The organism is Aquamicrobium sp., from assembly GCF_023954335.1.
In the GTDB taxonomy this organism is placed as follows: Bacteria; Pseudomonadota; Alphaproteobacteria; order Rhizobiales; family Rhizobiaceae; genus Aerobium.
In genome coordinates, this window is the sequence record NZ_JAMLIE010000001.1 from 666,890 (window position 1) to 892,806 (window position 225,917).

204 protein-coding genes, 1 tRNA gene, 1 other RNA gene and 7 pseudogenes (1 of these 213 cut by a window edge) are annotated in these 225,917 nt (G+C 66.4%); 129 read left to right on the plus strand and 84 right to left on the minus strand.

Annotated features, from left to right (window positions below; genetic code table 11):
* Positions 1–201 precede the first annotated feature (201 nt).
* From dnaA to M9945_RS03340, 8 genes are all read left to right on the plus strand, one after another.
* Complete coding sequence (gene dnaA, locus M9945_RS03305) at positions 202–1,746, plus strand: chromosomal replication initiator protein DnaA (protein ID WP_367929760.1); 1,545 nt, start codon at positions 202–204, stop codon at positions 1,744–1,746.
* 192 nt (positions 1,747–1,938) lie between these two features.
* Entirely contained in the window at positions 1,939–3,057 is a 1,119-nt protein-coding gene (gene dnaN / locus M9945_RS03310) for a DNA polymerase III subunit beta (RefSeq protein ID WP_367943392.1), read from the plus strand.
* A gap of 35 nt (positions 3,058–3,092) precedes the next feature.
* On the plus strand, positions 3,093–4,220 hold the full coding sequence (recF, locus tag M9945_RS03315) for a DNA replication/repair protein RecF (RefSeq protein ID WP_367943393.1): 1,128 nt from the start codon (positions 3,093–3,095) through the stop codon (positions 4,218–4,220).
* Positions 4,221–4,262: 42 nt separating this feature from the next.
* Complete coding sequence (gene moeB, locus M9945_RS03320) at positions 4,263–5,033, plus strand: molybdopterin-synthase adenylyltransferase MoeB (RefSeq protein ID WP_367943394.1); 771 nt, start codon at positions 4,263–4,265, stop codon at positions 5,031–5,033.
* Between the two features lie 51 nt (positions 5,034–5,084).
* Positions 5,085–6,407, plus strand: coding sequence for an ActS/PrrB/RegB family redox-sensitive histidine kinase (locus M9945_RS03325; RefSeq protein WP_367943395.1), 1,323 nt, complete (start codon positions 5,085–5,087; stop codon positions 6,405–6,407).
* A 70-nt stretch (positions 6,408–6,477) separates the two neighbouring features.
* Entirely contained in the window at positions 6,478–7,044 is a 567-nt protein-coding gene (locus M9945_RS03330; protein ID WP_367943396.1) for an ActR/PrrA/RegA family redox response regulator transcription factor, read from the plus strand.
* Positions 7,045–7,128: 84 nt separating this feature from the next.
* Complete coding sequence (locus M9945_RS03335) at positions 7,129–8,085, plus strand: IS481 family transposase (protein WP_367942948.1); 957 nt, start codon at positions 7,129–7,131, stop codon at positions 8,083–8,085.
* Between the two features lie 598 nt (positions 8,086–8,683).
* Positions 8,684–11,029 (plus strand): transglycosylase domain-containing protein, encoded by a 2,346-nt coding sequence (locus M9945_RS03340; RefSeq protein ID WP_367943397.1) that lies wholly within the window; start codon positions 8,684–8,686, stop codon positions 11,027–11,029.
* A 35-nt stretch (positions 11,030–11,064) separates the two neighbouring features.
* Here the strand turns inward: M9945_RS03340 and M9945_RS03345 are convergent, their stop codons facing one another.
* Positions 11,065–11,622, minus strand: a complete 558-nt coding sequence (locus M9945_RS03345) for a PAS domain S-box protein (protein ID WP_367930497.1) — start codon at positions 11,620–11,622, stop codon at positions 11,065–11,067.
* A 130-nt stretch (positions 11,623–11,752) separates the two neighbouring features.
* Between M9945_RS03345 and M9945_RS03350 the strand changes: the two genes are divergently transcribed.
* The 6 genes from M9945_RS03350 (at position 11,753) to M9945_RS03375 (ending at position 17,477) form a co-directional block, all read left to right on the plus strand.
* Positions 11,753–12,949, plus strand: a complete 1,197-nt coding sequence (locus tag M9945_RS03350) for a substrate-binding domain-containing protein (RefSeq protein ID WP_367930496.1) — start codon at positions 11,753–11,755, stop codon at positions 12,947–12,949.
* A 77-nt stretch (positions 12,950–13,026) separates the two neighbouring features.
* Positions 13,027–13,794: an ABC transporter ATP-binding protein gene (locus M9945_RS03355; protein ID WP_367943398.1), complete on the plus strand. Its 768-nt coding sequence runs from the start codon at positions 13,027–13,029 to the stop codon at positions 13,792–13,794.
* Complete coding sequence (locus tag M9945_RS03360) at positions 13,791–14,510, plus strand: ABC transporter ATP-binding protein (RefSeq protein WP_367930494.1); 720 nt, start codon at positions 13,791–13,793, stop codon at positions 14,508–14,510. Before M9945_RS03355 ends, M9945_RS03360 begins: the two co-directional genes overlap by 4 nt.
* A gap of 1 nt (position 14,511) precedes the next feature.
* The gene (locus M9945_RS03365) at positions 14,512–15,510 is read left to right on the plus strand and encodes a branched-chain amino acid ABC transporter permease (RefSeq protein WP_367943399.1); all 999 of its coding nucleotides are present in this window, start codon (positions 14,512–14,514) and stop codon (positions 15,508–15,510) included.
* 3 nt (positions 15,511–15,513) lie between these two features.
* On the plus strand, positions 15,514–16,641 hold the full coding sequence (locus tag M9945_RS03370; RefSeq protein ID WP_367943400.1) for a branched-chain amino acid ABC transporter permease: 1,128 nt from the start codon (positions 15,514–15,516) through the stop codon (positions 16,639–16,641).
* Positions 16,638–17,477, plus strand: coding sequence for an alpha/beta fold hydrolase (locus M9945_RS03375; RefSeq protein WP_367943401.1), 840 nt, complete (start codon positions 16,638–16,640; stop codon positions 17,475–17,477). Before M9945_RS03370 ends, M9945_RS03375 begins: the two co-directional genes overlap by 4 nt.
* Positions 17,478–17,867: 390 nt before the next feature.
* Here M9945_RS03375 and M9945_RS03380 read toward each other — a convergent pair whose 3' ends face one another.
* From M9945_RS03380 to ffs, 12 genes are all read right to left on the minus strand, one after another.
* On the minus strand, positions 17,868–18,659 hold the full coding sequence (locus tag M9945_RS03380; RefSeq protein WP_367943402.1) for an enoyl-CoA hydratase/isomerase family protein: 792 nt from the start codon (positions 18,657–18,659) through the stop codon (positions 17,868–17,870).
* Positions 18,660–18,674: 15 nt separating this feature from the next.
* Complete coding sequence (locus tag M9945_RS03385) at positions 18,675–20,486, minus strand: long-chain fatty acid--CoA ligase (RefSeq protein ID WP_367943403.1); 1,812 nt, start codon at positions 20,484–20,486, stop codon at positions 18,675–18,677.
* Positions 20,487–20,494: 8 nt separating this feature from the next.
* Positions 20,495–21,304, minus strand: coding sequence for an ABC transporter ATP-binding protein (locus M9945_RS03390; RefSeq protein ID WP_367930488.1), 810 nt, complete (start codon positions 21,302–21,304; stop codon positions 20,495–20,497).
* 5 nt (positions 21,305–21,309) lie between these two features.
* Positions 21,310–22,476, minus strand: coding sequence for an ABC transporter substrate-binding protein (locus M9945_RS03395; protein WP_367943404.1), 1,167 nt, complete (start codon positions 22,474–22,476; stop codon positions 21,310–21,312).
* A 31-nt stretch (positions 22,477–22,507) separates the two neighbouring features.
* Positions 22,508–23,551, minus strand: a complete 1,044-nt coding sequence (locus M9945_RS03400) for a branched-chain amino acid ABC transporter permease (RefSeq protein ID WP_367943405.1) — start codon at positions 23,549–23,551, stop codon at positions 22,508–22,510.
* A 1-nt stretch (position 23,552) separates the two neighbouring features.
* Positions 23,553–24,434, minus strand: coding sequence for a branched-chain amino acid ABC transporter permease (locus M9945_RS03405; RefSeq protein ID WP_367943406.1), 882 nt, complete (start codon positions 24,432–24,434; stop codon positions 23,553–23,555).
* Positions 24,431–25,285 (minus strand): ABC transporter ATP-binding protein, encoded by an 855-nt coding sequence (locus tag M9945_RS03410; RefSeq protein WP_367930484.1) that lies wholly within the window; start codon positions 25,283–25,285, stop codon positions 24,431–24,433. Before M9945_RS03410 ends, M9945_RS03405 begins: the two co-directional genes overlap by 4 nt.
* Before the next feature lie 93 nt (positions 25,286–25,378).
* The gene (locus M9945_RS03415; protein WP_367943407.1) at positions 25,379–26,155 is read right to left on the minus strand and encodes a FadR/GntR family transcriptional regulator; all 777 of its coding nucleotides are present in this window, start codon (positions 26,153–26,155) and stop codon (positions 25,379–25,381) included.
* A 216-nt stretch (positions 26,156–26,371) separates the two neighbouring features.
* Positions 26,372–26,818 (minus strand): type II 3-dehydroquinate dehydratase, encoded by a 447-nt coding sequence (aroQ, locus tag M9945_RS03420; protein ID WP_367943408.1) that lies wholly within the window; start codon positions 26,816–26,818, stop codon positions 26,372–26,374.
* Between the two features lie 36 nt (positions 26,819–26,854).
* Entirely contained in the window at positions 26,855–27,178 is a 324-nt protein-coding gene (locus M9945_RS03425; RefSeq protein ID WP_367943409.1) for a YbaB/EbfC family nucleoid-associated protein, read from the minus strand.
* 21 nt (positions 27,179–27,199) lie between these two features.
* Positions 27,200–29,053, minus strand: a complete 1,854-nt coding sequence (locus M9945_RS03430; protein ID WP_367943410.1) for a DNA polymerase III subunit gamma/tau — start codon at positions 29,051–29,053, stop codon at positions 27,200–27,202.
* A gap of 114 nt (positions 29,054–29,167) precedes the next feature.
* Positions 29,168–29,265, minus strand: an RNA gene (ffs, locus tag M9945_RS03435) — signal recognition particle sRNA small type.
* A 117-nt stretch (positions 29,266–29,382) separates the two neighbouring features.
* Between ffs and M9945_RS03440 the strand changes: the two genes are divergently transcribed.
* The 3 genes from M9945_RS03440 to M9945_RS03450 are packed head-to-tail and all read left to right on the plus strand — an operon-like array spanning position 29,383 to position 31,378.
* Positions 29,383–29,805: an HIT family protein gene (locus M9945_RS03440; RefSeq protein ID WP_367930479.1), complete on the plus strand. Its 423-nt coding sequence runs from the start codon at positions 29,383–29,385 to the stop codon at positions 29,803–29,805.
* A 16-nt stretch (positions 29,806–29,821) separates the two neighbouring features.
* Positions 29,822–30,763, plus strand: a complete 942-nt coding sequence (gene nudC / locus M9945_RS03445) for an NAD(+) diphosphatase (protein ID WP_367943411.1) — start codon at positions 29,822–29,824, stop codon at positions 30,761–30,763.
* A gap of 45 nt (positions 30,764–30,808) precedes the next feature.
* Entirely contained in the window at positions 30,809–31,378 is a 570-nt protein-coding gene (locus M9945_RS03450; protein ID WP_367943412.1) for a LysE family translocator, read from the plus strand.
* A 6-nt stretch (positions 31,379–31,384) separates the two neighbouring features.
* On the opposite strand, the gene M9945_RS03455 is transcribed toward M9945_RS03450, so the two are convergent.
* The 3 genes from M9945_RS03455 to M9945_RS03465 are packed head-to-tail and all read right to left on the minus strand — an operon-like array spanning position 31,385 to position 33,397.
* Positions 31,385–31,744 (minus strand): MmcQ/YjbR family DNA-binding protein, encoded by a 360-nt coding sequence (locus M9945_RS03455; protein ID WP_367943413.1) that lies wholly within the window; start codon positions 31,742–31,744, stop codon positions 31,385–31,387.
* A gap of 4 nt (positions 31,745–31,748) precedes the next feature.
* Positions 31,749–32,615 (minus strand): prephenate dehydratase, encoded by an 867-nt coding sequence (locus M9945_RS03460; protein WP_367930475.1) that lies wholly within the window; start codon positions 32,613–32,615, stop codon positions 31,749–31,751.
* Between the two features lie 35 nt (positions 32,616–32,650).
* Positions 32,651–33,397 (minus strand): 3-deoxy-manno-octulosonate cytidylyltransferase, encoded by a 747-nt coding sequence (locus M9945_RS03465; RefSeq protein WP_367943414.1) that lies wholly within the window; start codon positions 33,395–33,397, stop codon positions 32,651–32,653.
* Between the two features lie 218 nt (positions 33,398–33,615).
* Between M9945_RS03465 and M9945_RS03470 the strand changes: the two genes are divergently transcribed.
* The 11 genes from M9945_RS03470 to M9945_RS03520 all read left to right on the plus strand — a co-directional run bounded on the left by M9945_RS03470 (position 33,616) and on the right by M9945_RS03520 (position 45,884).
* Entirely contained in the window at positions 33,616–34,431 is an 816-nt protein-coding gene (locus M9945_RS03470; protein WP_367943415.1) for a cytochrome c family protein, read from the plus strand.
* Between the two features lie 140 nt (positions 34,432–34,571).
* On the plus strand, positions 34,572–36,446 hold the full coding sequence (locus M9945_RS03475) for an extracellular solute-binding protein (protein WP_367943416.1): 1,875 nt from the start codon (positions 34,572–34,574) through the stop codon (positions 36,444–36,446).
* Positions 36,443–38,335, plus strand: a complete 1,893-nt coding sequence (locus tag M9945_RS03480) for an extracellular solute-binding protein (RefSeq protein WP_367943417.1) — start codon at positions 36,443–36,445, stop codon at positions 38,333–38,335. Before M9945_RS03475 ends, M9945_RS03480 begins: the two co-directional genes overlap by 4 nt.
* A gap of 36 nt (positions 38,336–38,371) precedes the next feature.
* A complete protein-coding gene (locus tag M9945_RS03485; RefSeq protein WP_367930470.1) occupies positions 38,372–39,460 on the plus strand; it encodes a microcin C ABC transporter permease YejB in 1,089 nt (362 codons plus the stop codon).
* A complete protein-coding gene (locus M9945_RS03490) occupies positions 39,460–40,611 on the plus strand; it encodes an ABC transporter permease (RefSeq protein ID WP_367943418.1) in 1,152 nt (383 codons plus the stop codon). Before M9945_RS03485 ends, M9945_RS03490 begins: the two co-directional genes overlap by 1 nt.
* Positions 40,612–40,660: 49 nt before the next feature.
* Positions 40,661–40,909, plus strand: a complete 249-nt coding sequence (locus tag M9945_RS03495) for a type II toxin-antitoxin system VapB family antitoxin (RefSeq protein WP_367930468.1) — start codon at positions 40,661–40,663, stop codon at positions 40,907–40,909.
* Positions 40,906–41,301 carry a type II toxin-antitoxin system VapC family toxin gene (locus tag M9945_RS03500; RefSeq protein ID WP_367943419.1) on the plus strand — a complete coding sequence of 132 codons (396 nt, stop codon included), beginning with the start codon at positions 40,906–40,908 and terminating at the stop codon, positions 41,299–41,301. The genes M9945_RS03495 and M9945_RS03500 overlap by 4 nt, the downstream gene beginning before the upstream one ends.
* Positions 41,298–42,929, plus strand: coding sequence for an ABC transporter ATP-binding protein (locus tag M9945_RS03505; RefSeq protein WP_367943420.1), 1,632 nt, complete (start codon positions 41,298–41,300; stop codon positions 42,927–42,929). The genes M9945_RS03500 and M9945_RS03505 overlap by 4 nt, the downstream gene beginning before the upstream one ends.
* A 19-nt stretch (positions 42,930–42,948) precedes the next feature.
* Positions 42,949–43,899, plus strand: coding sequence for a 2-hydroxyacid dehydrogenase (locus M9945_RS03510; RefSeq protein ID WP_367943421.1), 951 nt, complete (start codon positions 42,949–42,951; stop codon positions 43,897–43,899).
* Positions 43,900–43,993: 94 nt separating this feature from the next.
* On the plus strand, positions 43,994–44,602 hold the full coding sequence (gene recR / locus M9945_RS03515; protein ID WP_367943422.1) for a recombination mediator RecR: 609 nt from the start codon (positions 43,994–43,996) through the stop codon (positions 44,600–44,602).
* Between the two features lie 55 nt (positions 44,603–44,657).
* The gene (locus tag M9945_RS03520) at positions 44,658–45,884 is read left to right on the plus strand and encodes a lytic murein transglycosylase (protein WP_367944755.1); all 1,227 of its coding nucleotides are present in this window, start codon (positions 44,658–44,660) and stop codon (positions 45,882–45,884) included.
* A gap of 4 nt (positions 45,885–45,888) precedes the next feature.
* On the opposite strand, the gene M9945_RS03525 is transcribed toward M9945_RS03520, so the two are convergent.
* Entirely contained in the window at positions 45,889–47,040 is a 1,152-nt protein-coding gene (locus M9945_RS03525) for an AI-2E family transporter (RefSeq protein ID WP_367943423.1), read from the minus strand.
* A gap of 165 nt (positions 47,041–47,205) precedes the next feature.
* Between M9945_RS03525 and M9945_RS03530 the strand changes: the two genes are divergently transcribed.
* Complete coding sequence (locus tag M9945_RS03530) at positions 47,206–47,616, plus strand: Kazal-type serine protease inhibitor domain-containing protein (RefSeq protein ID WP_367943424.1); 411 nt, start codon at positions 47,206–47,208, stop codon at positions 47,614–47,616.
* A 103-nt stretch (positions 47,617–47,719) separates the two neighbouring features.
* On the opposite strand, the gene M9945_RS03535 is transcribed toward M9945_RS03530, so the two are convergent.
* The gene (locus M9945_RS03535) at positions 47,720–48,463 is read right to left on the minus strand and encodes a Crp/Fnr family transcriptional regulator (RefSeq protein WP_367943425.1); all 744 of its coding nucleotides are present in this window, start codon (positions 48,461–48,463) and stop codon (positions 47,720–47,722) included.
* Positions 48,464–48,753: 290 nt separating this feature from the next.
* On the opposite strand from M9945_RS03535, the gene M9945_RS03540 reads away from it, so the two are divergent.
* The 10 genes from M9945_RS03540 (at position 48,754) to M9945_RS03585 (ending at position 57,148) form a co-directional block, all read left to right on the plus strand.
* Positions 48,754–48,918 carry a hypothetical protein gene (locus M9945_RS03540; RefSeq protein ID WP_367930460.1) on the plus strand — a complete coding sequence of 55 codons (165 nt, stop codon included), beginning with the start codon at positions 48,754–48,756 and terminating at the stop codon, positions 48,916–48,918.
* 20 nt (positions 48,919–48,938) lie between these two features.
* Positions 48,939–49,472 (plus strand): hypothetical protein, encoded by a 534-nt coding sequence (locus tag M9945_RS03545; RefSeq protein WP_367930459.1) that lies wholly within the window; start codon positions 48,939–48,941, stop codon positions 49,470–49,472.
* Positions 49,473–49,485: 13 nt separating this feature from the next.
* Positions 49,486–51,210, plus strand: a complete 1,725-nt coding sequence (locus M9945_RS03550) for a cbb3-type cytochrome c oxidase subunit I (protein ID WP_367943426.1) — start codon at positions 49,486–49,488, stop codon at positions 51,208–51,210.
* Between the two features lie 35 nt (positions 51,211–51,245).
* Positions 51,246–52,109, plus strand: a complete 864-nt coding sequence (gene cyoE, locus M9945_RS03555) for a heme o synthase (protein ID WP_367928424.1) — start codon at positions 51,246–51,248, stop codon at positions 52,107–52,109.
* Between the two features lie 9 nt (positions 52,110–52,118).
* Positions 52,119–52,958, plus strand: a complete 840-nt coding sequence (locus tag M9945_RS03560) for an SCO family protein (RefSeq protein WP_367943427.1) — start codon at positions 52,119–52,121, stop codon at positions 52,956–52,958.
* The gene (locus M9945_RS03565; RefSeq protein ID WP_367943428.1) at positions 52,955–54,568 is read left to right on the plus strand and encodes a cytochrome b N-terminal domain-containing protein; all 1,614 of its coding nucleotides are present in this window, start codon (positions 52,955–52,957) and stop codon (positions 54,566–54,568) included. The genes M9945_RS03560 and M9945_RS03565 overlap by 4 nt, the downstream gene beginning before the upstream one ends.
* On the plus strand, positions 54,565–55,065 hold the full coding sequence (locus tag M9945_RS03570) for a hypothetical protein (RefSeq protein WP_367943429.1): 501 nt from the start codon (positions 54,565–54,567) through the stop codon (positions 55,063–55,065). The genes M9945_RS03565 and M9945_RS03570 overlap by 4 nt, the downstream gene beginning before the upstream one ends.
* Before the next feature lie 29 nt (positions 55,066–55,094).
* Positions 55,095–55,499, plus strand: coding sequence for a bacteriohemerythrin (locus M9945_RS03575; protein WP_367928428.1), 405 nt, complete (start codon positions 55,095–55,097; stop codon positions 55,497–55,499).
* Between the two features lie 36 nt (positions 55,500–55,535).
* The gene (gene idi / locus M9945_RS03580; RefSeq protein ID WP_367943430.1) at positions 55,536–56,057 is read left to right on the plus strand and encodes an isopentenyl-diphosphate Delta-isomerase; all 522 of its coding nucleotides are present in this window, start codon (positions 55,536–55,538) and stop codon (positions 56,055–56,057) included.
* A 98-nt stretch (positions 56,058–56,155) separates the two neighbouring features.
* On the plus strand, positions 56,156–57,148 hold the full coding sequence (locus M9945_RS03585) for an adenosine kinase (RefSeq protein ID WP_367943431.1): 993 nt from the start codon (positions 56,156–56,158) through the stop codon (positions 57,146–57,148).
* Positions 57,149–57,151: 3 nt separating this feature from the next.
* Here the strand turns inward: M9945_RS03585 and M9945_RS03590 are convergent, their stop codons facing one another.
* The 3 genes from M9945_RS03590 to hrcA all read right to left on the minus strand — a co-directional run bounded on the left by M9945_RS03590 (position 57,152) and on the right by hrcA (position 59,807).
* Positions 57,152–57,784, minus strand: coding sequence for a trimeric intracellular cation channel family protein (locus M9945_RS03590; RefSeq protein WP_367928431.1), 633 nt, complete (start codon positions 57,782–57,784; stop codon positions 57,152–57,154).
* Between the two features lie 165 nt (positions 57,785–57,949).
* Complete coding sequence (grpE, locus tag M9945_RS03595) at positions 57,950–58,609, minus strand: nucleotide exchange factor GrpE (RefSeq protein ID WP_367943432.1); 660 nt, start codon at positions 58,607–58,609, stop codon at positions 57,950–57,952.
* Between the two features lie 124 nt (positions 58,610–58,733).
* Complete coding sequence (gene hrcA, locus M9945_RS03600) at positions 58,734–59,807, minus strand: heat-inducible transcriptional repressor HrcA (protein ID WP_367943433.1); 1,074 nt, start codon at positions 59,805–59,807, stop codon at positions 58,734–58,736.
* Positions 59,808–59,968: 161 nt separating this feature from the next.
* On the opposite strand from hrcA, the gene rph reads away from it, so the two are divergent.
* The 7 genes and pseudogenes from rph to M9945_RS03635 all read left to right on the plus strand — a co-directional run bounded on the left by rph (position 59,969) and on the right by M9945_RS03635 (position 65,172).
* A complete protein-coding gene (rph, locus tag M9945_RS03605; protein WP_367928434.1) occupies positions 59,969–60,685 on the plus strand; it encodes a ribonuclease PH in 717 nt (238 codons plus the stop codon).
* Position 60,686: 1 nt separating this feature from the next.
* The gene (locus M9945_RS03610) at positions 60,687–61,130 is read left to right on the plus strand and encodes a VOC family protein (RefSeq protein ID WP_367943434.1); all 444 of its coding nucleotides are present in this window, start codon (positions 60,687–60,689) and stop codon (positions 61,128–61,130) included.
* Positions 61,130–61,762, plus strand: a complete 633-nt coding sequence (rdgB, locus tag M9945_RS03615) for an RdgB/HAM1 family non-canonical purine NTP pyrophosphatase (protein WP_367928436.1) — start codon at positions 61,130–61,132, stop codon at positions 61,760–61,762. The genes M9945_RS03610 and rdgB overlap by 1 nt, the downstream gene beginning before the upstream one ends.
* On the plus strand, positions 61,759–62,919 hold the full coding sequence (gene hemW, locus M9945_RS03620) for a radical SAM family heme chaperone HemW (RefSeq protein ID WP_367943435.1): 1,161 nt from the start codon (positions 61,759–61,761) through the stop codon (positions 62,917–62,919). The genes rdgB and hemW overlap by 4 nt, the downstream gene beginning before the upstream one ends.
* Positions 62,920–62,981: 62 nt before the next feature.
* The gene (gene rsmI, locus M9945_RS03625) at positions 62,982–63,884 is read left to right on the plus strand and encodes a 16S rRNA (cytidine(1402)-2'-O)-methyltransferase (RefSeq protein WP_367943436.1); all 903 of its coding nucleotides are present in this window, start codon (positions 62,982–62,984) and stop codon (positions 63,882–63,884) included.
* Positions 63,874–64,248, plus strand: a complete 375-nt coding sequence (locus M9945_RS03630) for a YraN family protein (protein ID WP_367943437.1) — start codon at positions 63,874–63,876, stop codon at positions 64,246–64,248. Before rsmI ends, M9945_RS03630 begins: the two co-directional genes overlap by 11 nt.
* Before the next feature lie 84 nt (positions 64,249–64,332).
* Positions 64,333–65,172 (plus strand): annotated as a pseudogene (locus M9945_RS03635) (cyclase family protein).
* A gap of 188 nt (positions 65,173–65,360) precedes the next feature.
* Here M9945_RS03635 and M9945_RS03640 read toward each other — a convergent pair.
* The gene (locus M9945_RS03640; protein ID WP_367943438.1) at positions 65,361–66,731 is read right to left on the minus strand and encodes a cytochrome P450; all 1,371 of its coding nucleotides are present in this window, start codon (positions 66,729–66,731) and stop codon (positions 65,361–65,363) included.
* 202 nt (positions 66,732–66,933) lie between these two features.
* Here M9945_RS03640 and gyrB point away from each other — a divergent pair, with 202 nt between their 5' ends.
* From gyrB to chrA, 3 genes are all read left to right on the plus strand, one after another.
* Entirely contained in the window at positions 66,934–69,375 is a 2,442-nt protein-coding gene (gene gyrB / locus M9945_RS03645; RefSeq protein WP_367943439.1) for a DNA topoisomerase (ATP-hydrolyzing) subunit B, read from the plus strand.
* Between the two features lie 127 nt (positions 69,376–69,502).
* The gene (locus M9945_RS03650; protein ID WP_367943440.1) at positions 69,503–70,942 is read left to right on the plus strand and encodes a CHAD domain-containing protein; all 1,440 of its coding nucleotides are present in this window, start codon (positions 69,503–69,505) and stop codon (positions 70,940–70,942) included.
* Between the two features lie 41 nt (positions 70,943–70,983).
* The gene (chrA, locus tag M9945_RS03655) at positions 70,984–72,225 is read left to right on the plus strand and encodes a chromate efflux transporter (RefSeq protein WP_367943441.1); all 1,242 of its coding nucleotides are present in this window, start codon (positions 70,984–70,986) and stop codon (positions 72,223–72,225) included.
* 4 nt (positions 72,226–72,229) lie between these two features.
* On the opposite strand, the gene M9945_RS03660 is transcribed toward chrA, so the two are convergent.
* A complete protein-coding gene (locus tag M9945_RS03660) occupies positions 72,230–72,967 on the minus strand; it encodes an IclR family transcriptional regulator (protein ID WP_367943442.1) in 738 nt (245 codons plus the stop codon).
* Positions 72,968–73,187: 220 nt separating this feature from the next.
* Here M9945_RS03660 and M9945_RS03665 point away from each other — a divergent pair, with 220 nt between their 5' ends.
* From M9945_RS03665 to M9945_RS03680, 4 genes are read left to right on the plus strand one after another with little or no spacing between them, the layout of a single operon-like run.
* Complete coding sequence (locus M9945_RS03665; protein ID WP_367943443.1) at positions 73,188–74,414, plus strand: cytochrome P450; 1,227 nt, start codon at positions 73,188–73,190, stop codon at positions 74,412–74,414.
* Positions 74,414–75,655: an NAD(P)/FAD-dependent oxidoreductase gene (locus M9945_RS03670; protein WP_367943444.1), complete on the plus strand. Its 1,242-nt coding sequence runs from the start codon at positions 74,414–74,416 to the stop codon at positions 75,653–75,655. The genes M9945_RS03665 and M9945_RS03670 overlap by 1 nt, the downstream gene beginning before the upstream one ends.
* 6 nt (positions 75,656–75,661) lie before the next feature.
* Complete coding sequence (locus M9945_RS03675; protein WP_367943445.1) at positions 75,662–75,979, plus strand: 2Fe-2S iron-sulfur cluster-binding protein; 318 nt, start codon at positions 75,662–75,664, stop codon at positions 75,977–75,979.
* Positions 75,980–75,990: 11 nt separating this feature from the next.
* Positions 75,991–76,794: an alpha/beta fold hydrolase gene (locus M9945_RS03680; protein WP_367943446.1), complete on the plus strand. Its 804-nt coding sequence runs from the start codon at positions 75,991–75,993 to the stop codon at positions 76,792–76,794.
* Between the two features lie 33 nt (positions 76,795–76,827).
* Here the strand turns inward: M9945_RS03680 and M9945_RS03685 are convergent, their stop codons facing one another.
* Genes M9945_RS03685 through M9945_RS03700 form a run of 4 tightly spaced genes read right to left on the minus strand, consistent with a single transcriptional unit; the run spans position 76,828 to position 82,781 of the window.
* Positions 76,828–77,664, minus strand: coding sequence for an IclR family transcriptional regulator (locus M9945_RS03685; RefSeq protein WP_367943447.1), 837 nt, complete (start codon positions 77,662–77,664; stop codon positions 76,828–76,830).
* On the minus strand, positions 77,661–80,363 hold the full coding sequence (locus M9945_RS03690) for a 2-oxoglutarate dehydrogenase E1 component (RefSeq protein ID WP_367943448.1): 2,703 nt from the start codon (positions 80,361–80,363) through the stop codon (positions 77,661–77,663). The genes M9945_RS03685 and M9945_RS03690 overlap by 4 nt, the downstream gene beginning before the upstream one ends.
* A gap of 60 nt (positions 80,364–80,423) precedes the next feature.
* On the minus strand, positions 80,424–81,317 hold the full coding sequence (locus M9945_RS03695; RefSeq protein WP_367943449.1) for an NAD(P)-dependent oxidoreductase: 894 nt from the start codon (positions 81,315–81,317) through the stop codon (positions 80,424–80,426).
* Positions 81,318–81,344: 27 nt separating this feature from the next.
* Positions 81,345–82,781: an aldehyde dehydrogenase family protein gene (locus tag M9945_RS03700; RefSeq protein ID WP_367943450.1), complete on the minus strand. Its 1,437-nt coding sequence runs from the start codon at positions 82,779–82,781 to the stop codon at positions 81,345–81,347.
* Between the two features lie 340 nt (positions 82,782–83,121).
* Here M9945_RS03700 and M9945_RS03705 point away from each other — a divergent pair, with 340 nt between their 5' ends.
* From M9945_RS03705 to M9945_RS03735, 7 genes are all read left to right on the plus strand, one after another.
* Positions 83,122–83,700 (plus strand): TRAP transporter small permease subunit, encoded by a 579-nt coding sequence (locus tag M9945_RS03705; RefSeq protein WP_367928454.1) that lies wholly within the window; start codon positions 83,122–83,124, stop codon positions 83,698–83,700.
* On the plus strand, positions 83,697–85,349 hold the full coding sequence (locus M9945_RS03710; protein WP_367943451.1) for a TRAP transporter large permease subunit: 1,653 nt from the start codon (positions 83,697–83,699) through the stop codon (positions 85,347–85,349). The genes M9945_RS03705 and M9945_RS03710 overlap by 4 nt, the downstream gene beginning before the upstream one ends.
* A 2-nt stretch (positions 85,350–85,351) precedes the next feature.
* Positions 85,352–86,584 carry a CoA transferase gene (locus tag M9945_RS03715; RefSeq protein WP_367928456.1) on the plus strand — a complete coding sequence of 411 codons (1,233 nt, stop codon included), beginning with the start codon at positions 85,352–85,354 and terminating at the stop codon, positions 86,582–86,584.
* Entirely contained in the window at positions 86,581–87,426 is an 846-nt protein-coding gene (locus M9945_RS03720) for a MaoC family dehydratase N-terminal domain-containing protein (RefSeq protein WP_367943452.1), read from the plus strand. The genes M9945_RS03715 and M9945_RS03720 overlap by 4 nt, the downstream gene beginning before the upstream one ends.
* Before the next feature lie 26 nt (positions 87,427–87,452).
* Positions 87,453–89,132, plus strand: coding sequence for an acyl-CoA dehydrogenase family protein (locus tag M9945_RS03725; protein WP_367943453.1), 1,680 nt, complete (start codon positions 87,453–87,455; stop codon positions 89,130–89,132).
* A gap of 258 nt (positions 89,133–89,390) precedes the next feature.
* Positions 89,391–90,473 (plus strand): TRAP transporter substrate-binding protein, encoded by a 1,083-nt coding sequence (locus tag M9945_RS03730; protein WP_367943454.1) that lies wholly within the window; start codon positions 89,391–89,393, stop codon positions 90,471–90,473.
* Positions 90,474–90,514: 41 nt separating this feature from the next.
* Positions 90,515–91,312 (plus strand): SDR family NAD(P)-dependent oxidoreductase, encoded by a 798-nt coding sequence (locus tag M9945_RS03735; RefSeq protein WP_367943455.1) that lies wholly within the window; start codon positions 90,515–90,517, stop codon positions 91,310–91,312.
* Positions 91,313–91,326: 14 nt separating this feature from the next.
* On the opposite strand, the gene M9945_RS03740 is transcribed toward M9945_RS03735, so the two are convergent.
* The 4 genes from M9945_RS03740 to M9945_RS03755 form a co-directional block, all read right to left on the minus strand.
* Positions 91,327–92,760 carry a phosphomannomutase gene (locus M9945_RS03740; RefSeq protein ID WP_367943456.1) on the minus strand — a complete coding sequence of 478 codons (1,434 nt, stop codon included), beginning with the start codon at positions 92,758–92,760 and terminating at the stop codon, positions 91,327–91,329.
* A gap of 37 nt (positions 92,761–92,797) precedes the next feature.
* On the minus strand, positions 92,798–93,904 hold the full coding sequence (locus M9945_RS03745; protein WP_367943457.1) for a glycosyltransferase: 1,107 nt from the start codon (positions 93,902–93,904) through the stop codon (positions 92,798–92,800).
* A 70-nt stretch (positions 93,905–93,974) separates the two neighbouring features.
* Positions 93,975–95,390 carry a mannose-1-phosphate guanylyltransferase/mannose-6-phosphate isomerase gene (locus M9945_RS03750; RefSeq protein WP_367943458.1) on the minus strand — a complete coding sequence of 472 codons (1,416 nt, stop codon included), beginning with the start codon at positions 95,388–95,390 and terminating at the stop codon, positions 93,975–93,977.
* A gap of 437 nt (positions 95,391–95,827) precedes the next feature.
* Positions 95,828–97,021: a glycosyltransferase gene (locus M9945_RS03755; protein WP_367943459.1), complete on the minus strand. Its 1,194-nt coding sequence runs from the start codon at positions 97,019–97,021 to the stop codon at positions 95,828–95,830.
* A 212-nt stretch (positions 97,022–97,233) separates the two neighbouring features.
* Between M9945_RS03755 and M9945_RS03760 the strand changes: the two genes are divergently transcribed.
* The 11 genes from M9945_RS03760 (at position 97,234) to M9945_RS03810 (ending at position 113,045) form a co-directional block, all read left to right on the plus strand.
* Complete coding sequence (locus tag M9945_RS03760; protein ID WP_367943460.1) at positions 97,234–98,232, plus strand: DUF2793 domain-containing protein; 999 nt, start codon at positions 97,234–97,236, stop codon at positions 98,230–98,232.
* Between the two features lie 768 nt (positions 98,233–99,000).
* A complete protein-coding gene (gene gmd / locus M9945_RS03765) occupies positions 99,001–99,987 on the plus strand; it encodes a GDP-mannose 4,6-dehydratase (protein ID WP_367943461.1) in 987 nt (328 codons plus the stop codon).
* A 19-nt stretch (positions 99,988–100,006) separates the two neighbouring features.
* Positions 100,007–100,969, plus strand: coding sequence for a GDP-mannose 4,6-dehydratase (locus M9945_RS03770; protein ID WP_367943462.1), 963 nt, complete (start codon positions 100,007–100,009; stop codon positions 100,967–100,969).
* 24 nt (positions 100,970–100,993) lie between these two features.
* Positions 100,994–101,779, plus strand: a complete 786-nt coding sequence (locus M9945_RS03775; RefSeq protein ID WP_367943463.1) for an ABC transporter permease — start codon at positions 100,994–100,996, stop codon at positions 101,777–101,779.
* Positions 101,776–103,017: an ABC transporter ATP-binding protein gene (locus M9945_RS03780; protein ID WP_367928469.1), complete on the plus strand. Its 1,242-nt coding sequence runs from the start codon at positions 101,776–101,778 to the stop codon at positions 103,015–103,017. Before M9945_RS03775 ends, M9945_RS03780 begins: the two co-directional genes overlap by 4 nt.
* Positions 103,014–103,871 carry an FkbM family methyltransferase gene (locus M9945_RS03785; protein ID WP_367928470.1) on the plus strand — a complete coding sequence of 286 codons (858 nt, stop codon included), beginning with the start codon at positions 103,014–103,016 and terminating at the stop codon, positions 103,869–103,871. Before M9945_RS03780 ends, M9945_RS03785 begins: the two co-directional genes overlap by 4 nt.
* On the plus strand, positions 103,871–105,157 hold the full coding sequence (locus tag M9945_RS03790) for an FkbM family methyltransferase (RefSeq protein WP_367943464.1): 1,287 nt from the start codon (positions 103,871–103,873) through the stop codon (positions 105,155–105,157). The genes M9945_RS03785 and M9945_RS03790 overlap by 1 nt, the downstream gene beginning before the upstream one ends.
* On the plus strand, positions 105,157–108,960 hold the full coding sequence (locus M9945_RS03795) for a glycosyltransferase (protein WP_367928472.1): 3,804 nt from the start codon (positions 105,157–105,159) through the stop codon (positions 108,958–108,960). The genes M9945_RS03790 and M9945_RS03795 overlap by 1 nt, the downstream gene beginning before the upstream one ends.
* A gap of 269 nt (positions 108,961–109,229) precedes the next feature.
* Complete coding sequence (locus M9945_RS03800; RefSeq protein ID WP_367943465.1) at positions 109,230–111,383, plus strand: CoA transferase; 2,154 nt, start codon at positions 109,230–109,232, stop codon at positions 111,381–111,383.
* Positions 111,376–112,554, plus strand: coding sequence for a 2-methylaconitate cis-trans isomerase PrpF family protein (locus M9945_RS03805; RefSeq protein WP_367943466.1), 1,179 nt, complete (start codon positions 111,376–111,378; stop codon positions 112,552–112,554). Before M9945_RS03800 ends, M9945_RS03805 begins: the two co-directional genes overlap by 8 nt.
* 59 nt (positions 112,555–112,613) lie before the next feature.
* Positions 112,614–113,045 (plus strand): MaoC family dehydratase, encoded by a 432-nt coding sequence (locus M9945_RS03810; RefSeq protein WP_367943467.1) that lies wholly within the window; start codon positions 112,614–112,616, stop codon positions 113,043–113,045.
* A 34-nt stretch (positions 113,046–113,079) separates the two neighbouring features.
* On the opposite strand, the gene M9945_RS03815 is transcribed toward M9945_RS03810, so the two are convergent.
* The 10 genes from M9945_RS03815 to M9945_RS03860 form a co-directional block, all read right to left on the minus strand.
* A complete protein-coding gene (locus tag M9945_RS03815; RefSeq protein WP_367943468.1) occupies positions 113,080–113,478 on the minus strand; it encodes a Zn-ribbon domain-containing OB-fold protein in 399 nt (132 codons plus the stop codon).
* A gap of 45 nt (positions 113,479–113,523) precedes the next feature.
* Positions 113,524–114,678, minus strand: coding sequence for a thiolase family protein (locus tag M9945_RS03820; protein WP_367943469.1), 1,155 nt, complete (start codon positions 114,676–114,678; stop codon positions 113,524–113,526).
* Positions 114,675–115,448 (minus strand): enoyl-CoA hydratase/isomerase family protein, encoded by a 774-nt coding sequence (locus tag M9945_RS03825; RefSeq protein ID WP_367943470.1) that lies wholly within the window; start codon positions 115,446–115,448, stop codon positions 114,675–114,677. Before M9945_RS03825 ends, M9945_RS03820 begins: the two co-directional genes overlap by 4 nt.
* A gap of 1 nt (position 115,449) precedes the next feature.
* Positions 115,450–116,646: an acyl-CoA dehydrogenase family protein gene (locus M9945_RS03830; RefSeq protein WP_367943471.1), complete on the minus strand. Its 1,197-nt coding sequence runs from the start codon at positions 116,644–116,646 to the stop codon at positions 115,450–115,452.
* Positions 116,643–117,857 (minus strand): CaiB/BaiF CoA transferase family protein, encoded by a 1,215-nt coding sequence (locus M9945_RS03835; protein WP_367943472.1) that lies wholly within the window; start codon positions 117,855–117,857, stop codon positions 116,643–116,645. The genes M9945_RS03830 and M9945_RS03835 overlap by 4 nt, the downstream gene beginning before the upstream one ends.
* Entirely contained in the window at positions 117,854–119,005 is a 1,152-nt protein-coding gene (locus M9945_RS03840; protein WP_367943473.1) for a CaiB/BaiF CoA transferase family protein, read from the minus strand. The genes M9945_RS03835 and M9945_RS03840 overlap by 4 nt, the downstream gene beginning before the upstream one ends.
* Positions 119,002–119,754: an IclR family transcriptional regulator gene (locus M9945_RS03845; RefSeq protein ID WP_367943474.1), complete on the minus strand. Its 753-nt coding sequence runs from the start codon at positions 119,752–119,754 to the stop codon at positions 119,002–119,004. The genes M9945_RS03840 and M9945_RS03845 overlap by 4 nt, the downstream gene beginning before the upstream one ends.
* Before the next feature lie 145 nt (positions 119,755–119,899).
* Positions 119,900–121,054: an acyl-CoA dehydrogenase family protein gene (locus M9945_RS03850; protein WP_367943475.1), complete on the minus strand. Its 1,155-nt coding sequence runs from the start codon at positions 121,052–121,054 to the stop codon at positions 119,900–119,902.
* A 13-nt stretch (positions 121,055–121,067) separates the two neighbouring features.
* Entirely contained in the window at positions 121,068–121,850 is a 783-nt protein-coding gene (locus tag M9945_RS03855; RefSeq protein WP_367943476.1) for an SDR family NAD(P)-dependent oxidoreductase, read from the minus strand.
* Between the two features lie 21 nt (positions 121,851–121,871).
* On the minus strand, positions 121,872–122,660 hold the full coding sequence (locus M9945_RS03860) for an enoyl-CoA hydratase-related protein (protein ID WP_367943477.1): 789 nt from the start codon (positions 122,658–122,660) through the stop codon (positions 121,872–121,874).
* Between the two features lie 166 nt (positions 122,661–122,826).
* On the opposite strand from M9945_RS03860, the gene M9945_RS03865 reads away from it, so the two are divergent.
* From M9945_RS03865 to M9945_RS03935, 15 genes and pseudogenes are all read left to right on the plus strand, one after another.
* The gene (locus tag M9945_RS03865) at positions 122,827–124,122 is read left to right on the plus strand and encodes an ABC transporter substrate-binding protein (protein WP_367943478.1); all 1,296 of its coding nucleotides are present in this window, start codon (positions 122,827–122,829) and stop codon (positions 124,120–124,122) included.
* A 68-nt stretch (positions 124,123–124,190) separates the two neighbouring features.
* A complete protein-coding gene (locus M9945_RS03870) occupies positions 124,191–125,066 on the plus strand; it encodes a branched-chain amino acid ABC transporter permease (protein WP_367943479.1) in 876 nt (291 codons plus the stop codon).
* Between the two features lie 10 nt (positions 125,067–125,076).
* A complete protein-coding gene (locus tag M9945_RS03875) occupies positions 125,077–126,066 on the plus strand; it encodes a branched-chain amino acid ABC transporter permease (RefSeq protein ID WP_367943480.1) in 990 nt (329 codons plus the stop codon).
* The gene (locus tag M9945_RS03880; RefSeq protein ID WP_367928489.1) at positions 126,063–126,812 is read left to right on the plus strand and encodes an ABC transporter ATP-binding protein; all 750 of its coding nucleotides are present in this window, start codon (positions 126,063–126,065) and stop codon (positions 126,810–126,812) included. The genes M9945_RS03875 and M9945_RS03880 overlap by 4 nt, the downstream gene beginning before the upstream one ends.
* A complete protein-coding gene (locus tag M9945_RS03885) occupies positions 126,805–127,545 on the plus strand; it encodes an ABC transporter ATP-binding protein (protein WP_367928490.1) in 741 nt (246 codons plus the stop codon). Before M9945_RS03880 ends, M9945_RS03885 begins: the two co-directional genes overlap by 8 nt.
* Positions 127,535–128,335, plus strand: a complete 801-nt coding sequence (locus M9945_RS03890; protein WP_367943481.1) for an alpha/beta fold hydrolase — start codon at positions 127,535–127,537, stop codon at positions 128,333–128,335. The genes M9945_RS03885 and M9945_RS03890 overlap by 11 nt, the downstream gene beginning before the upstream one ends.
* Positions 128,332–129,114: an enoyl-CoA hydratase/isomerase family protein gene (locus M9945_RS03895; RefSeq protein WP_367943482.1), complete on the plus strand. Its 783-nt coding sequence runs from the start codon at positions 128,332–128,334 to the stop codon at positions 129,112–129,114. Before M9945_RS03890 ends, M9945_RS03895 begins: the two co-directional genes overlap by 4 nt.
* Positions 129,115–129,117: 3 nt before the next feature.
* Complete coding sequence (locus tag M9945_RS03900) at positions 129,118–130,329, plus strand: CaiB/BaiF CoA transferase family protein (protein ID WP_367943483.1); 1,212 nt, start codon at positions 129,118–129,120, stop codon at positions 130,327–130,329.
* Positions 130,329–131,498: an acyl-CoA dehydrogenase family protein gene (locus M9945_RS03905; RefSeq protein WP_367943484.1), complete on the plus strand. Its 1,170-nt coding sequence runs from the start codon at positions 130,329–130,331 to the stop codon at positions 131,496–131,498. Before M9945_RS03900 ends, M9945_RS03905 begins: the two co-directional genes overlap by 1 nt.
* Positions 131,495–133,603, plus strand: coding sequence for an acetate--CoA ligase family protein (locus M9945_RS03910; protein WP_367943485.1), 2,109 nt, complete (start codon positions 131,495–131,497; stop codon positions 133,601–133,603). The genes M9945_RS03905 and M9945_RS03910 overlap by 4 nt, the downstream gene beginning before the upstream one ends.
* Complete coding sequence (locus M9945_RS03915; protein ID WP_367943486.1) at positions 133,600–134,997, plus strand: MmgE/PrpD family protein; 1,398 nt, start codon at positions 133,600–133,602, stop codon at positions 134,995–134,997. Before M9945_RS03910 ends, M9945_RS03915 begins: the two co-directional genes overlap by 4 nt.
* A complete protein-coding gene (locus M9945_RS03920) occupies positions 134,994–136,223 on the plus strand; it encodes an MFS transporter (RefSeq protein WP_367943487.1) in 1,230 nt (409 codons plus the stop codon). Before M9945_RS03915 ends, M9945_RS03920 begins: the two co-directional genes overlap by 4 nt.
* Positions 136,220–137,611, plus strand: coding sequence for an MmgE/PrpD family protein (locus M9945_RS03925; protein ID WP_367943488.1), 1,392 nt, complete (start codon positions 136,220–136,222; stop codon positions 137,609–137,611). The genes M9945_RS03920 and M9945_RS03925 overlap by 4 nt, the downstream gene beginning before the upstream one ends.
* Before the next feature lie 2 nt (positions 137,612–137,613).
* Positions 137,614–138,750: an NADH:flavin oxidoreductase/NADH oxidase gene (locus tag M9945_RS03930; RefSeq protein ID WP_367928499.1), complete on the plus strand. Its 1,137-nt coding sequence runs from the start codon at positions 137,614–137,616 to the stop codon at positions 138,748–138,750.
* A 347-nt stretch (positions 138,751–139,097) separates the two neighbouring features.
* Positions 139,098–139,262 (plus strand): annotated as a pseudogene (locus tag M9945_RS03935) (Arm DNA-binding domain-containing protein); the annotation flags it as partial.
* Positions 139,263–139,289: 27 nt separating this feature from the next.
* Here the strand turns inward: M9945_RS03935 and hutC (M9945_RS03940) are convergent.
* A complete protein-coding gene (gene hutC / locus M9945_RS03940) occupies positions 139,290–140,012 on the minus strand; it encodes a histidine utilization repressor (RefSeq protein WP_367943489.1) in 723 nt (240 codons plus the stop codon).
* A gap of 74 nt (positions 140,013–140,086) precedes the next feature.
* Positions 140,087–141,430: a formimidoylglutamate deiminase gene (locus M9945_RS03945; protein ID WP_367943490.1), complete on the minus strand. Its 1,344-nt coding sequence runs from the start codon at positions 141,428–141,430 to the stop codon at positions 140,087–140,089.
* A 130-nt stretch (positions 141,431–141,560) separates the two neighbouring features.
* Between M9945_RS03945 and hutI the strand changes: the two genes are divergently transcribed.
* From hutI to M9945_RS03970, 5 genes are read left to right on the plus strand one after another with little or no spacing between them, the layout of a single operon-like run.
* The gene (gene hutI / locus M9945_RS03950; protein ID WP_367943491.1) at positions 141,561–142,814 is read left to right on the plus strand and encodes an imidazolonepropionase; all 1,254 of its coding nucleotides are present in this window, start codon (positions 141,561–141,563) and stop codon (positions 142,812–142,814) included.
* Positions 142,811–144,346, plus strand: coding sequence for a histidine ammonia-lyase (gene hutH / locus M9945_RS03955; RefSeq protein ID WP_367943492.1), 1,536 nt, complete (start codon positions 142,811–142,813; stop codon positions 144,344–144,346). The genes hutI and hutH overlap by 4 nt, the downstream gene beginning before the upstream one ends.
* Positions 144,347–144,348: 2 nt before the next feature.
* Positions 144,349–145,152 (plus strand): N-formylglutamate deformylase, encoded by an 804-nt coding sequence (gene hutG / locus M9945_RS03960; RefSeq protein WP_367943493.1) that lies wholly within the window; start codon positions 144,349–144,351, stop codon positions 145,150–145,152.
* A gap of 13 nt (positions 145,153–145,165) precedes the next feature.
* The gene (gene hutU / locus M9945_RS03965; RefSeq protein WP_367943494.1) at positions 145,166–146,839 is read left to right on the plus strand and encodes a urocanate hydratase; all 1,674 of its coding nucleotides are present in this window, start codon (positions 145,166–145,168) and stop codon (positions 146,837–146,839) included.
* A 10-nt stretch (positions 146,840–146,849) separates the two neighbouring features.
* Positions 146,850–147,422: a HutD family protein gene (locus M9945_RS03970; protein ID WP_367943495.1), complete on the plus strand. Its 573-nt coding sequence runs from the start codon at positions 146,850–146,852 to the stop codon at positions 147,420–147,422.
* A gap of 33 nt (positions 147,423–147,455) precedes the next feature.
* On the opposite strand, the gene hutC (M9945_RS03975) is transcribed toward M9945_RS03970, so the two are convergent.
* The 4 genes from hutC (M9945_RS03975) to M9945_RS03990 form a co-directional block, all read right to left on the minus strand.
* Complete coding sequence (gene hutC / locus M9945_RS03975; RefSeq protein ID WP_367928508.1) at positions 147,456–148,250, minus strand: histidine utilization repressor; 795 nt, start codon at positions 148,248–148,250, stop codon at positions 147,456–147,458.
* A gap of 84 nt (positions 148,251–148,334) precedes the next feature.
* Entirely contained in the window at positions 148,335–149,435 is a 1,101-nt protein-coding gene (locus tag M9945_RS03980) for a histidinol-phosphate transaminase (RefSeq protein ID WP_367943496.1), read from the minus strand.
* Between the two features lie 39 nt (positions 149,436–149,474).
* Positions 149,475–149,951 (minus strand): RidA family protein, encoded by a 477-nt coding sequence (locus tag M9945_RS03985; RefSeq protein ID WP_367943497.1) that lies wholly within the window; start codon positions 149,949–149,951, stop codon positions 149,475–149,477.
* A 23-nt stretch (positions 149,952–149,974) separates the two neighbouring features.
* Positions 149,975–150,910: a DUF6282 family protein gene (locus M9945_RS03990; protein ID WP_367943498.1), complete on the minus strand. Its 936-nt coding sequence runs from the start codon at positions 150,908–150,910 to the stop codon at positions 149,975–149,977.
* Positions 150,911–151,144: 234 nt separating this feature from the next.
* On the opposite strand from M9945_RS03990, the gene M9945_RS03995 reads away from it, so the two are divergent.
* From M9945_RS03995 to M9945_RS04025, 7 genes are read left to right on the plus strand one after another with little or no spacing between them, the layout of a single operon-like run.
* The gene (locus M9945_RS03995; RefSeq protein ID WP_367928512.1) at positions 151,145–152,362 is read left to right on the plus strand and encodes an ABC transporter substrate-binding protein; all 1,218 of its coding nucleotides are present in this window, start codon (positions 151,145–151,147) and stop codon (positions 152,360–152,362) included.
* Positions 152,359–153,183, plus strand: a complete 825-nt coding sequence (locus M9945_RS04000; protein ID WP_367943499.1) for an ABC transporter ATP-binding protein — start codon at positions 152,359–152,361, stop codon at positions 153,181–153,183. Before M9945_RS03995 ends, M9945_RS04000 begins: the two co-directional genes overlap by 4 nt.
* The gene (locus tag M9945_RS04005; protein ID WP_367943500.1) at positions 153,180–153,890 is read left to right on the plus strand and encodes an ABC transporter ATP-binding protein; all 711 of its coding nucleotides are present in this window, start codon (positions 153,180–153,182) and stop codon (positions 153,888–153,890) included. Before M9945_RS04000 ends, M9945_RS04005 begins: the two co-directional genes overlap by 4 nt.
* 18 nt (positions 153,891–153,908) lie before the next feature.
* Positions 153,909–154,790: a branched-chain amino acid ABC transporter permease gene (locus tag M9945_RS04010; protein WP_367928515.1), complete on the plus strand. Its 882-nt coding sequence runs from the start codon at positions 153,909–153,911 to the stop codon at positions 154,788–154,790.
* The gene (locus tag M9945_RS04015; RefSeq protein WP_367943501.1) at positions 154,783–155,793 is read left to right on the plus strand and encodes a branched-chain amino acid ABC transporter permease; all 1,011 of its coding nucleotides are present in this window, start codon (positions 154,783–154,785) and stop codon (positions 155,791–155,793) included. The genes M9945_RS04010 and M9945_RS04015 overlap by 8 nt, the downstream gene beginning before the upstream one ends.
* Before the next feature lie 27 nt (positions 155,794–155,820).
* The gene (locus tag M9945_RS04020; RefSeq protein WP_367928517.1) at positions 155,821–156,576 is read left to right on the plus strand and encodes a creatininase family protein; all 756 of its coding nucleotides are present in this window, start codon (positions 155,821–155,823) and stop codon (positions 156,574–156,576) included.
* A 1-nt stretch (position 156,577) separates the two neighbouring features.
* Positions 156,578–157,741, plus strand: coding sequence for a M24 family metallopeptidase (locus tag M9945_RS04025; RefSeq protein WP_367943502.1), 1,164 nt, complete (start codon positions 156,578–156,580; stop codon positions 157,739–157,741).
* On the opposite strand, the gene M9945_RS04030 is transcribed toward M9945_RS04025, so the two are convergent.
* The 14 genes from M9945_RS04030 to M9945_RS04095 all read right to left on the minus strand — a co-directional run bounded on the left by M9945_RS04030 (position 157,667) and on the right by M9945_RS04095 (position 172,290).
* Positions 157,667–158,098: a DUF6544 family protein gene (locus M9945_RS04030; RefSeq protein WP_367943503.1), complete on the minus strand. Its 432-nt coding sequence runs from the start codon at positions 158,096–158,098 to the stop codon at positions 157,667–157,669. The genes M9945_RS04025 and M9945_RS04030 overlap by 75 nt on opposite strands.
* Before the next feature lie 20 nt (positions 158,099–158,118).
* Positions 158,119–158,418, minus strand: coding sequence for a cupin domain-containing protein (locus tag M9945_RS04035; protein ID WP_367928519.1), 300 nt, complete (start codon positions 158,416–158,418; stop codon positions 158,119–158,121).
* A 58-nt stretch (positions 158,419–158,476) separates the two neighbouring features.
* Positions 158,477–159,571, minus strand: a complete 1,095-nt coding sequence (locus M9945_RS04040; protein ID WP_367943504.1) for an NADH:flavin oxidoreductase/NADH oxidase — start codon at positions 159,569–159,571, stop codon at positions 158,477–158,479.
* A gap of 23 nt (positions 159,572–159,594) precedes the next feature.
* On the minus strand, positions 159,595–160,776 hold the full coding sequence (locus M9945_RS04045; RefSeq protein ID WP_367943505.1) for a M20 family metallopeptidase: 1,182 nt from the start codon (positions 160,774–160,776) through the stop codon (positions 159,595–159,597).
* A 44-nt stretch (positions 160,777–160,820) separates the two neighbouring features.
* Positions 160,821–162,503, minus strand: a complete 1,683-nt coding sequence (locus M9945_RS04050) for a hydantoinase B/oxoprolinase family protein (RefSeq protein WP_367943506.1) — start codon at positions 162,501–162,503, stop codon at positions 160,821–160,823.
* Positions 162,500–164,521, minus strand: coding sequence for a hydantoinase/oxoprolinase family protein (locus M9945_RS04055; RefSeq protein ID WP_367943507.1), 2,022 nt, complete (start codon positions 164,519–164,521; stop codon positions 162,500–162,502). The genes M9945_RS04050 and M9945_RS04055 overlap by 4 nt, the downstream gene beginning before the upstream one ends.
* Before the next feature lie 48 nt (positions 164,522–164,569).
* On the minus strand, positions 164,570–165,307 hold the full coding sequence (locus M9945_RS04060) for an ABC transporter ATP-binding protein (protein WP_367943508.1): 738 nt from the start codon (positions 165,305–165,307) through the stop codon (positions 164,570–164,572).
* A 2-nt stretch (positions 165,308–165,309) separates the two neighbouring features.
* Positions 165,310–166,281, minus strand: a complete 972-nt coding sequence (locus tag M9945_RS04065; RefSeq protein WP_367943509.1) for a branched-chain amino acid ABC transporter permease — start codon at positions 166,279–166,281, stop codon at positions 165,310–165,312.
* Entirely contained in the window at positions 166,278–167,153 is an 876-nt protein-coding gene (locus M9945_RS04070) for a branched-chain amino acid ABC transporter permease (RefSeq protein WP_367943510.1), read from the minus strand. The genes M9945_RS04065 and M9945_RS04070 overlap by 4 nt, the downstream gene beginning before the upstream one ends.
* 13 nt (positions 167,154–167,166) lie before the next feature.
* Positions 167,167–168,012 carry a polysaccharide deacetylase gene (locus tag M9945_RS04075; RefSeq protein ID WP_367943511.1) on the minus strand — a complete coding sequence of 282 codons (846 nt, stop codon included), beginning with the start codon at positions 168,010–168,012 and terminating at the stop codon, positions 167,167–167,169.
* Between the two features lie 12 nt (positions 168,013–168,024).
* A complete protein-coding gene (locus tag M9945_RS04080) occupies positions 168,025–169,170 on the minus strand; it encodes a C45 family autoproteolytic acyltransferase/hydolase (protein WP_367943512.1) in 1,146 nt (381 codons plus the stop codon).
* Between the two features lie 91 nt (positions 169,171–169,261).
* Entirely contained in the window at positions 169,262–170,485 is a 1,224-nt protein-coding gene (locus tag M9945_RS04085; protein WP_367943513.1) for an ABC transporter substrate-binding protein, read from the minus strand.
* Positions 170,486–170,518: 33 nt separating this feature from the next.
* Positions 170,519–171,187, minus strand: a complete 669-nt coding sequence (locus M9945_RS04090) for an ABC transporter ATP-binding protein (protein WP_367928536.1) — start codon at positions 171,185–171,187, stop codon at positions 170,519–170,521.
* Positions 171,188–171,474: 287 nt separating this feature from the next.
* Complete coding sequence (locus tag M9945_RS04095; protein WP_367943514.1) at positions 171,475–172,290, minus strand: IclR family transcriptional regulator; 816 nt, start codon at positions 172,288–172,290, stop codon at positions 171,475–171,477.
* A gap of 105 nt (positions 172,291–172,395) precedes the next feature.
* Between M9945_RS04095 and M9945_RS04100 the strand changes: the two genes are divergently transcribed.
* The 4 genes from M9945_RS04100 to M9945_RS04115 all read left to right on the plus strand — a co-directional run bounded on the left by M9945_RS04100 (position 172,396) and on the right by M9945_RS04115 (position 176,701).
* The gene (locus tag M9945_RS04100) at positions 172,396–173,565 is read left to right on the plus strand and encodes a M20/M25/M40 family metallo-hydrolase (protein ID WP_367943515.1); all 1,170 of its coding nucleotides are present in this window, start codon (positions 172,396–172,398) and stop codon (positions 173,563–173,565) included.
* Between the two features lie 317 nt (positions 173,566–173,882).
* Positions 173,883–175,382 (plus strand): IS21 family transposase, encoded by a 1,500-nt coding sequence (gene istA / locus M9945_RS04105; protein WP_367943516.1) that lies wholly within the window; start codon positions 173,883–173,885, stop codon positions 175,380–175,382.
* Positions 175,379–176,212 carry an IS21-like element helper ATPase IstB gene (istB, locus tag M9945_RS04110; RefSeq protein ID WP_367943517.1) on the plus strand — a complete coding sequence of 278 codons (834 nt, stop codon included), beginning with the start codon at positions 175,379–175,381 and terminating at the stop codon, positions 176,210–176,212. The genes istA and istB overlap by 4 nt, the downstream gene beginning before the upstream one ends.
* Positions 176,213–176,299: 87 nt before the next feature.
* Positions 176,300–176,701 (plus strand): GNAT family N-acetyltransferase, encoded by a 402-nt coding sequence (locus M9945_RS04115; protein WP_367943518.1) that lies wholly within the window; start codon positions 176,300–176,302, stop codon positions 176,699–176,701.
* A 154-nt stretch (positions 176,702–176,855) separates the two neighbouring features.
* On the opposite strand, the pseudogene M9945_RS04120 reads toward M9945_RS04115, so the two are convergent.
* Positions 176,856–177,185: pseudogene (locus M9945_RS04120) on the minus strand (acetyl-coenzyme A synthetase); the annotation flags it as partial.
* Between the two features lie 273 nt (positions 177,186–177,458).
* On the minus strand, positions 177,459–178,013 hold the full coding sequence (locus tag M9945_RS04125; protein ID WP_367943519.1) for a hypothetical protein: 555 nt from the start codon (positions 178,011–178,013) through the stop codon (positions 177,459–177,461).
* A 187-nt stretch (positions 178,014–178,200) separates the two neighbouring features.
* Here M9945_RS04125 and M9945_RS04130 point away from each other — a divergent pair.
* A pseudogene (locus M9945_RS04130) lies at positions 178,201–178,311 on the plus strand (transposase); the annotation flags it as partial.
* A gap of 72 nt (positions 178,312–178,383) precedes the next feature.
* Here M9945_RS04130 and M9945_RS04135 read toward each other — a convergent pair.
* A pseudogene (locus M9945_RS04135) lies at positions 178,384–178,926 on the minus strand (IS3 family transposase); the annotation flags it as partial.
* 1 nt (position 178,927) lies between these two features.
* On the opposite strand from M9945_RS04135, the pseudogene M9945_RS04140 reads away from it, so the two are divergent.
* Positions 178,928–179,236: pseudogene (locus tag M9945_RS04140) on the plus strand (quinone oxidoreductase); the annotation flags it as partial.
* Positions 179,237–179,339: 103 nt separating this feature from the next.
* Here M9945_RS04140 and M9945_RS04145 read toward each other — a convergent pair.
* Genes M9945_RS04145 through M9945_RS04155 form a run of 3 tightly spaced genes read right to left on the minus strand, consistent with a single transcriptional unit; the run spans position 179,340 to position 180,154 of the window.
* Positions 179,340–179,528 (minus strand): DUF1778 domain-containing protein, encoded by a 189-nt coding sequence (locus M9945_RS04145; protein ID WP_367943520.1) that lies wholly within the window; start codon positions 179,526–179,528, stop codon positions 179,340–179,342.
* A gap of 9 nt (positions 179,529–179,537) precedes the next feature.
* A complete protein-coding gene (locus M9945_RS04150; protein WP_367943521.1) occupies positions 179,538–179,852 on the minus strand; it encodes a HigA family addiction module antitoxin in 315 nt (104 codons plus the stop codon).
* Between the two features lie 17 nt (positions 179,853–179,869).
* Positions 179,870–180,154 (minus strand): type II toxin-antitoxin system RelE/ParE family toxin, encoded by a 285-nt coding sequence (locus M9945_RS04155; protein WP_367944756.1) that lies wholly within the window; start codon positions 180,152–180,154, stop codon positions 179,870–179,872.
* A gap of 284 nt (positions 180,155–180,438) precedes the next feature.
* On the opposite strand from M9945_RS04155, the gene M9945_RS04160 reads away from it, so the two are divergent.
* Entirely contained in the window at positions 180,439–180,684 is a 246-nt protein-coding gene (locus M9945_RS04160) for a type II toxin-antitoxin system ParD family antitoxin (RefSeq protein WP_367943522.1), read from the plus strand.
* Positions 180,671–180,988, plus strand: a complete 318-nt coding sequence (locus tag M9945_RS04165; protein WP_367943523.1) for a type II toxin-antitoxin system RelE/ParE family toxin — start codon at positions 180,671–180,673, stop codon at positions 180,986–180,988. The genes M9945_RS04160 and M9945_RS04165 overlap by 14 nt, the downstream gene beginning before the upstream one ends.
* Positions 180,989–181,014: 26 nt before the next feature.
* Here the strand turns inward: M9945_RS04165 and M9945_RS04170 are convergent, their stop codons facing one another.
* The 3 genes from M9945_RS04170 to M9945_RS04180 all read right to left on the minus strand — a co-directional run bounded on the left by M9945_RS04170 (position 181,015) and on the right by M9945_RS04180 (position 182,248).
* The gene (locus M9945_RS04170; RefSeq protein WP_367943524.1) at positions 181,015–181,506 is read right to left on the minus strand and encodes a GNAT family N-acetyltransferase; all 492 of its coding nucleotides are present in this window, start codon (positions 181,504–181,506) and stop codon (positions 181,015–181,017) included.
* Positions 181,503–181,793 (minus strand): DUF1778 domain-containing protein, encoded by a 291-nt coding sequence (locus M9945_RS04175; protein WP_367943525.1) that lies wholly within the window; start codon positions 181,791–181,793, stop codon positions 181,503–181,505. Before M9945_RS04175 ends, M9945_RS04170 begins: the two co-directional genes overlap by 4 nt.
* Positions 181,794–182,038: 245 nt before the next feature.
* Positions 182,039–182,248, minus strand: coding sequence for a hypothetical protein (locus M9945_RS04180; protein WP_367943526.1), 210 nt, complete (start codon positions 182,246–182,248; stop codon positions 182,039–182,041).
* A gap of 15 nt (positions 182,249–182,263) precedes the next feature.
* Between M9945_RS04180 and M9945_RS04185 the strand changes: the two genes are divergently transcribed.
* From M9945_RS04185 to drt3b, 4 genes are all read left to right on the plus strand, one after another.
* On the plus strand, positions 182,264–182,701 hold the full coding sequence (locus M9945_RS04185; protein WP_367943527.1) for a hypothetical protein: 438 nt from the start codon (positions 182,264–182,266) through the stop codon (positions 182,699–182,701).
* A gap of 219 nt (positions 182,702–182,920) precedes the next feature.
* Positions 182,921–184,606, plus strand: coding sequence for an integrase arm-type DNA-binding domain-containing protein (locus tag M9945_RS04190; protein WP_367943528.1), 1,686 nt, complete (start codon positions 182,921–182,923; stop codon positions 184,604–184,606).
* 183 nt (positions 184,607–184,789) lie between these two features.
* On the plus strand, positions 184,790–186,031 hold the full coding sequence (drt3a, locus tag M9945_RS04195) for an antiviral reverse transcriptase Drt3a (protein WP_367943529.1): 1,242 nt from the start codon (positions 184,790–184,792) through the stop codon (positions 186,029–186,031).
* The gene (drt3b, locus tag M9945_RS04200; protein ID WP_367943530.1) at positions 186,024–187,997 is read left to right on the plus strand and encodes an antiviral reverse transcriptase Drt3b; all 1,974 of its coding nucleotides are present in this window, start codon (positions 186,024–186,026) and stop codon (positions 187,995–187,997) included. Before drt3a ends, drt3b begins: the two co-directional genes overlap by 8 nt.
* An 800-nt stretch (positions 187,998–188,797) precedes the next feature.
* On the opposite strand, the gene M9945_RS04205 is transcribed toward drt3b, so the two are convergent.
* From M9945_RS04205 to M9945_RS04220, 4 genes are all read right to left on the minus strand, one after another.
* On the minus strand, positions 188,798–190,066 hold the full coding sequence (locus M9945_RS04205) for a plasmid recombination protein (RefSeq protein ID WP_367943531.1): 1,269 nt from the start codon (positions 190,064–190,066) through the stop codon (positions 188,798–188,800).
* Positions 190,067–190,214: 148 nt separating this feature from the next.
* Positions 190,215–191,945 carry a hypothetical protein gene (locus M9945_RS04210; RefSeq protein WP_367943532.1) on the minus strand — a complete coding sequence of 577 codons (1,731 nt, stop codon included), beginning with the start codon at positions 191,943–191,945 and terminating at the stop codon, positions 190,215–190,217.
* A 134-nt stretch (positions 191,946–192,079) separates the two neighbouring features.
* Positions 192,080–193,033, minus strand: a complete 954-nt coding sequence (locus tag M9945_RS04215; RefSeq protein WP_367943533.1) for a hypothetical protein — start codon at positions 193,031–193,033, stop codon at positions 192,080–192,082.
* A 533-nt stretch (positions 193,034–193,566) separates the two neighbouring features.
* Positions 193,567–193,643: transfer RNA gene (locus tag M9945_RS04220), tRNA-Arg, on the minus strand.
* 240 nt (positions 193,644–193,883) lie between these two features.
* Between M9945_RS04220 and M9945_RS04225 the strand changes: the two genes are divergently transcribed.
* From M9945_RS04225 to M9945_RS04255, 7 genes are all read left to right on the plus strand, one after another.
* Positions 193,884–194,993, plus strand: a complete 1,110-nt coding sequence (locus M9945_RS04225) for a class I SAM-dependent methyltransferase (RefSeq protein WP_367943534.1) — start codon at positions 193,884–193,886, stop codon at positions 194,991–194,993.
* On the plus strand, positions 194,990–195,853 hold the full coding sequence (locus M9945_RS04230; protein WP_367943535.1) for a TrmH family RNA methyltransferase: 864 nt from the start codon (positions 194,990–194,992) through the stop codon (positions 195,851–195,853). Before M9945_RS04225 ends, M9945_RS04230 begins: the two co-directional genes overlap by 4 nt.
* Positions 195,850–196,332 carry a signal peptidase II gene (lspA, locus tag M9945_RS04235; RefSeq protein WP_367943536.1) on the plus strand — a complete coding sequence of 161 codons (483 nt, stop codon included), beginning with the start codon at positions 195,850–195,852 and terminating at the stop codon, positions 196,330–196,332. Before M9945_RS04230 ends, lspA begins: the two co-directional genes overlap by 4 nt.
* Before the next feature lie 59 nt (positions 196,333–196,391).
* Positions 196,392–197,387, plus strand: a complete 996-nt coding sequence (locus M9945_RS04240) for an MDR family oxidoreductase (RefSeq protein ID WP_367943537.1) — start codon at positions 196,392–196,394, stop codon at positions 197,385–197,387.
* Between the two features lie 59 nt (positions 197,388–197,446).
* Positions 197,447–199,774: an ATP-binding protein gene (locus M9945_RS04245; RefSeq protein ID WP_367943538.1), complete on the plus strand. Its 2,328-nt coding sequence runs from the start codon at positions 197,447–197,449 to the stop codon at positions 199,772–199,774.
* A gap of 216 nt (positions 199,775–199,990) precedes the next feature.
* Positions 199,991–200,815 carry a GNAT family N-acetyltransferase gene (locus tag M9945_RS04250; RefSeq protein ID WP_367944757.1) on the plus strand — a complete coding sequence of 275 codons (825 nt, stop codon included), beginning with the start codon at positions 199,991–199,993 and terminating at the stop codon, positions 200,813–200,815.
* Between the two features lie 3 nt (positions 200,816–200,818).
* A complete protein-coding gene (locus M9945_RS04255; RefSeq protein WP_367943539.1) occupies positions 200,819–201,166 on the plus strand; it encodes an MmcQ/YjbR family DNA-binding protein in 348 nt (115 codons plus the stop codon).
* A gap of 56 nt (positions 201,167–201,222) precedes the next feature.
* On the opposite strand, the gene M9945_RS04260 is transcribed toward M9945_RS04255, so the two are convergent.
* On the minus strand, positions 201,223–203,508 hold the full coding sequence (locus M9945_RS04260; protein ID WP_367943540.1) for an NADP-dependent malic enzyme: 2,286 nt from the start codon (positions 203,506–203,508) through the stop codon (positions 201,223–201,225).
* A gap of 131 nt (positions 203,509–203,639) precedes the next feature.
* Between M9945_RS04260 and mutS the strand changes: the two genes are divergently transcribed.
* The 4 genes from mutS (at position 203,640) to murJ (ending at position 212,584) form a co-directional block, all read left to right on the plus strand.
* Positions 203,640–206,414: a DNA mismatch repair protein MutS gene (gene mutS / locus M9945_RS04265; protein ID WP_367943541.1), complete on the plus strand. Its 2,775-nt coding sequence runs from the start codon at positions 203,640–203,642 to the stop codon at positions 206,412–206,414.
* A gap of 85 nt (positions 206,415–206,499) precedes the next feature.
* A complete protein-coding gene (locus M9945_RS04270; protein ID WP_367943542.1) occupies positions 206,500–208,155 on the plus strand; it encodes an EAL domain-containing protein in 1,656 nt (551 codons plus the stop codon).
* A 29-nt stretch (positions 208,156–208,184) separates the two neighbouring features.
* A complete protein-coding gene (locus M9945_RS04275; RefSeq protein WP_367943543.1) occupies positions 208,185–210,992 on the plus strand; it encodes a [protein-PII] uridylyltransferase in 2,808 nt (935 codons plus the stop codon).
* 26 nt (positions 210,993–211,018) lie between these two features.
* Complete coding sequence (gene murJ, locus M9945_RS04280; RefSeq protein WP_367943544.1) at positions 211,019–212,584, plus strand: murein biosynthesis integral membrane protein MurJ; 1,566 nt, start codon at positions 211,019–211,021, stop codon at positions 212,582–212,584.
* Positions 212,585–212,593: 9 nt separating this feature from the next.
* On the opposite strand, the gene M9945_RS04285 is transcribed toward murJ, so the two are convergent.
* Both M9945_RS04285 and M9945_RS04290 read right to left on the minus strand, forming a co-directional pair.
* Positions 212,594–212,917, minus strand: a complete 324-nt coding sequence (locus M9945_RS04285) for a HigA family addiction module antitoxin (RefSeq protein ID WP_367943545.1) — start codon at positions 212,915–212,917, stop codon at positions 212,594–212,596.
* A pseudogene (locus M9945_RS04290) lies at positions 212,892–213,171 on the minus strand (type II toxin-antitoxin system RelE/ParE family toxin). Before M9945_RS04290 ends, M9945_RS04285 begins: the two are co-directional and overlap by 26 nt.
* A gap of 134 nt (positions 213,172–213,305) precedes the next feature.
* Here M9945_RS04290 and trpS point away from each other — a divergent pair.
* The 3 genes from trpS to M9945_RS04305 all read left to right on the plus strand — a co-directional run bounded on the left by trpS (position 213,306) and on the right by M9945_RS04305 (position 215,777).
* Positions 213,306–214,373 (plus strand): tryptophan--tRNA ligase, encoded by a 1,068-nt coding sequence (gene trpS / locus M9945_RS04295; RefSeq protein ID WP_367943546.1) that lies wholly within the window; start codon positions 213,306–213,308, stop codon positions 214,371–214,373.
* Positions 214,374–214,541: 168 nt separating this feature from the next.
* Complete coding sequence (locus tag M9945_RS04300) at positions 214,542–215,036, plus strand: universal stress protein (RefSeq protein ID WP_367943547.1); 495 nt, start codon at positions 214,542–214,544, stop codon at positions 215,034–215,036.
* A 159-nt stretch (positions 215,037–215,195) separates the two neighbouring features.
* Positions 215,196–215,777, plus strand: a complete 582-nt coding sequence (locus tag M9945_RS04305; RefSeq protein WP_367943548.1) for a NifU family protein — start codon at positions 215,196–215,198, stop codon at positions 215,775–215,777.
* 115 nt (positions 215,778–215,892) lie between these two features.
* Here M9945_RS04305 and M9945_RS04310 read toward each other — a convergent pair whose 3' ends face one another.
* A complete protein-coding gene (locus M9945_RS04310) occupies positions 215,893–216,507 on the minus strand; it encodes a L,D-transpeptidase (RefSeq protein WP_367943549.1) in 615 nt (204 codons plus the stop codon).
* A 217-nt stretch (positions 216,508–216,724) separates the two neighbouring features.
* On the opposite strand from M9945_RS04310, the gene cueR reads away from it, so the two are divergent.
* Positions 216,725–217,159: a Cu(I)-responsive transcriptional regulator gene (gene cueR / locus M9945_RS04315; RefSeq protein ID WP_367943550.1), complete on the plus strand. Its 435-nt coding sequence runs from the start codon at positions 216,725–216,727 to the stop codon at positions 217,157–217,159.
* Positions 217,160–217,202: 43 nt separating this feature from the next.
* Entirely contained in the window at positions 217,203–217,703 is a 501-nt protein-coding gene (locus M9945_RS04320) for an MmcB family DNA repair protein (protein ID WP_367943551.1), read from the plus strand.
* A 187-nt stretch (positions 217,704–217,890) separates the two neighbouring features.
* On the opposite strand, the gene M9945_RS04325 is transcribed toward M9945_RS04320, so the two are convergent.
* The 6 genes from M9945_RS04325 to M9945_RS04350 form a co-directional block, all read right to left on the minus strand.
* Complete coding sequence (locus M9945_RS04325) at positions 217,891–218,613, minus strand: ABC transporter ATP-binding protein (protein WP_367943552.1); 723 nt, start codon at positions 218,611–218,613, stop codon at positions 217,891–217,893.
* Positions 218,606–219,358, minus strand: coding sequence for an ABC transporter ATP-binding protein (locus M9945_RS04330; RefSeq protein WP_367943553.1), 753 nt, complete (start codon positions 219,356–219,358; stop codon positions 218,606–218,608). Before M9945_RS04330 ends, M9945_RS04325 begins: the two co-directional genes overlap by 8 nt.
* The gene (locus tag M9945_RS04335; protein WP_367943554.1) at positions 219,346–220,308 is read right to left on the minus strand and encodes a branched-chain amino acid ABC transporter permease; all 963 of its coding nucleotides are present in this window, start codon (positions 220,306–220,308) and stop codon (positions 219,346–219,348) included. Before M9945_RS04335 ends, M9945_RS04330 begins: the two co-directional genes overlap by 13 nt.
* Positions 220,305–221,189 (minus strand): branched-chain amino acid ABC transporter permease, encoded by an 885-nt coding sequence (locus M9945_RS04340; RefSeq protein WP_367929889.1) that lies wholly within the window; start codon positions 221,187–221,189, stop codon positions 220,305–220,307. The genes M9945_RS04335 and M9945_RS04340 overlap by 4 nt, the downstream gene beginning before the upstream one ends.
* A gap of 186 nt (positions 221,190–221,375) precedes the next feature.
* Complete coding sequence (locus M9945_RS04345; RefSeq protein ID WP_367943555.1) at positions 221,376–222,680, minus strand: ABC transporter substrate-binding protein; 1,305 nt, start codon at positions 222,678–222,680, stop codon at positions 221,376–221,378.
* A gap of 145 nt (positions 222,681–222,825) precedes the next feature.
* Positions 222,826–223,686 (minus strand): urea carboxylase-associated family protein, encoded by an 861-nt coding sequence (locus tag M9945_RS04350; RefSeq protein ID WP_367943556.1) that lies wholly within the window; start codon positions 223,684–223,686, stop codon positions 222,826–222,828.
* Positions 223,687–223,997: 311 nt separating this feature from the next.
* Between M9945_RS04350 and cysP the strand changes: the two genes are divergently transcribed.
* From cysP to cysW, 3 genes are all read left to right on the plus strand, one after another.
* Positions 223,998–224,984, plus strand: coding sequence for a thiosulfate ABC transporter substrate-binding protein CysP (gene cysP, locus M9945_RS04355; protein WP_367943557.1), 987 nt, complete (start codon positions 223,998–224,000; stop codon positions 224,982–224,984).
* Between the two features lie 88 nt (positions 224,985–225,072).
* Positions 225,073–225,894, plus strand: a complete 822-nt coding sequence (gene cysT, locus M9945_RS04360) for a sulfate ABC transporter permease subunit CysT (protein ID WP_367943558.1) — start codon at positions 225,073–225,075, stop codon at positions 225,892–225,894.
* Positions 225,895–225,897: 3 nt separating this feature from the next.
* On the plus strand, positions 225,898–225,917 hold the beginning of the coding sequence (gene cysW, locus M9945_RS04365) for a sulfate ABC transporter permease subunit CysW (RefSeq protein WP_367943559.1). 880 nt of this gene lie beyond the right edge of the window; only the first 20 of its 900 coding nucleotides appear in the window; it begins with the start codon at positions 225,898–225,900; the stop codon falls past the right edge of the window.

The following is a 225,917-nucleotide window of genomic DNA, read 5'->3' on the forward strand; positions in this document are numbered from 1 at the left end:
GACTTCGGGCGACAGTCCGGAGCGAGGGCCTGCGCGCGTGTGTCGAAGGCATGCAGCCCGATGCGGAAGGGGCGGCGGGAAGCAAGGAGAAGACGGCAGGCCGGGCGGGCCGGTGCGAGGAACGGCAACGAGAAAACGGGCAGGCGCCGCAGGCATGATGCCGCGCGGCGCGAAAGACCCGGCAGCAGACAGGGAAGCATAATGCAGAGCGGCATTGCGGCGCAGGTCGGCAGCGATTTGCGGATTTCAGATTGTCAATTTAACGAGGGAACGGAAATGTTGGCATCGACCGGGTCCGGCGCGAATTTCGAACGCGTCAAGGCGCAGCTCAAGGCCCGGCTTGGAAACGATGTCTATTCGAGCTGGTTCGGCCGCATGAAGCTGGCCGAGGCCTCGCGCGGCCTCATCCGGCTTTCCGTGCCGACGGCGTTCCTGCGCCAGTGGATCAACAGCCACTATCTCGACCTCATCACTGAGCTGTGGAAGCAGGGCGACCCGTCCGTGCTGAAGGTGGAGATCGTCGTGCGCTCGGCCGTGCGCGCCGCGCCCGCCGCCACCGACGAGGAACAGCCGCAGCCGCGCAAGGCCCAGCCGCGCCTTGCCCCCTCTGCCGCCGCCGCCGGCCTCGCCCGCGGCGAGAAGCCCGCCGCGCAGCGCGCGCCGGCGCCGGAGCAGCAGTCGTCGCGCCAGTCCGTGCTCGGCTCGCCGCTCGATGCGCGCTACACCTTCGAATCCTTCGTCGACGGCGCGTCCAACCGCGTCGCCTTCGCCGCCGCGCGCTCGGTCGCCGAATCCTCGGCAGGGGCGCTGCGCTTCAACCCGCTCTTCATTCATGCCTCGGTGGGGCTCGGCAAGACGCACCTGTTGCAGGCCATCGCCGCCGAGACCATCCAGCGCCGCCCGCAGGCCCGCGTCGTCTATTTGACGGCCGAATATTTCATGTGGCGCTTCGCCACCGCCATCCGCGACAATTACGCCCTTCACCTGAAGGAGCAGTTCCGCGACATCGACCTGCTCATCATCGACGACATGCAGTTCCTGCAAGGCAAGTCGATCCAGCACGAGTTCTGCCACCTGATCAACATGCTGCTCGACAGCGCCCGGCAGGTGGTCGTGGCGGCGGACCGCCCGCCTGCGGAGCTGGAATCGCTCGAGCCGCGCGTGCGCTCGCGCCTGAACGGCGGCGTCGCGCTGGAGATGGGCGCGCCCGACTTCGCCATGCGCCTGTCGATCCTCAAGCAGCGGCAGGCCGCCGCCGCGACCGAGGACGCATCCGCCGTCAACATTCCCGAGGAAATCCTCGCCCACATCGCCCAGGCCGTGACCGGCAGCGGCCGCGAGCTCGAAGGCGCGTTCAACCAGGTGCTGTTCCGCCAGTCCTTCGAGCCGGAGATGTCCGTCGCCTGGGTCGACGAGCTTCTGGGCAGCATGTACCGCACCGGCGAGCCGAAGCGCGTGCGCATCGAGGATATCCAGCGCATCGTCGCGCGCCACTACAACGTGTCGAAGACGGAGCTCCTGTCCAACCGGCGCACCCGCACCATCGTCAAGCCGCGGCAGGTGGCGATGTATCTCGCCAAGGTGATGACGCCGCGCTCGCTGCCCGAGATCGGCCGCCGTTTCGGCGGGCGCGACCACACCACGGTCCTCCATGCCGTGCGCAAGATCGAGGGGTTGTCCGGTTCCGACACGACGATGGCGCAGGAACTGGAGCTGCTGAAGCGGCTGATCAGCGACCAAGCCTGAAGTCCCGCGCGCATGAGCTGGTGAAAAGCCGGGTCAAGCCCGCGCGCAAACGCCGCGCGGGCTTGCCTTTGGGGCTGTTTTCCTGTCAGGTTCGTTCTCCATTCGCGTGCTCGCCGGGTCCGCCCGGCCAGGTCCGCCGGGCTGCCCGGGAGCGCGCCTAGCCGAAAATCTGCCTGCGGGATCTAGCGTGCCATGCGTGTCATTCTCGAACGCTCCAATCTCCTGAAGTCGCTGAACCACGTCCACCGCGTGGTCGAACGGCGCAACACGATCCCGATCCTGTCGAACGTGCTGCTGGCCGCGTCCGGAGCGAGCCTCGAGATGAAGGCGACCGACCTCGACCTCGAGGTGACGGAGGCGACCGCCGCCACCGTCGAGCAGGCGGGCGCGACGACCGTGCCGGCGCATCTTCTCTACGACATCGTGCGCAAGCTGCCCGACGGCGCCGAGGTGATGCTGAAGCTCGACGAGAGCGGCAATTTCGTCTCGGTCATCTCCGGGCGCTCGTCCTTCCGCCTGCAATGCCTGCCGCAGGCCGACTTCCCCGAGCTGTCGGCCGGCTCGTTCAGCCACATCTTCCGCCTCGAATCCGAGGCGCTGAAGGGGCTGATCGAGAAGACCCAGTTCGCGATCTCGACCGAGGAGACGCGCTATTATCTCAACGGCATCTTCCTGCACGCGCATGAGGAGGGCGGCAAGCTGCGCCTGCGCTCGGTGGCGACCGACGGCCACAGGCTGGCGCGCGCCGAGGTCGACGCGCCGGCGGGCTCGGAAGGCATGCCCGGCATCATCATCCCGCGCAAGACGGTCTCTGAGCTCCAGAAGCTGGTCGACGATCCGGACGTCGCGGTGACGACGGAACTCTCCGAGACCAAGATCCGCTTCACCATCGGCTCCGTGGTGCTGACCTCGAAGCTGATAGACGGCACCTTCCCCGATTACCAGCGCGTCATCCCGACCGGCAACGACAAGAAGCTCACCCTCGACCGGCAGAGCTTCGCCCAGGCGGTGGACCGCGTCTCCACCATCTCGTCGGAGCGCGGCCGCGCCGTCAAGCTCGCCATCGCCTCCGGCAGCGTGACGCTGACCGTCAACAACCCCGATTCCGGCAGCGCCACGGAAGAGATCGCCGCCGACTACGACGCCGACCCGATCGAGATCGGCTTCAACGCCAGGTATCTGCTCGACGTGGCGGCCCAGCTTTCCGGCAGCGAGGCGCTCTTCCTTCTCGCCGATGCCGGCTCGCCGACGCTGATCCAGGACACCGCCGACGCCGACGCGCTCTACGTGCTGATGCCGATGCGGGTCTAGGCCCGGAGGCGGCCGCGGCGGGATCGGGCCCCGAGATGCAAACCCATGTCGCGCGCCTGTCGCTGGCCGATTTCCGCAACTATTCCAGCCTCGCGCTCGATTTCGCGCCCGGCGCGGTGGTGCTGACCGGCGACAACGGTGCCGGCAAGACCAACCTTCTCGAAGCCATCTCCTTCCTGTCGCCGGGACGCGGCCTGCGCCGCGCCGTGCTTGAGGATGTCGCCCGCGCCGGCGCCACCGGCGGCTTCGCCGTCCATGCCCGGCTCGAAGGCGCGTTCGGCGAGGTCGAGATCGGCACCGGCACGTTCGGCGAGCCGGGCGAGGCCGCCGGGCGCAAGGTGCGGATCAACGGCGTCGCCGTCCGCTCGGCCGACGAGATGCTCGACTTTGTGCGCGTGATGTGGCTGACGCCGTCGATGGACGCGCTGTTCACCGGCCCGGCCGCCGAGCGCCGCCGATTCATCGACCGGCTGGTGCTGGCCATCGACCCGGCCCACGGCCGCCGCGCGCTCGACTACGAGAAGGCGATGCGCGGCCGCAACCGGCTGCTCGCCGACAATGTCCGCGACGACGCCTGGTTCGAGGCGATCGAGACGCAGATGGCCGAGACCGGCGCGGCCATCGCCGCCGCCCGAGTCGAGATCGTGCGGCTGCTCGGCGTGATGATCGAGCGCCTGCCCGGCGACGGCCCGTTCCCGCAGGCCGATGTCGCGCTTTCCGGCACGCTGGAGGAGATGCTGCCGGGCATGGCGGCGGTCGACGCCGAGGAGGCGTTCCGCCGCGCCCTCGCCGACAATCGCGGCCGCGACCGCGCCGCCGGCCGCACCCTCGACGGCCCGCACCGCTCCGACCTTCTCGTGCGCCATCGGCCGAAGGACATGGCGGCGGAGCTATGCTCGACCGGCGAGCAGAAGGCGCTGCTGACAGGGCTCGTCCTGTCGCATGCCCGGCTGGTGGCGGAACTGTCGGGCGCGGCGCCGATCCTGCTCCTCGACGAGATCGCCGCCCATCTCGACGCGGGCCGCCGCGCGGCGCTGTTCTCCATCCTCGACGATCTCGGCTGCCAGGCCTTCATGACCGGCACGGACCCCGAGCTTTTCTCCAGCATCCGGGGAACGGCGCAGTTCCTGACCGTGTCCGGCGGGCAGGTCACGCCCGGCTGACGCGCGCTGACAATTCCGCCGCGCCGGCCTATGCTCTGCGCCATGACTGAAGCGCTCTCCGAACCCGAGCTCGAACGCTACGCCCGCCATGTCGTGCTGCCGGAGATCGGCGGCGCGGGCCAGCAGAGGCTGAAGCGCGCCCGCGTCCTCGTCGTCGGGGCGGGCGGGCTCGGCGCGCCGGCTCTCGCCTATCTCGCGGCGGCCGGCGTCGGCACGCTCGGCATCGTCGACGACGACACGGTCGCGCTGTCCAACCTGCAACGGCAGATCATCCATGACACGGGCCACATCGGCCGACCGAAGGTGGAGAGCGCGACCGCAGCGATTCTCCGTATCAACCCGCATGTGACGGTGGAGACCCATGCCCTGCGGCTCGACACGGACAATGCCGGGGCGCTGGTCGCCGCCTACGACATCGTCGTCGACGGCACCGACAATTTCGCCGCCCGCTATGCGATGGCCGATGCCTGCGCCGCCGCGCGCCGGCCGCTCGTCGCCGCCGCCATCGGCCGCTTCGACGGCTCGGTGACGGTACTGAAGCCCTATGAGCGCGACGCGCAAGGCCGCCCGAACCCGTCGTTCCGCGACCTCTTTCCCGAGGCGCCGCCGCCCGGCCTCGTCCCGTCCTGCGCCGAGGCCGGGGTGGTCGGGGCGCTGGTCGGCGTCGTCGGCTCGCTGCAGGCGATGGAGACGATCAAGCTGATCGCCGGCATCGGCGAGCCGCTGGTCGGCCGCCTCCTGATGTATGACGGCCTCGGTGCGCGCTTCGAGACCGTGCGCTACGCGGCGCGGTCCGCGCGCGAAGGGCGCTGAAACCGGAAAACGACTTCACACTTTTCGCCGAATTGCTCTATAGCGCATTCCATGGATGCTAAACTGGGCCGGCCCGATCCGACGCGAATCCACCATCTGCGGCTGAACACGCTGATCCGCCTGCGCTGGCTGGCGATCATCGGCCAGAGCGCGACCGTGCTCTTCGTCGCCTACTGGCTCGAATTCCCGCTGCCGGTCTCGATGTGCTTCGCGCTGATCGCGGCCTCCGGATGGCTCAACCTCTTCCTCGCCTTCCGCTATCCGCCGACCCACCGCCTGCCGCCGGGCTTCGCCTTCGCCATCCTGCTGTTCGACGCCATCCAGCTCGTCGGCCTGCTCTACATGACCGGCGGCCTGACCAATCCGTTCTCGGTGCTGATGATCGTGCCGGTCGTCGTCTCGGCGACGTCGCTGCCGGCGCGGCTGACGCTCCTGCTGTGGCTCGCGGTCGTCGGGCTGGCGACGCTGCTTGCCTTCTTCCATTTGCCGCTGCCGTGGTTCCCGGGCACGGCGCTCGTCGTCCCCTTCGTCTACATCGCCGGCATGTGGATGGCGGTGTTCTCGACCATGACCTTCACCGCCTTCTACGCCTATCGCGTCGCCGAGGAGGCGCGGCTTCTCGCCACCGCGCTGTCGGCGACCGAGCTGATCCTGCAACGCGAGCAGCACCTTTCGGCGCTGGACGGGCTGGCGGCGGCGGCCGCGCACGAGCTCGGCACGCCGCTCGCCACCATCACCCTCGTCGCCAAGGAGATGGAGCGCGAGCTGTCAGAGGATTCGCGCTTCGCCGAGGACGTCACCCTCCTGCGCTCGCAGGCCGAGCGCTGCCGCGAGATCCTCAAGCGGCTGACCAGCCTTTCGGGCGAGGGCGAGGCGCACATGGCGCGCCTGCCCTTCACTTCGCTGATCGAGGAGGTGATCGCGCCGCACCGCAATTTCGGCATCGACATCGTGCTGGAGCCGGGCGAGCGGCAGGGGTCGGAGCCGGTCGGCCGGCGCAATCCGGGCGTCATTTACGGGCTCGGCAACTTGGTCGAGAACGCGGTCGATTTCGCCCGCGAGCGCGTCACGCTCGCATGGCGCTGGAACGACGCCCGCGTCGAGCTGACGCTCAGCGACGACGGGCCGGGCTATCCGCCAGAGATCGTCGACCGGATCGGCGAGCCCTATATGTCGAAGCGCACCGCGCGCGATGGCGGTGGCGGCGGTGGGCTGGGGCTCGGCCTGTTCATCGCCAAGACGCTGCTCGAGCGCTCGGGCGCGCAGGTCGCCTTCGGCAATGCCGGCGAGCCGGGCAAGGGCGCCATCGTCACCGTTTCGTGGCCGCGGCAGGCGTTCCTCGCCTCGGCGGGAGGGGGCGAGATCGCCTATTGACGGCCGGGGCGCTGGAAATCGCGGCGAATTCGCCTAAAAAGAAGATATCAGCAGCAGGATGAATCCAGGCATGACCGATGAAAAAGCCTTCGACCCGTCCGACGTTCTGGGCGAGGACCGCTCGCTTCTGCTTGTCGAGGACGACAGGCCGTTCCTGACCCGGCTGGCCCGCGCCATGGAAAGCCGCGGCTTTCAGGTCGATACGGCCGACAGCGTCGAGGAGGCGCTGGCCAAGGTGAAGGCCGGCGCGCCGGCCTATGCCGTGGTCGACATGCGGCTCGGCGACGGCAACGGCCTCGACGTGGTCGCCGCCATCCGCGAGAAGCGCGAGGACGCCCGCACCGTCATCCTGACCGGCTACGGCAACATCGCCACCGCCGTGACGGCGGTGAAGCTCGGCGCGGTTGACTATCTGTCGAAGCCCGCCGACGCCGACGACGTGTTCGCCGCGCTGACGCGCACCACCAACGACAAGGTCGCTCCGCCGGAAAACCCGATGTCGGCCGACCGCGTGCGCTGGGAGCATATCCAGCGCGTCTACGAGATGTGCGACCGCAACGTGTCGGAAACCGCCCGCCGGCTCAACATGCACCGCCGGACCTTGCAGCGCATCCTCGCCAAGCGCGCGCCGCGCTAGATGTGAGCTTTCGGGAGGTTGTCCATTCGGACCGGACCGGGGAGACTGGAGTTACCAAGCTTCAGCATCCACCGGAGGGTCCGAATGAACATCCACAAGAATGCCCGCCTGACGCCGTTGCGTCGAGAGGAGATGGCGCTGTCGGTGATTGAGGGGCGTCTTTCCCAAGCCCATGCGGCACGGACCTATGGCGTGTCGGCGAAGATCGTGGCGCGCTGGGTGGAGCGCTACAAGGCGGAAGGGCGGTCCGGCATGGGCGACCGATCCTCGCGGCCCGCCCATATGCCGCAGGCCACCGCGGCGTCGATCGCCGAGCGTATTGTGGTGCTGCGTCGGCTGCGCTGGACCGGCAAGCACATTGCCCATGAGGTTGGCGTCTCGCCGGCCACCGTCAGCCGGGTGCTCAGGCGCGCCGAGCTGTCGCGGCTCAAGGACATCGAGCCGGCCGCGCCGGTCAGGCGCTACGAACGTGCCCATCCCGGCGAGATGATCCATATCGACATCAAGAAACTCGGCCGGTTCGACCGCGTCGGCCATCGCATCACCGGCGATCGGCGCGGCCAGTCCAACAGTCGCGGCATCGGCTGGGAGTTCGTCCATGTCGCCATCGACGATGCCTCGCGCATCGCCTTCAGCCAGATCCTGCCCGACGAGAAGAAGCAAAGCGCCGTCGCCTTCCTCACGGCGGCAGTCGCCTACTACGCCAGCCTCGGAATCACCGTCACTCGCGTCATGACCGACAACGGCTCGTGCTATCGCTCGAAGGCTTTCGCGCGCGCTTGCCGCGAATTCGGCCTCAAGCACATCCGAACCAGGCCCTACACGCCGCGCACAAACGGCAAGGCCGAGCGCTTCATCCAGACCGCCTTGCGCGAGTGGGCCTATGCCGTGGCCTATCCGACATCACGCCACCGTGCCGCTGAACTGCCGATCTGGCTCCACCGCTACAATTGGCATCGCCCGCATGGCAGCCTAAAGTCCAAACCACCAATCAGTCGCCTCCATCTAACCGGCGACAACCTCTTGAGGCTCCACAGCTAGAGCATGTCTCAATAGCCTGAAGCGCAAGGAGCGAATCTGAAAGATCGCGACGCGCTTCAGGCCGGTTCGCCGCCGCCGCTATCAGTCCTGCCACAAAAAGAAGACCCCGCCCTTCTTTGCGGAAGGAGCGGGGTTTGTTGCCTGAGTGATGCTTCATAGCATTGTTGCCCGGTTGGTCAACAGTCCGTCAATGTATGGTGAACGAAGGGTAAGCGCCGCCCGCCAGAGACCGGCTTTGGAGGCGAGACAGAAATAACCATTTGAAATCAAAGGGTATCTACGGCTCCATTCCTTAGGTGACCTTGTCGGATGGAAGGGAACATGCCGTCCGACCAGCGGGTCTGGCCCAATGGCTGGGGTCGGCATTGCCATACCCGGCAGTCGGCGGTCTCGTGTCCGGAGCGGCTGGCCGGCGGGCTTCGGCCGAATCGGCAAGCCTGTCGTGGCGGCCGGACCCCGCCTCTTGTGCGGTCTTGCCCCGCATCTCGTCTGCCGAAACCGTATTTGCCGACAATTCGAATTAACACCCCTTTAAAACGCCCGAATTAGCCTGCAACGCGATCCGCGACTCTCCTCGAACCCGGAAAACGCGCAACGCATGGCGAGCCGCAAACGCACAGGACGCATAGAGCCGAGCTTCGACGGCTTCTCCGGCCACGAGGCGCAGGACGGCTTTCGCCTCAGCGCCGACGACCGGGTGATGCCGCCGTCGCGCAAGGCGGCGAAGGGCCATGCCGGCAAGGCGCAAGGAGGCAGGGCGCGCCGCGCCGAGCCAGAACTGGGCCCGGCCAAACGCTCCGCCGCTCCGGCGCGTGCTGGCGGGCGCGGCAGACGAGGGCGCAAGCGGGCCCGTGGCGGCGGCGTCTTCGCCTTCATGCGCCGCTCGGTCTACTGGGCGATGGTGCTGGCGCTGTGGGCCGGCATCGCCGGCGCCGGGCTGGTGGCCTATTACGGGGCGCAGATGCCGGCGGCCACGACATGGGCCGTGCCCGACCGGCCGCCCAACGTGCGCATCGTCGACGTCAACAGCCAGCTCGTCGCCAATCGTGGCATGACCGGCGGCGAGGCGGTCGGCCTGCACGAGATGTCGCCCTTCATCCCGCAGGCGGTGATCGCCATCGAGGACCGGCGCTTCCATTCGCATTTCGGCGTCGACCCCATCGGCCTCACCCGCGCCATGGTCTCAAACGTCCTCGATCGCCGCGTCAGCCAGGGCGGCTCGACGCTGACCCAGCAGCTCGCCAAGAACCTGTTCCTCAAGCCCGAGCGCACCATCGAGCGCAAGGTGCAGGAGGTGCTGATGGCGCTGTGGCTGGAGCGCACCCACACCAAGGACCAGATCCTCGAGATGTATCTGAACCGGGTCTATTTCGGCTCGGGTTCCTACGGCGTCGAGGCCGCCTCGCGGCGCTATTTCGGAAAGTCCGCGCGCGACGTTTCGCTCTCCGAGGCCGCGCTGCTCGCCGGGTTGCTGAAAGCGCCGTCGCGGCTGTCGCCGGCGCGCGACCCCAAGGCGGCCGAGAACCGCGCCCAGATCGTCCTCGCCGCCATGCGCGACCAGGGCATGATCGGCGACAGCCAGCTCGCCGCCGCGATCTCGACCCCGGCCGTGCGCGCCGCCGCCTACTGGACCGGCTCCGAGCACTACCTCGCCGACCGGGTGATGGAGGAGCTGCCGCAGCTGATCGGCGAGGTGCGGTCCGACCTCGTGGTCGAGACCACGGTCGACCTCGTGCTCCAGACCTTCGCCGAGGCCTCGATCCGCCGGCTGATCGACGCCGAGGGCAAGAAGCACAATGTCAGCCAGGGCGCGCTCGTCTCCATCGACGCGTCTGGCGCGGTGCGCGCCATGGTCGGCGGCTACGACTACGCCACCAGCCAGTTCGACCGCGCCTCCGAGGCGCGCCGCCAGCCCGGCTCGGCCTTCAAGCCGTTCGTGTTCATGGCGGCGATGGAGAACGGCATGTCGCCCGACACGGTGCTGAACGACGCGCCGATCAAGATCGGCAAATGGGCGCCGAAGAACTACAACGACAAATATTACGGCCGCGTCTCGCTGACGACGGCGCTGGCGCGTTCGCTGAACTCGGTCGCGGTGCAGCTGGCGCAGGCGGTCGGGCCGGCGGCGATCGTCGAGACGGCGTGGCGCATGGGCATCGAATCGAACCTCGAGCCCAACCTTTCCATCGCCCTCGGCACGTCCGAGGTGACGCCGCTCGAGCTGACCGCCGCCTATGTGCCCTTCGCCAATGGCGGCTTCCGCCCCGACATCCATTTCGTCAAGCGCATCCGCAATGTGAAGGGCGAGGTGCTCTACGAGCATCGCGGCGCGTCCGGCCCGCGCATCGCGCGCCCCGAAGTGATCGGCGCCATGAACACGATGATGGCGCAGACGATCTCGGACGGCACCGCCCGGCGCGCCGCCTTCGGCTGGCCCGCCGCCGGCAAGACCGGCACCTCGCAGAACGCGCGCGACGCCTGGTTCGTCGGCTACACCGCGAATTTAACCACCGGCGTCTGGTTCGGCAACGACAACGGCGCGCCGACCAAGAACATCACCGGCGGCTCGCTGCCCGCCGCCGCCTGGAACGAGTTCATGGCCGCCGCCCATGAGGGCGTGCCGGTGGCGGCGCTGCCCGGCGGCTGGAGCAGCGGCGGGAACCAGGGCCTCATCGGCCGGATCGGCGACATCCTGCGCAACGAGCCGAACGAGACCGCGGCCGCCCCGCAGGCATCCGCCCCCCGGCCTGTGCCGCAGGCGGCAACCGCCCGCCCGTCCGCGCCGCAGGCAGCGCCCCAAGCCGCTCCGCCGGCCCCGCCCGCGCCTGTCGGGGATCGCACCGCTTCGATCCGGCGGCCCGTCCCGAAAGCCGACGTCGGACCCGCGACGCAACGGCCCGAACGGCAGCCCGGCTCGATCATGGACATCATTCTCGGCAACTGAACGGAAATGAGCCCGTCGCTCTTCCTGACCCGCGCTCAGCCCGGCATCGACGACAGGTGCGACAGGAGCTCGGCGACGTTCGATGCGCCGCATTTCTTGAGCAGCCGCGCCCGGTAGGCCTCGACGGTGCGCGGCGAGATCGACAGCATGCGGCCGATCTCCTTCGAGGTGCGGCCTTCGCCGAGATGCATGACGATCTGGCGCTCGCGGGTCGAGAGGTCGAGAATGGGGCGCGTCTGCGACAGGTCGGCGAAGCTCCACACCGCCCGGCGCAGCGGGTCGTCGTCGCGGGTCAGCGAGTGGCCGCGCACCCGGCACCAGAACAGCGACCCGTCCTTGCGCGCCATGATGCGCTCGTCGGAATAGCGGTTGTTCTTCCTGAGCGGTTCGACGCCGACGTCGCGGATGCGCACGAACTCCTCGAAGGACGGGTAGAGGATGGCGAAGGACCGGTCCTCCAGCTCCTTGACCTCGTAGCCGAACATCTCGGCGAAGCGCGGATTGCAGGCGCGGATGACCCGGCTTTCGGTCACGACGAGACCGACGGGCGCATGTTCGAAGGCGAGAAGGTGAAGATCGTCTTTGGTCGTCATGATCGGTATTTTTACGATGCCTGGACTGGTATTTATACGATATTGCGGGTGGGTGTCTTCCTCTTCGATAATGCTTTCAGGACAGGAGAGCGCCGGTCGGCGGCCATCCGTCTTTCGTGGAGGAGACATCATGAAAAAGCTGTTCGCCGCGCTCGCCGTGGCCACCGCGCTTATGGGCATGCCTGCGAAGGCTGAGGACGGCCCGGTGAAGATCGCCCTGCTGCACGGCCTTTCCGGCTCGCCGCTGGAGGCCTATTCCAAGCAGACCCATGCCGGCTTCGAGCTCGGCCTCGAATACGCCACCAATGGCACGCTCGAGGTCAAGGGCCGCAAGATCGAAGTCATCAAGAAGGACACGCAGTTCAAGCCCGACGTGGCGCGCGCCCTGCTCGCCGAGGCCTATGGCGACGACGACGCGCTGATCGCCGTCGGCGACACCTCGTCGGGCGTCGCGCTGGCGCTGCTGCCGGTCGCCGAGGAGTACGAGAAGATCCTGCTGGTCGAGCCGGCCGTCGCCGACAGCCTGACCGGGCCGGATTCCAACCGCTACGTCTTCAAGACCTCGCGCAACTCGTCGATGGACATGCAGGCGCAGGCCATCGCGCTGAAGCCCGACGCCAACCTCTATGTCGCGACGCTGGCGCAGGACTACGCCTTCGGCCGCGACGGCATCGCCGCCTTCAAGGCCGCGCTCGACGGCACCGGCGCCAATGTCGTGGCCGAGGAATACGTGCCGCAGCAGACCACCGACTTCACCGCCACCATCGAGCGGCTGTTCAACGCGCTGCGCGACAAGCCGGGCCGCAAGGTGATCTTCATGAATGTCGCCGGCATCGACGCCATGACGCCGCTCGCCGCCGCCGATCCCGGCCGCTACGACATCGAGCTGTCCTCCGGCGGCAACATCCTGCCCGCGCTCGTCGGCTACAAGCAGGTGCCGGGCATGGAAGGCGCGATGTACTACTATTACGAAGCGCCGAAGAACCCGGTCAACGACTGGCTGGTGGCCGAGCACACGAAGCGATTCAACGCCCCGCCCGACTTCTTCACCGCCGGCGGCATGGCCTCGGCCATGGCCATCGTCGCGGCGCTGGAAAAGGCGGAAGGCTGGGACACCGAAAGCCTGATCACGGCGATGGAGGGCATGACCTTCGACACGCCCAAGGGCCCGATGACCTTCCGGCCCGAGGACCATCAGGCGCTCCAGTCGATGTACCACTTCAAGATCAAGGTCGAGGACGGCGTCGACTGGGCCATCCCCGAGCTGGTGCGCGAGATCAAGCCGGAGGAGATGAACATCCCCGTCGGCAGGAACAACCAGGAATAATCGTCAAGGCTGCGCCGCCCCGCATTCGCCTGCCGGGGCGAGGGGCGGCGCAGCCATTTCCGAAAGAGTTGCTTTCCGTGTCCACCCCGTCCATCCGCACCGAGAACCTGACGATCCGCTTCGGCGGCCATGCCGCCGTCGACAACGTCACCTGCGCCTTCCGGCCGGGGGAGTTGACGGTTATCGTCGGGCCGAACGGGGCGGGCAAGACCACCTGGTTCAACCTCGTTTCCGGCCAGCTCAAGCCGACGGAAGGGCGCATCTTCAAGGGCGAGACCGAGATCACCGCGCTCTCGCCCTCCGCCCGCGCCCGGCTCGGTATCGGCCGCGCCTTCCAGCTGACCAACCTGTTCCCCAAGCTCTCCGTGCTGGAGAATGTGCGCCTTGCGGTGCAGGCGCGGGCAGGGCAGGGTGGACGCATCCTGACACGTGCCTCCGCCTTGACCGAAATCCGCGACAAGGCGCAAAGCTTCGTCGATGCGACCCGGCTTTCCGCCGTCGCGCGCTTTCCGGCCGCTGCGCTGCCGCATGGGGACCAGCGCAAGCTCGAGGTGGCGATGCTGGCGGCTATGGAGCCGGACGTGTTCATGTTCGACGAGCCGACCGCCGGCATGTCCGCCGACGAGGCCCCGGCGATCCTCGAGCTGATCGCCGAGATCAAGAAGGACACGGGCAAGACGATCCTGCTGGTCGAGCACAAGATGGACGTGGTGCGGGCGCTCGCCGACCGCATCGTGGTGCTGCACAACGGCGCGCTGATCGCCGACGGCAAGCCCGCCGAGGTGATGGCGCTGCCCATCGTGCGCGACATCTACCTCGGCATCGGCGCGGAGGAGGTTGCATGAGGGAAGCGATCCTGCGCCTCGACGATGTCTGCACCGACATCGCGCAGTACCACATCCTCCACGGCGTCTCGCTCGACGTGCCGGAGGGGGGCGTCCATGTGCTGCTTGGCCGCAACGGCGCCGGCAAGACCACGACCTTGCGCACCATCATGGGCCTGTGGCGGGCTAGGAAAGGCGCGATCGTCTTCCGCCACCACGACATCACCGCGCTGTCGACGCCTGACATCGCCCGGCTCGGCGTCGCCTTCGTGCCGGAGAACATGGGCATCTTCGGCGGGCTGACGGTCGAGGAGAACATGCGCCTCGCCGCCTCGGGCGGCCGCTTCGACGATCAGCGGCTCCAGCGCATCCTTTCCCTGTTCCCGGCGATGGAAAAATTCTGGCGCAACCAGGCGCACGCGCTGTCCGGCGGCCAGAAGCAGATGCTGGCCATCTCGCGCGCCATCATCGAGAAGCGCGACCTGATCCTGATCGACGAGCCGACCAAGGGGCTCGCTCCCGCGATCATCCGCGCCATGATCGACGCCTTCCGCGAGATATCGCGCGAGACGACCATCCTGCTGGTCGAGCAGAATTTCCACTTCGCCCGCGCGCTCGGCCAAACGGTCGCGGTGATCGACGACGGCCGCGTCGTCCATCGCGGCTCGATGGCCGATCTCGCCGCCGACGAGGCGTTGCAGAATGAGTTCCTCAGCCTGTCGATGGAGGCGCATTGAGATGATGAAGACGCTCTCCGCGACCTTCGAGCGCTTCGGCGGCGTCATGCTGCTGCCGGTCATCCTCGCGCTGATCGCCTTTCTGCTGATCGGCCGGCCCTCGACCTGGGTGACGCTGACGGTCGCCGGCCTCGCCATGGGCATGATGATCTTCCTGATGGCGTCGGGCCTGTCGCTGATCTTCGGGCTGATGGACGTCTTGAATTTCGGCCATTCGGCCTTCGTCTCCTTCGGCGCGTTCATTGCGGCCAGCGTGCTCGCCTCGCTGGGTGTCTGGGTCACGGGCGGCAGCGCCGCGCTCAACATCCTCGCCCTGATGGCGGCCATCGCCGCGGCCACCGCCTTCGGCGCGCTGGCCGGCTGGGCCTTCGAGCACGTCATCGTCAAGCCGGTCTACAAGGACCACCTGCGCCAGATCCTCATCACCATGGGCGCGCTGATCGTCGCCGACGAGATCATCCTGATGGTCTGGGGCGGCTCGCCCGTTCCCGTGCCGCGCCCGGCGGTGCTGACCGGCTCCATCGTCATCGGCGATGTCTCGATCGAGATCTATCGCATCTTCGCCTTCCTGCTCGGCCTTGCGGTCTATATCGCCATGCACTTCGCGCTGAACCGCACCCGCATCGGCCTCCTGATCCGCGCCGGGGTCGAGAATCGCGAGATGGTCGAGGCGCTCGGCTTCCGCATCGACCGCCTGTTCATCGCCGTGTTCATGGCCGGCTCGGCGCTCGCCGCCATGGGCGGGGCGATGTGGGCCGGCTACCAGAGCCTGATCACGCCGGCCATCGGCGCGGAGATGATGATCCTCGTCTTCATCGTCGTCATCATCGGCGGCCTCGGCTCTGTCGAGGGCTCGCTGCTCGGCGCGATCCTCGTCGGGCTGATGGCCAACTACGTCGCCTTCCTGTTCCCGAAGATGTCGCTTGCCTCGAACATGATCCTGATGATGGCGATCCTGCTCTGGCGGCCGTTCGGGCTGAAGCCGGCGGTGAAGGGGTAGGCCATGTCGAATCCCTCGATGTCGAACGCCGCGACCTTCCCCGGCACCGCCCCCGTCGCAGCGCGGCGCCATCTCGCCGGCCGCTTCCTCGTCTACGCCATCGTGCTCGCCATCGGCGCGGCGCTCGCCTTCGCGCCGTTCCTGTTCCCGGACGTGCGGGCGCAGGAGGTGGCGGCGCGCATCTGCGTCTTCGTCGTGCTCGTCGCCAGCTACGACCTCCTGATCGGCTATACCGGCATCGTCTCCTTCGCCCACACCATGTTCTTCGGCCTCGGCGCCTACGGCGCGGCCATCGCGCTGAAGACGATGGGTCCGGGCTTCGACGCCATCCTCTTCGGCGGCGCGCTCGGCGTCGTCGCCGCGGTCGTGCTCGCGGTGCTGATCGGCCTCCTGTCGCTCCGGGTGAAGGCGATCTTCTTCGCCATGGTCACGCTCGCCGCCGCCTCGGTGATGATGGTGCTGGCAAGCCAGCTCTCCGACTTCACCGGCGGCGAGGACGGCATGACCTTCACCGTGCCGCGCCTGTTCTCGCCGGCGCAGGCGCTGGTGGCGGGCGAGGACGGCAAGGCGCTGCGCCTGTTCGGCGTCGCGCTCAACGGCCGTATCGCGCACTACTACTTCGTGTTCCTGTCGTCCTTCGTGCTGTTCATGGTCATGCTGCGCATCGTCGCCTCTCCGCTCGGTACGGTGCTGGAGGCGATCCGCGAGAACGAGATGCGCGCTGAGGCCATCGGCTATCGGGTCGTCGCCTACCGCACCGCGATCTTCTGCATCGCGGCGGTGAACGCCGCGCTTGCCGGCGTCCTGCGCGCCGTGTGGCTGAAATATACCGGGCCGGACGTGGTGCTGTCCTTCGACATCATGCTCGACATCTTGCTGATGGTCGTCATCGGCGGCATGGGTACGCTCTACGGCGCGGTGATCGGCGTCGTCGTCATGACGCTGGCGCAGTATTACCTGAAGGACGTGATGGCCGCCGGCGCCTCGGCCGCCGCCGACCTCCCCTTCCTGCCGGAGCTGCTGAACCCCGACCGCTGGCTGCTGTGGCTCGGCGTGGTCTTCATCCTGCTTGTCTATTTCTTCCCGGCGGGCATCGCCGGTACGCTGATGGGAAAGGGCGGACATAAATGACCACCTCGCGTTCCACCTATATCGAGGTCGAGGGCTTCGAGGTTCATGTCACCGAATGGGGCGATCCGAGGAATCCGGCGCTCGTCATGTGGCACGGGCTCGCCCGAACGGGGCGCGACTTCGACGAGGCGGCCGAGGCGCTGTCCGACACCTATTTCGTCTTGTGCCCCGACACGCTGGGACGCGGGCTGTCGAGCTGGGCGCGCGACTTCCGTGCCGACTATTCCTACGCCACCTTCGGCCGCGTCGCCGAAGGTCTCCTCGCCCATCACGGCATCGACCGGCTGTGCTGGGTCGGCACCTCGATGGGCGGGCTGATCGGCGTGACGCTGGCGGCAGGCCGGCTCAAGGGCCGCATCACCCACCTCGTCATCAACGACATCGGCCCCGACATCCCGGCGGCCGGCGCCGAGCGCATCGCTTCCTATGTCGGCACGCCGCCGGTCTACGACACGGTGGCGGAGCTGGAAGCCTGGCTGCGTGCCAATTACGCGCCCTTCGGCGACAACACCGACGCCTTCTGGCGGCGCATGGCCGACACCTCGGCCCGGCGCACCGACGACGGCCGCGTCACGGTGCATTACGATCCCAACATCGTCTCGCAGTTCACCCACCACAAGGCCGACCTCGACGTCTGGGACGCCTACGACGCGGTCGAGGCGAAGACGCTGCTGATCCGGGGCGAAACCTCCGACGTGCTGGCGGCCCCGGTGGCCGCGGAGATGACGCGGCGCGGGCCGCGCCCGGCGCTCCACGTCATTCCCGGCTGCGGCCATGCGCCGACGCTGGCCAATGATGCCCAGATTGCGCTGGTTCGCGAATTTCTGGCCGGGTAGGTTCGCCTTCCGCGTGGTCCAGTTCGGCCAGAAGCCGGCCCAGCCTTTCCGGCGTGTCGCGCGGCAGCGAGAAAGCCGGGAGGCGGGCGAGGTGGCGGCGGTTGGATTCGCTGCCGAGCTGCCGCCGGATCAGGTCCGTCAGCTTCGCCTCTTCTCCATTCATTCTGCCTGTTCTGCTCATGGCTCCATTCCGGTTTTGCGGAGGAAAAACCATTGCCGGCCAAGAATGGTTCCCGGCCAAACGCAGCACGAGGCCGTGAATGGAAAACACGGTATAATTTGAGTTAAATTGGAACGATCCGCGCCGTGCGCGGCCGGCGGGCTTCAGGCCCGCTTTCTGGTCGCCCGGCCGTCCTGTTCTCTCCGGCCTTCTTACTCTCCCCGGCCTTCCTATTCTCCCCGGAATGACGCCTTGCGCTTGCCGAGAAACGCCGAGACGCCCTCGCGGAAGTCCGCGGTCCCGGTCGAGGCGATGAAGGAGGCGCGCTCGGCCTCGAGATGGTCGGCGAGCGGCGTCGAAAGCGCGGCGTCGGCAAGGCGGCGGAAATGGCCGAAGGCGCGGGTCGCGCCTCGCGCTACTCTGCCGGCCAGCTCGGCGGCGGCGGCGTCGAGCCCGTCCTGCGGCGCGACGACATTGACGATGCCGGCTTCCTTCGCCTCGGCAGCATCGAGCGTGCGGCCGAGCAGCATCATCTCGGCGGCGAGCGCCGCGCCGACCTTGCGCGGCAGGAACCAGGTGCCGCCGCAATCGGGCGACACGCCGAGCCGGTCGTAGGCGACGACGAATTTCGCCCCTTCCTCGGCGACCACCAGATCGGCCGCGAGCACCAGCGACAGGCCCGCCCCGGCCGCCGCGCCACGCACCGCGGCGATCACCGGCGCGTCCTGCGCCCTCAGGCCGAGGATCGCCGGGTGCATGGCGTCGAGGATGGCGTCGACCACCTCGGCCGAGCGCGAGGGGTCCGAGCCGAAGGCCGCGATGTCGCCGCCGGCGACGAAGGCGCGGCCCGCGGCGGCGATGACGATGGCGCGCACGCCCTTGCGGCCGGCGACGTCGTTGACCGCCGCGGCGATCGCCTGCGCCATGGCGACGTCGACCGCGTTCAGCACCTGCGGTTTGTTGAGGACGATGCGGGCGACGCCCGTTTCAGTGTCGTGCTCGACGATGACCACTTCGCTCACGCTATTTCTCCCTGGTCAGGCGGCCGAATAGAGGCCGGCGATCTCGTCCGCGTATTTCTTCTGGATGTTGGCGCGGCGCACCTTCATCGTCGCCGTCACCTCGTCGTCGTCATGGTCCAGCTCCTTGGTGAGCAGGTGGAAGCGGCGGATGTGCGACACCTGCGCGAGCTGCGAATTGGCCTCGGCGATCTCCGCGTCGATCAGGTCGCGCACGGCCGGGTTCTCGGCGAGGTTGCGGAAATTGGTGTAGGCGATGCGGTTCTCCTCGGCCCACTTGCCGACGGTCTCGTAGTCGATCTGGATCAGCGCCGAGACGTATTTCTTCGCCTCGCCGATGACGATGCACTCCTTGATATAGGGGCTGCCCTTGACCGTGTTCTCGATCTCGGAGGGGCTCAAGTTCTTGCCGCCGGCGGTGATCATGATGTCCTTCAGCCGGTCGACGATGCGGTATTGGCCGTCGGTCACCGTCACCACGTCGCCGGTGTGCAGCCAGCCGTCGCGGATCGTCGCCGCCGTTGCCTCGTCGTTCTTGTAGTAGCCCTTGAACACGGTCGGCCCGCGCAGGATCAGCTCGCCGTCGCCACCGACGCGCGCCTCGATATTGACGATCGGCTCACCCACGCTGCCGTGATCGAGCCGGTCGAGCTTCTGGCCGAGCGCGACGCCGCTCGTCTCGGTCGCGCCGTAGACCTCGACCAGCCTGACGCCGATGGTGCGGAAGAAGCGCACGATGCGCGGCGAGATCGGCGCCGCGCCGGTCATGGCGACATCGGCCCGGCGCAGGCCGACATAGTTCTGCAGCGCGCGGAAGACGAGGAGATAGGAGACGCCGTAGCGCAGCCTTTCGGCGAGGGTCCGTTCATGGCGCGGCGTCTCGGCGAACGGCTCGCAGGCCGCGTAGGCCCATTCGAACAGCCGCCGCCTCACGCCGCCCGTCTCCAGCATGCGGATGTGGATCGAGGAATGCAGCTTCTCCCAGATGCGCGGCACACCGAGGAACATCGACGGCGCGACCTCGCGCAAATCCTCCTGCACGGTGCGGATGGATTCGCCGAAATTGATCTGCGAGCCGAGATAGACCGGGGCCATCAGCGTCGTCATCTGCTCGGCGACGTGGCAGAGCGGCAGGTAGGAGAGGTGCGTGGTATTCGGGCCGAGGCCGAGCTTCTCGATCACGGCGACGGCCTGGGCGCGGATGTTGCCGTAGGTCAGCATCGCGCCCTTCGGCTTGCCGGTCGAGCCGGAGGTGTAGATCATCAGCGCGGTGTCGGCGAGGCTCTGGCCGGCCAGCGCCCCCTCGACGAGGCCGGGATTTTGCGCGCGATGCGCCGCGCCCGCCTTCTCCAGCGCCGCGAAGGAGACGACGAGGTCGGCAGGGTAGTTGCGCATGCCCTTCGTCTCGACCACGACGATGCGCTTGAGGAGCGGTAGCTGGCCGCGCACCTCCATCACCTTGTCGACCTGCTCCTGGTCCTCGCAGACGATCACCTCGGCGTCGGCATGTTCGAGGACATAGGCGACCTCGCTCGCCGGGCTGGTCGGGTAGACGCCGATGGTCACGGCCCCGACGAGGCCGGCGCCGAGCTGCGCCAGCACCCATTCGATGCGGTTCTCCGACAGCACCGCGACATGCCCGCCCGCCGCGAGCCCGAGGGTGCGGTAGCCGTGGCCGACATCGGCGGCGCGCTCGAAATAGTCCTTCCACGAGATCGGGTTCCAGATGCCGAAATCCTTCTGGCGCACGGCCGTGCGCCCGGGCGTGCGCAGGGCGTGCTCGCGCAGCATCTGCGGCAGCGTCAGCTCGGGAAAGGAAGTGACTGTCATGGGTGTCCTCACGAAAGCCAGCGCTTGCGGCGCTTGTAGTGCTTGACGTCGCGATAGCTGCGGGCACCTTCGCCGCCGCTCATGCCGAGATAGAACTCGCGCACGTCCTGGTCGTTGACGAGACGCTCGGTCGGCCCGTCGAGCACGATCTTGCCGGTCTCCATGATGTAGCCGTAATGGGCGACGGCGAAGGCGACGGCCGCGTTCTGCTCGACGAGCAGCATGGAGACGCCCGTCTCGCGGTTGATGCGGGCGATGATGCCGAAGATCTCCTCGACGAGGATCGGCGACAGGCCGAGCGAGGGCTCGTCGAGCAGGATGAGCTTGGGCTGGGCGATCAGCGCCCGGCCGATGGCGAGCATCTGCTGCTCGCCGCCGGAGAGATAGCCGGCCCGCGCGTTGCGGCGCTCGTGAAGGCGCGGGAAATAGCCGTAGACGAGGTCGAAGGAGGTCGGCTTCACCCCGCGCCCGGAGAGCGCGAAGGTCGCCGCCGTCAGGTTCTCCTCCACCGTCAGGTCCTCGAAGATGCGCCGTCCTTCCATGACGTGGAACAGGCCGCGCCGCACCAGCCCGTGCGGCGTGTCGGCGGCGACGGGCGTGCCGTCGAAGGTGATCGAGCCGGCCGTCACCGCCCCGTCCTCCAGCGACAGGAGGCTGGAGATCGCCTTCAGCGTGGTCGACTTGCCCGCGCCGTTCGAGCCGAGGAGCGTGACGACCTTGCCGCGCTCGACGGAAAGCGACAGGCCGCGGAGCACCTGGATCGTCTTGTTGTAGACGACCTCGATGTTCTCGACGGAAAGGATGGTGTCCGCGGCCACGTCGGTCACTCCTTGAGGCTGATCCAGTCGGAGACCGGCTGCATCTGCTTGGCCGATGCATCGTACTGGTAGATGCGGCCGACCGGCACGGTGTTGCCGGGGATCGAGATCGGCACGCCGATGATGCCGCCGGTGTCGAAGTCCTCGATCGTGTTCAGCGCAGCCTTCATGTTCTTGGCGGTCAGCTCCTGTCCGGCGTCGAGCGTGCGCTTGACCGCCTCGCCCATCAGCATCGCGGTCAAGAAGCCCTGCATGTAGCCGGTGGCCTGGTAGGTCGGGCGCATCTCGCGGATGCGCTTCAGCATCGGCGCCTCTTCCTCGTCATAGTAGTAGCGGTAGGGCATCACGCCCATGAAGCCGTCGGCCACCTCGCCGACGCTGTCCCAGATCGAGGAATCCATCGACCAGAACGTGCCCATGAACTTGGTCTCCAGCCCGAGCTGCTTGGCCTGGGTCATGAACTCAGGCAGCGGTGCGAGGATGTAGCCGTGGAAGATGGCGTAGTCCGGCCGCGAGCGGCGCAGCTTCAGGACCTCGGTCGAGACGTCGACCGCGCCGGGCGGGGTGATGATCTGCTCGACCACCTCGAGCCCGAGCTCCTTGGCCAGCGCTGTCGAGGATTCGATCGGGTCACGGCCGAACTCGCTGTCGGAATTGACGAAGACCAGCTTCGCGCCCGGCTTCTCCTTGGCGATGTATTCGAGCAGGATCGAGTACATCTCCGTATAGTCCGGCCCGGCGATGAACTGCGGCGCGAAGTTCTCCGGATCGTTGATCTCGGTGGCGAAGGACGCACCCGCCATCAGGATGTCGCCGCGGCGCTCCAGCTCGGGGTTGATCGTGCGCGAGAACGCGGTCGAGTCGCCGTAATAGAGGTGGAGGTTCTGGTTCTGGCTGGTCAGCTTGTTGAACACGGCGACCGACTGGTCGACCTGGTAGCCGGTGTCCTCATAGGCGAGGCGCACCTTGCGGCCGTTGATGCCGCCGTCCTCGTTGAGGATCTTGAGATAGTCCTGGATGCCGGCCTCGATGGCGACGCCGGCGAAGCCGAATACGCCGGTCAGCGGCAGCGAGCCGCCCAGCACGATCTCCTCGCCGTCCTGCGCGAAGGCGGGCGCAGCAGCGATCAGCGCCGTGGACGCGGCGAGCACCATGAAAGTTCTCTTCGTCATACCCAACATGTCAACTCCTCCATGAGCCGGGTTATCTCCTGAATGGCCAGAGATGAAAGAAGCGCCGGATCCTCTGGACGATCTCGGCAAGACCCTGGGGCTCGAACACCAGGAACAGGATGATGAGCGCGCCGAAGACGACGGTGCGCACCGGCGACAGAAGCGTGCCGGCATTGTTGACGTAAGGAGCGATGGCCTCGACGCCGAAGCGCAGGATCTCCGGCACCAGCGTCATGAACGCCGCGCCGATGATGCCGCCGAGGATCGAGCCCATGCCGCCGACGATGACGGCGGCGAGATAGAAGATCGATTCGACGAGGGTGAAGCTCTCCGGCCCCACAGAGCGGAAGAAATAGGCCCACAGGCCGCCGGCCACCCCCGCGTAGAAGGACGAGATGGCGAAGGAGAGCAGCTTGTAGCGCAGGAGCGGGATGCCCAGCACCTCGGCCGAGATATCGCGGTCGCGGATGGCGATGAAGGCGCGGCCGATGCGGGTGCGGAAAAGGTTCGCCGCGCCCAGCACCATCAGCGCCGCCACCGGCACCAGCACCCAGTAGAGCTGGAAATAGGTGGTCAGCGGCGTGCCGAGGAAGGTCGCCGGCGCGACGTTCATGCCGCGCGAGCCGCCCGTCACCGACGACCAGTTGAGAAACACGAAATGCAGGATCAGCGAGGCGCCGATGGTGGCGATGGCGAGGTAGAGCCCCTTGACGCGCAGGCTGGGCAGGCCGACGAACACGCCGACCGCCGCCGCCATCAGCCCGCCGGCGAACAGGTTGACGAGGAACGGGGCGCCGAGATTGCGGTCGAGCCAGGCGACGGTGTACGCGCCGACCGCCATGAACGCGCCTTGGCCGAGGCTGACGAGGCCGGTATAGCCGGTCAGGATGTTCAGCCCCGTCGCGCTGGCGACGTTGATGGCGACGAGGCAGGCGAGATAGAGCCAGTAGCTGTTGAGCACGAAGGGCGCGGCGACGAGCGCGACGGTGAGCACGCCCATCCACGCCCACTGCGTGCGCGTCTGGATGAGCGCGGCGTCGGCGAGATAGGTTTCGTTGGCGGTTGCGATGCGCATGTCAGAGCCGCTCGATTTCTTTGGTGCCGAACAGGCCGTAGGGCCGGATCATCAGCATGAGGATCAGGATGCCGAAGGTGGAGACGAGCTTGTACTCGCCGCCGAGATAGGTGCCGGCCCACGCCTCGACGAGGCCGATGGCGAGGCCGGCGACCAGCGCGCCGGCGACCGAATCGAGCCCGCCGACGATGACCACGACCAGCGCCGACAGGCCGAACGCCCCCATGGTCGGCGCGATGCCGCCGATGGAGCCGAGCAGCACGCCCGCGCCGGCGGCCGTGCCGCAGCCGATGGTCCAGGCGAGCGAGAACACACCCGGCACGTTGATGCCGCAGGAATAGGCCGCCGCCTGGTCGGTCGCGGTGGCGCGGAGCGCCACGCCGCCGCGCCAGAAGCGGAACAGCAGGAGGAACACGGCGATGACCAGCGCCGCGACGACGAAGCTGATGGCGATCTTGCGCGAGACATAGGCCTCGCCGATGAAGATCGGCGCGGTGCCCATGAAGTCAGGCAGGGTGCGCGGGTCCGTGCCCCAGACGAGCTCGACTATGCCGACGAGCACCGAGCCGAGGCCGACCGTGACCATGAACACCGAGATCGGGCTTTCGCCGAGCATGCGGCGGATGATGCCGCGCTCGACCAGCGCGCCGATGGCCGCGCCGCCGGCGATTGCCAGCGGGATGGCGATCCATGGCGAGAGGCTCATGCTGGCGGCGAAGGCGAAGAAGAAATAGCCGCCCATCATCAGGATCTCGCCGACGGCGAGGTTGATGACGCGCGTCGCCTTGTAGATCAGCACGAAGGCCAGCGCTGTCAGCGACAGGAGCGCGCCGGAGCCGAGCCCGGCGAGCGTCACCTCGATGAAGAAGAGAAGGTCGCTCATGCGCCCGCCCCTTCCATCCGGCCGGGCGCGTGCGCCTCGGCCGCCAGCCGCTTCATCAGCGCGGCCGGATCGCCGCTGCCGAGATAGGCGGCCACCACCTGCGGGTCGGCCTGCACCTCGCGCGGCAGGCCGCGCGCGATCACCTGGCCGAAATTCAGCACCACCACGTGGTCGGAAATGTCCATCACCATGCCCATGTCGTGCTCGACCATCAGGATCGTCGTGCCCCATTCCTCCTTCACGTCGAGGATGAAGCGGGCCATGTCCTCGGTCTCCTCGCGGTTCATGCCGGCGACCGGCTCGTCGAGGAGAAGGATGCGCGGGCGCATGGCGAGCGCGCGGGCGAGCTCGACCCGCTTCTGAAGGCCGTAGGACAGCGCGCTGACCGGCATGTGGCGGATGTGGTTGATCTCGAGGAAGTCGATGATGTCGCGCTCGACCTCGGCGCGCAGCTCGACCTCCTCGCGCGCGGCCGGCCCGAAAAAGGCGAGCGCCTGGAGCGGGTTGGTCTTCATGTGGGCGTGGCGGCCGAGCTTGATGTTGTCGAGCACGGTCATGCCGCGGAACAGGGCGATGTTCTGGAAGGTGCGGGCGAAGCCCATTTTCGCGCGCTCGGGCGGATGGACGCGGGTGACGTCCTCGCCGTCGAACAGGACGCGGCCCTCCTGCGGCTTGTAGAAGCCGGAGATGCAGTTGAACATCGAGGTCTTGCCGGCCCCGTTCGGCCCGATCAGCGCCGTGATCGAGCCCGGCTCGACCGAGAAGGTCACGCCGTTGATGGCCTTCAGGCCGCCGAAGGACAGCGACAGCCCCTCGACGTCGAGCCGCGCCGGCTTCATCGCGTCCGGCATGGCCGCGCCTCCGCGCTTGTGATCGTACCCGGCAAGTTCCTCATTCTCCTCCCCTCCGCCACGCCGGCCTTTCCTCCTTCGGCCGGCCGGCGTTCACCTGAACAGGCGCGCGATCATCTCCTGATCGAGGCTGCGCTCGACCGGCTCGTCGATGTGACGGCCGGTGCGCTCGAAACCCTTCTTCCAGTCGGTCACGTGCCGCGCCATCCACAGCTGCGCCCGTCCGAGGTCGCGCCGGTGGATGGAATCGATCAGCTCGCGATGGGCGTCGACCATGCGCCGCGCGCCCTGCGGCACCTTGCGGCAGATCATCTCCGAGGTCGGGAAGAACAGCAGCGCCGCCGGCTCGCGCGCCAGCTCCAGCACCCGGTTGTGCGAGGCGCGGGCGATCAGCGCGTGGAACCTCGTGTCGATTTCGGCCAGCCGCACCGGGTCGGCCACCGCCGCCTCGGCGAGGCTCTGGTTGTGCTCCAGCGCGTCGAGGTCGTCGTCGGTGGCGTTGGCGACGGCGCTCTCGATGGCGCCGAGCTCCAGCACCATCGCCGTCTCGAACAGCTCGCGGAAGGTGACCTCGCTGATGATCAGCGCCCGGCTCATCCGGCTCGACAGGTTGCGGTAGTGCGGGGTGCAGACGAACAGCTTGCGCGCGGCCTCGCGCCGCACCAGCCCGCTCTGCTCGAGGACGCGGATGCCCTCGCGCACGGTCGAGCGGTTGACGCCGAACTGGCGCACCAGCTCGGCCTCGGTGCCGATCTCGTCGCCGGGCTTCAGGCGGCCGGAGGTGATCTCGCGCTCGATGGCCTCGGCCACCATCTCGTAGGCCGACGGAGCCTTGATCGGCTCGAAACGGTTGAGCGCGTTGTCGGACATCCTCCTCCCCGATTCTGTCCACCGGGCTTTTGCCCGTTTGTCCGACAAACGTACCGGGATAAATCCCGAAATCAAGCGGTGATTTTTCGTGCGTCGTTTAGATGCAATCGTAAGGCCGCCCGCGACGGCGATCCGCCGCGGCGGGACGCTGCCGGGCCATGGATTTTCAGGAGTGCGTATTCCCGGAGGGAACCATGCGCCGGGAGGGGGCCGCGCTCAGCCCGCCGCGTTCAGATGGTTGGCGAGCGCCTCGATGCCGAGGACGTAGCCATGCGCGCCGAAGCCGGCGATCATGCCGACGGCGACCTTGGAGATGTAGGACAGGTGCCGGAATTCCTCGCGCCGGTGGATGTTCGACAGATGTACTTCCGCCACCGGCAACTCGACGCTGGCAATGGCGTCCATGAGCGCGATCGAGGTGTGGGTATAGGCCGCGGCGTTGAGCACGATGCCGGCATGCAGCCCCTTGGCCTCGTGGATCCAGTCGACCAGCACCCCTTCGTGGTTCGACTGGCGGAAGTCGATGCCGATGCCGAGGCGGTCCCCCGTCTCGCGGCACAGGGCCTCGACGTCGGCCAGCGTGGTCGAGCCGTAGACCTCGGGCTGGCGGGTGCCGAGGAGGTTGAGGTTCGGTCCGTTGAGGACCAGAAGCGAGATCGCCATCGGTGCTTTCCTTCGGGCCGGGATCGAGAACGGCGGTCAGAACGGCAGCTTGAAGCCGGAGGGGATCGGCAGGCCGGCGGTCAGCTCGTGCGTCTTCTCCTGCATCGCCGCCTCGACCTTGGTCTTGGCGTCGTTGTGGGCGGCGAGGATCAGGTCTTCCAGCACCTCGACGTCGTCCTCCTTGAACAGCGACGGGTCGATCTTCAGCGACCGCATCTCGAACTTGCCGGAAATGGTGACGCTGACGAGGCCGCCGCCGGACTGGCCGGACGCCTCCATGGCGGCGATCTCCTCCTGCAGCGCCTGGAACTTCGCCTGCATTTCCTTGGCCTTGCTCATCATGCCGAGAAGGTCTTTCATCGGGGTTCTCCCAGTGGGTGCCTAGAGTTCGTCGTCGTCGTCCTCGGCGGGGCCGGCGTCGGGCGCGGCTTCGTCGAGCACGGTATCGGCTTCTGCCTCATCGGGCGCGTCGGGGATGCGCACGTCGATGATCTTCGCGCCGGGAAAGCGCGACAGGATCGCGGCGACGGCCGGGTCGGCGCGGGCGTCGACCAGCGCGCTCTCGCGCCGCGCATCCTCCATCTCGCCGAGCGTCGCCCCGCCTTCCTCGCGCGACAGCGCCACGACCCAGCGCCGGCCGGTCCAGTTCTGGAGCCGGATCGAAAGGTCGTTGAGCAGCGTCTTCGGCGCGTCGGGGCCGAGGCTGACCTCGATACGGCCGTCCTCCAGCCGCACCGGGCGCACATGGCGCTTGAACAGCACCTTGAAGGCGATGTCGCGATGGGCATCGGCCAGCGCGGCGATGTCGGCGAGCGAGCGCAGCCTGACCCCGGCCCCGGCCTCCGGCTGGGCGGGCTCCGGCGCGGCGGGGGCCGGCTCGAGCGCCGGGCGGGCCTGCGCCCCCGGCTGCGAGGCGACGAGCCGCATCGTCTGGCCGCCGCCCGAAGGCTGTGCCGCCATGGTGTTCTGCGCCACGGCCTGCGTGCGCGCCCCGTCCGAAGGCCCGCCGCCACCATTGCCGCCATTTGGCCGCGGACCATCGGCGGGCCGGCTTGCCGAGCCGTTCTCCAACGCCTTCAGCGCCTCGTCGAGCGTCGGCAGGCTGGCGGCGTGGGCGATGCGGATCAGCACCATCTCGGCGGCGCTGACCGGCCGGCTGGCGTTCTGCACCTCGGAAATGCCCTTGAGAAGCATCTGCCATGTCCGCGACAGGACGCGCACGGACAGCGTTTTGGCGAACTCCGTGCCGCGCGCGCGCTCGTCCTGCGACAGCGCCGCGTCATCGGCCGCGGACGGCAGGAAGCGCAGCCGCGTGACGAGGTGGTTGAACTCGGCGAGCTCGGTCAGCACCGTCGCCGGGTCGGCTCCGGAATCGTACTGGGCCCGGAAATCGGTGAGCGCCGCGGCGACGTCGCCCTTCATCAGCGTCTCGAACAGGTCGACGGTGCGGGCGCGGTCGACGAGGCCGAGCATGTCGCGCACCGTGTCGGCTGTCACCTTCGCCGCCGAATGGGCGATGGCCTGGTCGAAGATCGACTGGGCGTCGCGCATCGAGCCCTCGGCCGCGCGCGCGATCATCGCCAGCGCCTCGTCCTCGGCCTCGACGCCCTCCATCTCGCCGATATGCGCCAGATGCGCCTTGATCAGCGCGGCGTCGATGCGGCGCAGGTCGAAGCGCTGGCAACGCGACAGGATGGTGATCGGCACCTTGCGGATTTCGGTGGTGGCGAAGATGAACTTCACATGCGGCGGCGGCTCCTCCAGCGTCTTCAGCAGGCCGTTGAAGGCCTGGTTGGACAGCATGTGGACCTCGTCGATGATGTAGACCTTGTAGCGGGCCGAGACCGGCGCGTAGCGCACCTGCTCGATGATGTCGCGGATGTCGTCGATGCCGGTATGCGAGGCGGCGTCCATCTCGACCACGTCGACATGGCGCCCTTCCATGATCGCCTCGCAATGCAGCCCCGGCGCGGCGAGGTCGACCGAGGGCGCGTCCACCGTGTCGGTCTTGTAGTTCAGGGCGCGGGCGAGGATGCGCGCGGTCGTCGTCTTGCCCACCCCGCGCACGCCGGTCAGCATCCAGGCCTGGGCGATGCGGCCCGTCGCGAAGGCGTTGGTGAGGGTGCGCACCATCGGCTCCTGGCCGATCAGCCCGGAAAAGTCGCGCGGACGGTATTTTCGGGCCAGCACGCGGTAGGCGCCGGCTTTCGTCGCGTCTTTCTGGTCGTCTGCCATGGGTGGGGACCCGAACTCCCTGCGGCGCCACGCCGATGAAACGAGTTTCGCCGCCCGGGGCCGGCCGCGTCAACCGCGCGGGCGCGGTTATCCGCGCTTGCGCGGAAGGAAAAGGTGGGAGGCTGGCACGATGACCCGTGCCGTGGCTCGTTAGGGCTGCTTCCTTCCGGACCTGACCCGGTTGGCGAGTGGCTCGTCCACCACCAACCTCCCGCGCTCCATATCGGCAATTCGGCGGCCGATTGCAAGAGCGCCGCGCTTCGCTGCACGATTCGCTTGCAGCCGGCCGCATGCGCATTTAGCTTTCCCTTGAGAGAGAGGGAGCGAGGATGCACGCTTCGACGGGAGGATTTGTGCTCGATCCGCGCCTCGAGCGCGACAGCGAGCCGTTGATGTGGCTCGGCCTGTGCGAGCTCAGGCTGATGAACGACAGCCGCTGGCCGTGGCTGATGCTCGTCCCGCAACGGCCCGGCGCGGTGGAGATCCACGACCTGACGCCGCTCGACCAGGCGATGCTGAGCTTCGAGACCTCGATGGTGGCGCAGGCGCTGAAGCGCGCGACCGATTGCGGCAAGATCAACATCGGCGCGCTCGGCAACATGGTGCCGCAGCTCCACGTCCATGTCGTCGCCCGCAGCGAGGGCGATCCCAACTGGCCCGGCCCGGTCTGGGGCGCCGGTCCGCGCGAGGCCTACCGCCGCGAGGATTTGCACAAGTTCGTCGCCACGATAAGATCGGCGCTCTCGCCATAAGCCCCGGCCAGGACCCATGACCTTTCCCTTTTTCGCTGCGCCCGAGCGCGAGGCGAGCAGCTTCGTCGGTTTCGCCGGCAACCGCATCGACCGCCAGGCCGAGAACCGCACCGACGACGCGCTGGAGGCGGCGCTGGCCGATCCGCGCGTCAGGATCATGCAGTCACGCGGCGGGCGGATCTATCTCAAGCTGAACGGCGGCGGGTTCGACGCCTATTTCGGCCTCGGGGAGGCGCGGGCGATGGGCGCGAAGCTCGCGGATGCCGTGCTCCTCGGCCTGTCGGCGGCCGGCCCGGTCGTGGTCGCGCCGGGCGCGCTGGAGCCGGAGGCGCTGCCCGACGGCATCAAGGCCATCGATCATCGCTCGGTCTACGTGCAGGGGCTGGTCGGCGAGGAGACGCTGGGCGAGCTCGCGCAGGGCGCCGCGCTGCTTTCATGGCACCGCAACCACCGCTTCTGCGGCCGCTGCGGCGGCGCCACACAAGCCCGCATCGGCGGCTACAAGCGCGTCTGCGCCGCCTGCGGCGCCGAGCATTTCCCGCGCTCGGACCCGGTGGCGATCATGCTTGCGCTGCGCGGCGAAAAGTGCCTGCTCGGGCGCGGCGCGCATTTCGCGCCCGGCGTCTTTTCCGCGCTCGCCGGCTTCATCGAGCCGGGCGAGACCATCGAGGCGGCGGTGCGGCGCGAAGTGCTGGAGGAATCCTCGATCCGCCTCGGCCGCGTCGTCTATCACGCCAGCCAGCCATGGCCGTTCCCCTATTCGCTGATGATCGGCTGCTTCGGCGAGGCGCTGAACGAGGACATCGCCTTCGACCGGAAGGAGCTGGAGGATTGCCGCTGGTTCCACCGCGACGAGGTGCGCGCGATGCTTGCCGGCACGCATGACGGCGGCCTGTCGATCCCAGCGAGCGGCGCGATCGCCAGCCACCTCATCCGCGCGTGGGTCGAGGCGGGATGATGCAGATCAAGGCCCGCGCCTCGTGCGCCGGGCATGAAGGCATCCATGCACGATCCGCTTGTCTTTTCCCTGACCGCCCTCGCCATTCTGGCGACGCCCGGTCCGACAAACACGCTCCTGGCGACATCGGCGGCGCTGGTCGGCGTGCGCCGGTCGCTGCCGCTGATCGTCGCCGAGCTCGCGGGTTATCTGGCGGCGATAACGGTCCTGCACCTGCTGCTCGCCGACGTCCTGGCGCATCATGGCTGGATCGCGACCGGCCTGCGTGTTCTGGTCGGGCTCTATCTCCTCTTCGCAGCCTGGGATCTGTGGACGCGGCGTGAGCCGTTCACTGCCGCCGCGCCGCGCGGCATCCGCTTCGAGCGCGTGTTCGTCACGACGCTGCTCAACCCCAAGGCCATCGTCTTCGCCTTCGGCGTCATTCCGCTGTCCGGCCCACATGCGCCGGCCTATCTCGCGGCCTTCGCGCTGTTCGTCGTCCTCGCCGCGTCGTCGTGGATCGTGGCCGGCAGCCTTGCCGGCGCCGCAGCCTCGCCTGCCGCCTCGCGCGCAATTCCGCGCGTCTCGGCGGTGGTGCTCGCCTGCTTCGCCGGGCTGATCGCCTTCGGCGGATAGAGAAGGCTAGTCGATGCCGAGTTCCTGCCGGACCTTCTTCGTAAGGCCCCGCGCGACGAGGCCGTGCGAGCGCGCGATGTAGGCCCGGAGCTCGTCGTCCGTGAGGTCTGCCGCCTCGGACACCGACACCCATTGCCGCTTGGCGAAGTAGGGCGCCTGGTCGACGCCGTCGATCGCGGTCAGGATCTCGAAGCTGTCCTCGCCGCATTTGAATACGATGCGGGCCTCGCCCTTTCCCAATGCGCCGAGCAGCGCGAAGACCTTGCCGCCGACCTTGGCCACGCGCGCGTCCCACTGGTCGGTGAGCGTGCCGCCGCGCAGGGAGGCGGCGACGGCGTCGAAGCCGGCAGGGTCGTAGAGGTTCATCGGCTCAGTCTTCCGGCTGCTGAGTCTTGCGGAAGGGATGGGCCGGATAGACGCCGAGGATGCGCACCTCGCGCGAGAAGAAGGCCAGCTCCTTCAGCGCCTGCGCCACGTTCTTGTCGTCCGGGTGGCCTTCGATGTCGGCGTAGAACTGGGTGGCGAAGAAGGTGCCGCCGAGCTGGTAGCTCTCCAGCTTCGTCATGTTGACGCCGTTGGTGGCGAAGCCGCCCATCGCCTTGTAGAGCGCCGCCGGGATGTTGTGGACCCGGAACACGAAGGTCGTCATCATCAGCTCGTCGGCGCTCTGGCGCGGCGCCCAGCTCTTGTCCTTGGACAGGACCACGAAGCGGGTGACGTTGTTCTCCGCGTCCTCGACGTCCTCGGCAAGGATGTCGAGGCCGTAGAGCGAGGAGGCGAGGCGCGGCGCGAGCGCCGCCTTGGAGCGGTCGCCCTCTTCCGCGACGATGCGGGCCGCGCCCGCCGTGTCGCCGGCCACCACCGGCTTCCAGCGATGGCGGCGGATCACCTTGCGGCACTGGCCCAGCGCGTGGATGTGGCTGTGGACCGACTTGATCTCCTCCAGCTTCACCCCCGGCAGCACCATGAGCTGGAAATGGATCGGCAGGAAATATTCGGCGACGACGTGCAGCTTCGATTCCGGCAGAAGATAGTGGATGTCGGCGACGCGGCCGGCGAGCGTGTTCTCGATCGGGATCATGGCGAGGTCCGCCTTGCCGCTCTCGACCGCGTTGAACGCGTCCTCGAAGGTCGGGCAGGGCATCGGCTCCATGCCGGGGAACATGTCGCGGCAGGCGGTGTCCGAATTCGCGCCCGGCTCGCCCTGGAAGGAAATCCTGTTGGTCTTCGCGCCCATCTGTCTTTTCGCCTATCCTTTTGTCTGCCCCGAAATCAGCGCGCGGGCGCGCTCAAGGTTGTAATCAGCGCGCGGGCGCGCTCCAGATCCTCCGGGGTGTCGACACCGAGCGGCACGGTGTCGACGATCGCCGCGTCGATGCGCATGCCCGCCTCCAGCGCGCGAAGCTGCTCCAGCTTCTCGCGCCTCTCCAGCGCTGATTGCGGCAGCGCCACGAATCGCTCCAGCGCCGCGCGCCGCCAGGCATAGATGCCGATATGGTGGTAGAGCGGGCCCTCGCCCCACGGCGCGGTGGCGCGGGTGAAATAGAGCGCGCGCAGCCGGTCCGGCCCGAGCGGCGAGCCGACGATCTTGACCACGTTCGGGTTGGTCTTCTCCTCGGCGCGGACGATTTTCGCCCCGAGCGTGCCGATGTCGACGCCCGGACCGTCGAGCAGCGCGGCGGTGCGACCGATCAGCGCTGGCTCGATGGTCGGCAGGTCGCCCTGGAGGTTGACGACGGCTCCGATCCTGCCGTCTGGGTCGAGCGTCTCCAGCGCCTCGAAGATCCGGTCCGAACCCGACTGGTGGTGCGCGCCCGTCATCACCGCCTCATGGCCGAAGGCGGCCGCCGCGTCGCATATTTCGGCCGAATCGGTGGCGATCACCACGCGCCCGACGCCGCTTGCGCGCGCGCGGTCGGCGACGTGGACGATCATCGGCCGGCCCTCGATGTCGGCCAGCGGCTTGCCCGGCAGGCGCGTCGCGGCCATGCGCGCGGGGATGAGAACGAGGACGGACATGAGGCTCTGCGGGGCGAAAGGCGGTTTGCGGGGTTGCGGAACGGGTCGAATTTCCCGGGCGGTGCAGTATGTGTCGAAACGGCTCTTATAGGTGTTGCAAGGATCGAGCAAAAGACCTAGTTTCCGCGCGTTTTTCACCGGCATCTACCGCCCGGGGGACGAACGGCCCGCACCCCCAGCGGGCCGCGCAGGGCGGATGGACAAGGGAGTAGTGGCAGATGATGGATTCGTTCGAGCTCAACAAGCTGATCGGCGCGTTTCTTGCCGTGGTATTCGTGGTCTTTTCGGTCAGCATCGTGTCCGACGCCATCTTCGCCACCCATGCGCCTGAAACCCCCGGCTACGCAATCGAGGTTGCCGAGGCCGAGACCGACGCCGGCGGCGGCGAGGAAGAGGCCGGTCCCTCGGTCCTCGACCTGATCGCGACCGCGGACGTCGCGGCCGGCCAGACCGCCTTCCGCAAGTGCGTCGCCTGCCACACCGCCGAGGAAGGCGGGGCGAACAAGGTCGGCCCGAACCTCTACGACGTCGTCAACCGTCCGATCGCCTCGCATGAGGGCTTCAACTACTCGGCCGCGATGCGCGAGTTCTCGCAGGGCGGCTCGGTCCATTGGGACTACGAGCATCTGAGCGGCTTCCTCCAGTCGCCGCGCTCCTACGTCTCGGGCACGGCGATGGCCTTCGCCGGCATCCGCAACATCCAGGAAGAAGCCAACCTGATCGCCTATCTGCGCTCGCTCTCGGGCAACCCCGCGCCGCTGCCGGAGGCCGCCGCCGAGGAAGCCCCGACCGACGCCGCCCCCGCCGAAGAAGCGCCCGCCGAGGCCGCTCCGGCTGAGGAAGCACCGGCCGATGCGGCGCCCGCCGAGGAAGCGCCCGCCGAAGCCGCGCCGGCCGAGGAGCCGGAAAGCCCGGCCGAGGGTACCGCGCCCCAGCCCACGCCCGAGGATGACGGCACCTCCGCCGGTCCCGAGCCCGACGCCGGTACCGAGAGCGGCGAGCGGCCGGCCGAGGAAGCGCCCGCTCAGGAATAATTGATCGGCGTGCGATCACGAAAAAGCCGGGTTTTGCCCGGCTTTTTTATTGCCGGCCGCCGGGACGGAAAACTATTGCGCCGCGGACGGTTTTCATTCGTGTTCCGCAGGCTAGTCTAGGCGATGAATCGGATGTGAGGATGACGATGACGGTTTTCGGTTTGCGCGGACTGGTCCTGGCGACGCTCGCCGCCTTCAGCGTCCCGGCGACGGCGGTGGCCGACGAATGGCGCACTGTCTCCTCGCTGATCCGCACCGAGCCGGCCGAGGACTTCGCCCGCTATCCTCACGTCAACCCCGTTGCGCCCAAGGGCGGCACGCTCAACTCCGCCAGCTTCGGCACCTTCGACAGCTTCAACCCGTTCATCATCCGCGGCACGCCCGCGGTCGGCCTGACCGAGTTCGGCGGCCTGCTGTGGGACACGCTGATGCAGCAGTCGATCGACGAGGCCGGCACCAGCCATGCCCTGATCGCCGAGGCGTTCAAGTACCCGGACGACTATTCCTCGGCCACCTATCGGATCGACCCCGACGCGCGCTGGCACGACGGCACGCCGATCACCGCCGAGGACGTGGTGTGGTCGTTCGAGAAGCTGACCGAGATCAGCCAGCTCTACAACCGCTACTACGCCAACGTCGTCGAGGTGAAGGCCCTGTCGGAGCGCGAGGTCGAGTTCCGCTTCGACCAGACCGGCAACCGCGAGCTGCCGCACATCATGGGCGACCTCGCCGTGCTGCCGAAGCACTGGTGGGAGGGTACGGACGCGCGCGGCCGGCAGCGCAACATCGAAAACCCGACGCTGGAGCCGCCGCTGGGCAGCGGCCCCTACAAGATCGCCTCCTTCCGGCCCGGCGAGAGCATCGTGTGGGAGCGGGTCGAGGACTATTGGGCGGCCGATCTTCCGGTCAATGTCGGGCGCAACAATTTCGACCGCCTCCGCTACACCTATTTCCAGGACGACAACGCCGAATGGCAGGCCTTCACCAAGGGCGGGGTCGAGGATGTGCGCCAGGAGCTGAGCACGCGGCGCTGGGCCAGCGAGTACAATTTCCCCGCCTTCGAGCGGGGCGATGTGGTGAGGCGCGAATTCGTCTCCACCGGCGTCCAGCACATGCAGGCCTTCGCCTTCAACATGCGCAAGGCGCGCTTCCAGGACCGCCGCGTCCGCCAGGCGCTGACGCTCGCCTACAATTTCGAGGAGCAGAACCGTCTCCAGTTCTTCAATCTCAACGAGCGGTTCTCGAGCTATTTCGAGCGTTCGGAGCTGGCGGCGAGCGGCGTTCCGCAGGGGCGGGAGCTGGAGATCCTCGAAGCGTATCGCGACAGCCTGCCGCCGGAGCTGTTTACCGACGAATTCAAGCTCCCCGTCTTCGACACGCCGCAGGCCTCGCGGACCCATCTGCGCGAGGCGGTGCGCCTGTTCGGCGAAGCCGGCTGGATCATCCGCGACGGCCGCATGGTCAACAAGGAGACGGGCGAGCAGTTCCGCATCGAGTTCCTCGGCGCCTCGCCGACCTCGGAGATCATCGTCGGCGGCTACGTCGCCAATCTGCGGCGGCTCGGCATCGACGCGACCTTGCGCATCATCGACACGACGCAATATATCCAGCGATATCAGTCGTTCGACTTCGACGCGGTCACGGCGCGCTTCCCGCAGACGGAATCGCCCGGCAACGAGCAGCGCGACTACTGGAGCGCGCAGGCCGCGGATACGCCCGGCTCGCGCAACATTCCCGGCATCAAGGACGAAACGGTCGACGCGCTGATCGACAAGATCATCTTCGCCAAGGACCGCGACGATCTCGTCGCCACCGTGCGCGCGCTCGACCGGGTGCTGTTGTGGAACTACTACACGGTGCCGCAATATTTCCAGCCGACGCTGCGCTATGCCTACTGGAACAAGTTCGGCATTCCCGAAAAGCAGCCGGGCTATGCCGGCGTCGACACCATGTCGTGGTGGATACAGCCCGAGCGCGAAACGGTGATCGAGCGCAGCATCGAGGAGGAGGAATGAGCGGGGGCATCGAGGGGCGGGGGCCGCGACTCTCGCGGCGCGGCTTCGTCGCGCTCGCCGGCGCGTCTTTCGCCGCGCAGCTCCTGCCGGAGCGCGCCATCGCGGCGCTTGCCACGGACACGCCGCTTCACGGCATCTCGCCGTTCGGCGAGCTGAAATACGGCCCCGGCTTCACCCATTTCGACTATGCCAGCGTCGACGCGCCGCAAGGCGGCACGTTCAACTTCTCGGTGCCGAACTGGCTGTTCAACCAGTCGGTGCTGACCTTCAACACGCTGAACACCTTCGTCGGCCGGGGCGACGCGCCGCCGCGCATGGAGATGTGCTTCGATTCGCTGTTTTCCGGCGCGCTCGACGAGCCGGGCTCGTCCTACGGGCTGGTGGCCGAGAGCGTCGCCATCTCGGCCGACCGCAACAGCTTCACCTTCCGCCTGCGGCCTGAGGCGCGGTTCCACGACGGCTCGGCGCTGACCGCGCACGACGCGGCCTTCACCTTCGCCCTGTTCAAGGAGGACGGCCACCCGTCGCTGATGCTGCCGCTGTCGGAGATGGTCGAGGCGGTGGCCGAGGACGACCATACGCTGCGGCTCTCCTTCTCCGGCAGGCAGTCGCCGCGCACCATCTTTTCCGTCGCCGGCTACCCGATCCTGTCCAAGGCTTATTTCGCCGAAAATTCCTTCGACGCCTCGCAGCTCAAGGCTCCGCTCGGTTCCGGCCCGTATCGCGTCGGCCGCGTCGTTGCCGGCCAGTCGATCGAATATGAGCGGGTGGACGACTACTGGGCGGCGGATTTGCCGGTCAATCGCGGGCTCAACCATTTCGCCAAGCTCAGGATCGAGTTCTTCCGCGACCGGCAGGCGGCATTCGAGGCGTTCAAAAAGGGCGACATCCACTTCCGGCAGGAGTTCACCTCGCGCGTCTGGGCCACCGAATACGACTTCCCCGCGTTGCGCGAGGGCAAGGTGGTCAAGCGGGAGTTTCCCGGCGAGAAGCGCCCGTCGATGCAGGCCTGGGCGGTGAACCTGCGCCGCCCGCGCTTCCAGGACGCGCGCGTGCGCCGCGCGATCGGTCTCGGCTTCGACTTCGAATGGACCAACCGCAACCTGTTCTACGCCGCCTATGACCGCTCGAACTCAGTGTTCGAGAAGTCGGCCTTCAAGGCGCAAGGCTTGCCCTCGCCGGAGGAGCTGGCGTTGCTGGAACCCTTCCGCGGGCGCGTGCCCGACGAGGTGTTCGGCGAGGTCTTCACCTTCCCGGTCAGCGACGGCGCCGGGCGCAACCGCGCCGCGCTTCAGGAGGCGCGCCGCCTGCTCGGCGAAGCCGGCTGGACGCCGCGCGGACGCCAGCTCGTCAACGAGAAGGGCGAGCGGCTCACCGTCGAGTTCCTGACGCAGGAGGAGGGGCTGGTGCGCGTCACCACGCCCTTCGTCGAGAATCTGCAGGCCATCGGCGTCGACGCCTCGATCCGCATGGTCGACGCCACGCAGTACCAGGCGCGCCAGCGCGATTTCGACTTCGACGTGGTGCTGATGGCGCTGTCCTTCGACGCACTGCCCGGCCGCGATTCGCTGACCAACCTGTTCCATTCGCGCGCGGCCGACCTGCCGTCCTCGCGTAACTATCCCGGCACGAAGGACGAGGCCGTCGACGCGCTGGTCGAGGCCGCCGGCCGCGCCGACAGCGTCGAGGAGCTGACCGTGGCGCTCAGGGCGCTCGACAGGGTCTTGCGCGCGCGCGGCGACTGGATTCCAAGTTATCATGCGGCGAATCACAAGGCCGCCTACTGGGACATGTTCGGCTTCAGGGAGCCGAAGCCGGACTACGGCTTCCCGGTCGAAGCCCTGTGGTGGTATGATGAGGACAGGGCAAGAGCGATTGGCCGGGGCTGACATCACCGTTTTCGCGACAGAGCGCGGGGCCGCCTGATGGGCGCCTATATCCTCCGCCGTCTCCTTCTGATGATCCCGACCCTGTTCGGCATCATGGCGATCTCCTTCACCGTCATCCAGTTCGCCCCCGGCGGCCCGGTCGAGCAGGTGCTGGCGCGCATGGCCGGCGAGGGCGGCTCCATGGACCGCATCTCCGGCGGCGGCGCCGACATGAGCGGCGGCTTCGACCAGGGCGGCGACTTCAAGTATCGCGGCGCACAGGGGCTGGACCCCGCCTTCATCGCCAAGCTGGAAGCGCAGTTCGGCTTCGACAAGCCGCCGCTCGAACGCTTCTTCACCATGGTCTGGGACTATATGCGCTTCGACTTCGGCGAAAGCTTCTTCCGCGACATCAAGGTGGTGGACCTGATCATCGAGAAGATGCCGGTGTCGATCTCGCTCGGCCTGTGGATCACGCTGATCTCCTACGCCATCTCGATCCCGCTCGGCATCCGCAAGGCGGTCAAGGACGGCTCGGCCTTCGACGTGTGGACGTCCGGCATCGTCATCGTCGGCTACGCCATCCCCGGCTTCCTGTTCGCCATCCTCCTGATGGTGCTGTTCGCCGGCGGCTCGTTCTTCGATTGGTTCCCGCTGCGCGGCCTCGTCTCGGAGAACTGGCACCAGCTGTCGTGGCCCGAGCGCATCCTCGACTATTTCTGGCACCTGACGCTGCCGCTGACGGCGATGGTGCTGTCGGCCTTCGCGACGACGACGCTGCTGACCAAGAACTCGTTCCTCGACGAGATCCGCAAGCAATATGTGGTCACGGCCCGCGCCAAGGGGCTGACCGAGCGGCAGGTGCTCTACGGCCACGTCTTCCGCAACGCGATGCTCATCATCATCGCCGGCTTTCCCGGCGCGTTCATCTCGGCCTTCTTCACCGGCTCGCTGCTGATCGAGAACATCTTCTCGCTCGACGGCCTCGGCCTGCTCGGCTTCCGCTCGGTGCTCGACCGCGACTATCCGGTCGTCTTCGCCAACCTGTTCATCTTCTCGCTGATCGGCCTCGTCGTCAGCCTGATCTCGGACCTGACCTACACGCTGATCGACCCGCGCATCGACTTCGAGCGGAGGGACGTCTGATGTCGGAGGTGGTGCTGAAGGGCGAGGTCGAGAAGGTGCGCCACCGCGCGCGGCGACCGTGGATGTCGCCGCTGAACCAGCGTCGCTGGCAGAACTTCAAGGCCAACCGCCGCGGCTACTGGTCGCTGTGGATCTTCCTTGTCCTGTTCGTGCTGTCGCTGTTCGCCGAGCTGATCGCCAACGACAAGCCACTGATCGCCTCCTACCATGGCGAGATCCTGTTCCCGGTCGTCGTCGATTATCCGGAGGAGAAGTTCGGCGGCTTCCTCGCCGTCACCGACTATCGCGACCCGGTGATCCAGGAGGAGATCGAGGCCAATGGCTGGATGATCTGGCCGCCGATCCGCTATTCCTACCGCACCGTCAACAACGACATCCCGGAAGCCGCGCCGGCCAAGCCGTCCTGGCTCTACGATGCGCAGACGCGCTGCTCGCGCTATGTCGAGGGCGTGAACGACCCTGACTGCACGCTCGGCAACTGGAACTGGCTCGGCACCGACGACCAGGCGCGCGACGTGCTGGCCCGCGTCATCTACGGCTTCCGCATCTCGGTCCTGTTCGGCGTCATCCTGACGCTGGCCTCGGCCGTCATCGGCGTGTCGGCCGGCGCGGCGCAGGGCTATTTCGGCGGCTGGACCGACCTGATCTTCCAGCGCTTCATCGAAATCTGGTCGTCGATCCCGGTCCTCTACCTGATCCTCATCATCGCCGCCGTGCTGCCGCCGGGCTTCTTCATCCTGCTCGGCATCATGCTGCTGTTCTCGTGGGTGGCGTTCGTCGGCGTGGTGCGGGCCGAGTTCCTGCGCGCCCGCAACTTCGAATATGTCAACGCCGCCCGCTCGCTCGGCGTCGGCAACGGCACCATCATGTTCCGCCACCTGTTGCCCAACGCCATGGTGGCGACGCTGACCTTCCTGCCCTTCATCCTCAACGGCTCCATCACGACGCTGACCTCGCTCGACTTCCTCGGCTTCGGCCTGCCGCCCGGCTCGGCCTCGCTCGGCGAGATGCTGCGGCAGGGCCAGCGCAACTTGAACGCCCCCTGGCTCGGCATCACCGGCTTCATGACGCTGTCGATCATGCTCTCGCTGCTGATCTTCATCGGCGAAGCCACCCGCGACGCCTTCGACCCGAGGAAGACGTTCCGGTGAGCAGCGGCATATGGTATAATATGGTGGATTTTCTACCATGGAGGCTGCAATGGGCATGAACATCAAGAATCCGAACGTCGAGCGGCTGGCGAAGCAACTGGCGGCCGAAACCGGGCAGAGCCTCACCGCGGCAATCGAGCAGGCACTTGAAGGCGAATTGCAAAGGTTGCGCCTCAACGACGACTATGAAACGCGCAAGGCGAGAATAAAGGAAATACTGCGGCGATCCGGCCCGACCCCGCCCGGCGCGACCAGCGATCATTCCGATCTCTACGACGAAATCGGACTTCCCAAATGATCGTGGATGCATCGGCCATACTCGCCATCATGCTTGAAGAGGAAGACGGCGACGCGTTCGAGGACGCGCTGCTGCTGGCGTCCGAACGCCACCATGTCATGTCGCCGGTCAACTATCTCGAAGCGGCGATTCGGCTCGACGGTCTGGAGAACACGAACAAGGGCGCCGAGCTGGACGCCATGCTGAATGATTTCGGCGTGGACCTGGTCGATGTGACTCCGAAACAGGCACGGTTGGCCCGCGAGGCCTATGCCCGTTACGGCAAGGGCAACCATAAGGCACGGCTCAATCTCGGCGACTGCTTCGCCTATGCGCTGGCCAGGGCCCGCGGCGAGAAGCTGCTGTTCAAGGGCGAGGATTTCCGCCTGACCGACGTCGAGGCCGCCCTTTGAGCGAAGCCCCCCTCCTTTCCGTGCAAGATCTGTCCGTCGCCTTCAGCCAGGGCGGGCGGGAGACGCTGGCCGTCGACCATGTCTCCTTCGACATTGCCCGGGGCGAAACCGTGGCGCTGGTCGGCGAGTCCGGCTCCGGCAAGTCGGTGACGGCGCTGTCTGTGCTGAAGCTCCTGCCCTATCCGCCGGCGAGCCACCCGTCGGGGCAGATCCTGTTCGACGGCACCGATCTCCTCGCCCAGGGCGAGAAGGGCCTCAGGCGGGTGCGCGGCAACAAGGTCACCATGATCTTCCAGGAGCCGATGACCTCGCTCAATCCGCTCCACACCATCGAGCAGCAGATCGGCGAGATCCTGAAGATCCATCGCGGCATGAACGACGGCGCCGCCCGCGCCCGCACGCTGGAACTGCTCAACGAGGTCGGCATCCGCGAGCCGGAAAAGCGGTTGTCGGCCTATCCGCACCAGCTGTCCGGCGGCCAGCGCCAGCGCGTGATGATCGCGATGGCGCTCGCCAACGAGCCGGAGCTCCTGATCGCCGACGAGCCGACGACCGCGCTCGACGTCACCGTGCAGGCGCAGATCCTCGAGCTTCTCGCGGAGCTGAAGAAGAACAACCGCATGTCGATGCTGTTCATCACCCACGATCTCGGCATCGTGCGGCGCATCGCCGACCGGGTCTGCGTGATGACCAAGGGCAGGATCGTCGAGAGCGGGCCGACGAGCGAGATCTTCGCCAACCCGCAGCACGACTACACCCGCCACCTTCTCGCCGCCGAGCCGAAGGGCCGCCCGCCCGCCGCGGACCCCAAGGCCGAGACCGTGCTCGAGGGCAAGGACATCCGCGTCTGGTTCCCGATCAAGCAGGGCTTCTTCCGCAAGACGGTCGATCACGTGAAGGCGGTGGACGGCGTCAGCGTCACGGTCAGGGCCGGACAGACGCTGGGCATCGTCGGCGAATCCGGCTCCGGCAAGACGACGCTCGGGCTGGCGCTGTCGCGCATGATCGCCTCGAAGGGCGAGATAACGCTGGGCGACACCCGCATCGACGGCCATTCCTTCAAGGAGATGCGGCCGCTGAGACGGCAGATGCAGATCGTGTTCCAGGACCCGTTCGGCTCGCTCTCGCCGCGCATGTCGGTCAGCGAGATCATCGAGGAAGGGCTGAAGATCCACGAGCCGAATCTCGACGTCGACGCACGCGACGACATGATCGTCGACGTGCTGCGCGAGGTCGGCCTCGATCCCGAAACCCGCTTCCGCTACCCGCACGAGTTTTCCGGCGGCCAGCGCCAGCGCATCGCCATCGCCCGCGCCATGGTGCTGAAGCCGCGCTTCGTCATGCTCGACGAGCCGACCTCGGCGCTCGACATGAGCGTGCAGGCGCAGGTCGTCGACCTGTTGCGCGAATTGCAGCGCAAGCACCGGCTCGCCTACCTGTTCATCAGCCACGATCTCAAGGTGGTGCGCGCGCTCTCCAACCATGTCGTCGTCATGCGTGGAGGCAAGGTGGTCGAGGAAGGCCCCTCGCAGCAGATATTCGAGAACCCGCAGACCGACTACACGAAGGCGCTGATCGCGGCGGCCTTCGACATGGCGACCGCGCCGGCCGGCGTCGTCAGCCAGTGATCCGACGAAAGGTGATCTGATGTCCCAGCCCGCGCGCGGCCGCATCCTGCTTGCCCTGACCCGACAGGACGTCGACTATTGGGGGCAGCTCCTCGGGAAGGACCGCGAGGTGACGACGGAGCGCGCCTGGCCCGCCGACCCGTCCATCGACTACGCGCTGGTGTGGAAGCACAAGCCGGGCGTGCTGGCCGGACTGCCCAACCTGAAGCTCGTGATCTCGATGGGGGCGGGCGTCGACCACGTCTTCGCAGACCCCGACCTGCCGGACGTGCCGATCCTGCGCGTGGTGGCGGAGAACCTCACCACGCACATGACCGAATATGTCGTGTGGCGCGTCATGGACCACCACCGGCAGGGCATGGCCTACCGCGCGCAGCAGGCGGGCAAGGTGTGGGAAGAGCATGGCCAGCAGACGGCAGCCTGTGTCCATGTCGGCATCATGGGCTTCGGCCATCTCGGCCGCGCGGCGGCGAAAGCGCTCGTCGCGCTCGGCTTCAGGGTCAATGGCTGGACCCGCACGCCCGCCGCCGCCGAGGGTGTCGCGACCTTCCACGGCGAGGCGGGGCTGAAGGATTTCCTCGCCGCGACCGACATTCTCGTCGTGCTGCTGCCGCACACGCCGGCCACCGAGGGCATCATCGACTACGACCTCCTCAGCGGCCTTCGCCGCGACAACGCACTCGGCGGCGCGGTGCTGATCAACGCCGGGCGCGGCATGTTGCAGAAGGAGGCGGGCATCCTGCGCGCGCTCGACGACGGCACGCTGAAGGAGGCGAGCCTCGACGTGTTCGAGGAGGAGCCGCTCCCTGCGCGCAGTCCGCTCTGGTCGCACCCTCGCGTCTTCGTCACGCCGCATGCGGCCGCGACCTCCGACCCCGAGCATCTGGTGCCGCTGATGCTGGAGCAGATCGCCCGCTTCGAACGCGGCGAGGCGCTCGACAATCTGGTGGACCGCAAGGCGGGCTACTAGAGCATTTTGCAGTCGGACGGATCGTCGACGTCGCATAAATGCGGCTGGGATCGAGGCGCTTCCGGCGCTGGCGGCTTCGCCCTATAAGGGCGGGATGTCGTCCAAGCGAATCGCCGGCCCCGAGATCGAGCGCCTGATCCAGCTTCTGGCCAAGGTGCCGGGGCTGGGGCCGCGCTCGGCCCGCCGCGCGGCACTGCATCTGATCAAGAAGAAGGAGCAGCTTCTCGCCCCGCTCGCCGCCGCCATGGGCGAGGCGGTGGACAAGGTGCGCGTCTGCTCGACCTGCGGCAATGTCGACACCTGCGACCCCTGCACGATCTGCACCGACCCGCGCCGCGACGGCGCCACCATCATCGTCGTCGAGGACGTGTCCGACCTGTGGGCGCTGGAGCGCGCCGCCGTCATCAACGCCCGCTACCACGTGCTCGGCGGCACGCTGTCGCCGCTCGACGGCGTCGGCCCGGACGATCTGAACATCGGCTCGCTCGTCTCGCGTGTCGCCGAGGGCGGGGTGAGCGAGGTCATCCTCGCCGTCAACGCCACGGTCGAGGGCCAGACCACGGCCCACTACATCACCGACCAGCTCGCCGGGCTCGCCGTCAGGGTGACGCGGCTCGCCCATGGCGTGCCGGTGGGCGGCGAGCTCGACTATCTCGACGAGGGGACGCTGGCGGCCGCACTTCGGTCGCGGACGGCTTTTTGACGCATTTCTCAAGCAGGAGAACGCCATGAGACGACCGACGAGGGCCCGACAGACGATGAAGCGCCTTGCCTGCGCCGCTCTGTTCTCACTCGCCGCCACCCTGCCGGCGGCCGCGCAGACCGTCGACGCCCAGTTCCGCCAGTGGCTGCAGAACGATCTGTGGCCCGAGGCGCGCGGCAAGGGCATTTCGGCCGAGACCTTCAACGCCGCCTTCGCCGGCGTTTCGGTCAACCTCAAGCTGCCCGACCTCGTCCTGCCGGGGCAGAAGCCGGAAACGCCGAAGACGCAGCACCAGGCCGAGTTCGGCGCGCCGGGCAACTATTTCGCCGAGAACACGGTGGCGGGCGTCGCCGGGGGCGGGCGCAACCGGGCCGGGCGGCTGAAGCCCGCGCTCGACGCGATCGAGCGCCGCACCGGCGTGCCGGCCGGCGTCGTCCTCGCCGTCTGGGGCCGCGAATCGGGCTTCGGCGCGGCGAAGATCCCGCACAATGCCTTCGAGGTGCTCGGCACCAAGGCCTTCCTCGCCACCCGCAAGGAGATGTTCCGCAAGGAGTTGCTGGCGGCGCTGGAGATGGTCGAGCGGGGCCACGTCTCCGTCGCGGCGATGAAATCGTCCTGGGCCGGCGCGCTCGGCCAGCCGCAGTTCCTGCCGACCTCCTACCTCGCCCACGCGGTCGACGGCGACGGCGACGGCCGCGCCGACATCTGGAACTCGCAGGCCGACACGCTCGCCTCGATCGCCAACTATCTCGCCCATTACGGCTGGGTGAAGGGCCGCGACTGGGGCTTCGAGGTGACGGTGCCGCAGAACGTCTCCTGCGCGCTGGAGGGACCGGACCGCGGCCGGAAGATCGCGGACTGGGCGGGCATGGGGATTTCCCGCGTCAACGGCCGGCCGTTTCCCGAGCATGAGGCGCGGCAGGAGGGCTATCTGCTGATGCCCGCGGGGCGCAACGGCCCGGCCTTCATCGTCACCCCCAATTTCTACGTGCTGAAGAAGTACAACGAGAGCGATCTCTATGCGCTGTTCGTCGGCCATGCCGGCGACCGCATCGCCTATGGCGACCGCCGCTTCGCCGGCAACTGGGGCAAGGTGGACAAGCTCTACCGCTCCGACATCGCCGCGATGCAGCGCGGACTCGAGAAGCTGGGCTACGACGTCGGCGGCGCCGACGGCCTGCCCGGCTTCCGCACCCGCCGCTCGATCGGCGAATGGCAGGCGAGGAAGGGCATGCAGCCGACTTGCTTTCCCGACGCCGCGCTGGTGCGGGCGCTGAAATAGCCGGTCACGGCGTAGTCGTCGTGCCCGACGGCCGCTCTTCTTCCTCCTCGTCGCCATTGTCGCTCTGCTGCGCGGCGAGGAAGTTGCCGAAGGATTGCAGCCCGTCGAAATGGTCGCAGAAAACCTTGATGACGACGAGCAGCGGCACGGCGATCAGCGCGCCGATGAAGCCCCACAGCCACGACCAGAAGGCGACGGCGATGAAGATCGCCACCGCGTTGAGCTCCAGCCGGCGGCCGACGATCAGCGGCGTGATGATCTGGCCTTCCAGCACGTTGCAGGCGATGACGAAGGCCGGCGCGACCATGGCGTAGCCCATGCTGTCGAACGAGACGATCGAGATCGCGGCGACGATGACGATGGTGGCCAGCGCGCCGATATAGGGCAGGAAGTTGAGCAGCGCCGCCATCACCCCCCACAGGAACGGCGTCGGCATGCCGATGGCCCACAGGCCGACGCCGATGACCGCGCCGAGCGCGGCGTTGATGACGGCGACGGTGAGCAGGTAGCGCGAGACCTCGCGCTCGACGTCGTAGACGATCCGCAGCGCGCGCTTCTTCTCGCTCATCGTCGTGAAGGACTGGACGATCTTCTCGTAGAACAGCGTGCCCGAGGCGAGCAGGAACAGCGACAGCACGAAGACGATGGCGGCGTTGGTGACGACCGAGAGCATGGTGCCGGCGGCCTGCGACAGGATGCCCGGCTGCTGCACCGCCACCTTCATCACCCCTGCCTCGTTGACCGTGTCGGTGACGTTGTCGATCTGGGCCGAGATCTGCATCAGCCGGTCGAACGGCCCGCGCAGCTCCTCGATGCGCTCGGTCAGCGTGCGGCCGATCTGCGGCGCGTCGTTGATGAGCTGCATCAGCGGCCCGGAAAGCAGGTAGCCGCCGAGGCCGACCGCTCCGGCCGAGAACAGGACGAGCAGCGTCGCCGAAAGCGCGGACGGGACCCCGCGCTTGCGCAGGAAGCGCACGATGGGGGTGAGCGTCAGCGCGAACAGGAAGGCGAGCACCACCGGCATGAAGAACTCCCGGCCGAAATAGAGCGCGTAGATCGACAGGATGATGAAGATGCCGGTGAGGACGAATCCGCCGCCGCCCGGCTCCTCTCCTTGTCGTTCCGTGCCGGTGGAGTCGTCATCTGTCGCGGCCATGGTGTCCCCCCTTGATGATCTTGCCGACGATAGCAGATAATGCGCCGGCGTGGCGGCAGTTCCGTCCGCCCGCGGCGGCCCGGTCGGGCAAATATCGCCGGTCGCGGATCGAATGCGGCGCGGCGACGTTGTCAGGCTGGACGGGACCCAAGGAGGAGCGCTTTCATGCCCATTTTTTCATTCGCGAGAATCGCAGGCAGCCTTGCCGTGACGGCCGTGGTGCTGGCCGGCTGCGTCGTGGTCGAGGAGGGGCCGGGCCATCGCCCGCCGCCGCCGCGCCCGGGCGGGCCGACCGCCTGCACCATGGAATACGTGCCGGTCTGCGGCGAGCGCCGCGGTGACCGCCAGACCTTCTCGAACGCCTGCATGGCGCGGGCCGACGGCTATCGGGTGGTTCATGGCGGCGAGTGCCGGCGCGGCGGCCGCCCCGGTCCCGGTCCCGATCGCCCGCCGCGCGCCTGCACGCGCGAATACGCGCCGGTCTGCGCCCGCCGCGGCCGCGACGTGCGCACCTTCGGCAATGCCTGCGAGGCGCGCGCCGCCGACTATCGCATCCTCGGCGCGGGCCGCTGCTAGAGCAAACGGATAGAGCGGCCGCCCGGATTCACCCGGGTGGCCGCCGCTTCAGGCGCTAGTCACTGCCACATGTTTTTGGACGCATCGGGCTGGCCCCTCGCGGTCAGCCCGGCGCGCAGCCGACGCGGAAGCCGGGGCAGCGGAATGCGAGCAGCCTCTCGCGTCCGGCGAATTCGGCGAGCCGGGCGACGTCGCCGACGGCGATGGTGCTCTGGTTGATGCGCACGCCGACGCTCTGCAGCCGCTGGAAGGCGCGCGACAGGCTTTCCGGCTTCATGCCGAGCCGGCCGGCGATCAGCAGCTTCTCGTAGGGCAGCGCGATGGTGCACGGCCCCTGCTTGACCGGGGCGAGCTCGACGAGGAAGTTCGCCAGCCGCTGCGGCCCGGTGCGCGCCTTCAGCTCCTCGATCTGGTCGACCAGCTTGCGCAGGTGCAGCGAGGTCGAGGCGAGCATGGCCAGCCCGATCTCCGGCGAGGCGCGGGTCAGTTCGACGATGCCGCGCGCGGGAACGGCGAGCAGGCGCGCATCCGCCACCACCTCGGCGCTGACCGGATAGTGGCCGCCGGTCAGGCAAGGCACCTCGGCGATGCAGTCGCCGCGCGCGAACACGCCGACGACCGCCTCGTCGCCGCTCACCGTCATGCGGAACAGCTTCACCCAGCCGTCGAGCACCAGATAGAAGGCGCTCGCCGGCTCGTCCTGCTCGAAAAGCGTCGTGCGCCGCTGGTGGAACTGAAGCTCCGACTGCGCGAGCAGGCTGTCGATGGCCTCCGGCGGCAGCGCCGAGAACATGGGCGCTCCGCGGACCACCTCGCGGTCGTACTGGTCGATGCGCAATTCGCCCATGGGTCCAACCTCCGGCGCATGTCGCGGAAAATCGCGCAACGGTCTTGCGGCAGCGACATGCGCATTATCAAAGACCTGCAGCGCGGGAAGCGAAATCGGATCGGCCGCCCCCTCGCGCCTCATCCGTATCGGACCATATCCGCCCCGCCCGGACTTTGCGCCTGCGCAACTAAATCGGCGGTCGGGGCGGGTGCGGCAGGCTGTCCATCCAATTCTTGACTTCAGTCAAGCGTTCGCGGCGCGCGCATCTGGTACGCCGGCTCCTGAGCAACTCCCTCAGGAGGAAGACAATGAATGACAAGGCGGACTCCACGGAACGGCCGGAAAAGGTGCCTGCGATGCAGCAGCTCCTCGACAATCCGTTCCTGCTTCTCTTCATCGGGATCACGGTCCCGACGGTTCTCTACATCGTATGGGGGGTGATGGAGATCGCGTCGATCCCCATCGCGCCCTGACCTGACCTGAGGGGGCAGACATGGCAATTACACCTCCCGAAAACCGGCTCTGGTGGAACGAACCGATCGAGCGCGTCGAAATCGGCTGGATCGTCGTCGCCTTCCTCTGGGGCCTGTTCATGTTCTTCTTCATGATCGCCTGGCACTTCATCGGCGGTCAGAACCTGTCCACCGAGACCTACCGCATCACGCCCGCCGCCTACGAGCAGAAGGTCGCGGACTTCGCGGAGAAGTACCAGGTCGGCGACGAGATGGGCGTTCCCATCGTGCGCCCGCCGGTGGGCGAGGATGTCTACCTTCTCGGCAGGCTTTGGGAGTGGTGGCCGATCCTCGAGCTGAAGAAGGACCAGAGCTACCGCTTCCATCTTTCCTCGGTCGACTGGCAGCACGGCTTCTCGCTCCAGCCCGTCAACATCAACATCTCGGTTCACCCGGGATACGAGCAGATCATCACCTTCACCCCCACAGAGGCGGGTGAATACGGCATTGCCTGCAACGAGTTCTGCGGCATCGGCCACCATCTGATGACCGGCCGCATCCGGGTCGTCGAATAGGCTGGAGGGGACAATGACAGCCATAGACGCTTCTTATGCCGGCGCTGCGGCGGCAGGCAATTTCCGCACCTGCCGCTACACCGGCCTCAAGGTGGAGGCCTCCGCGCAGTCGCTGATCAAGGCGAACGCGGTCGCCGCCGTCGTCTTCCTCGCCATCGGCGGCGTGATGGGCCTGCTCGTCGCGCTCACCCGCTGGCCGGCGGTGCACCTCCTGCCGTCCGACTGGTTCTATCTCGTGCTCACCGGGCACGGGGCGAACGTGCTTCTGTTCTGGATCATCTTTTTCGAGATCGCGGTCCTCTATTTCGCCTCCGCCATCCTGCTCGGATCTCGGCTGGCGACGCCCAGGATAGCCTGGGCGGGATTCTGGCTGATGATCGTCGGCGCGCTGATGACCAACGTCGCGGTGTTCCAGGGCGATTCGAGCGTGATGTTCACCTCCTACCCGCCGATGCAGGCCGCACCGCATTTCTATCTCGGCCTGATCATCTTCGCGGTGGGCGCGCTCGTCGGCGTCGGCGTGTTCTTCGGCACGCTGGTCATCGCCCATGGCGAGCGCACCTATGAGGGCTCGATCCCGCTCGTCACCTTCGGCGCGCTGACGGCCGCCATCATCGCCGTCTTCACGCTGGCCTCGGGCGCCATCATCCTCATCCCAACCTTCCTGTGGTCGGTGGGCCTCATCTCCGAGATGGACCCGCTGCTCTACAAGGTGATCTGGTGGGGCATGGGCCACTCCTCGCAGCAGATCAACGTCGCGGCCCACGTCTCGGTGTGGTACGCGATCGGCGCGCTGACCATCGGCGCGAAGCCGCTGTCGGAGAAGGTCTCCCGCTCGGCCTTCCTGCTCTACATCCTGTTCCTTCAGCTCGCCTCGGCGCACCACCTCCTTGCCGATCCCGGCATGAGCGCGTCGTGGAAGATCGTCAACACCAGCTACCTGATGTATCTCGCGGTGCTCGGCTCGATGATCCACGGCCTGACGGTTCCGGGTGCGCTGGAAGCCGCGCAGCGCCGCAACGGCTACACCAAGGGCGCGTTCGAGTGGCTGCGCAAGGCGCCGTGGGGCAACCCGGCCTTCGCCGGCATGTTCCTGTCGCTCGTCATGTTCGGCTTCATCGGCGGCATTTCGGGCGTGGTGCTGGGCACCGAGCAGCTCAACCTGCTCATGCACAACACCATCTACGTGCCGGGCCACTTCCACGGCACCGTGGTGACGGGCACGACGCTCGCCTTCATGGCCATGACCTACTACGTGCTGCCGCTGATCTTCCAGCGCGACATCATCTGGCCGAAGCTCGCCCGCATCCAGCCCTACCTGTTCGGGCTCGGCGCGGCCGGCATCTCGCTCTTCATGATGGGCGCCGGCACGCTCGGCGTTCCGCGCCGGCACTGGGACATGTCGTTCACCGACGCGATCCTCCAGTTCGAGCTGCCTTCCGGCGGCTTCCTGATGATGGGGCTCAACGGGTTGTCGGCGGTGATCGCCTCGGCGGGCGGCATCCTCTACATCCTGATCACGGTGGGCACGGTGCTGTGGGGCAAGCGCCTCGACAAGGGCGAAGCGCCGCTGACCTTCCCGCTGCACAAGCGGGCGGCCACGGTCGCTGAATACGGCAGCCACGCCACGGTCAAGCTGCCGGGGACGATCATCCTGGTCACGATCTTCTTCGTGTCCTTCGTCCTCTACTACTTCGTCAACTGGAAGTACCTGTCGGAACTCTGGCTGATGCGCTGAGTGCCAACCGACTGGAACCGAAAGGAAAAACCACGATGCTCGCTGCGACCAGGATCGTCATCACCCTGCTGAAACTCAGGATCGGCGTCGCCATCGCAGCGAGCGCCCTGGCCGGGCTCGCCGCCGCGAGTGGCGGCCCGGCGACGGCGGGACAAATCGCTGCCCTGACGCTTGCCGTCCTCGGCGCCTCCGGCGCCGCGGGCGCCTTCAACCACTATTACGAGCGCGACAGCGACAAGCTGATGGCGCGCACGGCCGGCCGCCCCTTCGCCAGCGGCCAGCTCAAGGCCGGCCCGATCTGGCCGGCGACCTTCGGCGCGCTCCTCTTCGCCTCCATCGTGCTCGCCTGGGCCGCCGGCGGCACGATGAGCGCGCTCTACGTCTTCCTCGGCGCCATCACCTACAGCCTCGTCTATACGGTGTGGCTGAAACGCCGGACCTCGTGGAACATCGTCGTCGGCGGGCTCGCCGGCTCGTTCGCCGTGCTCGCCGGCGCGGCGGCGATCGACCCCGAGCCGCAATGGGTGCCGTCGATCCTCGCCGCCGTCCTCTTCCTGTGGACGCCGCCGCATTTCTGGAGCCTCGCCGCCGCCAAGGCCGACGACTATGCGGCCGCCGGCGTGCCGATGCTGCCCGTCATCGCGCCCGAGCGTGAGTGGACCTTGGCGATCCTGTCCTACACCGCCACGCTCGCGGGCCTGTCGCTGGTGCCGTTGTTCTTCGGCATGGGCTGGATCTACGGCCTGTTCGCCGCGGCCGGCGGCGGCTGGTTCCTGTGGAAGAGCTGGCGGCTCTATCTGGAGCCCTCGCGCAAGGCGGCGATGCAGAACTTCCTCGCCTCGCTGGTGCAGCTCCTCGCCCTGGTCGCCGGCGTCTTCCTGTCGGCGCTCGCCGGCTAGGGGCGCGACATGGCCACGAAAGCCCCCTTTCTCGGCCTCGCCGGTCTCTTCCTCGCCGGTCTTCTGTCCCTTGGGCCGACGCCGGCTCCCACCCAGAGCGGGCCGAGGATCGACGCGACCCGGGCGCTGGCGGTCAGCGAGGCGGCGATCGGCCGCGAGATCGGCGACCACCGCCTCCTGCGTGCCGACGGCACGACGCTGATGCTGTCGGAGCTGAAGGGCCAGCCGTTCGTCGTCAGCCTGATCTATACGAGCTGCTCGACCGTCTGCCCGGTCAGCACCCAGACGCTGAAGAACGCGGTGGCGCAGGCGCGCAAGGCGCTGGGCGCGGACAGTTTCCGCATCTTGACCGTCGGCTTCGATGCCCGCAACGACACGCCGCGGCGCATGAGCGCCTTCGCGCGCGACAACGCCATCGACCGCGACCCGCTTTGGCAGGTCGTCTCCGGCTCTCCGGCCGCGCTCGAGGCGCTGATCGAGGATGTCGGCTTCTCCTATTCGGCGGCGGCCGGCGGCTTCGAGCACATCTCGCAGACCACCATCGTCGACGCGGACGGCCGCGTCTACCGACAGGTCTATGGCGACGAGTTCCCGCTCCAGGTGTTCATGGAACCGCTGAAGGAGCTCGTCTTCGGCATCTCGGTTTCCTCGTTCACGCCGGCGGCGCTGGCCGACCGCCTGCGCTTCATCTGCACCGTCTACGACCCGAAGACCGGCCGCTACCGCACCGAATACGCCATTTACATCGGCATAACCGCAGGCGCGGTCTCCCTCCTCCTCATGGCGTGGGTGATCGTGCGCATGTGGCGCGGCAACCGCCGCCATGCCCGCATCGAGGCCCGATCGTGACTGCTGAGAAGACCGTGGAACCCCGCCGCGACTGGCCGGTGTTGCGTCATGCGAAGAGGGGCCTGCGCCGCGCCTTCGACCTTCTGGAGCGCGGCGGCGAGCGCCTGTTCACGCCGGCGCTCAACCCGATGGCCCAGCTCGGCACCATCACCTTCTTCCTGTTCTGGGTGGTGGCGGTCAGCGGCGTCTACCTGTTCATCTTCTTCGACACCGGCGTCGTCAACGCCTATTCCTCGGTCGAGTGGATCAGCGGGCCGCACTGGTATCATGCCGGCGTGATGCGCTCGATCCACCGCTACGCCTCCGACCTGATGGTCGTGTCGATGGTGCTGCATTTCCTGCGCGAGTTCTCGCTCGACCGCTATCGCGGCACGCGCTGGTTCTCGTGGTTCACCGGCGTGCCGCTGATCTGGCTTCTCTACGTCTCCGGCATCACCGGCTACTGGCTGGTCTGGGACGAGCTGGCGCAATATGTCGCCGTCGTCTCGGCGAAGCTCCTCGACGTGTTCCCGATCTTCGGCGAGCCGCTGGCGCGCAACTTCCTGACGCCGGACCACCTTTCCGGCCGTTTCTTCTCGCTGCTCTCCTTCCTCCACCTCGCCGTGCCGCTGATCCTGCTGCTGGCGATGTGGATCCATATCCGGCGCATCTCGCGGCCGAAGACCAACCCGCCGCGCCTGCTTGCCGGGCTGATCCTCGCCGCGATCGTCGCCGTGTCGCTGTGGAAGCCGGCGCTGAGCCAGGGTCCGGCCGACCTGACCAGGGTGCCGGACGAGGTCGGCCTCGACTGGTTCTATCTCCTGCTTTATCCGCTGGCCGAGGACTGGGGCGCGTGGAGCCTGTGGGCCCTGCTGGTCGGCGTCTCGACCATGCTGGCGGCGATGCCGTGGCTGCCGCCGTTCCGCCGCGCGCCCGCCGCCGTGGTCGACCTGCCCAACTGCAACGGTTGCAACCGCTGTGTCGAGGATTGTCCCTACGAGGCGATCCGCCTGGTGCCGCGCACCGACGACGAGCCGTTCCCGCATCAGGCCGAGGTCGACGCCGACCTGTGCGTCTCCTGCGGCATCTGCATGGGCTCGTGCCCGTCCTCGACGCCGTTCCGCCGCCAGCAGGAGCTGAAGACCGGCATCGACCTGCCCGGCCAGCCCTTGAGCGAGGTGCGCGACAGCGTCGTCGCCGCCTCGGCCGAGCTTCACGGAACGCAGCGCGCGCTGGTGCTGGCCTGCGAGCATGGCGCGGGCGGCGGCGACATGGGCGGCGTCGTCACCTTCCCCTGCGTCGCCATGATCCCGCCGTCGCTGATCGACTTCATCATCAGCAAGAACCTCGCCGAGGGCGTCGTCGTCGCCGGATGCAGCGAAAGCACCTGCTACAACCGGCTCGGCGTCGAATGGACCAAGGAGCGTTTCGCCGGGACGCGCGATCCTTACCTGCGCAAGCGCGTGCCGCGCGAGCGCATCGCGACGATCTGGGCCTCGCCCTTCGAGGCCGGCCGCTACGAGGCGGAGAAGTCGGCCTTCGCCGCCGCCCTCCTGCCGCTGCCGGCGAAGGGCGCGGCGAGGGACGTCGCCGACCCCGAGACGACCGGCGAGATGGAGGCGCAGCCATGAGCGACATGGTGTGGATGCCCGTGCGTTTTGCCGTGCTGGCGCTGGTCGTCGCCGCCGTCGCCGGCCTGTCGAACTGGCCGCGCCATCGCAGCGTGGCGGAGGGCACGGGCGTCGTCACCCTGTCCTTCAGCCACGGCGCCGACCGCCGCGCCGCCTGCCGGCCGGCGACCGAGGAGGAGCTGGCGAAGATGCCGCCCAACATGCGCCGCACCGAGATCTGCCCGCGCGCCCGCCCGCCCATCGCCGTCGAGTTCGAGATCGACGGCCGGCAGGTGTTCGCCGCCGACATCCCGCCATCGGGCATCGCCAGCGACGGGCCGTCGCGCGTCCACCGCAACTTCGAATTGCCGGCGGGAACCTACGAGCTCGTCGTGCGCATGCGCGACCGGCCGGGCGACGCGTTCGACTGGCAGGGGCGGAAGACCGTCGAGCTGAAGCCGGCGGACCATCGCGTCATCGACTTCCGCGTCGACGGCGGCGGCTTCGTCTTCCACTGAGGCAAGAGGAAAACCGAAAGGAACGACCCATGGCCCTGATTGAATGGAAAGCCCACTACAGCGTCGGTGTCGAGGCCGTCGACCACGAGCATCGCGAGATGATCGACCTGATCAACGAGGTGCACGAGAAGCTGATCGCCGAGGGCGAGGCGCCGGACGTCACCGCCTTCCTCGGCGAGATATTCCGCGCCATCTCGGCGCATTTCGCGCTCGAGGAGCGGTTCATGCGCGAGCACCGCTACGACCAGCTCGGCGAGCACAAGGCGGCGCATGAGGAACTGCTCGACGACATCCGCGACATCATGGACGGCTACGAGGCCGACCCTGAAGGCGCGCGGGCGCAGCTTTCCAGCCGGCTCGATTCGTGGTTTACCGACCACTTCAAGACGCACGACGCGCGCCTGCACCATCGCCTCGGAACGCACGATCATTGACGGCGGGCGCGGGCCGCGACACGAGAGGACATTCGCGTGAGCGAGGAAGAAGTCATCCTGGTCGACGCCGATGACCGGCCGGTCGGCTCGGCCGGCAAGCTCGCCGCGCATCAGGAGAACCTGCGCCACCGCGCCATCTCGGTGCTGGTGTTCGACCGTGAAGGCCGCATGCTGCTCCAACGGCGGGCCGAGGCGAAGTATCATTCGCCCGGCCTGTGGAGCAATGCCTGCTGCACCCATCCGCGCCACGGCGAGGAGCCGGCCGAGGCCGCCGGCCGCCGGCTGCGCGAGGAGATGGGCATCGCCCTGCCGCTCGCCTTCGCCGGCCGCTTCGCCTACGAGGCGCCGGTCGGCGAGGAGCTGTGGGAGAACGAGGTCGTCCACGTCTTCACCGGCATCCACGAGGGCGCGATCCTGCCGGACCCGGACGAGGTCGGGGCGTTCGGCTGGCGCGAGGTCGAGGCCCTGCGCGCCGACATCGCCGCGCGCGGCGAGCTCTATACGCCGTGGTTCAGGCTCTACGCGGCCGCGCCGTGGTTCTCGCGACCTGCCTCCTGAGCGCGCCCGAACGCGCTTGCATTTGCGGGTCCGACGTTTAAATCCGGCGCATGTCCAATCGCCGGGATTCTCCGGCCGCCCGGTTTCCGGAGAAATTCATGCCCCAGTTCGACGTGCTGTGCATCGGCAACGCCATCGTGGACATCATCGCCCGGTGCGACGAGGCGTTCCTCGTCGACAATTCCATCGTCAAGGGCGCGATGAACCTGATCGACGCGGAGCGCGCGGAGCTGCTCTATGCGCGCATGGGGCCGGCGATCGAGGCCTCGGGCGGCAGCGCCGGCAACACGGCGGCCGGCATCGCCTCCTTCGGCGGCGCGGTCGCCTATATCGGCCGGGTGGCGGACGATCATCTCGGCCGCGTCTACGCCCACGACATCGGGGCGCAAGGGGTGGCCTTCGATTCGCGGCCGCTCGAAGGCGGCCCGCCCACCGCGCGCTCGATGATCTTCGTCACGCCCGACGGCGAGCGCTCGATGAACACCTATCTCGGCGCCTCGGTCGAGCTCGGGCCGGAGGATGTCGAGGAAGACAAGGTGCGCGCCTCGCGCATCACCTATTTCGAGGGCTATCTCTGGGACCCGCCGCGCGCCAAGGAGGCGATCCGGCTCGCGGCGGCGCAGGCCCACGCCGCCGGCCGCGAGGTGGCGATGACGCTCTCCGACCCGTTCTGCGTCGACCGCTATCGCGGCGAGTTCCTCGACCTCATGCGCTCGGGCACGGTCGACATCGTCTTCGCCAACGAGAGCGAGCTGAAGTCGCTCTACGAGACCGCTTCGTTCGAGGCCGGGCTGGAGGCGATCCGCGGCGACTGCAGGCTCGCCGCCGTCACCCGCTCGGAGAAGGGCTCGGTCGTGGTGCGGGGGGATGAGACGGTCGAGGTGATGGCGATCTCCGTCGACGCGGTCGTCGACACGACGGGGGCGGGCGATTTCTATGCCGCCGGCTTCCTCGCGGGCTACACCAAGGGGCGCGGCCTCGCCGAATGCGGCGCGCTCGGCTCGCTCGCCGCCGGGCTGGTCATCGCCCAGGTCGGCCCGCGCCCGCGCCAGAACCTGCGCGAGGAGGCGCAGCAGGCCGGCCTCATGTGACGCTTACGGGATGTCCTCCGGCCGCCGGCCGGGCCGGCTGCGATAGGTCGGGATCGACCAGCCGTAGCGGATCGCCCCGGCGCGGATGGCGAAGGCGACCGCGAAGGCGGCGAGCGCCGCCGCTATCGTCGGCAGGCCGGCGATGGTGAGGAGCGAGAACGACACCGCCCCGGCCATCGCCGCGGTGACATAGACCTCCTGCCGCATCAGCACCGACGGCTCGCCGGCGATCAGGTCGCGCAATATGCCGCCCAGCGTCGCGGTCATCAGCCCCATGACGATGGCCACCGGCGCCGAGCCGGTGACGAGAAGGCCCTTCCACGCGCCGTAGACGCAATAGGCGGCGAGGCCGACCGCGTCGAGCCACAAGAGCAGGCGATAGCGCGATTCGATCAGGTGGGCGGTGAAGTAGACGAGAAGCGCGACCGCGGCGCAGACGGTGAGATAGTCGTGGTTGACGACCCAGAACACCGGCGCGCCGAGCACGAGGTCGCGCACCGTGCCGCCGCCGATGCCGGTGACGCCGGCGAGGAACAGGAAGCCGATGATGTCGAGCTCCTTGCGCGAGGCGGCGAGCGCCCCGGTCGCGGCGAACACCGCGACGCCCGCATAGTCGAGAAAGACGATCTGGTCCATTCGCGGCCTCCCGGCGCCAGCACTGGAGCAGCGGGCGTTCTGACGAACGCCGCTTCCGCTGCTCCAGCTTCTTTCAGCCGCATTTATGCGACGTCAGACGATTCCGTCTGACTGCAAAATGCTCTATACGACGGGGGAGGCCGGCGGAAGAGTCCGGTAAGAGCCTCAGGCGTCCTTGCCGGCCTGCGTGTCGGCCGGAGCCTCGGTCGCGGCCTGCTTCGGCCCGCCCCTGGCGACGCCGACCATGGCCGGGCGCAGCACCCGCTCGCCGATGGAATAGCCGGTCTGCACCACCTGCACCACGGTTCCCGACGGCACCGACGGGTCCGGCACCTCGAACATCGCCTGATGGAAATTGGGGTCGAACCGCTCGCCCTTCGGGTCGAGCTTCTTTACCCCGTGGCGCTCCAGCGAGGCGATCATCGCCCGGCCGGTCAATTCGACGCCCTCGACCAGCGCCTTGAAGCCGGCGTCGCCGCTCTCCTTCGCCTCGGCGGGAACCGCCTCCAGCGCCCGATCGAGATTGTCGGCGACCTGCAGCATGTCGCGGGCGAAGTTGGCGATCGAATAGGCCTTGGCGTCCTGCACGTCGCGCGCGGCGCGGCGGCGCAGATTCTCCATCTCGGCCGCGAGCCTCAGCGCGCGGTCCTTCAGCTCCTCGTTCTCCTTGACGAGCCGCACCACGGCCTCGTAGTCGGCCGCCTGCTCGTCCTGCGCTTCCTGGCCGGTGGTCTGAAACGCCTCGCCCTCGGCCGCGGTCTGCGCGTATTCGCTCTGTGCTGCCGTCTCTTCGGGCGCGCGGGTGTCTTTCGGCTGTTCGCTCATCGCCTCGTCCGATCCCTTGCATGGATTCAAGAATTTGCGCCCGATATCGAGCTTCGGGTGGGGAAAATCAAGAGGCGGAGGGGAATCGGTTCCTATGCCGCACCTCCCGTGCCGCATCGGCCGTTCAGCGCAGGATGCGGCTGATCATCTGCGCCGTATAGTCGACCATCGGCACGATGCGGGCGTAATTCAGCCGCGTCGGGCCGATGACGCCGAGCGCGCCGATGACGCGCGCGTCCTTGTCGCGATAGGGCGCGACGACCAGCGACGAGCCGGAGAGCGAGAACAGCCGGTTCTCCGAGCCGATGAAGATGCGCACGCCCGAGCCGTCCTCGGCGAGGTCGAGAAGCTGCACCAGCCCCTCCTTGGTCTCGAGGTCCTCGAACAGGTGGCGCAGCAGGTCGAGGTCGGCCTGCGCGGTGACGTTTTCGAGAAGGTTGGCCCGGCCGCGCACGATGAGGCGCGCCGGCAGGCCGCTTTCCGCCCCGGCCCAGACGGCGAGCCCGCGCTCGACGAGGTCCTGCGACAGCGTGTCGAGCGCCGCGCGCGTCTCCTCGCGCAGCCGGGCGATCTCGGCTTTCGCCTCGGCCAGCGTGCGCCCGCGTATGTGGGCGTTGAGGAAGTTGGACGCCTCGTGAAGCTGCGAGGCCGTGGTGCCGGCCGGCAATTCGACGACGCGGTTCTCGACGTCGCCGTTCTGCGAGACCAGCACCGTCAGCGCCCGCGTCGGCTCGAGCTGGATGAACTCGATGTGCTTCAATGGCACCTCGGCCTTGGCGGCGAGCACCAGCCCGGCCCCGCGCGACATGCCCGACAGCATCTGGCTGGCCTCGGTCAGCACGTGCTCCAGCGTCGCGCCGCTGCCGGACGCCTTGACCTGCGTCTCGATCGAGCGCCGCTCCTCGTCGGAAAGGTCGCCGATCTCCATGAAGGCGTCGACGAAGAAGCGCAGGCCGGCCTGCGTCGGCAGCCGCCCGGCCGAGATGTGCGGGGCGTAGATCAGGCCGAGCTGCTCCAGGTCGCTCATCACGTTGCGCACCGTCGCCGGCGACAGCGAGTGCGGCAGCAGGCGCGACAGGTTGCGCGAGCCGACGGGCTCGCCCTCCTTGAGGTACGTCTCGACGATCGCGCGGAAGATGTCGCGCGTGCGGGCGTCGAGCGACTGGATATGCTGCTGGTCTGGCACGGGCCTCGTCATCGTCGGTTTCGTCTTCTGGCGCGCCAAGGATATAGTGGGGCGCGGGCGCGGCGCAACGCCTGTGAGAGGCGTGGGCCCGCGAGAGGCCTTGTGTGCGCCTTTTCCTTTGCCTCGCGCCAAGCCTGCGGCTACAAGCCGGCATCTTCAACCGGAAACGAACCATGCGTCCATCCAAGCGCCAGCCCGACGAGATGCGGGCGATCTCCTTTGAACGCGGCGTGTCCAAGCACGCCGAGGGCTCCTGCCTCGTACGCTTCGGCGACACCCATGTCCTGTGTACGGCGAGCCTCGAGGAGCGCGTCCCCGCCTGGCTGCGCAATTCCGGCAAGGGCTGGGTGACGGCCGAATACGGCATGCTGCCGCGCTCGACCGGCGACCGGATGCGCCGCGAGGCGTCGTCCGGCAAGCAGGGCGGGCGCACGCTCGAGATCCAGCGTCTGATCGGCCGCAGCCTGCGCGCCGTCATCGACCTCCAGGCGCTCGGCGAGGTGCAGATCACCGTCGATTGCGACGTCATCCAGGCAGACGGCGGCACCCGCACGGCGGCGATCACCGGCGGCTTCGTCGCGCTTCACGACTGCCTGAAATGGATGGAGGCGCGCCAGATGCTCTCCGTCCAGAAGGTGCTGAAGGACCATGTCGCGGCGATTTCCTGCGGCATCCATGGCGGCGTGCCGGTGATCGACCTCGACTATGCCGAGGATTCGTCGGCCGGCACCGACGCCAATTTCGTCATGACCGGCAAGGGCGGCATCGTCGAGGTACAGGGCACGGCCGAGGGCGAGCCGTTCACCGAAGCCGAGTTCGCCGCCCTGATGGCGCTGGCCAAGGCCGGCATCGCCCGGCTGGTCAACCTCCAGAAGATGGCGATCGGCTGAGATGACCTCCGCGCCCGTTCCCTCCGGCATCCTCGAATCCGCGCTCTATGTCGACGACCTCGACAAGGCGGAGGCGTTCTATGGCGAGGTGATGGGGCTGGAGCGGATCGCGAAGGTCGAGGGGCGCCACGTCTTCTTCCGCTGCGGCGACGGCGTGCTGCTGCTGTTCGATCCGGCCGAGACCGTCAAGCCGACGAAGCCGGACGCGAAGCTGCCCGTGCCGCCGCACGGGGCGGGCGGCGACGGGCATCTGTGCTTCCGCGCCACGGACGCCGAGATCGATCGCTGGAAGGCGCATCTGGAAGCACACGGGATCGGGATCGAGGCCGATTTCCACTGGCCGGCGCGCGGCGACGAGCCGAACGGCGGCCGCTCGATCTATTTCCGCGATCCCGCCGGCAACTCGCTGGAGATCGCCGAGCCGAGAATCTGGGGGCTGGTCTGATGCGCATGCTGGACGGCAGGAAGATCGTTGTGGCCAGCCACAACAAGGGCAAGCTGGCCGAGATCGCCGGCCTGATCGGGCCGTTCGGCTTCGAGGCGAAATCGGCGGCCGAATACGGCCTGCCCGAGCCGGAAGAGACAGGCACCACCTTCGAGGAGAACGCCTATATCAAGGCGTTCGCGGCCGCCTCCGCCACCGGGCTGCCGGCGCTGTCCGACGACAGCGGGCTGGTCGTCGACGCGCTCGGCGGCGCACCGGGCGTCTACACCGCCGACTGGGCCGAGACCGGCAACGGCCGCGACTTTGCCATGGCCATGCGCAAGGTCGAGCACCTGTTGCAGGAAGAACGCGCGACGACGCCCGACAGGCGCGCCGGGCGCTTCGTCTCCGTCATCTGCCTCGCCTGGCCGGACGGCCATGCCGAGTATTTTAGAGGGCAAGTCGAGGGCACGCTGGTGTGGCCGCCGCGCGGGGAGAAGGGCTTCGGCTTCGATCCCGTCTTCCTGCCGGACGGCTTCGAGCGGACGTTCGGCGAGATGAGCGTCGAGGAGAAGCAGGGGATCGATGCGCCGCTGTCGCACCGCGCCCGCGCCTTCGACTTGTTCCGGCGGGCGATGCTGGAAAAGGCATGAGCGCGGAGGAGCGGTCGCCCGGCTTCGGGGTCTATGTCCATTGGCCGTTCTGCGCGGCCAAATGCCCCTATTGCGACTTCAACTCCCATGTCCGCCACCAGCCGGTCGACCAGGCGCGGTTCGCCGCCGCCTTCGCCGCCGAGATGGCGACGATGCGCGCCCGCACCGGCGCGCGGACGGTGACGTCGATCTTCCTCGGCGGCGGCACGCCGTCGCTGATGGAGCCGGCAACCGTCGGTGCCGTGCTGGAGGCCGTCGCGAAGAACTGGACGGTGCCTTCGGGCATCGAGGTGACGCTGGAGGCCAACCCGTCGTCGGTCGAGGCAGGCCGCTTCCGCGGCTATCGCGACGCGGGGGTCAACCGCGTCTCGCTCGGCGTGCAGGCGCTGAACGACAGGGATTTGCGCTTCCTCGGCCGGCTGCACGATGTCGGGCAGGCGCTCCACGCCATCCGGCTGGCGCGCGAGACGTTCCCGCGCCTCTCCTTCGACCTGATCTATGCAAGGCCGGGCCAGACGCTCGAAGCATGGGAACGGGAGCTGGAGGAGGCGATCTCGCACGCGGCCGATCACCTCTCGCTCTACCAGCTCACCATCGAGGAAGGCACGCGCTTTCACCTCCTGCACGAGGCGGGCAAGTTCGTCATGCCCGACGCCGACCTCTCGGCCGACCTCTACCGGCTGACGCAGGAGGTGACGGCCGCGCGCGGCCTGCCGGCCTACGAGATCTCCAACCATGCGCGGCCGGGCGCGGAAAGCCGGCACAACCTCGTCTACTGGCGCTACGGCGAATATGTCGGCGTCGGGCCGGGCGCGCATGGCCGCTTCGTCGAGGACGGCCGGCGCATCGTCACTTTCACCGAGAAGGTGCCGGAGGCTTGGGCGTCGCTGGTCGAGAGACAAGGCCATGGCGTCGTCGGCGGCGAGGTGCTGACGCGCGAGGAGGAGGCCGACGAGTTCCTGCTGATGGGCCTGAGGCTCGCCGAGGGCATCGACCTTGCCCGCTACGAGGCGCTGTCCGGCCGCGCGCTTTCGGCGCGCCGCATCGCCGTGCTCCAGGACGAGGCGCTCGTCGCCCCGGTCGGCAATTCGCGCTTGAGGGTCACGCCCGCCGGCATGATCGTGCTCGACGCGGTGGTCGCCGATCTGGCACGATAGGGCATGATCCCGAAAAGTGGGAACCGGTTTTCGGACAAGATCATGCTCGAACGGACAGGCCGATGACGGAGAACCACGCGGGCAGGGAGCGCAGCTATGTCGTCGGGCAGGCGGTGTTCGCCGCCCGGCCGCTTCCCCCCGCGCTCTATCTCGTCGCGACGCCGATCGGCAATCTTTCCGACATCACCTTGCGCGCGCTGGAGACGCTGGCCGCGGCCGACATCCTCGCCTGCGAGGATACGCGGGTCACCCGCGTACTGCTTTCCCGCTACGGCATCTCGCGCCGCATGACCGCCTATCACGAGCACAACGCCGCGCAGGCCGGGCCTAAGCTCGTCGAGGCGGTGCTGGCCGGGAAAAGCGTGGCGCTGGTCTCCGACGCCGGCACGCCGCTCGTCTCCGACCCCGGCTACCGGCTGGTCGAGGAGGTCGTCGCGGCAGGCGGCGCGGTCGTGCCGATCCCAGGGCCCTCGGCGCTACTCGCGGCGCTGACGGCCTCCGGCCTGCCCTCCGACACCTTCCTGTTCGCCGGCTTCCTGCCGGTGAAGGCGGGACAGCGGAAGACGCGGCTCGAAGAATTGAAGGCTGTGCCGGCGACGCTCCTGTTCTACGAATCGCCGCGCCGGCTCGCCGAGGCGCTGGCGGCGATGGCCGGGGCGCTGGGCGACCGGCCTGCCGCCATCTGCCGCGAGCTGACCAAGACTTTCGAGGAGGTGCGGCGCGGCCCGCTCGCCGCGCTGGCCGGGGCTTACGCGCAGGAAGACGCGCCGCGCGGGGAAATCGTCGTCTGCGTCGGCCCGCCACTGGGGCGGCAGGAGACGGCGGAGGACGTCGACGCGCTGCTGCTGTCGTTGGGTGCCGAGCTCGGCGCCTCGAAGGCGGCGGCCGAAGCTGCGAGAATGACGGGGGGCCGGAAGGCCGACCTCTACCGCCGGCTGTTGGAACTGAAGGGCGATGGCGGATAGCGGCACAGGGCGGAAGCTGCGCCATTACCGGCGCGGCCATCGCGGCGAATGGCTCGCCGCGCTCGCCCTGATGCTGAAAGGCTACCGCATCCTCGCCCGCCGCTACCGCACGAAGCTCGGCGAGATCGACCTGATCGCCCGGCGCGGCGATCTCGTCCTGATCGTCGAGGTCAAGGTGCGGCCGACGCTCACCGAGGCGATGGAGGCGGTGCAGCGCCTCAACGAGCGCCGCATCGAGGCGGCCGCCGACCTGTGGCTGGCGCGCCAGCCCGACCATGCGCGGCTCGCGCTGCGCTTCGACATGGTGGCGGTCGTGCCGCGGCGCTGGCCTGTCCATGTCGAAAATATTTTCAACGGCCGCTGAGCGCCGGAAAATCATTCCCTTGCGGCGGATGGAGCGCGGAGTCATGCTGCCCCTTGCTTTGCTGCAAAAGAGGGGAATATCGCGATGTGTCACGCCTGCGTCATGGAAAACGTCAAGTCGAACATGCTGTCGCGCCGCAGCCTGTTCAGGGGCGGCATCGCCGCGGCCGCGGCGGCGACGACCATCGCGGTCACGCCGCAACCGCTGCGCGCCGATGCGGCGCCGCTGTTCGCCGAGGGCCTGCCGGGCACCGTCGCCGACCTGACGCACGAGCTGCATGAAGAGTTCCCGACCTTCTTCGGCGGGCAGCAGGTCTTCTACGACAAGAAGTTCAGCTACGAGAAGGACACGTTCAACCTCTACGAGCTGCGCATCAACGAGCACACCGGGACCCATATCGACGCGCCGCTGCATTTCTCGGCCGACGGCAAGTCGGTGGCGGAGCTGCCGGTGGAAGATCTCGTCGCGCCGCTGGTCGTCGTCGACATCCGGGCGAAGGCGGCCGGGAACGCCGACGCGCAGCTGACGCCGGACGACCTCAAGGCATGGATCGACGCCAATGGCGAGCTGCCCGAGGGCGCGGTGGTGGCGCTGAACTCCGGCTGGGACGCCCATCTCGGCACGGACAAGTTCCGCAACGCCGATGCCGAGGGCAAGATGCACTTCCCCGGCTTCCATGTCGACGCGATCCACCAGCTTCTAGAAGGCTCGGCCAAGGCGATCGCGGTCGACACGCTGTCGCTCAATTTCGGCTAGTCGCCCGACTTCGCCGTCCACAACACCTGGCTGCCGGCCGGCCGCTACGGCATCGAGGGCGTCGCCAATCTGGGCGCCCTGCCGGCGAAGGGCGCGACCATCGTCGTCGGCGCGCCCAAGGTGCGCGGCGGCACCGGCGGCCCGGCGCGGGTGTTCGCCTTCGTGTGATTTCATCGAAGCCGGGCGGCTCTGGTTGGGCATTGGCGCTGCCCCTCACCTGCCTGCCGGCATCCTCTCCCCGTGAACGGGGAGAGGAGGGATGACCGCAACGCCGCCGTATCCCCATCTCGCCGTTCACGGGGAGAAGGTGCCCGAAGGGCGGATAAGGGGTGGCGGCGTGCTCGCCAGAGAAGGCACTACCGCCGGCTGACTCGCATCGGCAGGCCGCCCTGCGGCTGGGTGGTCAGCTTCTGCACCGGCCACGGATCGGTTTCGGGCAATACGTCGAAGCGGAAGCGCGACATCAGCACGCCGAGCGCGATCGCCGCCTCCTGCATGGCGAAGGCGGCGCCGATGCATACGCGCGGGCCGGCGCCGAACGGCAGGTACTGGTAGCGGTCGATTTTTTCGCGGTTTTCCGGGTGGAAACGCTCGGGCAGGAAGGCGTCGGGGTCCTTCCACAGCTTGCGGTGGCGGTGGATGGTCCACGGCATGATCTGCACCTGCGTCCCGGCGGCGATGTCGAGGCCTTGCCAGCGCTCGGCCGCTATCGCCTCGCGGCTGATCGAGGCCGCGGGCGGGTAGAGCCGCATCGCCTCCTCGAAGGCGGCGCGCGCCAGCGGCATCTTCGCCAGCCATGCGTGCGGGTCCTGCGTCGTCGCCACCACCGCGTCGATCTCGGCCTCGATCCTGTCGCGCTCCCACGGCGCCCGCGACAGGCAGTAGAGCGTCCAGCCGAGCGCCCGCGCCGTCGTCTCGTGTCCGGCGCCGATGAAGGTGATGATGTTGTCCTCGATCTCATCGGCGGAAAGCCCGTCCGGCCCCTCGGCCTTCAGCAGAAGGGTCAGGAAGTCGCTCGGGCAGCCGTCGGGGTCGGCCGCGAGCCTTTCCTTGCGCATGCGCATCGTCTCGGCCACCAGCGTGCGGAAGAAGGCGAGCGTGCGGCGCCCGCGCAGGCGGGTGATGCGCGGCAGCCAGTCGGGCGCGCCGATCAGGTCGAGCGGGTCGACGCGGCCCATGGTTTCGAAAAGGTGATCGACCTGACGGGCAAAATCGGCCGGGTCGCCGGCGATCTCGCCGGAGAACAGCGTCTCGGCGAGGATGTCGTAGGTCAGCATCGTCATGTCGCGGGCGATGTCGCTCACCGCCCCGTCGGCGTAGCGGGCGGCGAACGCCTCGCTGCGCTCCAGCATCGGGCGGGCGAAGCCGGCGATGTGGCGCGGCGTGAACACCGGCGCCATCGCCTTGCGCGAGCGCTTCCAGGTCTCGCCTTCCGCCGTCAGCAGCCCGTCCTTCAGGATCGGCCGCAATATCTTCTGCCGCACCCGCGCCATGCGGTAGTTGGCGGCATTGTCGACGAGGATGTGGCGGATCAGCGCCGGGTCGTTGGCGATGAGCAGCGGCCCGCCGATCCCGGTGCCGATCGACACGAACGGCTCGTTGTAGGACGGCTCGCCCCATAGCTCGAGCGGGTTGCGGTAGACGATGCGCATCAGCTGCAGCGTCGACGGCGGCTTCGAGCGCGGCTTCGGCGCCGGCGGCACGAAGGGGGCGGGCGTGGCGTCCATCGCCGGGGCTCCGTTGCGGGTCCCTTCCATCTAGGGTGCGGGCGGCCCGCATTCAAACCGGCGGCCCAAACGCCGCGTCATCCCCATCCGAATCGGGCAAATGCCTTGGAAATCAACGCTTCAGGGCCTATATCTTCAGGGTCTTGCGGCGCGTGATTCGATCCCGCGCGTCCTTCCCCGGAAACGGCAGAAACGGACCTTCATGAGCGACGAAACCGAGAACGGCAGCGGCACCGATTATGGCGCGGATTCGATCAAGGTCCTGAAGGGCCTCGATGCGGTGCGCAAGCGGCCGGGCATGTATATCGGCGACACCGACGACGGCTCGGGCCTGCACCACATGGTCTACGAGGTGGTCGACAACGCCATCGACGAGGCGCTGGCCGGCCATGCGACGCGCGTCACCGTCACGCTCAACGCCGACGGCTCCTGCACCGTCACCGACAACGGCCGCGGCATCCCGACCGACATCCACTCGGGCGAGGGCGTCTCGGCGGCCGAGGTCATCATGACCCAGCTCCACGCCGGCGGGAAGTTCGACCAGAATTCCTACAAGGTGTCCGGCGGCCTGCACGGCGTCGGCGTCTCGGTGGTCAACGCGCTGTCGATCTATTTGAGGCTCAAGATCCGGCGCGCCGGCAAGATCCACGAGATGAGCTTCAGCCACGGCGTGCCCGACGCGCCGCTCGCCGTCACCGGCGACGCCGGCGGCGAGACCGGCACCGAGGTGACGTTCCTGCCCTCGCCGCAGACCTTCTCGAAGACCGAGTTCGACTACGCGACGCTGGAGCACCGGCTGCGCGAGCTCGCCTTCCTGAATTCAGGCGTGCGCATCGTGCTGACCGACGCGCGCCATGCCGACATCGTGAGCCAGGAGCTGGTCTACGAGGGCGGTCTGGAGGAGTTCGTCAAATATCTCGACCGGGCCAAGAAAGCGCTGATCGCCGCGCCCATCGCCATCCGCGCCGAGCGCGACGGCATCACGGTCGAGGTGGCGATGTGGTGGAACGACAGCTACCACGAAAACGTGCTCGCCTTCACCAACAACATCCCGCAGCGCGACGGCGGCACGCATCTGGCCGGCTTCCGCGGCGCGCTGACGCGCCAGGTCACCGGCTATGCCGAGACCTCCGGCATCTCCAAGAAGGAGAAGGTCTCGCTGACCGGCGACGACTGCCGCGAGGGGCTGACCGCCGTTCTCTCGGTCAAGGTGCCCGATCCGAAATTCTCGTCGCAGACCAAGGACAAGCTGGTCTCCTCCGAGGTGCGGCCGGTGGTCGAAAGCCTGGTCAACGAGGCGCTCGGCACCTGGCTCGAGGAGCATCCGGGCGAGGCGAAGGTGCTTGTCGGCAAGGTGGTCGAAGCGGCGGCGGCGCGCGAGGCCGCGCGCAAGGCGCGCGAACTGACCCGCCGCAAGGGCGCGCTCGACATCGCCTCGCTGCCCGGCAAGCTTGCCGACTGCCAGGAGCGCGACCCGGCCAAGTCCGAGATGTTCATCGTCGAGGGCGATTCGGCTGGCGGCTCGGCCAAGTCCGGCCGCTCGCGCCAGAACCAGGCGATCCTGCCGCTGCGCGGCAAGATCCTCAATGTCGAGCGCGCGCGCTTCGACCGCATGCTCTCCTCCGACATGATCGGCACGCTGATCACCGCGCTCGGCACCGGCATCGGCAAGGACGAGTTCAACGCCGACAAGCTGCGCTATCACAAGATCATCATCATGACCGACGCCGACGTCGACGGCGCCCATATCCGCACCCTTCTGCTCACCTTCTTCTTCCGGCAGATGCCGGAGCTGATCGAGCGCGGCCACCTCTACATAGCCCAGCCGCCGCTCTACAAGGTGTCGCGCGGCAAGAGCGCGCAATACATCAAGGACGAGCGCTCCTTCGAGGAATTCCTGATCGATTCCGGGCTCGACGACGCCTCGCTGGAGCTCGGCGACGGCGAGGTGCGGGCAGGGGCGGACCTGCGCGCCGTGGTCGACGACGCGCTCGCCCTGCGCACGCTGATGAACGGCCTCCATACGCGCTATTCGCGCACCGTCGTCGAGCAGGCGGCGATCGCCGGCGCGCTCAACGCCGAGGTGCTGGCCGATCCCGGCCGCGCCGCCGAGGCCGCCGCCTATGTCGCCCGGCGGCTCGACGCGATCTCCGAGGAGACGGAGCGCGGCTGGGAAGGCCGGGCCAATCCGTCCAACGAGGGCGTCGGCGGCCTCGTCTTCGAGCGCACGGTGCGCGGCGTCAGGGAAGTGGTGGTGCTGGACGCCGCGCTGATCGGCTCGGCCGACGCGCGCGCCATCGACCGCTACGCCCAGCGCATGCAGGAGATCTACGGCAAGCGGCCGGTGCTGCGCCGCCGCGAGGCGAGCGAGGCGATCTCCGGGCCGACGGCGCTGCTCGACGCCATCTTCGCCTCGGGGCGCAAGGGGCTGACCCTGCAGCGCTACAAGGGGCTGGGCGAGATGAACGCCGAGCAGCTCTGGGAAACGACGCTCGACCCGAATGTGCGCTCGCTGCTCCAGGTCAAGGTGACCGACGCGACGGACGCCGATTCGCTGTTCGCCCGCCTGATGGGCGACGAGGTCGAGCCGCGCCGCGACTTCATCCAGGAAAACGCGCTCTCGGTCGCCAATCTCGACATCTGATCCCGCGACCGGGGCGGTCGGGGAAACCGGCGGCGCATGTCGCCGGCTTGGCCGTGCGCAGGCTTTCGCGAATATGTGATATTCGCCGTGTAGACGGATGGCGGGCACGAAACCGGAGCCGGCGAACATGGCGCAGGAAATCGAACTCAAGCTCGAGCTGACCCCCGAGGCGGCCGAGACGCTTCTCGCCTCCGGCGCGCTGGCCGCCGGGCCGAAGCGGCTCGAGCTGCGCACGCCCTATTTCGACACGCCCGACGGGCATCTGGCGAAGGCCGGGTTCTCACTGCGGATCAGGGATGCGGGCGGCGTCCGCACCCAGACCGTGAAGGCGGCGGGCACCGCGACGGCGGGCCTGTTCGCCCGGCCGGAATGGGAGCGGACGGTCGAGGACGACCGGCCGGTTCTCGACGATGCGACGCCGCTTCCCGCCCTTCTCGGGGCGCGGCTGCACGACATTGTCCCGATCTTCGAGATCCGCGTCGAGCGGCTGGTCTGGGACGTGCCGTGGGAGGAGGCGCTGGTCGAGGTCGTGCTCGACCGCGGCCATGTCGTGGCCGGCGAGCGCAGCGCGCCGGTCTGCGAGATCGAGCTGGAGCTGAAGGAAGGCACGCCGGCGGCCCTGTTCTCGCTGGCGCGGCATCTCGACGGCATCGTCCCGCTCCATGTCGGCGTCGTCAACAAGGCCGAGCGCGGCCAGCGCCTGCTCGGCCCCGTCATCCGCTCGTTCAAGTCGGGCGAGGTCGCCCTGTCGCCGGAGATGAGCGCGGCGGACGCGTTCCGCGCGATCGCCGGCTCCTACCTGCGGCAATATCGCCTGAACGAGGCGGCCATCGACCGGGCGCACCCGGAGGCTGTGCATCAGGCGCGCGTCGCCCTGCGCCGGCTGCGCTCCGCCTTCTCGATCTTCGCGCCGATGCTGGAGGACGATTTTTTCGCCGGGCTGCGCGAGGAAACCAGATGGCTGGCGAACGCGCTCGGCGAGGCGCGCGACCTCGACGTGCTCCTGTCGGGCGGGACGGTCGAGCCGGAATTGCGCGGCCGCCTCGAACAGGCCTGCGACGAGGCCTATGGCCGGGCGCTGGCCGCGGTATCGTCGGCCCGGGCGCGGGCGCTGATGCTCGACCTGTCGCGCTGGCTGGCGCTGGGCGGCTGGCTCTCCCGCCCCGAGGGCGGCGTGCTGCGCGACGAGCCGGTGCGCGGCTTCGCGGGCGCGGCGCTCGACCGCTTCCGCCGCAGGGTCAAGAAGGGCGGGCGCGGCCTCGAAAACCTCACCGATGAGGCGCGTCACGTGCTGCGCAAGGACGCCAAGAAGCTGCGCTATGCGGCGGAGTTCTTCGCCTCCCTTTTCGCCGACAAACGGGGCAAGCGTCGGGGGCGGCGCTTCATCGAGGCGCTGTCGGCGTTGCAGGACAAGCTCGGCGCGCTCAACGACATCGCCATGTCGCAGCGCGTGCTGGGCGAGGGCGAGACCGCCGTGCCGGATTTCGACAGCGACAAGGCCGATTTGCTCGAGGAAGCTGCCGAGGCGCACGATGTGTTCCGCGATGCGAGGCCGTTCTGGCGCTAGGATTCTCGCGAGATGCGTGCCGGTCTAAGGAGAGGGCCGCGATGAATTCCGGTCCGGCTGAGCCTCCGGAGACGGTATCTGTGCAGCAGGGCACGGCCGGCGAGGTGCTGGCCGCCTTCCTGAAGCTCGGGCTCACCTCCTTCGGCGGGCCGATCGCGCATCTGGGCTATTTCCGCGAGGAGTTCGTCGCCCGCCGCCGCTGGATCGACGATCGCGCCTATGCCGATCTGGTCGCGCTCTGCCAGTTCCTGCCCGGCCCGGCATCGAGCCAGGTCGGCTTCGCGCTCGGCCTGCAACGCGCCGGCGCGAAGGGCGCGCTCGCGGCCTGGGCGGGCTTCACCCTGCCGTCCGCCATCCTTCTCGTGCTGTTCGCCTGGTCGGCGGGCGCGCTCGCCGGCCCGCTCGGCCTCGGCCTCCTGCACGGGCTCAAGGTGATGGCGGTCGCCATCGTCGCGCAGGCGGTTCTAGGCATGACCCGCACGCTCTGCCCGGATCGCCAGCGAGCCGGCATCGCCGTGGCGGCGGTGGTGATCGTGACGGTCCTCGGCGGAGTTTTCGGCCAGTTCGCGGCGATCCTCGCCGGCGCGCTGGCCGGTCTGTGGCTGTGCCACGGCGACGGTGCGGGGCAGAGGCTGGATGCCGGGCTTCATTTCCCGGTATCGAAGGCGGCCGGCGTCGCGGCGCTCGCGGTCTTCGCCCTCCTTCTCGTCGGCCTGCCGCTTCTGGCGGCTGCGGTTCCCGTGCAGGCGCTGGCGGTGGTCGACGCGTTCTACCGCGCCGGCGCGCTGGTGTTCGGCGGGGGCCATGTCGTGCTGCCGCTGCTCGAGGCGGAGATCGTCGCGCCCGGCTGGGTCTCCGCCGACGCCTTCCTTGCCGGCTATGGCGCGGCGCAGGCCGTGCCGGGGCCGCTGTTCACCTTCGCCGCTTTCCTCGGCACGCTGCTGGAGCCCGCTCCGAACGGCATCGCCGGGGCGGCGCTGGCGCTTGTCGCGATCTTCCTGCCCGGCCTTTTGCTGCTGACCGGGGCGCTGCCGTTCTGGAGCGCGCTCAGGGCGCGGCCGCGGGTCCGCGCGCCGATGGCCGGGGTCAACGCGGCGGTGGTCGGGATTCTCGGCGTGGCGCTCTACGACCCGGTCTGGACGGGCGCGATCCGGCGGCCGGAGGATTTCGCGCTGGCGCTCGTCTGCTTTTCGGCGCTGACCGTGTGGAAGAGCCCGCCCTGGATCGTGGTGCTCATCGCGGCGGCGGGCGGAGCCGGCCTCGCCCTGCTGCGATCGTCGTGAAGGGTCATATCCGCTCGCCGATGCGTGCGGCCTTTTCCTTGGCCAGCAGGATCAGCTCGGGAATCGCGGTCGCGTAGTCGCGGTCCTTGTAGCGGGCGAAGGTCAGGCTGCCGTAGATCTTGCCGTTCTGCATCTTGATCGGCACGGAGATGCCGACGAGATGGGCGTCGAGCTCGCTGGAGACGATGTAACCATCCGTCCGCAGCTTCTTGAGTTTTTTGCGAAAGCCGGCCCAGTCCTCGGCGATCTTCTTCTGCCTGATCTCGTTCTCGAACAGGAGATAGACGTTCTTCAACTCGGCCGAGGGCAGGTGGGACAGGACGATGCGGGACGGGCCGCCCTGAAGCAGGTTCATCGATTTCCCGCGGTCCATCTCGAGGCGGATCGTCTCGTCCGTCTTGTCCTCGTAGACCGACAGGATCTTGTCGCCGTAGAAGCGCGAGATCATGATCGTGCCGCTGACCGCGTCGCGGGCGTCCCGCAGGATCTCGTCGGCGGCCTTGAGGACGGGGTCCGACAGGCGCACCGTCCTGTCGATCTCGATGAAGCGCGGGCCGAGGATGTAGGAGCCCGAGATGTTGGTCAGGATGCCGTAGGACTGCATGCTCCTGAGATAGCGGTAGACGGTCGATTTCTTCAGGTCGAGCGTTTCCGAAAGCTCGTTCGCCGTCCAGCGCGGGTGGGTCTCGGTGAAGCAGCCGATGATCGCGAAGAACCGGTTGATGCTCTCTGACTCGTTCATCGTCGCGCCTTCATGAAACCCGCCTGATTCTTTCCAGTCCCTTGTTACCGCAGCCCCGCCCGTTCGTCTTCCGTGCGGCCGGCCGGGCCGGCGCCGCGCCCGCCGTCCCTCGCAGGAGCGTTGTGCGATGCACATAATATCCTATTTTCTCATATATTGCAAAAATCCAGATTTCTTGTTATTTGACATTTATCAAGGTCGTGCCTTTCCGGAGCCCCAGATGTCCTCTTCCCACCCCTATTCCCATGAGCTCGACTGGCCGGAGGATATCGGCCCGTTCGATGCGGTCAGCTTCTCCATCCAGGCCGATCCGTTTCCTTATTATGCATGGATGCGCGACAATGCCCCGGCCCTGCGCACCTCGACGCCCTCCGGCGACGTCTGGTTCCTCTCGCGCTACGAGGACATCCGTCAGGCGTTCCGCTCGCCCAAGGTGTTCGGCTCGCAGGTCATGGATCCTTACCTGCTGCGCTTCCTGACCATCCTCGATTCGCCCGACCATCCGCGCCTGCGCCGCGCCGTGGCGCCGCATTTCATTCCGAAATCGCTGGAGGCGCTGCGGCCGGGCGTCGCCGCGCAGGCCCGCCAACTCCTCGGCGATCTGGCGGCGGCCGGCGGTGGCGACATCGTCAACGGCTTCGCCTTGCCGCTGACCATGAAGACCATCGCCTCCGTCCTCGGCCTGCGCTTTTCCGAGATCGACCAGCTGAAGGAATGGTCGGACGCCATGTCGAGCTATTTCGGCCGGGTGGGGCGCAACGCCCCCGGCGCCGCCGGCGACAAGGAGACGACGGCCGAGTTCTTCCAGTTCCTCGAAGGCGAGATGAAGGAGGCGCACGCCAGGGGCGAGGAATCGCTCATCGCCAAGCTCTACGGCCAGTATCTCAGCGGCGACCTCACCCATGACGAGGCCGTTCACATGGTCGGCTTCATGTTCGTCGCCGGCCACGAGACGACGACGATCATCATCGCCAACCTGATGACGACGCTGTCCGAGCATCCCGACCTCATCGTCCGGCTGCGCGGCGACGACACCCTGCTCGCCCCTTGCGTCGAGGAGCAGGTCCGCTACCGCGGGACGCTGCAGCGCGTCAGCCGCATGACCTACGAGGACGCCGAGGTCGCCGGCGTCACCATTCCCAAGGGCTCCTTCGTCAAGCTGCTGCCGGGCTCGGCAAACCGCGACCGGACCGTCTTCGACAATGCCGACATGTTCGACATCGGCCGCGACAACGCTGCCCATATCGGCTTCGGCCACGGCATTCACATGTGCCTCGGCGCGCCGCTGGCGCGGCTGGAGGCGACCGCCGCGCTCAAGGAGTTCAGCGCGGTGATGGACGGCATCGCCATCGATCGCTCCAAGCCGATCATCTATGTCGAGGGCGGCAACATGGCCAATTCCGGCCCCTCCTCGATGCATGTGAAGCTCGAGCCGCGGGCGGCCTGATGGCGCATTTCGACACGGTGATCGTCGGCGCCGGCCATGGCGGCACCGCCGTGGCCGACCAGCTCCGGCGCCACAAATACGAAGGCACGATCGGCATCGTCGAGGCGCAGCCCGGCCTGCCCTACGAGCGGCCGCATCTGTCGAAGGGCGCGCTCTATGCCGAGGGCGCGCGGCCGAAGGTGCCGCTGCGCGGCGACAAATGGCTGCGCACCCGGCGCGTCACGCTGCTCGGCGGGGCCGGGGTCGCGACCGTCGACATGGACGAGCGCAGGCTGACGCTCTCCTGCGGCATGGAAATCGGCTACGGCAAGCTGGTTCTGGCGACCGGGGTGCAGCCGCGCCAGCCGTCCTATTCGGCGCGGGTCCCGATGGCGCTCGGCACGCCGGCGGATGCGTGCCGCGTTCTCGACGCGCTCCGCGCGATACGCTCGCTGGCGGTGGTCGGCGGCGGCTTCGTCGGGCTGGAGGTCGCCTCGGCGGCGGCCGCGCGCGGCATCGGGGTTTTCATCTTCGAACGCGAGGATCGCCTTCTCAAGCGCGCGCTGGGCGCGGACGTGTCGGAAACCATTCGCCGCGCCCATGAAGGCGCGGGCGCGACGGTGCTGCTCGGCTCGGCCGTCGACGACATCGTCCGCCTCGACGACGGCGGCTACAGGATCGTCTGCGGCGACAGGAACGTCGTCGTCGACGAGGTGCTTGCCGGCGTCGGCTCGGTCCCGCTCCTGCCTGCCTTCAAGGGCCGTACTCCGCGCCTCGACAACGGCTTCGTCGTCACCGGCCGGCATGGCACGACCGATGTCGAGGGCGTCTATGCCGTCGGCGACGTCGCGCGCATCGTCGCCGACGACGGCGCGCCGCTGCCCTACTCGCCCTGCATCGAGAACGCGCTCCACTCGGCCGAGATGGCCGCGCGCCACATCGCCGGCGGCCCCGCCGGGGGCAGGGCCTACGTCCAGATCCTGTGGACCGACCAGATGGGGCTGAAGGTCCGCTCCGCCGGCAGCATGGCGGGCGCGGAGGCAGCCGCCGAGCGGATCGATCTCGACGGCGCCGGCAACGCCTACGTCGTCATCTGCCGCGATGCCCGCAACGTCGTGACCGGCATGGAATCGGTGAATTTTCCCAAGGTGCAGACCGTGGGGAAGCGGGCCGTGAGCGAAGAATGGACCGTCGATCGATTCATCGATCAGGTCGTCAACCCCGACAGAGATGTCGCTAATCATCCAGACAAGGTGAGCTGACCGAGCATGGCAACGAAAACGATTACCGTCACCGATATCGACAGCAAGGAATACGACGTCGAGCTGATCGACGGCCAGAGCCTGATGGAGGTGATGCGCGATTCCGGCCTTTCCGTCCTCGCGACATGCGGCGGCACCTGCTCGTGCGCGACCTGCCACGTCTATCTCGACGGCGAGTGGCCCGAGCACCTGACCGTTCCCGGCGGCGAGGAGCTCGACATCCTCGAAGGCACCGGCCAGTACGAGCCGGGCCGCTCGCGGCTGTCGTGCCAGATCCCGTGCGCCGAGGTCGAGGGCGGGCGGCTGACCGTCGCGCCGGACTGATCGGAGCCGAGATGACCACGCTGATCCCCGCAAGCACCGGGCTGCATCACGTTCTCGACGGCGGCCGCCGCGGCGAGCCCGCCCTCGTGTTCGTCAATTCCCTCGGCACCGACCATCGCATGTGGTCCGACCTGTGCGACAGGCTGCCCGCCGGCCTGCGCGCCATCCGCTACGACAAGATCGGCCATGGCCTGTCGGCCGCCGGCCCGCGTCGGCGCATCGGCATGGGCGAGCTTGTCGACGATCTCGAACGGGTGCTCGAAGCCCACGAATGCCCGGCCGCGTGCCTGGTCGGCGCCTCGATCGGCGGGCATATCGCCGCCCTCCTTGCCGCTCGGCGTCCCGACCTCGTCAAGGGCCTCGTCATCGTCGGCTCGACGCCGACCATGGGCACGCCGCAGATGTGGATGCGCCGGTTCTTCGACGTCGCGACGTCCGGGATGGACACGCTGGCGCGGCAGATGGTGCAGCGCTGGTTCCCGGCCGGGTTCCTCGCCGCCAATCCGCCGGTCGCGGCGCTCTACGAGACGATGGTCGCCCGCTGCGATGTCGCTACCTATTGCGAGATATGCCAGGCGCTGATCGAGTCCGATGTCTCGCAGGCTCTGCGCGACCTGGAGATCGCGCCGCTGCTCGTCTGCGGCGAGGAGGATGTCAGCGCATCGCCCGCCGCCATGCTGGCCATGGCGCAGGTGATGGGCGGCGCGCGGCTCGAAATCCTCGAAGGCTGCGGCCACATGCCGGCCGCGCAGCAGCCGGAGGCGATGGCCGCGCTGATCGGCGAATACGCTGCTGCCGTGGGGATTGGAAGATAGACAGCCGGCGCAGTATCGCCGGCTTTGGTGGGGTCAATCCCGTTCCGCGCCGGCTGCTGCTACGCCTGCATCGGGCGCCATGCCGGCGCTCGCATCCTTCTCCAGCAGCTTGCCGATACGGTCTGCGGTGGCCTCGAGCGCGGGCAGGACGAGCGACAATTGCTGGTCGCGGCTTCCCGCCGTGTTGAGGACGAGGCTGCTGATCGCGGCGACCGGCTCGCCGAACGCCTTGATCGGCACGCCGACGGCCCAGATCAGCGACTGGTAAAGCTCGTTCAGGTAGATTTCCTGCGCGAAGGCGTGGCCGGTGCGCCGCGCCGCCTCGATCCGCTCGTTGAGCGTCTCCCACAGCGAGGGCTCGGCGTCCCACCGGTCCTGGCTCTTGCGCAGCAGGTCGAGGATGCGCTCGCGCTCGGGCCGGTCGAGCGCGGCGAGATAGGCGGTGCCGACGCCGGTCGCCAGCAGCGGGATCTGCGCGCCGAGGCGGCCGGGGATCGACATGCCGTTGGCGCTGCGGTTGGAGTAGACGATGATCATCGAGCGGCCTTCGAGGACCGCGAGGTTCGACGGCCAGCCGATGCGGCTGCGCAGGTCCTCGATCAGGGGCTCGGCGAGCTGCACGAGGCGCGAGCGCGCGTCGTAGCCGCGGCTCAGCGATTTCGTCCGCGCGGTCACGCCGAAGACCTGCTGGCCGGGATAGCGGTAGACATAGCCGGCTTCGATGAGCGTTTCGATGATGCGCACGGCGGTGGGCTGGGGCAGGCGGCAGGCCTTGCTGACTTCCGAGGCGGTCAGGGGACCGTTCTCGCTGACGACCCGCAACACTTCGAGCCCGCGCAGAATGGCCCTGACGGGCTCGAATGACGTCATGTCGCCAACTCCTCCATGGCCAGCGCCAGCGCGCGCCGGACCAGCTCGTTCTGCTCCGCCGTATGGCGGTCGATGGAGCCGCCGGCGGGAACGGGCGTGGCCGGCCGTCCTACCGCCTCGATCCGGGCCGGCACCCCGGCCGCGCCGAGCGCGTCGCGCACGAACGCCCAGGCGCCCTGGTTCAGCGGCTCTTCCTGGCACCACACGACGGGGCCGTTGCCTTGCAGGGTCGAGATTTCGCGCGAGATGGCGGCAATGTCCAGAGGATAGAGCTGCTCGACCCGGTGAATCGCGACGTCCTCGGCCAGCCCTTCCTCGTTCCGCGCCTGCACGAGATCATAATAGATCTTGCCCGAGCAGAGAATAACGCCGCGGCTCTTCCCCGATCTTGCCGCCGGATCGGCGATGAACGGCAGGAAATGCGTGTCCCCGGCGAAGTCGGCGAGGGCGGAGATGCCGGCCCTCGCGCGCAGCAGCGACTTCGGCGCGATGACGAAGAGCGGCTTGCGCCACGGCGCGTGCAGCTGGCGGCGCAGGAGATGGAAATAGTTAGCCGGCGTCGAAGGGTTGGCGACGACGATGTTGCCGTTGGCGCACAGCTGCAGCAGGCGCTCGATGCGCGCCGAGGAATGGTCCGGCCCCTGTCCCTCGAGCCCGTGCGGCAGGAGCGCGACGAGGCCGGACATGATCTGCCATTTCGCCTCGGCCGAGACGATGAACTGGTCGACCGCGATCTGCGCCCCGTTGAGGAAGTCGCCGAACTGCGCCTCCCAGATCACCAGATCGTCGGGATTGTCGAGGCTGTGGCCGTATTCGAAGGCGAGCACGCCGTATTCGGACAGCGGGCTGTTGATCGCCTCGATCCGCGCGCCCGCGCTCACCGCTTCCGCGAGCGGCATCGCCGAGCGCTCGCTGGCGAGGTCGTGGACCCGCAGATGGCGCTGGGTGAACGTGCCGCGCACGCAATCCTGCCCCGACAGGCGGACGCTGCGCCCCTCGGCGAGCAGCGTGGCGAAGGCGAGGGCCTCGGCGGTCGCGAAGTTGATTGCCTCGCCCTTGTCGATCGCCTCGGCGCGGGTCTCGTAGAACTGGCGGATCTTGGGGTGGGGGGCGATGTCGGCGGGAATCGCCGTGGTCGCCCGCGCCAGCGCCCGCAGCCTGTCGGCCGGCATGCCGGTGCGCACGGGATTGAGAAGCCCCGCCTCGCCGGTGCAGACCCGCTCCTCCCAGCCCTGCTGGAAGCGGTTGACCATGTTGGGCCGCGCATTGCCGATGCCGGAGAAGGCATCGGCCAGCGCGTGGCGGAACGATGCCGCCGTCTCGCCGACGCGCTGCGCCGCCGCCTCGTCCTGCGCGGCGAGGCTTTCGGCCAACGCCGCGCCGAGCGGGCGGTGAATGTCGATGCGCTGCCACATGGCCGGCTGGGTGAAGCGCGGCTCGTCGAGCTCGTTGTGGCCGTTGCGGCGATAGCAGACGAGGTCGATGATGACGTCGCGGCCGAAGGCGCGGCGCCACGCGAAGGCGACGGCCGCGGCTCTGACCAGCGCGGCGGGGTCGTCGCCGTTGACGTGCAGCACCGGCGCCCCGACCATCTTGCCGATGTCGGTGCAGTAGGTCGCCGTCCTGCCCTCGGACGGCATGGTGGTGAAGCCGATCTGGTTGTTGACGACGATGTGGATCGAGCCGCCGACGCCGTAGCCGTCGAGGCCCGAGAGCTGCATCAGCTCGGCGATCAGCCCCTGGCCGGAAAAGGCCGCGTCGGTGTGGAGGAGGATGCAGACGGCGTCCGCCGCCGCCCGGTCCCTGCGGCGCGCGCGCGTCAGGCCGGCGGCCACCGGCGCGACGACGCCGAGATGCGACGGATGCGGCGCCAGCGCGACCTTGAGCGCGGCGCCGTCGAAGGACAGTTCCGCCGCGTGGCCGAGATGGTAGGGCACGTCGCCGGTATAGTCGGGCCGGCCGTCGGTCAGGTCGTGGCCGGCGATCTCGGCCAGCAGCATCGCCGGCGGCTTGCCCAGCACCGTCGCCAGCGTCGCCAGCCGGCCGCGATGCATGCCGCCCATCACCGCTTCCGCGCAGCCCGCGCCGGCGGCGTGGCGCAGGAGCTCGCGCAGCAGGACGACGCTTCCCTCCGAGCCTTCGGCGCCGAACCGCTTCTTGGTCGGGTGCTTGGTCATGACGAATTTCTCGAACTCGTCGACCAGCGCCACGGCCTCGCAGGCGCGCTCCAGCGCCGCCGCATCGAGCGGCGCGGCCATCGTCCGCTCATATTCGGCGAAGAGCCAGTCGCGGGCGTCCTCGTCGTCGATATGCGTGGCCTGCAGCGTGCAGGGGCCGGTATAGGCCGCCTCCAGCGATTGCAGCAGCGCGTCGAGCCCGCCCGTCAGGCGTTGCCCGGCATAGTCGTAGCGCGCTTCCGCCGCGCCCTGTTCGCGCGCGCTTTCGCGCAGCCGCGCCAGCGAGGCGAGCCTGCGCCGCGGGAAGAAGCCGAGCGGGTCGAGGTCGGCCTCGAGATGGCCCGAGCGGCGGAAGGCGTCGACGAGCATTCCGGCGAGGGCGTCCGGCCGGCCGGTCGGGGCCTCGCCGCCGTCCAGCGTCTCGAAATAGACGCACCAGTCGGCCGGGACGGAGTTCCGGTCGCGTCGGTAACGGCTGTAGAGCTCGAGATAATAGGAGTTGTCACCCACCAACGGCACCATGCGAAGAGATCCTGGGCACGAACGGACACGACCGCAGCGGAGGCTGTCGGGAGACGGCTGCTATTTCCCGGGCAGGCGGGGCGGCTCGACCCCGGCAAGCCGGCACCACGCGTCGAGCAGGCCGGAAAAATCCTTGCCGCCGAAGCCGCCCGCGCGGGCGAGCTGCAGGCACTCGCGCGCCGCCGAGCCCATCGACAGCGGCACCTTCATCGCCGAGGCCGCCGTCAGGGCGAGCCCGAGATCCTTGTGCGCGAGGTCGATCTGGAACCCCGGCTCGATGTCGCCCGCCAGCACCTTGACCGGGAAGTTGGTCTTCAGGTGGCCGTTGGTCGCGGTGGTGCCGTTGAGCACCTCGATCGTCTTTTCGAGATCGAGCCCGAAGCGCGCCATCAGCGTCAGCGTCTCGGCGTTGAGCTGAGCGGCGGCGATGGCGAGGTAGTTGTTGACCACCTTCATCCGCATGCCGGCCCCGACCGGGCCGCAATGGTGGATGGTCGTGCCCATGGCTTCCAGAAGCGGGCGGATGGCGGCGAAATCCGCCTCCGCCGCCCCGACCATGAACAGGCACTCGCCCCTGTCGGCGTGGATGGCGAGCCGGCCGACCGGCGAATCGGCGAAGCGCAGCCCCTTCGCCGCGACGAGCGCGGCGATCTCGTCGGTGACGAGCGGGTCGATGGTGCTCATGTCGACGATGATCGCGCCGGGCCGCGCCACCGGCAGGATCTCGCCCTCGACGACGGTGCGCACGTCGTTCGAGTTCGGCAGCATGGTGAAAACCACGTCGGCGTCGCGCGCGGCGTCGGCCGCGCTGGCCACGCCCGTTCCGCCGATGGCGGCAAGCGCCTCGCGCGCCTCCCGCTTCAGGTCGAAGCCGGTGACGGAGAAGCCCTTGCGCTGCAGGTTCGAAGCCATGGGCAGGCCCATGCGGCCCAGCCCGACAAAGCCAATCTTCATGACGATCTCACTTTCCGGATGTTCGCGTCAGACCGAGAGGTAGCTCGTCTTGACCATCGTATAGAATTCGACCGCGTAGCGACCCTGCTCGCGCGGGCCGTAGCTGGAGTTCTTCCGGCCGCCGAACGGCACATGGTAGTCGACGCCGGCGGTCGGCAGGTTCAGCATGGTCATGCCGGCCTCGACATTGGCGCGGAAATGGCGCGCATGCTTCATCGAGGTGGTGACGATGCCGGCGGAAAGGCCGTAGTCGGTGTCGTTCGCCACCGCCAGCGCCTCGTCATAGTCGCGCACGCGGATGACGCTGGCGAACGGGCCGAACACCTCCTCGCGGTTGATGCGCTGGACGTTCGTGGAGTCGGCGAACAGCACCGGGGCGACGTACCAGCCGCGCTCGGCGAGCTTCAGCTTCTCGCCGCCGGCGAGCAGGTTGGCCTTCTCGCCGCGCCCGACCTCGACATAGGACATGACCTTGTCGAACTGGCTTTCGTCGATCACCGGGCCGATCTGGGTCGAAGGATCGGCGGCGTTGCCGACCTTGATCTGCCGCAGCCGCTCGACCATGCCGGCGACGAGGCGGTCGTGGATGCCGTCGGTGACGATCAGCCGGCTGGACGCCGTGCAGCGCTGGCCTGCCTGGAAATAGGCGCCGTTGACCGCGAGCTCGACGGCGAGGTTGAGGTCGGCGTCGTCGAGGACGACGAGCGGGTTCTTGCCGCCCATCTCGAGCTGGACGCGGATCAGCCGCTCGGCGCAGCGCACGGCGATGCGACGGCCGGTCGCGGACGAGCCGGTGAACGAGATGGCGTCGGCGTTCTCGACCACGGCCGCGCCGATGTCCGGCCCGTTGCCGATCACCATGTTGAAGACACCGGCCGGCACCCCGGCCGTGGCGGCGATCTCGGCGATGGCGGCGGAAATGCCCGGCGTCTTCTCCGACGGTTTCCAGACGACGGCGTTGCCGAAGGCCAGCGCCGGCGCGAGCTTCCACAGCGACACCGCGATCGGGAAGTTCCACGGCGTGATCAGCCCGACGACGCCGACCGGCTCGCGGGTGATCTCGACGTCGACGTCCGGCCGCACCGAGCCGAGCTTCTCGCCCGGCAGGCGCAGCGCCTCGCCGGCGAAGAAGCGGGCGATGTTGCCGGCGCGGACGATCTCGCCGAGCGCGTCGGGAATGGTCTTGCCGCCTTCCAGCGACATGATCTTCGCCAGCTCGTCCTTGCGCTCGAAGATCGCCTGCGCGATCTTTTCCAGCACGACCGAGCGCTGCTCCAGCGTCGCGTTGCGCCAGGCCGGCTGCGCCTTGCGCGCGGCGGCGAAGGCTTCCTCGACATCAGCCACGCTGGCCATGCCGTAGCTGCCGGCCGATTCGTCGAGGTTCGAGGGGTTGCGGATTTCCAGGATATCGGCCCCGCCCCGCCAGTTGCCCGCGATGTAGTTCCTTGCAAGCGCCGTCGCCACTTCACTCTCCTTCGTATCGTTCGAACCGCGCGGCCCGTCGCCGGCCCGCCATGGTTCCTGCTGAGAAAGCCTCTAGCACTTTTCAAAACCCTATGCTAGTTTTGAATTACGTATTCATTCTATGAAAGATCGATATGTGGACAGGCGCCGCATGCCATGTCCGGATCTCCTGCCGCAAGAAGCCGGCTTTCGCCGGCGCGGCTCCGTGACGACCGGAAGCGGCGCTTGCCATCTTCAGTGAAAATGCCTTTGGCCGGCGCGTCCGGCAAGTGCGGGCTGACAGCGGAGGACGGCCGTTCGGCCAGGCCGGCGGTCCGGTAGACGGGAGGGAACGAACAGGATGTCTGCGTTGCTGGCGGTCGCCCGCCTGATAGATCGCTTGAACACGACGATAGGCCGGGCCGCCGGCTGGCTGATCCTGGGGGCCGTCGTCGTCAGCGCGGGGAACGCCCTGTCGCGGAAGTTCCTGTCCATCGGCTCCAACGCCTGGCTGGAGCTGCAATGGTATCTCTATGCCGGCGTCTTCATGCTGGGGGCGGGCTACACGCTCCTCAAGGACGCGCATGTGCGGATCGACATCGTCTCGGCGCAGCTGCGGAAGCGCAGCCGCGACTGGATCGACGTCTTCGGCCACATATTCTTCCTCATGCCGCTCTGCCTCATCCTCCTTTACGACGGCATTCCCTTCTTCCTCAGGTCCTTCAGCTCCGGCGAGCATTCCTCGAATGCCGGCGGCCTGCTGTTGTGGCCGGTCAAGCTGCTGGTGCCGCTCGGCTTCGGGCTGCTGCTGCTCCAGGCCGTCTCCGAGCTGATCAAGCGCATCGCCATCCTGCGCGGGCAGCTCGACGACAAGGTGGACGTCGACCCCGACGAGACGGGACCGGACGAGGCGAACGCCGGGGGCGGAGCCGCGTCATGACCGCCTTCATCATCGAGAACATGGCTCCGATCATGTTCGTGAGCCTGATCCTCTTCCTCATCCTCGGCTATCCGGTCGCCTTCGCGCTGTCCGCGGTCGGCCTCGGCTTCGCCTTCCTCAGCATCGAGCTCGGCCTGTTCGGCGAGAACTTCCTGCGCGCCCTGCCCGACAGGGTGTACGGCACGATGTCGAACGAGACGCTGCTGGCCATTCCCTTCTTCACCTTCATGGGGCTCGTCCTGCAACGATCCGGGATGGCAGAGGACCTCATCGACACGGTCGGCCAGCTTTTCGGCCCGGTGCGCGGCGGCCTCGCCTATGCGGTGATCTTCGTCGGCGCGCTGCTGGCCGCAACGACCGGCGTCGTCGCCGCCTCGGTCATCTCGATGAGCCTGATCGCGCTGCCGATCATGCTGCGCTACGGATACGACCGCTACCTCGCCACCGGCGTCATCATGGCCTCGGGCACGCTGGCACAGACGATTCCTCCCTCGATCATCCTGATCGTGCTGGCCGACCAGTTCGGCCAGTCGGTCGGCGACGTCTACAAGGGCGCGCTGGTGCCGGCCCTGCTGCTGGTCGTCCTCTACGCCGCCTACGTCTTCGGCCTGACCATGCTCAAGCCCGACGCGGCCCCGCCGATCCCGAAGGAGGCGCGCCGGCTCAACGAGGCGGACGGCACGGTCGGGCTGAAGTCGCTGGCCGCGATCCTGATCTTCATCGCGCTCGCCATCTTCGGCTTCATCCGCCTGCTTCAGGCGTTGTTTCCGGGCCTGCCCGAGATGGACACCGTCATATACGGCGCGGCGCTGGGCACCATCGCCGGCTATGCCGTCGCGCTGGCGAACCGCAACCTGAAGCTCGGCCTGCTGTCCCGTATGGCCGAGGCGGTGGTGATCGTGCTCGTGCCGCCGCTGGCGCTGATCTTCCTCGTGCTCGGCACGATCTTCCTCGGCGTCGCGACGCCGACCGAGGGCGGGGCCATGGGCGCGGCCGGCGCGCTGATCATGGCGATCGGCCGGCGCAGGCTCAGCTTCGGCATGCTGTCGGAGGCGATCGACGCGACCGCGCGCCTGTCCACCTTCGTCATGTTCATCCTGATCGGCTCGCGCGTCTTCGCCCTGACCTTCTACGGCGTCAACGGCCACGAATGGGTCGAGCATCTGCTGCTGTCGCTGCCCGGCGGCGCGATCGGCTTCCTCATCATCGTCAACCTGATCGTCTTCCTGCTCGGCTTCTTCCTCGACTTCTTCGAGATCGCCTTCATCCTGGTGCCGCTGCTGGCGCCGGCGGCGCAGGCGCTGGGGATCGATCTCGTCTGGTTCGCGGTGATGCTCGCCGTCAATCTCCAGACCAGCTACCTGACCCCTCCCTTCGGGTTCGCCCTGTTCTTCATGCGCTCGGCGACGCCGGCAAAGGCCTATACCGACACCGTGACCCGCCGGCGCATCGAGGGGATAAGGACCATAGACCTCTATCGCGCCACGCTCGCCTTCATCATCCTGCAGCTGGTCATGATCGGTTTTCTGGTCGCCTTCCCCCAGCTGGTCACGCATTACAAGGGGCCCGAAGTGCAGTATGAGGACAGCGAGATCGAGATTCCGGGTCTCGGGGACGATCTCGACCTTCCCGAACTGGATTTCAACTGACCATGTACGGCCATCTCAGGAACCTTACCGTCGTCGAGGGCGCGTCCTTCATCGCCGCGCCCTCCTGCGGGCTCTACCTCGCCCAGCTCGGCGCCCGCGTCATCCGTTTCGACCAGATCGGCGGCGGCCCGGATTTCGGCCGCTGGCCGAAGGACGCCGGCGGCGGCAGCCTCTACTGGGAGGGGCTGAACAAGGGCAAGCAGTCGGTGGCCATCGACCTGCGCAAGCCCGAGGGCAGGGAGCTGGCCGTGCGCCTCGCCACCGCGCCCGGCGACGGCGCGGGCATCTTCCTCACCAACTATCCGCCCGAGGGGTTCCTGTCGCATGCGAGCCTCGCCGCCCGCCGCCCGGACCAGATCACCGTGCGCGTCATGGGCTGGGCCGATGGCAGCTCGGCGCTCGACTACACCATCAACGCGGCGGTCGGCCTGCCCGACATGACCGGTCACCCCGACGATCCGCGGCCCGTCAACCACGTCCTTCCGGCCTGGGACCTGCTGACCGGCTCGATGGCGGCGCTTTCCCTCTTGGCGTCCGAGCGCCGCCGGCGCGAGACGGGCGCGGGCGAGGAGGTGCGCGTGCCGTTGAGCGACGTGGCCATCTCGACGCTCGGCAATCTCGGCCAGATCGCCGAGGTCACGCTGTCCGGGCAGGACCGGCCGCGCGTCGGCAACGACCTGTTCGGTGCCTTCGGGCGCGATTTCATCACCGCCGACGGCAGCCGCATCATGATCGTCGCCATCACCGCGCGCCAGTGGAGCGGGCTGGTCTCGTGCCTTTCGCTCGGCGCGGAGGTCGCGGCGCTGGAGGCGCAAGCCGGCGTCTCCTTCGCCCATGACGAGGGGCTGCGCTTCGAGCATCGCGAGGCGCTGAACGGGCTCGTCGGCGCGGCGGTCGGCGCGCGGACGCTGGCCGATCTCGCGCCGGCGTTCGAGAAAGATGGCGTGTGCTGGGCGCCCTACCGGACGCTGCGGCAGGCCGTCGCCGAGGACCGCCGCCTCGTCTCCGGCAACCCGCTGTTCTCGTCGCTCGACCATCCGAGCGGCCGGCGCTATCCCGCGCCGGGCTTCGCGGCGACGATGTCAGGCGAGGCGCGCGCGCCGGCCGCGCCGGCCCCCGCGCTCGGCGCCGACACCGAGGAAGTGCTCGCCGACCTGCTCGGCTGCGACGGCGCGGAGATCGCGGCGCTGCACGACCGCGGCGTGGTCGCCTCGGCCGGGAAGGGCCGGGCATGAGCGCGCTGCCGCCCGGCGCGATCGATCTCTACCGGTCCTTCATCGGCCGGACCGAGGCGGCGAGGCAGTATCTCGACCCGGTGAGCCTGAAGCGGTTCCTCACCGTCCTCGGCGAGAACGGCGAAGCCCCTGCGGCGTTGCCGGCGATGACGCACTGGGCCTATTTCCTGCCGTTGCCGTCGAACGACGAGATCGGCGAGGACGGCCACCCGAGGCGCGGCGGCTTCCTGCCGCCGGTCGCCCTGCCGCGCCGGATGTTCGCCAGCGGATCGAGCGAATTCCACGCGCCGCTGCGCGCCGGCGCGGAGGCCGAGTGCGTAACGCGGATCGTCGACGTCGTCCACAAGGACGGCCGCAGCGGCGAGCTGGTGTTCCTCGAGCTGGATAAGACGATCTCGCAGGACGGCGAGACCTGCGTGGTCGAGCGCCAGACGATCGTCTATCGCGGCGACGGCGCAAAGGTGCCGCCGGTGGAGCCGGCGCCGGAAGCCGGGGCGGGCGGCGACGCCGTATGGCGGCCGGGTCCGGTCGATCTCTTCCGCTTCTCCGCCGTCACCTTCAACGGCCATCGCATCCACTACGACGCGCCCTACGCCGCCGATGTCGAGGGCTATCCCGGCCTCGTCGTCCACGGGCCGTTCACGGCCTCGAAGCTGTGCCGCCTCGCCGCGGGCATGCGCCCCGGCCGGGCGATGGCCAGCTTCGCCTTCCGCGCGGCCGCGCCGCTGTTCTGCGGCCAGCCCGTCCGGATGCGGGCCGAGGCAGGCGAGGACGGCCTTGCCCTGAGCGCGATCCGGCAGGACGGCAAGGTCGCGGTGGCGGCGCAGGCTTCCTTCCATTGATCCCGACAACGAAAGACGAGCGCGACATGTCCGATATGCAGGAGGAGCTTTCCCCTGAGACCCTGATCTCGAAGGCGGAGGATGCCGTCGCCGCGGCCCGCCGCTTCGCCGACGAGGCGCGAGGCGCCGTCCGGCGCGCGGTCTGCGGCCCCGACGGCAAGCTCGACCCCGCGCGGGCGGACGCGGCGCAGCGCCGGCTGCACGGCCTCGCCTGGATCGCCACCTATGTCGAGACGCTCGCCCAGACGCTGCAATGGGCGGGCGCGCTTCACCGCGCCGGCCGGTTCGGCGAGAACGAGCGCGACGTGCTGCTCATCGGCTTCGGCGAATATCTCGCCGCGCTGGCCGACGGCATCGCCATGAGCCAGAACGAATATGCGCGGCCGCGCGAGCTCGGCGTCGAGGCGGCCGCTTCCGTGCTCGTCGCCGACGAGGCGGTGGATTTCTTCCTGCGCGACGGCAACACCGCCGCCCGCCGCCACGCCCTCGTCGAGCGGCTTTATGCCGGCGGCGGCGTCGCCGAGACGCTGGGCGACGACGACCTGGACCTGGTGCGCGAGCAGTTCCGCCGCTTCGCGCAGGACAGGATCGCCCCCTTCGCCCAGCAATGGCACCACGACAACGCGCTGATCCCGACCGAGGTGATCGACGAGATGGCGGCGCTGGGCGTGTTCGGCGTCTGCGTCGACCCGCGCTATGGCGGGCTCGGCATGGGCAAGCTCGCCATGTGCGTGGTGACGGAGGAGCTGAGCCGCGCCTGGATCGCGGCCGGCTCCCTCGGCACGCGCTCCGAGATCGCCTGCGAGCTGATCTCCGACGCCGGCACGCCGGAGCAGAAGGAGCGCTGGCTGCCGCGCATCGCGTCTGGCGAGGTCCTGCCCACGGCGGTCTTCACCGAGCCGGACACCGGCTCCGACCTCGCCAGCCTGCGCACCCGCGCGACGCGGCAGGCCGACGGCAGCTGGCGTATCGACGGCAACAAGACATGGATCACCCACGCCGCGCGCAGCGACGTGATGACGCTGCTGGCCCGCACCGACCCGGCCAAGCCCGGCCATGACGGGCTGTCGATGTTCATCGCGCCGAAGCCGCGCGGCACCGAGGAGGACCCGTTCCCGGCCGAGGGCATGACGGGCAGCGAGATCGAGGTGCTCGGCTATCGCGGCATGCGCGAATACGAGCTCGGCTTCGCCGGCTTCCGCGTCGAGGCCGACGGCCTGCTCGGCGGCGTCGAGGGGCAGGGATTCAGGCAGCTGATGCGCACCTTCGAGAGCGCCCGGGTCCAGACCGCGGCGCGCGCCATCGGCGTGGCGTGGAAGGCGTTCGACCTCGGCTTCCGCTACGGCGGCGAGCGCCGGCAGTTCGGCAAGCCGCTGTGGCGGTTCCCGCGCGTCGGCGACAAGCTGGCGCTGATGGCCGTCGAGACGGTGATGGCGCGCGAGCTGACCTATTTCGCCGCCCGCGAGAAGGACCAGGCCCGCCGCTGCGACGTCGAGGCCGGCATGGCCAAGCTGCTGGCAGCGCGCATTGCCTGGAGCAATGCCGACACCGCGCTCCAGGTCCATGGCGGCAACGGCTACGCGCTGGAATACGAGATCAGCCGCGTCCTGTGCGACGCGCGCATCCTCAGCATCTTCGAGGGCGCGGCCGAGATTCAGGCCCATGTCATCGCGCGCGGCCTGCTGGCAGCCGGGCGCAACACCTGACGCGGCGGACGAGGGCGGGCGGCTTATCGCGCCGGCTCCGCGACGGCCGGCCCCGACGGGCCGCCGCACGACGGCCGCCTGAAAGCATCGCCCCAACGCCGCTCCTCCCGCCGCGCGCGGCCCGTCTCGTCTCGGACGCCGGCGCAGCCGCCGGCCGTTCCGAGCCGCAATGCGCAAGCCACTTGCATTCCGCAAGGATAAGCTTTATTATGAATACTATATTCATAGAATGAATATTTTACCCAAAGGGAGGATGCAATGAAGAGACGTGAAATGCTTGGAATGGTGGCCGGGGGCATGGCGGGCGCGCTGGCCGCGCCGCACGTGGCCTCCGCGCAGGACAAGGCGACCGTGACCTGGCGTTGCGCGTCGAGCTTCCCCAAGAGCGTCGAGATCCTGTACGGCAACGCGCCGGTGATGAGCGAGATCCTGTCGCGCCTGACCGATGGCGCCTTCAAGCTGCAGGTCTTCGCCGCCGGCGAGCTGGTGCCGCCGCTTGCGGTGCTCGATTCCGTGTCCACGAACGCGGTCGAGGTCGGCCACACCGCGCTCTACTACTTCTTCGGCAAGGACCCCGCGCTCGCCTTCGGCACGCACATCCCCTTCGGCCTCAACTCGCGCCAGCAGAACGCTTGGCTGTCGCGCGAGGGCACGGCCAAGGAGATCGACCGGATTCTCGCCAAGTACAATCTGGTCGGCTTCGTCGGCGGCAACACCGGCGCGCAGATGGGCGGCTTCTATCGCAAGGAGATCAACTCGGTCGAAGACCTGCAGGGCCTGAAAATCCGCATCTCCGGCCTCGGCGGCCGCATTCTCTCCAACATGGGGGCGATCGTCCAGCAGGTCGCGGCGGCCGACATCTATCCCTCGCTCGAGAAGGGCACGCTCGACGCGGCCGAGTTCAACGCCCCGCACGACGACCAGAAGATGGGCCTTCACAAGGTTGCGCCTCACTACTACTTCCCCGGCTTCTGGGACGGCTCCAACGTGCAGCACTTCATCGTCAACGCCGACGAATGGGCCAAGCTGCCGCCGCATTTCCAGGAGGCGTTCCGCGTCGCCGCCTTCGTCGCCAACTACGACAGCCTGCAGAAATACGACATCGCCAACGCGGCCGCGCTCGGCAGGATCGTCGCCGAGGGCGCGATCATCAAGCAGTTCCCGCAGGACGTGCTCGCCGCCGCCTTCAAGGTGGCGCACGAGATCTACGAGGAGATCTCGGCCGAGAACGAGGACTTCGCCATCCTCTACAAGGACATGCAGGAGTTCCAGCAGCAGGTGGCGCGCTGGCATCGCATCTCCGAGCTGGCCTACGACTCGACCGTCGCGCGCCTGCTCTAGGGCTTTTCGCCGCCACGGCAACCGCATGAGACATCGGCCCCATGACACAGAATGACGGACGTTCCGGCTCCGCTCCGGCGCGGCGGGTTTTCATCACCGGCGGCACTTCCGGGCTCGGGCAGGCGATCGCCCGTCATTTCCATCGTCTCGGGGCCGATGTCGGCATCTTCGATCTTGCGATTCCCGACGGCGCGGCCGAGGCCATCGCCGCGGGCGTCGTCTCGTCCGGGCGCATCCTCCCCTTCCGGGGCGACGTGCGCGAGGAGGCCGACCTCGTCCGCGCGGTCGAGGGGTTCACCGCCGCCTGCGGCCACATCGACGTCGTCGTCTGCGCGGCGGGGATCGTCCGGCCCGGCCGGCTGGAGGAGATGCCGCTCGGCGAGTTCCGCGCGGTGATGGACACCAACCTCGTCGGCTCGCTGCTGACGTTCCGGGCCGCGCTTCCGGCCCTGCGCCGGCGGCCCTCGGGGCCATGCGGGGCCAAGGTGGTGTTCATCTCGTCGATCAACGCCACCCACCCCAAGCAGGGCATGGGCGCCTATTCCCTGTCCAAGGTGGCGATCAACAACATGACGCGCGTGCTGGCGCGCGAGCATGCCGCCGAAGGCATCCAGATCAACGCGATCGCCCCCGGCACCATCGACACGCCGATGGTCAGCAACCTGATGAGCAGCCTTGCCGGCGGGGGAGAGGTCAAACTTTACGGCGAGGCGCCGATCGGCCGCGTCGGCGCGCCGACCGACATCCTGAAGCCGCTCGAGCTGCTTTGCGCCGAGGACGAGACCTTCATGACCGGTGCGGTCATCACCCTCGACGGCGGGCGCTCGGCCGCGGACTGAGCGGCCTTCGGCGTCTACGCCCCTGCCTTGTCGATCTCCGCCCTGGCGACGGCGAGGCCCCAGCCGAGCAGCGCCTCGGCCTGCGCCGCGTCGGCGGCCTCCACATAGCACCTGACCTCCGGCGCGTTGCCGGACACGCGGAAATGGACGGTCAGCCCGCCGGCCGAGCGGATGCGCACGCCGTCGCGCGCGTCGACGGCGGCGATGGGTCCGAGCGCGCCGAGAAGGTCGCGCCGGTAGGCCTCGTCATGCTCCAGCCGGTCGAGGAACGGCCCGCTCGCCCGGGCAGGCACCTCGCGCAGGCGGTCGCTGGCCGTGGCGCGGAAGCCGAAGCCGGCGGCGAGCCGCGACAGGGGTTGGCCGCTGCGGGCGATCTCGCTGAGGACGCAGGCGATGGGCAGCATCGCGTCGCGCGTCGGCAGCGCCGCGAGCCGCCGGCCCTCCTCCTCCACCGGCGAGGCGAGCAGCACGCCGCCATTCGCCTCGAAGCCGGCGACGCGCCCCGCGCCCGACGCGACGGCGGCGGCCATGCCCTCGATGACATAGGGCGAGCCGACGCGGGTGCGCACGACCGCGCCGAACCGGCCGCACGTCTCCAGCGCCGAATTGGAGGTGACGGGCGTGACCACCGTATCCGCCCCGAGCCGCGCCGCCGTCATCGCCCCGACGAGGTCGCCGCGCACGAAGCGCCCCGCCTCGTCGGCGATCAACGGCCGGTCGGCGTCGCCATCGGTGGAGACGATGGCGTCGAGAGGCTGCTCGCCGGCGAAGCGGCGAAGGAGATCGACGTCCTCCGGCCGCAGCGCCTCGGTGTCGACGGGAACGAAGGATTGCGCCCGGCCGAGCGCGACCGCCTCGGCCCCGAGCGCGCCGAGCAGGTCGACGATCAGGTCGCGGGCGACGGAGGAATGCTGGTAGACGCCGACGCGCAGGCCCTTCAGCGCCTCGCCGCCGAAGAAGTCGAGCGTGCGGGCCGAATAGCGGGCGAGGATGTCGGGCAGGGCGCGCAGCGCGCCGGGCTGTGCCGCGTCGGGCGGCGGCGGGCCGGCATGGATCGCGACGATCCCTTCCTCGTCCCGTTTGTCGATCTCGCCGTCGGCCCGGTAGAATTTCAGCCCGTTGCGGTCCTCCGGTATGTGGCTGCCGGTGACCATGATCGCCGGCAGGCCGCGCTCCATCGCGCCGAGCGCCAGCGCCGGCGTCGGAACCGCGCCGCAATCGAGCGCGTCGAAGCCCGCCGCCCGGATCGCCCCGTGGACGCGGGCGGCGATGGTCGGGCTCGACGCGCGCAGGTCCTGGCCGACCAGCACGCCGTCGCCGGGCCGGATGTCGCCCCGCTTCTCCAGCAGCGCGAGGAAGGCGCGCGTCCAGCTTTCCGCCGGCGGCCCGTCGAGCTCGCTGACCAGGCCGCGCAGGCCGCTCGTGCCGAATTTCAGATCAGTTGCCATGGTTTTCCCGTGCCTTCCTGATTTCCCTTTGCCGGCTTCAGATACCGTCGCGCCGGTGCAGCACCTCGCGATAGAGGTCGAGATAGGCGGCGCACATGGTTTCCTCGCGAAACAGCGCCATGAAGCGGGCGCGGGCGTTCGCGCCCATCCGGGCCGCCAGCGCCTCGTCGCGCGCCAGCGCCAGCATCGCCTCGCCGAGGCGCGCCGGATCGGCCGGCGGCACGGCAAGCCCGGTCTCGCCGTCGAGATTGGCATAGGTCGTCCCGGTGCCGATCTCGCAGGTGACCATCGGCCGGCCCGCCCTTGCCGCCTCGAGCAGCACCACCCCGAACGCTTCCGAGCGCAGGTGGGACGGCAGGACGACGGCGCGGCAAAGCTCGATCAGGCATTCCTTGTCCTCGTCCGACACCGCGCCGACGAGGCGCACATGCGCCGGTACCGCTGCGCCCTCGAACGCCGAAGGGGCCGACGCGCCGGCGACGACCACCGGAAGGCCGGTCCGCGCCGCCGCCTCGATGAGGAACGGCAGCCCCTTGTAGTAGCGCGCCGAGCCGACGAACAGGAAGAAGCCGGAGCCGACCCGCCGCCGCCACGCCTCGATGCGCGCCGGCGAGGGCGGCACGCGCTCGCCAAGGGCGAGCGGGATGACGCGCACCTTGTCCCGGTAGCGAAGCAGCGCCTCGCTGGTCCGCGCATAGTTGGGCGAGGTGGCGACGATGGCGTCGGCGCGCTTGAGGAACGCGTTCATCAGCGGCTTGTAGGCATGGAGCAGGCGGCGCTGCCGGACGATATCGGAATGGTAGACGACCACCGAGGGCTTTCGCCGGCCATGCAGGAAATAGAGCAGGTCGCCGAACGGCCACGGGAAATGGTAGGTGACGAGGTCGAACGGCGCGACCAGCCGGCCGAATTCGCGCGCCGCCTGAAGCGAAAAGCTGCTCGACGCCAGGTGAAGGCTCGACCGCATCGGGTGGAGATAATGGCGGCCGAGATGCGCCGGGACGGCCCGCGCATCGTCGTAGACCGCCATCACATGGCTTTCGACGCCGTCGTCGGCGAGCCCCTCGGCGAGGGTGTGGATGACGGTCGGCACGCCCGTATTGTCCTCGGGCAGGTAGGTCTTGTAGACGTGCAGCACTTTCATCGGGAGCCTGCCTGTCGCCGGGGCATCGGCCCGTCACCGCCCCGGCGCGCGCCGCGCGGGCATGTTCCCGTCACGACCTGCCGTAGACGTCGTCGAAGCGGATGATGTCGTCCTCGCCGAGATAGTCGCCGCTCTGCACCTCGATCAGGATCAGCGGCAGCACGCCGGGATTCTCGAGCCGGTGCCGGTGGCCGCTCGGGATGTAGGTCGACTGGTTGGTCGACAGCAGCGTCACCTTGTCCTCGTTGGTGACCTTGGCGGTCCCGTACACCACCACCCAGTGCTCCGACCGGTGATGATGCGCCTGGAGGCTGAGGCAGCCGCCGGGCTTGACCTCGATGCGCTTGATCTTGAAGCGGTCGCCTTCCTCCAGCACCGTATAGGTGCCCCACGGGCGATGCACCGTGCGGTGGAAGCGGGCGGCCTCGTGCTTCGCCGCCTTCAGGCGGTTGTAGACCTGCTTGACGTTCTGCGCCTTGTCCTTGTGGGCGATCAGCAGCGCGTCGGGCGTGTCGACGACGAGAAGGTCGGAGACGCCGACGAGGCCGACGAGCCGGCTGTCGGCGCGCACGAAGCTGTTCTTCGTCTCCTCGAGGATGACGTCGCCCATCGTGCGGTTGCCGGTTTCGTCGGGCGCGACGAGATCGACGACCGCCGACCACGAGCCGATGTCCGACCAGCCGCAATCGACGCTGACGCAGGCGATGTTGTCGGCCTTCTCCATCACCGCGTAGTCGATGGAGATCGCGGGCGTCTGCTGCATCGGCTCCAGCGCGACCTCGACGGTCTCATGCTGGCGGAACGTGCCCGCCTCGGCCGCGTCGAGCGCCTGCCGGGCGCCGGCGAGCACCTCGGGGCAATGGATCTCCATGGCGCGCAGCATCGCGTCGGCGCGGAAGCAGAACATGCCCGAGTTCCAGCGGTGGCGGCCGCCCGCGAGATAGGCGGCGGCGGTCTCGGCGTCGGGCTTCTCGACGAAGCGCAGCGCCTTCTCGCCCTCGACCTCGATATAGCCGAACCCGGTTTCCGGCCGGTCGGGCTCGATGCCGAAGGTGACGATGCGCCCCTGCTGCGCGAGCTCGACGGCGCGGCGCACGGCCCCGGCGAAGGCGGCCTCGTCGCGGATCAGGTGATCGGCGGGCGAGACGAGCAGCACCGTCTCGCCGCCATGGGCCCCGGCCACATGCAGCGCCGCCAGCGCCACGGCCGCCGCCGTGTCGCGCCCGACGGGCTCCAGAAGGAACGTGTTGCCGACGGCCGGCGCGGCCGCGGCCTGATAGGCGTCGGCCGTCAGGAACAGGAAGTCGCGGTTGGTCACGGTGACGATGCGCTCGACGCCTTCCAGCCGCGCCGCGCGGGAATAGGCCTGCCCGATCAGGGTGCCGCCTTCCGGCATCTCGACGAAAGGCTTGGGGCAGGTGTCGCGGGACAGCGGCCAAAGCCGCGATCCGGCGCCGCCGCTGATGATGACAGGCATGAAGGCCATGGCCGCACTCCTCGATTCGCTTACGCGTCTCTTACCGCATTCAACCGGAACGGACAGTTCCACGCTTCGACGCAGCAAATGCGCCCACCGCCATCGGCGTGGAGTAGTACACCTCGAACCCGGAATACAGAAGAATTTTCATCTTTTCCGATTTCGGATTCCCGGCGCCTGATCTGTCGAATGTCTACTCTTCCGATGACGTTGTTGTAATACGTGTCACAAAAAAGATGATTCGCGCCGAGCCGGCGCGTGGAGGGCGGGATGCTTCGCTCCTGAGGGTCGAATCCCGCCGGCCATTCTCCATTCTGCCTGAGGGGACTCGAGGAACGCCCGGACCGTTCCTGCGCACCTGCTCTGTATGGCGGCGCGCGCGAGGGCGTGGCGTTTGCCCTATGCGGCCTATGCGTCATTTTTCGGGCCGCGCCGCGCTGGCGCCGCTATCGCGCCCGGTCCGCCAGGGCCGCCCTCGCCGCCTCGACATGCCGCTTCATGCTGTCGATGAAGCGTTCTTCGGTGAACAGGGCGGCGCGCGCCTCGCAGGCGGCGCGCATCGCCGCGGCGCGGCCCGGCGTCAGGGCGCGCACGGCCTCGGCCAGGTCGCCCGCGCCGAAGGTCCTGTCGAGCAGGATGCCGGTCTCGCCGTCGATGATCGTCTCCGTCAGCCCGCCCTCGGCGACGCCGATGACCGGCTTGCCCGCCGCCATCGATTCCACCGGCGACATGCCGAAATCCTCCTCGCGCGGCACGTAGATGGTGGCGACCGCGCGGCCGATCAGCTCCCGCAGCCGCACCTCGTCGCTCCAGCCGAGGAATTCGATGTTGGGCGCGCCGGCCGCCATCCGCTCCAGCCTTTCCCGCTCCTCGCCGCCCGACGCGACCAGCAGGCGCTTGTCGGGAAGACGCAGGAACGCCTCGACGATGACGTCGACCCGCTTCAGCCCCGAAAGCCGGGCGCTGGAGAGGTAGTAGTCGTCCTGGCCCTTCCAGGCGAAGCTTGCCGTTGGGCAGGGCGGATAGACCACCTCGCTGTCGCGCCCGAGATAGTCCCTGATGCGCCGGCGCGTGTTCTGCGAGTTGGTGAGGATCACGTCCATGCGCCCGACGGCGGCGAGATAGGCGCGCTCGAACCGGGCGAGGACCGGGCCGGCGGCCAGCCGCGCCGCGCCGCCGAGCTGCCCGAGGAAATGCTCGCGCTGATCGAAGAGGAAGCGCGGCGGCGTGTGGCAGTAGAAGATGTTGCGGCCCGCGCGCGAGCGCTCCGGCGCGGCGAGCGGCGCAGCGACGCCGCTGAAGATGCGCGTTGAATAGGCGCCGGCGCGCCTGCGCTGGCGGGCGAACAGGACGCCGAGCGCGACGGCGCGCACGCCGCCGCGGCGCAGGGCGCTGGGCAGGCCGAGATCGACCGTTCCCTCGGGAAACATCGCCGGCTCGTAGGTGGCGGGCGTGGCGTAGCCGTGGATGAGATCGGCGCCCAGCGCCTGCGCCATCGTCAGCACGAGGCGCTCCCCGCCGCCGCGGATGGAGAAGTGATCGTGGAACACCGCGATCCCCGCGCCATGGGGGCCGGAGCCGGAGGCCGGTTGCTTCGCCTTGGCCGCAGCGTGGGGATATCCGGCAGCGCCGTCGCTCATCCTCGAAGCTCCATCTGCATGGTTTCCTGCGCGATCGACGACCCCGGGTCTCACCCGAAAGTCGATGGGAGTCAATATGTTCGCCCGCGGCATCCGCCGCCGGCCGGTGGCCCGCGCCTGGAGCGAAGCGGCATTTCCGGCCTCCGCTTTATCCACGCGCCGGAGCGGGCGGCTAGACTTGGCCGTCGATGTCACCCTCCACGGAAGTAGCCATGAACGAGACACCCAGGCTGGCCCTTGCCGACATCATGCCGCAGCAGGCGCAAAAGCACGTCACCCATAACGAAGCGCTCGACCGGCTCGACATGCTGGTCCAGGCCTCGGTGAAGAGCCATCTCTTGGCGCTGCCCCCGGCCGGGCCGGACGAGGGTGACTGCCACATCGTCGCCGAAGGCGCGGGCGGGGCGTGGGCCGGCCATGACCGCGCCATCGCCCGCTTCGCCGGCGGCGGCTGGACCTTCGCCGCGCCGGACGACGGCTGGATCGCCTATTCGCAAGCAGCGGGCGTGCCGCTCGTCTTCGCCGGCGGCGCTTGGGAGCCGCTGGCGGCGGGCCTGCCCGGAAGCGTCGCCACGCTCGGCGTCAACGCCTCCGCCGACGCCGTAAACCGGCTGGCGGTCGCCTCGGACGCGGTGCTGTTCACGCATGAGGGCACCGACCAGCGGCTGAAGCTCAACAAGGCCGCGCCCGCGCACACCGCCTCGCTGGTCTTCCAGACCGGGTTTTCCGGCCGGGCCGAGTTCGGGCTCGCCGGCGATGACGACTGGCACCTGAAGGTCAGCCCCGACGGCGCGGCCTGGCACGAGGCGCTGGTGGCCTCCCGCGCCACCGGCGCCCTGACCGCGCCGAGGACCTTCACCGCCGCGAGCTTCGCCGCCGCCGGCGCGCCCTCGGCCGCGTGGACGCTCGACGCCGTGCCGGGTCGGGTGACGCTCGCCTCCGGCGCGACCCTCGCCTTCCCGATCGGCTCGGGCCTGATCGTCGTCAACGACCACAACGCCTCCGGCGCGACCGCCCTGTTCCTCGCCGGCGGCAACAGCGTCGTCCTTGTGGCGCAGAGCACAGGCTCCACCTTCGTGGCCGGCACCCCCGGCGCCGGACAAGTCGGCGTCTTCCACAACCCGCCGACGACAAGCTACGCGATGAAGAACAATCTGCCGGGAGCGGGGGTATTTGGGATCGTGCTGTTCAAGACGCGCAATTTTACATAAAGGGAAGGCTAGGCGGGATGGATGACGACTTCTCCAACTGCAACCACAGTGTCGCGCTCGTGTCTGTAGCTAAGACAACGTTGCTACGCGTACGCGTCCGAGGCAAGATGTTGCATCTCTCCCTTGTGCGGGAATAATACGCCGTCAAAGCCGCATCCAAAGATTTCTCCGAGCAGCCGAAAGCTGTCGAGATGCTCAACGGCACCGAGGGATAGCTGCCATAACCCGCTTATGGCATGGGTCTTACGCTTGAGTCCGGAAAGATTGTCCACTATCGTCCTTAGGAATTGCGCCGGAACGCGAAATGAAGTTGATACCGACAGCCATCAGTGGAGGCTCGGATTCGAGGGTCCGGCAGCTTGCATTCGGATCCGATTCCGAACCATCCGTAGAGCTTCCCGGCGGCGGGATTCTGGTTGGAAAGCCCAGCGTTCGTGCGACAGGATTGTCGCAGATCGGTATGTCCTGTAATCGACATGCCTAGTTCCCTGCCCGATATGAGGTCACAGAGTTCTATTGGGCTGCCGTCATCCTTGGAGAACGTGTATGGTTATCGAGGAGAGCAGAGGAGAGCGACCTCCTCACTATCCTGCTTTCGATCAATCAGTCGGCTATATCCGCGAACACAGGTCGCCTAGAAAACCTGCATCCTCAAGCTTGTCCCTATCGAGGTTCAGAACGGCGAGTATGTCGACGAAAACGGCATAGTACGTTTTCAGGACATTTACGGTCGGGCCTGACGAGCGCCCGCCAAACAAAGGCACTCGAATGAAGAAGATCGCACTGATAACGGGCGTTACGGGTCAGGATGGCGCGTATCTATCACAGTTTCTGCTCGGCAAGGGCTATGAAGTCCATGGTTTGCTCCGGCGTAGCGCATCGGCCGACGTTATTGATGCGAGGCTCAAATGGCTCGGCATCCAGGACAAGATTCATCTGCACGACGGCAATCTGACCGATCTCTCGGGCCTCATCCGGGTGATCAAGGAAGTCCAGCCCGCCGAAATCTATAATCTTGCTGCCCAGTCCTTCGTTAAATCGTCATGGCAGCAGCCTCTGCTCACCGGTCAGGTCACGGGCATCGGCGCGGCCAACATGCTGGAGGCGACCCGCATCGTGGCGCCCGAGGCCCGTTTCTATCAGGCCTCGTCTTCGGAGATGTACGGCCTGATCCAAGAGCCGGTGCAGTCGGAGACAACTCCCTTTTATCCGCGTTCGCCATACGCTGCTGCCAAACTCTACGCCCATTGGATGACGGTGAACTATCGCGAGAGCTTTGGTCTGCACGCCTCCAGCGGAATCCTGTTCAATCACGAGTCTCCGTTGCGGGGCATCGAGTTCGTCACACGCAAGATTACCGACGGCGTGGCACGCATTAAGCTCGGTCTTGCCGAGACGCTCTCGCTCGGCAATCTCGATGCGCAGCGCGATTGGGGACATGCGCGCGACTACGTCCAGGCTATGTGGCTGATGCTCCAGCAAGACGAGGCCGATGACTATGTGATCGCCACCGGCAGAACCACCCCGGTGCGCGACTTTTGCAGGATGGCGTTCGAGCATGTAGGCCTGAATCTCGAAGACCATGTCAGAGTGGACGAACGGTTCTTGCGGCCCGCAGAAGTCGATATCCTCCTGGGTAATCCCGGAAAGGCCAAGGACAAGCTGGGCTGGTCACCGGAAACTTCTCTCGAATCGCTGGTCTCCGAGATGGTAGAGGCCGATCTGCGGCGCCTTTCCCACCACGAGCATCTCTGATGGGCGGCAGGTAGCTCGCATGCGTATCCTGCTCACCGGCGGAACCGGCTTCGTGGGCTCGCACGTTGTGCGAGCCCTGCACAGGCAATTCGGTGCCGGTCTCGATCTGATCATCACGACCAAAAATGTCACCGATCATGGAGAGGCAGGAGCGACAGATATTCTGGCGCTCGATGTCACTGACAGGGAGGCCATTTTCAACGCTATCGCACGCTGGCAACCCACCCATGTACTCCATCTTGCCGGGATCGCCGCACCCGGCCTCGCAAGCGCCGATCCCGAGCTGACTTGGCGGGTGCACGTGGGTGGGGCGCTCAATGTTGCCGAGGCCATTCTGGCCAAGGCGACCGGGTGCTTTCTGGTGCATGTGGGTTCAGGGCTGATTTATGGTGAGAGTGCGCGGAACGGGACGCTGTTAAACGAAAACGCGCTACTCGCTCCGCTCGACGATTACGGCGTGACGAAAGCTGCAGCAGATCTTGCGATCGGCGCGTTGACGCGCAAGGGCCTGAGGTCGGTCCGGCTGCGGCCTTTCAACCATACCGGGCCGGGACAGACCGAGGATTTCGTTGTGCCGGCCTTCGCGATGCAGATCGCGGGGATTGAGAAGGGGCTCGTTGAACCTGTCCTCCGTGTTGGCAATCTGGATGCAGAGCGCGATTTTCTCGACGTGCGGGATGTAGCGGAGGCCTATGTATTGGCGATCTCCCGGGCCGACAGGATCGAACCAGGCACAATCTTCAATATTGCGTCGGGTACGCCATATCGCATAGGGTATATTCTCGACGCGTTGCTGGCGTTGAGCGTAGTCGACATACGTGTGGAACAGGATCCGGCCCGTATGCGTCCGAGCGATATCCCCAAAATCGTCGGCGATGCCAGCAAGGCACGGGAATGTCTCGGATGGACGCCCCGCCATAACTTCGACCAAACCTTGCGCGATGTTCTCGACGACGCCCGTCTGCGCGTGGCCCGGCGGTGATCCAGATAAACGAGTAACATAGACATGCTGGCTGCGCTCTGGCGATATCGATATTTCGTTATGGCTTCCGTTTATGGAGAGATGAAGGGGCGCTTCGCGCGCTCGCGTCTCGGCCTATTGTGGTCCATCCTTCATCCCCTTGCTCAAGCCGCCATCTTCGCGATTATCCTGGCCGAAGTTCTCGGAACGCGCTTGGCTGGCGTTGAAGACAGAGCCGCATATCCCATCTACCTGCTGTCAGGCATGGCTGCCTGGACCCTTTTTAATGAGATACTGAGCCGTTGCCTTACAGTATTCATCGAATACGCCCCAACACTCAAAAAGATTGCCTTTCCGAGGATATGCCTGCCGGTGATCGTCTGGGGTGGCGCATTGCTCAATCACGTCCTGCTGCTGCTGGCCATCGCAGTTGTGTTCCTCTTTTTCGGGCATTTTCCTGGGACCGCATGGCTGTCGCTGCTGATTGGTATTGTCCTGATTTCACTTTTTGCTTTTGGCCTGGGCTTGACGCTTGGCATATTCAACGTGTTCGTACGGGACATCGGGCAGGTAATGGCCGTGGTTCTCCAGCTCTGGTTCTGGCTGACACCTATCGTCTATCCCATCGAGATCGTTCCCGATCATCTGCGCTGGATAATCAATCTGAATCCCATGGTCGCTCTGGTGGGCATTTATCAGGACGCTATGCTGCTTAACCGCTGGCCGGACTTTATGCCGCTTCTCATACCTGCGGCGCTGTCGATTGGATTTGCGGCCGCAGCGTTCGCGGTGTTCAGACGCGCAAGTCCGGAACTCGTGGATGCGCTATGAATAGTCCTGTTCTTGATGTGCGTGGAGTTGGGAAACGCTACGCCACCTATGCGTCCAATTTTGCCCGGTTTGCGTCGTGGTTTGGTGCGCCAATACGCCCGATCAGCGAAACCTGGGTCTTGCGCGATGTCGGCTTCGTGCTGGGATCGGGCGAAGCGCTAGCGCTCATCGGCCAGAATGGCGCAGGCAAGAGCACACTCCTCAAGCTTATAACCGGGACAATCAGGCCATCGGCGGGCAGCATCGGGATTTGTGGCCGCATCAACGCGATTCTGGAATTGGGGCTGGGCTTTAATCCGGAAATGAGCGGCCGCCAGAATATCTATCAGGCAGGAGGGTTGATGGGCCTCTCCCAAGACGAACTTTCGCGCCTGATGCCTGCGATTGAGGAATTTGCCGAACTCAGCCACTATTTCGATGAGCCTTTGCGTGTTTATTCGTCGGGCATGCAGGCGCGACTCGCCTTCGCGCTGGCAACGGCCAAACGGCCGGAGTTGCTGATCGTAGACGAGGTGCTTTCGGTTGGTGACAGCTATTTCCAGCACAAGAGCTTCGACCGTATTCGGCAGTTCAAGCAGGAAGGGACTTCGATCCTTTTCGTAACCCACACCATGGGTGATGTCCGCGCCTTGTGTGATAGAGTCATTCTCTTGGACCAGGGAAAGGTACTCAAGGACGGCGCGCCGGACGAAGTGGTCGATTTTTACAACGCGCTGATCGCCCAGAAGGAGAACTCCAAACTGACGGTCGAGCAGCGCCGGAACAAGGATGGTTGGAATTATACCCGCTCGGGCAGTTTCTCGGTATCAGCGGTAAAACTGGACCTTCTCGACGCGAAGAGCGGCCAGCCTGTCACCGCTGCTCGAATCGGACAGAAACTGTTGCTGCACCTCATCGCAAAGGCTGACGAGGACATTCCCCGTCTGGTCCTCGGCTATATGCTGCGTGACCGAACCGGACATGTCGTCTGGGGTACCAATACGTGGCACACAAAGCAGATCGTGGAAGACGTCAAGGCTGGCGAGACCGTCAGCTATCAGTTGTTCTTCACTTGTGCTCTGGGGGAGGGTTCCTATGCCGTTACCCCGGCGCTGACCGGTTCTGATAACCATGCTGACAGCAATTACGAGTGGCAGGACAACGCCCTTGTATTCGACGTCGTGAATGTGGATCGCCCGTACTCTGCCGGAACGACGGCGCTCGATTTCCGGTTCTCTGTGGAAAGAATCGGCGCATGAACGCACTGGAGCGGTCCATCATGACCATTGGGTGCCAAGATTGCGCTGGCATCACAAAGGTTGCCGAAGCCGGGCGGACAATCGAAACGCCCGCCGGTGCTGTGCAGATCATGCACAACGGAATCAAGGTAAGAGCAGGCGGCTATCACGGCGATTGGATGGCGCAGGTCATCCGTGCCCTGCAGGGGCATCACGAACCGCAGGAAGAACTCGTCTTCCATCATATGCTCAAATATGTCCGGCACAATTCTCTTATCGTCGAGCTTGGTGCCTTCTGGGCCTACTATACACTATGGTATCTGCATGAAATTCCGGGTGCGTCGGCGATATGTGTGGAGCCCGATCCGGCGAATCTCTCGGTAGGGCGTCAAAACGCCGCCCTGAACGAACTTGAAAGCCGGATCGAATTTCATCAGGCTTGGGTGGGCGGCCAGTATCTGGACCATCTTGAAATGCCGTGCGAATCGACCGGGGCAGTCCAAGGACTGCCCTGCCTGGACTTCGAAGCGATACTGCGGCTTGCCGGTGATCGCGTCATAGAAGTTTTGCATATGGACGTGCAGGGTCAGGAATTGCCGTTCGCCAAGACCATGCAGGCAGCTGCTGACGGCACTGTCCGGTTCGTCGTCATGTCGACCCATCACAGCAGTATTTCCGGCTCCACGACAACTCACACCGATTGTCTCGCGATATTGAACCAGGTGGGAGCGACCATACTGGCGCAGCACGATGTTCAGCAGTCTTACAGCGGGGACGGCCTGATCGTTGCAAGCTTCTTCCGCGAGGATGCGGGGATCAGGCTTCCCCATATGTCGTTGAATGACGCCCGCTCCTCTCTTTTCCCTACGCGATGATGTTTGTTTCCTACGCCCAGAATTTTGAGGACGTCATCTTGTGGCGTGCGCTGAGGCACGTTGAAGGCGGATTTTATATCGACGTCGGCGCCCAGGACCCGCTCACGGATTCGGTCAGCCGCGGGCTTTACGAGCAGGGCTGGCGTGGCGTGCATGTCGAGGCGAACGCCCATTACGCGGAGAAACTGCGTCAGGATCGGCCAGACGAAGAGGTCATAGAGGTCGCTGTCGATCGCGAGCCGGGCGAGATCGTGTTCTTCGAATTCGCCGACATGGGCTTGAGCACCGGGGATCCCGAGATCGCCCGCAGGCATGAGGGCGAAGGGCGTGAATGCAGGGAAGTGAAGGTCAAGAGCACATCCCTTGCCGCCATTCTCGACCGATACGCGGATCGCACTATCCACTGGCTCAAGATCGACGTTGAAGGCATGGAAGAAGCTGTCCTCGATGGCTGGCCTCCCTCCGGTGTGAGGCCTTGGATCGTGGTCATTGAAAGCACTCTACCCCTTACGCAGGAACCCTCCCACGATGAATGGGAGCCAAAGTTGCTCGCGCTCGGTTACGAGTTCGTCTATTTCGACGGATTGAACAGGTTTTATGTCAGCGAAGACCATCCCGATCTCAAGGATGCGTTCGGTGTCGGGCCCAACATTTTCGATGGGTTCAAGCTGGCAGGTTCGTCTGATTTCGTCCTTCAGGATACCGAGGCAGCAGTCGAACGCGATGTCCGTATTGCCCTCGAAGAACAATTCGCCGAGGTGCAGACGGCCCGGACAGATCTCGAGAACGACCTGGCCAGTGAACGGGAAAGGAGTGCCGCGCTCGAGCAGCAGGTGGTCGCGCAAGAGGAAATGGCTCTCGAACGGGAACAGCGCATCGCATTGGAGCAGCGGATTAACGCTCTCATGGTATCGCGTTCCTGGCGGATCACCGCCCCGGCACGAAAAGCAGTGGAAACTGCGCGCTGGTTCAAGGGGGGCGTCCATGCCTGGCTAACGCTCAAGCCGGGCTCGCGTCCTCGCCGCACGGCGCGGCGGCTGGCGACCGGGCTTGCCCGTCGTATTCTCGCGCGCCCCCGACTTTCGCGTCAGGCCAGGCGAATCATTGGCGTCCTTCCGCTTTCAGTCGAAGCAAGATTGCGATCGCTGGTCATGGGGGGTGGAGCGACGACCTCGGCGCGGTCGAAGGTGGTCTTTTCTGGAACAGAGGCGTCGGAGCTTTCGTCGCGCGCCCGGGAGATACATGCGCTGATCCTTACGGGGCAAAACAATCGGAAGCCAAATTAATGCGGATCGTGATCGATCTTCTGGGCGCGCAGTCCACAGGCAGTCGTAATCGGGGTATAGGTCGCTATTCAATGGCCCTTGCCAAAGCGATCTTGCGAAACCGGAATGCGCACGAGGTAATCATTGCCTTGAGCGATCTTTTTCCGGACACCATCGATCCAATCATATCGGATCTTGAGGGCCTCCTACCGCGAAACAACATCCGCGTATGGGACGCATGTGGGCCGGTTACTCATATGGATTCAGAAAATAACTGGCGTCGCAGCGCCGCCGAGCTGACACGCGAGGCGTTTCTGGCCAGCCTTGATCCCGATATCGTTCTCGTCAGCAGTCTGTTCGAAGGGTTCGGTGACGACGCCGTCACCAGCATAGGCAAGGTAGAAAACGGGCCTTTGACAGCGACAGTCCTCTTCGATCTCATCCCATTTATCCACCGCCAGCCTTATCTGGAGAATCCAGCGACCAAAGCATGGTACCTCGAAAAGATCGAGCATCTGCGCAGGGCTGATCTCTGGCTCGCCATTTCAGAATCGTCGGCGCGAGAAGGAATTGAGCATCTCCAGTTGCCCGAAAGCCGCTGCAAGGCGATCTCTACGGATGCAGATGCGCAATTCAGGCCGATCGAGATTTCGAAGTCACATGAGGATGAGTTGCGGGCACGGTACGGACTCGACCGCGCTTTCGTCATGTATACGGGCGGCATCGATCACAGAAAGAATATCGATGGGCTGATTGCGGCCTTTGCGAGCTTGCCCGCCGATGTGCGTGACAAGCACAGACTGGCGATCGTGTGCTCCGTGCCTCCGATCGAAAAGGAGCGGCTGGAAAATCTCGGCAGACAGGCCGGGCTGACGCATGGGGATTTGGTGATGACCGGCTTCGTTCCAGAAGACGATCTGATCGCCCTCTACAACCTTTGTACGCTCTTTGTGTTTCCGTCGTGGCACGAAGGGTTCGGCCTGCCGGCGCTCGAAGCAATGCGCTGTGGCGCACCGGTCATCGGCGCCAACACGTCCAGCATTCCCGAGGTTATCGGGCTCGACGAGGCACTGTTCGATCCTCGCTCCAAAGAGGCGATGACAGAGGCGCTGCACCGGGGATTGACCGATGCGGAGTACCGGCGAAAGCTGGTGGAACACGGCAAGATGCAGGCGAAACGGTTTTCATGGGACCGCAGCGCGCAAAAGGCGATCGCTGCAATGGAGGGCTTGGCCCGGAACGGGGTGGGACGGCAGCTGAAAGCCGCGCCCTCTACACGTAGACGTCCGCGGCTGGCTTACGTATCACCCCTGCCGCCGGAGCGCAGCGGCATAGCCGACTATAGCGCCGAGCTTTTGCGCGCGCTCTCGAAACACTACCAGATCGACGTAGTCGTGAGTCAAAAAGAGGTTTCCGATCCCTGGATCCGGAAGAATTGTCCGATCCGCACTTCTGAATGGCTTGCTGCAAATGCAGCATTGTATGATCGGATCCTCTATCATTTCGGAAATTCCGGCTTTCATGAGCATATGTTTGATCTGCTCAGGCAGGTGCCGGGAGTCGTGGTTCTGCATGATTTCTTTCTTTCGGGCATTGCTGCGCATATGGAGGCCCTCCAGCTAGCGCCGGGTTTCTGGACACGAGAATTGTACGATGCGCATGGGTATGTGGCCCTTAAGGAGCGCTTTACTGCATCGGATACCGCCGACGTCGTCTGGGCTTATCCTTGCAGTCTCAACGTAATCCGCGGCAGTCTTGGGATGATCGCCCATTCTCCCAATACGCTACGTCTGGCGCGGCGCTGGTATGGAGACGATACGAATTGGGCAGTCATACCGCTTCTGCGCAATCCGGCAGCCGAGACGAATAAAAGCGCCGCACGCAAGGCACTAGGATTCGGGCCATCGGACTTTTTGGTCTGCACCTTCGGAATAATCGCTCCAACCAAGCAGAGTCTGCGCCTGCTCGAAGCCTGGCAGCGCTCATCTCTTGCGAGCGATCCAGGCTGTCACTTGATATTTGTCGGCGAGAACCACCCCGGCGCTTATGGAAAGGAGTTGAACACTGCGATCCGGAAGGCCGAAGGAGGTGAGAGAATCCATATCAGCGGCTGGGTCGATACCGAAGTCTTCAGGCGCTATCTTTCCGCTGCCGATATGGCGGTGCAATTGCGAACCCTCTCCCGTGGCGAAACCTCAGCTGCGGTCCTCGATTGCATGAACTATGCCTTGCCGACAATCGTCAACGCCAATGGCAGCATGGCGGATTTGGCCGATGAAGCTGTTTGGAAGCTCCCTGATGACTTTACCGATGCGGAGTTGGTCTCGGCATTGGAGGCGCTGTGGCAGGATCGGGAAAGAAGGGATCAGTTGGGCGGTGCAGCCCGGAAGATTATTCTGGATGAGCATGGTCCGAAAAGGTGCGCCGCGCAATATTACGAGGCCATTGAGCGCTTTTACGATCGCAAGGCTGGAAGTTGGCGGGCTCTTTCCTCCGCAATAGGCACCTTGCCTACCCCCGGCAATCAGGGGGACGTGATGGGTTTGGCCGACGCCCTCGCGCGCTCGTTTCCTGCATGTCCCCGGCAAAAGCAAATATTGGTGGACATTTCTTCGCTTGTAGAATGCGACGTGGGCACAAGGATCCAGCGTGTCGTTCGTAATATATTGAGGCAATGGCTGCATACGCCGCCCGAGGGCTACAGAATTGAACCCGTATACGCCACTCATACAACGAAATACCGTTATGCCCGGCGCTTTACACTCGGTTTTCTAGGTTGTGAAAATGACATACTGATTGACGAACCCATAGAATTTGGACCGGGTGATATTTTCCTGGGGCTTGATCTTCAGCCGCATGTTGTTCCGGCCCAAAGAAATTTCTATCAGGAGCTTCGGCGGTATGGCGTTCGGGTCGTCTTCGCGGTTTACGACCTCCTTTGCATTCACATGCCTCATCACTTTCTTCCCGGAGCGCATAGCAGTTTTTCTAGGTGGCTTGCAGTTGTTGCGGAGAATGACGGTGCCGTTTGTATCTCGCGGGCAGTGGCCGACGATCTGTTCGAATGGATGGACGAAAACGCGCCCCACAGGCAAGGACGGGTTTCCATAGACGCATTCCACCTTGGTGCAGATCTCGACGATTCGGCGGGGTCGACGGGCTTGCCGGAAGATGCTGGACAGGTTCTTGACCGTTTGGCGGCCGTGCCCAGCTTTCTCATGGTTGGAACGGTTGAGCCAAGGAAGGGGCATGCCCAGACGCTGGCTGCTTTTGAGACGTTATGGGAGAAGGGGTTTGAAGCAAATCTCGTTATTTTGGGCAAAGCGGGATGGAGCACGGAAGCGCTCGCGGGGAAATTGCGTGGCCATCCGCTTCTCGGCAAACGTCTATTCTGGCTTGAGGGCGTATCTGACGAATTTCTCGAGCGCATCTACACCGCGTCCGATTGCCTGATCATGGCCTCCGAAGGCGAGGGCTTTGGCCTGCCGCTTATCGAAGCAGCCCGGCACCGGCTGCCTATCCTGGCCCGTGATCTCGCGGTTTTCCGGGAGATCGCAGGCGATCATGCCACCTATTTCGAGGGGCTTGGGCCGGAGGACTTGGCCGAAGCCGTCAGAAACTGGCTCAATCTCTATCACGAGGATCGTCATCCGAGGTCCGAGGATATGCCTTGGATAGGCTGGAAGGAAAGTGCGGCACAACTTATGGCTGCGATCGTGCGCGGGTCGATCAAGGAGCGACGCACGTTGGTGTTTCCAACCCGAACAAGACGGCGCCGCGCTGTTCGAGACGAGGGGTGCGGAGTGGCTGTTGTTGAGAAATGACGCCCGTATCCCGAAGCAGACATAATGTGTGTGCCTGTCGTTCGCGCGACCTTGGCCGCCTTTATGTCCGGTGATGGCGAAAAACAACGGCCGGCTGGTTCCATCCCGCTTGGTCGATGAAAGCGTGGTGAGCCAGCCATGACTTCGGCATCCATCAATCACGCCTGTAAACATCGACGAACGCTGGACAAAGGCACTCTCGCATTGTAGCGTATAAAAAAACGAACCTGGTTTCGTTAGATGAAACTGAGGTTGTGGGAGGAGAGCTCATGGGCCATTCCGCGCTTGACGGAATGATTGTCGTGGAGATCGGTGAACGCAGGGCGGTGGCGGCGTGCGGGCTTCTACTGGCGCAGGCCGGGGCTACGGTGATCGTGGTCGAGCCGGAAGATGCGGGAGATCGCAACAAATGGAAGAGCCGGCCGACCCTTTTGGCCGGCAAGCACAGTCTGTCGCTTTCCGCCGATGCCGTCGAGATCGATCGCGTCCTTCAGGCGGCGGATGTGCTCCTGTTTTCCTCCGATCTGGACCGTCCGGCACTCGCAGAACTGGCGGCAAGGTCGGGCGCCGATCAGATCGTCTGCGACATCACGAGCTTCGGCCCGGATGCGCCGGCGCAGAAGCGGGGGTGGCCGGAAAAGATCCTCCAGGCCTATAGCGGCGTTGCCGACATCACGGGACCGTCGGATGCCCCGCCTACGCCGAGCGATGTCCCGGTGCTGGAATTCCACGCCGGCATTTACGCTGCGGCGGGCGTGCTGGCGGCGTTGCGCGTCCGTGATCGCGACGGCGTCGTCCAGCGGCTCGACGTGTCGATCCATGAATGCGGCATCAACTCGCTGGCGACCTTCCTTCCACTTCACTACGGCGGCAAGAAGACCCAACGCGCCGGAAACCGGCATCCCATGGCTGCGCCCTGGAATGCCTATCACGCCCGGGACGGCTGGCTCCTGCTCTGCTCGGCCAAGGACGAGCACTGGATGAAGCTGTGCGATCTCATGGGCCGCCCCGAGCTTGCACGAGAGGGACCCTTGGTCAAGCTGGTCGACCGCGTCGACCAGGTGGATGAAGTCGATGCCGTGGTCAACCAATGGACCGGCAGCCACTCGGTGGATGAGTGTATCAGCGCCTTTTCGGCGGGGGACATTGCATCGGGCCCGATCATCCCTGTCTCGCAGTTCGAAACCGATGCGAACATCGTCCATCGCCGGATGGCGCGCCGGGTTCAGGACCCTGCAACCGGACGCAGCGTACTGGTGGCGGGAACGCCGCTGAAGACCTCGCGCACGCCGGGCATCGAACCGGAAGCCGCCCCGCCGCGCGGCAACGCCGATTCCGGGCACGCCGAAGCACGCCGCAAGATACCGTCGCCCGGGTCAGCGACACCGCGCCCTCCCTGCGAAGGCCTGCTGGTCCTTGAGATCGGCCAGTACACGACCGCGCCGCTCGCGGCGCGCCAGTTGTCATCGCTCGGTGCCGAAGTGCTCAAGATCGAGCCGCTGGCCGGGGAGGCGTCCCGCGCCTGGCCGCCGCATCAGGCGGGAACCGGCTACTTCTTCGCCATGAGCAACAGCGGCAAGCGCAGCGTCAGCCTCGATCTGCGCGACCCGGCCGACAGGGAGCTGTTCACCGCGCTTGTCCGCAAGGCGGACGTCCTCGTGGAGAATATGAAGCCGGGTTCCCTGACGAGGCTCGGCTTTTCGCCTTCCCGCCTCGAGGAATTGAACCCGCGGCTTGTCTATTGCGGCATATCCGGCTTTGGCGCGGATTCACGCCATCCGGGGCGCCCGGCCTTCGACACCGTCGTCCAGGCTATGTCCGGTTTGATGGATCTGACGCGGGTGGAAGACATCCCGGTAAAGCTCGGCATCTCGGCCGGCGACATCACCGGCGGCATTCTCGCGCTCTATGCCATCCTCGCGATGATCGCCGAACGGGAACGTTCCGGCCTCGGCCAGAGCATCGACCTCGCCATGCAGGATGCGGCCGTCTGGCTGACGCAAACTGCCTGGAACGGAGAGGGCCGCGATACCTGCGCGATCTTTCCCGTTTCCGATGGCTACATCGCTGCGGAGGCCGGGCGGGACGATGTAGAGGCGGCGCTTTCCGGCCTCGGCGATCTCGACCGCGCTGATGCGAGCATGCGCCTGCGTGCGGCCGGAATTCTCGCCGTTCCGGTGAGGTCCGTCGCCGAGGTGGCCGAGGACCCCGAAACCGGCAGCTCCGGCACGGTGGTGCGCCGAATGCGCGACGGGCTGGAATGGCCCCTGCTCGGCAGCCCGATAAGGCTCTCCGCAACGGCCCCGACGGCCGCGCAGCCGATCGGCGCGCTTGGCGAGGGCCGCGCGAGAGCAGAGGAAATCGCCGTAGGAGGTCGCGAGCCCGAGCACGGCATAACCGGGAGGAGACAATCCGTTGGCTAGCTACCTCGAACCTGAACAGATCGCCATCCGATGCACCCTGATGCGCGGCGGAACCAGCAAGGGCGTCTATCTGCACGAGCACGATCTGCCTCCCCCCGGACCCGCCCGCGACAGCCTGCTCAAGCGGATCATGGGCACTCCCGACGTCATGCAGATCGACGGGCTTGGCGGAACGCATCTCGTCACCTCGAAAATCGCGATCGTCGGTCCGTCCAGCGTGCCGGGTGCCGATATCAACTACACATTCGCCCAGGCCGAGCTGGACAAGGACGTCATCGACTACACGGGCAACTGCGGCAACATCTCCGCCGGTGTCGGCCCGTTCGCCCTCGATGCCGGTCTCGTAAGGCCCGGCGAAACCGAAACCGAGATCCGCATTCACAACACCAACACGAGCAAGATCATCGTCGCCCGGGTTCCCACCCGTAATGGACGGGCGCGTGTCCAGGGCGACTTTGCCATCGCCGGCGTGCCGGGCACGGGCGCCGAGATATTCCTCGACTATCGTATGACCGCCGGGGCCAAGACGGGAAAGATCCTGCCTACCGGCAATCGTACCGATGTGCTGAAGCTGGAGAACGGCAGCGAGCTTGAAGTGACGATATGCGACGTCGCCAACACGATCGTCTTCTGTCGTGCCGCGGACATCGGGCTCAAAGGCGACGAATTGCCCGAGACCATCAATCCGGACGAGGAACTCGTCCAGCGGTTTCGCGAGATACGAGGCAAGGCAGCGGAACGCATCGGGTATTGCTCGGACTGGAGGCGGGTCGACGAAGAGTCGCCGTTTCTACCCTTTGTGGTATTCGTCTCGAAGCCTGCCGACTACGTGACGATGGCCGGCACGAAAGCATCCGCGAACGGCATGGATCTGCGCGCACGGCTGATCTTCATGAACCGCTGCCACGAGAGCATGGCCGGGACGGGCTCGATGTGCATCGCGAGCGCGTCGCGAATACCGGACTCCATCGTGAACCAGGCGCTCGCCGTCGGCGCGGCGGAAAAGAAGACGCTCTCCATCGGCCATCCGCTGGGCATCATGCATGTGCGTGTACAGACGCGGCCGTCCAACAACGAGGAAGGCATGGAGATCGAGGCTCTGGGCTTCGGCCGGACTGCACGCCGCATCATGGACGGATATGTGTATGTACCCGCCTCCGACGCCTATTGAGCGGATGGAAGAACCTGCTGCCGGATTGCCGGCGGCGGGATTTTTCTGGAGATGATCCGATGACTGACGACTGGACGGGAACTTACGAATCCCTCACCGTCGGCGACACGGAATCGAGCAGCCAACTCATCGACGGGGCATCGATCGATGCCTTTGCCCATGCGATCCAGAGTTTCAATCCGCTTCACATGGACGGAGACTGGGCGCGGGCCAACACGCCCTATCCGGATCGTGTGGCGCACGGTGTCATGACGTCGGCGCTGATGTCCAGGCCCATCGTGCAGTTCTGCGAGCGGTTCCGGGTGCGCACCGCCTTGTTGTCGACATCGGCGAAATATCTGAAGGCCGTCGTCGTCGGGGATACGGTGACGACGGTGGTGCGTCTCGCCGCAAAGGACGACGAGAAGCGACGGATACGCTTCGAGGTGGAAGCCAGGAACCAGCACGGCGAACTCGTGCTGGTTGGAGAAGCGATCGAAAAGGCGCTGTGACCGACAGGGCAGGGGCGGGAGGTTCCTCCCCGCCTCAGTCGACGACTCTGAAACGATGCAGGCCTATGCCGTCGGCGACGGTCTCAAAGACCGCCTCGACGCGCCTGCCGACAAGATCCGTCCCGATGTCTGCATGGGTGGGATCGTCGACATTCGAGAACAGCCGCGGTCCTTCATCGAGCTGGATCTGGATCACGCTGTAGGGCGCATCGGCTCGCCACGCGGGATGATAGACTTGGTGGAAAACGAGATGGCACAGCACCCGTCCGCGTCCCGACATCTCGGCCCATTCCGCCCGCTCCGACAGGCATTCCGTGCAGACCGGCCCGAGCGGGAACCGGACATGCCCGCAATCGAGGCACCGTTGCAGGCATAGCATGCCATCCGCCGCTCCGCGCCAGAACGGCTCGTTGAGCGGCGTGATCGCTGGCACGGGTTTTGCCGGAACAGCAGACTGACCATCCATCCTCGATCTCCCTCAAACCGTCCGCAGGACCATGGCATTGGCACAGTTGAGCGCCATGCCCCGGCCCGTGACGAGGCAGGTTTTGGCATCCTTGACCTGACGGCCCCCGCATTCGCCGCGCATCTGACGGACACCCTCCACGACATGGAGCCATCCCTCCATATAGCTTTCGGAAAGATTCCCGCCGGCTGTGTTGACTGGCAGCTCCCCGCCGAGCCTGATCCTTCCGCCCTCCACGAACGCACCGCTTTCGCCCTCCGCGCAAAAGCCGGCATGTTCCAGCCAGAGCAGGACGGAGATGGTGAAGTTGTCGTAGAGTTGCGCGACGTCGATGTCCTGCGGCCCGCACCCGGCCATGCGGAATGCATCCGCCAGCGCCTGTTTCTGATGCGGGACGTACCACCACTTCTCTGCTTCGAGCGTCTGGGCCGTATAAGCCTGTCCCATGCCGGCGATGGCGACAGGCTTCTTCGCCATGTCGCGGGCGCGTTCGATGGACGTGACGATGACGCATACGCCGCCGTCCGATATCAGACAGCAATCGAGCAGCCGGAGCGGCCGCACTATCCAGCGCGACTCCTGATGCTGCTCCACGGTTATCGGCTCGCGCATGACCGCGTTCGGATTGAGCGAGGCATGGTAGCGGCAGGCGACCGCGACCTCGGCGAGCTGGAGGCTCGTCGTGCCGTAGGCATGCATGTGCCGGTCGGCCGCGACTGCGCTGTTGGCCGTCGCGCCCATCATGCCCCAATGGGACCAGGGCACTTCGCCGCCGCTCGCCCTGTCGAAGCGGACGCCGCCGGTCTTCGCAGTATCGCCGAAGACGCAGGCGACGACGCTCGCCATTCCGGACGCCACCGCCAGGGCGGCCATCTGCACCAGCGCGCCTGCCGTCCCGCCTCCCATCGTCAGGCTGGCGGTGAAGCGTGGGTTGATGCCGACCGCTTCCCCGAAGCGCAGATAGTGGAGGCTCCCCTCGGGAGACGTGGTTCCGGGCATCGTCAGCAGCCCGTCGACATCCTCCTTGCGAAGTCCCGCATCGTCCAGGGCATGCCGGAAGGCCTCGATGCCGAGGTCGAGTGCCGTCCTGCCCGGAAGCTTGCCCTGCGCTGTCGCTCCGACGCCTGCAATCGCGGCGCGGCCGCTCATGGACATCCCGGATGTCATAGTCCCCTCCATGCCGGCTTGCGCTTTTCCCGGAACGCCAGACGTCCCTCCTGCCGGTCCTCGCTGTCGCGAAGGATATTGAAGAGCGCGCGCTCGAAGGCGAGCCCCTCTGCCAAGGTCATGTCGAGGCCGGACCTGATCGCCTTCTTGACAGCACGCACGGAAAGGGGGGCGTTGGCGTCGATGCGAAGGGCGATGGCCATCGCTTCCTCCATGAGGCTTGCCGGTTCGCAAAGCCGCGTCACGAGGCCGATCCGCAGCGCTTCCGCCGCGTCGATCCGCTCACCCGTCAGCGCCAGATGCATCGCAACCCCGGGGCCGACGAGGCGCGGCAGGCGTTGCGTGCCGCCGCTGCCCGGCATCGAGCCGACCGCGACCTCCGTAAGACCGAACTGCGCGGACGAGCTGGCGACGCGAATATCGCACAGAAGCGCCAGTTCCAGCCCGCCGCCCAGAGCAAAGCCGTTGACGGCGGCGATGATCGGCTTGGTCACGCCAGGATCGACCACCAGGCTTCGGTCCGTGCCGGCAAACACGGCTCGCGCGGGTGCGTCCTCGACCATTGCGCCGCCCCGGAGATCCGCGCCCGCGCAGAACGCCCTCTCGCCGGCTCCGGTTACGATGGCCACTGTGCTGGCGTCGTCGGCTTCGAAGGTGGCGAAAGCCTCGTCGAGAGCCCGAACCGATGGTACGTCGAGCGCGTTGCGGGCTTCCGGCCGGTCTATCGTGATCACGGTGACCGGTCCGTGGCGTTCGCAGCGAATCGTCATCTCAAGACCTGACGCCGTTGCGCAGAAGGTCGCGCGCTATGATCCATCGATGCACCTCGCTCGGTCCCTCCACGATGCGATAGACTCTGGTCGCCCGGTAGATGTACTCGAGCGGCAGTTCCTTCGAGACGCCCATGCCGCCGTGGAGCTGGATCGCCCTGTCGACCACGCGCGCGATCATCTCGGTTCCCTGGACCTTGACCATCGAGGCCTCGGAGCGGAGGTCCGCCTCGCCGCGATCGACCCGGCTCGCGAGCCGCCAAGTGATGAGCCGCACCATCTCCATTTCCTGGAAGCTGTCGGCGATCCACCACTGCGCCGTTTGCCGGTCCGCAAGCGGGCGGCCGAAGGTGGAGCGGTTCTGGGCCTGCTCTATCATCATCTCGATGCATCGCCGCGCCAGCCCGAGGCAGCGCGCCGATATCTCCATGCGGCGGACCGCAAGGCGCTGCTGAAGGGGGGCGAAAGCCTGACCCACTTCGCCGAGCACCTGACCGTCGTCGAGCTCGACCTTGTCGAACACCACCTCATAGGGGCAATATTCCCCGATCATGGCGTAGTTCGTCGGCACCGACAGGCCGGATGTTCCCTTGTCGACCAAAAACGCCGTCATGCCTCCATGCGCGCCCTTGGCGGGATCGGTGACGGCAATCACGATGATGAAATCGGCCGAACGGGCGTTGGAGATGAATATCTTCGAACCGGACAGAACCCATTTCCCGTTGCGGCGTCGCGCCGGCATCCTGATGGCGCCTGCGTCCGATCCCGCACCCGCTTCGGTGAGCGCCAGGCAGGCCTTCTTCTCCCCGCGCGCATAGGGAAGGAGATATCGCTCGATCTGATCGCCGCGGCAGAGCGCCTTCAGCAGATGAAGATTGGGACTGTCCGGCGGCGCGACATAGGGCGTTATGCTCTGCTTCAGCTCTTCAATGACGATGCATTTGGCGAGAGCGCCGAGATCCTGACCGCCATATTCCTCGGGTACGTCGACCCCATAGAGACCGATCTCCCGTGCGTGCGCGTTAAGCTGCAACTCGACGTCGCGAGGGACCAGCGGCTCGTCGCCGAAACCGCGCGCGGCTTCCCGTTCAAGCACCATCCGCTCCAGCGGTCGCAGATGCTCGATCGCAAACCTGCGCACGCTGTCCCGCACCATGGCAAGATCTTCCGGCAGCTCGAAAGTCGCGATCGCCGTCAACGAAGGACCCCCTCGTTTTTCAGTTCCGCGATCCGTTCCCGCGTAAGTCCGGACAGGCGGGGCAACTCGTCATTGTGTTGACCGAGCAGCGGAGCGGACGAACGGTAGCAACTGTCTATGCCTTCGATGCGGGCAGGCACGCCGTGATAGAGGGTCTTGCCCATCACCGGATGATCAAGTCGTTGCCAGAAGCCTCGCGCGGCGAGATGTGGGTCATGGTCCACCAGGTCGGCGGCGTTCTGCACCACGCCTGCGGCAATGCCCGCCGCCTGCAGCAGCTCGACCGCCGCGCGCGGATCGTGCCTTCGCGACCATTGCGAGATGATCGCGTCGAGCTCGGCCGCCTGTGCCCGACGGGCCGGATGATCCGCAAAACGCGGATCTGTCGCGAGAGCCGGGCGCTCGATCACCCGGCAGAAGCGCTCGAAAGCTGCATTGCCCGTTACGCTGAGCGCTATCCAACGATCCTCGCCCCGGCAGGGAAACAAGCCGTGCGGCGCGGCCTGCGGGTCATCATGGGCACCTGAGGAGACGTTTCCGTTCGCACCCCACTCCAGAATGTCGTCGGCGAACGGTGCAAGAGTGCTCTCGATCTGGGATAGAATGATCTCCTGGCCGAGGCCGGTACGCCGCCGGTAGGCCAGGGCGGCAAGAATTGCGAAGGCCGCATGGAGCGGATTGGGCAAATGATCGGGAAAATTTGTCCCCGTCCCGACAGGCCATCGCGCGGGAAGAGCGCCCATCGCCATCAACCCTACGAGAGCGGCGATGTTCATGCCGTACCCTACGAAGTCGCGATATGGCCCGTCCCTCCCTGCCAGAGGCATCGACAGGCAGATGATGTCCGACCTGGCGGATTTCATATCCTCGTATTCGAGGCCGAGGCGCTCCATCACTCCGAACGAGAAGGAGTTGATGACAACGTCGCTGCGAGCGGCCATCGCCAGCACGACGCCACGTGCCTGAGGATGCTTGAGGTCCACGGAAACGCTCAGCTTTCCGGCATTGCGGTTGGCAAAGTAGCCGCTTTCCTCGATGCCACGCGAACCGACCAGCGGTTCCGCCTTGCGCAACTGGTCGGGACGCCGAGCCGACTCCACCTTCACCACCTCGGCACCGAAATCTGCAAGCACCTTTGTGCAGAACGGGCCGGCGCCGACCCAGGTAAGATCGAGGATACTTACTCCCGCGAGCGGCCGATCGTCACTCATTGGCCGGTTCCGTTCAGGACTGGGGCACTTCGTCCTGCCTGCGCTGGTGTCCGCGACATCCGGAAGGCCGCGCCCGGCACGCGAATGTGCCTGCCATCCGGAAGGTCGATCTTACGGAAGAAGTCGGTTTCCTGCAGATGAGGGTCGTTAAGCACTTCTTCCGGTCCATTGACGGGCGCGATGGCAATTCGTCGGCGCTGTCCCTCGACAAACATTTCCTGCTTGGGTCGGCGTGCTGCGAAACGGGCAAAGGCTTCTGCGAACTGCTTTCGCGCGGCAGGGGATTGCTTGTGCTCGTTCGTCGCCCATTCCTCCGAAAGCATTGAGCGGGCTTCATCGATTCCTTCCGATACCATCCATTCGATCAGGCGCGTCCAGCCTGTTCCTACGCCGGCTTCGGCGGCATACACCATCACCCAGCCGTCGAGGCACGGATAGACCCCAATACCGGCCTGCTTCTGGAAATCCGGATTGCGCCGGCGCAGGATTCCCTGCAGATCGTGGAACTGGGGGCCGGTCTCTGTGCCGAGCGCGATGACTTCCTGCACGGAGACGTCGATGTACCGCCCACGTGCGCAGTCCGGACCAAGGGCGACGGCCAGCGAGGCCACCGCGGCATAGAGCGCTGCGCTGCGCTCCGCAATTCCGCCCCTGCAAGTGACGGGCGTGTCTGCATAGCCGGTCAGCCAGGTCATCCCCCCGGTTGCCATGGCGACGAGTTCGCAACTCGCCCGGTCAGCATAAGGACCTGTTTGTCCGAAGGGGGTTACGGAGCACCAAACCAGCCGGCTGTTGAGCGCTCTGAGGCTTTCATATCCGAGGTCCCTCTCGTCCCACCAGTTCCGCAGCCGGTCGTCCAGCACGATGTCGGCGTTCGCGATGAGCTCGCGGAAACGGTTGCGTTCGGCAGCGTCTTCGAGATCGATCACGATGCTCTTCTTGCCGGCCGCGAGATACATGAAGGAAAGGCTGCGCTCGGGTACGTTCGCATTCTCGATGAAGGGCGGGCGGAAGCGCAGGTCGGACCCCTCGGGAGGCTCGATAAGGAAGACGTCCGCACCATGATCCCGGAAAAGCTTGCCGGCATAGGCGGCTGCGGAGCCGACCTCGAGTACCCTCAGTCCCGCAAGCGCGCCGCCGCCCGTCATAGTGCAAGCACCCTCGATGCCTCGATGCTGCCGAGGCGGCTCGATATCTCGGCGCCGGCGTTCAGCATGATTTGTGCGAAGCGCTCCCGGTTCTCGTCCATGCGGACGCTGGGGCCGGTGAGCGCCAACGAGTAGATAACTTCCTCGCGCATATCGCGAAGCGGAACCGCGATCGCGGTGATGCCGGGAACGCGCTGGCCGCTCGTAAGCGCGTATCCCAGGCTGCGGACCTGCTCCAGCTCGGCGTCGAGCTCGGCCCTGTCCACGTGGTCTCCGCCCGGTGTCGCCGCGATGATCTTCGTGATCTCGTCGGCGGCCCGATAGGCGAGAAGCGCCTTGCCCGTCGCGCCATGAAGCAGCGGAAGCTGCTCTCCCGCCCGCACGATGGTCATGAGCGGCGAGGGCGTATCGATCACGTCGATGCAAAGACGCTGATGGCCGGTGAGTGCATTGATTGTCACGGTTTCCCCGGTTTCCCGAGCCACCTCGATCATGGCCGGACGCGCGACCTCGCGGATGCCGATCGTTCCCTTGACCAGGCCGGCGAGCCGGACCACCTTCAGCGAAAGGCAGTATTGCTGGTTGTCGAGCCTCACCAGGAACCCCGCCCGTTCGAGCGTGTGAACCAGACGGAAGGTGGTCGCCTTAGGCATGTTGATGCGAGCGCCGATCTCCTGCAAGGAGAGGCTCAGATGTGCCTCGTCAAATGCATCGAAGATTGCCAGCGCGCGCCCGACGGCTCTGATCATGAACTATCTCCCAAAGTCTTCTATGACGGCAGAACTCCGGCAACGTACGCGACGGGGCGATGCCCCGTGCGCGAGGAACGCGGCCATTTCCGCATCGCCATAGTAGGTTGGGTGCAACAATGCCAGTATCCTCCCTTGCGCCCGCCTAGTTCCGGATCGCGTCGAGGCCGGTAAGCTCGCGCCCCGCAATCAGCGTCAGGATTTCGTTGGTGCCGTCGGGGATCGGCAGCATCCTGACGTCGCGATAAAGCTGCTCGAGGCCCGCTTCGCAGCTGATGCCCATCGCGCCGTGGACGTGTATGGCGAGAGACACGGCGCGCTCGCACGCGTTGGTCGCATACCGCTTGGCCATTGCTGACGAGCCGTTCGCCCGTCCGCCCCGGTCGATGATGTCGAGCGCCTGATAGCAAAGTAGCCGGCTGGCCATCACGTCAGCGGCGATGTCGACCAACCGCTCCTGGATAAGCTGATGCTGGCCGATCGCTCGGCCAAATTGCCGGCGCACGCCTGCATATTCTATCGCGGCATCGAGCGCCTTCTGAGCGAGGTGAACGGCAGCCAACCCCACGAGCGGCCGGTTGCCATTCCATGTGAGCGTCAGGATGCGCGCCGCATCACCTCCTTCGCCAAGGGCATTTTCCCGGGGCACCCGGCAATTTTCAAACAGGATCTCGGAAAGGTGTCCTTGCCGCAGGCCGAGGCTGCGGATCTCGATGGCCTCGTAAGGCGATGCCGCGCGGTCCACGACCACCCGCCGCATGACGGCGCCACGTTTTTCCTCGCCGGCGGAACAGGTCGCGACCATCATATCGCTGGCCGTGCCGTTGGTTATCCACATCTTGCGGCCGTTGATGACGAGCGCGCCGTCTTCTTCGACGACGCGGGTGCGGACGCCGCGGGGATCCGAGCCGGTGTCGGGCTCCGTCGTCCCCGTGCAGCAGATTTTGCGCCCCGCCAGAAGATCCGGGAGGAAGCGCTCCCGCTGCGTCGGATCGCTGTCGGCATGGATGCGGGCGACGGTGCACTCATGCGACAGGAGCGATATGGCCAGAGGCGGAGGCAGCTGCTCGAACACGAGGCCGTAGTCGAGCATCTTCATGCCGCTGCCGCCATCCTCCATCGGAAGGCGCGGCGCGGTCAGCCCCTCGCGGGCGAAGATGGCATAGACCGCAAGCATTTCCTTCTTGGGAAGCGGGCGGTCTGGATCGTTGCGGGCGAGGATCGGCTGCAGTTCCTTCGCAACCATGCTTCGGGCGGAGTCCTGGAGGATGCGCTGCTCTTCGGACAGGGTGAAATCCATCGTCGTCGACTCCTCAGGGCATCGCAAAGCCGCCGTTGACGCTCAGAACCTGGCCGGTAATCCAGGATGCGCGGTCGCTGGCGAGGAAAAGGATGGCCGCCCCGATGTCGTCGGGTTCACCGATGCGGCCGGTCGGATACATCTTGAGAACCGACTTCTGGCGTCGGGCGTATTTCTCCTCCCCCATCTGGGCAAGGAGGCTGTTCTCTCGCGCGATCCTCAGCGGCGTGTTGGTTGCCCCGGGCGAGACCACATTGAGCGTCACGCCCGAGGTGCCTACTTCCTGCGCGACCGATTTGACCAAGGCGATCACGCCCGCTTTGGCGGCCGCGTAATAGGAGAGCCGCGCCTGCCCGATGCGGGCTGAATCCGATGCAAGGCATACGACCCGGCCGTAACCCCGCTCGACCATGCCGGGCAGGATGGCCTTCAGGCATGTCATCGGTCCGTAGAGGCAGACATTGAGCATTCTCTGCCAGTCCTCGACGTCGGAATCCAGGAACAGCTTGTCGTCGAGAACGGCCGCGCTGTTGACGAAAATGTCGATGCCGCCGAATTGCGCGACCGCGGATTCCACCATCCGCTTCACGTCGTCCCGGTTCGATATATCGGCGGCGACGCCCAGTGCGGCGGTCGTTGCCGACAGGTCCTCCGCGGCCTTGCGGGCGGCATCGCCATTGATGTCGACAAGAACCAGTTTCGCTCCTTCCGCAGCCATCATCCTTGCGGCGGCGAAGCCAATACCGCGGGCGCCGCCGGTGACCAGCGCGACCTTCCCCTCCAGTCCCATCTGCATGTCAGCACTCCTTCCCGATTCTCAACGCCGAAACTTGCGGAAGTCGGTCGGACGCTTGCCGAGGAAGGCGCTGATGCCTTCCATGTTCTCTTCATTGCCGTAGATCGAGGCGAGAAGCTCGGATGTCGGGAAGTACGAGCCGTAGAATTCCTGGTCGGAGCCGGTGTTGAGTGCGATCTTGGCGATGCGGATGCTCTGCGGGCTCTTGTCCAGTATGGTCTGGCAGAGCTCGTTCACCTTTGAGTCGAGATCGTCGGCAGAGCAGACGTCGTTTATCAGGCCCATCTCCAGCGCTTCGCGCGCCGTATAGAGACGACATGTGTAGAGCATCTCCCGCGCCTTGCGCTCTCCGACATAACGGGCGAGGAGCTGACAGGCGCCCCAGATCGGGATGCTGCCAACCCGGGGACCAACCTGGCCGAACTTGGCGTCTTCGCTGGCTACCGTCAAATCGCAGAAAAGATTGATCTCGTTGCCGCCACCGACGCAGAAGCCGCGGACCTTGGCGATGATCGGCTTGTCCATCATGCGCATGATGGAGGACAGATTGTAGAGCCGGCGCATATGAGCGCGGCCGACATGCGGGGTCCGTTTCGACTGGTCGCTGACGTCTCCACCGGAGCAGAATGCCTTGTCGCCCGCGCCAGTCAGCACGACGACGCCGATCGTCGCGTCCTCGGCGGCTTTGCGCATGGCATCCGTAAGCTCTTCGTACGTCTTTGGCCGGACGGCGTTTCGAACCTCGGGGCGATTGATCGTGATAGTCGCGATACCCTCGGCCGCTTCATACAGAATGTCATCATACGCCATCCGGTCGATCCTCCCTGCCGTCTGTCAACTTCTTGCAAAGGCTAGGACTGGGGTCGTCATCTTGTCAAACGAAAATTTCACTAGACGGATCCAGTTTCATTTTATATTCTCTCTAAACGCGGACCTGTTCTGCGTTCGTCGCAGCGATGGCGCCCGGCGACCAACAGTGCATTCGAAGATGACGGGAGGAGCCGCCAATGGTGGTCCGTCGACTCAGGATGAAAAAAACCGGGAGGGAATGATGAGTGCAGGACGCAACAAGATCGCAGCTCGGCTGGCAGCACTGGCGGCAACGGTTGCGATATTCGCGGGAGTCGCGCCGGCTGGCGCGGAAACAATCAAGATTGGTGTCCCGATGGAACTCAGCGGGCGCTTTGTCGCCTATGGGGCATCCGGTCGTCGCGGCGTCGAGATGGCGTTGGAAAAGTTCGGCACTAAAGCCGGCGACAATGATATCCAGCTTCTCTTCCGCGACGTGCAATCGGAAGCCCAGGCCACTGTTTCGGCGATCAACGAACTGGTTTCGGTCGAGAAGGTTGATTTCATGATCGGGCCGGTAGCCAGCCCGATCGTGGCGGCCTCGGTCCCGCCGTGGCAGCAGGGCAAGCCCATCTGGATCGTCAACGGCTCATCGAGCACCCAGCTCGAAGAGATCGCGGGTGGGGAAGACACGTTCTTCCACACCTATCCCTACGCTTATCACTATCACACGTCTGAAGCCGAGGCGTTGCAGCACTATCTCGGCGAGGGCAAGAAGATTGCGGTCATCTATTCCGACGACAATTACGGCCGCACCCATCTCCCCTACGTCCAGCAATTCTACAAGGAGGCCGGTTTCGAGATCGTCGCGGAAGAGCTCATTCGGACCAATACGCCCGACATGAATCCGGTTCTGACCAAGATTGCGCGCGTCAAGCCCGACATTTTGATCGGCCTCGTCCAGACAACGGACGCCATCACGCTCGCCAAGCAGATCCACACCCGCAAGCTGGATGTTCCGTACCTGGTCGGCACGGCCTACACCCAGCTCGACGAATGGCAGGAAGCCGTTGGTGAGGCCCAGGAAGGATGGATGGGCGTAACGACCTATCTGCCCGGCGTGAATCATCCGGCCAACCCCGACTACCCGGAGCTTTTCCCTGAAACGGAGGCCTGGGCCGAGGCGTTCAGGGCCAAATACAACATGGAGCCCGATTTCCTCGACATCGGCCATTACGCGGCCATGGGAATGCTGCTCGTCGCTCTCGACAAGGCCGGCGGCGACAAGGCGAAGGCGGCCGAGGAACTACGATCGCTCGACATCCCCACCGTGAACGGAAGGGGCAAGTTCGAGCCGACCGGGTTCGGCACCAAGCAGCAGGCCTTCGTCGACATGGTGGTCTTCCAGCGACAAGGCGGCAAGAACGTCGTCCTCTGGCCGCTCGAGGCAGCCTCGGGAGACATCACGGCCGTTACTCGCTGACGCGGTCAGACGACTGATGCGCGCGGCCTTCGCGCGCATCCCTCGCCCTCCAACTCGCGGAGCGAACAATGGATTTTCTTGGGCAGTTTCTCGTCGACGCGATGCTGCTCGGTGGCCTCTATACCCTTATGGTGATAGGGCTGTCGCTGAGCTTCGGCATCATTCGTGTCATCAATTTCGCGCATGGTGAAGCCATCATGCTCGGCGCCTACGCCTCTTTCTGGGCGCTTCATGTTTCAGGAATGGACCCGCTGCTTGCCCTGCCGCTGGTCATGGCCGCCGGCCTCGTCGTCGGGCTTCTGATCTTTCGTGTCGCCATTCGGCGGGTGCTCGACGCGCCGCACATCAACCAGATTCTCCTGACCTTCGGTATTGGCCTGGTTCTTCAGAATGTGGCGCTTATCGCATGGACGGGCGATGAGCGATCGGCCAATCCGCCATATGCCTTCTCGTCGATCATGTTCGGCGACATCGTCATCTCGGTATCGCGCGCGATCGCGTTTGCCGTGGCAGTGATCCTCGTCGGCGGGCTCTTCTTCTGGCTCAAGCGCACCGAGCTCGGCCGCGCCAGCCGGGCCCTGGCGGAGAATGGCGACGCGGCCAGGCTTATGGGCATCAACGTCAACGCCATCTATGGCCTGACGTTCGGTATCAGTGCCGCCTTGGGCGCCGCGACCGGGGTCCTGATGAGCTTCATCGGCGCCATCTCTCCTTTCATGGGCTTCCACATGCTGGTGAAGGGATTCGCGATCATCATTCTGGGAGGGCTCGGCTCGATCATGGGATCGGTGATCGGCGCCTTCGTGCTCGCATTTGCCGAAACCTGGGTCGCCTACTACGTGCCGGGCGGCATCGGCTGGGCCGAAGGCGTCGCCTTCGCGGTGCTGTTCGTCATCCTGATCGTGCGGCCGCGGGGAATCCTCGGCCAGGCGGTCGAAGAGTGAGGTGGCGACGATGACCGCAATCAACCAGACCTCACTCGTCGTCATTTCCGCAATTGTCTTCCTCGGCGTGACGCTCCTCAGCGGACCTCAGGTCGGCGACTGGATGTTCCGTATCTCGACGCTGATGATGCTCGCGATCAGCTGGAACCTGATGGCGAATGCCGGCCTGATTTCTCTCGGCCATTCCGCCTTCTGGGGCGTTGGAAGCTATGCTGCGATACTCAGCGCCAACGCCTGGGGCCTGCCCATCTATCTCAGCCTGATCGTCTCCATGGTGTTCGGCAGCCTGCTCGGCCTCTTTCTCGCGGTTGCTACCGGTCGGCTGCGCGGAATCTTCTTCGCGATCTCGACGTTGGCGCTGTCTGAAGGCCTGCGGATATCGGCCTTCATGATGCCGGAGATTACCAACGGTGCCGTTGGTCTCTTCCTTAACCAGGCGCTGCGGCCCTCGACAACCTTGCTCTATGTGGTCGGGTGCGTCGGCGCCGTGATCGCGGTCGTCGTCTCCGTCGTTCTGTCGCGCTCGCGTTTTCACTTCGCATGCCGAGCGATGCGCAACAATGAGCCAGCCGCCCAGATGCTAGGTATCCGACCATATACCTATCGGATAGTACTTCTGGCCATCTCGGGGGCCATGGCCTCCTGCGCTGGCGGCATAAATGCATGGTATGGCGGCTATCTTGATCCCGAGGTCGCGTTCACGCTGCATTTCACCATCCTGTCGCAGATCGCTCCCATCCTCGGTGGCGTGCATACGCTGGTCGGGCCGATTATCGGCTCCTTCGCGATCGTCGGTCTCGCCGAAGCATCCCGCATCTTCTTCGGCCAGCAGGAAGGCTTCAGCCAGCTGATCTATGGCTTGGTCCTGATCGTCGGCATCCTGTTCATGCCGGCGGGAATCTGGGGCACTGTGCGCAGCTTCCTCAATCGTTCGGCGACGCGCAAGCGCCGGGAGGCCGCAGTGGCATCCGCCGCCGGGCGGGCGGAGGTGAAAGGATGAGCGCGCTGCTATCCATCCGCAATCTGAAAGCCGGGTATAGCGGTGCGATCGCTCTCTCGGACATCAGTATCGATGTGGCGGAAGGCGAGGTCGTCTGTCTGCTCGGCTCGAATGGCGCGGGAAAGACGACGACCATGTCCGTGCTCACTGGCCTCATCCCGGCCATGGCCGGCACGGCCGTATTCGCCGGCAAGGACCTGCTGGCGATGTCCACCCATGAGAGGGTCGAGGCCGGCCTCGCCCTTTCCCCGGAGGGCCGCAAGGTGTTTCCGAACCTGACAGTCGAGGAGAATCTCGTCCTCGGTTCTTACAACACCCGCGCCCGCGAAAGGCGGGCGTCCAGGCTGGAGGAGGTCTACTCCCTCTTCCCGCGCCTCGTCGAGCGCCGTTCCCAGAAGGCGGGGCTGATGTCGGGCGGCGAACAGCAGATGCTTGCCATCGGCCGCGCGCTGATGGCGGGCCCGAAGTTGCTGCTGCTGGACGAGCCGTCGCTGGGTCTCGCGCCCAAGATCGTGCAGCTTGTCTTCGCGGCGATCAGGGAGGTCGCGAAGTCCAAGACCACGATTCTGCTTGTCGAGCAGAACACGCGAGCAGCGCTCAGCGTGGCGGACCGGGGCTATGTCATCTCGCACGGAACGATCGTCTACGCGGCGCCGACCCCCGAATTGCGTGAATCGCAACTTGTTCGCGAGGCCTTCATCGGAAGCGATACAAAGACCCGTCAAGGGGAGCGTGGCGATGCTTGAGATCAAGGGATTGACGAAGCGTTTTGGCGGTCTGTTCGCTGTCAATAATCTCAATCAATTCGTCGAGGAAAAGGAGTTCCTGGGGATCATCGGCCCCAATGGAGCCGGCAAGACAACGCTGCTCAATCTCATTACGGGCTATCTCACGCCTACGGAGGGAACGATTTCCTTCAAGGGGCGGGAGATCAGCGGCACGCCGCCTTATCGGATGTGTCGCATGGGTATCGGCCGCACCTTTCAGGTGGTGCGGCCATTCGCCGAGATGACCGTGCTGGACAATGTGGCCACCGGGGCTCTGTTTGCGCGGCCGGAACGGCACAGCGTCGCGGAAGGTCGGCGTCTTGCCCAGCGTCCGCTCGAGCTTACCGGTCTGTGGGAGCTGCGCGATCTACCTGCATCGGCGCTTACGATCGGCAACAAGAAGAAGCTCGAGCTCGCGCGCGCACTTGCGACCGGACCGCAACTCCTGCTGCTCGACGAGGTGATGGCGGGACTTACGCGCGGCGAGATCGACGAACTGATCGTCGTGCTGAAACATATCCATGCCGACGGTGTGACCATCTGCATGATCGAGCATCTCGTGCATGTCATCATGCAGCTCTCGCAACGGGTGATGGTGTTGAACTTCGGCGAGAAAATCGTCGACGGATCGCCTCAAGAGGTCATCTCGAATCCGCTTGTCATCGAATCGTACCTCGGCAAGGAGATCGAGGAGGGTTCCGATGCCGCTTGAGGCCGTCGCTTCGACGCTGATGGACCTGTTTCGCGAAACGCGCGGCGATGGCCCGCCGATGCTGCTTTTCCATGGCGGCACCGGATCGCACCGGCATTTTGCGCGCAACGTGCCGGCTCTTGCAGAGCATTTCCGGGTGCTGGCCTTCGATCTCCCCGGCTATGGATTGTCACCGGATGTGCCGGAAGGCATGTCGCCGGACGACTATCTCGACTGGATCGCCTCCCAAGCGGCCGCAGTCCCCGGAGAACTTCATCTCGTGGGATTCAGCTTCGGCGGAGCCGTTGCCTCGGCAACGGCCCGCCGGCTGGGCGATAGGGTAAAGCGCGTCACGCTCATCGGACCCGGCGGCTTCGGAGAGCCGGTCGGACGGTCCATCCAGCTGGAACCCATGCCGCGCGGCGCGGCGACCGAGGACGAAATCCGGAAGGTGGTCGCCCACAATCTCGGCGTCTGGATGATGGCAAAAACCCCTGACCCGTCTGATGACGCAGTGGACATACAGCTTGCCAACATCCGCGGTTCACGGTTCGACAGCCGCTGCGTGAGTTTCCGTTTCTCAACGCCGCCCGACCTCGCGCAGACGACGGCTCCTGTCCAGATCATCTGGGGCAAGAACGACCGGATCGCTTATCCATCCGTGGCCGCTCGCGCGGAGCAGTGTCGCTCGGCACGGCCCGATATTCGCATCGATATCGTGCCCGGCGCGGGGCACTGGACACAGTTCGAAGCTGCCGAGGCGGTAAACGCGCTGATTTCAGACTTTCATACCAGGGAGCTTCGTCAATGAGCTATCAGACCATACGTGTCGAACGGGATGCGGCTGCTGCGATCATAACGTTCAATCGCCCGGAACGCCGCAACGCGGTCAGCACGCAGGCAATGTCGGAAATCATCGCGGCTTGCCGTGAGGCCGAGGCCGACGAAAATGTTCGCGCCGTCATTCTGACTGGTGGTGACGCCTATTTTTCCGCAGGCGCCGATCTCAACGAGGCCCGCGCGATCAAGGGCGCGGCTGAGGGCGTTGCCTACTTCAACAAATGGCACGCGCTCAATGAGGCGCTCGAGACGTTGCGCAAGCCGGTCATTGCAGCCATCGAGGGGTTCTGCATGACGGGTGGCCTCGAACTCGCGCTGGCCTGTGATCTGAGGGTCGCCGCGGAAGGCTCCAGCTTCGCGATCACATCGTCCAAGATCGGCACGGTCGCAGGTGCAGGCGGCACACAACGGCTGCCCCGCATCGTGGGACCGGCCCGCGCGCTTGAGATTATGTTCGCAGCCGAACCCATCGACGCCGCGGAGGCCTATCGGATCGGGCTGATCAATCGTCTGACGCCGAAGGGCGGGGCCCTGGCCGAGGCCAAGGCAATGGTGAAGGTCTATGAGCAGCGCGCGCCTCTTTCCCTCGCCTTCGTCAAGCGGGCGGTTCACCGCGGCATGCAGATGGACCTCGCCTCGTCCATCGAGTTCGAGACCTTCCTCGTCACAACGATTTACGGCACGGAGGACCGGCTCGAGGGGATCGGGGCCTTCCTGGAAAAGCGGCCGGCCAGCTTCCGGGGACGCTAGGTTATGACCGGTCGGGTTTCGGATGCGGGTCTGCCGCTCGACGGCGTGCGGGTGCTGGATTTCAGCCGGCTTCTCCCCGGTCCTTGGGCGACACAGATGCTTGCGGACATGGGCGCGGACGTCATCAAGATCGAGCATGTGGAAGGCGGCGATCCCAGCCGCCACAATCCGCCCATGGCCGGCGACACCAGCGTCTATTTCCGTTCGGTGAATGGCGGCAAACGCTCTCTGGCCCTCGACCTTCGCGCTGAGCCGTCCAAGGCGGTCATCCGCCGGCTGTTCGGGCTCAGCGACATCGTCTTCGAATCGTTCAGCGTTGGCACCGCTGATCGGCTCGGAGTGGGTTATCGGGATGCCCGCGCCTTGCGACCGGACGTCATCTACTGCTCCATCTCCGGCTATGGCCAGGACGGGCCCCGTTCCAGCGTGCCAGGGCATGATCTCATCATTCAGGCAACCAGCGGCATCCTCTCGCCGCAACCGGGCTCGCTGCCGCATTTCCAGGCGGGCGACTATTCTGCCGCGTCCATGGCAACGATTGCCGTTCTGGCGGCGCTGCGCCAACGAGACGCAAGCGGGGAGGGTCGCCATCTCGACATCTCCATGGCTGACAGCCTGGTTGCGATGGGCGCGATCGCGCTCGGGCCGGGTCTTGCTCGGGCGGCGGGCTTTCCGGGGGAACCGAGGATCGAGGTATGGGGCGTCAATCCCCGCTATGCCATCTATCCGACCGTCGACGGCCGCACCGCGGCGGTGTGCCTTCTCGAGGCGCGCCTGTGGCGGGCATTCTGCGGGGCGATCGGCCGGCCGGATCTGGCTTCCGAAGACGAACGTCCCGAACAGCGCCATTCGAGCCATGGCGCGCGCGGCGAGGAATTCCGTTCGGCGATAGCATCATGGTGCGCCGCCAAAACCGCCGCCGAAATCGACGCCGTCATGGGGTCGCTCGGCCTGCCTGTCGCGGCGGTCGCCACCGCCGACGAGGCGGTCTCCGACCCGCACAACAGGCAGCGCGGCATCATCGCGCAGGACGATGCCGGGAGCACGCCGGTCCTTGCTAACCCGCTTGCACGGGCGGGGCTGGCCCGCCCGGAGCGCAGCGCGGCCCCCGCGCTGGGCGAGCACAACGACGCAATTCTGGCCGAGCTCGGCCTCAACAACGAACGCGGACAGATCGCCCCGTCGCGGGGCGAGGACGCGAGAACGGGATCGTGATGGATTTCAATCTCTCCGAGGAACAGAACATCCTCAGGGATCAGGTTCGGTCCCTGGCGGAAAGGGAGCTCGCGGCCGGGGCGCTGGAACGGGCCCACAGCGACGACTATCCATGGGATGTCGCCCGGCTCATGGCCCGGAACGGCCTGCTCGGGATAACCATCGATCCGGCCGACGGCGGCCAGGGCGGGTCGCTGACCGATGCCGTCATCGCGATCGAACAGATAGCCTCGATCTGCCCCCGCAGTGCGGATGTGATCCAGGCCGGAAACTTCGGCGCGATCCGCGTCCTTTCACAATTCGGCAGCCCTTCCCAGAAGGAGCGCTTTCTCAGACCGCTGCTGACCGGAGAGGAAGTCATTTCGGTCGCGATGACCGAGGGCGACGCGGGTTCGGCGGTGACCGAACTCACCACTACGGCCACGCCGGACGGCGACGGCTATCTCGTCAACGGCTCGAAGGTCTTCACCACGCACGGCGTTCACGCCACGATGTTTCTCGTCTATGTGCGTTTCGGTCCCGGCATCGACGGCATAGGATCGGTGATCGTCAGGCGGGGCGCCGAAGGTTTCAGCTTCGGCAAGCGCTCGCGCTTCCTGTCGGGGGAAGACTGGAACAGCCTCTATTTCGAGAACGTCTGGGTTCCGAGGGAAGACGTCGTGCTCGGTCCGGGAGGATTCAAGAAGCAGATCTCGGCGTTCAACGTCGAGCGCCTGGGCAACAGCTCGCGCGCGCTGGCGCTGGGCCGGCACGCATACGAAATCGCGCGCGGGCATGCGCTGGTGCGCAAGCAGTTCGGCCGCCAGCTCGCGGAATTCCAGGGCCTGCAATGGAAATTCGCCAACATGAAGATCCAGCTCGATTCGGCGCAGCTGCTGCTCTATCGCGCGGCCGCGAACGCCGACCGCGGCTTGCCTTCCCCCGAAGAGACGGCCATCGCCAAGGTTGCGTGCAACCGAGCAGGCTTCGAGGCGGCCAATGAGGCGATGCAAATTCTCGGTGGCCTGGGCTACAGCGAGGAAACGCTTGTCGAATACTGCTTCCGACGCACCCGCGGTTGGATGATCGCGGGTGGAACGGTCGAGATACTCCTCAACCGCATCGCCGAACACGTCTTCGAAAGGAGCTTCCCGCAGCGCCTGCCGCGGGTGGAGGAAAACAGGGCATGAAAATGGACGGCGGCGTGGCGGGCGCCCTCTTTTCCCCCCGCAGCATAGCCCTCGTGGGAGCGTCTTCGGACCCTTCCAAGCATACATCGCTGCCGCTGCAGTACTTGGCGCAGCACGGCTATACGGGTCGTATCTTTCCGATCAATCCGAACAGGAAAACGATCGGCGATCTTCTCTGTCACCCCAGCGTGGCGGCTGTCGGCGAAACGATCGATCAGGCCTTCATCATGCTGCCTGCGCCCATGGTTCCCGCAGCCATTCGCGATTGCGCGTCCGCGGGCGTCCGCGTCGCCGTCATTCTCAGCGCCGGCTTCAGCGAAGTGGGAGAGCAAGGTCAGCGACTGCAGGAAGAAATGCTGGCCGAGGCGCGTCGAGGCGGCGTCCGCCTTGTCGGACCGAACAGCCTAGGGATGGTCAATTTCGTAGACGGCGTCGCGGTCACCGCCAACGAGGTCTTTTCGATACCCACGCTGCCGAAGGGCCGCCTGGCTCTGGTAACACAAAGCGGAAGCCTGCTTGGAGCGCTGGTTTCCCGGGCGGCCGGCCGCTCGATCGGCTTCTCCAAGATGGTGTCGGTCGGCAACGAGGCCGATCTGGGCGTCGGCGAGATCGGTGCCATGCTCGTGGAGGATGATGACACCGACGCGATCCTCCTTTTTCTGGAGACGGTGCGCGATGCCGATTGCATGCGTGCGATGGCGATACGCGCCCACGAGAAGGGCAAGCCGATCATCGCATTCAGGTTGGGGCGCAGCGCGGTTGGAGAAAAACTCGCGATGTCACACACGGGAGCGCTGTCCTCCGACGGCGCGGCCATCGACGCCTTCCTGGCCGATATTGGCATCATGCGGGTTGATCAGATCGAAACGCTGTTGGAAGCGCCGGCGCTCGTCACCGGATGCAAGCCGGCGCGCGGTGGCCGCGTCGCCGTGATGAGTACGACGGGCGGCGGCGGCGGCCTCGTGGTGGATGCGCTCGCGGAGCGCAACGTCGATGTGGTTGCTCCGGACCGGGCCTTCATCGACCTTGTCGCCGGGCGGGGCATCACGATTTCGGATTCGCCCCTGATCGATCTCACGCTCGCCGGCGCCCGGGCCGATCGCTATGGCGCGGTCCTGGAAGCCCTTCGCGATTCGCCCCATTGCGATGCAGTGGTGGCCGTGGTGGGTTCTTCGGCGGAGTTTCGCCCCGATCGGGCCGTGCAGCCGATCATCGACCTCTCGCACCGCATCGGCAAGCCGCTTGCCGTGTTCATCACGCCTCAGGCCGAAGAGTCGCATCGCAGGCTCAGGGCTGCCGGCGTAGCGACGTTCCGGTCTCCGGAGACCTGTGCGGACGCGTTGTCGGCCGCCTTGCGGCGGCGTCCGCCGGTGATACGGGCCAGGAAGGGCGATGCGATCCCGATGCCAGACCTTTCCGGGTTCGGCGCGGGGCAGCTCCCCTTAGAGGCATCGCTGAAAGTGGCCGCCGCCTTTGGCGCGCCGTCGCCCGCAGGCGTCACGATCCCCGCAATGGACGCCTATATGGCAGAGGACATGCCGATCCGTCTCTCATACCCCGCGGTTGCGAAGATCGTTTCATCCGACATACCCCACAAGACGGAAGCCGGCGGGGTGATCATCGGCGCGCGAAGCGCGGTCGAGCTCGCGGAAGCCTGCGGCGCCATGGTGCGGCGTGTGAGGCAGCGACGGCCCGACGCGGTTCTGGAAGCGGTAAGGATCGAGGCGCAGGAAACCGGTCTGGCGGAAGCTATCGTGGGCTTCAGGATCGATCCCGCCGTCGGGCCGATCATCACGGTCGGCGCCGGCGGCGTGCTTGCCGAGATCTACCGCGACATCGTGCTGAGGCCGGCCCCGGTCGACCGGCAGGAAGCGATGGAGATGATCGGCGAGGTGCGCGCATTCGCGGCGATACGAGGCTACCGTTCGTTGCCGCTTGGCGATGTCGAGGCGCTTGCTGCGGTGGTGGTGTCGATGTCGCGTCTGGCATGCGTCGAGAATGCTCGCGTGATCGAGGCCGAAATCAATCCCGTTCTGGTCAAGCCGGAAGGCGAGGGAGTCGTCGCTCTCGATGCGCTCTTCGTGATCGGAGATCCTGCGTCATGAGCGCCGCTTCCGGCAGCCCGACACAGCAATTGGCCGCGTTCAGCGCTGGCGTGCGATATGAACATCTGTCGCAGATCGAGAGGTGCAGTTGCGCACGACACCTCCTTGATACGGTCGGCGCCTGTGTGGCCGGCGCCTCCAGCGATGTTTCGCGGATCGCCGCCGGCTTCGCCCGCGACATTGTCGGTTCCGGCCGCGTTGCGGTTCCAGGACAGCGGGAGCGCTATGACAGCCTGACGGCGGCGTGGCTCGGCGGTGCTGCCGCGCATGGTCTCGAGGTGGACGACGGCTATCGCGCCGGCTCGGTGCATCCCGGCTGCGTCGTCGTTCCTGCGCTTCTCGCCGCTGCCGCCGGCAGCGATGTCGACGGGCGCAGGCTCATGACGGCGCTGGCCGTCGGCTATGAGGTTTCGACCCGGCTCGCCGAAGCCATTCACCCCGCATCTCGAGAACGAGGTTTCCACAACACCCCGATCGTGGGCGTTTTCGCGGCAGCATGTGCCGTCGGCTCGCTTCGCGGACAGGACGCGTCGACGATAGAGCAGGCGATGGGCATTGCCGCGAGTTCGGCTGCGGGACTTTTCGCCTTTCTTGAAGGCGGCGGCGAGATTAAACGGCTCCACGCAGGATTGGCAGCGCGCGAAGGGCTGATGGCTGCGTTGCTGGCCGAGCGCGGCATGACAGGCCCGCGCCACGTGATCGAGGGACAGGACGGTTTTTTTCAGGCTTATTCGGGACAGCCTGTTGCGGCGTCCTTCGCCGACGAGATATGGCCCCGTATGGGTGAGACGCCTCTGAACGTCACACGCTGCTACATGAAGCCGTATGCCTGCTGCCGTCACATCCATCCCGCAATCGATGCCGTTCTGGATGTGACTATATCGGAATCCGTCGAGGCTGAAGCGATTGCGGAAGTCCGCTCCGCCACCTACGAGATTGCCGCCAAGCATGCCAGGGGCGGCTGGAACGACATGGCCTCGGCTCAACTCAGCTATCAGTTCTGTGTCGCCGCCGCGATGAGGCACGGTAAGGTGACGGTGGAGGCGTTCGGCGCCGCGGCGCGCGCCGATCCGAAGACCAACGCCTTCGCCCGGCTGGTAAGCGTATCGGTCGATGTCGAGTGCCAGGCGACCTATCCGTCGCTAAGGTCTGCGCGCGTCACCGTCATCCTCAAGGATGGGCGTGCGTTCGAACGCTTCGTCGACGAGCCCAGCGGTTCCGCGCGGCATCCTCTTTCCGACGAGGCGGTCGCGGCCAAGTTTATGGATCTCGCCTCGCCGGTGCTGGGCGAGACGCGAAGCCACGCCGCCGCCGAAGCGCTGCTGAACATCCACCTTACGCCACGCATCGACGAACTTCTTCCGCTCCTCGAACCTGCCGCGGAGGGAGCATGAAGACCCGGCCCGTCTATCTGATGCTGGTCGTGCTCGCCGCGACCACCGGCATGCAGACCTTGGCGGCCAACAGCCTGTTCATAATGCCTGCGATAGCGCCGGAGATCGCAGCTTCCATCTCCGTGCCGGCTGCTTTGATCGGTTATCAGGTCAGCATCGTCTATCTCGGTGCCATGGCCATGTCGGTGATCGCGGGATCGTTGTCGACCATGTGGGGTCCGGTGCGCACGGCCCAGTCAGGGCTTCTTCTCGGTATCGTCGGACTCGTGCTGGCCACCACGCCTCATCTGATGGCGCTCGTGGTGGCGTCGCTGCTCATCGGCATGGGCTACGGTCTCATCAACCCGCCGTCCGTCAACATGCTCGATATCGTAGCGACGCCGCGCAACAGGGGCACGTTGTTCTCGATCAAGCAGACCGCCGTGCCGCTCGGCGGGATCGTCGCGGGGCTGGTGGGCCCGCCCGTGACGCTCGAATATGGCTGGCGCGCTGCGCTCGTCGTTTGCGCCTGCCTGTCTCTTCTCATGATGTTTCTCGTTCAGCCGCTCGCCCCCCGCTTCGACGCAAGGCGCGACCGCACGGTTCAACTGACAAAGAACCCTTTTCGCGATCTCTCCCTCGTATGGAACCACCCCATCCTGCGCTGGATAACCCTGTCGGCCTTCTTTTTCGCCGCGGTGCAGTTCACGCTGACGACCTATCTCGTCACGCTTCTGGTCGAGGACGTGCAACTCGGCCTTGTGGCCGCAGGCATAGCTCTTTCGGTGTTTCAACTCGCAGCGGTATTCGGTCGATTGGCATGGGGAGCGCTTGCAGATCTTACCGGAACGGGCTTGCGCGTGCTCTTTACGGCCTACTGCCTGGCGCTCGCGAGTATCCTGCCGCTAATCTTCATGACCCGTGCATGGGCGATCGCCTTCATCTATCTCGTGCTGAGTCTGCTCGGTGTTGCCGGAGCAGGCTGGAACGGCGTGTTCGTTGGCGAGACCGTGCATCTGGCACCTCCGGAATCGGCCGGCCGTGCGATCGGCGGAGCGTTTGCCTTTACCTTCGCCGGCGCGTTGCTCGGGCCCAGCGCCTTCGCGATCGCTCACAGCCGGATCGGCCTCTACACCCATACTGCAGTGCTCATCGCCGCCTTCGCTGCGGCGGGGTGCCTGTGTTGCGCGCTTGCGCTGCACAGGGTCGCGGCGCGCAATCGAACCTGTGGAGGAGAAAGCCGATGACTAGCCCAAAAGACCGATCGAGAAGCCTGGCCGAGGAGCTGACCGCGCTGCGATACGCCGATCTGTCGGAGCAGGATGTCGCGCAGACGCAGAAGTTGATCCTCGATTACATGGGCGTCGCCTTCGGCGGCTGCGACCTGCCTTGGGCGAGGGCACTGCGCGAATGGGCCGGACGTTTTGAGGCCACGGGAAGAGCGGGTGTCCTCGGCTCGCGCATGCGTGTGAGCGCCCATATCGCGGCCCTCGTCAACGGGGCGACCGCTCACGGTTACGAACTCGATGACACCCACGATGCCTCGACCAGCCATCCAGGCGGCGTGGTGATCAGCGCGGCGTTCGCCGCCGCTGCCCAGTCGGGCGCCGGCGGCGAGGATCTGCTGGCCGCCATCGTCGCCGGCTACGAGGCGATGGCGCGGATCGGAATGGCTGCAAACGCGCCTGAGGGAATGGAAGCGGGTTTCCACCCAACGGCCGTCCTTGGCGGCTTCGGCGCTGCTGCCGCGGCGGCGCGGCTCTACGGGCTTGGAACCGAGGGCATGCTTACAGCATGGGGGCATACGCTTTCCCTGACCGGTGGCTCGATGCAGTTTTCCGACGAGCCCGCCGGCACGATGGTGAAGCGGTGTCATGCGGGTTATGCGGCGATGAACGGCGTGCTTGCCGCCGAGTTGGCAGCGGCGGGCCTCAGCGCGCCGCAGCGCGCGCTCGACGGCAAATACGGCTATATCCGTCTCTACGGACGACATCCCGCCCCCGAGAAGCTCGAAAAGGCCGCGGGCGCTCCGCTCGAGATCAACCGGATCAGCCTCAAACCCTATTCGTGCTGCCGCCTGTTCCACTCGCTGATCGACGGACTGGGCGAGGTCACCGACGGCTATGCTGCCGATGTCGACAGCATCCGCGGCATTCACGTGCGGGGACCCCAGGCTATTCCGGACCAGCACATGCTTCGCCGGCCAAGCTCCGTGATGGCGGCGCAGTACAGCCTGCCTTTCGTGGTTGGCGCCACCCTTGTCTTCGGTCCGAGGCGCTATGATGCCTACCGTGAGGACCGCCTCGATCATCCCGGCATCCTTGCCGTGGCCGACAGGGTCGAAGCCAGCGCCGACGCGGAGATAGAGCGTCATTTCCCCGAGCATTTCGGCACGGCTGTCGATATGACTTTCGCCGACGGGACGACGCGCTCGGCCACGGTGCTGGACAGCATCGGAACGCCGGCACGGCCGATGTCAATCGAAGACGTCAAGGCCAAGGCGAGCGGTCTCATTGCTGCGGTAGATCGGGAGTTCGACGTCGATCGGCTCCATGACGCGGTTGTCAGGCTCGGGCGTGACGGCCGCGGCCCTGTGGAAGCCCTCGTCATGACCGACAAGCGAAATCCCGACTGATCATGGCCGCGCTCCTGTTTACGCCTGCCAGGCTCCGGGACCTCGATCTCGCCAACCGGATCGTCGTGTCACCGATGTGTCAGTATAGTGCCGTGGACGGAACCGCCACCGACTGGCATCTGGTGCATTATGGAAGCCTCGCCCTGTCCGGGGCTGGGCTCGTCATACTTGAGGCGACGCATGTGGAACCGCGCGGACGCATCACTCAGGGGTGTCTGGGCCTGTATGCCGATGCCCACGAGGAAGCTCTGACGCGGATCATTACGTTCGTCCGGGAACGAACCGACGCCAAGGTCGGTATTCAGCTTTCGCATTCCGGAAGAAAGGGCTCCGCGCGCCTTCCCTGGATCGATCGCGGTCGCCCACTGACCGTCGAGGAGAACGCCTGGACTACTGTGGCTCCGAGCGCGCTTCCCTTCGCCGATGGCTGGCCTCCGCCCCGAGCAATGGACGGGGAAGACCTTCAGACCACGTTGGAGGCGCATGTGGAGGCCGTCCGGCGCGCCCAACGCGTGGGGTTCGACCTCATAGAGGTCCATATCGCGCATGGCTATCTCCTGCACAGCTTCCTCTCTCCGCTGTCCAATCGTCGCGACGATGGTTATGGCGGGAGCATGGAAGGGCGCATGCGCTATCCGCTGGAGACGTTCGAGGCCATGCGCGCCGCCTGGCCGGCAGCCAGACCAATGGGCGTCAGGGTGACGGCGTGCGACTGGGTCGAAGGCGGTTGGCAGGCCGGCGATGCGGCCGTCTTCGCCAGCGAACTGGCCAAGCGCGGTTGCGACTATATCGCGGCATCTTCGGGCGGAACTTCGCCGAAACAATCCATTCCGCTTTCCGAAGGCTACCAGACTGCTTTCGCATCGCAGCTGCGGCAGGCGTCCGGGTTGCCCACCATGGCGATGGGCATGATCTTCAACCCGAATACGGCCGAGGCGATCTTGGCGCGCGAGGATGCCGATTTCATCGCGCTCGCCCGCGCCATGCTGCACGATCCCCATTGGCCATGGCTTGCTGCTGCAACCCTCGGCGAGAACGTCGCCTATCCTCCCCAATATGTCCGCGGCTATCTTTCACCGTTTCTGCGCGAACAACGGCGACTGGCCACTGGAGCCGAAAGGACTGGCAGCCCCATATGAGGCTGCGATGATCATCAGGGGAGCGCTACCCGACGCCGTGCATATCCCGAAGAAATGCAAGGCCATTTGAAAACATTGGCGAAGGAAGTGAGGAATAGCGCGCCTGAAATCCGCTAAGCGAAACTCCAGCGAGCGTCAGGAATGTCCATAGCGTATTGAAAAATATGATGATTCCCCACTCTCTTCGCCTGTCATGTTTGCTGTTGCTCATAGCGATCCCAGCCCTATTGGGGAAGAATGGGGGGAAGAGTTTCGATGGCGAACCTCAACCGCAGACCCGAAAAACTCTTACTGCGCGGTTCGTCCGTACGATCCAGACACCAGGAAAATAATTCGACGGGCACGGGTTGTTTCTGCGCGTCGAACCGAATGGTTCTCGTTTCCGGGTACAGAGGCTACGGGTGCGCGGCAAGCGCCGGGAGCTTGGTCTTGGGTCGCCGGCGCTAGTGGCATTGGCGGAGGCACGGGAGAAGCCTCTCGAGAACCGCAGGATCGCAACTATAGGGGACCCCATCGAGGAAAAGCTCAAATTGTCGCGTTCATCTTTGCTCTGGCGTGAAGCGCGCGACGAGCGTGTGCCTCCCGCCCGGGTAGTTCAGGCGCACGAAAGTGACGGGGCCGGCATGGTTCCAGGTCCGCCGCTCGACTACGAGACAGGCCGTTCCTTTCGGTTGCTCGAGCAGGCGCGCGATCTCCGTGGAGGCCGCAACCGCTTGAATGCGGTTCTCCGCCGCGCTCCATGGCACCTGCGCAATCAGCCAGCTGCTCGGTGGGTTGGTGCTGAAATCGGCCTGGGCCGCCTCCGGCACGACGCCGGCATTGATGCGCCGCTCCTCTACGCAGAACGGCCTGCCGCCGGCCTGGTGGACGGCCAGCAACTCCACCATGGGGGTCGTCTCCGCCAGTTCCATCAGGCGTCGATCCTCGGCGTTGGACGGCCGCTCCTTGCGGGCGATCAGGGTATAGGCATAGGGCAGGCCGAGCGATTTCACCTCGGCCGCGATGTCGTGAAGCTCGAGTATGGCCGATTGCGCGCGCGGTTTCGTCACGAAGCTGCCGGCCTTGCGGTGGCGCTCGATCAGTCCTGCCTTGGAAAGCTGGGTCATGACCTTGTTGACGGTCATGCGCGAGCAGCCGTAGTGCTCCGCCAGATCGACCTCGAACGGCAGGCGGAAGCCGGGTGGCCATTCGCCGGATACGATACGGCCCTCGATCTCGCTCAGGATCATCTGATGGAGGGTCGTGTCCCGGTCGTTCGCCACATCGGTTTCCTTCCGTGTCTTTTCGCCTTTGCCCTAGCCCATCGATGCCGCAACCGGAACCGGATTCGTGCCGCCTATCCGGCAAGTTCCGCCATCGTCCTCGCGAAGCGTGCGGCGATTTCGTCATGCCTGCGGTGGCGGCCGCCCTCGACTTGCCTGCTGCCGCCCACCCACACGCTGTCCACGCGGATCCCCCGCGCGAAGACGAAATGATCGAGGACCTTGTCTGCCGGCAGATAGGCCGCGGCCGTCAGGTCGAGCGCCAGGAGATCGGCCGGGCGACCTGCCTCGATGCCGCTCGCCGTGCCCAGCGCCAGAGCGCCGCCCGTCAACGCCTGTTCGTAGAGGTTGAGGCCGGTCGACTGGCCCGGCGCGGCGACGACATTGCGTGAGCGTCGCAGCAGGCGCTGCGAATATTCCAGCGTGCGCAATTCCTCCGCCAGCGAAATCAGGATGTTGCTGTCCGAACCGACGCCAAAGCGGCCGCCGGCCGCGAGGAAGGCAGGGGCTTCGAAGACGCCGTCGCCGAGATTGGCCTCGGTGATCGGACACAACCCGGCCACCGCGCCGATTTCCGCCATCCGCACAGTCTCGTCCGGCGTCATCTGGGTGGCGTGGATGAGGCACCAGCGGTCGTCGAGCGGCATGGTGTCGAGCAGCCATTCCACCGGGCGGCGGCCGGACCATGCGATGCAGTCCTCGACCTCCTTCACCTGCTCGGCGACATGGATGTGCACCGGTCCGCCGCCGACGAGGGGGACGACCGCCTTCAGCTCTTCCGGCGTCGCCGCCCGCAGACTGTGCGGGGCAATGCCGAGCACAGCGCCGGGCAGGCCGGCCACGATGTGCCGCGCGCGCTCCATCAGCCGGGCAAATGCGTCGACATCGTGGATGAAGCGGCGCTGTCCCTCCATAGGCGCCGTCCCGCCGAAGCCGGCATGGGCATAGAACACCGGCAGCAGCGTGAGCGCGATGCCGGTCCCGGCGCTTGCGGCGGCGATGCGCGCAGCCATCTCGGCCGGGTCCGCATAGGGGGATCCGTCCTTGTCGTGATGCAGGTAGTGGAACTCGCCGACGCGGCAGAAGCCCGCCTCGAGCATCTCCATATAGAGCTGCGCGGCGACCGCCTCGACTTGATCCGGCGTCATCGAAAGGGCGACGCGGTACATCTCGGCGCGCCAGCTCCAGAAGCTGTCCTCGCCCGGTCCGCGTGTTTCCGCCAGCCCCGCCATCGCCCGCTGGAAGGCATGGCTGTGCAGGTTGGGCATCGCCGGCGCCACGAAGCGGTGACGCTCGTCGCCGGCCTCCGGTGGCACGCCCTGTTCGACGCGTTCGATGCCCGCGGCCGAGAACGTGATGCGCACGTCGCGCGACAATCCGCGCGGCAACAGGGCGTGTTCGGCGTGGATGGCTGTCATGATGAAAGACCCTCCCGGTCGGTTCGGCTGGCGCCCGGACTTCACTTTTCGGCTTGCACCTGCCTTGATTAAGTATATACATAATAATAAGACAAGGCCAACGCAACGCGTTTGTCGGGGGAGATTATCGATGGCGAAGGGCGATCGCATCTGGTCCAATGCGCGGCTGGCGACGCTCGATCCGGCGCTGCCGGGGCTGGGCATCGTGGACGATGCCGCCATTGCCGTACGCGGCGGCCGCATCCTCTTTGCCGGTCCCGCCGCCGACCTGCCCGCCGCTGCGCTTTCCGGCGCCGAGGCCATCGATTGCGGCGGTCGCTGGATCACGCCCGGCCTGATCGACTGCCACACCCATCTCGTCCATGCCGGCAACCGGGCGCGGGAATTCGAGATGCGGCTGGCCGGCGCTTCCTACGAGGAGGTCGCGCGCGCAGGCGGCGGCATCGTATCCTCGGTCGCCAAGGTGCGGGCCGCCGACGAGGCGGGCCTCGTCGGCGAGAGCCTGCCGCGCCTCGACGCGCTGCTGGCCGAGGGCGTCACCACGGTCGAGATCAAGTCGGGTTACGGGCTGACCGTTTCCGACGAGCTGAAGATTCTGCGCGCCGCCCGCAGGCTGGGCGATATGCGCGACATCGCCATTGCCGCGACCTATCTCGGCGCCCATGCGACGCCCGCCGAATACAAGGACCGCAACGGCGATTTCCTGCGCGAGGTGGTTCTGCCGGGGCTTGAAGCCGCGCATGCGCAAGGGCTGGTCGATGCCGTCGATGGCTTCTGCGAAGGCATCGCCTTCTCGCCGGATGACATGCGGCTGGTGTTCGACGCGGCGAAGAAGCACGCCCTGCCGGTCAAGCTCCACGCCGACCAGCTCTCCAACCTGCACGGCGCGGCGCTTGCCGCGTCCTACGGCGCGCTGTCGGCTGACCATCTCGAATATACCGACGATGAAGGGGCCGCCGCGATGGCGAAGGCCGGCACGGTCGCGGTGCTCCTGCCCGGCGCGTTCTATTTCATCCGCGAAACGCGCAAGCCGCCGGTCGAGCTTTTCCGCAAGCACGGCACGCCTGTCGCGCTCGCCACCGACTGCAATCCCGGCACCTCGCCGCTGACCTCGCTGCTCCTCACCATGAACATGGGCGCGACGCTGTTTGCGCTGACGGTGGAGGAATGCATCGCCGGCGTGACCCGCGAGGCGGCCCGCGCGCTCGGCCGGATGGACGAGATCGGTACGCTCGAAGCGGGCAAGCAGGCGGATTTCGCCGTGTGGGACATCGCCGAGCCGGCCGAGCTCGTCTACCGCATCGGCTTCAACCCGCTGCATGCCCGTATCCGGGCCGGCCGCGATGCCACGATCCGGCCTTCCATCGGAGGAAACCACGCATGACCGTCACGCTCCATCCCGGCTCGGTGCCGCTGGCCGATCTGGCCGCGATCTACTGGGACGGCGAGAATGCCGTGCTCGACCGCGGCTTCGATGCCCGGATCCAGAAGACGGCGGCACGCATCGCCGCCATCGCGGCCGGCAACGAGCCTGTCTATGGCGTCAACACCGGCTTCGGCAAGCTCGCCTCGATCAAGATCGACGCCGCCGACACCGCCACTCTGCAGCGCAACCTCATCCTGTCGCATTGCTGCGGCGTCGGTGCGCCCCTGCCGGAGAACGTCGTGCGCCTGATCATGGCGCTGAAGCTCGTCTCGCTGGGGCGCGGCGCTTCGGGCGTGCGGCTGGAGCTGGTGCGGCTGATCGAGGGCATGCTGGAAAAGGGCGTCGTTCCGCTCATCCCGGAAAAGGGCTCGGTCGGCGCGTCCGGCGACCTTGCGCCGCTCGCCCATTTCGCCGCCGTGATGATGGGCGAAGGCGAGGCCTTCCATCGTGGCGAGCGCCTTTCGGGCCGGGAGGCACTGGAACGCGCGGGCCTTGCCCCGGTCGTGCTTGCCGCCAAGGAGGGGCTGGCGCTGATCAACGGCACGCAGGTTTCGACCGCGCTGGCGCTTGCCGGGCTGTTCCGCGCCCATCGCGCCGCGCAGGCGGCGTTGATCACCGGCGCGCTTTCCACCGACGCGGCCATGGGCTCGTCCGCGCCCTTCGCCGCCGATATCCACACGCTGCGCGGCCATAGGGGCCAGATCGACACGGCCGCTGCCTTGCGCGCCCTGCTCGCCGGCTCGGCCATCCGCGAGAGCCACATCGACGGCGACGAGCGCGTGCAGGACCCCTACTGCATCCGCTGCCAGCCGCAGGTCGACGGCGCCTGCCTCGACCTTCTGCGCCATGTCGGCCGCACGCTCGAGATCGAGGCCAATGCCGTCACCGACAATCCGCTGGTGCTGTCCGACGACAGCGTCGTCTCCGGCGGCAATTTCCACGCCGAGCCGGTGGCCTTCGCCGCCGACCAGATCGCCCTTGCCGTCTGCGAGATCGGCGCGATCGCCCAGCGCCGCATCGCCCTTCTGGTCGACCCCGCGCTCTCCTACGGCCTGCCGCCGTTCCTCGCCCGCAATCCGGGGCTGAACTCCGGCCTGATGATCGCCGAGGTCACCTCGGCGGCGCTGATGAGCGAGAACAAGCAGATGGCGCATCCGGCCTCGGTCGACTCCACGCCGACCTCGGCCAATCAGGAAGACCATGTCTCCATGGCCTGCCACGGCGCGCGCCGGCTTCTCCAGATGACGGACAACCTCTTCGCCATCATCGGCATCGAGGCGCTCGCCGGCGCGCAGGGCGTCGAGCTGCGTGCGCCCCTGACCACCGGCCCTGAACTGCGCAAGGCCATCGCCGCGATCCGTGCCGTCGTGCCGGCGCTAGCGGACGACCGCTACATGGCCCCCGACCTTGCCGCCGCGACCGTGCTCGTCGCCGACGGGACGCTGGCAGGCAGCGTGTCGGACGGCCTGCTTCCTGATCTGGAGGGATGACGATGTCCGATCTGTTCGAGGTTTCGCGCGGTTCATCGCCGGTCATCCTGGGCTTCCCCCATACGGGAACCGGGGCGCCGGCCGACATAGAGGCGCGGCTCAACGCCAACGGCCGCCTGCTCGCCGATACCGACTGGCACATCCACGAGCTCTATGCCGGGCTGCTGCCAGAGGCGACCACCGTGCGCGCGACCTTCCATCGCTACGTGATCGATGCCAATCGCGACCCCGAGGGCGTCACTCTCTATCCGGGGCAGAACACCACCGGCCTGGTGCCGACGACCGATTTCGACGGCAAGCGGATCTGGAACGCGGGCGAGGAGCCTTCGCCGGCCGACATCGCGGCCCGCCTCGAAGCGTTTCACCGTCCCTATCATGCCGCCCTAGCGGCGGAGGTCGCGCGCGTGAGGCAGGAGCACGGCGTCGCCGTGCTCTACGATTGTCACTCGATCCGCTCGGTGGTCCCTTTCCTGTTCGAGGGCAGGCTGCCGGATTTCAACATCGGCACGGATATGGGCAGGACGTGCGACCCCAAGATCGAAGCCGCCGCCGTCGAGGTCACCGCGAACGCCGAAGGCTTCACGTCGATCCTCAACGGCCGCTTCACGGGCGGCTGGACGACCCGCCACTATGGCAGGCCGGAAAGCGGCGTCCACGCCATCCAGATGGAGCTCGCCCAGTCCAGCCATCTCGCCGCCGAGGCGCCGCCCTTCGCCTATGACGGGGCCAGGGCCGACAGGCTGCGACCCCACCTGAAGACACTTCTCGAACGCATCGAGCAGATCGCCTTCGGGCTGAAACGCTGAGAGGAGCAGAACCATGACCAATCCCCGCCACAACGAACGGGAAGTCCGCGCGCCGCATGGCGAGAAGCTCAATGCCAGGAGCTGGATGACCGAAGCGCCGCTGCGCATGCTGATGAACAATCTCGACCCGGACGTCGCCGAGCGCCCGCACGAGCTGGTCGTCTATGGCGGCATCGGCCGCGCCGCCCGCACCTGGAACGATTTCGACCGCATCGTCGCCACCCTGAAGGACCTGAACGAGGACGAGACGCTGCTCGTCCAGTCGGGCAAGCCGGTCGGCGTGTTCCGCACCCACAAGGACGCGCCGCGCGTGCTGATCGCAAATTCCAACCTCGTGCCGCACTGGGCGACATGGGAGCATTTCAACGAGCTGGATAGGAAGGGCCTGGCCATGTACGGCCAGATGACCGCCGGCTCGTGGATCTATATCGGCTCGCAGGGCATCGTGCAGGGCACCTACGAAACCTTCGTCGAGGCCGGCCGCCAGCACTATGGCGGCGACCTGAAAGGTAAGTGGATTCTTACCGGAGGCCTCGGCGGCATGGGCGGCGCGCAGCCGCTGGCGGCCGTCATGGCCGGTGCCTGCTGCCTCGCCGTCGAATGCGACGAGACCCGCGTCGATTTTCGCCTGCGCACCCGCTATGTCGACGCCAAGGCGCAGACGCTCGACGAGGCGCTGGCGCTGATCGACCGATGGACGAAGGCCGGCGAGGCAAAGTCGGTCGGCCTGATCGGCAATGCGGCGGACGTGTTCCCCGAGCTGGTGCGCCGCGGCGTCCGGCCCGACATGGTGACCGACCAGACCTCGGCCCACGATCCGGTCAACGGCTATCTGCCGCTCGGCTGGACCGTCGCCGAATGGCGCGAGAAGCAGGAGAGCGACCCAAAGACGGTCGAGAAGGCCGCGCGCGCCTCGATGAAGGTGCATGTCGCGGCCATGGTCGATTTCTGGAACCGGGGCGTGCCGACCTTCGACTACGGCAACAACATCCGCCAGATGGCCAAGGAGGAAGGGCTGGACAACGCCTTCGCCTTCCCCGGCTTCGTGCCGGCCTATATCCGCCCGCTGTTCTGCCGCGGCATAGGACCGTTCCGCTGGGCCGCCCTTTCCGGCGACCCGGAGGACATCCGAAAGACCGACGCCAAGGTCAAGGAGCTGATCCCCGACAACGCCCACCTGCACAACTGGCTCGACATGGCGGCCGAGCGCATCGCCTTCCAGGGCCTGCCGGCGCGCATCTGCTGGGTCGGCCTCGGCGAGCGCCATCGCCTCGGCCTCGCCTTCAACGAGATGGTCAGGAACGGCGAGTTGAAGGCCCCGGTCGTCATCGGCCGCGACCATCTCGATTCCGGCTCGGTCGCCTCGCCCAACCGCGAGACGGAATCCATGAAGGACGGCTCCGACGCCGTCTCCGACTGGCCGCTGCTCAACGCGCTGCTGAACACCGCTTCCGGCGCGACCTGGGTGTCGCTGCACCATGGCGGCGGCGTCGGCATGGGCTTTTCGCAGCATTCGGGCGTCGTCATCTGCTGCGACGGCTCGGAAGACGCCGCCCGGCGCATCGAGCGCGTGCTGTGGAACGACCCGGCGACCGGCGTCATGCGCCATGCCGATGCCGGCTACGACATCGCGCTCGACTGCGCGCGCGAGAAGGGCCTGCGCCTGCCGGGCATCCTCGGCAACTGAGAACGGCACGATGAGGATCGCGCGCCGCGCCGACTACAGGCGCATGGCATGGAAGAACGGGCAGGGCCTTAGCGAGGAGATCGCGGCCTTCCCCGCCGGCAGCGATGTCGACAGCTTCGACTGGCGGCTTTCCATCGCCCATGTCGGGGCGAGCGGCCCGTTCTCGGTGTTCGCCGGCGTCGATCGCACCATTGCCGTGCTCGATGGGGCGGGCATGACGCTCGACCTGCCGGGAGGAGAAAGGGCCGAGCTGGTCGCCGGCGGCGCGCCCTTTTCCTTCTCCGGCGACTGGGAAATATCCAGCAGCAATCTCGGCGGGCCCACGGTCGATCTGAACATCATGACGCGGCGCGGGCGCTGCACGCATGAGATGCGGCGCCTGACGCTGGCCCCCGACGAAAGCGTCCTCGCGTCGCATTTCGCCTGGGTGGTCTTCAACGCGCCGGCGACGATCGAGGCGGATGGGCGAGAGCTGTCGATCGATCGCTTCGACGCATTGTCGCTCGACGCCGGCAAAAGCTTTGTCAACCGTGCCGAAACGCCGGCGGAGATCCTGCTTGTGACGGTCGTCCCGGCAGCGTGAGTCCGCCGGAAATGACCGGCCTGCCCCGAATCGTCAGCCTGTGAAGGTGAAAGTGCCCTTGAGTTCGTAGGCGCTGCCGTCGACCGTTTGCTCGACATGCGTTACGATCTCTCCGCTGCGTTTCGTGCGGCGCTCCACGACCAGGCATGCAGCCCCGGTCCGGAGTTGAAGAGTAGCAGCCAGCTTCTCGTCGGCATTCAGACACCGGATACGATGCTCGGACTCCGTCCAGGGGATGTGCGTCAGCAGCCAGGTGCTGGGAGGCGTGACGGTAAAGTCGATTATGCTGGCCTGGGGAACGGCCGAGACATTGATCAGACGGTCCTCCAGGGCCAACGGCACGTTGTTGGCGAAGTGGCGGCAGACCAGGGCGATGATCGAGACTTTCCGGTTCACCCCCAGGCGCGCCATATCTTCAGGGGTAGAAGATCTTCGGCTGAGCGACAGGAGCTCGTAGCGATAGGCCTGTCCGCGCGAATTGATCTCGCCCTGAATGTCGGGAAGCTTCAGCAGGGTCGAATGCGTCCCGGGAAAGGCGACGAAGGAGCCCAGCCTTCGGCGGCGTTCGATCAAGCCGCTTTCGGCGAGACGCGCGAGCGCGTTGTTCACGGTCATTCGCGAACATGCATAGGTATTCATCAACTCGTGCTCGGATGGCACTTTGTAGCCCGGCGGCCACGCTCCAGACATGATGTTGGTTTCGAATTCGGCCTTGATGCGCTGGGCGAGCGTGTCGCGGACTTCCTTTGCTGCTCTGTTCAAAGCACTGTCTTTCAGGTGATGCGGCGCCGTGATCTTACACAATCGGACCGGGTAGGAAATACGCACCGTCCGGCCAATGTCCCGGACGGGAAGGGCGGTTCGATCGCGCCGGAAAATGCAAGCTGGCGGCGAGCAGGGATAAGGCGCCGATCAGGCTTGCGAAAGCACATGGAGAAATCGGTCATTGTCCGCCGGAGTGCCGACACTGACCCGCACGAATGACTCATATCCCGGCTGCTTCCAGGGCTTCACGATCAAACCCTGCCGCAGCAAGCGGTCGCAAAAGGCGACCGCGTTCTCCCGACAGTCGAAGAACAGGAAATTCCCCTTCGAGGGCGCGACGCGCAAACCTTTCGAGCGCAGGCATGCAGCCACGCGCTCGCGCTCCCCGACCGCAAGTTCCACCACCTTCTCGACATGGGCGGTGTCCTCCAGCGCCGCGCGCGCGGCGACCTGCGCCAACAGGTTTGCGTTGAACGGCGTGCGCACCCGGTCGAGAAAGCCGCCGAGCGACGCGTTGCCCAAAACCCCGTAGCCGAGCCGCAAGCCGGCCAGTCCCCACGCCTTGGAAAAGGTGCGCAACACGATCCAGGGACGGTCCACATCCTTCAGCAGTTCGGCCGCATCCGCGTAGTCCTCCCCGCGGGCGTATTCGACATAGGCTTCATCGACGACCAGCAGGGTGCCCGGCCGGAGGGCGTCCACCACCCGTCGCAGCTCGCCGCCGGTCAGCCATGCCCCGACCGGGTTCATCGGATTGGCGAACATGACCATGCGCGGCACGCGGGCGACGGCGTCGATCAGGCCCTGCACGTCGATCGACAGATCGTCCTTCAGGTCGATTCGTTCTACCGACGCGCCCATCAACGCCGCATAATCCTCGTGCAGCGGGAACGACGGATAAAGCGTCACCATCGTGTCGCCGGGCCGCAGCACGGTGCGGCAGATGACGCTGAGAAGGTCCTCGGAACCATTGCCGAGCACGATGCGGTCCGCCGCGACGCCAAGCCGTCCGGCCAACGCACCTCTCAACTCGTGTCCGGCCGGGTCCGGATAGAGGTGCACCCCCGCCAGCGCATCCACGATCGCCGCCTGAACCGTCGGGCTCGGGCCGAGCGGGTTTTCGTTCGAGCCGAGCTTCGAGATCGTCTCAGCGCCGTATCGCGACCGCACCTCCTCGATTGTCAGGCCGGCATTGTAAGGCGAGATCGACTTGACCTCCTCGCGAACCAGGTCGTCAGCACTGCTCATGGTCGTTCCCACACTGTCGTATCCTGCCAGGCTGCCCGTCTAGACGAGTTGCGCCTCGGCCTCGATTTCGACCGGGATGCCGAACGGCAGTTCGGCCACCCCGATCGCCGACCGCGCATGACGGCCGCGTTCCGGCCCGAATGCCTCGAGGATGACGCTGGTGAAGCCGTTGATGACCTCCGGGATGCGGTCGAAGCCCTCGACGCAATTCACCATCCCGAAGACGCGAACCCAGCCGGCGATGCGGTCGAGATCGCCCAGCTCCCTCTGCAAATTGGCGAGCATCGTATATGCGGTGGCGCGGGCGGCTTCATGGGCCTGCTCGGCGCTTACCTCCGCGCCGACGCGGCCCCTGGCCGAATAGACGCCGCTGGAATTGCCGGGTCCGTGCCCGGAGATCAGCACCCGCTTCCCGACCACGTGAACCCACGGAATAGGCAAGGGACCATTCGGCAACTGGATCGGCGGCGGCAGCACGATCCCCTGGTCGTGCAGCCTTTGCGAAATGATTCCCATCGTCCCGTATCCCGTTCGCCCGCTCAAGCCATGTCCTCGTAAACAAGCCGGTTTGTGTTGATGACCGACATCTCGACGATGTCGTCCTCCCTGATCCCGCGCTTCCGGAACTCAGAGAAATACTCCCGCATCGCGTCCGCGACCGTGGGCGAGAAGATCTGGCCAACGTCGGAGGAGAGGATCACGCCCTGGGGGCCTACTGCCTCGATGACCTCGATATACTGCTCGTAGGTCAGGTCATCCATCGCCAGATTGACGAAGGCCAACTCGCTGTAGGCACCGTAGTCCTTCCAAAGACGCGCCATCGTCTCCGGCTCCAGCTCCGTCGACTGGAACAGCGGATGGGTCAGTATGATGCGTTTCACGCCCATTTCGTGCGCGGTCTTCACCACCGTCAGCGTCTCGTCTTGATCGAGATGACCGGTGGCCAGGATGAGGTCGTTGTCGGCGATCACCTGAAGGGCGCGCTTCATTGCCGCCATCTTGGAATCGTCCTGCGGATCCAGCGCGTAGCCCGTTCCTTCCGCGTAGAAACGGGTGTGGCTGCCTTTGATTCCCCATGCCTGGGACAGGTCGTAGCGGTTGTAGCAACGCAGATGCGCCTCACAGCAGACCGTCGGCATCCACACCACGAAACGGTCGGAATCCGGATCGGCGGCGGTGACATCCCGCTTCCAGCCCGAAAGGGCCGAGCGCACGCCGTGGTCGTCGACACCGCCGCATCCGAAATTCAGCGCCACCGAGCCGACCAGCGCGACCTTGTCGTCGTCCCGGCGGATCTGGCTCACCTGCCCGGTGGTCGGCTGGAAATGGTTCTTCATGACGACGCCGAAGCCTTCGCGACGCGCTTCCTCTGCCAGGGATTCGGCGCTGTAGCGACGGCGCAGGAACTCGGGCCCGATATGGACATGCATATCGATCACGCGTTTGTCGCCGACGTGGGGGAGTGCCTTCATCATGATGTTTCCCTCGCAGAGCAATCTTTTCTTTCATTTTGTATAGACAAGAGATCACGGCTGTCAACGTGTCTCTCTGCCCATGATGCGAGCACATTGCGTGGCCTGGATGCATATACAGTGCTGAAATCATGGGCATCGTTGCGCTCGTGAATCCACTTGACGGGCATCTGCAAATATCTTTGTATAGACAAAAGAAGCGGATTACCGCGCACTGAAGCGAAAAGGGGAACAATCATGACCATATTCACAAGGCGCGCCTTTGCGGCGCTCATGGCATCCTCCGCGTTCTGGGCGATGGGACCCGCCCATGCACAGCAGCCGGCGACCGGCGAGCCAATCCTCATCGGCTCCAGCATGCCGCTCTCCGGCCCGTCGGCCGTGTTCGGCCTCTATTCCCAGGGCGTCGACGCCTACTTCAAATACGTCAACGCGAATGGCGGCATCGATGGCCGCCCGCTCGTGCTGAAGGTCTATGACGATGCCTACGAGCCCGGCCGCACGCTGCAAAACGTCAAGCGCCTGGTCGAATCCGACAAGGTGTTCGCCGTGGCGTTCGTCGTCGGCACCGCGCACAACCTGGCGATCCGCGACTACATGAACGAGCACAAGGTGCCGCAGGTGCTGGCCAACACCGGTCAGGCCGAGTTCGGCGATCCCGAGAAGGTCGCGCAATACCCCTGGACCACGGCCTGGCTGCCGCCCTACGAGTACGAGGCCAAGACGATCGCCGACTACCTCAAGGCGAACGCTCCGGAAGCCAAGGTCGCCATCCTGCGACTCAACGACGACCTCGGCAAAAGCCTGCTCACCGGCTTCGAGAAGGCGATCGAGGGCACCGGCATCACCATCGTCGAGCGGCAGGTGTTCAACCAGAGCGACGCCAGCGTTGCCAGCCCCACCCAGGTTCTCGCCTATTCGGGCGCCGACACGTTCCTCAACTGGTCTTCCGGCACGTTCACGCCCCAGTCCGTGACCACGATGATGGAGAACGGCTGGAAGCCGATGACGTTCGTCATCTCCTGGAACACGTCGCTGCGCACCTACGAGCCCGCGGGCCTGGAGAACATCGTGGGCTTCTTGGCCCCGGCCTACCTCAAGACCCCGACGGACCCCTCATGGGCCGATGACGCGGGGGTCAAGGAGTACAAGGAGGCCGTCCGGACCCATGCGCCGGGCGTCGATCCGGACCAGTACAACGTCGCCTATGGCTACACGGAGGCGGAGATCTTCGTGAAGGCGCTGAAGGCGGCGCCGGAGCTTACGCGCGAAGCGCTCATGAAGTCCCTGCGCAACATGACGATCACCGACATGACGATGACGCTTCCGGGCGTGGTGGTCGAAACCAGCGAGGAGAAGGGCGACTTCTGGCCGATCAACGATCTGGGCATGCGCCAGTTCGATGGGCAATCGTGGGTCGATACGGGTTTCGTCCCGGTCGCGACCGGGGAATGATTCAGGTCGCCACCCGGCGGCAGGAGAGCGTCGCCGTCAAGGCGGCGACGCTTGACGTTGCTGCCGTCAGCCTCAGCTTCGGCGGCGTGCAGGCGCTGGAGGATGTCTCGTTCACCGTGGCGCCTCGCTCGAAATGCGCGTTGATCGGACCGAACGGGGCGGGCAAGACCACGTTGTTCAATTGCATCAACGGCCTGGTGCAGCCGCAGTCCGGCAGCATCCGGCTGAACAGCGAGGAGTTGACCCGGGTCCGGCCGCACGAGGTGTTCTCCAAGGGCATCTCCCGTACGTTCCAGGGCATTGCCCTTGTCCGCGACATGAGCGTGCTGGAGAACGTCATGACCGGCGCGGCCATGTCGCAGCGCCGAGGCATCGTCGCGTCCGGCCTTGCGATCCCGTCCTGTTCCGCGTCCGAGCGCGCGATCCGCTCCCGTGCGCTCGATATCCTGGACGAGCTCGGCCTGGGACACACCGCCCGGCTCATGCCGGGCGATCTGCCTTTCGGCACGCAAAAGCGGGTCGAACTCGCCCGCGCCCTGATGGCCGACCCGACCTTCCTGATGCTCGATGAGCCGGCTAACGGGCTGACCTCCGAAGAAGTCGAGGAACTTGGCCGGGTGCTTGAGCGGATATGGGAGCAACATGACCTCACGCTACTGCTCGTCGAGCATCACATGGGGCTTGTCATGAGCGTCAGCGACGACATTGTCGTGCTCGATGCCGGCAAGGTCATCGCCCACGCCGATCCGGCCTCCGTTCGCAACGATCCGGACGTCATTGCCGCCTATCTCGGCCGCCGGCGATCGGGTACGCCGGAATGAGCGGCCTCGTCATCTCCAATCTCAGCGCGGGATACGGCGAAGCCGCCGTGCTGCGCGACGTCTCGCTCGACCTCGCCGCAAGGGACGTGACGGTCGTTCTGGGCGCCAACGGCGCCGGCAAGACGACGCTTCTGCGGGCCATTTCCGGCCTGCTGAAACAGGTAAGCGGGACCATCGAGTTCGAAGGGCGACAGATGCTCGGCGCCAAGCCCGGGACTATCCTGCGCGCCGGCATCGCGCATGTGCCTCAGGGCCGCGGCACGTTCTTCGACCTCACCGTCGAGGAGAATCTCAGGGTCGGCGGCTTGAGCCGTCCCGCCCGCGACATCGATGGCGACATGGACATCTGGTACGAGCGCCTGCCGAAGCTCGGAACGCGCCGCAATCAGCTCGCGGGGAGCCTGTCCGGCGGCGAGCAGCAGATGCTGGCGATCGCGCGCGCCTTCATGGCGCGCCCGCGATACGTCCTTTTCGACGAGCCGAGCCTCGGGCTTGCGCCGCTTGTGGTCGAGCAGCTCTTCGACCTGCTCGGCACGCTTTCGCGGGAATCGGGGATCGGCATGCTCGTCGTCGAGCAGAATGCCGACCTCGCACTCGAGATCGCGACGAAGGCCTATGTCATCGAGGCGGGCCGCATCGTCGCGTCCGGGACGTCGGCCGAGATGGCCAACAACGATGCCATCCGTCGCGCCTATATCGGCGCCTGAACTCCCGGAGGACGCACGATGACCTATTTCCTGCAACTCGTGATCAGTGGCCTCGCGATGGGCTCGATCTATGCCTTCCTGGCACTTGCGCTGGTGCTCATCTATCGCTCGACGGGGATCGTGAATTTCTCCCAGGGCGAGATCGCGATGTTCTCGACCTTCGTGACCTGGACCTTCGTGCAGGCGGGCTTCCCGATCCTCGCCGCGCTGGGCATGTCGATCGCGCTATCCTTCGTGGCCGGCGGCCTCCTGGAGTTTTTGCTTATCCGGCGGGTGATCTCGCGCTCCGATCATCACGGGCCGGTTATCATCACCGTAGGCCTGTTCATGATCTTCAATAACCTGGCCGGCGCGATATGGCTCTACGATCCGCAGGTGCTGAGGCTTGCGCCGATCGGCGTCGTCAATCTCGGGATCGTGCGCATCACCTATCAGACCCTCCTGACCTTTGCCGTCCTGATGGCGGTGCTCGTCGCGCTCTATTTCCTGTTCAAGCACACACGCCTCGGCCTGGCGGTGCGCGCGACGGTCTCCAACCGGATGTCGGCGGATCTTTCGGGTGTCGATACGAGCCTGATGCTGATGCTGGGCTGGTGTCTTGCCGCCACGCTCGGCGCACTGGCGGGGGCTCTGGTCGCGCCATCGCTCTTCCTGTCGCCCAACATGATGGCGCCGGTTCTGGCCTATGCGCTCGCAAGTGCGGCTCTGGGCGGTTTCGACAGCCTGCCGGGCGCCGTGCTGGGAGCCATGATCATAGGCGTCTCCGAGGCGCTCGCCGGCGCCTATATCGGCTTCATCGGCAGCGACCTGAAGATTCTGGTTCCGGTCGGCGTGCTGCTCGTCGTGCTCCTCGTCCGTCCGCAGGGAATTCTCGGAAAGAAGGCGGTGCAACGTGTCTGACAGTCTCTCGCAGCCCGCAGCCGGGCGCACCGCCAGGGCCTCCGGCGGATCCTTCCTGCCGTCGGGGGCGGCCGGCTGGCTCGTCCTGCTCGCCGCCGGCATCGCCTTCCCGCTCACCCAGGCCCCGTACATGGTGGAGCTTGGCGCCGTGGCGCTCGCCTATACCGTTGCGATCTGCGGTCTCAACCTTGTCACCGGCCTCGCCGGCCAGGTCAGCCTCGCGCACTCCTTCTTCGTCGCGCTCGGCGCGTATGTAAGCGCGATCCTCGTCCAGACCTTCGGCTGGCCGTTCTTCGCGACGCTGCCCGTCTCGGCCGGCGCGGCGTTCATCGCTGGAATTCTCGTCGGCGCGCCCGCGATCCGGCTGAGCGGCCTCTATCTCGCCGTCGTCACGTTCGCCGTCGCGCTGATCGTGCCGCCGATCATCCTCAGGCTGGAGGCTATAACGGGCGGCGCCAACGGCCTTTCCATTGCGCGGCGCATGGTGCCGGACGTCCTCATGCGCGCGGACCAGTGGATCTTCCTGATCGCCTTCGTCTTTGCCGCCGCCGCGATATATCTGCTCGCCAACCTGCGTGGCAGCGCCTTCGGCCGCGGTCTTCAGGTCCTGCAAGCCAACGAGCTGGCGGCCCAGACGCTTGGCCTCAACCCGTCGCGGCTGAAGGTGCTGGCCTTTGCCGTCAGCGGTGTCTTCGGCGGCATCGCCGGATCGCTGCTGGCGCTGATCGACAGTTTCGTCGCTCCGCAGAGCTTCACCTTCATGTTGTCGATCCTGCTGCTGGTCGGCGCTGTGATCGGCGGAATCCAGAGCGCCGGCGGTGCGTTGGCTGGCGCCATCGTGCTGGTGGCGCTGCCGCAACTCACCGACGGCGTCGGCCTCGGCTGGGTTGGCGTCACCTATGGGCTGGCGATCGTGGTCATCATCCTGCTGGTGCCGAAGGGCGCCGCCGGACTGGGCCAGGCCGTACTTCGCCGTATCAGGAACTACACGGGCAGCCGCTAGCTCGTGCGAGCAACAAGAGGGAGTGTCATGCGGGATATCATCGAACTCGGCCGGCTGACGCGCAAGGACGTGCGCGAGCTGGCCCCCAACGCCATCCTCGTCCTGCCGATCGGGTCGACCGAGCAGCACGGCGAGCACCTGCCCCTGCTGACGGACGCGCTGATCGCCGATCAGATAAGCCGGCGGGCGCTGGCGGTCGTGGACACGCCGAGCCCGGTCGTCCTGGCGCCGCTGATGCCGTTCGGCAATTCGCACCACCACCTCTTCGCGTGCGCCATCTCTCTCAGCGCCGAGACCTATGTGAGCGTGCTGCGCGACATCTGCTCGACGCTCAGCCGCTCCGGCTTTCGGCGCATCATCTTCGTGAACGGCCATGGCGGCAACGACCAGGCCATGAGGCTCGTCTCCAACGACGTGATCCTCGACCTGCCGCTGACTGTCGCCGCCTGCTCCTACTGGACGCTGACATCCGTCAGGGACGGCGCTCCGCAGGTCCAGGGCGGACATGCCGGCGTCTACGAGACGGCGGTGATGAAGCACCTCGCGCCCGACCTGGTCGGGACGCCCGGCGCCGACATCGGGGACACGCCGGCATTCTTCGACCAGGTTCTGAGCAACGGCCTTCTGGTGAACCGACATGGCGAGTGGGCCCGCATCGGCGGCGTCACCGAGCGCCCGGACGGCGCGACCGAAGAAATGGGCAGGCTGATCATCGAAGACCGTGCGCTGGCACTCGCCGCGGCGATCGCCGCATTCGACAAGGCATCTTCAGGGGAGGCATGACATGACCACCGAACAGAACTATCCGAAGCCGTTCGCCAAGGTGGAATACGAGCGCCGCGCGGCCGAGGTGAGGGCCGAGATGCGAAAGGCCGGCGTCGACGTCATGGTCGTCTCCGACTTCGCCAACATGTACTACCTGTCCGGTCAGGAAAGCTCCGCGCAATACGACTATCAGTGCCTGGTCTTCCCGCTCGACGGCGATCCGATCCTGGTCATCAACGAATTCTACCAGGTGCTCTACCGGCATCAGGCAGGGATCTACGCGGTGCAGCCCTACAACGAGTTCGAAGACCCGATCAGCGTCACCAGGAAGGCGCTGGCCGCATCCGGCAGCCGCGCCAAGGTCGTCGGGATCGACCATACCTGGCCCCTGATGATCGGCAAGCTGTCGGCCGCAATCGGCGAGGTCCATCCGGGGGCCGAGATTCGCCAGAGCTACGGCATCGTCGAGAACGTCCGCATCGTGAAGACCCGGGAAGAGATCGAGCTGATGCGCCGCGCCGCCGCGATCACCGAGATCGGCGTGGCCGCGGCGGCGCGTGCGATACGGGCCGGCGTGAGCGACGGCTCCATCGCAGGTGCGGCAGCCAATGCGATGTTCAGCGCCGGCGGCGAGAGCGCGCCGGTCGGGCCGATCGTCTGCGGCGGCTATATGGGCGGCGTGCCCTACAGCAACTTCAACGGATACGTGCTGAAGGACGGCGACAACATTTTTGTCGAGCAGACCGGAAGCCTGTTCCGGTACGTCGCCCCGCTCATGCGCAGCTTCTCGCTCGGCGAGCCGGACGCGGAGCGCGCCCAGGCCGCGCGTGCCACCAGCAACGCCGTCGACGCGATCCTCAGCACCGCCAAGCCCGGCGTACACGCCCAGACCGTCGCCCAGGCGGCGCTCAAGGCCCTCGACGAGGCAATGGCCGGCAAGCTCTTCCACCACATCATCGGCTACCCGGTCGGGTTTGCCTTTCCGCCGACCTGGGTCGAGAAGCTGATGCACAAAATAACGTCGCATTCGGAGCTCGTTCTGCGGGAAGGCATGACCTTCCATCTGCCCATGTCGCTGCGGAAGGAAGGCAAATGGGCGATGGGCCTGTCACAAACCATTGTGATCGAGGCAGACGGAGCGCGCGCCCTGACCACAAGCGACGCCAAGCTGACGGTGCTGTAAGAGCGGGCTCTCGAGGAGCCATCGGCGCAGCGAGATGCGGTCCAGCGCGTCTGTAGCACTCTCGTCGACGACGGTCAGTGTCGAGACGATCTTGGCTCGCATCTCCATCTCGCCTTCGGCGAAGAAGTCGGAGGCATGTGCCCATATGCCCGGAGCGATCGGCGTCGGATGGCGAAAGCGAGATAGCGTTGCACAAAGGCAGGCGGGGCCTTCATTGCGCCGGGATCTGCTGGCGGCGGCTGATAGGCTCGGTCTATCTGGCTGACGGTCCTGCCACGTCCTGTGATCTCGCGCTCGGTCGCCAGTGACCGGCGGCCGATCGTGGCGGTCGCGCGCCTTGGCCTGACCGCCGTCCATCAAGTCGGGCGCGCCGGAGTCTATCGCGCAGCGGATGCCTTCAGCTCGATCTCGACGAAGGCGATCTCGGCATCGGTGTCGTTGATGATGTTGTGCTCGGTGCCTTTCGGCCGGGCGTAGCTGACGGCCGTCCTGATCGGATAGGCGGCACGGCCGCCGGCATGGCTTTCAACCGTCAGCGTGCCGCCCTGCACCGGCACCACCACGTAGTCGTATTCGTGGACGTGCCAGCCGGTTTCCGTGGACGGGGCGAACCGCCACAGCGTGACGCGCACGGCCTCGTCCTCGTGCTGGAGTTCGGCGACAGCCGGCTTTGCCATGGTGGTTCTCCCTTGCTCGCTTGCCGCCGTCTCATGGAAGGACGGGCGGCGGCCTCCGTCAACGATAGCCGATGCCCGGCCAGGCGGCCGGAGCGGCGCGTTGGTACTGCGGCGGGCGCCGCACCTCCGCCCCGAGCGCCTGCGCAGCCTGCCAGCCCCAATGCGGGTTGTCGAGGAACGCCCGGCCGAGCGCGACGAAATCGGCCTTGCCCTCCGCGACCACCGCCTGCGCCTGTTCCGGGGTGGCGATCAGGCCGACGGCGCGCGTCAGGATGCCGGCGCCACGGCGGACCGTCTCGGCGAAGCCGGCCTGATAGGCCGGCCCCAGGCGGGGCGCGACGTTCGGCGCGATGCCGCCGCCGGTGACGCAGACGAAATCGACGCCGAGCTTGCGCAGCCCGAGCGCGAAGGCCACCGCGTCGTCGGGCGTCAGCCCGCCCTCGATCCAGTCGGCGCCGGTGATGCGCACGCCGAGCGGAAAGCCGTTCGGCAAGGCATCGCGAACCGCGGCGATCACCCTGAGCGGATAGCGCATCCGCGCCTCGGGCGAGCCGCCATAGTCGTCCTCGCGCCGGTTGGAGAGCGGCGACAGGAACTGGTGCAGCAGATAGCCGTGGGCTGCATGAACCTCGAGGAGATCAAAGCCCAGCGCCACCGCGCGGCGGGCGGTCGAGACATGCGCCTCGAGCACTCTTTCGAGGTCGGCAGCCTGCATCTCGGACGGGATATGCCAGCCGTCGGCGAAGGCCAGAGCCGAGGGCCCGCAGGTCGGCCACGCCCCTTCGCCGGCCGGCAGCGGACCCCCGCCCTCCCACGGGCGCTGCGACGACGCCTTGCGGCCGGCATGGGCGATCTGGAGGCCCATTCGTGCATTGCCGTTCCGCTTGCAGAAGGAAACGACGCGGGCCAGCGCCTGCTGGGTGGCGTCGTCGTAGAGGCCGAGGTCGCCGGCGCTGATGCGGCCTTCCGGCTCGACCGCCGTCGCCTCGACCACCACCAGCCCCGCACCGGAATTGGCGAGCGTCCCGAGATGGGCGAGGTGCCAGTCGCCGGCGACGCCGTCCACGGCGCTGTACTGGCACATGGGCGAGACGACGACGCGGTTCTCCAGCGTCAGGTCGCCGATGGTCAGCGGTGAGAACAGGGCCGTCATCTCGAAACCTCCTGCGGAACGGTTCAGCCCAGCGCGCGCTCTTGGAACGCGGCCGAGGTCAGCATTGCATGGAAGAGGGCCGCGCGCGGCGCGATGGTGGAGAAAAGGATGTGCTCGTGCAGCGCGTGCGCGCCGGCGCCGTTGCAGCCCAGCCCGTCGAGGGTCGGCTTGCCGAGCGCGGCGGCGAAGTTGCCGTCAGAGACGCCGCCGCGCGAGGTCTCGCCCAGTTCCAGCCCGAGCTCACGCCCCAGCGCGCGCGTCGCCTCGTAGAGCTTCACCACCGCCGCCGAGCGCTGGAACGGCGGGCGATTGAGCCCGCCCTCGACCTCGAGCGTGATATCCCTGCCCTTGGGCGTGCGCGCCAGCATGGCCGCGATGTGGCGCTCGGCCGTCGCCAAGTCGTCGGCGCGCATGTCGACCTCGATGGCGGCGAAGTCGGGGACCACGTTCGCCCGCGTGCCGCCGTTGACCGTGCCGACATTGAAGGTCGCCGCCGCCTCCGTCCCGTTCAGGCCCTCGATCTCGACGATGTGGCGGGCGATCTCGAGGATGGCGCTGCGGCCGTCGGAGAGGTTGCCGCCGGCATGGGCCGACACGCCCCGCGCCGCGAGGCGGAAGCGCGCCCAGCCCTTGCGGGCGGTGATCAGCGTTCCGGGCGCCTCGAACGAGGGCTCCGGCACGAGGACGAAGGCCGCTTCCGCCGCCAGCGCCTCGATCGTGGCGCGCGAGGTGATGCTGCCGGTTTCCTCGTCGCCGTTGAGATAGACCGTGATCGGCCGCGGCGGCACGATGCCGGCGGCGGCGATGCGGCGCAGCGCCTCGGTGGCGAGGAACGAGCCCGCCTTCATGTCGAAGATGCCCGGCCCGTAGATGCGGTCGCCCTCGCGGCGCACGGGACGCTTCTCCAGCGTACCGGCATCCCACACCGTGTCGATGTGGCCCATCAGCAGCGCCGGCGCGCCCGTGGCACCAGCCGGCGCATAGCGCAGCACGAGCTGTCCGCCGCAACCGTCCCGGCCGGCGATGCGCTCGATGGAGACCGGAAGGCCGGCGAAGGTCTCGACGACATGGTCGAGCAGCAGGTCGATCAGGTCCGGCCGGTCGGACGGCGTCTCGAACTCGACCCAGCGGACGATGCCGGCGGCAAGCGCCTCGGCATCGAAGGCGTCGGGCTTCGGCAGGGTGGTCTCGAAGGGTGCTGGCATGGCGGTCTGGGTCCTGGGGATGGAAAGGGGCTGGCGGCGCCTCGTCAGGCGCCGGCCTCCGGGTCGAAGGCGTAGATTTCGCGCGCGGCGCGGGCGGAGATCATGCCGTCCGCGAGATCGCGTGCGACGGCGGCGCGGTCGCGCGTCTGCGGCAGGCCCCAGCCGCCGCCGCCCGGCAGCCTGATCTCGACGATGTCGTCCTTGCGCAGGGCGAAGGTGCTGGTGGCGCCGAGCTCGATGGCCTCGCCGTCGCGCACGACCTCGAGATGTGCCGGCATCCCGTCGCGCGCGCCCTCGCGTCCCTGCGGGCGCAGCCTGAAACGGTCGGAGTAAAGGCTGAGCGTGACGTCGTCGGTGAGGATGCGGTAGCGCCGGAAGATGCCCATGCCGCCGTTGAACGCGCCCGCGCCCCACGAATCCTGGATCAGCCCGAACGCCTCGATGCGGACATGCGGATTGAGCTGCTCGACGGATTCGGTCGGCGTCAGCCGGCAGGAGGACAAGACATGGTCGGTGGCGTGGATGGCGTCGTAATCCTTGGCGCCGCCCCAGCCGCCGCCGAGCACGTCGAGATGGATCGCCATCTTCCCCTGCGGCGGCGCATAGGCGAGGAAGAAGCCGGTGGTCGAATTCGCGCCCTGCCCCGGCACCCGCTCGGGGATGACCTTGCCCAGCGCGTCGTGCACGGCGTCGAGCGCACGGCAGGAGGCGGTGGCGCGGGCGCGCACCGGCGCGCCCTTGCGCGGGTTGAGCACCGTCCCCTCGGGGATGACGATCCTGAGCGGCCGGTTGCAGCCGTCGTTGGCGGGCATGCCGGTATCGTTGAGGATGCTGCGCAGCGCCGTCACCGCGCCGGCGACGGAGCTGGCCACCGGCGAGTTGAACATCGAGCGCACCTGCGGGTCCGTGCCGGTGAAATCCATCTCGGCCTCGTCGCCGCGAATGGTGACGGTGACGAAGATGCGGATCGGCCTCGCCTCGTCCGAAAGACCGTCGCCGTCGAGGAACGCCTCGCCCGTCCAGGTGCCGTCGGGGATGTCGGCGATGGCCGCGCGCATGCGCCGCTCGGAATAGTCGAGCGCTCCGGCCATGGCCGCGCGAACGGTCGGCGCGCCGTAGCGCCGGGCAAGCTCGACGACGCGGGTCGCCCCGGTCTGGTTGGCGGCGAACTGAGCATCGACGTCGCCCATGCCGATGACGGGCGTGCGGATATTGGCGAAAATCAGCCGTTCGGCCATGCCGCCGTTCCAGTCGCGGCCGCGCTCCAAAAGCAGCGGCGGGATGACCAGCCCTTCCTGGATCAGCTCGGTCGCGCCGGTGTTGACGCCGGCCGCCCCGCCGCCGATGTCGAGGTGATGCGCGGTGCTGCCGCTCCAGCCGAGAAGCTCGCCCTCGTGGAAGATCGGCGTGAACAGGATGATGTCGTTCAGGTGCTGGCCGCCGCTGTAGGGATCGTTCATGATGATGAAGTGATCCGGGCCGACCTTCGACAGATCGAGCTGTTGCGCGGCCGCAGCGAAGGAGGCGCTCAGCGCCGCCGTCTGCATCGGGATCATCTCGGCCTGGGCGACGACGTTGCCCTCAGCGTCGAGCAGCGCGGTCGAGCAGTCGCGCGCCTCGCGCACCACCGCCGAGAAGGCCGAGCGGATCAGGTTGGCGGCCATCTCGTCGGAAGCGGACTGCAAGGCCCGCGCCATGATGTTCAGAAGCGTCGGGTCGTGGCTCATTCTGCATCCACCATCATCAGGTCGCCGCTCGGCAGGCACTCGACCTCCCAGCCCGGGGGAACGAAGGTGGTCGATGTCGGCTCGCCGAGGACGGCCGGGCCGGCCAGCCTTGTGCCGGGAGCGAGCGTGTCGCGGGCCAGCGAGACGCCGGAGACGCGCCGGCCGTCGATGGCGATCTCGATCGGATGCGCAGCCTTGCCGGTTCCGGCGGGAAGCGGCGTCTCGACCTCGATGCCCGAGCGGGCGACGATGCGGATGCGGTAGGAAACGACCTCGACGCCGAGCGCGGCGCGCGCATAGCCGTAGCGGCTGCGATGCTCGATCTCGAACAGTTCGCGCAGCGCGGCCGGATCGCGCGGCGACGCATCGTTCCAGACCGTCAGCTCGAACGCCTGGCCGGCGTAGCGCATGTCGATGCCGACCGACAGCGCATAGGCATCATCCGCAAGACCGTTTTCCCGCGCCACGGAAGCCGCGCGCGCGGCCAGCGCCTCGATGCGGGCGGCATCGAGCGAGCCCTCGTCGAGCGCGTGCAGGTCGCTGATCGCCGCGTCGATCATCGTGTCGGCGATCAGCAGGCCGAAGGCGCTGGCGATGCCGGGCGACCACGGCACCAGCACGCGACGGATGCCGAGCTCGCGCGCGACCATCGCGGCGTGCAGCGGCCCGCCGCCGCCGAAGGCGACGATGGTGAAGTCGCGCGGGTCAATACCGCGGCTGGTCGAGATCAGCCGCACCGCGCTCGCCATGTTGCTGTTGACGATGCGCAGGATGGAAGCGGCCGCCGCTTCCGGCCCGCCCTCCAGGCCCAGCCCCGCGAGGGCGTCACGCGCGGCGTCGACGGCAAGGGTCATGCGGCCGCCGAAGAAATTGTCCGGCTGCAACAGGCCGGCCACGACCTGCGCGTCGGTGACGGTCGGGCGCTCGCCGCCGCGGCCGTAGCAGACGGGGCCGGGCAGCGCGCCGGCGCTCTCGGGACCGACGGAAAGAAAGCCGCCGCGGTCGATGGCCGCGATCGAGCCGCCACCCGCGCCGATGGTGCCCATGTCGATGACGGCGGTACGGATCGGCAGGCCGTCGATCTTGAGCTCGGTCACGGTGCTGGCGACGAGGCCGGGCGCGATGGCGACATCGGTCGAGGTGCCGCCCATGTCGAGGGTGATGATGTTCCTGAGCCCGTTGCGGGCCGCGAACCAGATCGCCGCGCGCACGCCGGCTGCAGGTCCCGAAAGCAGCATGCGCACCGCGTTGTCGCCGGCGGCCCGGGCCGGCATCACGCCGCCGTTCGACTGCATGATGCGCAGCACGCCGTCATAACCCCGCTCGCGCAGGCCCGCGTCGAGCTGCTCGACATAGGCCTTGACCGCGGGGCCGACGAAGGCGTTGACGACCGTGGTGACGCTGCGCTCGTACTCACGGAACTCGGGCGAGACCTCATGGCTGGCGAAGACCGCGACCTGCGGCGCGCGCTCCCGGATCATCGTGGCCAGCGCCTGCTCGTGCGCCGGGTTGGCGTAGGCGTGAAGCAGGCTGATGGCGATGCCATCGACGCCCTGCCGCAGGAAGGCTTCGACTTCCCGCCAGGCCTGGTCGAGGTCGAGCGCCTCGATCACGGAACCGTCGGCCCCCATGCGCTCGCGCACCTCGCGGATCATGCCGCGCCGGATCGGCGGCTCGGGGTGCACGTAGCGCATGTTGTAGATGTCGTGGTCGCGGTCGGCGCGGCCGAGGATGACGACGTCGCGGAAGCCGGCCGTCGTCAGCAGGCCTGTGGCGCTGCCCTTGCGCATGATGAGCGCGTTGGTGGCGATGGTGGAGCCGTGCGTGACCTGCTCGATGCCGGCGAGATCGATCCCGGCCTCGCCGACCACGTTGAGCACGGCTTCATGGATCGCCTTCGGCGTCGAGGGCGTCTTGCCGGTGTGCAGCACCCCTTCGGCGTCGGCCCATACCATATCGGTGAAGGTGCCGCCGATCTCGACGCCGATGCGGTTGCCGGCGGATTCTCGTCCTGCCATCGGTCGGATTTCCTCAGTAACGGATGACGACGAAAGCAAGCATGACCGTCAGGCAGCCGGCTCCTCGACGGGCGCGCCGAGATAGGCCGAGATCACCTTGGGGTCGGACACCACTTCGGCCGGCGTTCCCTCGGCGATCTTGCGGCCGGCATCGATGACGATGATGCGGTCGCAGATGCTGGTCACGGCCTTCATGTCGTGCTCGACCAGCCAGACGGTGATGCCCTTGTTGCGGACATTGCGCAGGCAGTTGACCATTTCCTGCGTCTCGGTCGGGTTGAGGCCGGCGCAGGGCTCGTCGGCGAGCAGCAGGCTCGGCCGCGTGGCGATGGCGCGGGCGATCTCCAGCTTGCGCAGCGTGCCGACGGTCAGCCCCTCGGCGGTCCGGTCGGCGATGTCGGTGATGCCGGTGATGGCGAGCGCCTCGTCGACGACCTTTTCATGATCGACCTTTTCCGGCCGGCCGAACATCGCGCCGACACGTATGTTCTCGCGCACCGTGAGCGCCGGGAACGGCTTGGAGATCTGGAAAGCGCGGGCGATGCCCATCTGGTTGCGGCGATAGGTCGGGATGCCGGCGAGCGACTGGCCCTTGAAGCGGATCTCCCCCTCGCTCAGCGCGTAATAGCCGGTGATCAGGTTGAACAGTGTCGACTTGCCGGCGCCGTTGGGGCCGATCAGGCCGTAGATCGCACCGGCGGGGATGTCGAAATCGACATTCTCGGTCGCCGTCAGGCCGGCGAACCGCTTGACCACGCCGCGGCCGGAAAGGATGATCTCGCTCATCGTCATGCCTCCACGCTCTTTGCGGCCGGCGCGCGGCGGGCGAATTTCTGCTTCACCGCGCCCAGTATGCCGCCCGGCACGAGCAGGATGATGGCGACGACGAGCGCGCCGGTGATCAAGAGGTGGATGTCGAGGAAGCGCGACAGGAGTACCTGCGTCAGGAACAGCATGATGGCAGTGCCGATGATCGGCCCGAACAGGGTGCCGATGCCGCCGATCAGGCAGAAAACGATCATGTTGAGGCTGAAATCGAGGCGGAAGACGGTGTAGGTCGTGAAATAGCCGACGCTGTAGCCGTAGACCGCGCCGAGGGTTCCGACCAGCGTCGCCGACAGGACGAACGCCAGTATCTTGTAGCGCTCCGTGGCGACGCCGAGCATCATGGCGGTGTCCTCGTCCTCGCGCACGGCCAGCAGCGCATAGCCGAAGCGCGAGTTGCGCACCAGCACCGAGACGACGAAACAGACGATCAGCAGGGCGGCGAAGACGTAGTAGAAGAAGTCCTCCGGCGGCATGCCGGCGGGCACGGGCGCGGCGAGGAACACGCCGACGCCACCCTGGAACCAGCGGATGTTGTTGACCAGCTCGCCGACGACCTGGCCGACGCCGAGCATGGCGATGGCGAAGTAGATGCCGCGCAGGCGCAGGATCGGATAGGCGATGACCAGCGCGAACAGCCCGCACAGCAGCCCCGCGAACACCACCGGCACGATCATCGACCACGGGCCGGAGCCCACCGGCCCGATCTGGCCGACGAGATGGGCGGCGGCGAAGGCGCCCATGCCGATGAAGGCCGTGTGGCCGAAGCTCCAATAACCGGAGAAGCCGCCGAGGATGTTCCAAGCGATGGCGAGCCCGGCCGAGAAGAAGAAGAGCTGGGCGACGCGGGTATAGAATGGCCCCATCCAGATCGGCAGGACGGCGATGACGACCACTGCGGCAAGGCCGAGAAGCAAAGCGAGGGAGCGGTTCATCGGCTTTCTCCGAAGGCGTTGCCGAGCAGGCCGTTGGGACGCACCATCAGCATGATCACCAGAACCAGGAACATCGCCGCCTGGGTGAGCGAGGGTCCGATATACTGGGCGGTGTAGGCGTTGATCAGGCCGAGAAGCAGGCCGCCGACCAGCGCGCCGGCCGGGCTGCCGATGCCGCCGAGCACCACGACGATGAAGGCGTTGAGCGTCCAGGCGACCTCGCTCGCCGAGCTGAACGGTTGGATGATGCCGATGATGGCGCCCGATGCGCCGGCGAGCGCGGCACCGAGGCCGAACGTCAGGCCGTGCAGGTTGCGGACATTGAGCCCCGAGAGCTGCGCCGCCAGCGGCTGCTGCGCGGTGGCGCGGATGGCGCGGCCGAAATGCGTCCGCGACAGGACCAGCGCGAGCGCGATCAGGAGGACGAGGCTCGCCCCCAGCGCGACGAGGCGCACGACGTCGATCTGCAACGGACCGAAGGTCACGCTGGAGAAGCTGTAGGACGGCGTGATCGTATGCGTGTCCGGCCCGAAGACGAGTTGCAGCAGGTTGCGGCCGATCATGGCGACGCCGAAGGTGACGACCAGCGACGCCACCAGCGAGGCGCGCGAGATGGCCCACTGGATGACGGTGCGCTGATAGGCGTAGCCGACTGCGAACAGCACCGCCCCGATCGGCAGCATGGCGAGCAGCGGGTCCAGCCCCAGCCTGGCATAGAGGACCATCGCCGCGTAGGCGCCCGCGATGACGAAGATACCGTGGGTCAGGTTGACGATGCCGAGCACGCCGAACACCAGCGAGAACCCCACCGCGGCGAGCGAGTAGATGCCGCCCAGAACCAGACCGTTCAGTGTCGTTTGCAGGAACAGCATGGCCTTCGATCCCCTACGGCGTCTTGGCTTTGGTTGGGGCCTTGGCCGCCCATGCATTCGCCACGTCCTGCCCGGTGGCGAACCAGACGTTCGGATAGCGGCGCACGAAGGCGATGAACTCCCGCAGCATCGCCAGGCGCGACGGCCGGCCGATGACCTGGGGATGGGTGACGATGTTGACGAGGCCGCCCCAGCGGTAGATCTCCTTGAACTCCTCTTTCCAGATGCTCAGGATGTGCTCGTTGGTGAAGATCGGGCGCGGTGACTTGATCGCGAACAGCGCGTAGGGCGCATCGTCCAGGCTCCAGTGCCACGGAAGCTCGACCGGACCCTCGGAGCCGTCCGGCAGCACGTGCCGGTAGGGACTGACCTGATCCATCAGCGAGCTGTCGTAGAGGAAGCCGTATTCCTTCAGCAGGCCGATCATGTTCTGCGACGTCTCGCCGGCGGGCGAGCGATAGCCGGCCGGCCTGACGCCGACGGTCTTGCGCAGCGACTCCAGCCCCTTCTCCAGCGCCTCCTTCTCCTTCTCGGGGAAGTCGGGATCGATCCATTCGTGCAGGTAGCCGTGGTGGCCGATCTCGTGGCCGCCGGCCGCGATCGCCTCGACGCGGTCTACATACTTCTCCGCGGTCCAGCCGGGAATGAAGAACGTCGCCTTCAGTTCCTCCTCGCGCAGGAGCTCGAGGATCTTCGGCACGCCGGTCTTGCCGCCATAGACGCCCTGCGACAGCACGCCCGGCCGGCGCGCATTGTCGGGGTCGCGCGAGAGCCACAGCGTCTCGGCGTCGAAGTCGAAGGTCAGCATCACGGCACAGCGCGCGCCGTTCGGCCACTCGATCGGTGTCATGTCGTCCATGGACAGTTCCTCCTATACGGCACCGGAGCCCGGCCGTTCGGGATAGAGTGGATATGCGACGAAGGGGGCTTCGCTGGGCGGGCCGTCGCTGACGTGCAGGACGCGGTCGTTGAGGTCGACGATGACGCCGGCAACCGTGATCACCCGCTTCTCCGGCGGCAGCGAAAGGTCGGCAAGGCGGCAGATGGCAGCCGGCGTCGAGAAGTCGTCCTGCAGCGCGGCGACGATCTTCGCCTTGTCGAGCCTGCCCAGGTCCTTGCGCAGGATGCGGTCGAGCCGCGGCCCGCGATAGAGCGTGTTGGCCGAGAGGCGCTCCATTTGCGAGGTGGTGCGGGCCTCCTTCACCAGATGGTTGGCATGAACGACGAGGCCGTCGACCGGATAGATGTAGGAGCAGAATTCCGGCGTCGCCTCGATGTCGATGATCTCGCCGTCGGCGTGGCCGATCAGGAAATTGCTCGAGGCGGTGCGGTCGGTCTGCACCACCGGCGTCAGCGCCTGGTCGTAGCGCCAGGCGTCGAGTATCTCGCGGCAGCGGACATGGAACGGCTTGCGCAGGCCGGTCGTGCCGTCCATCGGCGTCACCAGCCCGTTGACGCACAGGCCGATGCCGGCGGCGTTGACGCCCATCTTGGAACCGACGATGCCGGCTTCGCTGAAGCCGACCATGTCCGGTTTGCCCTCGCCGGGCGTCGAGGAGCGGCGGATACGCTGGACATAGGTGCGGCCGCGGACCTTCTCCAGCCAGTCCCAGTTCTGGCACAGCAGGGTCTTGCCCGAGGCGGTCGCCTCCGGCATCAGCCCGAAGGAGGTGCAGCCTTCCTGCTCCAGCTTGCGGTTGGCGCTGCGCGCCTCGGAGCCGAAGGCGAGATAGGTGATCTCGAAACGCGCGTTGAGCATGGCGATCTCGGTTTCCGAGACCCCGGCCGAGGCGGCGATCGCCGCCATCTCCTCGGCATATTCGGCGTTGTCGCCGCGCATGAAGGCGAGCCATTCCTCGCTCTGCTTCAGGACCGAGCTGCGCGATGCGCCGGCGACCTCGAAACGGGCGAGATAGGTCTCGATATTGTCACGGACGGCCACGCCCAACGTTTCGCCGTGAATGCGGCCGCGCTCCCGCGGATCGGGACCGAGTTCCAGTACGGGGAGCGATGGCATCGAATGTCTCTCTGCTGCTGGTCATCAAGGGTATGGGAAGTCCCCGCCCCGGCCGCACCGTCGCGGCGGCCGGGGCGGGCGGTTTGCGCGGTCAGGCGCGGTCCTGCCAGGAGGGCGCAGGATAGATCACCGGGGCGGAGGCGACATCTGCCGGCGCGATGACCTCGATCTCGCCGGCCTGGCGCTGGACGAGAAGCGGGCCGAGCAGCGCCGGATCGCCGTCGCCTTCGGGCGTGAAGCGCAGATGGCCGTAGAAGCAGTTGTAGTCGAGCCCCGAGAGCGCGTCGCGAACCGCATCGACGTCGAGCGAGCCGGCGATCTTCGCCGCCTGGACATAGGCCAGGATGCAGACCGCGCCGCTCGCCATGTGATAGGTCAGGGTGCGGTCGAAATTGGCGGCGTAGTACTCGGCGAACTTGGCCGCCGAGCCGAAATACTCGCACTCGAACGTGGCGCGCTCCGACCAGTAGGCCTGGGTGACGACGCCGTTGGCGTAGTTGCCGAGCGCGTCGCGGTAGCCGGCCGTCTGCGGCCCGAGCGTCTGGTAGAGCATCGGTACGTTGGTGTTGGTCGCCACCATCTGCCGGGTGATGAGGGTCGAGGTCTCGTCATGCGTGGTGCAGACGAGAATGTCGGGCGTGTTCTGGCGGATGGTGGTCAGGACGTTCGACACGTCGGAGACCTGCGCCGGCAGGGCGATGTAGTCGATGACCTCGATGCCGGCTTCCTCGATGGTCTTGCGCGCGCCGGCCGCCTGGAACTCGGAGAAGGCGTCGTTGGTGTACATGATCGAGATCTTGCCGACCTTCGGCTCGAGCGCCTTGAACATGTTGACCGACGAGACGAATTGCAGCGAGGCGCGCGGGAAGATGCCGAACACGCGCTTGCGGCCCTGCGTGAAGATCAGGTCGGAGCCGCCGCCGGCCTGGACCATGATGCGGCCCGCGCCTTCCGTGATGGCGCAGGTCGGCAGCACGATGTTGGAGCCGAACGAGCCGAGGAAGAAGCCGATGCCCTCGTCGACCTGGCGCTGGATCAGCGTGGTCGCCCGCGCCGGGTCGGAGGCGTCGTCGAACAGGCTCAGGTCGAGCTTGTACTTCTGCCCGCCGATCTCGACGCCGCCCATCTCCTCGTTGATATACTTCACGGCGCAGCGATAGCCGTAGAGAACGTTGAGACCGGTTTCGGCGGCGGAGCCGGTCATCGGAACCGAGCCGCCGAACGTGATGGTGCCTTCCTGCGCCCGCGCCACCGAAGGCATTGCGCCGGCAACGGCAAGCGCCGCGCCCGTCTTCAAGAAACTGCGTCTGTCCATGATCCGTCTCCCATTGTCTTACCCGGCTCGCACCTATGCGAAACCGAGATATGCTTCCTTCACCTTCGGATCGACGAGGAGGCTTCTCCCCTCGCCGTGCTGAACCACTCCGCCCTTTTCGAGGACATAGCCGTAGTCGGCGATCGCCAGCGTCTGGTGCACGTTCTGCTCGACCAGAAGCACGCTGATGCTTTCCTCGTTCAGCTTGCGCACGAGCGAGAAGATCGACGAAACGAGAATGGGGCTGAGGCCGAGCGACGGCTCGTCGAGGATCAGCAGGCGCGGATTGGTCATCAGTCCGCGGCCGATCGCCAGCATCTGCTGCTCGCCGCCGGAAAGAGAGCCGGCATTCTGGGAACGCCGTTCGCCGAGGCGAGGGAAAAGATCGAACACCCGCTCGAGGTTGGCCTGAAGGCGCGCGTGCGCCCGGCGGACATGACCGCTGACCAGAAGGTTCTCGAGAACGGTCAGGTGCTGAAAGACGAGCCGTCCTTCCGGCACCAGCGCCAGTCCCAGCTCCACCGTCTCGTGGGCGGGGCTCGCGGTAATGTCGACGCCATCGAAGATGATCGAGCCGGATCGCGGCCGCAACGCACCGGCGATCATCTTGACGCTCGTGGTCTTGCCCGCGCCATTGCCGCCGATCAGCGCGGTGATCCCTCCGGCGGCGATGCTCAGGGAGCAGTCGGTAACGGCATTCATGCCGGAATAGTCGTACGAGATACCGGAAACGCTCAGCAACGTCGGTGCTTCACTCCCCTTGGCGACCTGTTTTGACAGCTCTTCCACGGTGGTTCCCTTTGTCATATCGCAGAGCGATATACTTGAAGTGCATATTTCAAACTATGCAGCGCAAACCTCCCTTGTCAAGCAAAACGCCGGCGACCGGAGGCCGCGGGCGGACAAATCGGGACAAGCGCGAACGGATTCGGGAAAAGATCTGCCGGCAACGGGCGCAGCAGCAGCGGCGGCCTGCTGCCAGGTTGGCGCTAGAACTGGCGCAGGCCCGCGGCGGCGGCGGTGACGAGCGGGCCGGCGCGCGCCACGAAGTCGTCCGGTTCCCACTCCGCCAGCGAGCCGGCGACGTGGATGGCGCCGATCGGCATGCCGGCGCGGTCGAGCACGGCGGCGGCGACGGCGACCTCGCCGACGAGAACCTCCTCAATGGCGAGCGAATAGCCGGACGTGCGCACCTGCTCGATCTTGGCCAGTATGTCGTCGATCTCCACGGTGGTGCGCGGTGTCAGCTTGCGCCGGTCCGAGCGCAGAAGGATGTCCATCACCTGGTCGGCGGGCAGGTGGCTGAGCACCGAGCGGCCGCCTGAAGAACAGAAGGTGGGGACGCGCCGGCCGACCAGATGCGCATAGAACGTGTCGCGCTTGCTCTGCATTCGCACGACGTAATGCATTGTAAGATCATCGAAAAGGCTGAGATCGACCCGTTCCTGGATCGTGCGGCGCAGGTCGGCCAGCACCGGAACCGCGAGCTGGACGATCGGATTCGAGCGCAGATAGTCGAACGAACGGTCGAGCAGCTTGCGGCCGAGCGCGACGCCGTCCTGCTGCCTGTCGAGATAGCCGAGCTGAATGAGCGTATGCACGATGCGCTGGACGCCGCTCTTGTCGATGCCGGAGACGGCGGCGATCTCGGCGAGCGACATCGGACGGGGCGCTTGCGAGAATGCTTCCAGCACCCTGAAGCCGCGGGACAGCGCCTCCACGAACAGCCGGTCTTCGCCTGCCGCTCCAGTGTCCTTTGCTGGAGCTGCGGTCCGCTTGCGCCGCGCCCTGGCCCGTTCCTGCATGCCTGTCTCCGCACCATGTCCGGTCCTCGCCGAACAAATTGACCGCCCTCACTAAGTGACATATTGTGTGCGAAATGCAACCAAATTGCACAGCAATACGGCAACATGAAAAATTCCACGCCAGCCGACTTCGACGCATCCGCACTGCCTTTCGACATCAATGACATGACCCGGGGCATCCGGCGATGGGTCGAGCAGGAAAGCCCCTCCTACGACCAGGCCGCGGTGGAGAGGATGCTCGCCCTCGCGGCGCGGGACCTGGCCGTACTCGGCGCCGACATCCAGCACGTCGCCGGCAGCGGCGGCTTTGCCGGCTGCGTCAAGGCAACCTTCCCCCACCCGCGCAAGGGGGAACCCGGCATCCTGATCGCCGGTCACATGGATACGGTCCATCCCGTCGGCACGCTCGCCCATTTCGGATGGCGCGAGGAAGGCGAATTCTGCTTCGGACCCGGCGTCCTCGACATGAAGGCCGGCAACTACCTGTCGGTGGAGGCGATCCGCCAGTTGCAGAAGATCGGCCGGACGACGCCGCTGCCCGTCACCGTGCTGTTCACCGGCGACGAGGAGGTCGGCACGCCCGCCAACAGGGCCATCATCGAGGCCGAGGCGAGGCGCAGCCGCTACGTGCTCGTGCCCGAGCCGGCACGCCGCAATGGCGGCGTGGTCACCGGCCGCTACGCCATCGCCCGCTTCAACCTGACGACACGGGGTTCGCCGAGCCATGCCGGCCTCAGGCTCGACGAAGGCCGATCCGCCGTGCGTGAAATGGCGCACCAGATTCTGGCCATCGAGGCCCTGACGGACGACGAGGCCGGCTTCAATGTCGGCGTGGTCCATGGCGGGCAGTGGGCCAACTGCGTCCCCACGCATTGCGAGGCGAAGGTGCTGGTCTCGGCCACCACCGACGAGGTTCTCGCCCGGGCCATCGAAAGGATGATGGCGCTGAAGCCGGTGAATCCGGCTGTCGAGGTCCATGTCGGGCAGGACGTCGTCCGCCCCGTCTGGACGACCGACGGCGAGACATGGGGGCTCTACAACCACGCCAGCGCGCTTGCCCGGGACCTCGGTTTCGAGATCCCGCACCAGAACTCCGGCGGCGGCTCGGACGGGAACTTCACCGGCGCGCTCGGTGTGCCCACCCTCGACGGGCTGGGACCGCGCGGGGATGGCCCGCATACGCTGACTGAGCACATCGTCACGGAAAGCCTCGCCGAGCGGGGCCGCCTGATGGCCGCGCTGCTCGCCACCCTCACGCCTGAAATGAAGGCCTGAGGCGCGTCGCCTGGGCAGGCTTCGCCGTGGCCTGCTCCGAAAGAAGAAGCCCTGCGGGCCGTCACGACAGGGCCGGAGACGGATCGCAACACGTCAAACGGGAGCGCGAAAGATGAACATCCGGATGCTGGAAGCTGGGGACCGGGCGGCCTGGGAGCCGTTGTGGCAGGGTTATCTCGACTTCTACAAGACCTCGCTTCCGGCGGAGGTGTGTAGGGCGGTGACAAATTAGGCCATGGAGCGCCGGCGTGCTGCTGGTGCGGGCGGAGTAAAAACCGTCCATTGGCTAGGCTGATCCCTTTGAGGATCGGCCGGGAATGTTTGCCGTGGAAGTCTATGCCGCTGTCCGGCACTTCGTGTTTGTCGAGGGCAACAGTCGTCGTGAGGCAGCTCGCGTTTTCGGGTTGAGCCGGGAGACGGTTCTGAAGATGTGCCGGTTCTCGCTTCCGCCGGGCTACACGCGCACGAAGCCTGTCGTGAAGCCGAAGCTTGGTCCGCTGCTGCCGGTGATCGATGCGATCCTGGAAACCGATCGCGCCGGGCCTGTAAAGCAGCGGCATACGGCGAAGCGGATCTTCGAGCGGCTTCGTGACGAGCACGGCTATGGCGGCGGCTACACGGTGGTGAAGGACTATGTCCGGGTTGCCCGAGCCAGGGGCCGCGAGACGTTCGTGCCCTTGTCGCATCCGCCGGGTCATGCGCAGGTGGACTTTGGCGAGGCGATTGGTGTGATCGGCGGGGTCCGGCAGAAGATTCACTTCTTCTGCATGGACCTGCCGCAGTCGGACGCACCCTTCGTGAAGGCCTATCCGGCGGAGACGACGGAGGCGTTCCTGGACGGGCACGTCTCGGCCTTCGCCTTCTTCGGCGGCGTGCCGCTGTCGATCCTCTACGACAACACCCGGATCGCGGTGGCGAAGATCTGCGGCGACGGCAAGCGGGAGCGAACGCGTGCGTTCACCGAGCTGGTGAGCCACTATCTGTTCCGCGACCGGTTCGGCCGACCGGGCAAGGGGAACGACAAGGGCAAGGTCGAAGGGCTGGTGAAGTATGCCCGCTCGAACTTCATGACGCCGATCCCGATGGCCGCCAGCTTCGACGATCTCAACGCCATACTGGCCGAGCGATGCCGGTCGCGACAGGCAGAACGAGCCGGCCGCCATGCCACGACCATCGGCGAGCGCCTTGCCGCCGATCTTGCCGCGTTCCGGGAGTTGCCTGCCGTGCCGCTGGAGCCTTGCGAGAAGCGCTCGGCCCGCGTCTCCTCGACGGGCCTGGTGCGATACCGCGGCAACGACTACTCGGTTCCGACCGCCTATGGCTTCCAGGATGTGATGGTGAAGGGCTTTGTCGACGAGATTGTCATCCTGTTCGGCGGCGAGGAGATCGCCCGGCATCAGCGCTGCTATGGCTCGGGCACCTTCGTCTTCGATCCTCTGCATTATCTGGCGCTGCTCGAGACCAAGCCGAATGCGCTCGACCAGGCGGCACCCCTGCAGGACTGGAATCTGCCCGAAGCCTTCCAGCATCTGCGTCACCTCATGGAAGCCCGCATGGGCAATCGCGGCAAGCGCGAGTTCATCCAGGTGCTGCGGTTGATGGAGGCGATCCCGAAAGAGGTGGTGACCCATGCCGTCACCGAGGCGATCAGGCTGGGCGCGATCGGCTTCGATGCGGTCAAGCAGATCGCACTGGCTCGCGTCGAGCGCCGCCCGCCCCGTCTCGATCTCGCTGCCTATCCGCACCTGCCAAAGACCACAGTGAAGACGACCTCGGCGGCCGATTACACCATCCTCATCCCGGGAAGAGCCGCATGAGCGGGAAGCCGATGGACACGATGCCGGCGGGAACGACGAGCGGCACGCCGCAGGTGCTGTTGGCCCATCATCTCAAGCAGCTGAAGTTGCCGACGGTCCTGCGTGAGTACGACAAGGTCGCCCGCGAGTGCGCCCGCGACGGTGTCGATCATCCCCGCTACCTGCTGCGTCTCGTCGAACTCGAACTGATCGACCGGGAACGGCGTGTCGTGGAGCGCAGGATCAAGCAGGCCAGGTTCCCGGCTGTGAAGAGCCTCGACACCTTCGACTTCACCGCCATCCCTTCGCTCAACAAGATGCTGGTGCTGGAGCTTGCCCGCTGCGAGTTCATCCTGCGCCGCGAGAACATCATCGCGCTCGGCAATAGCGGAACCGGCAAGACCCATATCGCGCTCGCCCTTGGCCTTGCCGCCTGCCAGAAGGGCTTCGCCGTCGCCTTCACCACCGCGGCAGCCCTCGTGCATCAGCTCATGGAAGCGCGCGACGAGAGACGACTGCTGAAGCTGCAGCGCGAACTCCAGGCCGTGAAGCTGCTCATCGTCGATGAACTCGGATACGTGCCGCTGTCACCCACCGGTGCGGAACTCCTGTTCGAGGTCTTCTCCCAACGCTATGAACGTGGCTCCACCATCGTCACCTCGAACCTGCCCTTCGAGGACTGGACATCCATCTTGGGCTCCGAGCGGCTCACCGGCGCGCTGCTCGACCGCCTGACCCACCACGTTCATATCCTGACCATGAACGGCGACAGCTATCGCCTCAAGCAATCCGCAGGTCGCAGGGCCGCCGCCGCGTCAAACGGGGCGGAGCAAAACCAGGCCACCGCCTGAGCTTCGTTCTTCCAGATTCAAAGGGCCGCTCGCTCGCTACGGCGCAATGTGGAAGCGCGCTCGCGAGCGGCCAGCGCCAAGACCTCAATGGCCTGCTTTTACTCCGCCACGCTGGTCCGGATTCCGACCGCCGTTGACACGGAGGTTACGGAGACGGCCTGGCGACGGCTCCTCGATACCGCCGAACCCGTGCACGGACTTGGTGCTTTTAGCGAGGACGGCCGATTGATGGGCATCGCCCATTACATCTTCCACCGCTCGACATGGAGCCCGACGAGCTATTGCTATCTCAACGACCTGTTCACCGTGCCCGCCGCACGCGGCAAGGGCGTCGGCCGTGCCCTGATCGAGCGGCTTTACGCGGAGGCGGCCGCGGCAGGCGCCACCCGGGTCTACTGGCTCACCCACGAGACCAACGAGACCGCGCAAGCGCTCTACGACAGGATCGCCGACAAGCCGGGCTTCATCCAGTACCGGAAGACGGTCTAGCTTCTGTACTCGTATGGGATTTCGTTTGAGATTGGTTTGTGATTCATGCTCCTTGAGGAGGAGCTTGAGCCGCGTGGTGCTCGTGCCGACGCCATCAATTCGGACGAAGCCATGGCAGGGCCGGCGATTTCGACCTTAGGGCAGGGTTTGCGTGTTACCTCGTTTTATTTTGCCTGTTCTCAATCAGGTCATCCGCCACGGCTGGATCAGCCAGCGTCGAGGTGTCGCCCAGCGCATCGAAATCGTCCTCGGCGATCTTGCATAGGATGCGGCGCATGATCTTGCCGAAGCGGGTCTTGGGCAGCCCTGGCGCGAACTGGATCTTGTCGGGTGAGGCGATCGGGCCGATCTCTTGGCGCACATGTGCGACCAACTTCTTGCGCAACTTATCGCTTGGCTCGACTCCGGACATTAGCGTGACGTAGCAATAGATGCCTTGGCCCTTGAGATCGTGCGGATAGCCGACCACTGCGGCTTCCGACACGGTGTCGTCGTATGTTCGCCCGACAATTTGCAGGCCGGTCGGCACACCCGAACTCGCGAAACCGCTGGCGCAACGCGTTGAGGTTGCCGACGACGAGGTTCGCGTCATGGGATCGAAGTCGGAATTGCTGCGAACACTGGTCGCCGCTTCAAGCGTAGAAACGGCGGCGTTCGGCGTTCAGAGTTCTGTACTGAAATGGCGCGCCCGTGAGGACGAAACTGGGAACTCATATGTCATTGTTTCGTTTATATAATTCCTTCATCCAAAACCGCGTTAGATGCGTCCCGTAGCGGTCCAGCCAAGTGCGTTTTCAATGGCCTTTCGATAAGGGGTCGTGATTTGGCGAGGCGTGAGCCGGATGTATTCTTCGGCGACATCCCGTTCTGTTCCTTGAAGTCGCGCAAGATGTTTAATCACTTCATCCTGCGTGGGCACGCGATAGTCTGATCCCAACTTCGGCTTAAGGGCGGTCCACACTACGCCCTGGAGATGGCGTCCCGCAGCCCATTCAGCGATCGCCTCAGCGCCAGGGTGTTGAGAGACCCCTGTCGGACTCCACCACCCGACGCTGTATCGAATATTAGCTGGCTTCACACCTTCACGGACCGCCAGCGCCTCCTTCGCCGCGTCAAGTGTCTGAACGGCCAGAGCACCCCAAAGAGTCTTGACGACAGGAGCGCCGTCACAGACCACCAGTGTTATGCGCTTGTCACCGGATTCACGCGCGAACTCGATCGGCAGATCGGGACCGTCCGACTGCCACGCGCCCGCAATGGGAAGTGTCTTCTGACACCAGATTAGTGAACCCCAACCAAGACATACAAACATATACCCTCCCTGTACGGACGCGGCCGTTGCTGATTGCCCGCCAACCGGAGCGGTGCGCGGACTCAGGAGTCGATAGCGGTCGTCCTCCAGACATCTTGCGCCAGCGTAATGAGCATCTCATAGAGGTGGTGCCGGTTTCTGAGACAGGGGCATAAGGTGGATCGCCCGATGGAAAGGACGATCCAGCATGAAGACACGCAGACGGTTTACGGCCGAGTTCAAGGCCAAGGTTGCGCTTGAGGCGATCCGCGGCGAGCGGACGATTTCGGAACTGGCGACGAAGCACCAGCTTCATCCGAACCAGATCACTGAGGTGGACCCGCTTGGTGAGACAGTTTGGCGGCTTGGCTAAGGTGGATCGGGTTGGTTTTTACGCCGCCAATTTCTCCATCATTTCTGCCGTAGCATAGACCTCGTCGGGTGTCCTGCCGTCGAAGGTCGAGTGGGGGCGTCGCCGGTTGTAATAGTCGATCCATGAACCGATGCCAGCCCGGGCCTCACCGCCTGTCTCGAAGGCGTTGAGGAAGACGCACTCGTATTTGAGGCTGCGCCACAGCCGCTCGATGAAGACGTTGTCCATCCACCGGCCGCGCCCGTCCATGGAGATGCGGATGCCGGCATCCTTCAACGTCGTGGTGAAGGCGAAGCTGGTGAACTGGCTCCCCTGATCGGTGTTGAAGATGTCGGGCCTGCCATGGCGGGCGATCGCCTCTTCCAGAGCGGCGACGCAGAAGTCGGTATCCATCGTGTTCGACAGCCGCCAGGCCAGCACCTTGCGGCTGAACCAGTCCATGATGGCGACGAGGTAGAGGAAGCCGCGCCGCATGGGGATGTAGGTCACGTCGGCGCACCAGACCTGATCGGGGCGCTCAATGTTGAGATGCCGCAGCAGGTAGGGATAGATGCGGTGCTGCGTCGTGTCGGTCGGGGATGGTGTTGAGCACATTAAACTCGGCGACCGCGTGGCTTGGGTTTATGCACCGGGGAGCTACGCCGAGCGCGTTATGGTTCCAGCCTACGCACTCGTTCCGGTGCCGGACGCCATTGATGATCGCACTGCGGCGGCGGTCATGATGCAGGGGTTAACCGCCAACCATTTCGCGTCGGCCTTTTACGAGGTTCGCGAGGGAGACATAGCGCTGGTCCATGCAGCGGCGGGCGGGGTCGGATTGCTGCTGACCCAACTTATCAAATTGAAGGGCGGCACGGTCATCGGCCGCGTATTCGGATTGCTTGAAATCACCGCGCAGGATTTCCGCGATTGACCATACGAAGCCGCCAAGGCCCTGAATTCTGCTGCTTGCCCCCTTCACGTCCATCGCTCCTTCAATCCTTAGTCGAACCGGATTCCGGTCCTTCGGTTTTCCGTTGTCCCCGTTTCACCAGCGTCGCATGGCTATGCGCGGCCCGCACCAACGCCGCCGATGGCTCAGGTGGCGAGCGCAACGCCTCGACAAGACGGCGCTGGTCGTCAGAAGACAAGACAATGACATGCTCGGCAGATGGCAGATTCATCCTGTGTCCCTATCGTGGCTGGTGTTCAGCCATCGCAGGCACACCGGCACGAACCGGCAGCCGCGCGATCGCCTGTCCCGCCTTTTCCTCCGCAACGCGGATTTCGTAGGCGCTTTGCAGGTTGAGCCAGAACTGTGGTTCAGTGCCGAACCAGTGCCCGAAGCGCAGGGCGGTATCGCCGGTCACCGCGCGCTTGCCGGCGATGATCTGGCTGACCCGGTTCGGAGGCACGTCGATTTGCCGTGCAAACTCGGTTGGCGAAACACCCAACCCGTCCAGCTCATCCTTGAGGATTTCGCCGGGATGAACAGCTCTCATAAACATGGCGTGATCTCCTTTCCTCAGTGATAGTCCACGATTTCAACATTACCCGGCCCGGTTTGGCCGGGGGGCCACTCGAAACAGATGCGCCATTGCTGGTTTATGCGAATGGAGTACTGTCCGGCACGATCCCCTTTGAGCGCTTCAAGCCGGTTGCCCGGTAGGGCGCGGAGCGTATCGAGCGACAGCGCCGCGTTCAGGATCGACAGCCGCCGAGCGGCCTGTTCGTCAAACCCTTGAAAGGCTTTGACGAACTCCCCCTTTGCAAAACGGTCTGTGTTTTTATCCCGATAGCTCAAAATCATGATCTTCCAATTGTTCCATAATTGACGATGTACGTCAATCGTCAATTATGGATTATGCCTGCACTGCAAGTGAGGGGCGTCTGCAAGAAAGCGCCGTCCGGCAAAACCGCGTCGATGACGAAGGGATGGCAACCGGAAAGGAAAGTATTGGGGCTCGTCTGTTCCTGCCCCTACGCTAACCGGCGGTGCCGGGTAAGGGCTGACATCTCTTTATGGCAAAGTTTGCCATTAATTTTGACGAAGATCGCCATGGCATGATATGATGCGAGAAAAGGAGAATGCAGATGGCGACGATGAATGTGTCCCTGCCGGAAGCGATGAAGGCATGGGTCGAAAGCCAGTCCCGCGACGGGCAGTATGGTAATGCAAGCGATTATATCCGGGACCTCATTCGCAAGGACCGGGAGCGCAAGGAGGCTGTAGCTGCCTTGCAGGCGGCGATCACCGAAGGCATTGAAAGCGGCGAGGCTGAACCGTTCGACGCAGCCGCGTTCAAGCTGCGTATGCGCGAGCGTCATGTCGTCCGGTAAGTCCGAGCGATACAGGCTCACGCCGCGCGCCATCGCCGACCTTGATGATATCTGGCGGTTCACGGCTGAAACGTGGTCCATCGAGCAAGCGGATCGCTATGTGGATGATCTTGTCAGGGTTTTCGAGACGATCACCGTGATGCCGTCATTGGCTCGGGAGCGCACCGAGTTCAACCCGCCCGTGAGAATCCACGCCCATGAGAAGCATCTGGTCGTCTATACGGCGCAGGACGATCATGTTGCCATCCTGCGCCTGCTCGGCGGGCGGCAGGACTGGGTCGCGATCTTGAACGCTACAGAATGATGATTCTGGCTGCTGAAGCGGCACCGCTACAGGTGCTTGAGGTCCTTTATCAGCGCGAACAGGTGCAATGGATCGGTCGGGGATTCCACGAAATCAAAACGCCGGTAAAAATTCCGTGCCGCGTCATCTTTTGCATGAACGGCGAGCGCCCGGATGCCGGCGATGTCAGCAGCCTGCAAGGTTCGCAGGACGGCGTCGCGCAACAGCCCCGCTCCTACGCCCTTGCCTTGCCACTCCACGCTGACGCCGAGACGGGCGAGCAGCATGATCGGTACTGGATTGCGGGCCAGGCCTTTGATCAGTCGCTCCGGTGCATCGTCATGGCGGGCTTCGCCGACAACCAGCGTGTAGAAGCCGATGACTGCATCATCGGCCAATCCGATGTAGGTCTGTGAGGCATTGGCGTGCTGGTTGGGAAGTGCAAACCGAATCAGGAAGCGGTTCAGGGCGTCTTCGCCGCAATCGAAGACTTCGACTGCATGACGGCGATGGAGCTTTTCAATGCGGAACGCGGTCACGCCGGACCGTTGCCTGAAAAGATACCGGGTTTGTTGAGCAGCCTCCGCAGGTGCGGCATGTCGCGCGGCGGCGCTTCAAGGGCGGTAATGAAAGCTTCCCACTTCTCGGGATCGAGCTGGAAAACGCGGCGATCTGCCAGTGCTTCTTCGGCGCGGCCGAGCGCGCTTTCCAGCACGAAGTCACTGAGCGAACGCCTTTCGGCGTGGGCGGCGGCGGCAAGCGTGCGCTTTGCCTCCGGCGTTAACCTGAGATCGAGCTTTTCGGTTCGGGTTGCGCGTGTGGCCATGATGATACCTCTTGATTCCATCATAACACGAATTGCCAGACAATGTCATGACAATATTGCCCTGTTGGGAGCGTGTTGCCAATTTTGACGGGGACGCATGAAATTCTGTAAACTTGAGGGGTGTGGAATTGTCACGGGGGTGTTCTTGGAGGGGAAAGCGTTCAACGAGTTCAATATGGTGGCCGTGCCCTCGCAGGCGCTTGCGCGCCATCTGCTGAATCTTTCCATGTCCGACGACAGCATGGTCAATACGGCTGCGCGACGGCAACCAGATCGTTGAACAGCATGTTCAACCTGTCGCGGGTTCCCCTCAAGACGGGCTGAATATTCTTGATTGCGGTGTACCGGCGCGTCCCCCACCAGCCGGGATCGGCCTCAAGGGCTTCCGCGCTCATTCCGAGATCGACGCCTGCCGTTTCCAGGTCGGCGCGAAACTGCCGAAGGTCGGTCAGCAAACGCTGCGCGCTGGCATGCGGGCGCTCAAGGACAAGTTTAACGATGCCAGCGAACGGTTGAAGCGCCTCTATCAGGCGATCGAGAACGGTATTGCCGATCCAAGCGATCCGACGCTGAAAGACCGGATCGCGGCGGTGAAGACCGAGCGCGACATTGCGCAGGTCGCCCATGACCGCGCTCTCGCGGAGCTGCGACCCGACGCGCGGATCACGGAAGACAAGATCGCCGCCGCCGTCGAGGTCATGCGCGCCAATGTGCTGGAGGGGGCTATTCCGTTCCGCCGCGCCTATCTGCGCGCCATGATCGACAATGTCGAAGTGGACGACACGGAAATCCGTATTCACGGAAGGCGGTCGGTTCTTGAACGGCTTGTTATGGGAGAAGGGATAGCTCCGGCAGGAGTGCCCAGTTTTGTTCGTAAATGGCGCGCCCGAAAGGATTCGAACCTCTGACCCCCAGATTCGTAGTCTTTGTCCGATAAAATGACATCTGTTCCAACTTGACCCGAGAATGCCGGAAACGGCCGGAATGGGGCGTTCCGCGGCCTCAGCGGCAAGGCGGAGGCGTCGCGGCAGCAAGGATTCAACGGATGTACAGTGGTATGAAAGTGGTATCGATCTCTTAACGTAGATGGCTTATGACCAGGCGACGGTGAAGTCGAGGAGCCTGGCATGCCATCCAAAAGAGCGGACATAGGTCCTAGCGAGGTGCAGGAAGCGCGCGCAGCAGCCGCCGCCCGAAGCCACAGCAGTCGCGATCCGCTCATCATAGCCGACGACATATGCAGAGGACTTTCCCTCCGGGTACAGGGCGGCTCAGCCTCGTGGGTCTTGAAGTTCTCGGGACACACGAGGTCCTTGGGTAGTGTCGCCGAGATCCGCACGGCGAAAGCCGCGAGAGAATTGGCGGCACATACAAGGGCGCTCATGAGGAGCGGCGAGGAGGTGAAGTCCTACGTCCGCTCTCGTCAAGCCGGGAGGAGCCACCAGGATGCTGCCGCCAAGGTTTCGACAGAGCAGGCGCGCGCAGCTGGCCGTTGGACTTGGGAGGACCTAGCGACCCAATATGCGGACGTCTACTTGTCGAGTCCGCGCATCACCACGCGCGGCGTCCTCAAGCAACCATCGTTAGCTACGGCGGCAGAGGCACGTCGCTACCTCATGATGGAGGAAGCCAGCGGTCTCTTCGGTCGCCTGCTTTCTGAACTCAGGCCCGGTGACCTAGAGGAGGTGCGCGATGCCTGTGCCCGCGCCGGACGGAAAACGGGTTCCCGGCAATTCGTAGCCTACGCCAAGGGCGCCCTCTCGTTCGCACGTAAGAAGCATTCGCGCAGCGCGGGGTTGGAGGGGGCACCGAAGTGGTGGCTCGAGGTCGAGAAGCTGGACTCCACGATTCCGTCGCCGAGGTCACGCCTCCCGTCGCTTAAGGAGCTTGCAACAGTCCTCTACAGGGCGGAGCGCTATCGCGTGATGCCTGGGAGAGACAGCGGAAGGAAGACCTCTGAGACGGTAATATGCGCTCTGTGGTGGCTCGCCCTGACCGCTCAGCGCGCCAGTGCCGGACTGTCCATCCGGCGCGCGCACGTGTTGCCTTGGCCGAACGGTCCAGAGGGTTGGAAAGTCGCCTACTTCCCGTCTGTGGTCATGAAGGGGAAGCGGCCCCACTCGGTTCCTATCCCGCCCCGAGTGTCCCTGCTTTTTGATCGCGCCCTATGGGGCGCAGACGAGGAATCCCAGTATGTCTTCCCGGCCCTTCGGTTGATGGGCGAGAAGGTGGACGCGCCGCTTTCGCGATCAGCTCCGAAACTGCTCCTTGATAGGCTGCGAGGCCGTCCGGCAAATCTGGAGGCAGCCCGGGCACCTCAGGAGGCAGCGGCAGCATCCGGTGAGGTGGGCCAGGCATCAGACCTTCTTGAAGGCATCACCTACTTCACGCCCCACGATATCCGAAGGACCTTCGCCACCGTCTGCGCCGACTTGGCCGTTCGTGGGGATGCGATTTCCGCCGTCCTCGACCACGCAGATGTTTCCACGGGGCAGGCACCGATGGTCTCGGCCGACATCACTCGCATTGCGTATGACTACTCGCAGCGGCTCGAATTGAAGCGACTTGCGATCGAGGCATGGACGGATGCTCTCTTTGCCGCCTGTGATGCTGAATGGGCGTCGCACCAACCCCGTCGGTCGGCCTTCCAGAAGGTTCCGCCTCCCCGCCCAACGACTTCCGGGAAAGTCGCCGAGATACGGTTCACTGCAGCAGAGCCATGGTATCGGACGATTGAGCGGGCGAAAGCACAAAGGGTACCGTCACTCAGGCTCTCTTCGATAGCTCTCTCACGCGACGACGCCGATTTTTGACTCCCGTTGAACTTAGACCTAATCGAGATGCTAAAGGTGCTCGCCAACCTTGATTAATCGCCCACTCATTGTGAATGTACCGCAGCTGAGAACAGCCTTCCGCTGCGGTTGTTGGCAATTCGTTTGACAATCGAACCGTCGTAATATCCGCTGCGTCGGAGCTATGGGGGTAGCCAAGTCTGCATGCATGATCCCACATTCCACTACGCGACAATGGCGAGGAATTTCCAGAAGGCGGACTTTCGTCGTGACCCGAATCTGATCCAGGAGCCTGTTCGTGCGGCGGTGATCGTTGCGGCGGTCCAGAAAGCTCAGGTCGGTTTTCAACAAGTCGATATAGCCTCGTCGAAGTTGCGTAACAGCGATGTCTATCGACTAAACGACATCAGTGAGCAGCTTATTCTTCGGCACATAAATAGGACGATCCGCCGAATAACAAGAATAAAGCAGTCAAACAGAACATCAATAGTTAACAGTATTATACGCCTTTCTGAAGAAGGGCTACCATTCCGTATATACAAACTAGATATTGCAAGTTTCTATGAGAGCATCGATCCAGCCGCTGTAATTGAACAAATACGACGAGATGGCGCCTATTCGTCGCACTTCTCGTCTCTGCTGCGGACCTTTTTTGCCTGTTTGACGAATGTCAATATTCTTGGCCTGCCCCGAGGCCTTGCGATCAGCGCTACCCTCAGCGAGATACTCATGCGCGATTTTGATCGGGAAGCGATGCTAGATCCACGCGTTCACTACTATGCCCGATTTGTTGATGATATTATCATCATCACCTCTGGAAAAGAAAACGCGCGTGAATTCCTACGGACCGTTCGACGACGTCTGCTTCCTGGAATATCGTTCAATTCCAAAAAGACACGGATTTACACTCTTTCTCAATTTAGTAACACGCATAACGCAAGCCCACCCATTGATGCAGAACTTGATTATCTTGGGTACAAAATCTCGATACATCATACACAGCGCACGGATCGCCGATACCATCGCAAAGTTCGGCTAGACCTGTCGGAGAAAAAGGAAAAGCGTATCAAGTCTCGCTTATATTTGTCATTTGCGGAGTTTCGCATAAACAATGATTTTACCGCACTGCTGAACCGTGTTCGCATGCTATGCAATAACTTCCATTTCATCGATGTCGATAGGTCTATCAAGCGCAAGTCAGGCATATTCTTCAACTACCCACTCATCAACCTAGACGCCTCGGAGGCGCTTCCACGGCTGGATCGGTACCTACACCACCTTATCGTCTCTCATTATGCGGCAGCCCCCGGGCCTGGACTGTTTGGCCGCGCCCAGCGCGAGGCATTGTTCAGGAACTCGTTTGTAAAGGGCTACCGGGAAAAGCGGTTCTTTCACTTCCCTCCGTCCCAACTGGCGGCCTTAACGCGATGCTGGCGATATGCGTAGACGCCGCTACATCAGAGCCAACTTTCTACCCGACGATGTCGACCGCGTAGTGACTACGGACACTGCGCCTTACGAAGTACCTATCGTGTTCTCGAATGATGGCTTCTACAAAAACCTCCGAACAAGAAACCTTGGCTCCACTGAAAAGAGGGAGACGATAGCGGCGATCATAAATTTGAGTGAAAACAAATATACGATACCATTTCGTTATAGTATCGTAAAAACGTCAACTTCATTTCGCCAGTTGAGTCTGCCGCACCCGGCAAGTCAGTACAGGGTCTCAGAGTTTTACGGACGTTATCAGGATCTAATTTGTTTCTACGCCTCTCGCTCACCTTACTCCATAAGGCATCCGAAGTCGCGAGGGAAAAGGTACTTCTTCCGTGTAAGCATATCTGATGAGCATAAGTACAAGTCGAATCATATAACGACGGATGATATCGACGCGCTTGTGAGAAATCCTGCATCGTTTTTCTCATATAGCGGATACGATCGCCTTTATCGCTTCTTCAAGTCCCCCGATCATGTGCGGCTGGAGAAGAAATACCGAATAATGCACTCCGTGGATGTCAGCAAGTGCTTTTCGAGTATTTACACCCATTCTATTGCGTGGGCCCTAAAGGACATACGCACTGCAAAGGATAGTACGTCGGCAATAACGTTCGGCAATCAGTTCGATATATTGATGCAGAAGATGAACTTTAACGAAACGAATGGAATTTGTATCGGACCGGAAGTAAGTCGTATATTTGCAGAGATAATATTATCTCGTGTAGATCAGGATATCGAGGCCTCGTTAGCGCAAAAGCAAATCTTCAATAAGAAGGAATATGAGATCAGGCGATATGTCGATGACTTTTTTATTTTCACAAACGATTATAAGCATGTAGAGGCAATCGGAAAGCAGATTTCTTTGTGTCTAAGTCGGTTTAATTTGCATGTAAATGAGGGGAAGATTGAGACTATAGAAAGACCATTCTATACGACAAAGTCAAAGATTGTCGACGATGCGTCTAGGGACATAAATTCATTTTTCGAGAGTATGTTGGAGAAGAAGTCCGTTTCGGGGAGAGAGCTGCTAGAGCCTAAGAATATATGGAAGCCGAGTGCGGTTGTTCGTCATTTTCTGAATGAAATAAAGTCTAGCTGCTTCGATAGCAACGTGGGATATGACATGGTGTCTAGCTACGTGATATCGGCGATTGAGAAGAGACTCGATCGAATAATAAGTGACTACGATGCGCTCGGCGATGATAAACCCGACGTGGAGAGGTACTTATCAATCTTCACGGTACTTTTGGAGATCATGTTCTTTTTCTACACGGTCCACGCGACGGTTGCGGCATCTTTCACGCTTTCGAAGGCAATCATTAAATCATCTGATTTTCTCCGCAGGGTCGCCCCTGAGCGGCTTCCTTACCTTGGAGAGAAGGCTGCGGCTTGGACTGCGCGGTTGCTGCAGGATCCCCAGATTGCTCGCATATATGAGCATCATGACGCGGTACCTATTGAGATACTTAATATACTGATTGCGCTCAGGGAAGTAGATCAGACTGGAGCTTTGGAAACCGAAGCGATTGAGAGGATAATGCCGAACATTCAGTCGGCAGACTATTTTTCCATCATATCGGTCCTGTATTACATGGGCGGCCATGCAAAATATGACCGTATTCGGCGGAGAATTGTAAAGGGGGCACTTAGAAGGCTCGAGACTGAAGACGGATGTATGAAATCCTCGGAGATGGTTCATCTAGCACTGGACATAGCTTCATGCCCCCACATCCCGTTAATTGAACGGGCGAAATTCTTGGGAGTAGTACGAAGCCAGTTCCAGCTTCCTGCACTGAGTGCGGCAGCCCTTCAGTCACTGTCGACAGAGTTTGAAAACGAACCTTGGTTCGTCCGGTGGACGGGAGTTGATCTTCTTGCACTGATCGTTAAGAAGGAATTGAGTGCCGTCTATTAGCGTGCTAGCTGTGGATGGAGGGTTGCCCAATAATCGCTTCAGGCTTTTCGCAAGAAGAGTCTGCCGCCTGCCATCTCGACCGGGGCGATATCTGATATCCGATCTCGGAAGCTGGTTGGAGCATTCGTGCACACACATCATGCGTGAGGGCAACTCTCACCTGCTGATTCAGCGATCCATATGCCGGGTACGAGTGCCAACGGCCTCCAGAGACCGCACCATCCCAGCCAACTTCAGAAGGACGTCTTGGTCTGGTGGCTGCGTGTGATCGTTTAGCTGAGCACGATGATCGGATTCTGCTTCCGAACGCCAGGCCTTAAAGACTTCATGATCATTGGTACTTGGTCGGACCCAGACGGCCAAGCGATTGACTTCGCAGGCTAGAATCTTCTCTCTGACCCACTGTCTCGTCATAGGGTCGGGGATGCGACTGAGAAGAATTTCGGTCGCATCCTCACAAGCTGCTCTGCGGCGCAGATCGCGTATCAAGCGGGCAATGGAGGGCGCCCTTCGATAGCGGCCAGGCCTTTTGCTGCGTCGGTGGGATACGTACAATTCCCCACCCAGTCCGCGTTCATAATTGTTCACTCGCCACGTTTCCCCCATAGGCCCGGCTGATGCCGGGAGCACCGAGCGCGTCCCGGAGACTGCCGTCGTTCCGAACGGTCCCGTCAGGAATGCCCAGAGGAACACGAGTAGCGCGACCGTCCGGCCACGTCCGGCCCGGCGCGACAGCCGGGCCCTGTGTCGTGCAGCGCGGAGGCAGCCCTTCGGGCGGGTCTTTGAGCTGCTCGTGTCGATCATGGTCGTGCTCCTAGCTGGTGTTGATACGTATGGGCGTTTCGTATGGCAGCAACCTCGTTCCGCGCCGCATCCCGTTCCCTCCCAAGTGCCTGGGCGGCAGCCATGGCGGCATCTCGCGAGCGCTCTGCAGCCTGCCGTTTCCGGACTTCAGCGGCGGCCCGTTCCTTCGCGTCCTCTGCCTGCTTCTTCGCAGCGGCAGCCTCTGTCTCGAAAATCTGGCGCAATCGGGCCTCCAGCCGTGACCGCAGCAGACCGTCCCAGAGCGACCGGATTCTTGATCCGAGGGTAGCCAGCCGCGTGGCTTCCGCGCGAGCAGCTTCCAGGACTCTCGCACCGTCCCTGCGCGCGCGGGAAAGGATACGTCCCGCCATCCGGACACGAGCGTCCGCTTCGTCGTGAAGGCGAAGGGCTGCCCGTTGACGTGCGATTGCCTCGTCGCGAATCCTTGAAGCAGCCTGGGTGGCCTCTGCGAGGGCAGCGGCTGCCTCCGCGCGCGTCCGATCCATGAAGGCAGTTCCGGCACGCTGGAGATGGTCGGCACGCTCCCGTGCGATCCGGACGGCTTGAGCTTGGACCCGCTCGGCGCGCCATTCCTCCCGCGTCAAGCGACGGCGGCCTGGACCGAGCCGGGTAAGTCCTGACGGCAGCCCAACCGCCTGCCAATAGGAATCCTGCCAGTCACGCAATGCTTGGCGATAGGCGACATCTGCCCGCCTGTTGAGTGCCTTGCCATCCTCCCCATCGGCAGCGCCTCCCGTAACGATCCGGTGCTTGGCTTCCTGCCCCGGATGAAGAGAGCCTGCACGGAGGTCGGGAGTCTCGGGAAGGATGAATGCATGCAGATGCGGGTGACTTTCATCGACGTGCCGGATGACCGACACCAGCGCGGAACCGTACTGGTCGCGCAGCCATGCCACCGTCTGGACTTCCCACGCCCTCACCTCGTCGGCGAGCGAGGGGTTCTTCGCCACCAAATCCATCGCGGCGGGGTGTGACGCCACAATCGTGACGAGCGTGTTCTGGTCCTGTCGGATTGCTCGCTGCTTTCCATTCGCCAGCGTGGCTTTCGCGGAGGCCGCGCGTTCCTCATGCAGGCGGCGGACTTCATCGACATCAACGCCGAACACGACTTCCGGGGAGGCGGGATTCTCGACGTGCAGACAGGCGTCAGGACGGCGCGCCGCTTCCGCTAAGACGAAGTCCACGTTTCGCCCATCCCGGCCCTTCCGGCTGTAAACCTCCATATGCACGAACTGGTAGGACATGCCTCACGATCCCCGGCGCATGGTGCGCCCTCGTGACTATGTTTTGTTTCGGCGGAGCCGGATGCAAGGATTAGTGACCGACTACCGCTATTGCGCGCGGTCCTGCGGCCCGTGCTCATAGCGTCGGCTCTCCGAGGGCCCCGCGGGACTATGCGGCCATAGCGGGACTGGCACAGCCATGCTCGGCGCGCATCGCCAGCACGAAGGCCGAAAGAGGCGGATCGAACGGGATCTGATCGTCCTCCAGGTCAGGAGGCGGGAGTTTCGATGTCCACCCGGGTCTAGGGTGAAGCAGATCGTCTTCCCATGACACTGCCACTCCCGACCATGCTCCTGCTTGCGCAGGTGCGGCTGGGACAGTTGGCCCACATGTGTGAACCCTATAGCTGTCGGCTGCGCCTCCCGCGATAGGGGGGGCCTCGTCTTCGGCTTCGATCATGGCGACATCGATCGCGCTCAGAGTTCCGGCGGTGGCCCGCGCGGCGATGTCCAAGGCGACGGACGGGTCTGGCGCGCCGTTGCTGTCCCAGTCGATGCGGGCGAGCCCCTTCTCGGTGTCGATCTCCTCCAGCCGGGCACGGTCGCCAGCTCCCGGCGCGAAGGGGTCATATCGCTGGACAAGGATCAGCGGCTCCGCCCAAGGTGTATGACGCCACTGCGGCAGGGATACCCCCAAGACCAGGTTTGTGGGCCTGCTACGGCTGCCTCCGTCCGTCCCGGGGGCAAGGTCGGCATCATCGAGGACGGAAGGCGCTGGCTGGCTCTCGTCGCCCTCGGGGCCATTACCGGGATCGTCGCTCGCATGGTGGTTCAGGCGCGACGACTTCCGGACACGCTGGAGCCGGCCGTCCTCCCCGGAGCGGACCCGAACCACCTTTTCACCCGCGTCTTCCAGCTCACTCATGAAGGAGGCGAACGGGCCCATGGGCTGCGCTAGCTTGAGCCGCTCCGTCTGCAGGTAGAGCCAGAGGACTTCCTCGTCCGGCGCCTCGCGGATATCGGCAGGCTTGAGGCAGTTCTTCACGAGCTCCTCTGCCTTCTGGATCCGGCCATTGTCCTGCCAGTGTCCCTTCACCGCGCGCCACGTCATCCGCAGGAACGCTGACCACTCCGAATCCTTCATTGCCCGCTGTGGCCAGGTCAGGATGTTGGCGTGCACGTGATACAGGACTGTATCCGCACCGAACCGACGCGTGAGGGGCGCATCGGGCGGACCGATCTCAGTAGAAGGCATACGCCGGGCAGCATCCGCGTCGCGATCGGCCGCCGTCGCGCGCGTGAACTCGATGCCCCTGAACAGTACTTCGACATCAGCGTCGCGGGCTTCAGTCGCCCATTTCGACACGCGCCTGGAAAGAGCCTGGATGGCCTTTCGGAGTTCCCCGCCGAACGGGACCGGCTCGGGTGCGGTGATGACGGCGTAGCGGAAGAAGCGCGCGGCGCGGTGATGCTGGATAAAATACTTCATCCCGTTCAAGACCGGGCGGCGGTCTCGCGCGGCCACGGTGGGAAGGAACCGGATGGCACGGTATGCGGGCAGCGTCTCGACCTTTCCGGTCACTGCGCCGATCGCCGTGATTTCGGCGTCCAGGCGCGCGGGCGTGCCCATCCGCTCCAAGGCATCCGCAATCATCTCCGACTGCTCGGCGAGCAGCTTCGACGCGGCGGCGCGGCGCGCCCACTTGATAGGATCGATACGCCAGCCCGTGTTGGCCGTCAGGACGTCGGTATGTCCGCGTCTGGCAGGGCCATTGGTTTCCATTGCAGCCAGCGCGCGAGCAGCAATGGAGCCCAGTGATTTCGGGGCTTCGTCAACTTTTTTGGCTGAGGGGGTAGGGGGTGGCGTCGATCCGGAAGCCGGACCGAGCCGGAGGCTCACCGTCCCCTATGAGGGGGCTTTACTGCTGCGCGCCGAATGGCCATGCTTTGAGTCCTTCCCGAGGGCCGCGCAATGGGTTCCAGCCCGCGCGGCCTTCATCATGCTCAGAGCAGGCGAAGCAGGCGTCAAGCGCCTCAGACGCCAAGCATCCTGATGGCGGAAATGCGCTCCTGCGGCGAAAGGACGGCATGCAGCGCGGTGCGGCCGCGCTTGAGCAGATCGGGCACCTGAGCAGCTTTGATGCTCTCCCAAGAGACCGAGTGGGATATGTCGCGCAGAAAGGCGGTCACGTCGGCCCACGCTCCAGGCTCATGCCCGGCACGCGCCAGAAGTGTCTTATGGACAACCATCGACCCGGTACTGGCCTGCTTCTGGGAGAGTTGCTCCAGAGCGTCGGTCAGCCACTGAGCATCGCCGCGTAGGTTCTGTTGGAGCCTGGCGAGGCTTGTCTTCCCCTTCGACGCATGCAGCGCCTCCGCATCCTCGATAACGTGTAGCACCGTCCTGAGCCGGGTGACGATCTGGGGAACGAGTTCATCGCGGGCCAAGTCGGCCATTCCGAGAAGGGCGGCAGCCGCAGTGGTGTGCACCGGCTCCGCAGCAGGGATGGTTTTCACGCCCGCTTCTTCCTCAGCGTTTCGCTTTCGGAAGTCCGCCACGATGTGCTGCACATCGATGACCCGTAGCCGCTCTCCGTCCTTCACCCGATCCAGAACGTCTTCGAAAGCACCATCAGGCGCAGTCGCGAGGCGGACAAGGGCCGTCGGCGGCAGGGCAAGATCAAGATCGTGCAGAAGGGTGGGAGAGTGCTCGAAGCGCCGGAAGACATTGATGGCGTCCCGCGCCGACTGATCCGACATGCCCGCTTCTTCCCAGACCCAGTCCAGCCAAGCCCCATGAGGAGTTATCTCTTTCCATCGGGACAGCCTCTCTCCCGCCTCCATCAACGCGGCTGCCGCACCAATAAGACCCTTCCGGATTTCAATCGCGTCTGCCTTCATCGGCTTGCGGTGTGCGGCAGGCACGCGGCTGTAGTCGAACCCTCCCCGATCGCCGAGTTGTCGCCTCGCAGGCAGCCTACTTCCCATTGCACTCTCTCCGTCAGATCATCATCGCCGAGACCTACCGAGGCAGGAGTTCACAAATCCCCAATGATTGGGGATTTGATGGAAGGGTGAGTTTCGATAGGGTCCCGGGGAACCTCTTCCGCCGCCTCCGCTCGCCCCTTCATGCCCTGAAGCCGCCCCCGGTGCCGGGCAAGGGGACCGAGGCTCGGCCTTCGGCCTGCGCCCGCACCACTCCCCTTGCCCGGCACCGGGAACAGCTTCTTTCCGGACATGGGCGAGCGAAGGCGACGGAAGAGGCGCAGGTTGGACACAAGCGATTTTCCTGCCCTGACGGGCGAGGAAGCGACCGAAGAGGGGCTCACTCAGACTCTGGAAGAGGGTGGCGCGCTGCGCGCCAGGGATTCGAGCGCAGCCAGCGCGGGATCGTTCAGTTTCTACCGATTCCCTTAAGCCCCAAGAATCAGCGCGTGGTATGAACTTGGTATGAGCGTACAGACAAGAATGGACGGGCCGCAGCTAAGCATGCCAGAGTCCTTGATACGTAGGGAGTTGAATGGCGCGCCCGAAAGGATTCGAACCTCTGACCCCCAGATTCGTAGTCTGGTGCTCTATCCAGCTGAGCTACGGGCGCGTAACAGGTCGCGGGGCGACCGGAAGCAGGGCCGGGGCTGGCCCCGTCTTGCTCGGTGCTTCCTAGCGGCACGCCGTGCGAATTGCAAGCGCGTCGTTGCACTTCTTTTCGGCGGCACGACGAGTTTTTTTGAGAGCCGGCTTGCCCGGCCGGGTATACGGCGTCGGGCGCGCAAGCGGCGTTGTTGCGGCTGCGCGTCCGCTATGGCAGAAGCGCGGGGACGATTTTCCCGGAGCGCAGATGAAGAGCCAGCGCGACAGACAGACCGACAGGCGCGCGCGCAAGCCGGCGGCGCGGGCCGTCGCGCCGGCCGAAGGCGGGGCGGCAGGCAAGGCTGTGGGCCGGGCAGCCGGCGCTGCGGACGGCAAGGTCGCCGGCCGGCCGGCCGGCGGACAGGAGAGCCGCGAGAGGGAGGTGTCAGCCCGCCCGCGCGCGCCGCGCCGGCAAGAGCCTCTGCCGGCCGAGACCCTGCCGCTGATCCTCGAGGTCGAGCCGGGCGCGGACTATGCGCTCGTCGATTCCGGCGACGGCCGCAAGCTGGAGCGCTACGGGCCCTATCTCATCGACCGGCCCGAGGGGCAGGCGATCTGGCGGCCGGCGTTGCCCGAGCGCGAATGGCGAAAGGCCGACGCCGTCTTCACCGGCGACACCGACGAAGAGGGCATGGGCCGCTGGCGCTTCCCGAGGGAGCCCCTCGGCGAGACCTGGCCGATGAAGCATGACGGCATCGACTATCTCGGCCGCTTCACCTCGTTCCGCCATGTCGGCGTCTTTCCCGAGCAGGCGTCGCACTGGCGGCACATGGAGGAGGCGATCGCCGCTGCCAGGCGCCCGGTCAAGGTGCTGAACCTCTTCGGCTATACCGGCCTCGCCTCGCTCGTCGCCGCGCGCGCCGGCGCGCAGGTGACGCATGTCGACGCCTCGAAGAAGGCGATCGGCTGGGCGCGCGAGAACCAGGAGATGGCGCGGCTCGCGGAAAAGCCGATCCGCTGGATCTGCGAGGACGCGATGCGCTTCGTCGAGCGCGAGGAACGGCGCGGCAGCCGCTACGACATCGTGCTGCTCGACCCGCCGGCCTATGGCCGGGGCCCCAAAGGCGAGGTCTGGCAGCTCTTCGACGACCTGCCGGCCATGGTCGAGCTGACCCGGGCAATCCTGTCGCCGAAGCCGCTCGCCGTGGTGCTGACGGCCTATTCGATCCGCGCCTCGTTCTTCGCCATACACGCGCTGATGCGCGATGCCTTCGCCGGGATGGGTGGGCGCGTCGAGTCGGGCGAGCTGGTCATCCGGGAGGAAGCGGCCGGGCGGCGGCTGTCGACCTCGCTGTTCTCGCGCTGGGTGGCCGCATGAGCGAGACGCGCCGCGCCGCCGAGGGCAGGGTCGGCCAAGTCAAGGAAGTGACCAGCCTCGCCAACCCCATCGTCAAGGACATCCGCGCCCTGGCGCTGAAGAAGTATCGCGACGTGCAAGGCGCGTTCATGGCCGAGGGGCTGAAGCTCGTCATCGACGCGCTCGACCTCGGCTGGACCATCCGCACGCTGGTCTTCGCCAGGTCGCAGCGCGGCAATGCGACGGTCGAGAAGGCGGCGGCGCGCGCCAAGGCCGCCGGCGGGCTGGTGCTCGAAGTGCCGGAAAAGGTGCTGACCGCCATCACCCGGCGCGACAACCCGCAATCCGTGCTCGGCGTGTTCTCGCAGCGCTGGATTCCCCTGAAGGACATCCGCCCCGCGAGCGGCGACGTCTGGGTCGCGCTCGACCGGGTGCGCGATCCGGGCAATCTCGGCACGGTCATCCGCACCGTCGATGCCGTGGGCGCGAAGGGCGTCATCCTCGTCGGCGACACCACCGATCCCTGGTCGCTGGAGACGGTGCGCGCCACCATGGGCTCGATCTTCGCCGTGCCGGTCGCGCGCGCCGACGCCGCCGCGTTCATCGGTTGGCACAAGGCAGCGAAGATGCGCCTCGTCGGCACCCATCTCAAGGGCTCGGTCGACTACCGCGCGCCCGACTATGCGAAGGGGCCGCTCGTCCTGTTGATGGGCAACGAGCAGCAGGGCCTCACCGACGATCTTGCCCGGGCCTGCGACACGCTGATCCGCATCCCGCAGGCGGGTCGGGCGGATTCGCTCAACCTCGCCGTCGCCACCGGCGTCGCGCTCTACGAGATGCGCCGCCACGCCTTCCCCGTCACGCAAGGAAAGGCCGGATGAGGCGTCTTCTCCCCGCCGCCGCCATCGTGCTGGTCGCCACCGTCCTCGACCAGGGGCTGAAGCAGGCGGTCGAGGCGCAGCTCGACATGCATGTGCCCGTGCCGGTGCTGCCGTTCCTGTCGCTCTTCCGCACCCACAACACCGGCATCGCCTTCTCGCTGCTCGACGATTTCGGCAGCGTCGGCCTGATCGCGGTGACACTGGCGGTAATGGGCTTCGTCGCCTTCATCGCCGCGCGCACCGACCCGGCCCAGCGCCTCGCTCGCCTCGGCTTCGCGCTCATTATCGGCGGCGCGCTCGGCAACCTGATCGACCGGGTCTGGCACGGCTACGTCGTCGACTACATCCTCTTCCACCTGCCGTCATGGTCGTTCGCGATCTTCAACCTCGCCGACGTGTTCATCACGGTCGGGGCGGGGCTGGTCATCCTCGACGAGTTCCTCGTCTGGCGGCGCAGCCGGCGGCAGAAGGACGATTGACCCCGCGGGCGACGGGCCGCACAGTCCGGTTGCGGGAACAGGCTGGAATGGAGGTTTTCATGTCGGATACGTTCAGGGCGATCCTCGTCTCGCGCGACGAGGACAAGAAGCAGTCCGTCGACGTGGTGGACATGAGCGAGGACGACCTGATGGAAGGCGACGTCACCATCGCCGTCGAGGCCACCACCGTCAACTACAAGGACGGGCTGGCGATCACCGGCCGGTCGCCGGTGGTGCGGCGCTGGCCGCTGGTTCCGGGCATCGATTTCGCCGGAACGGTCGTCTCCTCGCACAATCCCGACTGGCAGCCCGGCGACCGCGTCATCCTGAACGGCTGGGGCGTCGGCGAGGTGCATCACGGCGCCTATGCCGGCCGCGCCCGGGTCAAGGGCGACTGGCTGGTGCCGCTGCCCGCGGGCATGAGCGCGCATGAGGCGATGGCGGTCGGCACGGCCGGCTACACCGCCATGCTGTGCGTGCTGGCGCTGGAGCGCCACGGCATTTCGCCGTCGCGCGGGCCTGTCGTCGTCACCGGCGCGGCCGGCGGCGTCGGCACGGTGGCGGTGTCGATCCTGTCGAAGCTCGGCTATGCGGTCATCGCCTCGACCGGGCGGGCCGGGGAGACGGACTTCCTGCGCGATCTCGGCGCGGCCGAGGTGATCGACCGGGCCGAGCTTTCGCAGCCGGCGCGGCCGCTCGGCAAGGAGCGCTGGGCCGGCGGCGTCGACGCGGTCGGCGGCCACACGCTGGCCAACGTCCTGTCCATGACCGCCTATGGCGGCGCGGTCGCCGCCTGCGGCCTCGCCGGCGGCATGGACCTGCCGGGTAGCGTCGCCCCCTTCATCCTGCGCGGCGTCTCGCTGCTCGGCATCGATTCGGTGATGGCCCCGCGCGACATCCGGCTGGAAGCCTGGCGGCGCATCGTTGAGGACCTCGATCGCGACAAGCTCGTCGCGCTTTCGACGACGATCTCCTTCGACGGCATCATCGCCACGGCGCACGACATCCTTGACGGCAATGTGCGCGGCCGCGTCGTCGTCGATATGGCGGGTTGAAGGCGCGTTCGCTAAAATTCTATCGAGCGGCCCAAACCTTCCCTAAGCAGTCGCTGTTATTGTCCGCCCCCATGATGGCGCAGGAAAACGAGGCGGGCGGGGCGTTCCTCGAAACGGCGGCAGTCGCATCCGGCAGCGGGCGCGGCGGCCGTCCGCGCATTGCCGCGCCGCCGCTTGCGCCCGACAGTCCCGGCCCCGACCTTGCCGCCTCGATGATCGACGGCGCGCACGGCGAGGCCACGCTGGCGGTGGCGGCGCTGGCGCTTCTCGCCTCGGCCGCGCTCGCCGCGTTCTTCGGCGCGCCGCTTCTGGCAGCCGTCCTTCCCGGCGCGGCCGGCCTTGCGGCGCTTGGCCTCCACGGCCTCGGCCTGCGCCGGCAGGCCGCGCGCGCCGGCGCCCGCGAGCGCGAGACCCGCGAGCGGATCGAGCGGCTTTCCGACCTGATGTGGGAATATCAGGAAGGCGAGGCGCGCAGCCGCGACCTGACCGACGCGCTGGGCGACATCGTCGTCCACCGCGACCGCGACGGACGCATCGTCTACGCCAACCGCGTCCTGTCCCGGCTTCTCGGCCTCGAGCCGGAGGCGCTGTGCGGCCGCAGGCTGACCGAGCTGGGCATCGAGATCGGGCTGGTGCCCGACAGCGCCTTCCACGACGGGGAATGCCTGTCCTCGACCGATGTGGCGCTGCGCACGGTCGAGGGCGAGCGCTGGTTCTCTTGGATCGAGCTGTCCGTGCGCGACAAGGACGACGACGCGGTCTCGCACCGCGCCATCGCGCGCGACATCACGGCGCGCAAGCAGGCGGAAGCCGCGCTGATCTCCGCGCGCGAGCGGGCGGAAGCCGCCAGCGAGGCGAAATCGCGTTTCCTCGCCACGGTCAGCCACGAGATCCGCACGCCGATGAACGGCATAATCGGCATGGCCCGGCTGCTCGCCGACACGAAGCTGACGCCCGAGCAGCGCACCTATGTCGGCGCGGTCTCGACCTCGGCCTCGTCGCTTCTGGCGCTGATCGACGACCTGCTCGACTATTCCAAGATCGAGTTCGGCCGCTTCGATCTCGAGCCGCAGCCCCTCAGTCCGCGCGAGCTGGTCGAGAACGTCGTCGAGCTGCTGGCGGCGCGCGCCCACGACAAGGGCATCGGCATCGGCAGCCACATCGCGCCCGACGTGCCGGCGCTGGTCAGCGCCGATCCCGGCCGGCTGAGGCAGGTGCTGATCAACATCGTCGGCAATGCGGTCAAGTTCACCGAGGCGGGCGGCGTGCTGGTCGAGGTCGAGATCGCCGGCGAGGCCGGGCAGCAGCGCTTGCGGTTCCACGTCACCGACACCGGGCCGGGCCTCAGGCGAAGCGACCTCGCCCGCATCTTCGAGGAGTTCGAGCAGGGCGACGGCACGGCGACCCGCGTCCATGGCGGCACCGGCCTCGGCCTCGCCATTTCGCGGCGCATCGTCGAGGCGATGGGCGGGACGATCCTCGCCGAGGCCGAGCCGGGCAAGGGCTCGCGCTTCACCATCGATATCCCGGCCGCGGATGCGCTCGCGCCCCGGCTCGACCTCGCGGACGCGCTGGCCGGGCGGCGCATCGCCGTCGTCTCGGCCAATGGGATGGAGGCGCGGGCGCTGATCAGCACCGTTGCCGCCCATGGCGGCGAGGCGCAGCTGATCGCCGACTCCCGGCAAATGCTCGACGGCGGTGCGGCTGCCGCAAGCAGCTTCGATACCATCCTCGTCGATGCGGCGCTGGAGGCGGGCGAGGGCGGGTTCCTGCGCCGCTTGCGCGAGGCCTGTCGGGGGGCGCCGCGGGCGATCACGCTGGTCGCGCCGGCCGATCGCGCGCGGCTGCCGGGTTGGGTCGCCGGCGGTTATGATGGCTTCCTCGTCCGCCCGGTGCGGGCGGCGACGCTGCTGCGCGTGCTTCTGTCGCGGGAAACGCAGGGCGTGGGCATCGCCGGCGAAGGGCAGGCCGTCCTGCCCACGCCGCAAGGCGCGCCGCGCGGGCTTTCCGTCCTCGTGGTCGAGGACAACGACATCAACGCCCTTCTCGCCCGCTCGGCGCTCACCAAGGCCGGCCACCATGTCGACGTGGTGACGAACGGCAAGGCCGCGGTCGAGGCGCTGACCGAAGGCGGAGGCGCCCATCGCTACGACGTGGTGCTGATGGACCTCCACATGCCGGTGATGGACGGCCTGTCGGCGCTGTCGTTCATCCGCAGCCACGAGGAGCGGAACGCGCTGCCCGCCGTGCCGATCCTCGTGCTTTCGGCCGACAGCCAGGAGAAGACCCGCCATGGCGTCATCGCCCATGGTGCGACCGGCTTCCTGACCAAGCCGGTCGACCCCCGGGCGATGATCGAGGCCGTGGAGCACCACGTCGCCGGCTAACGACCGGGCGAGCCGCCTTGCGCAGCCGGCGTCGTCATGACACCTTCGTCACACTCGCGTTGCAATGCCCGCCTAGAGCGGCGCGCAAGGAATGGTCCTGCCCGATGCGATTCGGCGTCGGACAGGCCGTTCGAGGAGCGAGGAGAACGAGCCATGCATGTCACCATGACTGAAACCTCCCGGAACACCCCGCACGCCGCGCCCTCGGCATCGCCGATGCCGTTCTCCGGGCTGGCGGCCGGCGCGATCCTCGGGCGCATCGGCGCCATCGAGGTCAGGCTGGCCCGCGACGAGGCCGAGATCGCCGCCGCGCAGGGGGTGCGCTACCGGGTCTTTCATGAGGAGCTGGGCGCCCGCGCCTCGGAGGCCGACGCCCGCGCCCGCCGCGACGCCGACCGCTTCGACGAGGTCTGCGATCATTTGCTGGTGCTCGACGCGAGCCTTGCCGGCCCCGACCATCGCCGCATCGTCGGCACCTACCGCCTGATGCGGCAGGAGAACGCGGCGCTCGCCGGCGGCTTCTACTCCAGCGACGAGTTCGATCTCGACCGGCTGGTCGCGCGCCATCCTCACCTGAACTTCCTCGAGCTCGGCCGCTCCTGCGTCCTGCCGCAATACCGCTCCAAGCGCACCATCGAGGTGCTGTGGCAGGGCATATGGGCCTACGTGAACCATTACGGCATCGGCGCGATGACCGGCTGCGCCTCGTTCCACGGCACGGTGCCGGCCGCCCATGCCGAGGCCCTGTCCTTCCTCGCCCAGAACTGCCTCGCGGAGGGCGACTGGCGGATTTCGGCCGTGGCCTCGCGTTTCCACGCCATGGACCTGATGCCGGGCGAGGCCGTCAATGCGCGCGCCGCGCTCGCCGCCATGCCGCCGCTCATCAAGGGCTATCTCCGTCTCGGCGCGAAGATCGGCGAGGGCTGCGTGGTCGACCACGCCTTCGGCACCACCGACGTCTTCGTCGTCCTGCCGGTGGCGACGATCTCGAGCCGCTATGTCAACCATTACGGCCCGGACGCGACGCGCTTCGCGGCCTGAGCGATGGCCCGTGACCTCGGCCCCGCCTTCGAGCGCCTGAAGCGGGCGGCCGCCGGCCTGCCCGAGGTCGAGGAATCCACTTGGTACGGCACGCCGGCGCTGAAGGTGCGCGGCAAGGGCTTCTGCCGGGTCAAGGACGCCGAGACGGTCGTGGTGATGGTGGCGCTCGACGAGAAGGAGATGCTGCTTCAGGCCGCGCCCGACCTTTATTTCGAGACCCCGCATTATCGCGGCTGGCCGGCGATGCTGGTGCGCGTCCACGCGATCGCCGACGACGAGCTCGCGCACCGGCTGAGGCGGGCATGGCTGCAGAAGGCGCCCAAGGCGCTGGCGCGACAGCGCGAAGGATAGCGCCGTCTGCTGCCCGCCGCCCCGCGTAGAGGCCGGGCAGGCGAGGACGCCGGGGCTCAGGCCCCGGCGCTGTAGGCGGCGATCACCGCCATGTTGACGATGTCCGAATCCTTGGCGTTCATCGGCACGATCTGCACCGGCTTGTTCAGGCCGACGAGCAGCGGGCCGATCACGGTCGAGCCGCCCAGCTCCTGGAGCATCTTGGTCGAGATCGAGGCCGAGTGGTAGGCCGGCATGATCAGCACGTTGGCCGGGCCCGAAAGCCGGCAGAACGGATATTGCCGCATCAGGTTCGGGTTCAGCGCCACGTCCGCCGCCATCTCGCCGTCATACTCGAAATCGACGCGCCGCTTGTCGAGGATGCGCACTGCCTCCTGCACCCGCTCCGAGCGCTCGCCCTGCGGGTGGCCGAAGGTCGAATAGGCCAAGAGCGCCACGCGCGGCTCGTAGCCCATGCGCCGGGCGAAGCCCGCCGCCTCCTCGGCGATGTCGGCGATCTGCATCGCATCCGGCATGTCGTGGACGGCGGTGTCGGCGACGATCACCGTGCGCCCGCGCGCCAGCGCCACCGACGCGCCGATCACCCGGTGGCCGGGCTTGGCGTCGATGATGCGGCGGATGTCCTCGAGCGCGGTCGAATAGTTGCGCGTCACCCCCGTCACCACCGCGTCGGCGTCGCCCAGCGCCACCATGCAGGCGGCGAAGTGGTTGCGGTCGTTGTTGATCAGGCGCTGGCAGTCGCGCAGCAGGTAGCCCTTGCGCTGCATCCGCTCGTACATGAAGTCGGCATAGACGCCGTTGCGCCGCGACAGCCGCGCATTGACCAGCTCGATGCCCGGCCGGTCGAGGTCGACGCCGGCGTTCTTGGCATTCTCGCGGATCACGTCGTCGCGGCCGATCAGGATCGCCGTGCCGAGCTTCTGGTTGACGTAGGAGACGGCGGCACGCATCACCTGCTCCTCCTCGCCCTCGGCGAAGACGACGCGCTTGGGCTGGCGCCGCACCCGGTCGTAGATGCGCTGGAGCGTCGAGGCGATGGGGTCGCGTCGCGCCGACAGCTCCTGCCGGTACTTCTCCATGTCGAGGATCGGCCGCCCGGCGACGCCCGATTCCATGGCCGCGCGCGCCACCGCGACCGGGATTGACGAGATCAGCCGCGGGTCGAACGGCACGGGGATGATGTAGTTGGGGCCGAATTTCGGCCGGTTGCCCTGATAGGCGGCGGCGACGTCGTCGGGCACGTCCTCGCGCGCCAGCGCCGCCAGCGCCCGCGCCGCCGCGATCTTCATCTCCTCGTTGATGGTGGTGGCGCGCGCGTCGAGCGCGCCGCGGAAGATGTAGGGGAAGCCGAGGACGTTGTTGACCTGGTTGGGATAGTCCGAGCGCCCGGTCGCCATGATGGCGTCGGTGCGGATCTCGGCCACTTCCTCGGGCGTGATCTCGGGGTCGGGGTTGGCCATGGCGAAGATGATCGGCTTCTTGGCCATCGACTGGATCATGGCGGTGGAGAAGGCGCCCTTGGCCGACAGGCCGAACACGATGTCGGCCCCGTCCATGGCGTCGGCCAGCGTGCGCTTGTCGGTCTCGACGGCGTGGGCCGATTTCCACTGGTTCATGCCCTCGGTGCGGCCCTTGTAGACCACGCCCTTGGTGTCGCACAGGATGACGTTCTCGGGCGAAAAGCCCATCGCCTTGACGAGCTCGATGCAGGCGATGCCGGCCGAGCCCGCGCCGTTGCACACGAGCTTCGCCGTCTTCATGTCGCGGCCGGTGATCTCCAGCGCGTTGATCAGGCCCGCGGCGGCGATGATCGCCGTGCCGTGCTGGTCGTCGTGGAAGACGGGAATGTCCATCAGTTCGCGCAGCCGCTGCTCGATGATGAAGCATTCCGGCGCCTTGATGTCCTCGAGGTTGATGCCGCCGAAGGAGGGTCCGAGGAAGCGCACGCAGTTGATGAACTCGTCGGCGTCGCGCGTGTCGACCTCGAGGTCGATGGAATCGACATCGGCGAACCGCTTGAACAGCACCGCCTTGCCTTCCATCACCGGCTTGGAGGCCAGCGCGCCGAGATCGCCGAGGCCGAGGATCGAGGTGCCGTTGGAGATGACGGCGACGAGGTTGCCGCGCGTCGTGTAGTCGAAGGCGCGGCTCGGATCTTCCGCGATCGCCTTGACCGGGGCGGCGACGCCCGGCGAATAGGCGAGGGAGAGGTCGCGCTGGGTGGCCATCGGCTTGGTCGGGTTGATCTCCAGCTTGCCCGGCCGTCCCGAGGCGTGGAAATCGAGTGCTTCCTGTGCGCTCACGGAAGGCCCAGCCTCCGTGTTCCTGTCTTTCAGCGGCATGTTGGTGTCCGTATCCTTCCCCGGTGGCGCCTTCCTTGTGGAGTTTTGCTGAAGCGCCGCGAATAAGGCTACACTTCGCGGGCACAAAACGCCAAGCAGGAAAACGCCAGTCCGCCAGAAGGCAAACGCCCTTGAACCAGCATCCGCATGAGAGCGACGACGTCTCCCTCGCACCGCAGCCCCCGCTCCCCGCCGCGGGCGCGACGCCGATGATGGAGCAGTATATCGAGATCAAGGCGGCGAACCCGGATTCGCTGCTGTTCTACCGCATGGGCGATTTCTACGAGCTGTTCTTCCACGACGCGGAGCTGGCCAGCCGCGCGCTCGGCATCGCGCTGACCAAGCGCGGCAAGCACCAGGGCGAGGACATCCCGATGTGCGGGGTGCCTGTCCACGCCGCCGACGACTATCTGGAAAAGCTGATCGCGCTGGGCTTCCGCGTCGCCGTCTGCGAGCAGATGGAGGACCCGGCCGAGGCGAAGAAGCGCGGCTACAAGGCGGTGGTGCGGCGCGACGTGGTGCGCCTCGTCACCCCCGGCACCATCACCGAGGACAAGCTGCTCGCCCCCGGCGAGGCCAACTACCTGATGGCGCTCGGCCGGGTGAAGGGGGCGGGGCCGGCCGGCACAAGAGGCGCGGAGCGCGAGAGCGCGACAGGGAATGGAGAAAGCTACGCGCTCGCCTGGATCGACATCTCGACCGGCGCGTTCAGGGTCGCCGAAACCGCGGGCGACCGGCTGCTAGCCGACATCCTTCGCGTCGATCCGCGCGAGCTGATCGTCGCCGAGCCGCTGTTCCGCGATCCGGAGCTGAAAGCCCTGTTCGACGTGCTCGGCCGCACCGCGAGCCCGCAGCCGGCGACGCTGTTCGATTCCGCTGCCGCGCCCGGCCGCATCGCCCGCTTCTTCGGCGTGGCGACGCCGGACAGCTTCGGCCAGTTCGGCCGCGCCGAGCTCTCCGCCATCTCGGGCGCCATCGCCTATGTCGAGAAGACGCAGCTTTCCGAGCGCCCGCCGCTCGCCCGGCCCGAGCGCGAGGAGGCGGGGTCGAGCCTGTTCATCGACGCCGCCACCCGGGCCAATCTCGAACTGACCCGCACGCTCTCCGGCAATCGCGACGGCTCGCTGCTCAAGGCCATCGACCGCACGGTCACCGGCGGCGGCGCGCGGCTGATGGCCGAGCGGCTGACCGCGCCGCTGACCGAGCCGGCCGCCATCGAGGAGCGGCTCGACGCGGTGTCGTTCTTCCTCGCCGGCACGCGGCTGACCGAGGCGCTGCGCGCGGTGCTGAAAGCCGCGCCCGACATGCCGCGCGCCCTGTCGCGGCTGGCGCTCAACCGTGGCGGCCCGCGCGACCTCGGCAGCCTCAGGGCCGGGCTCGACGCGGCGCGCCAGGCCGGCGAGCTCATCGCCGGCCAGCCAGTGCTGCCGGCACGCCTCGCCGCTGCCGCTGCGGCGCTCGCCGCCCTGCCGTCCGCCTTCGCTGATCATCTCACCAACGCGCTCGCCGACGAGGTGCCGCTGATGAAGCGCGACGGCGGTTTCGTGCGGGCGGGCTACGACGCCGAGCTCGACGAGATGCGCGCCCTGCGCGACCAGTCGCGCCGGGTCATCGCCGGCATGGAGCGCGACCTTGCCGAGGAAACCGGCATCCGCTCGCTGAAGATCCGTCACAACAACGTTCTCGGCTACTATATCGAGGTCACGGCCAACCATGCCGGGGTGATGACCGGGACCGACGCGGCCAAGGCCCGCTTCATCCACCGCCAGACCATGGCGAGCGCGATGCGCTTCACCACGACCGAGCTGGCCGGGCTCGAAACGAAGATCGCCAACGCCGCCGACCGCGCGCTCCAGATCGAGCTCGGCGTGTTCGAGCGGCTCACCGCCGAGGCGGTTGCCCACGCCGACGCCATCCGCGCCGCCGCCGACGCACTGGCCGAGCTCGACGTCTCGGCGGCGCTCGCGGTGCTGGCGGCGGCGGAGAACTATTGCCGGCCGGCGGTCGACGCCTCGCTCGCCTTCCGCATCGAGGGCGGCCGCCACCCGGTGGTCGAGCAGGCGCTGCGCCGCCAGCTTGCCGACCCCTTCGTCGCCAACGATTGCGACCTGTCGCCGGAGGACGGGGCGAAGAACGGCGCGATCTGGCTGCTGACCGGCCCCAACATGGGCGGCAAGTCGACCTTCCTGCGCCAGAACGCGCTGATCGCCATCCTTGCCCAGATGGGCTCCTTCGTGCCGGCGGCCTCGGCCCATATCGGTGTCGTCGACCGGCTGTTCTCCCGCGTCGGCGCCTCCGACGACTTGGCGCGCGGCCGCTCGACCTTCATGGTCGAGATGGTCGAGACGGCGGCGATCCTCAACCAGGCCGGCGAGCGTGCGCTCGTCATTCTCGACGAGATCGGCCGCGGCACCGCCACCTTCGACGGCCTCTCCATCGCCTGGGCGGCGGTCGAATACCTGCACGAGAAGAACCGCTGCCGGGCGATCTTCGCCACCCATTTCCACGAGATGACGGCGCTGGCCGGCAAGCTGCCGCGCCTGCACAACGTCACCATGCGTGTCAAGGAATGGGAAGGCGAGGTCGTCTTCCTGCACGAGGTCGGCAAGGGCGCGGCCGACCGGTCCTACGGCGTGCAGGTGGCGCGGCTTGCCGGCCTGCCCGAAGCCGTGGTCGAGCGCGCCCGCGCGGTGCTGCACCAGTTGGAGGAGGGCGAGACCTCCGGCAAGGCGGCGCGCCTCGTCGACGACCTGCCGCTGTTCTCCGTCGCGGTGAAGCGGGAGCCGCCAAGGCCGAAGGCGAACGACGCCCTTGCCGAGGCGCTCGCCGCGCTCCATCCCGACGAGATGACCCCGCGCGAGGCGCTCGACGCGCTCTACCGGCTGAAGGGGCTCGCCGCCGGCTGACGCGGCTTCCGCAGGGGAATCGCGCCGTTAACCCGCGTTTGAATATTTTCATGGCCTACTCGAATGCGAGTGGGAGGCAGTTCGCATGGCGAAACTCGTCAGCGTCTTCATATCGTCGGCATACCGGCAGGCCATCGCCGCTCTCGTCTGGGTATCCGTCTTCCTCCTCGTGCTCGCCGTCGCGGGCGGCTATGCCCTCTACAAGACCTCCGATCTCGCGCGCATGGAAGGCGAGCGCGCCATCGAGCCGTTCGTCAGGCTGCGCGCCAGCCTCCTCGAGACCTTCGACAGGATGCACGCGCAGGTGACGGCGGAGCCGTGCTCGCCACTCTTTCGCGAGCAGCTGCGCCGCATCGCCTACCTGCCCGACGGGCTGAACGAATTCCTCTACGCGCCGGGCGGCCATGTGCAATGCTCGCTCAACCTCGCGGCCCTCGCCGAGCCGTTCTATCTCGGCGCGCCCGATCTGGTCGGCCCCGGCGAAGAGCGGATCGCGCTCTGGATCGACCGGGATCTCAGCTTTCTCGGCCTTGCCGGCGAGCGGGGCACCTTCGCGCTGAGCGAACCCTTCGTCGCGGTCGTGCCGCCGCAGGGGGTCGACTTCCGGCCGCCGCAATGGCTGACGACGGAGCTGATCCTGCGCGACGAATTCGGGCGGTGGCTCCACCGCGCCGGCGAGGCGGGCCTCTACGAGGGCTGGATGACGGTGCCCGGCTTCGCCGGCCTCTCCGGCGGGCGTTTCAGCACGCTTTCCTGCGATCCCCGCGGCGTCCACTGCGTCGTCGTCGAGGCGCGGCTTTCGACCATTCTCACTGCCGCGACGGGCGCGGTCGCGCTGCTCCTCCTCGCCGCTGCGTTGATCGCCGCCTACGCGTCGAACCGGGTAAACCGGCTGATCACCCGGTTCTGGTCGTTCGAATCACGCTTCTGCCGCCATCTCGACGCCGGCTCCGTCCTGTGCGCCTACCAGCCGGTCTTGCGCCTCGCCACCGGCGAGATCGCCGGCTGCGAGGTGCTGGTGCGCTGGCGCGACGTCAACGATGCCGTCGTCTTCCCCGACCGCTTCATCGAGATCGTCAAGCGACGCGGCCTGACCATGCACCTGACGCGGCTCGTCGCGCGCCGCGCCTTCGACGAGCTGTCGGCGATGATCCCGGAAGGGCACAGGCTCCAGGTCAGCTTCAACATCTTCCCGCAGGACCTCGACAGCGCCCGGCTCGCCGCCGTGTTCGCGCCCTTCACCGCCCGGCCGGACCGCTTCGGCGTCGTCCTCGAGATCATCGAGAGCGACGAGATCCCGGCCAACGCCCAGCGCGAGATCGAGGCGCTGCGCCGGGCCGGCATCAAGACCTACATCGACGATTTCGGCACCGGCTATTCCAACATGCACAACCTCGCCGGCCTGTCGGTCGACGGGGTGAAGCTCGACCGCTCCTTCGCCATGGCGCCCGACAACTCGATGATGGCGCAGATGCTGCGCCACGCCATCGAGATGATCGAGGCGACGGGCCGGGCCATGGTGGTGGAAGGCGTCGAGACCGCCGAACGGCTGGCGCTGCTGCGCGGCATGGGGGCGAAGGTCGATTTCGTGCAGGGCTACTTCATCGCCCGCCCGCTCGACATCGCCGCCTTTGCCGCCTTCCTCGAGGAAAACGCCCTCGGCGCCTTCGGCCGCGAGACGGTCCCCGCCATGCAGAGGCGGCTGCGCGACCGTATCCAAGGCGGCAAAATCGCGATATAGACCCTGCCGGTGATGCAAGACCGGCAGGCATGGCGAAGATTCCCCTGAAGCTCGAAGAGATCGTCGACGGCGCGGGCCTCGGGCGCGACGTCGCCGCGCTCGCCGCGCCGACGAACGGCGACGGCTCCGGCCCCGAGGCGCGGGCCGGCCTCGTGCGGCTGTTCAAGGAAAGGCTGGCCGAGGGCCGCGCCCGGGCCGAGGCGATGCTGCGCGAGGACGGCGGCGGCCATGCCTGCGCCGAGCGCCTGTCGCACCTGATGGACGAGGTGATCCGCGCGCTCTACGTCTTCGCCGCCGAGAACGTCTATCGCGCGCGCAACCCGTCCGCCGCCGAGCATATGGCGATCGTCGCGGTCGGGGGCTACGGCCGCGGCACGCTCGCCCCGTCCTCCGACATCGACCTGCTGTTCGTCCTGCCGTGGAAGCAGACGCCGTGGGGCGAGCAGGTCGTCGAATACATGCTCTACGTGCTGTGGGACCTCGGCCTGAAAGTGGGCCACGCCACCCGCAACATCGACGAGTGCATCCGCCTGTCGCGCACCGACATCACCATCCGCACCTCGATCCTCGAAGCCCGCTTCCTGACCGGCGACGAGAGGCTGTTCGACACCCTCGTCGAGCGCTTCGACGAGGAGGTGGTCAAGGACACGGGCGCGGAGTTCGTGCAGGCCAAGCTCGCCGAGCGCGACGCCCGCCACGCCAAGGCCGGCGAAAGCCGCTATCTGGTCGAGCCGAACGTCAAGGAGGGCAAGGGCGGCCTGCGCGACCTCCAGACCCTGTTCTGGATCGGCAAGTATTATTATCGCGTGCGAACGGCCGAGGAACTGGTCGGCAAGGGCGTGTTCACGCGTGGCGAGTACAACCAGTTCCGCAAGGCCGAGGACTTCCTGTGGGCCGTGCGTTGCCACATGCACTTCCTCGCCGGCCGTGCCGAGGAGCGGCTGCATTTCGACATCCAGCGCGACATCGCCGAGCACCTCGGCTACACGACCCATCCGGGCCTCTCCGCCGTCGAGCGGTTCATGAAGCACTATTTCCTCGTCGCCAAGACCGTCGGCGACCTGACGCGCATCTTCTGCGCCGCGCTGGAGGAGGAGCAGGCCAAGCACGTTCCGGGCTTCAACCGCGTCATCCTCAATTTCTCGCGCCGCAAGCGCAAGCTCGCCGGCACCGCCGATTTCATCGTCGACAACCATCGCATCAACGTCGCCGACGAGCAGGTGTTCGCGCGCGATCCGGTCAATCTTCTGCGGCTGTTCTGGTTCGCCGACCGGCACGGGCTGGAGTTCCATCCCGACGCGCTGAAGCTCCTGACCCGCTCGCTCCGGCTCGTCGACCGCAATCTGCGCCGCGACAGGGAGGCCAACCGGCTGTTCATGGAGGTGCTGACCTCCAGCTGCAACCCGGAGCTGAACCTGCGCCGCATGAACGAGGCCGGCCTGCTCGGCAGGCTCATCCCCGACTTCCAGAAGATCGTGGCGATGATGCAGTTCAACATGTACCACCACTACACGGTGGACGAGCATCTGATCCGCTGCGTCGGCGTCCTTGCCGAGATCGAGCATGGCGAGGCGGGGGCGATCCATCCGCTCAGCCATTCGCTGATGCCGGGCCTGAAGGCGCAGCGCGACATCCTCTACGTCACCGTGCTGTTCCACGACATCGCCAAGGGCAGGCCGGAGGACCACTCCACCGCCGGGGCGAAGATCGCGCGCCGGCTGTGCCCGCATATGGGCTTTTCGGCCGCCGACACCGAGACCATCGCCTGGCTGATCGAGAACCATCTGCTGATGTCGATGACGGCGCAGACGCGCGACCTGAACGACCGCAAGACGATCCAGGATTTCGCCGATATCGTGCAGTCGGTCGAGCGGCTGAAGCTCCTGCTCATCCTCACCGTCTGCGACATCCGCGGCGTCGGTCCCGGCGTCTGGAACGGCTGGAAGGGCCAGCTCCTGCGCACCCTCTATTACGAGACCGAGCTTCAGCTGACCGGCGGCTTCTCCGAGGTCTCGCGCGGCGAGCGGGCTAGGGGCGCGCGCGCCGCCCTCGCCGGGGCGCTGTCCGCCACGATGGCCGATTGGCCCGAGGCCGACCGCGAGCGCTATCTCGCTCTGCCCTACGACAATTACCTGCTCACCGTGCCGCTCGACGATCAGGTCCGGCACCTCGGCTTCATCCGCGAGGCCGACGCCACCGGCCGCCGGCTGGCGACGGCGGTGCGCACCCACCAGTTCGAGGCCGTGACCGAGATTACCGTGCTCGCGCCCGACCATCCGCGTCTGCTCTCGGTCATCGCCGGGGCCTGCGCGGCGGCCGGCGCCAACATCGTCGACGCGCAGATATTCACCACCGTCGACGGGCGCGCGCTCGACACCATCCTGATCTCGCGCGAGTTCGATTTCGACGAGGATGAGCGCCGCCGCGCCGAGCGCGTCGGCCGGCTGATCGAGGACGTACTCTCCGGCAAGGCGTGGCTGCCGGAGATGATCGAGAAGCGGGCCGGCCGCAAGCGCGGGACGAGGGCCTTCCGGGTCGAGCCGCGCGTCGAGATCCGCAACACGCTGTCCAACCGCTTCTCGGTCGTCGAGGTTCGATGCCTCGACCGGCCTGGCCTTCTGTCCGAGATCACTGGCGCGCTGTCCGATCTTTCGCTCGACATCGCCTCGGCCCACATCACCACCTTCGGCGAGAAGGTGATCGACACCTTCTACGTCACCGACCTGACCGGCCACAAGATCGAGAGCCCCGGCCGGCAGGAGAAGATTCGCGCCACGCTCGTCGCCGTCATGGAGGGCGCGGCGGCGGCAGGCGGCGCGAAGGCCGCCGCCGGCTGAACCACCTGTCCCGGGATGCACCGCCTATGAGCCTCGTCAAGAAATTCGCCGCCGTCGGCGGCGCGACCTCGGCAAGCCGCATCAGCGGCTTCGTGCGCGAGGCGCTGATCGGCGCCGCCCTCGGCGCCGGGCCGGTGGCCGACGCCTTCTACGCCGCCTTCCGCTTCCCCAACCTCTTCCGGCGCCTGTTCGCGGAAGGGGCGTTCAACACCGCCTTCATCCCGCTCTTCGCCAAGGAGCTGGAAGGCAGCGGCCCGGAGGCGGCGCGCCGCTTCGCCGAGGACGTGCTGTCCATGCTGATGGCGGCGCTGATCGGGCTGTCGGCGCTCGCCATCCTGTTCATGCCGTTCATGGTCGAATGGGTGATCGCGCCGGGCTTCGCCGAGGACCCGGAAAAGCTCGACACCACCGTGCTGCTCACCCGCATCATGTTCCCTTACCTGTTCTTCATGTCGCTGGTGGCGATGCTGTCGGGGATATTGAACTCGATGCGGCGCTATTTCCTCGCCGCCATCGTGCCGGTGCTGCTCAACCTGATCCTGATCGGCGTGCTGGTCGTCGCGCTGTCGTTCGGCTTCGACGCCAAGGCCACCGGCCTGTGGTTGGCCTGGGGCGTGTTCGCCTCCGGCGCGGCCCAGCTCTTCTTCCTGCTGCGCGGCGTGCGCAGGCAAGGCTTTTCGATGTCGCTGCGCCGGCCGGCGCTCACCCCCGACGTGAAGCGGCTCCTGGTGCTGATGGGGCCGGCGCTGCTGACCGGCGGCGTCACCCAGATCAACCTTCTCGTCGGCCAGATCATCGCCTCGTCGCAGGAAGGCGCGATCTCGCTGCTCAACTATGCCGACCGCATCAACCAGCTCCCCCTCGGCGTCATCGGCATCGCCATCGGCGTGGTGCTGCTGCCGGAGCTGTCGCGCACGCTGAAGGCCGGCAATTTCGCCGACGCCCAGCATCTCCAGAACCGCTCGCTGGAATTCGGGCTGGGGCTGACCCTGCCGGCGGCGGTCGGCTTCATGCTGTTCGCCGGCCCGCTTGTCAATCTCCTCTACGAGCGCGGCGCGTTTACCGCCGAGACCACGGCGCTGACGGCGGCGGCCCTTTCCGCCTTCGCCACCGGCCTGCCGGCCTATGTGCTGATCAAGGTGTTCTCGCCGGCCTATTTCGCCCGGCTCGACGTCAAGAGCCCGATGTGGTTCTCCTTCGCCGCAGTCGTCGTCAACATCGTCGGCAGCCTGATCCTGTTCCCGATCTGGGGCCATGTCGGCATCGCCGCCGCCACCTCGATCTCGGCCTGGCTGAACTTCGCGCTGCTCGCCGGCGTGCTGTGGCGGCGCGGCGATTTCCGCCCCTCGCCGGTGACGCTCCGGCGCGTCGCCATGATCGTGCTGGCCAGCGTCGCCATGGGCGCGCTCGTCATCCTTCTCGACGGCTGGATGGCCTCGTGGCTCGCCTCGCCCTCGACGCTGGTGCGCCTCGTCGCGGTCTTTGCCGTCATTGGCATCGCCGCGCTCGCCTATTTCGCCATCGTCATCGCCACCGGCGCCATCGACCGCGATGAGCTGAAAGCCGCGCTCAGGCGGCGCAAACGGGCCTAGGCCGGGCCGTCACGCCGCGCGCGGCGTGATCTTGTCGAGCGCATCGCCGAGCGCGCGCTTGCGCTCCATCAGCTCGTAGCTTGTCTGCAACCCGAGGAAAAAGCCTTCGGACATGCGGAAATAGCGCGCGAGCCGAAGGTCGGTGTCGGCGGTGACGGCGCGCTTGCCGAGGACGATCTCGTTGATGCGCCGCGGCGGCACCCCAATGGCGCGCGCCAGCGCATTCTGGCTGAGGCCCAGCGGATCGAGGAATTCTTCCTTGAGGATTTCCCCGGCATGCGGGTTGTGAAGAAGCTCCTCGCCCGGCTCAATGGTAGTCGACGATTTCGACATGATATGCTCCTCCATCTCGCCAATGGAAACAGATGCGCCACTGGTCGTTGATCCTGATCGAGTGAGTCCCCTTCGGTCGCCTTTCAGCGCCTCGAGGCGATTGCGGGGGGCGTCCTCAGATCGTCCAGCGTTTGGGCGCGGTTGATCAGGGTGAGCTTCACCAGCGCCTTCTGCTGAATGTCGGCAGGCAGCTTCCGGCTCTTTATGCCGATCCAGATCCGTTCCGTTTCCCGGTCGGCAAAGCTCCGTATCATGTCCATCTATAACGCATAACGTTATGGAGTTCAACTCGCCCCCCTTGATCCTTGGCGCCCCATCCGCCATAAGCCGGGCCGACCTTCGGCGCGCAACGCCTCCGGCCCTCCACAAGCTTCGGACCCTGACCATCATGAGCAGTTTCAAGCCTCTCGTCTTTTCCGGCGTCCAGCCGACCGGCAACCTGCACCTCGGCAACTATCTCGGCGCGATCCGCAAGTTCGTCGCGCTGCAGGAGAGCCACGACTGCATCTATTGCGTCGTCGACCTGCACTCGATCACGGCGCAGCTCGTCCATGACGACCTGCCGGGCCAGACGCGCGCCATAACCGCCGCCTTCCTCGCCTCCGGCATCGACCCGAAGAAGCACATCGTCTTCAACCAGAGCCGGGTGTCGCAGCATGCCGAGCTCGCCTGGATCTTCAACTGCGTCGCCCGCATCGGCTGGATGAACCGCATGACGCAGTTCAAGGACAAGGCCGGCAAGGACCGCGAGAACGCCTCGCTCGGCCTGCTCGCCTATCCCTCGCTGATGGCCGCCGACATCCTCGTCTACCGCGCCACCCATGTGCCGGTCGGCGACGACCAGAAGCAGCATCTTGAGCTGACGCGCGACATCGCCGCCAAGTTCAACAACGATTTTTCCCAGAAGATCGGCGAGCTCGGCCTCGGCGTCGAGATGCAGGCCGGCGACGAGACGGTCAATGGCTATTTCCCGCTGACCGAACCGCTGATCGACGGCCCGGCCACCCGCGTCATGAGCTTGCGCGACGGCACCAAGAAGATGTCGAAATCCGACCCGTCGGACCTGTCGCGCATCAACCTGACCGACGATGCCGACGCCATCTCGAAGAAGATCAAGAAGGCGAAGACCGATCCCGAGCCGCTGCCGTCCGAGCTTGGCGGCCTGAAGGACCGGCCGGAGGCAGAGAACCTCGTCGGCATCTACGCGGCGCTCAGCGAGACGAGCCGCGAGCAGGTGATCGCCGAATTCGGCGGCCGGCAATTTTCCGTGTTCAAGCCGGCGCTGGCCGAGCTTGCCGTGGAGAAGCTGGCGCCGGTCGCCGCCGAGATGCGGCGCATTTCCGCCGACCGCGCCTATGTCGACGCCGTGCTGCGCGACGGCGGCGAGCGGGCATCCGCCATCGCCGAGCGGACGATGAAGGACGTGCGCGACATCATCGGCCTGCTCGACGACTGACGGGCAGGGCGCTGCCGCAGGGGAAGGCCGGCCGGCCGCTGCCGCCGCTTGTGCCGGGGGCGGCGCGGTGGCAGATTGACCGCCGGCTTGCCCGCGTGAACGCCGGGGGGCGACGGGGCCGGGCCCGTGCGGGTGGATGCCGCGCGGCCCAGAGCCAGGAGAGGGCATATGGTATCGAAACGCCTGAGCAGGGAAGCCGGCCACCGGCGCAAGTTCCTCGCCGTGGTCGACAACACGCCCGAATGCGAGCGCGCGATCGCCTATGCATCGTGGCGCGCCCGCTCGACCGGCGGTGCGGTGGTGCTGCTCTACGTCATCGACACCGCCGATTTCCAGCAATGGCTCGGCGTCGAGCAGATCATGCGCGAGGAGGCGAACGCCACCGCCCGCGCCGCGCTCGACGGCCATGCCGCGCGCGTGCGCGACAAGGCGGGGGTCGAGCCGGAGCTGGTGGTGCGCGAAGGATCGGTGGCGCAGGAAATCCACAAGCTGATCGAGGAGGACCAGGACATCGCCATCCTCGTCCTCGCGGCCGGCGGGGCCAAGGAAGGGCCGGGGCCGCTGGTGGCCTCCATCGCCACCGGCAAGGGCACTGCCTTTCCCGTTCCCGTCACCGTGGTTCCGGCCAGCCTGACCGACGAGGAAATCGAGACGCTGGCCTGACGCCGGGGCCGGCGGATGCCGCGTCAGCCACGCCGCCGATTGCATATTCGCCCCGCCGGTCTCATATAAGGCGCAACGGACCATGCGCGGCCCGAGCTTGCCGCAGGCGTCGCGATGTCCTATTTAGAATAATTCCAGATTGAACCGATGGAGACGGTCATGTTCATCCAGACCGAGGCGACCCCCAACCCCGCGACGCTGAAATTCCTGCCGGGCAAGGTGGTGCTCGACGATGGCACCGCCGATTTCCGCGAGGCGTCCGCCGCGCGCGAGGCTTCGCCGCTGGCCGGGGCCCTGTTCGAGGTGCCGGGCGTGACCGGCGTGTTCTTCGGCTACGATTTCGTCACCGTCACCAAGCAGGACGGCCCCGACTGGCAGCATCTGAAGCCGGCGATCCTCGGCGCGATCATGGAGCATTTCATGTCGGGCCTGCCGGTGATGGCGCGCGCCGGCGCGGCCGCCGCCCATGCCGAGGAGAGCGAGGGCGAGGAGTTCTACGACAAGGCCGACGAGGAACTGGTCCTGACCATCAAGGAGCTGCTCGACACGCGGGTGCGCCCCGCCGTGGCGCAGGACGGCGGCGACATCACCTTCCGCGGCTACGAGAACGGCACGGTCTTCCTGCACATGAAGGGCGCCTGTGCCGGCTGCCCGTCCTCGACCGCGACCCTGAAGCACGGCATCCAGAACCTGCTGCGCCACTTCGTCCCCGAAGTGGAGCATGTCGAGCAGATCTCGTAGGGCTTGCCTCGAAAGTTAAGTCCCTGAAAACGAAAAACCGGGCTTGAGGCCCGGTTTTTCGCTGCTTGCGTCGTCCACGTTGCCTGGACGGTTCGCCTTCTATTTCGCGATGACACTATTTGACGATGACCTTGGCGCCGACGTCGACGCGGTCGTAGAGGTCGATGATGTCCTGGTTGATCAGGCGGATGCAGCCCGAGGACATCGCCTTGCCGATGGAGCTCCACTCCGGCGTGCCGTGCAGCCGGTAGCCGGTGTCGCCGCCCTTGTTGAACAGGTACATGGCGCGCGCGCCGAGCGGGTTGGAAAGGCCGCCCGGCTGGCCGCCGCGCCACTTCGCCAGCTCGGGCTGGCGGCCGATCATCGCCGCCGGCGGCGTCCAGGTCGGCCATTCGCGCTTCAGCGCGACGCGCGAGGTGCCGTTCCACTCGAAGCCTTCGCGGCCGACGCCGATGCCGTAGCGCATCGCCTTGCCGTCGGCCATGACGAGGTAGAGGAACTTGTCCTTGGTGTCGACGATCACCGTGCCCGGCTTCTCGTCCGTCTTGTAGCGGACGACCTGGCGGTGATATTTCTGCGGCACCTGGCCGATCGGGATCGCCGGAAGCTGGTATCCGGCATCCTTCTTCGAGCCGTAATCGGCGGTGAAAATGCCGCCGCCGGTGGTGCAGCCGGCAAGGGCGGTGACGGCGCCGAGCGCCGCGACGATAAGGAACTGTCTCAGTTTCATGTAGGATACCGAACCCTGTTGACCGGATGCCGCCCGATTCGAGCCGCAATTTCGCCATGGTTTTTCTGGCTTACCTTGGGGCCTTTGCCAAGCCCGTCCACCGCATCGGAGTGCGATTTTGTCGCAGGTTGATTCGCGGATATGGCAAATCGGCAACATGTTTTACGGTTTCGCCCCTCGGCGAGACGAAAGCGGGCGAAAGCAAAGGAGCGATCGAATGAATGTTTCCGAGGCCGCCCACCGGTCCGGCCTGCCGGCCAAGACCATCCGCTACTACGAGGATGTCGGGCTGGTCAGCCCCGGCCGCGCCGCCAACGGCTATCGCGATTATTCCGACGACGACGTCCACAGCCTCGCCTTCCTGAGGCGCGCCCGCGGCCTCGGCTTCTCGATCGAGGAGTGCCGGCAACTGATGGCGCTCTACCGCGACAAGAGCCGCGCCAGCCATGACGTGCGCGAGATCGCGTCGGCGCATGTCGCGGCCATCGACGACAAGATCGCCGAGCTGCAATCCATGCGCCGCACGCTCGACACGCTGGTGCGCGCCTGCCATGGCGACAGCCGGCCCGACTGCCCGATCCTTGAGGACATGGCCGGCGGCGAACTGGCGGGTGCGCGCAAGGCGGATGGCGCGAAGGGCGCCTGCTGCTGAGGCGGCGCTTCACGCGCGGCTGCCGGAGTGTCATTCTTACCCCATGCCCATCGTCTCGCCGATTCCCTTCAACCCGCTCGTCGACGGCCGCCAGTCGCAGGCCGCGATGCTGGTGCGCCGCGGCGTCCAGCGCCTGTTGATCGAGCTGGGCGCGGTCGCCATCCCCGAGCTGCCGCTGGCGAGCGGCCGCCGCGCCGACCTGATGGCGCTGACGCGCAAGGGCGACATCTGGATCGTCGAGATCAAGTCGTCGGTCGAGGATTTCCGCACCGACCGCAAATGGCCGGAATACCGCCAGTTCTGCGACCGCCTGTTCTTCGCCACCCACCCGGACGTGCCGGCGGCGATCTTCCCGGCCGAGGCCGGCTTCATCCTCTCGGACGGCTACGGCGCGGAGATCCTGCGCGACGCGCCCGAGCACCGGCTCGCGCCCGCCACGCGCAAGGCGCTGACGCTGCGCGCCGCCCGCGCCGGCGCGGCGCGGCTGACGGCGGCGGAAATGGCGGGCGTGTCGATTCCCGCGCTCGAAGGGGAGGGAGAATAGGGCAGATCGTTCGACGGTCGCGCTGCCCCTCATCCGACCCTTCGGGCCACCTTCTCCCCGTGAACGGGGAGAAGGAAGAAGCGGCAACGTTGCGGCAGTTCCTCCTCTCCCCGTTTACGGGGAGAGGATGCCGGCAGGCAGGTGAGGGGCGGCGCAGGCGGCCCGCTATGAACCACGCCGGAAACCTTCAGCCCACCCCGACATAGCGGCGCAGCCTTTCGGGGTCGGCGCGCACCTCGGCCGCCGTCACCGTCTCGCGGTTGCGGCCGTTCTCGATGAAGGCGACGCGGTCGGCAAGCGACAGCGCCGCCTCCACCCGCTGCTCGACGAGGATGACGGAGACGCCCCTGGCCCTCAAGCCGGCGACCGCCTCGCGGATGCGCTCGATCATCGACGGCATCAGCCCTTCGGTCGGCTCGTCGAGGAGGAGGATGTCGGGTTCGAGGCACAGCGCCCGCGCCATGGCCAGCATCTGCTGCTCGCCGCCCGACAGCGTGCCGGAACGCTGCGACAGCCGCTCGCGCAAGGCGGGGAAGAGGTCGAGCACGGCGGCCCGCGTTGCCTCGCCCTTGCCGCGTGTCATCAGGCCGATCTCGATGTTTTCCGCCACCGTCAGCTCGGCGAACAGCCGCCTTCCCTGCGGCACGTAGCCGATGCCGGTCTTGGGGATCTCGTGGGCGGGCAGGCGCGTCAGCGCGGTGCCGTCCTTGGCGATCGTGCCGGCCTTGACGGTGACCAGCCCCATGATTGCCTTCAGCGTCGTCGTCTTGCCCGCGCCGTTGCGCCCGAGCAGGCACAGCACCTCGTCGCGCCCGAGGCTGAGCGACAGGCCGCGCAGGGCCTGCACCTCGCCGTAGAAGGCGTCGACGCCGGAAAGTTCGAGCCCGATCCTGCCCGCCGGGTCAGCCATTGCCGCCGCTCCCCAGATAGGCGTCCTGCACCGCGCGGTCGGCGCGGATCGCGTCCGGCGTGCCTTCGGCGAGAATGCGGCCGGCATTCATCACCGTGATCTTTCCCGCCAGCTCCATCACCACCTGCATGTTGTGCTCGATCAGGAGCACGGTCGCCTCGCGCGCGATCTCGCGGACCAGCGCGACGAAGCCCTCTATCTCGCCGTCGGACAGCCCCTGGGTCGGCTCGTCGAGGATCAGGAGGCGCGGTTTCAGCGCCAGCCCCATGGCAATCTCGAGCAGCCTTTGATGGCCGTAGGCGAGGCCGCCGGCCGGCGAGGCGGCGCGGCCACTGAGCCCGACCTTCTCCAGCGCCTCGGCGACGCCGGCATCGAGCGCGCGCTTGCCGACGCCGCCTTCGGCCAGCAGCCGGCGTTGCACCGGCAGCGCGACATTGTCGTAGACGGTCAGCTTCGGGAAGATCGAGGTGATCTGGAACGTATAGGCGATGCCGGCCATGACGCGGGCGTGCGCCGGCAGGCGGGTGATGTCGCGCCCCTCGAACAGGATGGCGCCGGAGGAGGGGGCGATGCGGCCGCAGATCAGCCCGACCAGCGTGGTCTTGCCCGCCCCGTTCGGGCCGATGATGGCGCGGATTTCGCCTTTCTCCAGCCGGAAATCGACGGCGTCGACCGCCTTCAGCCCGCCGAAAGCGCGCGACAGTGCCCTCGTCTCGATCAAGGGGGTCTCGATCAGGGCAGCCATTTCAGCCACCTTTCCCGCACCGTGCCGAGAATGCCCTTGGGGAAGAACAGCACGACGAAGATCAGCGCCGCGCCGACCAGCACCAGCCAGGCCGTGGTCAGCCCCGAGGCGTAGTCGATGACGTAGAACATGAACGCCGTGCCGAGAAGCGGCCCGAGCGTGGTCGCGGCCCCGCCGACCAGCACCCATAAGAGCGGCAGGATCGAATACTGGATCGAGGCGAAGCCCGAGCCGACATAGCCGAACAGCAGCCCGTAGGCCGCCCCCGCCGCGGCGCAGGCCAGCCCCGAGACGACGACCGCGGAAAGCTTGGCGCGGAACGTGTCGTAGCCCAGCATGCGCATGCGCTCCTCGTTCTCGCGGATGCCGGCGAGCGTGCGCCCGAAGGGCGAGCGCACCAGCCGCAGCATGGCGAGAAGGACGATGGAGAACAGGGTAAGCGCGATGGCGTAACGGCTCGTCGGGTCCGACAGGCTTAGCACGGTATCGCCGAACCCGACGCGGCGCGCGGCCGGCGGCAGCACCAGCCCTTCCTCGCCGCGCGTCCACGTCGTGAAATAGAGCGTGGTCAGATAAACCACCTGCGCGAACATCATGGTCACGATCATGAAGGCGACGCCGACCGTGCGCAGCGCCAGCGCGCCGACGACAAACGCCAGCCCCCCGCCCGCCGCCACGCCGGCAAGGAAGGACGCCGGCACGCCCCAGCCGAGATGGTAGAGCGGCAGCCCCGCGCCGTAGAGGCCGGCGGCGAAGAACATGGCGTGGCCGAGGCTCAATAGCCCGCAATAGCCGAGCAGCAAATTGTAGCCCATGGCGAAGACCGCGAGCACGAGGATGCGCGAGAACACGCCGCGATGATAGTCGGGCAGCAGGAAGCCGGCCGCCACCAGCGCGGCGATGAAGGCGAGATGCAGCAGCCAGACACGGGCGGAGGCCGTCCCGTTCATCGCGCCGCCGTCCCGAACAGGCCCTGCGGGCGGAAGACGAGCACCAGCGCGACGAGCAGCGTCGCGAGGATCTTGGCCAGCGTCGGCGAGAAGAAAAGGGTCGAGATGATGCCGTCGGAGAGGCCAATCAGCAGCGCCGCCACCACGGTGCCGCGCAGGGAACCGAGCCCGCCGATGATGACGACGACGAAGGAGAGCAGCAGCGGGTCGCGGCCCATCAGGTAGTGCGCCTGGCTGACCGGCACGACGAGCACCGCCGCCACCGCCGCCAGCATCGCGCCGAGCGCGAAGACGCCGGCATAGACGCGCCCGACCGGGATGCCGAAGGCCTGCGCCGTCTCGGCGTCGTATTGCGTCGCGCGCATGACGAGGCCTGCCCTCGTGCGCGCCAGCACGAACCAGACCCCGGCGAGGAGCACGCCGGCGGCCGCGATGACGCCAAGCTTGTAGCCGGAATAGCCGAACCACGGCAGCTGGATGCGCGGGTTGAACGGCGGCTGGACTGGCCGCGCATCCGCGCCGTAGAAGGTCAGCGCCAGCTGCTGGACGATGTAGAGCAGGCCGATGGTGGCGACGATGGTCGCTTCGGGATCGTAGTTCAGCCGCTTCAGCACCAGCCGCTCGGCAAGGAAGGCGACCGCGCCGACGACGAGCGGCGCGACGAGGAGCGCGGCGGTGAAGCCGATGGCCGGATGGCCGGCGAAGGCGGTCGAGACCGCCCATGCCACCACCGCGCCGAGCATGAAGAACTCGCCATGCGCGACGTTGACCACCCGCATGACGCCGAACACCAGCGACAGGCCGAGCGCCATCAGCGCCAGCGTCGCGGCGGTGACGAGGCCCTCGAGCGAGGCGAGGAGAAGGAGCGGCCCGAAACCCATTCAGTTGGTGCTTCTACAGGAAAGGCCGCGCTGCCCCTCATCCGGCCCTTCGGGCCACCTTCTCCCCGTGAACGGGGAGAACGGGAAGCGGCGGCGTTGCCGCAAGCCGTCCTCTCCCCGTTCACGGGGAGAGGATGCCGGCAGGCAGGTGAGGGGCAGCGCCGACGCTCTCAACGGGAACGCCCGTCAGAAGGATTGCGTCGTGTAATCGGCTTCCGGCTCGTAGAGGCCGTCCTCGATCGCGGTCTTGTGGACGACGTTGAGCTTGCCGTTCTCGACCACGGAGATGTTCTGGACGCCGAAGACCTGATGGATCTTGCCGTCGAACCGCTTCGGCCCCTGCGGGTGCTCGACGCCTTCCTCCAACTCGGTGATGGCCTCGGTCGCCTCGATCAGCTTCTGACGGTCCTCGATACCCCGATAGCCGGCGGCCTCCATCGACCGCTTGATGATGTAGAGCGTCTCCCAGCAGCCGAACATGTGGGCGTTGGTCGAGACGTCGCGCGGGTCGTTGGCGGCCGCGCCGTTCTCGTCGAGCCCGACGGCGTCGCGATAGGCGCGCTCGGCTTCCGAGGCGTCCGCCTGGAGGTAGCGCGGCATGCCTTCCCAGAAATGCGAGCCTTCGAGGAAGTCGAGGCCGGGGCTCTTCATGTCGACCGCCTCCAGCGAGTCGATGAAGCCGAACAGCTTCGGCCCGCGCCCGCCGTAGAACTCGCCCAGCTCCTTGACGAAGGTCAGGACCGCCGGGCCGACCATGACGTGATAGATCACGTCCGTTCCAGCCGGAATCTGCGGGAAATAGCGGGTGAACGAGGTCTCCGTCGGCGGGATGGCGATCTGGGCGATCACCTCCGCGCCCTGCTCCGCGGCCGCCGGGGCGAAGAAGTCGCGATGGTCGTGGCCGAAGGCGTAGTCGGGATAGATCATGGTGATCTTCTTGCCGACATTCTGCGAGATCCACGGCGCGACCGAGCGGCACTGCGCGCGCACGTCGGTGATGCCGGGCTGGATGACCCAGCGGTTCAGCTTGCCCGAGGCGACGTGGTAGCCTTCGGAGACGACGTAATAGGGGATCTTCAATTCGCCCGCCGCCGGGGCCGAGCCGGTGACGACGTGGGAGAACAGCGTGCCGTAGACGAGATCGACCTTGTGCTGGCTGGCGAACTTCTCGACCACTTCCGCGCCGCGTGCGGGGTCGGTGCCGTCGTCCTCGGTGACGATCTCGACCGGGCGGCCGTTGATGCCGCCGGCCGCGTTGATCGCCTTGACGGCAGCGGCCGTGGTGCGCTCGTACCAGCGGCCGTAGGAGGCGCCGATGCCGGTGCGGTGGGCCTGGAAGCCGATGCGGATCGGCGCCGAGGACTGCGTCTGCGCATAGCGCACGAAGCCCGGCGCGGCCGTCAGCGCGGCCGTTGCGCCGAGGCCTTTCAGCGCGCTGCGCCGCGAGACGGATGAGGTGAGGAAACTCGAAGGCTTGCGCGCGTCGGTCATCGTGGACCCCCTGGCTGGAGCCTGCATGCGAAACCGCGTCTGGCCGCGCGATTTCGCTGCCGGGTGTTAAACGGGCGCAACGTAAACCATCAATCGCACGCGCATGCAACACGGCAATTGCTGCGGCGCGGAACCTTTTGGATTCCTAGACGCCGTGGGTTCCGTCATAGCCGTTCAGCGGCGGCCGCGCCCAGCCTTCGGGCAGCCGTGCCGGCTTGTAGATTTCGACCACCAGCGGGTGGCAGGCGGCGGTGTCGGACGAGTGCTCGGCCGAGCAGTCGCCGCCGGGGCAGACCGACAGGCAGCCCAGAAGGTCGATCTCGGCGAAGAACTCCAGATAGTCGCCGGGCCTCACGGGGCTCGCCTTCATGAAGTACTGGCCGGTGTCGCGGGTGAAGCCGGTGCACATGAAGACGTTGACGACGTCGTGGATGTAGCGCGACGCCTCGTCGAGCGGCTTGCCCGTCTGCCGGGCGAAGGCGCGCGTCAGGTTGGAATGGCAGCAATGGTGATACTGCCCGCCATGGCTGAGTAGGTTGTGGGTGTAGGGATCGCACCTTGTGCCGATGACGTCGTGCACCGCGCCGCCGAAGTCGTCGAAGCCGTACCAGTCGAGCGTGTCGTGGGTGATGGTGGCGATGGGGCGCATCGCCGGGAAGGTCGAGAAGAGCTGGTCGCCGAGCCCGACATGGGTGCCGTTCAGCGCCCGCGTCTTGCCGGTGTAGAGCCGCTCGTCGAGATCGTCGGCGTTGAAGAGGTTGAGGTCCCCGACCTGCGGCCCCTCGACGGAGAGGATGCGGAAGAAATGCCCGGCGGGCGCGTTGAAGCACGCGGCCTCGCGCGGCGGCACGACGACGCGCTCGACGAGCTCGAGATCCTCGCGCACCGCCCGGTAGGCGGCGAGATCCGGCCGCGGCAGGCTCTCCACCGGATAACAGATCACTGGCCTCACCGCCTTGCGCGCGGCGGCGTCCTGCGGGGCCTCGGTGATGGGGTGCGGCTTCATGGCGATCCTCCGAATTGATCCGTCTCCCGTTGATAGGCATCGGCGGGCGCGAGGTAAACCGGGCAGCCGCCTGCGCCGCTGTTGCGGAGGGGCATCCCGGATGAAACGAAATTCCTGTCTCGCGGAGGAAAGAGGTTCGATTTGCGAAACTCGACCCTGATCTGGCCTGATGGCAGGATGAATTTTCTTCGATGCGGGCTGTAAACGACATCGCTTGCCTCCTTGGAAGCGGGCTGCCTGCATAGACTGGCCGGCGAATTTTCCTCGATCCCGCAATTCCCCGGACCCTGTCTGTTTTTCTGGAGAGACCCATGAAGCGCATTCTCGTTCTCGGCGCCGCCCTTGCCGGCCTGCTTGCCGCCCCGGCACAGGCGCAGTCGCCCGATACGCTGCTCAACGCCTCGTACGACATCGCCCGCGAGCTGTTCGCCGACGTCAACGCCGCCTTCGTCGCCAAGCATCCCGGCAAGACCATCGACCAGTCGCATGCCGGCACGTCGCGGCAGGCGCGCGCCATCGTCGAGGGGCTGGAGGCCGACGTCGTCACCTTCAACCAGGTCACGGACATCGACTTCCTCGTGCAGAACGGCTTCGTCACCGACGACTGGCAGGGCGATTTCCCCAACCAGGCCTCGCCCTTCTACTCGCTGCCCTCCTTCCTCGTGCGCGCCGGCAATCCGAAGGGCATCAAGGACTGGGGCGATCTCGCCCGCGACGACGTGAAGATCGTCTTCCCGAATCCCAAGACCTCCGGCAACGCCCGCTACACCTATCTCGCCGCCACCGCCTACGCCAAGGAAGCCTTCGGCGGCGACGAGGAGAAGGTGATCGCCTTCATCGACAAGGTGTTCGACAACGTGCCGGTGTTCGATACCGGCGGCCGCGCCGCAACCACCACCTTCGTCGAGCGCGAGATCGGCGACGTGCTCATCACCTTCGAGGCCGAGACGCGCGGCATCGCCAAGGAGTTCGGCGAGGACAAGTTCGAGCTGGTCGTGCCCTCCGTCAGCCTGCTGGCCGAGTTCCCGGTCGCCATCGTCGACAAGGTGGTCGACAAGCGCGGCTCGCGCGAGCTCGCCAAGACCTATCTCGACTTCCTCTACACGCCCGAGGGCCAGACCATCTCCGCCGAGCGCGGCCACCGCGTCAACGACCCCGCGGTCAAGGACAAGTTCAAGGACCAGTTCCCCGAGGTGCGTCTGGTGACGGTCGAGGACGTGTTCGGCGGCTGGGAGAAGGTGCAGGCCGAGCACTTCGCGTCCGGCGGCCTGCTCGACAAGATCTACGGCGAACGCTAACGCATTGCGGCCATTCCGCATCGCCGGCGGGCGCCTCGCCCGCCGGCTTCGTGCCGTTTGAAGCAAAGACTTTGAAGGAAAGACGAAGTTGAAACGCCGCGTCCTGCCCGGTCTGCCGCTGTCGCTCGGCATCACCCTCTTCTATGCCGGCATCATCATCGCGCTGCCCATCGGCGCGCTGATCTTCAAGGCGGCGAGCCTCGGCCCGGAGGAGTACTGGCGCATCGTCAGCTCGGGCCGGGCGCTGGCGAGCTACCGCGTCACGGTGCTTGCCGCGGCGGCGGCGACCGCCGTCAACGTCGTGTTCGGGCTGGCGCTGGCCTGGGTGCTGGCGCGCTATTCGTTTCCGGGCAAGCGGCTGGTCGACGCCATGGTCGACCTGCCCTTCGCCCTGCCGACGGCGGTGGCGGGCATCGCGCTGACCACGCTGTTCGCGGCCAATGGCTGGTTCGGCGCGGCGCTGGCGGAAATAGGCGTCAAGGTCGCCTACACCCCGCTCGGCATCATGATCGCCATGGTGTTCACCTCCATTCCCTTCGTGGTGCGCACGGTGCAGCCGGTGCTGGAAGACCTCGACCCGGCGCTGGAGGAAGCGGCGCAGTCGCTCGGCGGCTCCGACGCGTCGATCTTCGCACGCGTCATCCTGCCCCTGCTCGCGCCGGCGCTGCTGGCGGGCGTCTCGCTCTCCTTCGCCCGTAGCCTCGGCGAGTTCGGGGCCATCATCTTCATCGCCGGCAACCAGCCCTTCGAGACCGAGATCACCGCGCTTCTCGCCTTCATCCGGCTCGAGGAATACGACTACCCGGCCGCCGCCGCCATCGCCTCGGTGCTGCTGTTCACCGCCTTCCTGATGCTGGCGGCGACCAACATCCTTCAGGCGCGCGCGCTGCGCTACACGCAAAGGAGCTGAGCGATGGCGGCAACGCATCATGG

Excerpts from the sequence above, each read along its gene's own strand:
- dnaA (WP_367929760.1), top strand. The coding sequence starts at position 202 with ATGCAGAGCGGCATTGCGGCGCAGGTCGGCAGCGATTTGCGGATTTCA.
- dnaN (WP_367943392.1), top strand. The coding sequence starts at position 1,939 with ATGCGTGTCATTCTCGAACGCTCCAATCTCCTGAAGTCGCTGAACCAC.
- recF (WP_367943393.1), top strand. The coding sequence starts at position 3,093 with ATGCAAACCCATGTCGCGCGCCTGTCGCTGGCCGATTTCCGCAACTAT.
- moeB (WP_367943394.1), top strand. The coding sequence starts at position 4,263 with ATGACTGAAGCGCTCTCCGAACCCGAGCTCGAACGCTACGCCCGCCAT.
- M9945_RS03325 (WP_367943395.1), top strand. The coding sequence starts at position 5,085 with ATGGATGCTAAACTGGGCCGGCCCGATCCGACGCGAATCCACCATCTG.
- M9945_RS03330 (WP_367943396.1), top strand. The coding sequence starts at position 6,478 with ATGACCGATGAAAAAGCCTTCGACCCGTCCGACGTTCTGGGCGAGGAC.
- M9945_RS03335 (WP_367942948.1), top strand. The coding sequence starts at position 7,129 with ATGAACATCCACAAGAATGCCCGCCTGACGCCGTTGCGTCGAGAGGAG.
- M9945_RS03340 (WP_367943397.1), top strand. The coding sequence starts at position 8,684 with ATGGCGAGCCGCAAACGCACAGGACGCATAGAGCCGAGCTTCGACGGC.
- M9945_RS03345 (WP_367930497.1), bottom strand. The coding sequence starts at position 11,622 with ATGACGACCAAAGACGATCTTCACCTTCTCGCCTTCGAACATGCGCCC.
- M9945_RS03350 (WP_367930496.1), top strand. The coding sequence starts at position 11,753 with ATGAAAAAGCTGTTCGCCGCGCTCGCCGTGGCCACCGCGCTTATGGGC.
- M9945_RS03360 (WP_367930494.1), top strand. The coding sequence starts at position 13,791 with ATGAGGGAAGCGATCCTGCGCCTCGACGATGTCTGCACCGACATCGCG.
- M9945_RS03365 (WP_367943399.1), top strand. The coding sequence starts at position 14,512 with ATGATGAAGACGCTCTCCGCGACCTTCGAGCGCTTCGGCGGCGTCATG.
- M9945_RS03370 (WP_367943400.1), top strand. The coding sequence starts at position 15,514 with ATGTCGAATCCCTCGATGTCGAACGCCGCGACCTTCCCCGGCACCGCC.
- M9945_RS03375 (WP_367943401.1), top strand. The coding sequence starts at position 16,638 with ATGACCACCTCGCGTTCCACCTATATCGAGGTCGAGGGCTTCGAGGTT.
- M9945_RS03385 (WP_367943403.1), bottom strand. The coding sequence starts at position 20,486 with ATGACAGTCACTTCCTTTCCCGAGCTGACGCTGCCGCAGATGCTGCGC.
- M9945_RS03395 (WP_367943404.1), bottom strand. The coding sequence starts at position 22,476 with ATGACGAAGAGAACTTTCATGGTGCTCGCCGCGTCCACGGCGCTGATC.
- M9945_RS03400 (WP_367943405.1), bottom strand. The coding sequence starts at position 23,551 with ATGCGCATCGCAACCGCCAACGAAACCTATCTCGCCGACGCCGCGCTC.
- M9945_RS03405 (WP_367943406.1), bottom strand. The coding sequence starts at position 24,434 with ATGAGCGACCTTCTCTTCTTCATCGAGGTGACGCTCGCCGGGCTCGGC.
- M9945_RS03410 (WP_367930484.1), bottom strand. The coding sequence starts at position 25,285 with ATGCCGGACGCGATGAAGCCGGCGCGGCTCGACGTCGAGGGGCTGTCG.
- M9945_RS03415 (WP_367943407.1), bottom strand. The coding sequence starts at position 26,155 with ATGTCCGACAACGCGCTCAACCGTTTCGAGCCGATCAAGGCTCCGTCG.
- aroQ (WP_367943408.1), bottom strand. The coding sequence starts at position 26,818 with ATGGCGATCTCGCTTCTGGTCCTCAACGGACCGAACCTCAACCTCCTC.
- M9945_RS03425 (WP_367943409.1), bottom strand. The coding sequence starts at position 27,178 with ATGAAAGACCTTCTCGGCATGATGAGCAAGGCCAAGGAAATGCAGGCG.
- M9945_RS03430 (WP_367943410.1), bottom strand. The coding sequence starts at position 29,053 with ATGGCAGACGACCAGAAAGACGCGACGAAAGCCGGCGCCTACCGCGTG.
- M9945_RS03440 (WP_367930479.1), top strand. The coding sequence starts at position 29,383 with ATGCACGCTTCGACGGGAGGATTTGTGCTCGATCCGCGCCTCGAGCGC.
- nudC (WP_367943411.1), top strand. The coding sequence starts at position 29,822 with ATGACCTTTCCCTTTTTCGCTGCGCCCGAGCGCGAGGCGAGCAGCTTC.
- M9945_RS03450 (WP_367943412.1), top strand. The coding sequence starts at position 30,809 with ATGCACGATCCGCTTGTCTTTTCCCTGACCGCCCTCGCCATTCTGGCG.
- M9945_RS03455 (WP_367943413.1), bottom strand. The coding sequence starts at position 31,744 with ATGAACCTCTACGACCCTGCCGGCTTCGACGCCGTCGCCGCCTCCCTG.
- M9945_RS03460 (WP_367930475.1), bottom strand. The coding sequence starts at position 32,615 with ATGGGCGCGAAGACCAACAGGATTTCCTTCCAGGGCGAGCCGGGCGCG.
- M9945_RS03465 (WP_367943414.1), bottom strand. The coding sequence starts at position 33,397 with ATGTCCGTCCTCGTTCTCATCCCCGCGCGCATGGCCGCGACGCGCCTG.
- M9945_RS03470 (WP_367943415.1), top strand. The coding sequence starts at position 33,616 with ATGATGGATTCGTTCGAGCTCAACAAGCTGATCGGCGCGTTTCTTGCC.
- M9945_RS03475 (WP_367943416.1), top strand. The coding sequence starts at position 34,572 with ATGACGATGACGGTTTTCGGTTTGCGCGGACTGGTCCTGGCGACGCTC.
- M9945_RS03480 (WP_367943417.1), top strand. The coding sequence starts at position 36,443 with ATGAGCGGGGGCATCGAGGGGCGGGGGCCGCGACTCTCGCGGCGCGGC.
- M9945_RS03485 (WP_367930470.1), top strand. The coding sequence starts at position 38,372 with ATGGGCGCCTATATCCTCCGCCGTCTCCTTCTGATGATCCCGACCCTG.
- M9945_RS03490 (WP_367943418.1), top strand. The coding sequence starts at position 39,460 with ATGTCGGAGGTGGTGCTGAAGGGCGAGGTCGAGAAGGTGCGCCACCGC.
- M9945_RS03495 (WP_367930468.1), top strand. The coding sequence starts at position 40,661 with ATGGGCATGAACATCAAGAATCCGAACGTCGAGCGGCTGGCGAAGCAA.
- M9945_RS03500 (WP_367943419.1), top strand. The coding sequence starts at position 40,906 with ATGATCGTGGATGCATCGGCCATACTCGCCATCATGCTTGAAGAGGAA.
- M9945_RS03510 (WP_367943421.1), top strand. The coding sequence starts at position 42,949 with ATGTCCCAGCCCGCGCGCGGCCGCATCCTGCTTGCCCTGACCCGACAG.
- recR (WP_367943422.1), top strand. The coding sequence starts at position 43,994 with ATGTCGTCCAAGCGAATCGCCGGCCCCGAGATCGAGCGCCTGATCCAG.
- M9945_RS03520 (WP_367944755.1), top strand. The coding sequence starts at position 44,658 with ATGAAGCGCCTTGCCTGCGCCGCTCTGTTCTCACTCGCCGCCACCCTG.
- M9945_RS03525 (WP_367943423.1), bottom strand. The coding sequence starts at position 47,040 with ATGGCCGCGACAGATGACGACTCCACCGGCACGGAACGACAAGGAGAG.
- M9945_RS03530 (WP_367943424.1), top strand. The coding sequence starts at position 47,206 with ATGCCCATTTTTTCATTCGCGAGAATCGCAGGCAGCCTTGCCGTGACG.
- M9945_RS03535 (WP_367943425.1), bottom strand. The coding sequence starts at position 48,463 with ATGGGCGAATTGCGCATCGACCAGTACGACCGCGAGGTGGTCCGCGGA.
- M9945_RS03540 (WP_367930460.1), top strand. The coding sequence starts at position 48,754 with ATGAATGACAAGGCGGACTCCACGGAACGGCCGGAAAAGGTGCCTGCG.
- M9945_RS03545 (WP_367930459.1), top strand. The coding sequence starts at position 48,939 with ATGGCAATTACACCTCCCGAAAACCGGCTCTGGTGGAACGAACCGATC.
- M9945_RS03550 (WP_367943426.1), top strand. The coding sequence starts at position 49,486 with ATGACAGCCATAGACGCTTCTTATGCCGGCGCTGCGGCGGCAGGCAAT.
- cyoE (WP_367928424.1), top strand. The coding sequence starts at position 51,246 with ATGCTCGCTGCGACCAGGATCGTCATCACCCTGCTGAAACTCAGGATC.
- M9945_RS03560 (WP_367943427.1), top strand. The coding sequence starts at position 52,119 with ATGGCCACGAAAGCCCCCTTTCTCGGCCTCGCCGGTCTCTTCCTCGCC.
- M9945_RS03570 (WP_367943429.1), top strand. The coding sequence starts at position 54,565 with ATGAGCGACATGGTGTGGATGCCCGTGCGTTTTGCCGTGCTGGCGCTG.
- M9945_RS03575 (WP_367928428.1), top strand. The coding sequence starts at position 55,095 with ATGGCCCTGATTGAATGGAAAGCCCACTACAGCGTCGGTGTCGAGGCC.
- M9945_RS03585 (WP_367943431.1), top strand. The coding sequence starts at position 56,156 with ATGCCCCAGTTCGACGTGCTGTGCATCGGCAACGCCATCGTGGACATC.
- M9945_RS03590 (WP_367928431.1), bottom strand. The coding sequence starts at position 57,784 with ATGGACCAGATCGTCTTTCTCGACTATGCGGGCGTCGCGGTGTTCGCC.
- grpE (WP_367943432.1), bottom strand. The coding sequence starts at position 58,609 with ATGAGCGAACAGCCGAAAGACACCCGCGCGCCCGAAGAGACGGCAGCA.
- hrcA (WP_367943433.1), bottom strand. The coding sequence starts at position 59,807 with ATGACGAGGCCCGTGCCAGACCAGCAGCATATCCAGTCGCTCGACGCC.
- rph (WP_367928434.1), top strand. The coding sequence starts at position 59,969 with ATGCGTCCATCCAAGCGCCAGCCCGACGAGATGCGGGCGATCTCCTTT.
- M9945_RS03610 (WP_367943434.1), top strand. The coding sequence starts at position 60,687 with ATGACCTCCGCGCCCGTTCCCTCCGGCATCCTCGAATCCGCGCTCTAT.
- rdgB (WP_367928436.1), top strand. The coding sequence starts at position 61,130 with ATGCGCATGCTGGACGGCAGGAAGATCGTTGTGGCCAGCCACAACAAG.
- hemW (WP_367943435.1), top strand. The coding sequence starts at position 61,759 with ATGAGCGCGGAGGAGCGGTCGCCCGGCTTCGGGGTCTATGTCCATTGG.
- rsmI (WP_367943436.1), top strand. The coding sequence starts at position 62,982 with ATGACGGAGAACCACGCGGGCAGGGAGCGCAGCTATGTCGTCGGGCAG.
- M9945_RS03630 (WP_367943437.1), top strand. The coding sequence starts at position 63,874 with ATGGCGGATAGCGGCACAGGGCGGAAGCTGCGCCATTACCGGCGCGGC.
- M9945_RS03640 (WP_367943438.1), bottom strand. The coding sequence starts at position 66,731 with ATGGACGCCACGCCCGCCCCCTTCGTGCCGCCGGCGCCGAAGCCGCGC.
- gyrB (WP_367943439.1), top strand. The coding sequence starts at position 66,934 with ATGAGCGACGAAACCGAGAACGGCAGCGGCACCGATTATGGCGCGGAT.
- M9945_RS03650 (WP_367943440.1), top strand. The coding sequence starts at position 69,503 with ATGGCGCAGGAAATCGAACTCAAGCTCGAGCTGACCCCCGAGGCGGCC.
- chrA (WP_367943441.1), top strand. The coding sequence starts at position 70,984 with ATGAATTCCGGTCCGGCTGAGCCTCCGGAGACGGTATCTGTGCAGCAG.
- M9945_RS03660 (WP_367943442.1), bottom strand. The coding sequence starts at position 72,967 with ATGAACGAGTCAGAGAGCATCAACCGGTTCTTCGCGATCATCGGCTGC.
- M9945_RS03665 (WP_367943443.1), top strand. The coding sequence starts at position 73,188 with ATGTCCTCTTCCCACCCCTATTCCCATGAGCTCGACTGGCCGGAGGAT.
- M9945_RS03670 (WP_367943444.1), top strand. The coding sequence starts at position 74,414 with ATGGCGCATTTCGACACGGTGATCGTCGGCGCCGGCCATGGCGGCACC.
- M9945_RS03675 (WP_367943445.1), top strand. The coding sequence starts at position 75,662 with ATGGCAACGAAAACGATTACCGTCACCGATATCGACAGCAAGGAATAC.
- M9945_RS03680 (WP_367943446.1), top strand. The coding sequence starts at position 75,991 with ATGACCACGCTGATCCCCGCAAGCACCGGGCTGCATCACGTTCTCGAC.
- M9945_RS03685 (WP_367943447.1), bottom strand. The coding sequence starts at position 77,664 with ATGACGTCATTCGAGCCCGTCAGGGCCATTCTGCGCGGGCTCGAAGTG.
- M9945_RS03690 (WP_367943448.1), bottom strand. The coding sequence starts at position 80,363 with ATGGTGCCGTTGGTGGGTGACAACTCCTATTATCTCGAGCTCTACAGC.
- M9945_RS03695 (WP_367943449.1), bottom strand. The coding sequence starts at position 81,317 with ATGAAGATTGGCTTTGTCGGGCTGGGCCGCATGGGCCTGCCCATGGCT.
- M9945_RS03705 (WP_367928454.1), top strand. The coding sequence starts at position 83,122 with ATGTCTGCGTTGCTGGCGGTCGCCCGCCTGATAGATCGCTTGAACACG.
- M9945_RS03710 (WP_367943451.1), top strand. The coding sequence starts at position 83,697 with ATGACCGCCTTCATCATCGAGAACATGGCTCCGATCATGTTCGTGAGC.
- M9945_RS03715 (WP_367928456.1), top strand. The coding sequence starts at position 85,352 with ATGTACGGCCATCTCAGGAACCTTACCGTCGTCGAGGGCGCGTCCTTC.
- M9945_RS03720 (WP_367943452.1), top strand. The coding sequence starts at position 86,581 with ATGAGCGCGCTGCCGCCCGGCGCGATCGATCTCTACCGGTCCTTCATC.
- M9945_RS03725 (WP_367943453.1), top strand. The coding sequence starts at position 87,453 with ATGTCCGATATGCAGGAGGAGCTTTCCCCTGAGACCCTGATCTCGAAG.
- M9945_RS03730 (WP_367943454.1), top strand. The coding sequence starts at position 89,391 with ATGAAGAGACGTGAAATGCTTGGAATGGTGGCCGGGGGCATGGCGGGC.
- M9945_RS03735 (WP_367943455.1), top strand. The coding sequence starts at position 90,515 with ATGACACAGAATGACGGACGTTCCGGCTCCGCTCCGGCGCGGCGGGTT.
- M9945_RS03740 (WP_367943456.1), bottom strand. The coding sequence starts at position 92,760 with ATGGCAACTGATCTGAAATTCGGCACGAGCGGCCTGCGCGGCCTGGTC.
- M9945_RS03745 (WP_367943457.1), bottom strand. The coding sequence starts at position 93,904 with ATGAAAGTGCTGCACGTCTACAAGACCTACCTGCCCGAGGACAATACG.
- M9945_RS03750 (WP_367943458.1), bottom strand. The coding sequence starts at position 95,390 with ATGGCCTTCATGCCTGTCATCATCAGCGGCGGCGCCGGATCGCGGCTT.
- M9945_RS03755 (WP_367943459.1), bottom strand. The coding sequence starts at position 97,021 with ATGAGCGACGGCGCTGCCGGATATCCCCACGCTGCGGCCAAGGCGAAG.
- M9945_RS03760 (WP_367943460.1), top strand. The coding sequence starts at position 97,234 with ATGAACGAGACACCCAGGCTGGCCCTTGCCGACATCATGCCGCAGCAG.
- gmd (WP_367943461.1), top strand. The coding sequence starts at position 99,001 with ATGAAGAAGATCGCACTGATAACGGGCGTTACGGGTCAGGATGGCGCG.
- M9945_RS03770 (WP_367943462.1), top strand. The coding sequence starts at position 100,007 with ATGCGTATCCTGCTCACCGGCGGAACCGGCTTCGTGGGCTCGCACGTT.
- M9945_RS03775 (WP_367943463.1), top strand. The coding sequence starts at position 100,994 with ATGCTGGCTGCGCTCTGGCGATATCGATATTTCGTTATGGCTTCCGTT.
- M9945_RS03780 (WP_367928469.1), top strand. The coding sequence starts at position 101,776 with ATGAATAGTCCTGTTCTTGATGTGCGTGGAGTTGGGAAACGCTACGCC.
- M9945_RS03785 (WP_367928470.1), top strand. The coding sequence starts at position 103,014 with ATGAACGCACTGGAGCGGTCCATCATGACCATTGGGTGCCAAGATTGC.
- M9945_RS03790 (WP_367943464.1), top strand. The coding sequence starts at position 103,871 with ATGTTTGTTTCCTACGCCCAGAATTTTGAGGACGTCATCTTGTGGCGT.
- M9945_RS03795 (WP_367928472.1), top strand. The coding sequence starts at position 105,157 with ATGCGGATCGTGATCGATCTTCTGGGCGCGCAGTCCACAGGCAGTCGT.
- M9945_RS03800 (WP_367943465.1), top strand. The coding sequence starts at position 109,230 with ATGGGCCATTCCGCGCTTGACGGAATGATTGTCGTGGAGATCGGTGAA.
- M9945_RS03810 (WP_367943467.1), top strand. The coding sequence starts at position 112,614 with ATGACTGACGACTGGACGGGAACTTACGAATCCCTCACCGTCGGCGAC.
- M9945_RS03820 (WP_367943469.1), bottom strand. The coding sequence starts at position 114,678 with ATGACATCCGGGATGTCCATGAGCGGCCGCGCCGCGATTGCAGGCGTC.
- M9945_RS03825 (WP_367943470.1), bottom strand. The coding sequence starts at position 115,448 with ATGACGATTCGCTGCGAACGCCACGGACCGGTCACCGTGATCACGATA.
- M9945_RS03835 (WP_367943472.1), bottom strand. The coding sequence starts at position 117,857 with ATGAGTGACGATCGGCCGCTCGCGGGAGTAAGTATCCTCGATCTTACC.
- M9945_RS03840 (WP_367943473.1), bottom strand. The coding sequence starts at position 119,005 with ATGACGGGCGGCGGCGCGCTTGCGGGACTGAGGGTACTCGAGGTCGGC.
- M9945_RS03845 (WP_367943474.1), bottom strand. The coding sequence starts at position 119,754 with ATGATCAGAGCCGTCGGGCGCGCGCTGGCAATCTTCGATGCATTTGAC.
- M9945_RS03850 (WP_367943475.1), bottom strand. The coding sequence starts at position 121,054 with ATGGATTTCACCCTGTCCGAAGAGCAGCGCATCCTCCAGGACTCCGCC.
- M9945_RS03855 (WP_367943476.1), bottom strand. The coding sequence starts at position 121,850 with ATGCAGATGGGACTGGAGGGGAAGGTCGCGCTGGTCACCGGCGGCGCC.
- M9945_RS03860 (WP_367943477.1), bottom strand. The coding sequence starts at position 122,660 with ATGGCGTATGATGACATTCTGTATGAAGCGGCCGAGGGTATCGCGACT.
- M9945_RS03870 (WP_367943479.1), top strand. The coding sequence starts at position 124,191 with ATGGATTTTCTTGGGCAGTTTCTCGTCGACGCGATGCTGCTCGGTGGC.
- M9945_RS03875 (WP_367943480.1), top strand. The coding sequence starts at position 125,077 with ATGACCGCAATCAACCAGACCTCACTCGTCGTCATTTCCGCAATTGTC.
- M9945_RS03880 (WP_367928489.1), top strand. The coding sequence starts at position 126,063 with ATGAGCGCGCTGCTATCCATCCGCAATCTGAAAGCCGGGTATAGCGGT.
- M9945_RS03885 (WP_367928490.1), top strand. The coding sequence starts at position 126,805 with ATGCTTGAGATCAAGGGATTGACGAAGCGTTTTGGCGGTCTGTTCGCT.
- M9945_RS03890 (WP_367943481.1), top strand. The coding sequence starts at position 127,535 with ATGCCGCTTGAGGCCGTCGCTTCGACGCTGATGGACCTGTTTCGCGAA.
- M9945_RS03895 (WP_367943482.1), top strand. The coding sequence starts at position 128,332 with ATGAGCTATCAGACCATACGTGTCGAACGGGATGCGGCTGCTGCGATC.
- M9945_RS03900 (WP_367943483.1), top strand. The coding sequence starts at position 129,118 with ATGACCGGTCGGGTTTCGGATGCGGGTCTGCCGCTCGACGGCGTGCGG.
- M9945_RS03905 (WP_367943484.1), top strand. The coding sequence starts at position 130,329 with ATGGATTTCAATCTCTCCGAGGAACAGAACATCCTCAGGGATCAGGTT.
- M9945_RS03910 (WP_367943485.1), top strand. The coding sequence starts at position 131,495 with ATGAAAATGGACGGCGGCGTGGCGGGCGCCCTCTTTTCCCCCCGCAGC.
- M9945_RS03915 (WP_367943486.1), top strand. The coding sequence starts at position 133,600 with ATGAGCGCCGCTTCCGGCAGCCCGACACAGCAATTGGCCGCGTTCAGC.
- M9945_RS03920 (WP_367943487.1), top strand. The coding sequence starts at position 134,994 with ATGAAGACCCGGCCCGTCTATCTGATGCTGGTCGTGCTCGCCGCGACC.
- M9945_RS03925 (WP_367943488.1), top strand. The coding sequence starts at position 136,220 with ATGACTAGCCCAAAAGACCGATCGAGAAGCCTGGCCGAGGAGCTGACC.
- M9945_RS03930 (WP_367928499.1), top strand. The coding sequence starts at position 137,614 with ATGGCCGCGCTCCTGTTTACGCCTGCCAGGCTCCGGGACCTCGATCTC.
- M9945_RS03945 (WP_367943490.1), bottom strand. The coding sequence starts at position 141,430 with ATGACAGCCATCCACGCCGAACACGCCCTGTTGCCGCGCGGATTGTCG.
- hutI (WP_367943491.1), top strand. The coding sequence starts at position 141,561 with ATGGCGAAGGGCGATCGCATCTGGTCCAATGCGCGGCTGGCGACGCTC.
- hutH (WP_367943492.1), top strand. The coding sequence starts at position 142,811 with ATGACCGTCACGCTCCATCCCGGCTCGGTGCCGCTGGCCGATCTGGCC.
- hutG (WP_367943493.1), top strand. The coding sequence starts at position 144,349 with ATGTCCGATCTGTTCGAGGTTTCGCGCGGTTCATCGCCGGTCATCCTG.
- hutU (WP_367943494.1), top strand. The coding sequence starts at position 145,166 with ATGACCAATCCCCGCCACAACGAACGGGAAGTCCGCGCGCCGCATGGC.
- M9945_RS03970 (WP_367943495.1), top strand. The coding sequence starts at position 146,850 with ATGAGGATCGCGCGCCGCGCCGACTACAGGCGCATGGCATGGAAGAAC.
- M9945_RS03980 (WP_367943496.1), bottom strand. The coding sequence starts at position 149,435 with ATGAGCAGTGCTGACGACCTGGTTCGCGAGGAGGTCAAGTCGATCTCG.
- M9945_RS03985 (WP_367943497.1), bottom strand. The coding sequence starts at position 149,951 with ATGGGAATCATTTCGCAAAGGCTGCACGACCAGGGGATCGTGCTGCCG.
- M9945_RS03990 (WP_367943498.1), bottom strand. The coding sequence starts at position 150,910 with ATGATGAAGGCACTCCCCCACGTCGGCGACAAACGCGTGATCGATATG.
- M9945_RS03995 (WP_367928512.1), top strand. The coding sequence starts at position 151,145 with ATGACCATATTCACAAGGCGCGCCTTTGCGGCGCTCATGGCATCCTCC.
- M9945_RS04000 (WP_367943499.1), top strand. The coding sequence starts at position 152,359 with ATGATTCAGGTCGCCACCCGGCGGCAGGAGAGCGTCGCCGTCAAGGCG.
- M9945_RS04005 (WP_367943500.1), top strand. The coding sequence starts at position 153,180 with ATGAGCGGCCTCGTCATCTCCAATCTCAGCGCGGGATACGGCGAAGCC.
- M9945_RS04010 (WP_367928515.1), top strand. The coding sequence starts at position 153,909 with ATGACCTATTTCCTGCAACTCGTGATCAGTGGCCTCGCGATGGGCTCG.
- M9945_RS04020 (WP_367928517.1), top strand. The coding sequence starts at position 155,821 with ATGCGGGATATCATCGAACTCGGCCGGCTGACGCGCAAGGACGTGCGC.
- M9945_RS04025 (WP_367943502.1), top strand. The coding sequence starts at position 156,578 with ATGACCACCGAACAGAACTATCCGAAGCCGTTCGCCAAGGTGGAATAC.
- M9945_RS04030 (WP_367943503.1), bottom strand. The coding sequence starts at position 158,098 with ATGGACGGCGGTCAGGCCAAGGCGCGCGACCGCCACGATCGGCCGCCG.
- M9945_RS04035 (WP_367928519.1), bottom strand. The coding sequence starts at position 158,418 with ATGGCAAAGCCGGCTGTCGCCGAACTCCAGCACGAGGACGAGGCCGTG.
- M9945_RS04040 (WP_367943504.1), bottom strand. The coding sequence starts at position 159,571 with ATGACGGCCCTGTTCTCACCGCTGACCATCGGCGACCTGACGCTGGAG.
- M9945_RS04045 (WP_367943505.1), bottom strand. The coding sequence starts at position 160,776 with ATGCCAGCACCCTTCGAGACCACCCTGCCGAAGCCCGACGCCTTCGAT.
- M9945_RS04050 (WP_367943506.1), bottom strand. The coding sequence starts at position 162,503 with ATGAGCCACGACCCGACGCTTCTGAACATCATGGCGCGGGCCTTGCAG.
- M9945_RS04055 (WP_367943507.1), bottom strand. The coding sequence starts at position 164,521 with ATGGCAGGACGAGAATCCGCCGGCAACCGCATCGGCGTCGAGATCGGC.
- M9945_RS04060 (WP_367943508.1), bottom strand. The coding sequence starts at position 165,307 with ATGAGCGAGATCATCCTTTCCGGCCGCGGCGTGGTCAAGCGGTTCGCC.
- M9945_RS04065 (WP_367943509.1), bottom strand. The coding sequence starts at position 166,281 with ATGAACCGCTCCCTCGCTTTGCTTCTCGGCCTTGCCGCAGTGGTCGTC.
- M9945_RS04070 (WP_367943510.1), bottom strand. The coding sequence starts at position 167,153 with ATGCTGTTCCTGCAAACGACACTGAACGGTCTGGTTCTGGGCGGCATC.
- M9945_RS04075 (WP_367943511.1), bottom strand. The coding sequence starts at position 168,012 with ATGGACGACATGACACCGATCGAGTGGCCGAACGGCGCGCGCTGTGCC.
- M9945_RS04080 (WP_367943512.1), bottom strand. The coding sequence starts at position 169,170 with ATGCCATCGCTCCCCGTACTGGAACTCGGTCCCGATCCGCGGGAGCGC.
- M9945_RS04085 (WP_367943513.1), bottom strand. The coding sequence starts at position 170,485 with ATGGACAGACGCAGTTTCTTGAAGACGGGCGCGGCGCTTGCCGTTGCC.
- M9945_RS04090 (WP_367928536.1), bottom strand. The coding sequence starts at position 171,187 with ATGAATGCCGTTACCGACTGCTCCCTGAGCATCGCCGCCGGAGGGATC.
- M9945_RS04095 (WP_367943514.1), bottom strand. The coding sequence starts at position 172,290 with ATGCAGGAACGGGCCAGGGCGCGGCGCAAGCGGACCGCAGCTCCAGCA.
- M9945_RS04100 (WP_367943515.1), top strand. The coding sequence starts at position 172,396 with ATGAAAAATTCCACGCCAGCCGACTTCGACGCATCCGCACTGCCTTTC.
- istA (WP_367943516.1), top strand. The coding sequence starts at position 173,883 with ATGTTTGCCGTGGAAGTCTATGCCGCTGTCCGGCACTTCGTGTTTGTC.
- istB (WP_367943517.1), top strand. The coding sequence starts at position 175,379 with ATGAGCGGGAAGCCGATGGACACGATGCCGGCGGGAACGACGAGCGGC.
- M9945_RS04115 (WP_367943518.1), top strand. The coding sequence starts at position 176,300 with ATGGCCTGCTTTTACTCCGCCACGCTGGTCCGGATTCCGACCGCCGTT.
- M9945_RS04125 (WP_367943519.1), bottom strand. The coding sequence starts at position 178,013 with ATGTTTGTATGTCTTGGTTGGGGTTCACTAATCTGGTGTCAGAAGACA.
- M9945_RS04145 (WP_367943520.1), bottom strand. The coding sequence starts at position 179,528 with ATGAATCTGCCATCTGCCGAGCATGTCATTGTCTTGTCTTCTGACGAC.
- M9945_RS04150 (WP_367943521.1), bottom strand. The coding sequence starts at position 179,852 with ATGTTTATGAGAGCTGTTCATCCCGGCGAAATCCTCAAGGATGAGCTG.
- M9945_RS04155 (WP_367944756.1), bottom strand. The coding sequence starts at position 180,154 with ATGATTTTGAGCTATCGGGATAAAAACACAGACCGTTTTGCAAAGGGG.
- M9945_RS04160 (WP_367943522.1), top strand. The coding sequence starts at position 180,439 with ATGGCGACGATGAATGTGTCCCTGCCGGAAGCGATGAAGGCATGGGTC.
- M9945_RS04165 (WP_367943523.1), top strand. The coding sequence starts at position 180,671 with ATGTCGTCCGGTAAGTCCGAGCGATACAGGCTCACGCCGCGCGCCATC.
- M9945_RS04175 (WP_367943525.1), bottom strand. The coding sequence starts at position 181,793 with ATGGCCACACGCGCAACCCGAACCGAAAAGCTCGATCTCAGGTTAACG.
- M9945_RS04185 (WP_367943527.1), top strand. The coding sequence starts at position 182,264 with ATGCGGGCGCTCAAGGACAAGTTTAACGATGCCAGCGAACGGTTGAAG.
- M9945_RS04190 (WP_367943528.1), top strand. The coding sequence starts at position 182,921 with ATGCCATCCAAAAGAGCGGACATAGGTCCTAGCGAGGTGCAGGAAGCG.
- drt3a (WP_367943529.1), top strand. The coding sequence starts at position 184,790 with ATGCATGATCCCACATTCCACTACGCGACAATGGCGAGGAATTTCCAG.
- drt3b (WP_367943530.1), top strand. The coding sequence starts at position 186,024 with ATGCGTAGACGCCGCTACATCAGAGCCAACTTTCTACCCGACGATGTC.
- M9945_RS04205 (WP_367943531.1), bottom strand. The coding sequence starts at position 190,066 with ATGTCCTACCAGTTCGTGCATATGGAGGTTTACAGCCGGAAGGGCCGG.
- M9945_RS04215 (WP_367943533.1), bottom strand. The coding sequence starts at position 193,033 with ATGGGAAGTAGGCTGCCTGCGAGGCGACAACTCGGCGATCGGGGAGGG.
- M9945_RS04225 (WP_367943534.1), top strand. The coding sequence starts at position 193,884 with ATGAAGAGCCAGCGCGACAGACAGACCGACAGGCGCGCGCGCAAGCCG.
- M9945_RS04230 (WP_367943535.1), top strand. The coding sequence starts at position 194,990 with ATGAGCGAGACGCGCCGCGCCGCCGAGGGCAGGGTCGGCCAAGTCAAG.
- lspA (WP_367943536.1), top strand. The coding sequence starts at position 195,850 with ATGAGGCGTCTTCTCCCCGCCGCCGCCATCGTGCTGGTCGCCACCGTC.
- M9945_RS04240 (WP_367943537.1), top strand. The coding sequence starts at position 196,392 with ATGTCGGATACGTTCAGGGCGATCCTCGTCTCGCGCGACGAGGACAAG.
- M9945_RS04250 (WP_367944757.1), top strand. The coding sequence starts at position 199,991 with ATGCCGTTCTCCGGGCTGGCGGCCGGCGCGATCCTCGGGCGCATCGGC.
- M9945_RS04255 (WP_367943539.1), top strand. The coding sequence starts at position 200,819 with ATGGCCCGTGACCTCGGCCCCGCCTTCGAGCGCCTGAAGCGGGCGGCC.
- M9945_RS04260 (WP_367943540.1), bottom strand. The coding sequence starts at position 203,508 with ATGCCGCTGAAAGACAGGAACACGGAGGCTGGGCCTTCCGTGAGCGCA.
- M9945_RS04270 (WP_367943542.1), top strand. The coding sequence starts at position 206,500 with ATGGCGAAACTCGTCAGCGTCTTCATATCGTCGGCATACCGGCAGGCC.
- M9945_RS04275 (WP_367943543.1), top strand. The coding sequence starts at position 208,185 with ATGGCGAAGATTCCCCTGAAGCTCGAAGAGATCGTCGACGGCGCGGGC.
- murJ (WP_367943544.1), top strand. The coding sequence starts at position 211,019 with ATGAGCCTCGTCAAGAAATTCGCCGCCGTCGGCGGCGCGACCTCGGCA.
- M9945_RS04285 (WP_367943545.1), bottom strand. The coding sequence starts at position 212,917 with ATGTCGAAATCGTCGACTACCATTGAGCCGGGCGAGGAGCTTCTTCAC.
- trpS (WP_367943546.1), top strand. The coding sequence starts at position 213,306 with ATGAGCAGTTTCAAGCCTCTCGTCTTTTCCGGCGTCCAGCCGACCGGC.
- M9945_RS04300 (WP_367943547.1), top strand. The coding sequence starts at position 214,542 with ATGGTATCGAAACGCCTGAGCAGGGAAGCCGGCCACCGGCGCAAGTTC.
- M9945_RS04305 (WP_367943548.1), top strand. The coding sequence starts at position 215,196 with ATGTTCATCCAGACCGAGGCGACCCCCAACCCCGCGACGCTGAAATTC.
- M9945_RS04310 (WP_367943549.1), bottom strand. The coding sequence starts at position 216,507 with ATGAAACTGAGACAGTTCCTTATCGTCGCGGCGCTCGGCGCCGTCACC.
- cueR (WP_367943550.1), top strand. The coding sequence starts at position 216,725 with ATGAATGTTTCCGAGGCCGCCCACCGGTCCGGCCTGCCGGCCAAGACC.
- M9945_RS04320 (WP_367943551.1), top strand. The coding sequence starts at position 217,203 with ATGCCCATCGTCTCGCCGATTCCCTTCAACCCGCTCGTCGACGGCCGC.
- M9945_RS04325 (WP_367943552.1), bottom strand. The coding sequence starts at position 218,613 with ATGGCTGACCCGGCGGGCAGGATCGGGCTCGAACTTTCCGGCGTCGAC.
- M9945_RS04330 (WP_367943553.1), bottom strand. The coding sequence starts at position 219,358 with ATGGCTGCCCTGATCGAGACCCCCTTGATCGAGACGAGGGCACTGTCG.
- M9945_RS04335 (WP_367943554.1), bottom strand. The coding sequence starts at position 220,308 with ATGAACGGGACGGCCTCCGCCCGTGTCTGGCTGCTGCATCTCGCCTTC.
- M9945_RS04340 (WP_367929889.1), bottom strand. The coding sequence starts at position 221,189 with ATGGGTTTCGGGCCGCTCCTTCTCCTCGCCTCGCTCGAGGGCCTCGTC.
- M9945_RS04345 (WP_367943555.1), bottom strand. The coding sequence starts at position 222,680 with ATGACCGACGCGCGCAAGCCTTCGAGTTTCCTCACCTCATCCGTCTCG.
- M9945_RS04350 (WP_367943556.1), bottom strand. The coding sequence starts at position 223,686 with ATGAAGCCGCACCCCATCACCGAGGCCCCGCAGGACGCCGCCGCGCGC.
- cysP (WP_367943557.1), top strand. The coding sequence starts at position 223,998 with ATGAAGCGCATTCTCGTTCTCGGCGCCGCCCTTGCCGGCCTGCTTGCC.